This window comes from Phyllobacterium sp. A18/5-2 (genome assembly GCF_025452215.1).
Classification (GTDB): Bacteria; Pseudomonadota; Alphaproteobacteria; order Rhizobiales; family Rhizobiaceae; genus Phyllobacterium; species Phyllobacterium sophorae.
In genome coordinates this window covers 2,425,619-2,656,304 of the sequence record NZ_CP104966.1, presented here as the reverse complement: position 1 = coordinate 2,656,304, position 230,686 = coordinate 2,425,619, and the positions used below count along the sequence as shown (strand labels likewise).

At 57.7% G+C, this 230,686-nt stretch carries 198 protein-coding genes, 2 tRNA genes, 29 pseudogenes and 1 riboswitch (2 of these 230 cut by a window edge); of the genes and pseudogenes, 105 read left to right on the top strand and 124 right to left on the bottom strand.

What is annotated here, in order from left to right; all coding sequences use genetic code 11:
- Positions 1 to 690, bottom strand: partial view of a SulP family inorganic anion transporter gene (locus N8E89_RS13175; RefSeq protein ID WP_410010308.1) — the 5' end (the start) only. Its footprint begins 879 nt before the window's first position; 690 of the gene's 1,569 nt are visible here — the first part of the coding sequence; its start codon is at positions 688 to 690; the stop codon falls past the left edge of the window.
- Between the two features lie 306 nt (positions 691 to 996).
- Positions 997 to 1,581, bottom strand: coding sequence for a TetR/AcrR family transcriptional regulator (locus N8E89_RS13170; RefSeq protein WP_106667289.1), 585 nt, complete (start codon positions 1,579 to 1,581; stop codon positions 997 to 999).
- A 169-nt stretch (positions 1,582 to 1,750) separates the two neighbouring features.
- Between N8E89_RS13170 and N8E89_RS13165 the strand changes: the two genes are divergently transcribed.
- The 7 genes and pseudogenes from N8E89_RS13165 (at position 1,751) to gnd (ending at position 8,712) form a co-directional block, all read left to right on the top strand.
- Positions 1,751 to 2,971, top strand: a complete 1,221-nt coding sequence (locus N8E89_RS13165; protein WP_112760545.1) for an efflux RND transporter periplasmic adaptor subunit — start codon at positions 1,751 to 1,753, stop codon at positions 2,969 to 2,971.
- A 36-nt stretch (positions 2,972 to 3,007) separates the two neighbouring features.
- A pseudogene (locus tag N8E89_RS13160) lies at positions 3,008 to 6,228 on the top strand (efflux RND transporter permease subunit).
- Between the two features lie 250 nt (positions 6,229 to 6,478).
- Complete coding sequence (locus N8E89_RS13155) at positions 6,479 to 6,601, top strand: hypothetical protein (protein ID WP_257791394.1); 123 nt, start codon at positions 6,479 to 6,481, stop codon at positions 6,599 to 6,601.
- Positions 6,602 to 6,808: 207 nt separating this feature from the next.
- Complete coding sequence (locus tag N8E89_RS13150; RefSeq protein WP_162707203.1) at positions 6,809 to 7,069, top strand: hypothetical protein; 261 nt, start codon at positions 6,809 to 6,811, stop codon at positions 7,067 to 7,069.
- Entirely contained in the window at positions 7,066 to 7,224 is a 159-nt protein-coding gene (locus N8E89_RS13145; RefSeq protein WP_162739682.1) for a hypothetical protein, read from the top strand. The genes N8E89_RS13150 and N8E89_RS13145 overlap by 4 nt, the downstream gene beginning before the upstream one ends.
- A 28-nt stretch (positions 7,225 to 7,252) precedes the next feature.
- A pseudogene (locus N8E89_RS13140) lies at positions 7,253 to 7,508 on the top strand (hypothetical protein).
- Between the two features lie 181 nt (positions 7,509 to 7,689).
- Positions 7,690 to 8,712, top strand: coding sequence for a phosphogluconate dehydrogenase (NAD(+)-dependent, decarboxylating) (gnd, locus tag N8E89_RS13135; RefSeq protein ID WP_112760528.1), 1,023 nt, complete (start codon positions 7,690 to 7,692; stop codon positions 8,710 to 8,712).
- Between the two features lie 58 nt (positions 8,713 to 8,770).
- Here gnd and N8E89_RS13130 read toward each other — a convergent pair whose 3' ends face one another.
- Positions 8,771 to 9,775, bottom strand: coding sequence for an aldo/keto reductase (locus N8E89_RS13130; protein WP_106667285.1), 1,005 nt, complete (start codon positions 9,773 to 9,775; stop codon positions 8,771 to 8,773).
- Between the two features lie 115 nt (positions 9,776 to 9,890).
- On the opposite strand from N8E89_RS13130, the gene N8E89_RS13125 reads away from it, so the two are divergent.
- Both N8E89_RS13125 and N8E89_RS13120 read left to right on the top strand, forming a co-directional pair.
- Positions 9,891 to 10,802, top strand: coding sequence for a LysR substrate-binding domain-containing protein (locus tag N8E89_RS13125; protein ID WP_106667284.1), 912 nt, complete (start codon positions 9,891 to 9,893; stop codon positions 10,800 to 10,802).
- A gap of 146 nt (positions 10,803 to 10,948) precedes the next feature.
- Positions 10,949 to 12,238, top strand: coding sequence for an Hsp70 family protein (locus N8E89_RS13120; RefSeq protein WP_262260139.1), 1,290 nt, complete (start codon positions 10,949 to 10,951; stop codon positions 12,236 to 12,238).
- 57 nt (positions 12,239 to 12,295) lie between these two features.
- Here N8E89_RS13120 and N8E89_RS13115 read toward each other — a convergent pair whose 3' ends face one another.
- From N8E89_RS13115 to N8E89_RS13105, 3 genes are all read right to left on the bottom strand, one after another.
- A complete protein-coding gene (locus N8E89_RS13115; RefSeq protein ID WP_106667282.1) occupies positions 12,296 to 13,351 on the bottom strand; it encodes an aldo/keto reductase in 1,056 nt (351 codons plus the stop codon).
- A gap of 145 nt (positions 13,352 to 13,496) precedes the next feature.
- Positions 13,497 to 14,645 carry a 3-hydroxyacyl-CoA dehydrogenase NAD-binding domain-containing protein gene (locus N8E89_RS13110; RefSeq protein WP_112760527.1) on the bottom strand — a complete coding sequence of 383 codons (1,149 nt, stop codon included), beginning with the start codon at positions 14,643 to 14,645 and terminating at the stop codon, positions 13,497 to 13,499.
- Between the two features lies 1 nt (position 14,646).
- Positions 14,647 to 15,411: an enoyl-CoA hydratase/isomerase family protein gene (locus N8E89_RS13105; protein WP_262260134.1), complete on the bottom strand. Its 765-nt coding sequence runs from the start codon at positions 15,409 to 15,411 to the stop codon at positions 14,647 to 14,649.
- Between the two features lie 134 nt (positions 15,412 to 15,545).
- On the opposite strand from N8E89_RS13105, the gene N8E89_RS13100 reads away from it, so the two are divergent.
- The 7 genes and pseudogenes from N8E89_RS13100 (at position 15,546) to N8E89_RS13065 (ending at position 23,129) form a co-directional block, all read left to right on the top strand.
- The gene (locus tag N8E89_RS13100) at positions 15,546 to 17,843 is read left to right on the top strand and encodes a bifunctional salicylyl-CoA 5-hydroxylase/oxidoreductase (RefSeq protein ID WP_262260132.1); all 2,298 of its coding nucleotides are present in this window, start codon (positions 15,546 to 15,548) and stop codon (positions 17,841 to 17,843) included.
- Positions 17,844 to 18,608, top strand: a complete 765-nt coding sequence (locus N8E89_RS13095; RefSeq protein WP_106667278.1) for an SDR family NAD(P)-dependent oxidoreductase — start codon at positions 17,844 to 17,846, stop codon at positions 18,606 to 18,608.
- Positions 18,605 to 19,112 (top strand): annotated as a pseudogene (locus N8E89_RS29330) (MarR family winged helix-turn-helix transcriptional regulator). Before N8E89_RS13095 ends, N8E89_RS29330 begins: the two are co-directional and overlap by 4 nt.
- Positions 19,105 to 19,918, top strand: a pseudogene (locus N8E89_RS13080) (enoyl-CoA hydratase family protein). Before N8E89_RS29330 ends, N8E89_RS13080 begins: the two co-directional pseudogenes overlap by 8 nt.
- Position 19,919: 1 nt before the next feature.
- Complete coding sequence (locus tag N8E89_RS13075; RefSeq protein ID WP_106667275.1) at positions 19,920 to 21,077, top strand: acyl-CoA dehydrogenase family protein; 1,158 nt, start codon at positions 19,920 to 19,922, stop codon at positions 21,075 to 21,077.
- A gap of 2 nt (positions 21,078 to 21,079) precedes the next feature.
- Positions 21,080 to 22,708, top strand: coding sequence for an AMP-binding protein (locus N8E89_RS13070; protein WP_106667274.1), 1,629 nt, complete (start codon positions 21,080 to 21,082; stop codon positions 22,706 to 22,708).
- A 25-nt stretch (positions 22,709 to 22,733) separates the two neighbouring features.
- Positions 22,734 to 23,129 carry a RidA family protein gene (locus tag N8E89_RS13065; RefSeq protein WP_106667273.1) on the top strand — a complete coding sequence of 132 codons (396 nt, stop codon included), beginning with the start codon at positions 22,734 to 22,736 and terminating at the stop codon, positions 23,127 to 23,129.
- 50 nt (positions 23,130 to 23,179) lie between these two features.
- On the opposite strand, the gene N8E89_RS13060 is transcribed toward N8E89_RS13065, so the two are convergent.
- The gene (locus tag N8E89_RS13060) at positions 23,180 to 23,689 is read right to left on the bottom strand and encodes a DUF1236 domain-containing protein (protein WP_245449043.1); all 510 of its coding nucleotides are present in this window, start codon (positions 23,687 to 23,689) and stop codon (positions 23,180 to 23,182) included.
- A gap of 505 nt (positions 23,690 to 24,194) precedes the next feature.
- On the opposite strand from N8E89_RS13060, the gene N8E89_RS13055 reads away from it, so the two are divergent.
- From N8E89_RS13055 to N8E89_RS13045, 3 genes are read left to right on the top strand one after another with little or no spacing between them, the layout of a single operon-like run.
- Positions 24,195 to 24,749 (top strand): cytochrome b family protein, encoded by a 555-nt coding sequence (locus tag N8E89_RS13055; RefSeq protein ID WP_262260121.1) that lies wholly within the window; start codon positions 24,195 to 24,197, stop codon positions 24,747 to 24,749.
- Between the two features lie 50 nt (positions 24,750 to 24,799).
- Positions 24,800 to 25,900: a pyridoxal phosphate-dependent aminotransferase gene (locus N8E89_RS13050; protein ID WP_106667319.1), complete on the top strand. Its 1,101-nt coding sequence runs from the start codon at positions 24,800 to 24,802 to the stop codon at positions 25,898 to 25,900.
- 21 nt (positions 25,901 to 25,921) lie between these two features.
- Positions 25,922 to 26,287: a DUF423 domain-containing protein gene (locus tag N8E89_RS13045; protein WP_410010307.1), complete on the top strand. Its 366-nt coding sequence runs from the start codon at positions 25,922 to 25,924 to the stop codon at positions 26,285 to 26,287.
- A gap of 6 nt (positions 26,288 to 26,293) precedes the next feature.
- Here N8E89_RS13045 and N8E89_RS13040 read toward each other — a convergent pair whose 3' ends face one another.
- Together N8E89_RS13040 and N8E89_RS13035 are read right to left on the bottom strand one after the other, a co-directional pair.
- Positions 26,294 to 26,959 (bottom strand): coiled-coil domain-containing protein, encoded by a 666-nt coding sequence (locus N8E89_RS13040; RefSeq protein WP_106667269.1) that lies wholly within the window; start codon positions 26,957 to 26,959, stop codon positions 26,294 to 26,296.
- Positions 26,960 to 26,973: 14 nt separating this feature from the next.
- On the bottom strand, positions 26,974 to 27,480 hold the full coding sequence (locus N8E89_RS13035) for a hypothetical protein (protein ID WP_245449042.1): 507 nt from the start codon (positions 27,478 to 27,480) through the stop codon (positions 26,974 to 26,976).
- Positions 27,481 to 27,620: 140 nt separating this feature from the next.
- On the opposite strand from N8E89_RS13035, the gene N8E89_RS13030 reads away from it, so the two are divergent.
- From N8E89_RS13030 to N8E89_RS13000, 7 genes and pseudogenes are all read left to right on the top strand, one after another.
- On the top strand, positions 27,621 to 28,277 hold the full coding sequence (locus N8E89_RS13030) for a TetR/AcrR family transcriptional regulator (protein ID WP_106667268.1): 657 nt from the start codon (positions 27,621 to 27,623) through the stop codon (positions 28,275 to 28,277).
- On the top strand, positions 28,243 to 29,406 hold the full coding sequence (locus tag N8E89_RS13025) for an isovaleryl-CoA dehydrogenase (RefSeq protein ID WP_106667267.1): 1,164 nt from the start codon (positions 28,243 to 28,245) through the stop codon (positions 29,404 to 29,406). Before N8E89_RS13030 ends, N8E89_RS13025 begins: the two co-directional genes overlap by 35 nt.
- Before the next feature lie 97 nt (positions 29,407 to 29,503).
- Positions 29,504 to 29,917, top strand: a complete 414-nt coding sequence (locus N8E89_RS13020; protein WP_106667266.1) for an AbrB/MazE/SpoVT family DNA-binding domain-containing protein — start codon at positions 29,504 to 29,506, stop codon at positions 29,915 to 29,917.
- A complete protein-coding gene (locus N8E89_RS13015; RefSeq protein ID WP_245449041.1) occupies positions 29,895 to 30,299 on the top strand; it encodes a type II toxin-antitoxin system VapC family toxin in 405 nt (134 codons plus the stop codon). Before N8E89_RS13020 ends, N8E89_RS13015 begins: the two co-directional genes overlap by 23 nt.
- A gap of 8 nt (positions 30,300 to 30,307) precedes the next feature.
- A pseudogene (locus N8E89_RS13010) lies at positions 30,308 to 31,914 on the top strand (carboxyl transferase domain-containing protein).
- Positions 31,915 to 31,935: 21 nt separating this feature from the next.
- Positions 31,936 to 33,945 (top strand): acetyl/propionyl/methylcrotonyl-CoA carboxylase subunit alpha, encoded by a 2,010-nt coding sequence (locus N8E89_RS13005; RefSeq protein ID WP_262261897.1) that lies wholly within the window; start codon positions 31,936 to 31,938, stop codon positions 33,943 to 33,945.
- 98 nt (positions 33,946 to 34,043) lie between these two features.
- A complete protein-coding gene (locus tag N8E89_RS13000) occupies positions 34,044 to 34,571 on the top strand; it encodes a Dps family protein (RefSeq protein WP_106667263.1) in 528 nt (175 codons plus the stop codon).
- Between the two features lie 49 nt (positions 34,572 to 34,620).
- On the opposite strand, the gene N8E89_RS12995 is transcribed toward N8E89_RS13000, so the two are convergent.
- Positions 34,621 to 34,857 (bottom strand): hypothetical protein, encoded by a 237-nt coding sequence (locus N8E89_RS12995; RefSeq protein WP_106667262.1) that lies wholly within the window; start codon positions 34,855 to 34,857, stop codon positions 34,621 to 34,623.
- A 254-nt stretch (positions 34,858 to 35,111) separates the two neighbouring features.
- Positions 35,112 to 35,390, bottom strand: coding sequence for a DUF1127 domain-containing protein (locus tag N8E89_RS12990; protein WP_106667261.1), 279 nt, complete (start codon positions 35,388 to 35,390; stop codon positions 35,112 to 35,114).
- Positions 35,391 to 35,497: 107 nt separating this feature from the next.
- Between N8E89_RS12990 and N8E89_RS12985 the strand changes: the two genes are divergently transcribed.
- Positions 35,498 to 36,370 carry a LysR family transcriptional regulator gene (locus tag N8E89_RS12985; RefSeq protein WP_106667260.1) on the top strand — a complete coding sequence of 291 codons (873 nt, stop codon included), beginning with the start codon at positions 35,498 to 35,500 and terminating at the stop codon, positions 36,368 to 36,370.
- Positions 36,371 to 36,372: 2 nt separating this feature from the next.
- Here N8E89_RS12985 and N8E89_RS12980 read toward each other — a convergent pair whose 3' ends face one another.
- On the bottom strand, positions 36,373 to 36,639 hold the full coding sequence (locus N8E89_RS12980; RefSeq protein WP_106667259.1) for an SEL1-like repeat protein: 267 nt from the start codon (positions 36,637 to 36,639) through the stop codon (positions 36,373 to 36,375).
- A gap of 206 nt (positions 36,640 to 36,845) precedes the next feature.
- Between N8E89_RS12980 and N8E89_RS12975 the strand changes: the two genes are divergently transcribed.
- Both N8E89_RS12975 and N8E89_RS12970 read left to right on the top strand, forming a co-directional pair.
- Entirely contained in the window at positions 36,846 to 37,166 is a 321-nt protein-coding gene (locus tag N8E89_RS12975; RefSeq protein WP_162707202.1) for a hypothetical protein, read from the top strand.
- Complete coding sequence (locus N8E89_RS12970; RefSeq protein WP_106667258.1) at positions 37,099 to 37,446, top strand: DUF2147 domain-containing protein; 348 nt, start codon at positions 37,099 to 37,101, stop codon at positions 37,444 to 37,446. Before N8E89_RS12975 ends, N8E89_RS12970 begins: the two co-directional genes overlap by 68 nt.
- Positions 37,447 to 37,703: 257 nt before the next feature.
- Here N8E89_RS12970 and bla read toward each other — a convergent pair whose 3' ends face one another.
- Positions 37,704 to 38,594, bottom strand: a complete 891-nt coding sequence (gene bla / locus N8E89_RS12965; protein WP_106667257.1) for a class A beta-lactamase — start codon at positions 38,592 to 38,594, stop codon at positions 37,704 to 37,706.
- A gap of 189 nt (positions 38,595 to 38,783) precedes the next feature.
- Between bla and N8E89_RS12960 the strand changes: the two are divergent.
- The 3 genes and pseudogenes from N8E89_RS12960 (at position 38,784) to chrA (ending at position 42,423) form a co-directional block, all read left to right on the top strand.
- Positions 38,784 to 39,169: pseudogene (locus N8E89_RS12960) on the top strand (GFA family protein).
- Positions 39,170 to 40,193: 1,024 nt separating this feature from the next.
- On the top strand, positions 40,194 to 41,012 hold the full coding sequence (locus tag N8E89_RS12955; protein WP_106667254.1) for a chromate resistance protein ChrB domain-containing protein: 819 nt from the start codon (positions 40,194 to 40,196) through the stop codon (positions 41,010 to 41,012).
- Positions 40,963 to 42,423 (top strand): chromate efflux transporter, encoded by a 1,461-nt coding sequence (gene chrA, locus N8E89_RS12950; protein ID WP_410010306.1) that lies wholly within the window; start codon positions 40,963 to 40,965, stop codon positions 42,421 to 42,423. The genes N8E89_RS12955 and chrA overlap by 50 nt, the downstream gene beginning before the upstream one ends.
- 49 nt (positions 42,424 to 42,472) lie before the next feature.
- On the opposite strand, the gene N8E89_RS12945 is transcribed toward chrA, so the two are convergent.
- On the bottom strand, positions 42,473 to 43,174 hold the full coding sequence (locus N8E89_RS12945) for a glutathione S-transferase N-terminal domain-containing protein (protein ID WP_106667316.1): 702 nt from the start codon (positions 43,172 to 43,174) through the stop codon (positions 42,473 to 42,475).
- Positions 43,175 to 43,371: 197 nt separating this feature from the next.
- On the opposite strand from N8E89_RS12945, the gene N8E89_RS12940 reads away from it, so the two are divergent.
- Positions 43,372 to 43,536 (top strand): hypothetical protein, encoded by a 165-nt coding sequence (locus N8E89_RS12940; protein ID WP_162707201.1) that lies wholly within the window; start codon positions 43,372 to 43,374, stop codon positions 43,534 to 43,536.
- A 90-nt stretch (positions 43,537 to 43,626) separates the two neighbouring features.
- The gene (locus N8E89_RS12935; RefSeq protein ID WP_262261896.1) at positions 43,627 to 45,093 is read left to right on the top strand and encodes an AMP nucleosidase; all 1,467 of its coding nucleotides are present in this window, start codon (positions 43,627 to 43,629) and stop codon (positions 45,091 to 45,093) included.
- Between the two features lie 48 nt (positions 45,094 to 45,141).
- Here the strand turns inward: N8E89_RS12935 and N8E89_RS12930 are convergent, their stop codons facing one another.
- The gene (locus N8E89_RS12930; RefSeq protein ID WP_106667251.1) at positions 45,142 to 45,909 is read right to left on the bottom strand and encodes a VOC family protein; all 768 of its coding nucleotides are present in this window, start codon (positions 45,907 to 45,909) and stop codon (positions 45,142 to 45,144) included.
- Between the two features lie 90 nt (positions 45,910 to 45,999).
- Between N8E89_RS12930 and N8E89_RS12925 the strand changes: the two genes are divergently transcribed.
- A complete protein-coding gene (locus N8E89_RS12925; RefSeq protein WP_106667250.1) occupies positions 46,000 to 46,446 on the top strand; it encodes a MarR family winged helix-turn-helix transcriptional regulator in 447 nt (148 codons plus the stop codon).
- 186 nt (positions 46,447 to 46,632) lie between these two features.
- On the opposite strand, the gene N8E89_RS12920 is transcribed toward N8E89_RS12925, so the two are convergent.
- Positions 46,633 to 46,869, bottom strand: a complete 237-nt coding sequence (locus tag N8E89_RS12920) for a hypothetical protein (RefSeq protein ID WP_106667249.1) — start codon at positions 46,867 to 46,869, stop codon at positions 46,633 to 46,635.
- A 37-nt stretch (positions 46,870 to 46,906) separates the two neighbouring features.
- Between N8E89_RS12920 and N8E89_RS12915 the strand changes: the two genes are divergently transcribed.
- Positions 46,907 to 47,974 (top strand): endonuclease/exonuclease/phosphatase family protein, encoded by a 1,068-nt coding sequence (locus N8E89_RS12915; RefSeq protein ID WP_106667248.1) that lies wholly within the window; start codon positions 46,907 to 46,909, stop codon positions 47,972 to 47,974.
- Here the strand turns inward: N8E89_RS12915 and N8E89_RS12910 are convergent.
- A complete protein-coding gene (locus N8E89_RS12910) occupies positions 47,934 to 48,239 on the bottom strand; it encodes an NIPSNAP family protein (RefSeq protein WP_106667247.1) in 306 nt (101 codons plus the stop codon). The genes N8E89_RS12915 and N8E89_RS12910 overlap by 41 nt on opposite strands.
- 60 nt (positions 48,240 to 48,299) lie before the next feature.
- Positions 48,300 to 49,967, bottom strand: coding sequence for an electron transfer flavoprotein-ubiquinone oxidoreductase (locus N8E89_RS12905; protein WP_106667246.1), 1,668 nt, complete (start codon positions 49,965 to 49,967; stop codon positions 48,300 to 48,302).
- Positions 49,968 to 50,248: 281 nt separating this feature from the next.
- On the opposite strand from N8E89_RS12905, the gene N8E89_RS12900 reads away from it, so the two are divergent.
- The 3 genes and pseudogenes from N8E89_RS12900 to N8E89_RS12890 all read left to right on the top strand — a co-directional run bounded on the left by N8E89_RS12900 (position 50,249) and on the right by N8E89_RS12890 (position 53,111).
- Entirely contained in the window at positions 50,249 to 50,860 is a 612-nt protein-coding gene (locus tag N8E89_RS12900; protein ID WP_245449039.1) for a hypothetical protein, read from the top strand.
- A gap of 287 nt (positions 50,861 to 51,147) precedes the next feature.
- Positions 51,148 to 51,743 (top strand): annotated as a pseudogene (locus tag N8E89_RS12895) (uracil-DNA glycosylase family protein).
- A gap of 117 nt (positions 51,744 to 51,860) precedes the next feature.
- Entirely contained in the window at positions 51,861 to 53,111 is a 1,251-nt protein-coding gene (locus N8E89_RS12890) for an MFS transporter (RefSeq protein WP_106667244.1), read from the top strand.
- Here N8E89_RS12890 and N8E89_RS12885 read toward each other — a convergent pair whose 3' ends face one another.
- Positions 53,112 to 54,044 (bottom strand): DMT family transporter, encoded by a 933-nt coding sequence (locus tag N8E89_RS12885; RefSeq protein ID WP_106667243.1) that lies wholly within the window; start codon positions 54,042 to 54,044, stop codon positions 53,112 to 53,114. It lies immediately after the preceding gene.
- A 257-nt stretch (positions 54,045 to 54,301) separates the two neighbouring features.
- Here N8E89_RS12885 and pepN point away from each other — a divergent pair.
- The 4 genes and pseudogenes from pepN (at position 54,302) to N8E89_RS12865 (ending at position 60,168) form a co-directional block, all read left to right on the top strand.
- Positions 54,302 to 56,948, top strand: a pseudogene (gene pepN / locus N8E89_RS12880) (aminopeptidase N).
- A 251-nt stretch (positions 56,949 to 57,199) separates the two neighbouring features.
- On the top strand, positions 57,200 to 59,533 hold the full coding sequence (locus N8E89_RS12875; protein WP_106667241.1) for a PAS domain-containing sensor histidine kinase: 2,334 nt from the start codon (positions 57,200 to 57,202) through the stop codon (positions 59,531 to 59,533).
- Between the two features lie 67 nt (positions 59,534 to 59,600).
- A complete protein-coding gene (locus tag N8E89_RS12870) occupies positions 59,601 to 59,906 on the top strand; it encodes a type II toxin-antitoxin system RelB/DinJ family antitoxin (protein WP_106667240.1) in 306 nt (101 codons plus the stop codon).
- Positions 59,893 to 60,168, top strand: coding sequence for a type II toxin-antitoxin system RelE/ParE family toxin (locus tag N8E89_RS12865; protein WP_106667239.1), 276 nt, complete (start codon positions 59,893 to 59,895; stop codon positions 60,166 to 60,168). Before N8E89_RS12870 ends, N8E89_RS12865 begins: the two co-directional genes overlap by 14 nt.
- Positions 60,169 to 60,179: 11 nt before the next feature.
- On the opposite strand, the pseudogene N8E89_RS12860 reads toward N8E89_RS12865, so the two are convergent.
- The 6 genes and pseudogenes from N8E89_RS12860 to N8E89_RS12835 form a co-directional block, all read right to left on the bottom strand.
- Positions 60,180 to 63,145, bottom strand: a pseudogene (locus N8E89_RS12860) (bifunctional [glutamine synthetase] adenylyltransferase/[glutamine synthetase]-adenylyl-L-tyrosine phosphorylase).
- Positions 63,114 to 64,543: pseudogene (locus N8E89_RS12855) on the bottom strand (sensor histidine kinase). The pseudogenes N8E89_RS12860 and N8E89_RS12855 overlap by 32 nt, the downstream one beginning before the upstream one ends.
- Positions 64,540 to 65,232: a response regulator transcription factor gene (locus N8E89_RS12850; RefSeq protein ID WP_106667236.1), complete on the bottom strand. Its 693-nt coding sequence runs from the start codon at positions 65,230 to 65,232 to the stop codon at positions 64,540 to 64,542. Before N8E89_RS12850 ends, N8E89_RS12855 begins: the two are co-directional and overlap by 4 nt.
- 156 nt (positions 65,233 to 65,388) lie before the next feature.
- Complete coding sequence (locus N8E89_RS12845) at positions 65,389 to 66,927, bottom strand: Do family serine endopeptidase (RefSeq protein ID WP_106667314.1); 1,539 nt, start codon at positions 66,925 to 66,927, stop codon at positions 65,389 to 65,391.
- Between the two features lie 140 nt (positions 66,928 to 67,067).
- Positions 67,068 to 67,640, bottom strand: a complete 573-nt coding sequence (locus tag N8E89_RS12840) for an invasion associated locus B family protein (protein WP_245449038.1) — start codon at positions 67,638 to 67,640, stop codon at positions 67,068 to 67,070.
- Between the two features lie 8 nt (positions 67,641 to 67,648).
- A complete protein-coding gene (locus N8E89_RS12835) occupies positions 67,649 to 71,815 on the bottom strand; it encodes a YadA-like family protein (protein WP_262260094.1) in 4,167 nt (1,388 codons plus the stop codon).
- Between the two features lie 402 nt (positions 71,816 to 72,217).
- On the opposite strand from N8E89_RS12835, the gene N8E89_RS12830 reads away from it, so the two are divergent.
- A complete protein-coding gene (locus N8E89_RS12830) occupies positions 72,218 to 73,108 on the top strand; it encodes an MBL fold metallo-hydrolase (RefSeq protein WP_106667233.1) in 891 nt (296 codons plus the stop codon).
- A gap of 4 nt (positions 73,109 to 73,112) precedes the next feature.
- Here N8E89_RS12830 and N8E89_RS12825 read toward each other — a convergent pair whose 3' ends face one another.
- The 18 genes from N8E89_RS12825 to N8E89_RS12740 form a co-directional block, all read right to left on the bottom strand.
- On the bottom strand, positions 73,113 to 73,589 hold the full coding sequence (locus tag N8E89_RS12825) for a cytochrome c-type biogenesis protein (protein ID WP_262260093.1): 477 nt from the start codon (positions 73,587 to 73,589) through the stop codon (positions 73,113 to 73,115).
- Positions 73,586 to 75,565: a heme lyase CcmF/NrfE family subunit gene (locus N8E89_RS12820; RefSeq protein ID WP_262260090.1), complete on the bottom strand. Its 1,980-nt coding sequence runs from the start codon at positions 75,563 to 75,565 to the stop codon at positions 73,586 to 73,588. The genes N8E89_RS12825 and N8E89_RS12820 overlap by 4 nt, the downstream gene beginning before the upstream one ends.
- Positions 75,562 to 76,005, bottom strand: coding sequence for a cytochrome c maturation protein CcmE (gene ccmE, locus N8E89_RS12815; protein ID WP_106667230.1), 444 nt, complete (start codon positions 76,003 to 76,005; stop codon positions 75,562 to 75,564). The genes N8E89_RS12820 and ccmE overlap by 4 nt, the downstream gene beginning before the upstream one ends.
- Complete coding sequence (gene ccmI / locus N8E89_RS12810; protein WP_106667229.1) at positions 76,005 to 77,165, bottom strand: c-type cytochrome biogenesis protein CcmI; 1,161 nt, start codon at positions 77,163 to 77,165, stop codon at positions 76,005 to 76,007. Before ccmI ends, ccmE begins: the two co-directional genes overlap by 1 nt.
- Before the next feature lie 82 nt (positions 77,166 to 77,247).
- A complete protein-coding gene (locus tag N8E89_RS12805; protein WP_106667228.1) occupies positions 77,248 to 77,892 on the bottom strand; it encodes a hypothetical protein in 645 nt (214 codons plus the stop codon).
- Positions 77,889 to 78,776: a hypothetical protein gene (locus tag N8E89_RS12800; RefSeq protein ID WP_146147878.1), complete on the bottom strand. Its 888-nt coding sequence runs from the start codon at positions 78,774 to 78,776 to the stop codon at positions 77,889 to 77,891. The genes N8E89_RS12805 and N8E89_RS12800 overlap by 4 nt, the downstream gene beginning before the upstream one ends.
- Positions 78,777 to 78,950: 174 nt before the next feature.
- Positions 78,951 to 79,382: an RT0821/Lpp0805 family surface protein gene (locus tag N8E89_RS12795; RefSeq protein WP_106667226.1), complete on the bottom strand. Its 432-nt coding sequence runs from the start codon at positions 79,380 to 79,382 to the stop codon at positions 78,951 to 78,953.
- 86 nt (positions 79,383 to 79,468) lie between these two features.
- The gene (locus N8E89_RS12790; protein ID WP_162707209.1) at positions 79,469 to 80,770 is read right to left on the bottom strand and encodes an ATP-binding protein; all 1,302 of its coding nucleotides are present in this window, start codon (positions 80,768 to 80,770) and stop codon (positions 79,469 to 79,471) included.
- A gap of 135 nt (positions 80,771 to 80,905) precedes the next feature.
- The gene (locus N8E89_RS12785; protein WP_106667225.1) at positions 80,906 to 81,577 is read right to left on the bottom strand and encodes a response regulator transcription factor; all 672 of its coding nucleotides are present in this window, start codon (positions 81,575 to 81,577) and stop codon (positions 80,906 to 80,908) included.
- Between the two features lie 21 nt (positions 81,578 to 81,598).
- Positions 81,599 to 81,850: a hypothetical protein gene (locus tag N8E89_RS12780; RefSeq protein WP_106667311.1), complete on the bottom strand. Its 252-nt coding sequence runs from the start codon at positions 81,848 to 81,850 to the stop codon at positions 81,599 to 81,601.
- Between the two features lie 86 nt (positions 81,851 to 81,936).
- Positions 81,937 to 82,164, bottom strand: a complete 228-nt coding sequence (locus N8E89_RS12775; protein ID WP_262260088.1) for a hypothetical protein — start codon at positions 82,162 to 82,164, stop codon at positions 81,937 to 81,939.
- 27 nt (positions 82,165 to 82,191) lie between these two features.
- A complete protein-coding gene (locus N8E89_RS12770; RefSeq protein WP_262260086.1) occupies positions 82,192 to 82,521 on the bottom strand; it encodes a hypothetical protein in 330 nt (109 codons plus the stop codon).
- Positions 82,484 to 83,671: a phage tail protein gene (locus tag N8E89_RS12765; RefSeq protein WP_262260085.1), complete on the bottom strand. Its 1,188-nt coding sequence runs from the start codon at positions 83,669 to 83,671 to the stop codon at positions 82,484 to 82,486. Before N8E89_RS12765 ends, N8E89_RS12770 begins: the two co-directional genes overlap by 38 nt.
- Before the next feature lie 104 nt (positions 83,672 to 83,775).
- Positions 83,776 to 86,040 (bottom strand): baseplate multidomain protein megatron, encoded by a 2,265-nt coding sequence (locus tag N8E89_RS12760; RefSeq protein ID WP_262260082.1) that lies wholly within the window; start codon positions 86,038 to 86,040, stop codon positions 83,776 to 83,778.
- Between the two features lie 48 nt (positions 86,041 to 86,088).
- Positions 86,089 to 86,517, bottom strand: a complete 429-nt coding sequence (locus N8E89_RS12755; protein ID WP_262260080.1) for an NlpC/P60 family protein — start codon at positions 86,515 to 86,517, stop codon at positions 86,089 to 86,091.
- On the bottom strand, positions 86,514 to 87,380 hold the full coding sequence (locus tag N8E89_RS12750; protein WP_106667222.1) for a phage/gene transfer agent baseplate hub protein: 867 nt from the start codon (positions 87,378 to 87,380) through the stop codon (positions 86,514 to 86,516). Before N8E89_RS12750 ends, N8E89_RS12755 begins: the two co-directional genes overlap by 4 nt.
- On the bottom strand, positions 87,377 to 87,751 hold the full coding sequence (locus tag N8E89_RS12745) for a DUF2460 domain-containing protein (RefSeq protein ID WP_245449037.1): 375 nt from the start codon (positions 87,749 to 87,751) through the stop codon (positions 87,377 to 87,379). The genes N8E89_RS12750 and N8E89_RS12745 overlap by 4 nt, the downstream gene beginning before the upstream one ends.
- Entirely contained in the window at positions 87,667 to 88,239 is a 573-nt protein-coding gene (locus N8E89_RS12740; RefSeq protein ID WP_245449036.1) for a phage portal protein, read from the bottom strand. The genes N8E89_RS12745 and N8E89_RS12740 overlap by 85 nt, the downstream gene beginning before the upstream one ends.
- Positions 88,240 to 88,349: 110 nt before the next feature.
- Here N8E89_RS12740 and N8E89_RS12735 point away from each other — a divergent pair.
- Together N8E89_RS12735 and N8E89_RS12730 are read left to right on the top strand one after the other, a co-directional pair.
- A pseudogene (locus N8E89_RS12735) lies at positions 88,350 to 88,613 on the top strand (BrnT family toxin).
- Positions 88,610 to 88,918, top strand: coding sequence for a BrnA antitoxin family protein (locus N8E89_RS12730; protein WP_106667221.1), 309 nt, complete (start codon positions 88,610 to 88,612; stop codon positions 88,916 to 88,918). Before N8E89_RS12735 ends, N8E89_RS12730 begins: the two are co-directional and overlap by 4 nt.
- 7 nt (positions 88,919 to 88,925) lie before the next feature.
- Here the strand turns inward: N8E89_RS12730 and N8E89_RS12725 are convergent.
- The 5 genes and pseudogenes from N8E89_RS12725 to N8E89_RS12705 form a co-directional block, all read right to left on the bottom strand.
- Positions 88,926 to 90,223: pseudogene (locus N8E89_RS12725) on the bottom strand (DNA-packaging protein).
- A gap of 1,067 nt (positions 90,224 to 91,290) precedes the next feature.
- Positions 91,291 to 91,725 (bottom strand): hypothetical protein, encoded by a 435-nt coding sequence (locus N8E89_RS12720; protein ID WP_106667219.1) that lies wholly within the window; start codon positions 91,723 to 91,725, stop codon positions 91,291 to 91,293.
- 24 nt (positions 91,726 to 91,749) lie between these two features.
- A complete protein-coding gene (locus tag N8E89_RS12715; protein ID WP_106667218.1) occupies positions 91,750 to 91,950 on the bottom strand; it encodes a YegP family protein in 201 nt (66 codons plus the stop codon).
- Between the two features lie 186 nt (positions 91,951 to 92,136).
- Positions 92,137 to 92,714: pseudogene (locus N8E89_RS12710) on the bottom strand (IS1595 family transposase); the annotation flags it as partial.
- 114 nt (positions 92,715 to 92,828) lie between these two features.
- Positions 92,829 to 93,455, bottom strand: coding sequence for a LysE family translocator (locus N8E89_RS12705; protein ID WP_106667217.1), 627 nt, complete (start codon positions 93,453 to 93,455; stop codon positions 92,829 to 92,831).
- A 268-nt stretch (positions 93,456 to 93,723) separates the two neighbouring features.
- Here N8E89_RS12705 and N8E89_RS12700 point away from each other — a divergent pair, with 268 nt between their 5' ends.
- From N8E89_RS12700 to N8E89_RS12690, 3 genes are read left to right on the top strand one after another with little or no spacing between them, the layout of a single operon-like run.
- The gene (locus N8E89_RS12700) at positions 93,724 to 95,877 is read left to right on the top strand and encodes a transglycosylase domain-containing protein (protein WP_262260079.1); all 2,154 of its coding nucleotides are present in this window, start codon (positions 93,724 to 93,726) and stop codon (positions 95,875 to 95,877) included.
- Positions 95,878 to 95,912: 35 nt separating this feature from the next.
- Complete coding sequence (locus tag N8E89_RS12695; protein ID WP_106667215.1) at positions 95,913 to 96,497, top strand: DUF1214 domain-containing protein; 585 nt, start codon at positions 95,913 to 95,915, stop codon at positions 96,495 to 96,497.
- Complete coding sequence (locus N8E89_RS12690) at positions 96,490 to 97,035, top strand: DUF1254 domain-containing protein (RefSeq protein ID WP_106667214.1); 546 nt, start codon at positions 96,490 to 96,492, stop codon at positions 97,033 to 97,035. The genes N8E89_RS12695 and N8E89_RS12690 overlap by 8 nt, the downstream gene beginning before the upstream one ends.
- An 18-nt stretch (positions 97,036 to 97,053) precedes the next feature.
- On the opposite strand, the gene N8E89_RS12685 is transcribed toward N8E89_RS12690, so the two are convergent.
- Complete coding sequence (locus N8E89_RS12685; RefSeq protein WP_106667213.1) at positions 97,054 to 97,341, bottom strand: YciI family protein; 288 nt, start codon at positions 97,339 to 97,341, stop codon at positions 97,054 to 97,056.
- 171 nt (positions 97,342 to 97,512) lie between these two features.
- Between N8E89_RS12685 and N8E89_RS12680 the strand changes: the two genes are divergently transcribed.
- Entirely contained in the window at positions 97,513 to 98,565 is a 1,053-nt protein-coding gene (locus N8E89_RS12680; protein WP_106667212.1) for a YdcF family protein, read from the top strand.
- A gap of 21 nt (positions 98,566 to 98,586) precedes the next feature.
- Here the strand turns inward: N8E89_RS12680 and N8E89_RS12675 are convergent, their stop codons facing one another.
- Complete coding sequence (locus tag N8E89_RS12675; protein ID WP_262260074.1) at positions 98,587 to 98,778, bottom strand: hypothetical protein; 192 nt, start codon at positions 98,776 to 98,778, stop codon at positions 98,587 to 98,589.
- A gap of 367 nt (positions 98,779 to 99,145) precedes the next feature.
- On the opposite strand from N8E89_RS12675, the gene N8E89_RS12670 reads away from it, so the two are divergent.
- The 3 genes from N8E89_RS12670 to N8E89_RS12660 all read left to right on the top strand — a co-directional run bounded on the left by N8E89_RS12670 (position 99,146) and on the right by N8E89_RS12660 (position 104,070).
- Positions 99,146 to 99,910 carry a DUF2336 domain-containing protein gene (locus tag N8E89_RS12670; protein WP_262260073.1) on the top strand — a complete coding sequence of 255 codons (765 nt, stop codon included), beginning with the start codon at positions 99,146 to 99,148 and terminating at the stop codon, positions 99,908 to 99,910.
- Positions 99,911 to 100,136: 226 nt separating this feature from the next.
- Entirely contained in the window at positions 100,137 to 101,519 is a 1,383-nt protein-coding gene (locus N8E89_RS12665; RefSeq protein WP_262260072.1) for an endonuclease/exonuclease/phosphatase family protein, read from the top strand.
- Entirely contained in the window at positions 101,446 to 104,070 is a 2,625-nt protein-coding gene (locus N8E89_RS12660) for an autotransporter outer membrane beta-barrel domain-containing protein (protein WP_262260071.1), read from the top strand. The genes N8E89_RS12665 and N8E89_RS12660 overlap by 74 nt, the downstream gene beginning before the upstream one ends.
- Before the next feature lie 46 nt (positions 104,071 to 104,116).
- Here N8E89_RS12660 and N8E89_RS12655 read toward each other — a convergent pair whose 3' ends face one another.
- The 4 genes from N8E89_RS12655 to N8E89_RS12640 all read right to left on the bottom strand — a co-directional run bounded on the left by N8E89_RS12655 (position 104,117) and on the right by N8E89_RS12640 (position 107,336).
- On the bottom strand, positions 104,117 to 104,464 hold the full coding sequence (locus N8E89_RS12655) for a DUF1491 family protein (RefSeq protein ID WP_106667208.1): 348 nt from the start codon (positions 104,462 to 104,464) through the stop codon (positions 104,117 to 104,119).
- A 140-nt stretch (positions 104,465 to 104,604) separates the two neighbouring features.
- Positions 104,605 to 105,471 (bottom strand): peptidoglycan-binding domain-containing protein, encoded by an 867-nt coding sequence (locus N8E89_RS12650; protein ID WP_146147876.1) that lies wholly within the window; start codon positions 105,469 to 105,471, stop codon positions 104,605 to 104,607.
- Positions 105,446 to 106,708, bottom strand: a complete 1,263-nt coding sequence (locus tag N8E89_RS12645) for a sensor histidine kinase (RefSeq protein ID WP_262260070.1) — start codon at positions 106,706 to 106,708, stop codon at positions 105,446 to 105,448. The genes N8E89_RS12650 and N8E89_RS12645 overlap by 26 nt, the downstream gene beginning before the upstream one ends.
- A complete protein-coding gene (locus N8E89_RS12640) occupies positions 106,653 to 107,336 on the bottom strand; it encodes a hypothetical protein (RefSeq protein WP_262260069.1) in 684 nt (227 codons plus the stop codon). Before N8E89_RS12640 ends, N8E89_RS12645 begins: the two co-directional genes overlap by 56 nt.
- Positions 107,337 to 107,716: 380 nt before the next feature.
- On the opposite strand from N8E89_RS12640, the pseudogene N8E89_RS29325 reads away from it, so the two are divergent.
- The 3 genes and pseudogenes from N8E89_RS29325 to N8E89_RS12630 all read left to right on the top strand — a co-directional run.
- Positions 107,717 to 107,866 (top strand): annotated as a pseudogene (locus tag N8E89_RS29325) (DUF5330 domain-containing protein); the annotation flags it as partial.
- An 84-nt stretch (positions 107,867 to 107,950) separates the two neighbouring features.
- Positions 107,951 to 108,118, top strand: coding sequence for a hypothetical protein (locus N8E89_RS12635; RefSeq protein WP_262260068.1), 168 nt, complete (start codon positions 107,951 to 107,953; stop codon positions 108,116 to 108,118).
- 72 nt (positions 108,119 to 108,190) lie between these two features.
- The gene (locus N8E89_RS12630) at positions 108,191 to 108,631 is read left to right on the top strand and encodes a SufE family protein (protein ID WP_106667205.1); all 441 of its coding nucleotides are present in this window, start codon (positions 108,191 to 108,193) and stop codon (positions 108,629 to 108,631) included.
- Between the two features lie 54 nt (positions 108,632 to 108,685).
- On the opposite strand, the gene N8E89_RS12625 is transcribed toward N8E89_RS12630, so the two are convergent.
- Both N8E89_RS12625 and N8E89_RS12620 read right to left on the bottom strand, forming a co-directional pair.
- Positions 108,686 to 109,492 carry a DUF6456 domain-containing protein gene (locus tag N8E89_RS12625; protein WP_106666514.1) on the bottom strand — a complete coding sequence of 269 codons (807 nt, stop codon included), beginning with the start codon at positions 109,490 to 109,492 and terminating at the stop codon, positions 108,686 to 108,688.
- On the bottom strand, positions 109,489 to 109,944 hold the full coding sequence (locus N8E89_RS12620) for a helix-turn-helix domain-containing protein (protein WP_245448964.1): 456 nt from the start codon (positions 109,942 to 109,944) through the stop codon (positions 109,489 to 109,491). The genes N8E89_RS12625 and N8E89_RS12620 overlap by 4 nt, the downstream gene beginning before the upstream one ends.
- A gap of 197 nt (positions 109,945 to 110,141) precedes the next feature.
- Here N8E89_RS12620 and N8E89_RS12615 point away from each other — a divergent pair, with 197 nt between their 5' ends.
- Positions 110,142 to 110,429 carry a cytoplasmic protein gene (locus N8E89_RS12615; protein ID WP_106666513.1) on the top strand — a complete coding sequence of 96 codons (288 nt, stop codon included), beginning with the start codon at positions 110,142 to 110,144 and terminating at the stop codon, positions 110,427 to 110,429.
- Between the two features lie 176 nt (positions 110,430 to 110,605).
- On the opposite strand, the gene N8E89_RS12610 is transcribed toward N8E89_RS12615, so the two are convergent.
- Positions 110,606 to 111,037, bottom strand: coding sequence for a Ros/MucR family transcriptional regulator (locus N8E89_RS12610; RefSeq protein ID WP_106666538.1), 432 nt, complete (start codon positions 111,035 to 111,037; stop codon positions 110,606 to 110,608).
- 403 nt (positions 111,038 to 111,440) lie between these two features.
- Between N8E89_RS12610 and msrB the strand changes: the two genes are divergently transcribed.
- The 3 genes from msrB (at position 111,441) to N8E89_RS12595 (ending at position 114,505) form a co-directional block, all read left to right on the top strand.
- Positions 111,441 to 111,845 carry a peptide-methionine (R)-S-oxide reductase MsrB gene (gene msrB / locus N8E89_RS12605; protein WP_106666512.1) on the top strand — a complete coding sequence of 135 codons (405 nt, stop codon included), beginning with the start codon at positions 111,441 to 111,443 and terminating at the stop codon, positions 111,843 to 111,845.
- A 100-nt stretch (positions 111,846 to 111,945) separates the two neighbouring features.
- Entirely contained in the window at positions 111,946 to 114,051 is a 2,106-nt protein-coding gene (locus N8E89_RS12600; protein WP_106666511.1) for a S9 family peptidase, read from the top strand.
- Positions 114,052 to 114,166: 115 nt separating this feature from the next.
- A complete protein-coding gene (locus N8E89_RS12595) occupies positions 114,167 to 114,505 on the top strand; it encodes a metallophosphoesterase (RefSeq protein ID WP_106666510.1) in 339 nt (112 codons plus the stop codon).
- Between the two features lie 45 nt (positions 114,506 to 114,550).
- On the opposite strand, the pseudogene N8E89_RS12590 reads toward N8E89_RS12595, so the two are convergent.
- The 5 genes and pseudogenes from N8E89_RS12590 to N8E89_RS12570 all read right to left on the bottom strand — a co-directional run bounded on the left by N8E89_RS12590 (position 114,551) and on the right by N8E89_RS12570 (position 119,085).
- A pseudogene (locus N8E89_RS12590) lies at positions 114,551 to 115,520 on the bottom strand (aliphatic sulfonate ABC transporter substrate-binding protein).
- Positions 115,521 to 115,668: 148 nt separating this feature from the next.
- Positions 115,669 to 116,599, bottom strand: a pseudogene (locus N8E89_RS12585) (c-type cytochrome).
- 148 nt (positions 116,600 to 116,747) lie between these two features.
- Complete coding sequence (locus tag N8E89_RS12580) at positions 116,748 to 117,200, bottom strand: c-type cytochrome (protein WP_106666508.1); 453 nt, start codon at positions 117,198 to 117,200, stop codon at positions 116,748 to 116,750.
- Positions 117,201 to 117,376: 176 nt separating this feature from the next.
- Complete coding sequence (locus tag N8E89_RS12575) at positions 117,377 to 117,757, bottom strand: hypothetical protein (RefSeq protein WP_106666507.1); 381 nt, start codon at positions 117,755 to 117,757, stop codon at positions 117,377 to 117,379.
- Between the two features lie 1,016 nt (positions 117,758 to 118,773).
- Positions 118,774 to 119,085: a hypothetical protein gene (locus N8E89_RS12570; RefSeq protein ID WP_106666506.1), complete on the bottom strand. Its 312-nt coding sequence runs from the start codon at positions 119,083 to 119,085 to the stop codon at positions 118,774 to 118,776.
- Between the two features lie 177 nt (positions 119,086 to 119,262).
- On the opposite strand from N8E89_RS12570, the gene N8E89_RS12565 reads away from it, so the two are divergent.
- The gene (locus N8E89_RS12565; RefSeq protein ID WP_106666505.1) at positions 119,263 to 119,907 is read left to right on the top strand and encodes a DNA-binding response regulator; all 645 of its coding nucleotides are present in this window, start codon (positions 119,263 to 119,265) and stop codon (positions 119,905 to 119,907) included.
- A gap of 2 nt (positions 119,908 to 119,909) precedes the next feature.
- Here the strand turns inward: N8E89_RS12565 and N8E89_RS12560 are convergent, their stop codons facing one another.
- Entirely contained in the window at positions 119,910 to 120,605 is a 696-nt protein-coding gene (locus N8E89_RS12560) for a sulfotransferase-like domain-containing protein (protein WP_146147848.1), read from the bottom strand.
- 102 nt (positions 120,606 to 120,707) lie between these two features.
- Here N8E89_RS12560 and N8E89_RS12555 point away from each other — a divergent pair, with 102 nt between their 5' ends.
- A complete protein-coding gene (locus tag N8E89_RS12555) occupies positions 120,708 to 121,259 on the top strand; it encodes a putative pterin-binding protein (RefSeq protein ID WP_262260063.1) in 552 nt (183 codons plus the stop codon).
- 786 nt (positions 121,260 to 122,045) lie between these two features.
- The gene (locus N8E89_RS12550; protein WP_262260061.1) at positions 122,046 to 122,501 is read left to right on the top strand and encodes an ATP-binding protein; all 456 of its coding nucleotides are present in this window, start codon (positions 122,046 to 122,048) and stop codon (positions 122,499 to 122,501) included.
- A 93-nt stretch (positions 122,502 to 122,594) separates the two neighbouring features.
- Here N8E89_RS12550 and N8E89_RS12545 read toward each other — a convergent pair whose 3' ends face one another.
- Both N8E89_RS12545 and N8E89_RS12540 read right to left on the bottom strand, forming a co-directional pair.
- Positions 122,595 to 123,194, bottom strand: a complete 600-nt coding sequence (locus tag N8E89_RS12545) for a superoxide dismutase (RefSeq protein ID WP_106666501.1) — start codon at positions 123,192 to 123,194, stop codon at positions 122,595 to 122,597.
- Positions 123,195 to 123,445: 251 nt separating this feature from the next.
- Positions 123,446 to 124,324 carry a branched-chain amino acid aminotransferase gene (locus N8E89_RS12540; RefSeq protein ID WP_106666536.1) on the bottom strand — a complete coding sequence of 293 codons (879 nt, stop codon included), beginning with the start codon at positions 124,322 to 124,324 and terminating at the stop codon, positions 123,446 to 123,448.
- A gap of 423 nt (positions 124,325 to 124,747) precedes the next feature.
- Here N8E89_RS12540 and N8E89_RS12535 point away from each other — a divergent pair, with 423 nt between their 5' ends.
- A complete protein-coding gene (locus N8E89_RS12535; RefSeq protein WP_106666500.1) occupies positions 124,748 to 125,461 on the top strand; it encodes a L,D-transpeptidase in 714 nt (237 codons plus the stop codon).
- A gap of 122 nt (positions 125,462 to 125,583) precedes the next feature.
- Here N8E89_RS12535 and N8E89_RS12530 read toward each other — a convergent pair whose 3' ends face one another.
- Complete coding sequence (locus N8E89_RS12530) at positions 125,584 to 126,531, bottom strand: LysR family transcriptional regulator (RefSeq protein ID WP_106666499.1); 948 nt, start codon at positions 126,529 to 126,531, stop codon at positions 125,584 to 125,586.
- An 86-nt stretch (positions 126,532 to 126,617) separates the two neighbouring features.
- Here N8E89_RS12530 and N8E89_RS12525 point away from each other — a divergent pair, with 86 nt between their 5' ends.
- Entirely contained in the window at positions 126,618 to 127,313 is a 696-nt protein-coding gene (locus N8E89_RS12525) for a DUF924 family protein (protein WP_245448963.1), read from the top strand.
- Between the two features lie 8 nt (positions 127,314 to 127,321).
- Here the strand turns inward: N8E89_RS12525 and N8E89_RS12520 are convergent.
- Positions 127,322 to 128,849: pseudogene (locus N8E89_RS12520) on the bottom strand (helicase HerA-like C-terminal domain-containing protein).
- Positions 128,850 to 129,183: 334 nt separating this feature from the next.
- On the opposite strand from N8E89_RS12520, the gene N8E89_RS12515 reads away from it, so the two are divergent.
- Complete coding sequence (locus N8E89_RS12515; RefSeq protein ID WP_106666496.1) at positions 129,184 to 129,549, top strand: DUF2267 domain-containing protein; 366 nt, start codon at positions 129,184 to 129,186, stop codon at positions 129,547 to 129,549.
- Between the two features lie 55 nt (positions 129,550 to 129,604).
- On the opposite strand, the gene N8E89_RS12510 is transcribed toward N8E89_RS12515, so the two are convergent.
- Positions 129,605 to 130,369: an SDR family oxidoreductase gene (locus N8E89_RS12510; RefSeq protein ID WP_106666495.1), complete on the bottom strand. Its 765-nt coding sequence runs from the start codon at positions 130,367 to 130,369 to the stop codon at positions 129,605 to 129,607.
- 214 nt (positions 130,370 to 130,583) lie between these two features.
- Here N8E89_RS12510 and N8E89_RS12505 point away from each other — a divergent pair.
- The 5 genes and pseudogenes from N8E89_RS12505 (at position 130,584) to N8E89_RS12485 (ending at position 135,849) form a co-directional block, all read left to right on the top strand.
- Positions 130,584 to 132,024: pseudogene (locus N8E89_RS12505) on the top strand (methylmalonyl-CoA mutase subunit beta).
- Position 132,025: 1 nt separating this feature from the next.
- Positions 132,026 to 134,164 (top strand): methylmalonyl-CoA mutase, encoded by a 2,139-nt coding sequence (gene scpA / locus N8E89_RS12500; RefSeq protein WP_262260056.1) that lies wholly within the window; start codon positions 132,026 to 132,028, stop codon positions 134,162 to 134,164.
- Positions 134,161 to 135,150, top strand: a complete 990-nt coding sequence (locus N8E89_RS12495; RefSeq protein WP_106666492.1) for a magnesium transporter CorA family protein — start codon at positions 134,161 to 134,163, stop codon at positions 135,148 to 135,150. Before scpA ends, N8E89_RS12495 begins: the two co-directional genes overlap by 4 nt.
- A gap of 96 nt (positions 135,151 to 135,246) precedes the next feature.
- Positions 135,247 to 135,468 carry an AbrB/MazE/SpoVT family DNA-binding domain-containing protein gene (locus N8E89_RS12490; protein ID WP_106666491.1) on the top strand — a complete coding sequence of 74 codons (222 nt, stop codon included), beginning with the start codon at positions 135,247 to 135,249 and terminating at the stop codon, positions 135,466 to 135,468.
- Positions 135,465 to 135,849, top strand: a pseudogene (locus N8E89_RS12485) (type II toxin-antitoxin system death-on-curing family toxin). The gene N8E89_RS12490 and the pseudogene N8E89_RS12485 overlap by 4 nt, the downstream one beginning before the upstream one ends.
- A gap of 54 nt (positions 135,850 to 135,903) precedes the next feature.
- On the opposite strand, the gene greA reads toward N8E89_RS12485, so the two are convergent.
- Entirely contained in the window at positions 135,904 to 136,377 is a 474-nt protein-coding gene (greA, locus tag N8E89_RS12480) for a transcription elongation factor GreA (protein ID WP_106666489.1), read from the bottom strand.
- 132 nt (positions 136,378 to 136,509) lie between these two features.
- On the opposite strand from greA, the gene N8E89_RS12475 reads away from it, so the two are divergent.
- Positions 136,510 to 137,859 carry a TIGR03808 family TAT-translocated repetitive protein gene (locus N8E89_RS12475; protein ID WP_106666488.1) on the top strand — a complete coding sequence of 450 codons (1,350 nt, stop codon included), beginning with the start codon at positions 136,510 to 136,512 and terminating at the stop codon, positions 137,857 to 137,859.
- On the opposite strand, the gene N8E89_RS12470 is transcribed toward N8E89_RS12475, so the two are convergent.
- A complete protein-coding gene (locus N8E89_RS12470) occupies positions 137,852 to 138,874 on the bottom strand; it encodes an asparaginase (protein ID WP_106666534.1) in 1,023 nt (340 codons plus the stop codon). The genes N8E89_RS12475 and N8E89_RS12470 overlap by 8 nt on opposite strands.
- Positions 138,875 to 138,966: 92 nt before the next feature.
- Between N8E89_RS12470 and N8E89_RS12465 the strand changes: the two are divergent.
- Positions 138,967 to 139,711, top strand: a pseudogene (locus tag N8E89_RS12465) (DUF3750 domain-containing protein).
- 3 nt (positions 139,712 to 139,714) lie between these two features.
- Here the strand turns inward: N8E89_RS12465 and N8E89_RS12460 are convergent.
- Positions 139,715 to 140,881, bottom strand: coding sequence for an acetyl-CoA acetyltransferase (locus N8E89_RS12460; protein ID WP_106666486.1), 1,167 nt, complete (start codon positions 140,879 to 140,881; stop codon positions 139,715 to 139,717).
- Positions 140,882 to 141,035: 154 nt separating this feature from the next.
- Here N8E89_RS12460 and betI point away from each other — a divergent pair, with 154 nt between their 5' ends.
- The 4 genes from betI to betB all read left to right on the top strand — a co-directional run bounded on the left by betI (position 141,036) and on the right by betB (position 146,514).
- Entirely contained in the window at positions 141,036 to 141,629 is a 594-nt protein-coding gene (gene betI, locus N8E89_RS12455) for a transcriptional regulator BetI (protein WP_106666485.1), read from the top strand.
- Positions 141,626 to 143,149 carry a choline-sulfatase gene (betC, locus tag N8E89_RS12450; RefSeq protein ID WP_106666484.1) on the top strand — a complete coding sequence of 508 codons (1,524 nt, stop codon included), beginning with the start codon at positions 141,626 to 141,628 and terminating at the stop codon, positions 143,147 to 143,149. The genes betI and betC overlap by 4 nt, the downstream gene beginning before the upstream one ends.
- Positions 143,150 to 143,163: 14 nt before the next feature.
- Positions 143,164 to 144,813, top strand: coding sequence for a choline dehydrogenase (gene betA, locus N8E89_RS12445; RefSeq protein ID WP_106666483.1), 1,650 nt, complete (start codon positions 143,164 to 143,166; stop codon positions 144,811 to 144,813).
- A 237-nt stretch (positions 144,814 to 145,050) separates the two neighbouring features.
- Positions 145,051 to 146,514: a betaine-aldehyde dehydrogenase gene (gene betB, locus N8E89_RS12440; RefSeq protein ID WP_106666533.1), complete on the top strand. Its 1,464-nt coding sequence runs from the start codon at positions 145,051 to 145,053 to the stop codon at positions 146,512 to 146,514.
- Here betB and N8E89_RS12435 read toward each other — a convergent pair.
- From N8E89_RS12435 to N8E89_RS29320, 3 genes and pseudogenes are all read right to left on the bottom strand, one after another.
- Positions 146,478 to 146,963, bottom strand: a complete 486-nt coding sequence (locus N8E89_RS12435; protein ID WP_262260052.1) for a type II toxin-antitoxin system VapC family toxin — start codon at positions 146,961 to 146,963, stop codon at positions 146,478 to 146,480. The two genes, betB and N8E89_RS12435, sit on opposite strands and share 37 nt — an antisense overlap.
- Positions 146,963 to 147,208 (bottom strand): type II toxin-antitoxin system VapB family antitoxin, encoded by a 246-nt coding sequence (locus N8E89_RS12430; RefSeq protein WP_106666481.1) that lies wholly within the window; start codon positions 147,206 to 147,208, stop codon positions 146,963 to 146,965. Before N8E89_RS12430 ends, N8E89_RS12435 begins: the two co-directional genes overlap by 1 nt.
- A 79-nt stretch (positions 147,209 to 147,287) precedes the next feature.
- A pseudogene (locus N8E89_RS29320) lies at positions 147,288 to 149,538 on the bottom strand (AGE family epimerase/isomerase).
- 192 nt (positions 149,539 to 149,730) lie between these two features.
- Here N8E89_RS29320 and N8E89_RS12415 point away from each other — a divergent pair.
- Positions 149,731 to 149,808 (top strand) — tRNA-Pro (locus N8E89_RS12415).
- Positions 149,809 to 150,285: 477 nt separating this feature from the next.
- On the opposite strand, the gene N8E89_RS12410 is transcribed toward N8E89_RS12415, so the two are convergent.
- Positions 150,286 to 150,525 (bottom strand): hypothetical protein, encoded by a 240-nt coding sequence (locus tag N8E89_RS12410; protein ID WP_262260048.1) that lies wholly within the window; start codon positions 150,523 to 150,525, stop codon positions 150,286 to 150,288.
- On the opposite strand from N8E89_RS12410, the gene N8E89_RS12405 reads away from it, so the two are divergent.
- From N8E89_RS12405 to N8E89_RS12395, 3 genes are all read left to right on the top strand, one after another.
- Positions 150,520 to 151,974 (top strand): hypothetical protein, encoded by a 1,455-nt coding sequence (locus N8E89_RS12405; RefSeq protein WP_262260045.1) that lies wholly within the window; start codon positions 150,520 to 150,522, stop codon positions 151,972 to 151,974. The two genes, N8E89_RS12410 and N8E89_RS12405, sit on opposite strands and share 6 nt — an antisense overlap.
- Before the next feature lies 1 nt (position 151,975).
- Positions 151,976 to 152,110 carry a hypothetical protein gene (locus N8E89_RS12400; protein WP_262260044.1) on the top strand — a complete coding sequence of 45 codons (135 nt, stop codon included), beginning with the start codon at positions 151,976 to 151,978 and terminating at the stop codon, positions 152,108 to 152,110.
- A 208-nt stretch (positions 152,111 to 152,318) separates the two neighbouring features.
- Positions 152,319 to 152,678, top strand: a complete 360-nt coding sequence (locus tag N8E89_RS12395; protein ID WP_106666478.1) for an SPW repeat protein — start codon at positions 152,319 to 152,321, stop codon at positions 152,676 to 152,678.
- Between the two features lie 50 nt (positions 152,679 to 152,728).
- Here N8E89_RS12395 and N8E89_RS12390 read toward each other — a convergent pair.
- From N8E89_RS12390 to N8E89_RS12375, 5 genes and pseudogenes are all read right to left on the bottom strand, one after another.
- Positions 152,729 to 153,500 (bottom strand): annotated as a pseudogene (locus N8E89_RS12390) (ABC transporter ATP-binding protein).
- Positions 153,497 to 153,829: an ABC transporter ATP-binding protein gene (locus N8E89_RS29315; protein ID WP_410010375.1), complete on the bottom strand. Its 333-nt coding sequence runs from the start codon at positions 153,827 to 153,829 to the stop codon at positions 153,497 to 153,499. Before N8E89_RS29315 ends, N8E89_RS12390 begins: the two are co-directional and overlap by 4 nt.
- A 15-nt stretch (positions 153,830 to 153,844) precedes the next feature.
- Positions 153,845 to 154,213, bottom strand: a pseudogene (locus N8E89_RS29310) (ATP-binding cassette domain-containing protein); the annotation flags it as partial.
- Between the two features lie 80 nt (positions 154,214 to 154,293).
- A complete protein-coding gene (locus N8E89_RS12380; protein ID WP_106666475.1) occupies positions 154,294 to 155,109 on the bottom strand; it encodes an ABC transporter permease in 816 nt (271 codons plus the stop codon).
- Positions 155,106 to 156,086: an ABC transporter permease gene (locus N8E89_RS12375; RefSeq protein ID WP_106666474.1), complete on the bottom strand. Its 981-nt coding sequence runs from the start codon at positions 156,084 to 156,086 to the stop codon at positions 155,106 to 155,108. The genes N8E89_RS12380 and N8E89_RS12375 overlap by 4 nt, the downstream gene beginning before the upstream one ends.
- Positions 156,087 to 156,217: 131 nt before the next feature.
- On the opposite strand from N8E89_RS12375, the gene N8E89_RS12370 reads away from it, so the two are divergent.
- A complete protein-coding gene (locus tag N8E89_RS12370) occupies positions 156,218 to 156,478 on the top strand; it encodes an antitoxin (protein WP_106666473.1) in 261 nt (86 codons plus the stop codon).
- Positions 156,475 to 156,880, top strand: a pseudogene (locus N8E89_RS12365) (type II toxin-antitoxin system VapC family toxin). The gene N8E89_RS12370 and the pseudogene N8E89_RS12365 overlap by 4 nt, the downstream one beginning before the upstream one ends.
- An 18-nt stretch (positions 156,881 to 156,898) precedes the next feature.
- Here the strand turns inward: N8E89_RS12365 and N8E89_RS12360 are convergent.
- From N8E89_RS12360 to N8E89_RS12340, 5 genes and pseudogenes are all read right to left on the bottom strand, one after another.
- Positions 156,899 to 158,455, bottom strand: coding sequence for an ABC transporter substrate-binding protein (locus N8E89_RS12360; RefSeq protein WP_410010374.1), 1,557 nt, complete (start codon positions 158,453 to 158,455; stop codon positions 156,899 to 156,901).
- 73 nt (positions 158,456 to 158,528) lie between these two features.
- Positions 158,529 to 159,641, bottom strand: coding sequence for a pyridoxamine--pyruvate transaminase (ppaT, locus tag N8E89_RS12355; RefSeq protein ID WP_262261891.1), 1,113 nt, complete (start codon positions 159,639 to 159,641; stop codon positions 158,529 to 158,531).
- 180 nt (positions 159,642 to 159,821) lie between these two features.
- Entirely contained in the window at positions 159,822 to 160,700 is an 879-nt protein-coding gene (locus N8E89_RS12350; protein ID WP_106666470.1) for a transglutaminase family protein, read from the bottom strand.
- Between the two features lie 12 nt (positions 160,701 to 160,712).
- Positions 160,713 to 163,133 carry a circularly permuted type 2 ATP-grasp protein gene (locus N8E89_RS12345; RefSeq protein ID WP_106666469.1) on the bottom strand — a complete coding sequence of 807 codons (2,421 nt, stop codon included), beginning with the start codon at positions 163,131 to 163,133 and terminating at the stop codon, positions 160,713 to 160,715.
- Between the two features lie 14 nt (positions 163,134 to 163,147).
- Positions 163,148 to 166,491: pseudogene (locus tag N8E89_RS12340) on the bottom strand (DUF2126 domain-containing protein).
- A 401-nt stretch (positions 166,492 to 166,892) separates the two neighbouring features.
- On the opposite strand from N8E89_RS12340, the gene N8E89_RS12335 reads away from it, so the two are divergent.
- From N8E89_RS12335 to N8E89_RS12315, 4 genes and pseudogenes are all read left to right on the top strand, one after another.
- A complete protein-coding gene (locus N8E89_RS12335) occupies positions 166,893 to 167,216 on the top strand; it encodes an endonuclease domain-containing protein (protein WP_315975647.1) in 324 nt (107 codons plus the stop codon).
- Between the two features lie 104 nt (positions 167,217 to 167,320).
- A riboswitch (cobalamin riboswitch) is annotated at positions 167,321 to 167,535 on the top strand.
- Positions 167,536 to 167,816: 281 nt separating this feature from the next.
- Positions 167,817 to 168,617, top strand: coding sequence for an ABC transporter ATP-binding protein (locus N8E89_RS12330; protein WP_106666466.1), 801 nt, complete (start codon positions 167,817 to 167,819; stop codon positions 168,615 to 168,617).
- Positions 168,617 to 169,563 (top strand): annotated as a pseudogene (locus tag N8E89_RS12325) (ABC transporter substrate-binding protein). Before N8E89_RS12330 ends, N8E89_RS12325 begins: the two are co-directional and overlap by 1 nt.
- Positions 169,564 to 169,851: 288 nt before the next feature.
- On the top strand, positions 169,852 to 170,874 hold the full coding sequence (locus N8E89_RS12315; protein WP_106666464.1) for a FecCD family ABC transporter permease: 1,023 nt from the start codon (positions 169,852 to 169,854) through the stop codon (positions 170,872 to 170,874).
- Positions 170,875 to 170,876: 2 nt separating this feature from the next.
- Here N8E89_RS12315 and cysQ read toward each other — a convergent pair whose 3' ends face one another.
- The 3 genes and pseudogenes from cysQ to cysD form a co-directional block, all read right to left on the bottom strand.
- Positions 170,877 to 171,680 carry a 3'(2'),5'-bisphosphate nucleotidase CysQ gene (cysQ, locus tag N8E89_RS12310; protein WP_106666463.1) on the bottom strand — a complete coding sequence of 268 codons (804 nt, stop codon included), beginning with the start codon at positions 171,678 to 171,680 and terminating at the stop codon, positions 170,877 to 170,879.
- Between the two features lie 215 nt (positions 171,681 to 171,895).
- Positions 171,896 to 173,810: pseudogene (gene cysN / locus N8E89_RS12305) on the bottom strand (sulfate adenylyltransferase subunit CysN).
- 35 nt (positions 173,811 to 173,845) lie between these two features.
- Complete coding sequence (cysD, locus tag N8E89_RS12300) at positions 173,846 to 174,751, bottom strand: sulfate adenylyltransferase subunit CysD (protein WP_106666461.1); 906 nt, start codon at positions 174,749 to 174,751, stop codon at positions 173,846 to 173,848.
- On the opposite strand from cysD, the gene N8E89_RS12295 reads away from it, so the two are divergent.
- On the top strand, positions 174,750 to 174,983 hold the full coding sequence (locus tag N8E89_RS12295) for a hypothetical protein (protein WP_106666460.1): 234 nt from the start codon (positions 174,750 to 174,752) through the stop codon (positions 174,981 to 174,983). The genes cysD and N8E89_RS12295 overlap by 2 nt on opposite strands.
- Positions 174,984 to 175,174: 191 nt before the next feature.
- Positions 175,175 to 177,103, top strand: a complete 1,929-nt coding sequence (locus N8E89_RS12290) for an adenylate/guanylate cyclase domain-containing protein (protein ID WP_106666459.1) — start codon at positions 175,175 to 175,177, stop codon at positions 177,101 to 177,103.
- Positions 177,104 to 177,121: 18 nt separating this feature from the next.
- On the opposite strand, the gene rbsK is transcribed toward N8E89_RS12290, so the two are convergent.
- Positions 177,122 to 178,051 carry a ribokinase gene (gene rbsK / locus N8E89_RS12285; protein WP_262260032.1) on the bottom strand — a complete coding sequence of 310 codons (930 nt, stop codon included), beginning with the start codon at positions 178,049 to 178,051 and terminating at the stop codon, positions 177,122 to 177,124.
- A 133-nt stretch (positions 178,052 to 178,184) separates the two neighbouring features.
- A tRNA-Gln gene (locus N8E89_RS12280) sits at positions 178,185 to 178,259 on the bottom strand.
- Positions 178,260 to 178,786: 527 nt separating this feature from the next.
- Here N8E89_RS12280 and N8E89_RS12275 point away from each other — a divergent pair.
- Positions 178,787 to 179,791: an MraY family glycosyltransferase gene (locus N8E89_RS12275; RefSeq protein ID WP_106666531.1), complete on the top strand. Its 1,005-nt coding sequence runs from the start codon at positions 178,787 to 178,789 to the stop codon at positions 179,789 to 179,791.
- 1 nt (position 179,792) lies between these two features.
- Here the strand turns inward: N8E89_RS12275 and N8E89_RS12270 are convergent, their stop codons facing one another.
- Together N8E89_RS12270 and N8E89_RS12265 are read right to left on the bottom strand one after the other, a co-directional pair.
- Positions 179,793 to 180,674, bottom strand: a complete 882-nt coding sequence (locus N8E89_RS12270; RefSeq protein WP_262260031.1) for a glycosyltransferase — start codon at positions 180,672 to 180,674, stop codon at positions 179,793 to 179,795.
- A gap of 81 nt (positions 180,675 to 180,755) precedes the next feature.
- Positions 180,756 to 182,624 carry a polysaccharide biosynthesis protein gene (locus N8E89_RS12265; RefSeq protein WP_106666455.1) on the bottom strand — a complete coding sequence of 623 codons (1,869 nt, stop codon included), beginning with the start codon at positions 182,622 to 182,624 and terminating at the stop codon, positions 180,756 to 180,758.
- 421 nt (positions 182,625 to 183,045) lie between these two features.
- On the opposite strand from N8E89_RS12265, the gene N8E89_RS12260 reads away from it, so the two are divergent.
- The 3 genes from N8E89_RS12260 to N8E89_RS12250 are packed head-to-tail and all read left to right on the top strand — an operon-like array spanning position 183,046 to position 184,415.
- Positions 183,046 to 183,840 carry a DUF2793 domain-containing protein gene (locus N8E89_RS12260; RefSeq protein ID WP_262260030.1) on the top strand — a complete coding sequence of 265 codons (795 nt, stop codon included), beginning with the start codon at positions 183,046 to 183,048 and terminating at the stop codon, positions 183,838 to 183,840.
- Between the two features lie 43 nt (positions 183,841 to 183,883).
- Positions 183,884 to 184,237, top strand: a complete 354-nt coding sequence (locus N8E89_RS12255; protein ID WP_262260029.1) for a hypothetical protein — start codon at positions 183,884 to 183,886, stop codon at positions 184,235 to 184,237.
- Complete coding sequence (locus N8E89_RS12250) at positions 184,230 to 184,415, top strand: hypothetical protein (protein WP_262260028.1); 186 nt, start codon at positions 184,230 to 184,232, stop codon at positions 184,413 to 184,415. The genes N8E89_RS12255 and N8E89_RS12250 overlap by 8 nt, the downstream gene beginning before the upstream one ends.
- On the opposite strand, the gene uraH is transcribed toward N8E89_RS12250, so the two are convergent.
- From uraH to N8E89_RS12205, 9 genes are all read right to left on the bottom strand, one after another.
- Entirely contained in the window at positions 184,412 to 184,765 is a 354-nt protein-coding gene (gene uraH / locus N8E89_RS12245) for a hydroxyisourate hydrolase (RefSeq protein WP_106666453.1), read from the bottom strand. The two genes, N8E89_RS12250 and uraH, sit on opposite strands and share 4 nt — an antisense overlap.
- A gap of 10 nt (positions 184,766 to 184,775) precedes the next feature.
- Positions 184,776 to 185,279: a 2-oxo-4-hydroxy-4-carboxy-5-ureidoimidazoline decarboxylase gene (uraD, locus tag N8E89_RS12240; protein WP_262260025.1), complete on the bottom strand. Its 504-nt coding sequence runs from the start codon at positions 185,277 to 185,279 to the stop codon at positions 184,776 to 184,778.
- Positions 185,280 to 185,291: 12 nt separating this feature from the next.
- Positions 185,292 to 187,601, bottom strand: coding sequence for a xanthine dehydrogenase molybdopterin binding subunit (xdhB, locus tag N8E89_RS12235; protein WP_106666451.1), 2,310 nt, complete (start codon positions 187,599 to 187,601; stop codon positions 185,292 to 185,294).
- On the bottom strand, positions 187,598 to 188,389 hold the full coding sequence (locus N8E89_RS12230) for an FAD binding domain-containing protein (RefSeq protein ID WP_262261889.1): 792 nt from the start codon (positions 188,387 to 188,389) through the stop codon (positions 187,598 to 187,600). The genes xdhB and N8E89_RS12230 overlap by 4 nt, the downstream gene beginning before the upstream one ends.
- Positions 188,298 to 189,053 carry a 2Fe-2S iron-sulfur cluster-binding protein gene (locus N8E89_RS12225; RefSeq protein ID WP_262260022.1) on the bottom strand — a complete coding sequence of 252 codons (756 nt, stop codon included), beginning with the start codon at positions 189,051 to 189,053 and terminating at the stop codon, positions 188,298 to 188,300. Before N8E89_RS12225 ends, N8E89_RS12230 begins: the two co-directional genes overlap by 92 nt.
- Before the next feature lie 32 nt (positions 189,054 to 189,085).
- Positions 189,086 to 189,595 carry an ureidoglycolate lyase gene (locus N8E89_RS12220; protein WP_106666449.1) on the bottom strand — a complete coding sequence of 170 codons (510 nt, stop codon included), beginning with the start codon at positions 189,593 to 189,595 and terminating at the stop codon, positions 189,086 to 189,088.
- A 116-nt stretch (positions 189,596 to 189,711) separates the two neighbouring features.
- A complete protein-coding gene (puuE, locus tag N8E89_RS12215) occupies positions 189,712 to 190,638 on the bottom strand; it encodes an allantoinase PuuE (RefSeq protein WP_410010305.1) in 927 nt (308 codons plus the stop codon).
- A 130-nt stretch (positions 190,639 to 190,768) separates the two neighbouring features.
- A complete protein-coding gene (locus N8E89_RS12210; protein WP_245448959.1) occupies positions 190,769 to 190,999 on the bottom strand; it encodes an amino acid transporter in 231 nt (76 codons plus the stop codon).
- Positions 191,000 to 191,074: 75 nt separating this feature from the next.
- Complete coding sequence (locus tag N8E89_RS12205; RefSeq protein WP_106666447.1) at positions 191,075 to 191,662, bottom strand: biotin transporter BioY; 588 nt, start codon at positions 191,660 to 191,662, stop codon at positions 191,075 to 191,077.
- A 121-nt stretch (positions 191,663 to 191,783) separates the two neighbouring features.
- Between N8E89_RS12205 and N8E89_RS12200 the strand changes: the two genes are divergently transcribed.
- Entirely contained in the window at positions 191,784 to 192,683 is a 900-nt protein-coding gene (locus N8E89_RS12200; RefSeq protein ID WP_106666446.1) for an MBL fold metallo-hydrolase, read from the top strand.
- Between the two features lie 18 nt (positions 192,684 to 192,701).
- Here N8E89_RS12200 and N8E89_RS12195 read toward each other — a convergent pair whose 3' ends face one another.
- The 5 genes from N8E89_RS12195 to N8E89_RS12175 form a co-directional block, all read right to left on the bottom strand.
- Positions 192,702 to 193,271, bottom strand: a complete 570-nt coding sequence (locus N8E89_RS12195; RefSeq protein ID WP_262260013.1) for a DUF1499 domain-containing protein — start codon at positions 193,269 to 193,271, stop codon at positions 192,702 to 192,704.
- A 239-nt stretch (positions 193,272 to 193,510) separates the two neighbouring features.
- On the bottom strand, positions 193,511 to 193,891 hold the full coding sequence (locus N8E89_RS12190) for a type II toxin-antitoxin system VapC family toxin (protein WP_106666444.1): 381 nt from the start codon (positions 193,889 to 193,891) through the stop codon (positions 193,511 to 193,513).
- Positions 193,891 to 194,103, bottom strand: coding sequence for an AbrB/MazE/SpoVT family DNA-binding domain-containing protein (locus tag N8E89_RS12185; RefSeq protein ID WP_099999768.1), 213 nt, complete (start codon positions 194,101 to 194,103; stop codon positions 193,891 to 193,893). The genes N8E89_RS12190 and N8E89_RS12185 overlap by 1 nt, the downstream gene beginning before the upstream one ends.
- A gap of 81 nt (positions 194,104 to 194,184) precedes the next feature.
- Positions 194,185 to 196,608: a phosphocholine-specific phospholipase C gene (locus tag N8E89_RS12180; protein WP_262260008.1), complete on the bottom strand. Its 2,424-nt coding sequence runs from the start codon at positions 196,606 to 196,608 to the stop codon at positions 194,185 to 194,187.
- A gap of 110 nt (positions 196,609 to 196,718) precedes the next feature.
- Complete coding sequence (locus N8E89_RS12175; protein WP_106666442.1) at positions 196,719 to 197,099, bottom strand: hypothetical protein; 381 nt, start codon at positions 197,097 to 197,099, stop codon at positions 196,719 to 196,721.
- 362 nt (positions 197,100 to 197,461) lie between these two features.
- Here N8E89_RS12175 and N8E89_RS12170 point away from each other — a divergent pair, with 362 nt between their 5' ends.
- Both N8E89_RS12170 and N8E89_RS12165 read left to right on the top strand, forming a co-directional pair.
- The gene (locus N8E89_RS12170) at positions 197,462 to 197,803 is read left to right on the top strand and encodes a hypothetical protein (RefSeq protein WP_146147847.1); all 342 of its coding nucleotides are present in this window, start codon (positions 197,462 to 197,464) and stop codon (positions 197,801 to 197,803) included.
- A 227-nt stretch (positions 197,804 to 198,030) separates the two neighbouring features.
- On the top strand, positions 198,031 to 199,425 hold the full coding sequence (locus tag N8E89_RS12165) for an aminotransferase (RefSeq protein WP_106666440.1): 1,395 nt from the start codon (positions 198,031 to 198,033) through the stop codon (positions 199,423 to 199,425).
- Positions 199,426 to 199,479: 54 nt separating this feature from the next.
- On the opposite strand, the gene N8E89_RS12160 is transcribed toward N8E89_RS12165, so the two are convergent.
- From N8E89_RS12160 to N8E89_RS12125, 8 genes and pseudogenes are all read right to left on the bottom strand, one after another.
- Entirely contained in the window at positions 199,480 to 202,059 is a 2,580-nt protein-coding gene (locus N8E89_RS12160; RefSeq protein ID WP_262260004.1) for a TIM-barrel domain-containing protein, read from the bottom strand.
- Positions 202,060 to 202,412: 353 nt separating this feature from the next.
- Positions 202,413 to 203,162 (bottom strand): polysaccharide deacetylase family protein, encoded by a 750-nt coding sequence (locus N8E89_RS12155; protein ID WP_106666528.1) that lies wholly within the window; start codon positions 203,160 to 203,162, stop codon positions 202,413 to 202,415.
- Between the two features lie 87 nt (positions 203,163 to 203,249).
- A pseudogene (gene ppdK, locus N8E89_RS12150) lies at positions 203,250 to 205,914 on the bottom strand (pyruvate, phosphate dikinase).
- 145 nt (positions 205,915 to 206,059) lie between these two features.
- Positions 206,060 to 209,518: a chromosome segregation protein SMC gene (gene smc / locus N8E89_RS12145; protein WP_106666437.1), complete on the bottom strand. Its 3,459-nt coding sequence runs from the start codon at positions 209,516 to 209,518 to the stop codon at positions 206,060 to 206,062.
- An 84-nt stretch (positions 209,519 to 209,602) separates the two neighbouring features.
- Complete coding sequence (locus N8E89_RS12140; protein WP_106666436.1) at positions 209,603 to 210,280, bottom strand: DsbA family protein; 678 nt, start codon at positions 210,278 to 210,280, stop codon at positions 209,603 to 209,605.
- A 142-nt stretch (positions 210,281 to 210,422) separates the two neighbouring features.
- Positions 210,423 to 210,923, bottom strand: a complete 501-nt coding sequence (locus N8E89_RS12135) for a DUF721 domain-containing protein (protein ID WP_106666435.1) — start codon at positions 210,921 to 210,923, stop codon at positions 210,423 to 210,425.
- Positions 210,924 to 210,952: 29 nt separating this feature from the next.
- Positions 210,953 to 211,927, bottom strand: coding sequence for an NAD-dependent epimerase/dehydratase family protein (locus N8E89_RS12130; RefSeq protein ID WP_106666434.1), 975 nt, complete (start codon positions 211,925 to 211,927; stop codon positions 210,953 to 210,955).
- 43 nt (positions 211,928 to 211,970) lie between these two features.
- Positions 211,971 to 213,281 (bottom strand): O-antigen ligase family protein, encoded by a 1,311-nt coding sequence (locus N8E89_RS12125; protein WP_106666433.1) that lies wholly within the window; start codon positions 213,279 to 213,281, stop codon positions 211,971 to 211,973.
- An 87-nt stretch (positions 213,282 to 213,368) separates the two neighbouring features.
- On the opposite strand from N8E89_RS12125, the gene mutY reads away from it, so the two are divergent.
- Positions 213,369 to 214,448: an A/G-specific adenine glycosylase gene (gene mutY / locus N8E89_RS12120; protein WP_106666432.1), complete on the top strand. Its 1,080-nt coding sequence runs from the start codon at positions 213,369 to 213,371 to the stop codon at positions 214,446 to 214,448.
- Positions 214,445 to 215,056 carry an HAD family hydrolase gene (locus N8E89_RS12115; protein ID WP_113171774.1) on the top strand — a complete coding sequence of 204 codons (612 nt, stop codon included), beginning with the start codon at positions 214,445 to 214,447 and terminating at the stop codon, positions 215,054 to 215,056. Before mutY ends, N8E89_RS12115 begins: the two co-directional genes overlap by 4 nt.
- 87 nt (positions 215,057 to 215,143) lie before the next feature.
- On the opposite strand, the gene N8E89_RS12110 is transcribed toward N8E89_RS12115, so the two are convergent.
- Positions 215,144 to 216,277, bottom strand: a complete 1,134-nt coding sequence (locus N8E89_RS12110) for a site-specific DNA-methyltransferase (protein WP_106666430.1) — start codon at positions 216,275 to 216,277, stop codon at positions 215,144 to 215,146.
- A 209-nt stretch (positions 216,278 to 216,486) separates the two neighbouring features.
- On the opposite strand from N8E89_RS12110, the gene N8E89_RS12105 reads away from it, so the two are divergent.
- Positions 216,487 to 217,173 (top strand): HAD family hydrolase, encoded by a 687-nt coding sequence (locus tag N8E89_RS12105; protein ID WP_106666429.1) that lies wholly within the window; start codon positions 216,487 to 216,489, stop codon positions 217,171 to 217,173.
- A gap of 43 nt (positions 217,174 to 217,216) precedes the next feature.
- Here the strand turns inward: N8E89_RS12105 and N8E89_RS12100 are convergent, their stop codons facing one another.
- The gene (locus N8E89_RS12100; protein WP_106666428.1) at positions 217,217 to 217,834 is read right to left on the bottom strand and encodes a hypothetical protein; all 618 of its coding nucleotides are present in this window, start codon (positions 217,832 to 217,834) and stop codon (positions 217,217 to 217,219) included.
- A gap of 141 nt (positions 217,835 to 217,975) precedes the next feature.
- Between N8E89_RS12100 and thrC the strand changes: the two genes are divergently transcribed.
- The 4 genes from thrC to N8E89_RS12080 are packed head-to-tail and all read left to right on the top strand — an operon-like array spanning position 217,976 to position 224,199.
- The gene (gene thrC / locus N8E89_RS12095; protein ID WP_262259988.1) at positions 217,976 to 219,373 is read left to right on the top strand and encodes a threonine synthase; all 1,398 of its coding nucleotides are present in this window, start codon (positions 217,976 to 217,978) and stop codon (positions 219,371 to 219,373) included.
- A 10-nt stretch (positions 219,374 to 219,383) separates the two neighbouring features.
- On the top strand, positions 219,384 to 220,679 hold the full coding sequence (locus N8E89_RS12090) for a M16 family metallopeptidase (protein ID WP_106666426.1): 1,296 nt from the start codon (positions 219,384 to 219,386) through the stop codon (positions 220,677 to 220,679).
- Positions 220,680 to 220,697: 18 nt separating this feature from the next.
- Positions 220,698 to 221,279, top strand: a complete 582-nt coding sequence (locus tag N8E89_RS12085; protein WP_106666425.1) for a GNAT family N-acetyltransferase — start codon at positions 220,698 to 220,700, stop codon at positions 221,277 to 221,279.
- A gap of 43 nt (positions 221,280 to 221,322) precedes the next feature.
- Positions 221,323 to 224,199 carry a putative bifunctional diguanylate cyclase/phosphodiesterase gene (locus N8E89_RS12080; RefSeq protein WP_410010373.1) on the top strand — a complete coding sequence of 959 codons (2,877 nt, stop codon included), beginning with the start codon at positions 221,323 to 221,325 and terminating at the stop codon, positions 224,197 to 224,199.
- A gap of 14 nt (positions 224,200 to 224,213) precedes the next feature.
- Here N8E89_RS12080 and N8E89_RS12075 read toward each other — a convergent pair whose 3' ends face one another.
- A complete protein-coding gene (locus N8E89_RS12075; RefSeq protein ID WP_106666526.1) occupies positions 224,214 to 224,816 on the bottom strand; it encodes a YqgE/AlgH family protein in 603 nt (200 codons plus the stop codon).
- Positions 224,817 to 225,091: 275 nt separating this feature from the next.
- Here N8E89_RS12075 and N8E89_RS12070 point away from each other — a divergent pair, with 275 nt between their 5' ends.
- Positions 225,092 to 225,787, top strand: a complete 696-nt coding sequence (locus N8E89_RS12070; protein ID WP_262259983.1) for a protein-disulfide reductase DsbD domain-containing protein — start codon at positions 225,092 to 225,094, stop codon at positions 225,785 to 225,787.
- 83 nt (positions 225,788 to 225,870) lie between these two features.
- A complete protein-coding gene (locus tag N8E89_RS12065; protein ID WP_106666423.1) occupies positions 225,871 to 226,356 on the top strand; it encodes a peroxiredoxin in 486 nt (161 codons plus the stop codon).
- Positions 226,357 to 226,400: 44 nt separating this feature from the next.
- Here N8E89_RS12065 and rnhA read toward each other — a convergent pair whose 3' ends face one another.
- The 7 genes and pseudogenes from rnhA to N8E89_RS12030 all read right to left on the bottom strand — a co-directional run.
- On the bottom strand, positions 226,401 to 226,856 hold the full coding sequence (rnhA, locus tag N8E89_RS12060) for a ribonuclease HI (protein ID WP_106666422.1): 456 nt from the start codon (positions 226,854 to 226,856) through the stop codon (positions 226,401 to 226,403).
- A complete protein-coding gene (locus tag N8E89_RS12055) occupies positions 226,853 to 227,833 on the bottom strand; it encodes a homoserine kinase (RefSeq protein ID WP_106666421.1) in 981 nt (326 codons plus the stop codon). Before N8E89_RS12055 ends, rnhA begins: the two co-directional genes overlap by 4 nt.
- The gene (locus tag N8E89_RS12050; RefSeq protein WP_162707194.1) at positions 227,834 to 227,986 is read right to left on the bottom strand and encodes a hypothetical protein; all 153 of its coding nucleotides are present in this window, start codon (positions 227,984 to 227,986) and stop codon (positions 227,834 to 227,836) included.
- A 43-nt stretch (positions 227,987 to 228,029) separates the two neighbouring features.
- Positions 228,030 to 229,031, bottom strand: a complete 1,002-nt coding sequence (gene ispH, locus N8E89_RS12045; RefSeq protein WP_106666420.1) for a 4-hydroxy-3-methylbut-2-enyl diphosphate reductase — start codon at positions 229,029 to 229,031, stop codon at positions 228,030 to 228,032.
- A gap of 213 nt (positions 229,032 to 229,244) precedes the next feature.
- A pseudogene (locus N8E89_RS12040) lies at positions 229,245 to 229,877 on the bottom strand (SURF1 family protein); the annotation flags it as partial.
- Positions 229,870 to 230,265: a DUF983 domain-containing protein gene (locus N8E89_RS12035; protein WP_106666418.1), complete on the bottom strand. Its 396-nt coding sequence runs from the start codon at positions 230,263 to 230,265 to the stop codon at positions 229,870 to 229,872. The gene N8E89_RS12035 and the pseudogene N8E89_RS12040, both read right to left, overlap by 8 nt.
- Before the next feature lie 12 nt (positions 230,266 to 230,277).
- Positions 230,278 to 230,686: the 3' portion of a L,D-transpeptidase family protein gene (locus N8E89_RS12030; RefSeq protein WP_262259982.1), read on the bottom strand. Its footprint extends 89 nt past the window's final position; only the last 409 of its 498 coding nucleotides appear in the window; its start codon lies off the right edge, out of view; it ends in the stop codon at positions 230,278 to 230,280.

Below are 230,686 nucleotides of genomic sequence, written 5' to 3'. Positions count from 1 at the left end.
CGCCGACAAGAGCGACTCAATTGCTCCGAGCAGCGCGAAACCGACGGCATCGGGAAGCACCGCCAATGCAAGTTCCGGTGTAAACGCCGGCAGGGCGGGAACAGGCAAGGTGCGGGGTATACCGCCAAAGCGCGTGCCGAGCGTTTCAACTGGAAGGCCGAACAGGGCTGCTGCCAACGAGGCAAGGCACACCGCGATCAGCATGCCCGGCGACGATGGCCGCCAGAGCTTCAGCGCGATAATCGCGCCAATGGTCAGAAGCGAGATCGCAACGGCGGCGAGATTGATCGTACCTGCAGCCTCGCCCAGCGCGACAAGTTTGGGCCACAGGTCACCCGGCTCCTTACCTGCGAGATTGAGGCCGAACAGTTCTTTCAGCTGGCTGGCAAAGATGATCACCGCAATGCCGGCAGTGAAGCCCACGGTAACCGGATAGGGGATGAATTTGATGTAGGTCCCCAGTCTCAGATAGCCGGTAATAATCAGGAAGGTCCCGGACATCAGTGTCGCCAGGATCAAGCCATCGACGCCGTGGCGGTCCACGGTCGATGCGACTAGCACGATAAAGGCCCCCGCCGGACCGCCGATCTGGAAACGGCTTCCGCCAAGCGCCGATACGATGAACCCGCCAATGATGGCGGTAAAGAGCCCTTTGTCCGGTGTGACGCCAGACGCAATGGCAATCGCCATCGACAGCGGCAGCGCAACAATCGCAACCGTCAGCCCGGCAATGAGATCCGCCCGAAATTTCGCGCGGTCGTAGCCTTCGCGCAGGACCGTAACAAGCTTGGGGGTGAAAAAGTTCGACGAAGCTCGGTGTTGCCTGCTGCTGCGACGGGTTGACTGAGTCCAATTTCACAATGCCCCTCAAACAAGGGCGGCGGGATCGTCGGCATCCAGCGTCGGCGGTCGCCGTCGCGACATGGACGGAAACGATGATCGTCCGGCCGCGAGTATACAGCCTGCTGCCTTAATCAACAGTTGCTGAAAGTCGTTTTATGAGCGCGGAAACGACTTCATGGCGATATCAACGAGCCGGTAGACCTCGTCGCGGCCTGCGCCACTCGACGCCTGGACGGCCGTGCCTTGCGCCACCGTCATGATGAAACGGGCAAGATCCTCGGGATTGCTGTCCGCGGGAAGATCGCCTTCCCGTTTGGCGCGATCGAAGCGCCTGGCAAGCGCCTTCTGCCCGACCTGGATTCGTTCGACAATGGTCTTGTGGATCTCCAGTGCGGCATCACTGCAGGCCCTGGCCGCGTTAACGACGAGACACCCGCCGGGATTGCACTCCTCAGTCTGGGCATTGACGAAACCGCGCAAAATATCGAAAGCGACGGTGCGCGCATCCGGCTGTTCGAGGGCGCTCCAGAAGAACGCCATGTAGTTCTCCTCGTAACGCTGAAGTGCCATGCGGAAGAGTTCTTCCTTGTTGCCGAAAGTACCGTAAAGACTGGGCTTGGTGATGCCCATGCCGTCGGTCAGGTCTGTGATGGACGTGCCTTCATAGCCCTTTCGCCAGAACAGCTCCAAAGCCGTCTGCAAGGCATCGTCCGCATCAAATTCCCTCGGCCGTCCCATGGACAAGACTCCCTAGAAGAATTATACCGGTCGGTATAAAATCGGTTGACAGCTGCTGTGCCGCAGCCTTATATCAGCCGTTCTATACCGACCGGTATGGAACGTCAATCATGAATTCCCGATTTGCCATCCTCCCAATGGCACACACCTTCAAAGCAGGATGACCACGATGTCAATCAGCACTTTCAAGAAAAGTCTCTATGTCAGCGGTATTGTTCTGACGCTTGCGGCGGTCGGTGGCACGCAGTTCTTCGAACTCCCGAAAAGCCATGCGGAAGGCGAAAAGCAGCCAGCCGCAGCCCAGGCCATGCCCGTCTCCGTGGCCGTCGTCCAGCCGAAGCTAGTGACCCAGTGGAACGAATTCTCCGGCCGCCTCGAGGCCATCGATGCGGTCGAGGTGCGCTCGCGCGTTGCCGGCGCTGTCCAATCGATTGCTTTCAAGGAAGGCGCGATCGTCAAGCAGGGTGACCTGCTGGTCAAAATCGATCCCGCCCCCTATGAGGCAGAAGTTGCGCGGGCCCGCGCCCAGGTCAATTCCGCCCAGTCGAAACTCGACTTTGCAAAGAATGAGCTTCAACGCGGCAAGCAGCTCGTGAATTCGCGCTTTGCTTCGCAGAGCGACTATGATCAGCGTCTCAATGTCCAGACAAGCGCTGCGGCTGACCTTCAGGCCGCGCAGGCGGTGCTCCAGACGGCAATGCTCAACCTTGACTATACCGATATTCGCGCGCCGATCACCGGCCGCGTCGGGCGTATCGAAATCACCCCGGGCAATCTGATCGCCGCGGGTCCGAGCGCGCCGCTTCTCACATCGCTCGTTTCGATCAGCCCGATCTATGCGAGCTTCGAAGCAGACGAGAACGTCGTTGCCAATGCGCTTGCCGGACTTCCCGAGGGCCTGAACAGCCGCGATTTCGTTGATCGCATCCCGGTGCAGATGGACGTGCAGGGCTCGAGCGGCGTTGCAGGCAAACTACAGCTGATCAACAACAGCGTCGATGTGGCCAGCGGTACCGTCAAGGTTCGCGCGGTGTTCGACAATGCGAACGGCAAGCTCATGCCGGGCCAATTCGCCAAGGTACGCATGGGCCAGGCCAACGAACGGCAGGAACTGCTGGTCGACGAAAAGGCTGTGGGAACCGACCAGAGCAAGAAGTTCGTCATGGTCGTCAATCCCCAGAATATCGTCGAGTATCGCGAGATTACCCTTGGCGCCCGGGCCGACGGGCTGCGCATCGTCACGGCCGGCCTCCAGGCGGACGAGAGGATCGTGGTCAATGGTCTGCAGCGCGTCCGGCCTGGCTCACTCGTCGCGCCTGAAACGGTGGCGATGGGTGGCCAGGCGCCCAACCAGCAGGCGCTGGCCGACCAGGCCAAGGCAAAGCAATAATTGAGAGCCCCGCGAGGGGCAGGTTTGGAACCTGAAATGAATATCTCCAATTTCTTCATTGATCGCCCGATTTTCGCGGGCGTTCTTTCTTTCGTGATTTTCCTGGGCGGCCTTATTGCCCTGACGGCCATGCCGGTTTCGGAATATCCGGATGTTGTGCCGCCATCCATCGTGGTGCGGGCGCAATATCCGGGTGCCAATCCGAAGGTGATCGCCGAAACCGTGGCGACGCCCATCGAGGAATCGATCAACGGCGTCGAAGACATGCTCTACATGGGCAGCCAGGCAACCGCCGACGGCCAGATGACGCTGACCGTCACCTTTGCCCTCGGTACGGACCCAGACAAGGCACAGCAGCTTGTGCAGAACCGCGTCTCGCAGGCCGAACCCCGCCTGCCGGAAGAAGTACGCAGCCTCGGCATCACCACGGTGAAGAGTTCGCCGGATCTGATGCTCGTGGTCAACCTGATCTCACCGAACAATCGCTACGACATCACCTATCTGCGCAATTACGCCCTGATCAACATCAAGGACCGGCTGGCCCGTATCGATGGTGTCGGCGATGTGCAGCTGTTCGGTTCGGGCGATTATTCCATGCGTGTGTGGCTCGACCCGCAGAAGACGGCGGAGCTTGGCCTTTCGGCAACGGATGTTCTCAGCGAAATCCGCGCGCAGAACGTGCAGGCTGCCGCGGGTGTCATCGGCGCTTCGCCGAGCCCGAATGACGTCAACCTGCAATTGTCGGTGAACGCGCAAGGACGGTTGCAGACCGAGGAAGAATTCGGCCAGATCATCGTCAAGACCGCTCCAAATGGGGCGATTACCCATTTGCGCGATATTGCGCGGATCGAACTTGGCGCCGCCCAGTATTCGCTGCGCTCGCTGCTCGACAACAAACCTGCCGTCGCTATCCCCGTATTCCAGGCGCCGGGTTCGAACGCAATCCAGATCGCCGATCAGGTCCGTGCCGTGATGGACGAGATGAAGCTGACCATGCCGGAAGGTGTGGACTACGAAATCGTTTATGACACGACACAGTTTGTCCGTGCCTCGATCGAGGCCGTGGTGCACACGCTGCTCGAAGCGGTCGTGCTGGTTGTGCTGGTGGTGATCCTGTTCCTGCAGACATGGCGCGCCTCGATCATTCCGCTGATCGCGGTGCCTATCTCGATCATCGGTACGTTCGCGGTGATGCATCTCTTCGGGTTTTCCGTCAACGCGCTCAGTCTTTTCGGTCTGGTGCTCGCCATCGGGATCGTGGTGGATGACGCCATCGTCGTGGTGGAAAACGTCGAGCGCAATATCGAGAACGGACTTGCGCCACGACAGGCCACGATACAGGCCATGCGCGAGGTTTCCGGACCTATCATCGCCATTGCACTGGTGCTGGTGGCAGTATTCGTGCCGCTCGCCTTCATCACCGGGTTGACGGGACAGTTCTACCGCCAGTTCGCGCTGACGATTGCGATCTCGACGGTCATTTCGGCCTTCAACTCGCTGACCCTGTCACCTGCCCTCGCCGCTCTTCTCCTGAAGGGGCATGACGAACCGAAAGATGCCTTGACACGATTCATGGACAAGACGCTGGGCTGGCTGTTCCGTGGCTTCAACGCTGTGTTTACGCGCGGCGCCAATGGCTACAGCAAGGGCGTGCGCGGCGTGATCTCGCGCAAGACCGCGATGATGGGCATCTATCTCCTGCTCATCGGCGCGACGGCCTTCATGTTCAAGAGCGTGCCGGGCGGTTTCGTGCCGCCGCAGGACAAGCAGTATCTGGTCGGCTTTACCCAGCTGCCGGATGGTGCAACACTCGACCGGACTGAAGCCGTTGTCCGCCGCATCGGCGACATGGCGCTCAAGATACCGGGTGTCCAAAGCACCATCGCTTTCCCGGGCCTTTCGATCAATGGTTTCACCAACAGTGCCAATGCCGGGATTGTCTTCGTGTCGCTCAAGCCATTCGAGGAACGCAAGACACCGGAACTCAGTGCCGGTGCGATCGCGATGCAGCTCAACCAGCAATTGTTCGGCATCCAGGAATCGTTCAGCGCCGTGTTCCCGCCTCCCCCGTCCAGGGTCTTGGCGCAATCGGCGGTTTCAAGCTGCAGATCGAGGACCGCAACGGACTTGGTTATCAGGCCCTCGACGAGGCGACCAAGGCGTTCCTCGGCAAGGCGGCAACGGCGCCCGAGCTGACGGGCCTGTTCTCCAGCTACCAGATCAATGTCCCGCAGCTTTATGCCGATGTGGACCGTGCCAAAGCGCGTCAGCTCAATGTATCGCTGCCGGAGATTTTCAACACGCTGCAGATCTATCTGGGTTCGGTCTACGTCAACGACTTCAACAAGTTCGGCCGTACCTATTCCGTCCGCATGCAGGCGGAATCGGATTTCCGTGCCAAGGCCGAAGACATTGGCGATCTGAAGGTTCGTTCCGGCTCGGGAGAAATGATCCCGCTGTCGGCGCTGCTCAAGGTCTCGTCGAGTGCCGGACCGGATCGCGTCATGCGCTATAACGGCTTCCTTTCAGCCGATGTGAACGGCAATGCGGCACCGGGTTACTCTTCCGGTCAGGCGCGTGCGGCGGTGGAGAAGATCGCTGCCGAAACGCTTCCCGCCGGGATCGGGTTCGAGTGGACGGAACTGACCTATCAGGAGATCATAGCGGGCAACTCTGCCTACCTGATCTTCCCGCTGTCGATCCTGCTGGTGTTCCTGGTGCTGTCTGCGCAATATGAAAGCCTGGCCCTGCCGCTGTCGATTATCATGATCGTGCCGCTCGGGCTGCTGGCCGCCCTCACCGGTGTCTGGCTGACGGCTGGAGACAACAATGTCTTCACGCAGATCGGGCTGATCGTGCTTGTCGGTCTCTCTGCCAAGAACGCCATCCTGATCGTCGAGTTTGCGCGCGAGCTCGAGTTTGCGGGAGCAACGCCCTTCAAGGCGGTGATCGAGGCAAGCCGGCTGCGGTTGCGGCCGATCCTGATGACGTCGCTGGCATTCATCATGGGCGTGGTGCCGCTCGTCACCTCGACCGGCGCCGGTGCGGAAATGCGCAGCGCCATGGGCATAGCGGTGTTTGCCGGCATGATCGGCGTGACATTGTTCGGCCTGTTCATGACACCGGTGTTCTACGTGCTGGTGCGCGCGCTCTCGGGCAATCGTCCGCTCAGGCATTCCAGTCATGGCAGCCATTTTGAAGGCGAATCAGGCCACAATTCCGGCGTTATTGCCCCGGTGGCAACGCCAGCAGAGTGAAAAAACCCCGGCGGCGCATCTGTTTCCTGCACATGCGCCGCTGGAAACAAACCTTTGATATTACATTGTTTCGAAAGCATGCGCCGGCGCCGGAAAGAGCAGTTCACGCCGAGATTGAGCAGGGATGAGAACTTTTTTGGTGACAAAAGGTTTCAAGCTGTTACAGTTGCGTGACCAAGCCGAGTTTCGGCACTGACGATCATGGCCCGTTTGCGTACTGCGAGGGCCGTTAAATCGGGAGCAGCCTTTAATGAGCTTTGCAGCAGCCAATGACAACCGGAAGATCAGCGACGGGTTCATTCCGTTCGTCGTCTTCGTCATATTTACCGAAATCGCAGCAACAGTGCTGCTGACATTGCCAAATTGGTATTGAGACCCCAACCCACCTCCTCGGGGTTTTCAATCCTGCCGTTTCTGGCAGGCGCTATTATTCTATTCATGATTGTCGGCCCATTCCTGATGTGACCTGATGGTCATTGACCCTCCTTTCCTGATCAGTCCGTTCAACCAAAGTCTGGCTGTCAAATATCCTGAGGAATTGGGATAGTGCGGTCCTGTTTTCTGCACAGGAAGCGCTTAAATGAACGCCGATATTGATACTCAGGCTCGTGACAATGAGATAGTAAAGTATTTTTCTGCATCGCTTGATCGTCTATCAACGGCAACGGTTGTAGTCGGCTTTATAGGCCCTGCAGCGGTATTGATGAGCAATCCGGAGGTAACGCTATCCTACGATTCTCGCCGCTGGATTTTTGTTGTTGTATCGAGCATCTATTGGCTCGTGACATCATATGGGCTACATATAACTGGCAAAGCCACTTTGGCTCGAGGATTCAGATGACGAACGAATTGGCATATCTGATTACATCTGTAGTCCTGGGTACTCTCGTTGTCGGCTACGCCTATTTTGCTTCCCAAAATCTTATCGCCACAGTGGAACGCCATGAGCGTGAACGCAAAGAGCGCAAGCGAAAGCAGTTCAAACCAGCCCAATGATACCCCGGGTAACTGGCGGGAGAAACCGATGAGACGAGTGACCCTTTCGGCGCTCCTGCTGATCCTGCTTATCGCCGGATGCACGACAATGACACCCGAAGAACGGCGGGCGATCGATGGCCAGACCTGCGCATCCTACGGCTTCAGGCGCGGAACCGATGGATCTCGCCTCCTGCCTGCTTAATCTGGAGCTTGACCGCCGCGCTGCGAGCCGCGCGCAATTCGAACAGATGCAATTCAATACGCCGCTGATCATCTACGATCGCCGTTACCGCCGGTGGTGAGTGGCGATCGCCGAGAGCGGACCACGATCTCGCGGCGCATCGATCATGGCACCCGTGATCTCACCATATCGTGCCAAAGTTCGTGCCTTCAAACAGGCGCGGGATACCTTGGTTATTGTCCCGGTCCCGGATAACGTGCAGCCTCCAATACAGATTTCACCCCTTACCGAGGAGACTCGAGATGCAGCTTGGTATGATTGGATTGGGACGCATGGGCAACAATATGGCGCAGCGCCTGATGAAGCATGGCCACGAATGTGTCGTGCACGACACCCGCGCCGAGAGCATGACCGATCTTGAAAGGCAGGGAGCCAAGGGGACAACCTCGCTGGAGGAGTTTGTTTCCATGCTGGCGCGGCCACGCGCGGTCTGGCTGATGCTGCCCGCCGCCGTTGTCGATCAGGTCCTTGCCAAACTCGTCCCGCTGCTCGACACGGACGATATCGTCATCGACGGCGGCAACTCCTACTATCATGACGATATCAGGCGCAGCGGCGAGCTGAAATCACACGGTATCCATTATGTCGATGTCGGGACAAGCGGCGGTATTTTTGGTCTCGAGCGCGGCTATTGCCTGATGATCGGCGGAGAAAAAGCCGTCGTCGAGCATCTGTCGCCCGTTTTTGCCGGGCTTGCACCGGGCAAAGGAAATGTCCCGGTCACCGCAAGCCGGCCGGAAAAGACCGGCAGTACTGCCGATCAGGGTTATCTGCATTGTGGCCCGCATGGCGCCGGGCACTTCGTCAAGATGGTTCATAACGGCATCGAATACGGACTGATGGCCGCCTATTCCGAGGGCCTGAACATCCTGCGCAATGCCGATATCGGCCTGCGTCCGCATGAAGCCGACGCGGAAACGACACCGCTGCAGCATCCTGAACACTACCAGTACAATTTCGACCTGCCGGAAATCGCCGAGGTATGGCGGCGCGGCAGCGTGATCAGTTCATGGCTGCTCGACCTGACCACCGATGCCCTTTACGAGGATCCCGCGCTCGCGAGCTACGAAGGGCATGTCTCGGACTCCGGCGAAGGCCGCTGGACTGTCATGGCAGCGATCGACGAGGCCGTCCCGACCCCTGTGCTCAGCGCTGCATTGCAGGAGCGCTTCAGTTCGCGTGGCAATGCCGAATTTGCCAACAAGATCCTCTCCGCCATGCGAAGCGAGTTTGGCGGGCATGCGGAAAAGAAGCCGCGGGGATAACGACATCCCGGGCCATTTCCCGGAGACAGTTCTGCCTCCGGGGTTTCATGGGCGACGATCAATGCTGATGCCGGGATTCGCTGTCGAGGTGCGCCATCTGCGCTTCAGCATAACGGGTGCCCGAAGCGGCGCCTTTTGGAACCGCTTTTTCGATCGCGGCCATATCCACTGGCGTCAGCGTTACCTCGAGAGCGCCGAGCGCTTCCGCCAGCCGGTCACGGCGCCGGGCACCGACCAGCGGAATGATATCCTTGCCCTGTGCCGCAACCCACGCGATGGCGATTTGCGCGACAGTGACGCCCTTGGCTTCGGCGATTTTCTGCAAGGCATCGACCAGGGCCAGGTTCTTGTCGACATTTTCGTCCTGGAAGCGCGGGCTGTGGGCACGGTAATCTCCGGGCTTGGCGCGATCCTTCGTCCAGTGTCCGCTGATCAGGCCGCGTGAAAGTACGCCATAGGCCGTAATGCCGATGCCAAGTTCGCGGCAGGTTTCGAGAATGCCATCCTCGATGCCGCGGGAGATCAGCGAATATTCTATCTGAAGGTCCACGATCGGATGAACGGCGGCGGCGCGTCTGATCGTTTCCGGGCCGACTTCCGAAAGGCCGATATGCTTGACATAGCCAGCCTTGATCATGTCGCCTATTGCGCCAATGGTTTCTTCGATCGGAACATTGGGGTCGAGCCGCGCTGGGCGATATATGTCGATATGATCGACACCGAGCCGCTTCAGCGAGTAGGCAAGGAAATTCCTTGTGGCTTCAGGCCGCGCGTCAAAGCCGCTCCAGCCGCCGGCCGGATCGCGGAGCCCACCGAATTTGACGCTGATGATGGAATTCTCGCGCTTCCTGCCTTTTAGCGCTTCGGCGATCAACAGCTCATTATGCCCGGAATCATAGAAATCGCCGGTATCGAGCAGCGTGATGCCGGCTTCGAGCGCCGCATGAATCGTGGCGATGCTTTCCGTCCGGTCGGAGGGACCATAGATCGCCGACATGCCCATGCAGCCGAGGCCCAGCTCAGAAACGCGCGGTCCGGTTGCACCTAATTGACGATATTGCATTCTCAACGCTCCTTGGTTTTGTCCATCGGAAGAACTGTTCAACGAGCAATATATGAGGTCTTTCTTTGTGCGATAATCTGTTGCATTCTGTACGGGCTGTTCGGAAAAATGCACAATGATCGATTCAGTCCTTCCTGACCTCGGCGCGCTGGTGGCCGTAGCGGAAACGCGCAGCTTTCGCGCCGCCGCTGCGCTTCGCGGCGTTTCTGCGTCCTCCTTGAGCGAGGCCATTCGCCGGCTGGAGGCACATGTGGGCGTGCGCCTTCTCAACCGGACGACGCGCAGTGTTACGCCAACCGAGGCGGGGAACCAGTTATTGGCGCGACTGACACCGGCGCTCGGTGAGATCGCCGGGGCGCTGGATGCGCTGAACAATTTTCGCGATAGCCCAACAGGAACACTCAAGCTCAATGTGCCGACGATCGCGGCACAGAGGATTCTTTCGCCTATCATTAACCGGTTTCTCGCGGCGCATCCCGGAATCACGCTGGAGATTTCCGCCACTGACAGTTTCATCGATGTGCTTGCGGCGGGTTTCGATGCAGGCATTCGCTATGATGAAAGCATCGAGCGCGACATGATCGCCATCCCGATCGGACCGCGCACCCAGCGGTTCATGGCTGCCGCGGCGCCATCCTATCTTGCGGCGCGCGGAACGCCGCAGCATCCGCGCGATCTGGTCAATCATGCCTGCATTCGCCATCGCTTCGCCAGCGGCGTCATTCTCTCGTGGGAATTCGAACGAAATGGCGAGGTGATAAAGATAGCTCCTAAAGGGCCGTTAATTGCTTCAACCGCGGAGCTGGGGGTCGGCGCGGCAATTGCGGGCCTGGGGCTGATCCACACGTTCGAGGAGTATTTGAGCGAGGCGTTGGGCAGGGGCGATCTGGTCCCGGTTCTCAGCCAATGGTGGCAGAGCTTTACGGGCCCCCGCCTCTATTATCCGAGCCGCACGCACATGCCGGCGCCGCTGCGGGCTTTCGTTGATTTTATCAAGAGCCCCGGAGAACGGGCGCTGACGCCCTAGAACAAGGGCGCCAGATCCCGCGCTCCTCCCTTGCATCTGTCGCCCGGCTGTGGCATGACCCGCCTCCCTTGCCGAGGGCGCATTGGGCCGCCTTCGCAGGCAAACATTTCGATCTCTGAAATTCATTGGACAAAAGGAGCGCTGCGATGGCTCAGGCGCTGGGTTTCGACTTTGGCACGACCAATACAGTCATGGCCTTGGCCGATGGAGCGGCGACGCGTTCCATGGCCTTTACCAGCACAGCGGGTACTGCCGACAGCATGCGCACCGCTCTTTCATTCATGAAAGACCCGCTCGCCGGAGCGTCGGCGCTGAAAGTGGAGGCCGGCCATGCCGCAATCCGCCAGTTCATCGATCATCCAGGCGAGTGCCGCTTTCTGCAGTCGATCAAGACTTTTGCTGCCAGTGCCCTGTTTCAGGGAACGCTGATTTTCGCCAAGCGCCAGACGTTCGAAGATCTCATGGAAATATTTCTGCGCCGCCTTCGGACGTATGCCGGAGACAGCTGGCCTGCAGACGGCAGCCGCATTGTCACCGGCCGCCCGGTGCACTTTGCCGGTGCAAATCCGGACCCGGCGCTGGCCAGCCAACGCTATAACGAGGCCCTGACCCGGTTCGGCTTTCCCGAAATCCATTTCGTCTACGAGCCGGTCGCCGCTGCGTTCTATTTTGCCCAGAACCTCAAATCCGATGCCACCGTGCTGGTGGCCGACTTCGGTGGCGGCACGACGGACTATTCGATCATCCGCTTCGAAACCTCGGGTGGCAAGCTCAGCGCGGCGCCCATCGGCCATTCAGGCGTTGGTGTTGCCGGCGATCATTTCGATTACCGCATGATCGATCAGATTGTGGCACCGCAAATCGGAAAAGGCAGTTTCTTCAAGAGTTTCGACAAGACACTTGAAGTTCCGGCGTCCTGGTACGCCAATTTCGGCCGCTGGAACCAGCTTTCGATCTTCAAGACCTCGAAAGAATTTGCAGCGTTGAAGAAACTCGTGCGTGACAGCCTGGAGCCTGAAAAGCTGGAGATATTCGTCGATCTGGTCGATCACGATGAAGGCTATCCGCTGTATCAGGCGGTATCGGCAACGAAGATCGCGCTTTCATCGGCCGATGAGGCAGAATTCAACTTTGCACCGCTGGGGCGCGGCGGGCACAAGACCATCCGCCGGGCCGAGTTCGAAAGCTGGATCGAGGGCGATCTGGCGCGGATCGAAGGGGCCCTTGACGACGTGCTGGAAAAGACCGGCACCCTGCCCGGGCAGATCGACAGGATATTCCTCACTGGCGGCACGTCTTTCGTTCCTGCCGTGCGGCGCATCTTCACCGAACGTTTCGATCACGGACGCATCGAAAGCGGCGGCGAACTGCTATCGATCGCCCACGGCCTCGCGCTCATTGGCGAGCGCGACGACATTCCTCAATGGTCGGCATGAGCCTCAGGCCGCAATGGCCGGCATGAGCCTCAGGCCGCAATGGCCGGCATGAGCCTCTTATTTGTTCAGGTGCGGTTCGATCAGCGAAAGATCGGCAGCCGAAAGGCGGTCTGAAGCGGTCCACGCCTGATGCCAATATGGATAGATGAGCGGAAGCTGGCTAACCTTGTCGAGTTTCGCCCGTTCGTCGGCAGACAGGGTCACATCGGCCGCCTTGAGATTGTCCGCCAGCTGCGCATCCGTGCGCGCTCCGACGATAACAGACGTTATGCCCTTGCGCCCAAGGAGCCAGGCAAGCGCGATTTGCGCCGCCGAGACATTGCGCGCTTCGGCGATGGCGACGAGAACCTCGATGACATCGTAGAGGCGCTCCTGATCGCGGATCGGCGGCTCTCCCCAATTGGCAAGCTGGCGCGTGCCTTCCGGAGTTGCCCTGTCGCGGCGATACTTGCCGGAAAGAAGCCCGCCGGCCAATGGACTCCACACAAGGACACCGAGCTGCTGGTCGAGCGTTGCCGGGATCAGCTCATACTCGGCTTCGCGCGCCTCAAGACTGTAATGGATCTGCTGGCTGACAGGAGCGATGAAGTTTTTCAGCGCCGCGGTGCCCACCGCCTTCATCAGATGCCAGCCCGAAAAATTCGATACGCCGGCATAGCGCACCTTGCCGGAACGTACGAGTGTATCCAGCGCTTCCAGCGTCTCATCGAGTGGCGTCAGGCCGTCCCACTGATGCAACTGGTACAGATCGATGTGGTCAGTGCCAAGGCGCTTGAGGCTGGCTTCGGCGGCACGGATCAGGTGGTAGCGCGAAAGACCGGCATCATTGGTCTCCTCGCCCATGCTGAATCGGGCCTTGGTGGCGACGAGAACGCTGTCGCGCTTGCCTTTGAGGGCCTGGCCGAGGATTTCTTCGGACGCACCCGCCGAATAGACATCGGCCGTATCAAAAAGGTTGATCCCGGCATCCAGCGCCATGCCGATCTGACGCTTGGCGCCTTGCAGGTCGGTATCACCGGTCTTGGCAAACTTGCCTCCGCCGCCAAATGTCATCGTGCCCAGGCTGAGCGCGGATACTTTAAGACCGGAGCGGCCAAGTTGACGATACTCCATGGTTCGAACTCCTGACGGATATGATAAGGCTGAGAATAATGGTTGAGGGCCTCGATTTGGCCAAAACCAGATATACTTGCCCCATGGGCAAATGTCGCCCCCATGGATGCATAATAACGACGATGTGCGCGGGTTCCGGGGGGCGCTATTGTTCTGCGAACTCCGCAAGCGCAGTGCAAACGCCGTAGCGTCCGGACGCGTCGTCTTGCGCGCATCGGTTCAGCGTGTCGATGATTGCGGCAACGCCGATCATCTTCGCCAGATCGCCCGGACCATGGTTGAAATTGAGTCCGAGCTTCAAGGCGGTATTGATCGCGCCGGGTGAGGCAAGCCCCTCCTGATAAGCGAACGCAGCTTCATTGGCCAGCATGGAGGCCACGCGTAGAAAAATGTCCGGATCGCAGGGTTCGTGACCTGCGGGCGCATTTGCCTCGCGCGGATAATCATAGAACCCGGCACCGGTCTTTCGCCCCAGCCGGCCCTGCCGCACCATATTTTCGAGAAGCGCTGACGGCTTGAAACGTGGCGACTGGCCGAAAGCATTCCAGACAGCGCGCGTGGCATTGAGGTTGATATCGACGCCGACGAGATCAATCAGTTCGAACGGTCCAAGCGGAAAGCCGCCCGCCGATTTGAGGCAGGCGTCAATGGTTGCAGCATCGGCAACGCCTTCTTCCAGCAATTTGAGCGCTTCGCCATAAAAGGGTCGCGCGCAGCGATTGACGAGGAAGCCCGGGCTGTCCCGTACCTCGACCGGCGTTTTGCCAAGGCCAGTGACAAGTTCTACGAGATGCCTCGTGGTTGCACGGTCCGTCGACGGCCCGGCAACGACTTCGACCAGTTTCATTACAGTGGCCGGGTTGAAGAAGTGCAGTCCGGCAAAGCGATGCGGCTTTTGCAGGACATGGGCGATGTCGGTGACCGATAGAGAGGACGTATTGGTGGCGAGGATGCAGCTATCCCCGCACACAGTTTCGAGTGAACGGAAGAGCGTGGTCTTTGCTTCAAGCGTCTCGATGATCGCCTCGATAACAAGGCCAGCAGGGGCAAGATCGGCTAACTCGCCGGCGATAATGATATTGCCGCTGCAGGCGGCCAGTTCCGCGTCCGCCGCCTTGCCGCGTGCAATGCGCTGCTCGATATCGGCGAGGATGGTCGCCTTGGCCTTTGCCGCCATGCCGGCAGCAGCATCGTAGAGGATTGTCCGCTTTCCGCCTCGCGCCATGAGATGGGCAATCCCCCGTCCCATGACACCGGCACCAACGATCGCAATCGTATGAATCGCGTCAGTCACTTCAGCGCCCCTTGAATTCCGGCTTGCGCCTGGCGCGGAAGGCGGCGATTCCTTCCGCCTTGTCCTCCGTCGAAAGCAGCAGCTCGAACGAGCGGCGCTCCAGATCGAAGCCTTCCGGCTTGTCCAATGCGACCAGCACGGCCTGCTTGGCGAATTGCTGTGCCAGTGGCGCGCCCTTTGCCAGTTTGCCAGCGAGTTCCACAGCGAACTGCAGCGCTTCGCCGGGCGCGGCTATGTGCGACACGAGACCCCAGTCGAGCGCCTCACCTCCCGTAATCGTCTCGCCGGTGAGAACCAGCCGCATGGCGCGGGCTTTGCCGATGCTCGTTGCAAGGCGCTGAATGCCGCCGGCGCCGGGGATCAGGCCAAGCCGTATTTCAGGTTGGCCAAACACAGCGTTGTTCGCGGCTACGATCAAATCACAGCGTTGCGCAAGCTCGAAACCACCCCCGAGACAAAAGCCTTCAACCGCCGCGATGAGCGGCTTTCTGAACCTCGCAACCGTCTCCCAATATTGCGCGCGAATATCCTGGACCCCATCCACGGCAGTCTTGCCGGCAATCTCGGCGATATCGGCACCGGAGGCGAAATTACCCTCTGCGCCGGTCAAAATGACGGTCCGTATCGCGGGATCGCGATCAAATTGCGAAAGGGCTTCCGCCAATTGTTCGAGCATGCCGGTGTTGAGAGCGTTGCGCACGCCGGGGCGCTGCAGCGTCAGGACTGCAAAGCCATCCTGTCGTTCGATCCGGATATAGTTTTCCATATCGCGCCTCCCAATTTCTGCCCGACTATCCGCACAATCCGGCAATTATTCAAGCATGAAATTTCATACTTGAAATTATTTTCGCACAGTGACACGATAAGCCACGACGAAGGTCAAACCGGAGTGCATGTCTGATGAAGATCGCTTGTCTTGGAGGAGGACCCGCTGGTCTCTATTTCGCGATCAGCATGAAACTGCGCGATCCAGAACGTGACATTACTGTTATCGAGCGCAACAAGGCCGACGACACATTCGGCTGGGGCGTTGTCCTCTCCAATGAAACACTCAGCAATCTCGCAGCCAATGATCCCGTCAGCGCGGAAGCCATCCGTGCGCAATTTGCCTATTGGGACGACATTGCGGTCCATTTCAAGAATACCGAAACCGTCTCGACAGGCCACGGCTTCTGCGGGATTGGCCGCAAGAAATTGCTGCTGCTGTTGCAGGACCGCGCCCGCGAGCTCGGCGTGCACCTGCGCTTCGAGACGCCTGTGGACGATGTGGCAGCGCTGGCGAGCGAATATGATCTGGTCATCGCGGCGGATGGGCTGAATTCACGCACGCGCACGACATTCGCCGAGCACTTCAAGCCGGAAATCGACATACGCAAATGCAAGTTCGTCTGGCTTGGCACGCACCAGAAATTCGACGATGCCTTCACCTTCATCTTCGAACAAACCGAGCATGGCTGGGTGTGGGCCCACGCCTACCAATTTGACGGCGACACGGCGACATTCATCGTTGAATGCAGTCAAGCCACCTGGGACAAGTTCGGCTTCGGTGACATGAGCCAGGAGGAATCCATCGCGGTCTGCGAGCGGATCTTTGCGAAATATCTTGGCGGCCATGCCCTGATGACGAATGCCAATCACATTCGCGGGTCCGCCTGGATCAGTTTTCCGCGCGTGCTGTGCGAGAAATGGTCTTACAAGAACGTCGTCCTGCTCGGCGGCGCAGCGGCAACGGCGCATTTCTCGATCGGATCGGGCACCAAGCTGGCGCTGGAAAGCGCCATCGCTCTGGCCGAGTATCTTCATACGGAAAAGTCAATTCCGGCGGCCTTCAGCAAATATGAAGAAGAGCGGCGCCTGCAGGTGCTGCGCCTGCAATCGGCAGCGCGCAATTCGCTCGAATGGTTCGAAGATGTCGAACGCTATTTCGGCCTGGACCCGGTCCAGTTCAACTATTCGCTCCTGACGCGCTCGCAGCGCATCAGCCATGAAAACCTTCGCTTGCGCGACCGCAACTGGCTGGCGAGCGCCGAGGGCTGGTTCCAGGAAAAGGCCGGTGCGCGTCAAGGAACCCGCCGTGCGCCAATGTTCGCGCCCTTCCGCCTGCGCGGGATGGAATTGAAGAACCGTGTCGTCGTTTCACCAATGGCCCAGTACAAGGCGGTGGACGGCACGCCGAATGACTGGCATCTCGTGCATTACGGCGAACGCGCCAAGGGTGGCGCGGGCATGGTCACCATCGAGATGACCTGCGTCAGTCCGGAAGGACGTATCTCGCCCGGCTGCACCGGCATGTATGCTCCCGAGCATGAAGCGGCATGGAAGCGGATCGCCGATTTCGTCCATGCCGAGACCGATGCGAAGATCTGCTGCCAGCTCGGGCATTCCGGCGCGAAAGGTTCGACGCGCGTCGGCTGGGAGGGCACGGACGTTCCCTTGCCCGACGGCAACTGGCCGGTTCTTTCGGTCTCAAACGTGCCGTGGTCCAGGGATAATCAGATCCCCCGCGCCATGACGCGCGCCGACATGAACCAGGTGCGCGATCAATTCGTCACGGCGGCGGAAATGGCAAACCGTGCCGGCTTCGACATGCTGGAGCTGCACGCCGCGCATGGGTATCTCCTGTCGTCGTTCATCACGCCGATGATGAACAATCGCACCGACGAATATGGCGGTTCGCTGCGCAATCGCATGCGTTATCCGCTCGAGGTCTTCCGGGCAGTCCGCCTGGCTTGGCCGAGCGAAAAGCCGATCTCGGTGCGTATTTCCGCCAATGACTGGGTTGGCAAGCAAGGTATCACGCCGCAAGATGCCGTGGAGGTCGCCCGCATGTTGCAGGAGGCCGGTGCCGATATTTGCGATGTGTCGGCCGGTCAGACGTCGATACAGGCAAGCCCTGTTTATGGCCGCATGTTTCAGACGCCATTCTCGGACCGCATCCGCAATGAGACGGGGATTGCAACGATGGCGGTCGGCAATATCTACGAACCCGACCACGTCAATTCCATCCTGCTGGCGGGGCGGGCCGATCTCGTCTGTCTAGCCCGGCCGCACCTGGCTGATCCCTACTGGACCCTGCACGCGGCTGTAGCGCTTGGCGACAAGGTCGAAGCCTGGCCGAAGCCGTATCACCAGGGCCGCGACCAGATGTTCCGGCTCGCCGAGCGCGCCGAGATTGTCACTCCAATCGAGGGTGCATAAATGACGGTTTCTCTTGACGGAAAAATTGCTTTGGTCACTGGCGGCGGCTCTGGCGTCGGTGCAGCGATCGCTCTCAAACTGGCAGAACAAGGCGCCCGCGTGGTCATTTCAGGACGGCGCCAGAATGTGCTGGAGGAGACCGCTGCAAAATCGGAGCGGATCGTGCCGATCGTTGCCGATGTGACAGACGAGGCCTCATCGCGAAGCTTGTTTGAGCAAATCAGCGCGGACGTCGGCGAACTCGATATTGCCGTTGCCAATGCGGGTGCCGCGGAAAGCGCCCCATTTCACCGGATTGACCTGCAGGCCTGGAAAAGCCAGATCGATCTCAATCTCACCGGGGTCTTCATGACCTATCATCACGCCCTTCCCGGCATGATGAAGCGCAACAACGGCCGTCTTATAGCTATTGCCTCGACTGCAGGTCTAAAGGGCTACCCCTACGTATCGGCGTATACTGCAGCCAAGCACGGTGTCGTCGGGTTGACGCGTTCGCTGGCGTTGGAGCTTGCCAAGACCCGGATCACCGTCAACGCGATCTGTCCCGGCTTCACCGACACGCCGCTGCTTGAGCGTTCCCTTGAAACCATCATGGAGAAGACCGGGAAAAGCCGCGACGAAGCGGTTGCGGCGCTTGCCGCAACCAATCCTCAGAAGCGGCTGATCCAGCCGGACGAGATTGCGCAGATCGTGCTGTGGCTCTGCGGCCCGCACTCGGGGTCCTTCACAGGCCAGGCTATTTCCATATCGGGAGGCGAAGTATGAGCGATCCTGACCAGCGTTCGTCCGCTGCGACCAGTCCATCCCCTGCGCTGGTCAAGCAAAGCTTGCGTGTCTGGCTGAAGATGTTGAAGGCCACCAAGCATGTCGAGGCGACGGTGCGGGAAAAGCTGCGTATCGAGTTCGATACGACGCTGCCGCGATTTGACGTCATGGCCGCGCTCTATCGTTTTGAGGAGGGTCTCAAGATGAGCGAGCTGTCTTCGGCATTGCGCGTTTCCAACGGCAATGTAACGGGCATCATCGAAGCGGCTTGTTGCGGACGGTGCCGTGCTGCGCGTGCCGGTTGCCGGTGACAAGCGCGCCATGCTGGTACGTCTGACGCACAAGGGCCGTGAGGAATTCGCCAAGATGGCCGCGGCGCATCAACTCTGGATCAATGAGATTTTCGGAAGTCTGTCGCCGGATACCACCGCACGGCTGATCTCCATGCTCGATACGATTGAACATTCGCAGGGCCTCAGCCCCGGGGAGGACCAAGATGCGTGAGATGGCGAACTACCAGGCCACCCATTTCAAATGGCACTGCGAGGACGGCATTGCGGTCATCTCGCTCGATCGCCCGGAACGCAAGAACCCGCTGACGTTCGACAGTTATGCCGAACTTCGCGATTGTTTCCGCGCCCTCGCCTATGCCGACGACATCAAGGCGGTGGTCTTCGGTTCCAATGGGGGCAATTTCTGTTCCGGCGGCGATGTGCACGATATTATCGGGCCGCTGGTGAAGATGGATATGAAGAGCCTGCTCGAATTCACCCGCATGACCGGGGATCTCGTCAAGGCGATCATCCATTGCGGCAAGCCTGTCATTGCGGCGGTCGATGGCGTGTGCGTTGGTGCTGGTGCTATCATCGCCATGGCATCGGACCTGCGTTTGGCGGCCACCAATGCAAAAACGGCTTTCCTGTTCACCCGGGTGGGCCTCGCGGGCTGCGACATGGGCGCCTGTGCCATATTGCCGAGGATCATCGGTCAGGGCCGCGCCGCCGAACTTCTCTATACCGGACGCTCGATGTCGGCTGAAGAAGGCGAGCGGTGGGGGTTCTACAATCGCATTGTCGTGGCGGAGGAACTTCGATGCCGAAGCGCTGAAGCTGGCGAAGCGCCTGGCCGAAGGGCCCACGTTCGGCCACATGATGACCAAGACCATGCTCAACCAGGAATGGTGCATGTCCATCGATCAGGCCATAGAGGCAGAAGCGCAGGCACAGGCGATCTGCATGCAGACGCAGGATTTCGAGCGCGCCTACAAAGCCTTCGTTGCGCATCAGACGCCGGTTTTCGAGGGCAATTGAGATGGGTGACCGGACTTTTCTGTCCTGGCCGTTTTTTGACGACCGCCACCGCGAACTGGCCGACAGCATTGAAAAATGGGCCGGAGACAATCTCAACGGCATCGATCACGAGAACGTCGATGAGGCCTGCCGCGCATTGGTGAAGGAGCTTGGCGCTGCCAAATTTCTGCATCATACCGCGATTGATCCTGAAAATGCCGCCAGCAGGCTCGACGTCCGCAGCCTCTGCGTTATTCGCGAAACGCTGGCGCGGCATGACGGACTCGCCGATTTTGCTTTTGCCATGCAGGGGCTCGGTACCGGCGCGCTGTCGCTATTCGGATCGGAAGCGCACAAGCAGACCTGGCTGCACAGGACCCGCGCCGGCGAAGCGATTTCCGCTTTTGCCCTGAGCGAACCGCAATCCGGGTCCGACGTAGCCAATATCGAACTCTCGGCCATCCTGGATGCCGACGGCTATGTGCTTAATGGCGAGAAGACCTGGATTTCGAACGGAGGCATTGCCGACGTCTATACGGTGTTCGCCCGCACCGGCGAAGGCGCTGGCGCCAAGGGCATTTCCGCCTTCGTCGTTCCCGCCGGTGCAAAAGGCCTGGTAATCGCCGAGCGGCTGGAGACGATCGCCCCGCACCCGCTGGCGCGACTTGTCTTTGAGAATTGCCGCGTTCCCGCTTCGGCCCTCATCGGCGCGCCGGGTCAGGGCTTTCGCATCGCCATGTCGGTCCTCGACGTCTTCCGGTCCACCGTCGCGGCTGCGGCGCTCGGCTTTGCCCGCCGCGCGCTCGATGAGTCCATTGCCCGCGCCAATGGCCGCCATCTCTTCGGTGCACCCATGGCCGATCTGCAGATGGTGCAGGGCCATATTGCCGATATGGCGCTCGATATCGATGCAGCCGCCCTCCTCGTCTATCGCGCCGCATGGCTGAAAGACAGCGGCGCCGAACGGGTGAGCCGCGAGGCAGCCATGGCCAAACTCCATGCGACCGATCACGCTCAGAATGTCATCGACAAGGCCGTGCAGATTCATGGCGGGGACGGCGTGCGCAAGGGCAATATCGTCGAACGGCTTTACCGGGAAATCAGGGCATTGCGCATCTACGAGGGCGCATCGGACGTACAAAAAATAATCATCGCAAGGCATGAACTTGCAAGGGGATAGACATGACATTGGGACCGACAGCGCATACGGATCACTTCACCAGGGATAATCTTCCGCCGGCCGAAGACTGGCCCGAATTTCTGATGGATAATTTCCAGTACCCGGAATGGTTGAACGCTGCCGTGGAGTTGACCGATGGCATGGTCAACAAGGGTTTCGGTGATAACACGGCACTGATCGGCAACGGCCGCCGCCGCACCTACAAGGAGCTGACGGACTGGACCAACCGTATCGCCCACGCGTTGATCGAGCACTACGGCGTCGAACCCGGCAACCGCATCCTGATCCGATCCGCCAACAATCCTGCGATGGTTGCCTGCTGGCTGGCGGCGACGAAGGTTGGCGCCGTGGTGGTCAATACCATGCCAATGTTGCGCGCCGGCGAACTTGCCCAGATCGTCGACAAAGCCGAAGTCAGTCTCGCGCTCTGCGATACGCGGATCATGGAAGACATGGTGGCGTGCGCCAAGGAAAGCCGGTTCCTGAAACGCGTCGTCGGCTTCGACGGCACAGCCAACCACGATGCGGAACTCGACCGGATCGCGCTCGACAAACCCGTGCGTTTCGAGGCGGTCAAAACCGGCCGCGATGATGTTGCGCTGCTCGGATTTACCTCCGGCACCACAGGCGAACCCAAGGCCACCATGCATTTCCATCGCGATCTGCTGATGATTGCCGACGCCTATGCCAAGGAGGTATTGAACGTGCAGCCGGACGATATTTTCGTTGGCTCGCCGCCCCTCGCCTTCACCTTCGGGCTCGGCGGTCTCGCGATCTTTCCGCTGCGGTTCGGGGCAGCGGCCACTCTGCTCGAACAGGCGACGCCGCCGAAGATGATCGAAATCATCGAGACTTATAAGGCAACGGTCAGCTTTACCGCACCGACAGCCTATCGTGTCATGCTGCAAGCGATGAATGAGGGCGCGGATCTTTCATCTCTGCGCGTTGCCGTCTCGGCGGGGGAGACGCTGCCAGCCCCCATCTATGAAGCCTGGATGGCGAAGACCGGGAAACCGCTGCTCGACGGCATTGGTTCGACGGAAATGCTGCACATCTTCATCAGCAACCGGCTTGACGATTCCGGCCCCGGACGAACCGGCAAACCGGTTACCGGTTATGAAGCGATTGTCGTCGATGACGACATGCGCGAAGTGCCGCGCGGCGAGATCGGCAAGCTTGCCGTGCGTGGGCCGACCGGTTGCCGCTACATGGCGGATGAGCGCCAGAAGAAATATGTTCGCGACGGATGGAACCTGACCGGGGACACGTTTGTCCAGGATGAGGCTGGCTATTTCCATTTCGCCGCGCGTTCCGACGACATGATCATTTCGTCGGGGTACAACATTGCCGGCCCCGAGGTCGAAGCAGCTTTGCTGGCGCATCCGGAGGTAAGCGAATGTGCGGTGATCGGCGCGCCCGACGACGCCCGCGGCCAGATCGTTCAGGCGCATATCGTGCTCTGCGCCGGTATTGCGGCCGACGAGGCAACGGTCAAGCGGTTGCAAGATCACGTCAAACAGGTGATCGCGCCGTACAAATATCCGCGCTCGATCAAATTCGTCGACGCTCTGCCGAAGACGGCAACAGGAAAGATACAGCGTTTCCAATTGCGACGCGCCAACCAGCATTAGAGACTACGAAGGCAGGAAAAACAGCATGGTAGAGATTGTGCAGCCGCAGGGATGGCCAGCGGCGAAGGGTTACTCGAACGGCGTGATCGGCGAAGGCAAGACGCTGTTCGTCGGCGGCCAGATCGGCTGGACCAAGGATCAGCAATTCGAAACGGATGATTTTGTCGAACAGGCCGAACAAGCCATGCGCAATATCACCGATGTGCTGGCGAGTGCCGGCGCCGAGCCGGCCGATATCGTGCGCTTGACCTGGTATATCACTGACAAGAAGACTTATGTCGCCGAGCAAAGGCGGCTGGGTGAAGCCTACCGCCGTGTATTTGGCCGCCACTATCCGGCAATGACGCTGGTGCAGGTCGTGGCTCTGCTGGAAGATCGTGCACTGGTCGAAATCGAGGCAACGGCTGTTGTCCGAAGCTGAACGCGGCGAAATCGACCGCCCTTGGGCGGTCAATTTCCACTCATGGATACCTAACGGACCCAGACAACCCGGCGTGTTCCATTGTCGACCAGCGCAGGCCGGCCATCGTCGACATAGACATAGGAATAACGGGGCTGATCGGGAACAGCGACCAGAGGCACGTTCTCGGGGATCACTGTTCCGGTAGCAACAGGACCATCGATTATGATCGTATCGACGGGATTCCGTTCCACGTAAGTAATCACCTCGCCCGGTACATCTCCGTAAGTATCCGTAAGATAAACGACCCGGCGATTCTGCATGGACACGATCACGGGACGGCCATCCACGTAGATATAGCCATAGCCCGGGCTTTCTGGAATCGGCCGAACCACTATGTTCTGCGGAACGACATAGCCCTGCGATAGTTCGTCTTCAATCACGACCGGATCAGCGGGGTGCGCGATAACATAATCCCTGGCACTTTGAGGTACTTCGATAACGACGCTATCCTGCGCGAACGCCAGCCCGGAAGTGGCGATAAACGCTGCCGCGGTCAGTGTGAGAACCTTATTCATCATCTTGCCTCTCTGTTGCTTCTATTGCGTCCCCAATGGAAGCGAAACCCGGTGGCAGACGATTGGTTCCGGGCAAAAGAGCAGGCAAAACGCACATTATACGGCGGGCTGACACACGAAAACACGCGATTTCACAGCTTGTTGTGTTGAAAGCAGCGGCCAGCTGTGTCCGTAAGGTGCTGTATGAGCAGGACAAACGAGTGATGTGATGAAGTATCCGTGGAACGACCGCGCCGGCAAATTGTCAGCCATGAAGGTTGCGGCTCTCATCGCAGCATTCATACCGCTGTTGATGATCGTCGCGGCTACAAGTCCAATATTCTTGGACCGCGACCGATCACACAGGCAATCCATGAAACCGGTGACTGGGCGATTCGTTTCTTCCTGATTTCACTGGCCGTGACCCCGCTTCGCAACATTACACGCTGGTCAAAGCTTGTCCTGATCCGGCGTATTCTCGGCCTGACAGCGCTTGCCTATGCCGCGCTGCATTTCTCGCTCTATATCGTTGACCAGAATTTCAACCTGTGGCGTGTTCGTCAGCGAGATATGGCTGCGCGTCTATCTGCTGATCGGCTTCATCACACTGCTGGGTCTGGCGGCGCTCGGCGCGACATCGACCGACGCCATGATCCGCCGCATGGGCAAGAACTGGAACAGACTGCACAGGCTCGCCTATCCGCTGGCTGCGCTCGGCGTCCTGCACTTCTTCATGCAGTCCAAGGCGGACGTGACCGAGGCGACGCTGATGGCAGGGTTCCTTGTAACGCTGCTGCTCTACCGTTCGGCGCATGCGCGCGATTTCAAGCTCACATCGGTTTGGGCGCTGATCGGCATTGCCATCCTTGCGGCGCTGGGCACGGCGCTCATCGAATATGCGTGGTTTGCGCTGGCAACCAAAATCCCGCCGGCGCGCGTGCTTTTCGCCAATCTCTCGTTCAGCTATTCGTTACGGCCAATGTGGTGGGTCCTGGGCGTGGCTTTGGCTCCGGCATTGTGGATTGGCATAAAATCCATGACAAAGCGGGAAAGCGGGAAACTCAATCCGGCATCGGCAAAATAGAGACCGAAGTTTTGCTTTTCATAGGCGCAAAAACTGATATCGCTGGGCAGATGGAACCGCAATTGACTCCCCTGATCGACTCCCTGCCCTCGACCGTACCCTTTGTCGGACCCGAAGCGCTGGAGCGCAAGCGAAACCGGCCCTTCCGCGCAAGACTTGGCGCCAATGAAAACGGCTTCGGCCCGGCACCCTCGGTTATCGCCGCCATACAGGAAAGCGCTGCCGAAGCCTGGAAATATGCCGATCCGGAGAACTTCGATCTGAAGCGGGCACTGGCCGCGCATCTCGGCATTGCGCCTACCAATGTCATTGTTGGCGAAGGTGTCGACACACTGCTCGGGCTCGCCGTGCGCCAATATGTGCAAGAGGGCACGCCGGTCGTCACCTCTCTCGGCGCTTATCCCACCTTCAATTTTCACGTTGCAGGGTTTGGCGGGCGGCTGGTGACGGTGCCCTACCGCGACGACCGCGAAGACCTCGAAGGCCTGCTCGCGGCGGTGAAACGCGAACAGGCGCCGCTTGTCTACTTCTCCAATCCGGACAATCCGATGGGGACATGGTGGGAGGCGGCGGAGATCGAGCGCTTTATCGATGCGCTGCCCGCGAGCACCATGCTCATTCTCGACGAGGCCTATGGCGAAACCGCGCCAGGGTCGGCCCTGCCGCCGGTGGATATTTCACGGTCCAACGTTTTGCGCATGCGCACTTTTTCCAAAGCCTACGGGCTCGCCGGAATGCGCTGCGGCTATGCCATCGGCGCAGAAAAGCAGATCGGCGCCTTCGACAAGATCCGCAATCATTTCGGCATGAACAAGCTGACGCAAATTGCAGCGCTGGCAGCGCTCAAGGATCAGGCTTACCTGAAGCATGTTATTGCCCGGATTATCGCCGGTCGCGAGCGTATCGCGCAGATCGCCGCCGGCAACGGTCTCCAGGCTATCCCATCCGCCACCAACTTTGTCACGATCGATTGCGGGCGCGACGGGCCATACGCCCTGGCCGTGCTCAATGCCCTGATTGACCGGGATGTCTTCGTGCGCAAGCCGATGGCGCCGGTGCTGGATCGCTGTATCCGGGTCAGCGTCGGTCTGGATGATGAACTCGATTATTTCGAACAGCAGCTTCCGCAAGCGCTCGCCGCCGTGAAGTAGGCACATCCTATGGAGATCAATTTGGAGATTAATCGCGTTTTCGCCGGCTTCGGCGGTCTGTTCGGGGCGGCCGGCATCGCAGCCTATGCGGCAGCTGCCCACAGCCCGGATGGTCATATGGCCACGATCGCGCCGATCCTCTTCATCCACGCCCCGGCTTTTCTGGCGCTGTCGATCCTGGCCAGGATCAACCGGGCCGCGCATTTTGGCGGGCTTGTTCTCGTGCTCGGCTTGCTGTTCTTCATCGGCGATCTGGCGTCGCGCGATTATGCCGGCGACCGGCTGTTCGCTTTCGCCGCACCGCTCGGCGGATCACTGCTCATTCTCGGATGGGTCGTCGTGGCTGCGACAGCGTTTCGAGCGCTGGATTTCAGGAAACAGGCATGATCGGCGTCACCAGCCGAAGATCACTCCGACGACACCAGGCCATTTGTTGATGATCGCAATCACCCCGACGGCGATAGCCAGAAGGCTGGCAAGCTTTGCTGTCGTCGGCAGGCTCTGCACGCGGCCTTTGAGTTCGCCAAAAGATTCGCCCGAGGGAAGCGTGCTAACTTGACCTGCAAGGCGACCCAACGCTTCCGCTGTTGCTGTTCGCTCGATCTGGCCCTTCAAAAATGAAACGTCCTCTCTCAATTTTGTAGTATTCTCGGACACGTCCATTCTCAGCTTCGAGATATCGTCGGAAACGTCCGTTCTCAGCTTCGAAATGTTATTGGAAACATCCATTCTCAGTTTCGAGATGTCATTGGAGACGTCAGCTCTCAGCTTCGAGATGTCGTTGGCAACGTCAGTTCCCAGCTTGGATGTTTCCATTCTTACTTGCGAAAACTCGCTGGAAACGTCGGCCCTCAACTGGGCAAACTCCAGGCGCGACTGGGAAAATTCTTTCGAAACATCCTCTCTAAAGCGCGAAAATTCCCGGACGAGGATGTCAAGCTTGCCATCCATCTTCTCAAACGATTTTTCCAGGAATGCGACCCTGTGTTCCATGGCATCGAATGTGCCATCACCATCACCCGATTTCAAGCTTTGTACCCGCGTGAGCTTTTGAGCCATAGCCAGAGGGCTCCTCAGCCGTCACCCTTCAATTTGTCATTGCAAAGCTTGTAGTAACCGCCGCCCTTCTCGATCCAGCGCATACCGCCAAGCGTACCGCCGACCTTGTTGGTGCGATATTGCTCAAGACAGGTGTGCATGCGGGCTTTGGCAGGTTTCTCGGCCGAGAATTTTGCGGCGATCGACGATGGAAAAGTCGTCTTTCCGGACACAGGTGTTGTCGCAGGTTCGGCCTTCTTTGCTGTTTTTTCCGGCTGCTTTTCCGAGGCTTGGGGCTTTTCCGTGGCCTCGGGCTTTTCCGTGGCCTCGGGTCTAGTGGGGGCTTGGGCAGCAACGGTGCATTGCGTCTTGCGGAAATCGCTCCACGAGACGCCTTCCGCCTGCCCGGCATCCTGCGCCGCTTTGTACTTCACACTGCACTCTTTCATGCTCAGTGCGGTGGCTGGACCAACCAGCATCAGTGGCAGCAAGGCGGCTGCGAATATAGCAATCGTCTGGCGGAAAATTCGTCTTTCGCTCATGAAATCAACTCTGAAATGAATGATGAAACGGCTGTAATTCCTTGATCCTACATCCATTCAAACCCCTCTTCCATGCCTACCTTCGTCTATGAGCGAAGGCCCCCTTGAATTAATTGAACGTTCGTTTTATTAACCCGGGCATGGCACGCACGACAGGATCAGATGGTGAAAAAACACGCAGCGCAATCGACGCGGCGGCAAAGCGCCTGATTGCAAAAATCGGCTATGAAGCAATGACGATGCGCCAGCTTGCCGATGAGGTAGGCGTGCAGTCCGCCGCCTTTTACCGTTACTATCCCAACAAGCAGGAACTGCTGTTTTCCCTAATGCACGATCACATGGATCGCCTGCTTGGTGCATGGGAATATGAGAGCCGCAAAGCCCATACGCCGCTGGAACGGCTGTCCGCTTTCATCAGGTTTCACATCCGATACCATGTGGAACGACGCGATGACGTGCATATCGGCAATATGGAGCTGCGCAGCCTTAGCCCGGAAAACCGGGCCTTTATCGTCGAACTGCGCTCGCGCTACGAGAACGGGCTGCGTGAGATCCTGGACGATGGTCTTGATGCACGGGAATTCGTCATCGATGACATAGCGCTGACAACGCGTGCCATCATCGCAATGACCACTGGCGTAAATCTCTGGTTCCGCGCGGACGACAGGCTTACTGTCGCAGAAATTGCAGAAAAATACGTGCAGATGGGACTGCGCCTTGTTGGCGCCAAGAACATCGCGACAACTAGAACGGGAGGACGGAATGTATCAGTCGGGCCTAAAATTCGGACTTTCTGAAGAGATCGAAGCGCTCCGCGATACCGTGCAACGGTTCGCGCAGGATCGGATTGCACCGCTTGCCGCGCAAACCGATCAGAATAACCAATTCCCCATGCATTTGTGGCAGGAGATGGGTGCGCTCGGCCTTCTCGGCATGACCGCAGACCCGGATTTCGGCGGCTCGGGACTTGGCTACCTTGCCCATGCGGTGGCGATGGAGGAAATCTCCCGCGCATCGGCATCAATCGGCCTCTCATACGGCGCGCACTCCAATCTCTGCGTCAACCAGATCAACCGCTGGGGCACGGATGAGCAGAAGGCACGATATCTGCCGAAGCTGTGCGCGGGCGAACACGTCGGCGCGCTCGCGATGTCCGAGCCGGGCGCAGGCTCCGACGTCGTGTCGATGAAGCTGCGTGCCGACAAGAAGAACGACCGCTTTATTCTCAACGGCAACAAGATGTGGATCACCAATGGTCCGGACGCCAGCACGCTGGTCGTTTATGCCAAGACCGACCCCGCGCTCGGCTCGCGCGGCATGACGGCATTTTTGATCGAGAAGGAATTCAAGGGTTTCTCGACGGCGCAAAAGCTCGACAAGCTCGGCATGCGCGGATCCAACACCTGCGAACTGGTGTTCGAGGACTGCGAGGTGCCGTTCGAAAACGTCCTTGGTGAAGAGGGCAAGGGCGTCAAGATCCTGATGTCGGGGCTGGATTACGAGCGCGTCGTGCTTGCCGCCGGACCAATCGGCATCATGGCCGCCTGCCTCGACGTGGTCGTTCCCTATGTGCATGAGCGCAAGCAATTCGGCCAGTCTATTGGCGAATTCCAGCTGATGCAGGGCAAGCTTGCCGACATGTACACCACCATGAACGCATCGCGTGCCTATGTCTACGCGGTGGCTTCGGCCTGTGATCGCGGTGAAACCACCCGAAAGGATGCCGCCGGCTGCATCCTCTATGCTGCCGAAAAGGCGACATGGTGCGCGCTTGAAGCGATTCAGGCGCTGGGCGGAAATGGTTATATCAATGACTACCCGACCGGGCGGCTCTTACGTGACGCCAAGCTCTACGAAATCGGCGCGGGGACGAGCGAAATACGGCGCATGCTGATCGGACGGGAGATGTTTGCGGAGAGTGCTTGATGGCACAAATGTGAATTTATGCCATACTTTGGCATAATTGCCATTAGTCATATAAATTGGCAAAATATGCTTTCGTCATTCGAAATGAGGTCTTCAAATGAATTCGGATAAAGAAGCGAAAGGTTTTGAAGAGGAAGCGCAGCCGTTTGATTATTCGACCCTTAGCGCTCGCTCCTCCTCATCATCCAGGACGTTGAGCGCTACTGTCGGCGAAGGCGGACGCCTCGTCATTCCAGCGGAACTGCGCAAACTTATGGAGCTTTCGCCCGGTGAGGGTGTGGCACTGCGTGTCGTTGATGGCGTATTACATGTGGTTTCGGCAACGATGGCCGTTAAACGTGTCCAGGCCATAGCAACGAAGCTTAAAAAACCCGGTGAGAATGTTGTCGATGAATTCATTGCTGACAGACTGGCCGAACAACGTGCCGTGGATGCTCGTTTCGACAGGCTGGAACGAGAAGCTCGCGAGATAGCCAAAGAAAAGGAGCGTGGCAAAGAGCCACGAAATTGAGTTGAGCCCGGTGGTGGACTCCTCAGCCATTCTTGCAATCCTTTTCAAGGAACCCGGTGCAACACGCGCGATGGAATTGATCGGCAATGGTCTCTGTTCGATGGTCAATTTGACAGAAATCATGACCCGATGTGTGGATAGAAGGCTTTCACCTGAATTTGCAGACGATGTCATAAAAGCATACAGCATTGCGTTTGCCGATCATGATGAGGATCTCGCGCGCATTGCCGCAGGATTGCGGTCTGCAACGCGGCACAAAGGCCTCTCGCTTGGAGATCGCGCCTGTCTTGCCCTCGCCATACGTGAAAATGCCACCGTTATCACGACCGACCGCGCCTGGGCCGATCTCGATGTCGGCTGCAAAATTGAAGTGATCCGCTAGGAGACCGCATGACCATCCTCACGTCCCAGATCAGCACCACGTCCGAGACCTTCACCGCCAACACGGAGCGGATGCGGGCGCTTGTCAGCGATATCGAGGCCAAGGCGGCGCTGGTGATCAAGGGCGGCACAGACGAGGCACGGGAGCGCCATACGTCGCGCGGCAAGCTCCTTCCCCGTGACCGGCTGGCGCAATTGCTCGACGCTGGCTCGCCTTTCCTGGAAATCGGGCAGTTCGCCGCCTGGGGCATGTATGACGACAATATTTCCTCCGCCGGGTTGATAGCCGGGATCGGCCGGGTTTCCGGCAAGGAAGTGATGGTCGTGATCAACGATGCAACGGTGAAAGGCGGCACCTATTATCCGCTCACTGTGAAGAAGCATCTGCGCGCTCAGGAGATTGCGCTGCAGAACAACCTGCCCTGCCTCTATCTGGTGGATTCCGGCGGAGCGAACCTGCCAAACCAGGACGAGGTGTTTCCCGATCGCGAGCACTTCGGCCGCATCTTCTACAATCAGGCGAACATGTCGGCAGCGGGCATTCCGCAGATCGCCGTCGTCATGGGATCCTGCACGGCAGGCGGCGCCTATGTGCCTGCCATGTCGGAAGAAACGATCATGGTGAAGGGTCAGGCGACGATCTTTCTCGCCGGTCCTCCGCTGGTAAAAGCGGCGACCGGCGAAGAGGTAACGGCGGAGGATCTGGGCGGCGCGGAAGTGCACACGCGCAGATCAGGCGTTGCCGATCACTATGCGATCGACGATGCCCATGCGCTGGCCATCGCCCGGCGCATCGTCGCAAACCTGAATCGAAAGAAAGAGATAGGGCTCGATCTTCGCAAAGTGATTCCGCCGCTTTACGATCCACATGAGCTTTACGGCATCGTGCCGACCGATTTGCGCCAGCCTTACGACGTGCGCGAACTGATCGCCCGTATCGCCGACGGTTCGGAGTTCGACGAGTTCAAGCAGAACTACGGCACGACACTGGTGACGGGCTTCGCCCATCTCTACGGCATGCCGGTCGGCATCATCGCCAACAATGGCGTACTGTTTTCCGAGAGCGCACTGAAGGGCACACATTTCATTGAACTGTGCACTCAGCGCGGCATTCCGCTGGTCTTCCTCCAGAACATCACCGGGTTCATGGTCGGACGCTCCTATGAGGCGCGCGGCATTGCCAAGGATGGCGCAAAGCTCGTTACCGCCGTTGCCACGGCGCGGGTGCCGAAAGTGACGATGATCGTCGGCGGCTCATTCGGCGCGGGCAATTATGGCATGTGCGGCAGAGCATTTTCGCCACGCTTCCTGTGGATGTGGCCGAATGCGCGTATCTCCGTCATGGGCGGCGAGCAGGCGGCAACCGTTCTGGCGCTGGTCAAGCGTGAAGGCATCGAGCGCAAGGGTGGTGAGTGGTCCGCTGCAGAGGAAGCGGCCTTCCGTGCACCGATCCTCGAAAAATATGAACGGGAGGGTCACCCGCTCTATTCCTCGGCGCGACTTTGGGACGATGGCATTATCGACCCTGCCAAAACCCGCGAGGTGCTGGCGCTTTCCTTTCCGCGGCGCTGAACGCACCGGCAGAGGAAACACGCTTTGGCACGTTCAGGATGTAAGGGGCGAAAGTCATGACAAAAATGTTCTCCAGAATCCTTGTTGCCAATCGTGGTGAAATCGCCTGCCGGGTCATTCGCACGGCGCAGAAAATGGGCATCGGAACGGTCGCCGTCTATTCCGACGCTGACGCACACGCCCTGCACGTCGCCATGGCCGATGAAGCGGTCAATATCGGCCCAGCGCCCGTCACCGACAGCTATCTGCGTGCCGACCATATCATCGCGGCGGCGCTCAAGACCGGGGCCGAAGCCATTCACCCGGGCTACGGCTTCCTTTCGGAAAATCCGGGTTTTGTCGACGCTGTGGTAAAAGCGGGTTTGGTCTTCATCGGACCTAGCGCGGATTCGATCCGGGCGATGGGCCTGAAGGACGCGGCGAAACGGCTTATGGAAAAGGCCGGTGTGCCGGTCGTCCCCGGTTATCATGGCGAGGCGCAAGAACTGGTGGTGCTTGCCTCGAAGGCGCGCGAGATCGGTTATCCGGTCCTCATCAAGGCGCGGGCGGGCGGCGGCGGCAAAGGCATGCGTAAGGTCGATGATCCGCACGAGTTCGCTGAAGCATTGGGCAGCGCGAGGCGCGAGGCGAAGAGTGCCTTTGGCGATGACCGCGTGCTGGTGGAAAAATACATCGCCAAGCCACGGCATATCGAAGTCCAGGTGTTTGGCGATAATCATGGCAATGTAGTGCACCTCTACGAGCGTGATTGCTCGTTGCAGCGCCGTCACCAGAAGGTCATCGAGGAGGCCCCTGCCCCTGGCATTACCGCGGAAGTGCGGGCGGCAATGACGGGTGCGGCCGTGAAGGCGGCGCATGCCATCAACTATTCCGGCGCCGGGACGATCGAATTCATCGTCGATGCCACAGAGGGGCTGAAGCCGGACCGGTTCTGGTTCATGGAGATGAACACGCGGCTGCAGGTCGAACATCCTGTCACCGAGATGATCACCGGCCTCGATCTCGTTGAGTGGCAATTGCGCGTTGCGGCGGGCGAGAAACTGCCCCTGACCCAGAAGCAGATCCCGTTGAACGGCCATGCGATCGAGGCGCGGCTTTACGCGGAAGACCCGGCGAAAAGCTTCCTGCCGGCCATCGGCACGCTGCATCATCTGGCGTTTCCAGCGTCGGTAAGGGACGGGTCGGTCCGTACGGAGACCGGTGTCCGGGCTGGCGATACGATCTCTCCCTACTACGATCCGATGATCGCCAAGCTGGTGGTGCATGGCGCCGATCGCACAGCTGCACTGACAGCAATGGAAAATGCCCTCACCGAGACGGAAATTGCGGGAACCACCACGAACGCGCCCTTCCTTGCGGCATTGATCCGCCACGAAGGCTTTGCAGCAGGCGACGTCGATACGGGGCTGATAGACAGGGATCTTGTCAGGCTCACCGTTCCTGTCGCGGTAGAAGCAGGCGCCAAGGAGCTGGCCATCCTCTATGCCAGCGGCCTGCTGAAAAGAGCAGTTCTGGGCGATCCATGGACCACCTTGCGCGGGTACAGTCACAATAGCACCCTCGCCTATCCGGTTGTTCTGGAAGAAGCCGGCCACACGGTTCGCTATGGCGTTTCTGTTCTCGGTGACGAACGCTATGCCATCACCGGCCCGGAGACGAGCATCGAGTTGCGCGTGCGGCATGAGCCGGCGTGCTGGCATCTCACCGCGAAGGGCATCAATCTCAGAGCCAAAACTGTGGCGATACCGAATGGCATTGCCGTGCTGTCCAAGGGGGCTGCCACAACATTCGCAGTAGCCGACCCATTCCTCCTCGCCGAAGCAGCAGGGAATGCGGGCGACCGGCTCACCGCACCGATGCCGGGCCTGGTGAAGTCAGTGCGTGTCGCGGCGGGCGATGTTGTCAAGAAAGGCCAGATATTGCTGGTGCTGGAGGCCATGAAAATGGAACATAGCATCTCCGCTCCGCATGACGGCAAGATCGCCGAAATCGCATCGGAAGGCTCGCAGGTGAAGGAGAAATCCCCGCTGGTGCGCTTCGAGGAAGCGGCGGCGGTCGACTCAACAAAGAATTGAAGCGGAAATGCCAGTAAGGTCGTGCTAGGTTTAACTGCGCTCGTCCTCCCGAGCGCCGAAGTCGAAGAGTTCCCGTTCAAAATCGAGGAGATCGACCCATGGCCTCAAAATCCCTGCAGACCATCAAGCGTGCACCGACTGCCACACCTACCGACCTCGGGGAAAAAGCAACACGCGATATAGCGGCAGCAGCCAATGCGCTGCTTGCCGACACTTTCGCGCTTTACATGAAGACGAAGAATTTCCACTGGCATATGAGCGGACCGCATTTCCGCGATTTCCACTTGCTGCTCGACGAGCAGGCTGCGCAGATCTTTGCCATGACCGACGTACTGGCCGAACGGGTCCGCAAGATTGGCGGTACGACATTGAAGTCAATTGGCCAAATCTCGGCACAGCAGCGCATCCCGGACAATGATGCAAATTTCGTTACGCCGGAAGACATGCTTGCCGAGCTTCGCGACGACACAAAGAGGTTTATCGGCTATCTGCGCCAAGTGCACGACCTGTGCGATGAATATCGCGACAGCGCGACGGCCAGCATACTCGAAAACTACATCGATGAGTCAGAGCGCCGCCACTGGTTCCTCTTCGAAGCCACCCGCACAGGGCCGGCCGGCGTCTGATCAGTCAACTCCTGCCGTCGACGCAAACTGAACTCCAGGCGGCTGGAGTTCAGTCGTTGTCCTTGGCCATTCTGGATTTCTGAGCGAGGCCTTGCGCGTCTGTGATCGCCGCTTCTACAGCGGAAATGTTGAGAGACAGAGTGGCAATTTTTTGCAATGTATTATTGTCCGGAAATGCTTTCGTCTTCGCAGACAATAGTACCAGCTGCTTTTGAGCGTCCGTTAATCTCGACAACAATTCTTCAAGATCGTCCAGCATCGTTTTCCCGTTTTCATCAAGAATCATGCGATTTCATTAGTTTGTTACTTAACGGATATCCCCCTGTCCGCAAACCCAGAAAATGGATAAAGCACAGCAATGTTACAACCCACGGTTTTATTCCGTCGGTAGTGTACGGGTTTGACGTTCGGGCCAAACCCTTCGTGAGGACAAGCTCAGTTCCTTCGGCATATTCATTAAAATTTGAATTGAATTACAATCGTATGCCAGCCAAGCGCTCAAATGGCATATTGACACCCGGTAACGTTGGGCGAAGCAGATCAATCCATCAAGCTCGCCGGCTTTTTAACAAACTTCGTCACTTCATTACCGCTGGTTGTATCGACAATGCCGAACCGGCCACCAATGGGATGCAGCCGGGGTAGCAGCGATCTTAAGTGATACCCGCAAACGATATTGATGACCTCTTGCCTTGTCATACCCGCGTCCCGCAGCAGATGATCGTCGTGTTTGTTCAAAAGTGCCAGCAGCACCTCCCGCTCTTGTCCGGCGGTCCGCCAGGCCTGCAGGAATTTCGTCAGAACAGGAACGATAGACATGATGGCGCCTCCAGAGTGGGATCACCCTCGATGCTTTGCCAAATGTTGACATAGATCAAACAAATAGAAATTATGCCTGCCATTCGAAATTTTTATTGAATGCCGCCATGAACATCCCGCTCGACAGTGACCTGCTTCGAACTTTTCTTGCCGTGGCAGCCACGGGCAATGTGACACGCGCTGCTGAGAAGGTCGGCCGTACGCAATCGGCCGTCAGTATCCAGATCAAGCGGCTTGAGGAAACCTTGGGAGAGAGCCTGTTCGAGCGTGGATCTCGCGGCGTTACGCTTACGGCGCAGGGCAAGGTGTTGCTTGTCAATGCCAACAGGATCGTCGGTCTGCTGGATGAAACGGCGGCTGCGATCAGGGCCAAACCACTGGGCGGACCGGTTCGCATCGGTATTCCGGAGGAATATGGCTATACGGTTCTGCCGCGTGCGCTGGCAGCCTTTGCCAACCAGCATCCGCAAGTTGAAGTAACCGTGAAATGCGGCTATTCGGCCGCACAGCTTGCAGCGCTGGATGCTGACGAGCTCGATCTCGCCGTGATCTTTGATTGGGAACAGCCAACAAGCGGTGAGGTCCTGTTTGTCGACCCCACGGTGTGGGTGACATCGGAAATCCATTGCGTGCATGAAAACACGCCCATTCCTATTGCGATCTACGAGCGATCGAGCTGGTGCAAAAAATTTGCAATCGGGTCGCTGGAGAACAGCAGGATCGATTACCGTGTTGCCTATAGCTGCGATACGAGCGGCGGGCTCAAGATCGCAGCGGTTTCGGGCCTGGCAATTGCGCCACTGGCCCGCAGCAATATTCCACCTGGCTGCCGCGCCTTGACCGAGGCCGACGGATTTCCGTTGATTGATTCATCAAACGTTGTGCTGAGGCGCAATCCGCGCATGAAGAGTGCCGCCATCGACGGCATGGCCAAAGTGATCCGCGACGCATTTCAACCCATTGGCGCGGATATGATCTGAAATCAGTGCGACGTCATCCACTCGCGCGCTTCGCGCAGGGCAGTTGCAAGATCAGACTTCGACATGGATTGTGCGAGCTCGGCCCGCAGCTCGGCCGCCCGGTCGCTACCCTTGATTGCAGCGATATTGAACCACTTGTGCGCTGCCACGAGATCGACCGCACAATCCCGGCCGGTCGCGTACATGATGCCCATTTCGAAGAGAATGTCCGTCTGTGCCGAGCCGCCGGCATGACCGGAATCGATATGCTGAAGATCAAAGCGTGCCATTGTACCAAACCCCTTGTTGAACCAAATTCCGTTACCAACGAAAAGCCCTGTTAGACTTCTGAGAACCGCCGGATTGTTTGTTTTGGCGTGCTCTTTCGATGCTTTCGAGAATGACGCAGAGGCTTGAAATTGCTGTTAAGGGGCATGATTAACTGGAACCAAACAAAACAAAAACAACTCGTAAACTTCGGAATTCATTAAATATAATGCTCCAGCAATTGCGGGCATTTGGCGCAAATTCGCGTAAAATGCGCAGGCAGCATGTCAATTCTTTGATAACCAAAGAACAGGTTCGTATCCGGTATCGCAGTTTGGATATCAGCTGGATCAGTGCTGTGCATGCCGCCGATTCCATCGGCAATCCCTCTTTCAATCCAGCATTTTTTGATTTACGTTTACGTTTGCGTAAGTCTTGGGCGATGATCGAGGAGAGATCGCCGCACATTCGGGAGGAAAAGTATGAAACGCAAATTGCTGCTGGCCTGCGCTGGCTTTGTCCTTTTGGCCGGCCCTGCCCTGGCGGATGAACCGATCGTCGGTTCATGGAAGCGGCCAAACGGCACAATCATTCAATATTCATCGTGTGGCAGCGATATGTACTGCGGCACCGTGCTAACCGGCGAATACAAGGGTAAATCCATCGGCTCCATGTCGGGCAAGGACGGGACCTACAAGGGCAAGGTCAACAAGCTCGACGAGGGCAAGACCTATAATGGCAAGGCAAGCGTCAGCGGCAGCACGCTATCATTGTCCGGCTGCGTGATGGGCGGACTGATCTGCAAGAGCGAGAGCCTGACGCGGCAATAGCGGATTTCAGCTTCGACTGAGGTTGCCCAGGCTAAAGGCTAAGGCACATCGCACTTGGAAATGGATCGAAAGCTGCTATATTTCTGGAGCGAGGAACGGGCTTTCGCCCGTCCCTCTTTCCTAGAAGATGAATAGAACCCGGAACAAGACATGCCAGCCTGTCCGGTTCTTTTCAATTCCAGGGTGAGAAGGGGCTGCAACTAACGCAACGTTGAATAAAGCCGGGCACAAAGTGCGAGAGGCCCGTCCAGCGCGGTTCAGATGTTCTCCGCCACCAGTGCCGCGACCTTCTTATGAATGGTATTGCGGCTGTCGGCCGTGCCCTTCGGGTCGTAGAGATAGACTGCAAGGAGAATGGGTTTGCGGTCCGGAGGCCATATCACGGCGAGATCGTTGGCCATGCCGCTATCGCTGGTACCTGTCCTGTCGCCGACGCTCCAATCCTTTGGCAGCCCTGCGCGCAAACGCTTATCGCCGGTCTTATTGCCAAGCAGCCATTCCACGAGTTGATCACGCGATGACTTGGACAGCGCGTCGCCAAGCACCGTCTTCTGCATATCCTTCAGGATTGCCGCCGGCGTGATTGTATCGCGCGCGTCGCTGGGCTTTGCTTCATTGAGCTCGGTTTCCCACCTGTCAAGGCGGAACGTTGCGTCTCCGAGACTGCGTGCATATTTCGTCAGCCCCTTTGGCCCGCCAAGCGTATCAAGCATGAGATTGCCGGCTGTGTTATCGCTCAAGGTGACGGCGGCCTCGCAAATCGCCTCGATGGACATTGGCTTGCCGACGTATTTTTCCGTCACCGGCGAATAGGCAACGAGATCACTCTTCTTGATCAGGATCATTCGATCCAACTGTTCCTGCCTCTGATCGACGCGCGCCAAAACCGCCGCTGAGGCGAGAAACTTGAACGTGCTACACATGGCAAAGCGCTCATTCTCACGATACTCGATGCGGCTATCCCTGCCGGTATCGTGTGCCGAGACTCCAAGGCGCGCACCGGTTTTCTCCTCCAATGTCTTGAAGGCGGCAGCGAGATCCACCCTGCCCGGTGGTGCGGCCTGCGTTGATTTGATCCGCAGTGATAGCGCCGGTATAGCGAGCACCGATCCAATCAGTGCTTCGCGGCGCGTGATGTGACCACCCATTTCTCATCTCCATCTCCAGGATCGAACAGCGAGGATTCTCGCTGGCTCAGGCTGATAGCGGAAGTGGCGATTTCCAAGGAAAATTTGTGACCGAAAAGGATCATCACGACAACTTGACGTGGTCGAGCGGAACACGTATTTAACTAATTAGTTATTTAACTGATTGGTTATTCAAAGTTGGAGGAGCGCGTGAACAAGACCTATCACGGCAGTTGTCATTGCGGTGCTATCAAATTCGAGGCGGATATTGACCTCGATCAAGGCACAAGCAAGTGCAACTGTTCATCGTGTACAAAGGGCCGCTTTTGGAAAGCCTTCATTGGCGGCGAAGCACTGCGAATCAACTGATCGAATACCGGTTCGGTGGAAGAACCATCGCTCATTTCTTTTGCCAAACATGCGGCGTCAAGCCGTTTGGCCGCGGGGAGATGGAGGATACGGGCGTATTCTACGCGATCAATCTAGCCTGCCTGGATGACCTGACACCCGAGGCGTTGCTTGCGGCTCCGGTCGAATATCAGGATGGGAGGCATGATCATTGGGAGAACAGACCGGCCGAAGTTCGGCATTTATAGATGCTCAAGCGGATTTACCCAACCGTGCAAACGGATCGCGAAAACGTAAATTCAATCGATTAGACTAAGGTCTAATTGCGAGAACTGGCACTTTCCCCTATGTTTTGGCTTTCAGCGTGAACTCATTTTTTGAAATGCCGAAATATTGAAAGCTTTTATCCTGCCGATGTTGCGTACTTGAGGTAAACCAGTCGTTTGTGTGCGTACCCTCCCTGCATGCAAAGCCTGACATGTCGTTCCCGGGGGGTCAGGAATGGAAAACGCCCAATTGTTTTTCTTTCCTGAGAATTGGCCGAGACCTCTATTGCCTTGGCCAGGCAAATGCAGGACCAAATGGCCCGAACAGATCCTTCGCTGGTTATGGGCAAAAAAACAGGCAGTCATGGAATTCCCACCATGGCTGCCCTTTTTTACTGGAGTGGTTTGCACTCCTATTCATTCAGTTCTGTTTCCCGAATGGCGAGACAAGGCACGCGGAAGGTGGCGAGGCCGATGCCTTTCCATCGTCCAAACCCGCCCGGCAAAGTGGTCGGCCGCCAGCCGGAAATCCTGCCGTTGGTTGCCTGGCCAACCGACAAGCTGGCTGGCCGAAATATCCGCATTTCGCAGAATTGCGGACAATTCAGTGGGCAGGGTGAAACTCGGGCCAAATCCATCCGGCTTCGGCCAGGAAGATGGAAGGGCATCGACCTTGCCAAATCCCTTGACCTTGCACCGGGTTCTTTCCGGCAGAATTTGAGTGCAACCGCTCCAGACGTCTCAACGGGTTTGCAAGTTGACCTCCGGACGCCTTGCGGCCGGGAGTCGGTGGTTGCGGTTCCATACGGCGAGTTGACCGGGGTACCGTCGATTTCCGCATGGCAATACCGGCATTGGATCAAAATCCGGAAAATCCACGATGACGGTTTGCTTGACATAATTCCTTTTCATGCCAATCTTATGCTCATGGGGATTGCGATCTCCCCACGAGGCGTCATGCCCAAGTATCGCGTCCAGAAAAACCGAATTGACGGAGGGACGCGAAATGTCTTCGACCACGACTATTTCTCACGACAAATTGGCACGGTTGATCGGAACCCCGAGCAGCCCCGTACTCATCGATGTTCGCATCGACGAGGATTTTGCCTTGGATCAGCGCTTGATTCCCGGCTCGCGCAGGCGCTCCCACAGGGACGCCGGATCCTGGGTTCATGAGCTTGCGGGCAAGCGGGCAGTCATCATCTGCCAGCAAGGCAAGAAACTGAGCGAGGGAACGGCGGCCCTGCTGCGTTACAATGGCGTGCCTGCGGAAACGCTCGGCGGAGGTTATGAAACCTGGATCACGGCGGGTCTTCCCGCGGTCCCGGTGTCGCGCCTGCCTGCGCTGGATCAGAAGGGACGAACGGTCTGGGTGACCCGTGCACGGCCGAAAATCGACAGGATTGCCTGTCCTTGGCTGATCCGCCGCTTCGTCGATCCGGATGCGGTCTTCCTGTACGTGACGCCTGCGGAGGTGGAAGCAGTGGCAGACCGGTTCAATGCCGCACCCTTCGATATCGAGGATGTATTCTGGAGCCATCGGGACGAACTCTGTACATTCGACGTGATGATCGAAGAATTCGGCCTGACCAGCGAACCGCTGTCGAGGCTTGCCACCATCGTGCGCGGCGCGGACACCGCCCGGCCCGACCTCGCCCCCGAAGCGCCCGGATTGCTTGCGGCGTCTCTCGGCCTGTCACGCATGTTCGCGGACGATCTCGAACAACTCGAAGCCGGCCTGACGCTGTATGACGCATTCTACCGATGGTGCCGCGATGCTACGGACGAGACACACAACTGGCCCAATCGAAAGCCCGGAGCGTAACGTGTCCGATATTGCGAGCAACGAAGTCGCAGAAGCGCCTGTAGTCCGCGATGGTCACGGGATTTCCTTTGGCGAGGCCGTGGGCGTCTGGGTGCGCATCGCCTCGCTGAGTTTCGGCGGCCCGGCCGGGCAGATCGCGGTCATGCACCGCATCCTTGTCGACGAGAAACGCTGGATCGGCGAGAACAGGTTCCTGCATGCGCTGAACTATTGCATGCTGCTCCCGGGGCCGGAGGCACAGCAGCTGGCCATCTATATCGGATGGCTCCTGCACAAGACAAAGGGCGGCCTCGTCGCGGGGGCCCTGTTCGTGCTTCCGGGCTTCCTTTCGATCCTTGCCCTCAGCTATCTCTATGTCATTTTCGGAAATGTCGGGGTCGTAGAGGGTTTGTTTTTCGGGCTGAAAGCTGCCGTTCTAGCGGTCGTTCTGCAAGCGGTCGCAAGAATCGGCAAGCGCGCACTCAAGAACAAAATCATGGTGCTCATAGCCGTGTCGGCTTTCCTTGCCATCTTCGCTTTCCATATGCCGTTTCCGCTAATCATCTTGACGGCGGCCATCATTGGGTATGCGGGCGGGAAAGCGGGTTCACCCCTGTTCCAGGTAGGCGGCGGCCATGGCAATGCGGGCGCCGGGCTCGCCGATCGGGACTCGGCGCTCGGCGAAGCAGCGCCGGCCCATGCGCGGCCCAACCTCACCTGGTCGCTGAAAGTATCGGCGATCTTCCTCTTGCTTTGGCTGGCCCCTGTCGCAGCAATCGTCGTCACCATGGGACCGGACAGCGTGTTCAGCCAGATCGGCATCTTCTTCAGCAAGATGGCAATGGTGACGTTCGGCGGCGCCTATGCCGTGCTTTCCTACGTGGCACAGCAAGCCGTCCAGAACTACGGATGGCTGCAGCCTGGTGAAATGCTCGACGGGCTTGGCATGGCGGAGACGACACCCGGCCCCTTGATCATGGTGGTGCAGTTCGTCGGTTTCATGGGGGCATTTCGCGATCCTGGAACGCTGTCCCCATTGATGGCAGCGGCGCTTGCCTCCATCCTGACGACCTGGGTTACCTTCATGCCGTGCTTCCTTTGGATATTCCTCGGTGCGCCCTTCATCGAGGGTCTTCGCAACAACCGGGCCCTGACGGGTGCAATGTCGGCAATCACCGCGGCAGTCGTCGGGGTGATCATGAACCTCGCGGTATGGTTCGCTCTCCACGTGATATTTGGTGAGGTCATCCGTTGGCAAGCATATGGGATTACGCTGGATATTCCGGTCCTGTCCTCGATCAACCTGCCATCGTTCCTGCTGACGCTTGCCGCCGTCGTCGCCATCTTCTGGTTCAAGGCCGGCATGATCCCGGTGTTGCTGGCTGCATCCCTCGCCGGCATTGTCTGGCACATGGGGATCGGATTGGCGTAAAGGCCTCGTGCGCAGTAACTTTGCGCACGAGTTTCAAGCATTCCGAATCTCAGCGCGCCCGCTGGCCGAAGAGGATCCTCTTGGCTTCTTCGTCATTGGCGAGATTGATGCGTTCCGCCTTGCCGACCTCCACGCCGCGCTGAACGGCAGGGCGTGCGCCAATGGCTTCAAACCAGCGCTTCAGATTGGGGAAATCACTCAGATCCTGCCCCTGATTGGCATGGGAAATCACCCAGCCATAGGAAGCCATGTCAGCGATGGAATAACGACCGGCCAGATATTCGAGACTCTCGAGGCGGCGGTTCATCACACCGTAGAGACGGTTGACCTCATTGGTGTAGCGGTTGATGCCATATTCGATCTTCTCCGGCGCATATTGGCGGAAATGATGGGCCTGACCGGCCATCGGCCCCAAGCCGCCGACCTGCCAGAACAGCCATTCCTCGACCTGAACGCGCGTGCGCTCATCCTGCGGATAGAATTTGCCGAACTTCCGGCCAAGATATTGCAGGATCGCACCGGATTCGAATACCGAAATCGGCTGTCCATCCGGACCTTCCGGATCGACGATGGCGGGCATGCGATTATTGGGAGCGATCTTCAGGAATGATGGCTCAAACTGTTCGCCCCTGCCGATATTGACCAGCTTCAACTCATAGGGAACGCCAAGTTCCTCCAGCATGATGGAAATTTTCCAGCCATTGGGCGTTGGCCAGTAGTGAAGTTCGATCGGCTTTGTCTGGGTCGTCATGAGCGTCTCCATGAAATCTTGGGGGATATCACGGCTGAACATAGGTCTCCGCATGCCGATCTCAAGGTTCGGGTTCGGAATTCCCAATTCTTGTTGAACGCTGGATGAACGGGTACCTCAGCTTTCGTTCAGCCCGCCGCATCTAGTGTCCCAGCAACAGAACAGAACAAATCTCTGGCAAGGAAAGCGAGGGGGTCATGGTACGAACGGCAACAAATCTATCCCTGCTATTCCTGCGGGCGCTTATTTTCTCGGCCATTCTCGTAGGTCCGGTCGTAGCATTTGCCGCAAGCTATGAGAGCCGCTCGCCCTCCAACGGAGGCATCGGCCTCGTTCTGCTCGTCGCGCTGCAAAGAGTTTGAGCTTTGTCTCCTTTTCAAGTGTCACGTGATGTCACTATATTGGGAAGATGGACAAGCGAGATCGGAACCAAGAAACCTGTCACCATCAGCATGCCGCGCCATGTTGAGCCCGAAGAATTTACAGACGCGAAAGCTGCTGTCGAAGCATTGAGTGCGCTTTATGAGCGCAATACGCAGTTCTTGCGCGATGCATTCGACAAAGTGGCCAAGGGCGAGGCCAGGGACACCATGCATTTTCGCGCCTTCTATCCAGAGGTGCGGCTTTCCACATCAAGCTATGCGCAAATCGATTCGCGCCTGGCGTTTGGCCATGTATCATCGCCCGGCCAATATTCAGCGACGATCACGCGGCCTGACCTGTTCGACCATTATCTCGAAGAACAGATACGCCTGCTGATCCGCAACCATGGCCATCCGGTGACGGTTCAGGAATCGACGACGCCAATCCCTATCCACTTCGCCTTCCTTGAAGGCACCCACGTGGAATCCTCCGTCGCGGACGCATTTACACGTCCCTTGCGCGATCTGTTCGATGTGCCGGACCTCGCGGCCACCGACGACCGGATCGTCAATGGGGAATATGAGACCGACGACATCGACAGCATCATGCCGTTGTCGCCCTTTACCGCACAGCGCGTCGATTATTCACTGCACCGGCTCTCGCACTATACGGCGACACGCCCGATGCATTTCCAGAACTATGTGCTCTTTACCAACTATCAGTTCTACATCGACGAGTTCTGTGCCCTCGCCCGCAAACTGATGGCCGCGGGCGGCGGCGGCTATGAGCGATTCATTGAACCGGGCAACCTGGTGACGGAAGCCGGCGGTGAAGGGCCGTCCTCAGGCGTACCCTTGGGCCGGCTGCCACAAATGCCGGCCTACCATCTTGTACGCAGCGATGGCTCCGGCATCACCATGGTCAACATCGGCGTGGGTCCTTCCAACGCCAAGACGATCACCGACCATATTGCCGTGCTGCGGCCGCATGCATGGCTGATGCTCGGGCACTGCGCCGGGCTGCGCAATACGCAGGCTCTTGGCGATTATGTGCTCGCCCATGCCTATGTGCGCGAGGATCACGTGCTTGACGATGACCTGCCAGTCTGGGTGCCGATACCGGCGCTGGCCGAAGTGCAGGTGGCGCTCGAGCAGGCCGTGGCGGAGATTACCGGGCTCGAAGGCTATGACCTGAAGCGTATCATGCGCACGGGCACGGTCGCGACAATCGACAACCGCAACTGGGAATTGCGCGATCAGCGCGGACCAGTAAAGCGGCTCTCGCAATCGCGTGCCATCGCGCTCGACATGGAGTCGGCGACCATTGCCGCCAACGGGTTCCGCTTTCGCGTACCTTACGGAACGCTGCTTTGTGTTTCCGACAAGCCCCTGCACGGGGAATTGAAGCTGCCGGGCATGGCGACGGAATTCTACAAGCGCCAGGTAGCGCAGCACCTGAAGATTGGTATCCGGGCGCTGGAGAAACTGGCTGAAATGCCACCCGAAAAGCTGCACTCGCGCAAATTGCGCAGCTTTTTCGAGATGGCGTTCCAATGAGTCACAGCCTCATACCGAGGCTGTAACTGTCTCGTTAGCAGATACGGATCATGCGCGATTGCCAACCAGGGCGAAAAAGACACCCTGCGGATCCTTGGCGTGCAATATCCACTGTCCGCCCGGCACTTCCTCTGGACCAAAGAGCACTTGCCCGCCCTTGGCTTTAAGCCGGCTTTCAGCGGACGTAATATCATCCACACAGATATAATAGCGCCAGACTGGTGACGCCCCGGGCTCCGGATCGTTCATCATCGCGCCGAACATCTGGCCGTCACGCTCGACAATCTGATAGGTTCCCATCGGGCCCATGTCCATCGCATCGCCTTTGGTCCAGCCAAACAGGCCAGAGTAGAATTCGAACGCGCTCTTCCAATCACTGGTCATCAATTCGTGCCAGCCAATCGTACCGGCAGTCGGAGGGGTGGGGAAATCACCGCGTTCGTCCATGGAGGGCTTGAACAAGGTGAACGGCGCGCCTTGCGGATCGGCCACGACGGAAAACCGGCCCACATTGGGAATATCCTGCGGTTCGACGGACACTTTGCCCCCGGCATCTTTGACGCGTTTCGCGTACTGATCGACATCATCGACCATGACATAGCCCGACCACATCGACTCCACGCCGGTATTGCAGCCTTCGGGTGTGGTCATCATCCCGGCGACAGGCTTACTATCAACCGTCAGCAAGGTATATTTCATGTTCGGAACGCCGGAGTCCTGCGTGCCCCAACCCACCACGTTGGAATAAAAGCTTTCAGCCGCTTGCGCGTCACTGCTCATCAGTTCATACCAAATGAAATTGCCGCGATTGGTCATGATGGCTCCTCCTTTTCATGATTACCCGGACTGTAACGAACACACGTGATTGAATGTTGACAATTATGTTGATATCAACATATATAGGCCATGTCAAAGCCGATCTCAGTACCCTACGAAACGACCATACATGTCCGCGACAGCTGTATGTGCCTGGCAGTCCAGCGGGCTGCTCGGGCGCTGGCGCGACGATTCGACGATGCAATGCGGCCCTTCGATCTGACCAATGGCCAGTTTTCACTGCTCATGTCGCTCAACCGGCCGAAACCTCCCAATCTTAGCTCCGTAGCCCATTTATTGGCAATGGATCGCACTACACTGACCGCCGCACTCAAGCCGTTGGAGCGCCGTGGCCTGGTGATGGTTACACCCGATCCCGCGGACAAGCGCAGCCGGCTGCTGGCACTGACGCCGGAAGGCATGCGCGTGCTCTCGGAAGTCACGCCGATATGGAGGAGCACGCACGGGGAGCTTGAACATCTGCTCGACGACGGCGAGCACGACCGCCTCTTGAATAGCCTGAAGAAGGTTTTGTGAAATCGGGTCCACGTTTATGCATCAAAAGTCGAATTTGATACGGCTTGGAAACAGCGGGAAAAGTGTTATATTTCTTATTGGAGTGAGGAGCGAGCTTCCGCCCGCCCCTCGGTTTCTGACTAGTTGAATTGAACCCGGAAGCTGAGCGACCAACTCGTCCGGGTTCTTTTCATTGTCAGAGTGAGGCTAAACGGCAAATACCGCATAGTTCACCTCCAGTTTCATAAGCAAGGCCCTTGCCGGGTCAGGGAGGCCACCACCCTGATGCACCTGTTCGCTCGGTGCCTGCTGCTTCTGCCTACGAAACCCGCTCAAAACCTGGCTTAAATTGTTGAAGACGACAACGATTGCTGGGTTGCATATTCCCGTGCGCGCGGCCTCGCCGGTTGTCTTCTCAGCGCCAAAGGACGTTACATCCGCCATCTTGATTGCGGCGTAATTGCAGGTTTAATGCAAGGCCATGACTACCAAAAATCGCTCCTGGCTGACACTCGCTGCCGTGCTGCTGCCGATCCTGTTTTCGGTACCGCTTGTCCTCGGATTCTTCGGTGCAATCCATCCGGCATTCGATGCGTTCGCGCACTTCCGCATGCACCTGGCCGTGCTGATGGCGGTATCCGCCATTCCAGCGCTGCTTCTCGGCCTGTGGCGCGAAGGTCTGATGGCGATTGTCCTGGCCCTGACCGCGCTCGCGACGGTCCTTGTTCCTGCGCCAGCGCCTTCCGCCGAAGCTGAAACACCTGTGCAATCGGCTGAACCGGTCGGCAGGTCCGAGTACAAGCTGCTGCAGCTCAATCTGCGTTATGACAACCGCAATCAAGCGGATTTCATCCGCCTGATTGCACGTGAAGCACCGGATGTCATCACCGTGCAGGAGGCCTCCGACAATTGGCGGCCGCAGCTAAAGGCGATCGAGGCGCGGTACCCGTACAATCTCTACTGCCCGAGTACCAAACGCATCGGTGGCGTTGCGATCCTCTCACGCCGGCCATTTGCGCTTGGAACTACACCGCAATGCATTGGCAACAGTCTGGCAGGACTGGCACGTATCGATTTTGGCGGCCGCAGTGCCATCATTGTCGCCCTGCATCTCGGCTGGCCATGGCCATACGAGCAGACAGAGAATGTCGAGGAATTGAGAGCCTATTTCGAGAGATTGCAGGGACCATCGATTATCGCCGGTGATTTTAACGCGACGCCCTGGAGCCAAACGCTCAAGACCATCACCGTCGCGAGCCAGACACGCTCGGTTGAAGGCCTGCGCCCGAGCTGGCTCGTCAACGGCACGCTGGCGCATGCAGCGCGGTGGATCGGCCTGCCCATCGACCATATCCTGGTTTCACAACGAATATCGCCAACCCGGGTAGAGACGCTCGCGCCGGCGGGCTCGGATCATCTGCCGATGCTGTTGCGCTTTTCGATCAGCGGCGTGGACGATAGCGGGCCCGATCAGCAGACGGTGATGCTCACGGACCGGTCAGCCTTTCCTATTCGAAGACCGGGCGCAGGAAACTGCGCTCGTAGCTGATGATGCTGCGATTAAGCTTTTCGCTCTCAAGCACTTCCTGGCATTCCGGATCTTTCGCCATGCGCTGGCGATAATCCTCATAAGCGGCAAGGCTTGGAAAACTGAACATGGCGTAAGCGATATTGCTGGCACCTTCGCCCGGCAGAAAATAGCCGTGATGGTTGCCGCCCAGCCGGTTGACGAGAGCGATCCACCGGCGGCCGTACTCCTCGAATTCAGCAACTTTGTAGGGATCGATGACATATTTCAGATAGCAGGTGATCATGGGAAACTCCTGTGATGCTTCCAGAGCTAAAAAAGCCCGACACAATGCCGGGCTTTTGGATCACATGTTCGTATAAACCGGCCCCTCGCCGCCCTGCGGCGGCACCCAGTTGATATTCTGGTTGGGATCCTTGATGTCACAGGTCTTGCAGTGGACGCAGTTCTGCGCGTTGATCACGAATTTCGGCCCGGTTGCCTCCTCGACCCACTCATAGACGCCGGCCGGGCAATAGCGTGCCGATGGCCCGGCATAGACGTCATGCTCGGAAGACTTCTGTAGTGCAGGGTCCTTGACGATGAGGTGAACCGGCTCGTTTTCCTCGTGGTTGGTGTTTGACAGGAACACCGACGACAGGCGGTCGAAAGTCAGGACACCATCCGGCTTCGGATAGGCGATCGGGCCGTATTTGCTTGCGGGTTCAAGCGAGGCCGCATCGGTCTTGCCATGTTTCCATGTGCCGAAGGGCGACCAGCCGCCAAAAATCGTGTTAAGCCACATATCCAGGCCACCGAGAACGACGCCCCCGATCGTGCCGAGCTTCGACCACATTGGCTTGACATTGCGGACGCGCTTCAGGTCCTTGCCAATTTCACTTGAGCGCCAGGCGTTCTCATAAGCGATCAGCTCGTCATTGGCGCGCCCGGCCGCGATGGCTTGCGCCACATGTTCTGCGGCCAGCATGCCGGAGAGCATGGCATTGTGCGAACCCTTGATGCGCGGCACGTTGACAAAACCGGCCGAGCAGCCGAGCAGCGCGCCTCCGGGGAACGACAGTTTGGGTACCGATTGCCAGCCGCCTTCGGTAATCGCGCGCGCACCATAGGATAACCGCTTGCCACCTTCGAAAGTACCCCGAATGGCAGGATGGGTCTTGAAACGCTGGAATTCCTCGAACGGCGACAAATAGGGATTCTTGTAGTTGAGGTGCATGACGAAGCCCACGGCCACCGTGTTGTCCTCGAGATGATAGAGGAACGATCCGCCGCCGGTCTTCAAATCAAGAGGCCAGCCGAAAGAGTGCTGGACGAGGCCAAGCTTGTGCCTGGCCGGATCGACCTGCCAGAGCTCCTTCAGTCCGATACCGTATTTGGCCGGCTCCTTGCCTTCATCGAGTTTGAATTTATTGATCAGCTGCTTGGCCAGCGAGCCGCGCGCGCCTTCCGCGATCAGGACATATTTGCCGAGGAGCGCCATACCACGGGTATAGGCTGGCCCGTGCGATCCGTCTTTCTCGATGCCCATGTCGCCGGTCGCTACACCGACAACTGCGCCCTTGCCGTCGTAAAGCACTTCCGAGCCGGCAAAGCCTGGATAGATCTCAACGCCAAGTTCTTCAGCCTTGCTCCCCAGCCAGCGACAGACATTGCCGAGAGAAACGATGAAATTGCCATGATTGTTCATCAGCGGCGGCATGGCGAAATTGGGAAGGCGTATAGAGCCCGAATGACCCAGCACGAGGAAATGATCCGCCGTTACCGGTGTCTTGAAGGGATGCCCCTCCTCGTCGCGCCAGCCGGGCAGGAGCTTGTCGACCCCAATGGGATCGACCACCGCACCGGAAAGGATATGCGCGCCGATTTCACCGCCCTTTTCGAGAACGACGACTGAAAGCTCAGGATTGATCTGCTTGAGCCTGATGGCCGCGGACAGGCCCGATGGCCCTCCTCCAACGATCACGACATCAAACTCCATGCTCTCGCGATCTGGAAGTTCGGTTGCCTCGCTCATGATGTCCTCCTGAATGCCTGTATGCCCCGTAAACACGATTGAGCCCGTGTTTTTCCGATTTGTAGCGCAACAATAGCCGTATGACAGTGGCTAGCACGCATTCCAGATGCGGCCAATTGCCCTCATCCTACGACGATCGCTCGATTTCATAATTTCCCTTAACGTAAACGTCAATATTTTCGTTGCGTCTTGATCCGTATCCGGCAGTTGCGCCTTTGCACTTTTCGTTCATACTCCGGCTATTGAATTCAGTGTCCGTCATCTAACAGATTGGAGACCGGATGAAACTGCTCCGAGTGAGTTGGATGCTCTTTGGCTTCCTTGCCATCTGCATGCTTTTCACTGACTACGCTTCAGAGGGGGCAGCGGCGGAGGAGCGCGAACTGTGGACGGCGGGGTCCTACTCGTTTTCCGATGAACGCGGAGGTTTCACAATTCGCTCGATCAGCGGCAAGGGCACTTTTGAGGATCCGGTCATCCTGACCGAAGAATTCCCTTCCGCGACACCGACCATCCTCATCATTCGAACGGAAAAAATAGCCCAGGCAAACCCGAGCGAAGACATCGGAATTCTTTTCTATTTGCAGGTTCGGGCAATCAACGGCAGCGGCCACCCCTGGATCGAATTTGGCTTCGAGCTGCAAGAACAACCGAATGTACCAAGCGATTACGGTGATGGGCTGTCTTTCTATCAGCCAGGGGACAAGAAGGGCATGATCCGGTCTGAAGGCTTCGCCAGCTACAGGGACGATTTTGAACCCTATGACCGGATGATTTTCCGGGGAGGCAAGCTCGACCCTGGCGGCAACGCGACATTCACGTTCCCGATCGCCGATTTTACCCCAAAGCGCGTATTTTATCTGGTGCAGGATCCGCGCATTCCATCCTCTTGAGCTTGCATTAGGTCGAGCAATTTGCGACGTCATTTGAAAGCTCAAAGGATAATCCAGTGCCGAACCTGCGCGAACTGCTGCACTTCTATTCCGAGGCTGGCGTTGATACGCCGCTCGAAGACTTGCCGGTCGACCGCTTTTCACAGGTTGAAGCGAAACGCATTGCGCCCGCTGCCCCTGTGCAAAGAGCCCCGGGCCCACAGCAGCAGCCGGAAAGCCCGCAGCCGAGCCAACCCGCGCCATCGACCCTGACCAGGGCTACAGTTCCGGATGATGCCAAGATCGCAATGGCCCGGCAGCTTGCCTCGAGCGCTGCGACGCTGGAGGAGCTGCGCGAACAGCTTGGCGCCTTCGATGGCTGCAATCTCAAATTCACCGCCAAAAACCTGGTTTTCGCCGATGGCAATCCGAACGCCTCGATCATGTTTGTCGGCGAGGCGCCGGGACGCGAAGAGGATCTTGAGGGCGTTCCCTTCATCGGCCGCTCGGGGCAACTGCTGGACCGCATGTTGGCGGCCATCGGTCTTGACCGCACCTCCGCCTACATTGCCAATACGATCCCGTGGCGCCCCCTGGCAACCGCACTCCGACACCGCTCGAGACCGAGATTTGCCGCCCTTTCTTCGAGCGCCAGATCGAACTTGCCAACCCGAAATTGCTGGTTGCGCTGGGCGGCCCGGCGGCCAAAGCGCTGACCAATGCAACGGAAGGCATTTTGCGGCTGCGCGGCAACTGGAAAAGCCATTCGACTGCTTCGGGAATTGAAATCCCCGTCATGCCAACGCTGCATCCCGCATATCTCCTGCGCAATGCCGCGCAGAAACGCTTTGCCTGGCGCGATTTCGTCAGCGTTAAAATGCGGTTGCGTGCGCTGACGGAATAATCCATAGGCCCTTTTCAGCCAAAACTTGGCGCAAAACTGGAATGACAGTGTCGTAATCGCTGGCTTGCGGGCCAATTGAAACCTGTAGTTTCAGATACTGAAACACAGGATACACATATGTTTCGCCAGCTCTTGCCGATCACGGCACTATTGACCAGCACGTTTTTGATGCTGACGGCAGGAGGCCTGGCAGGTATTCTGCTGCCCTTGCGCGCAGGCATGGAAGGCTGGTCACCGACGACAATCGGCTGGCTCGGTACGGGCTATGCGCTGGCCTTCACGGGCGGCTGCATCATCGTCCCGCGCCTTGTGCGGCGGGTTGGCCATGTGCGCGTCTTCGCCGTCCTCCTCACCCTCCTGTCCATGTCGATGCTGTTTCACGGGCTGATCATCAACCCCTGGGCCTGGACGCTGTTTCGCGCACTCGCTGGTTTCTCGCTTGCAGGCAGCTACATGGTCATCGAGAGCTGGCTGAACGAACGCGTCACGAACAGTACGCGCGGCATGGTGTTCTCGGTCTATATGATCGTTTCAATGATTGGCCTTCTCGTCGGCCAGTATATCCTGCCCTTTGGCGATCCTGCCACGCAGGCGTTGTTCATGATCGGGGCGCTGATCTATGCCGGGGCGCTGGTGCCAACAGGTCTCTCCAATGCACAGTCGCCCCGGCCGCTGACGCAGGTTTCGCTCGACCTTCCCGGGCTTTACCGCAAATCGCCAGCGGCGCTGATAGGCTCTTTGCTTGCCGGGATCATCGCCGGTGCATGGAACTTCCTGTCCGCGGTCTACGGGCGCGATATTGGCCTGTCGACCTTCGGTATCGCTACAATGATCGCGAGTTCAATGATCGGCGGCGCGATTTTCCAGTATCCCATTGGACGTATCTCTGATTTCGTCGACCGGCGCTACGTGATGGTGGTCGCGGGGATCGGCGGCGTGGCCCTATCGCTGGCGATGATCATGATCCAGCCGACCACGCCCTGGGTGATCTACGCGCTGATGTTTGCCTTTGGGACGGTGCTGTTTCCGATCTATTCGCTCAACGTAGCTCACGCCAACGACTTCGCCGAACCCAGTGAATTCGTCAAGATCTCCAGCGGCTTGCTGATTGTTTACGGTGTCGGCAGCATGATCGGGCCGCAGATCGCCGGACGGCTGATGGATCTCAACGGGCCTTCCGGCTTTTTCGTCACCATGGCTGTCAGTTATGCTGCCTATGGCTCCTATGCATTCTGGCGCAGTCTGCGCCGGGCATCGCAGGCCCCGTCGGCACGGCCTGATTTTGCCATCCGCCCCCATGACCGGCCGCAGACGCCGGAGACCTTCCAGCTGCATCCCTTGAGCGAAGCTGCCGCGCAGGAGGAGTGATCAACCCTGCGGAGTCGATGCCTTTCGCGCTCGCGCCCGGGCAAGTCCCAACCGGTGCTCGCGGTAGATGATGAAAATCCCGGCGCTGATGACGATGGCCGCGCCGATGATCATCTCGGCGGTCGGAACGTCCCCGAAGAGCAGGTAGCCGATAACCAATCCAAGCAGCATGGATGTGTATTCGAATGGAGCGATCGCCGACATGTCGGCGTGGCGATAGCTCTCGGTCAGAAGGATCTGCGCGACCCCTCCGGCAATTCCCGCCATGATCAGGCAGGTTGCCTGGAAGGGAGTTGGCCAGATCCAGCCAAAGGGAAAGCTGAGCAGCGCAATGAGGCTGGAAGCAATGGAAAAATATACGACAATGGTCGGTGTACGTTCGGTTTGCACCAGCTTGCGCACCAGCAGCATTGCAATGGCCGCAAGGCCGGCGCCTCCCAGCGTTGCAAGCGCGCCGATAGCCTGATCACCACCGAATTCGGTTTCGCCGGTGAAGAAGGACAAACGCGGCCACAGAATGATCACCACGCCGACCAGACCGAAACAAACCGCTGTCCAGCGATATAGCCGCACCGTCTCGCGGAGCAGAATGGCGCTGCACACGACGGTCAGCAGCGGCGTCGCGTAGCTGATGGCAATGGCCTCCGGCAGAGGCAATTTTGTCAGGCCGTAGAAGCTCAGGCCCATGGCACTGACACCGACCAAACCACGCCAGAAATGACTGAAGGGCTCTTTCGTCTTGAAAGCCACTGCCATCTGCCCTTGCCAGGCGATGAAGGCTATGACCGGAAAGATCGCGAAGAACGAGCGGAAAAACACCAGCTGACCGGCCGGAATGCCCTCCGATGCCTTCAACAGGCTCGACATGCAGACAAAGACGCAGACCGAAGCGACCTTGAGACCAATTCCAACCATTACATTGGAAGTGCGCATTCGATCAGTAACAGGCGGTTCACCGTCACCCGGGTGAACAATGGTAGCCACGGTAGGAATTCCTTGAGGAAAGAGAAATGACGTGCACGCGAGGAATTGTAAACTGATATATCTTTAGGCTTGTTTGACCGGCCACACCAGATAGTAATCGATCACGTTGCGTTTTTCGGGCAAACAATCGGGTGAATGATGGGATTTGTTGTGCACGATCAAAAAGGCAGGTAGGTTCCGGCACCACATAAAGGACAGTTAGAACGATGCGTACCGATACCGGCCAGGTGTTTCATCTGGATGATTACAAGCCAACCGATTTCCTTATCCCTGAAACCCAACTCGATTTTGCACTCCACCCCGAGCGCACAATCGTCAAATCCACGTTGCAGATCGAGCGCAGACAAGGCATTGCCGCCGATGCGCCTCTCATCCTGGATGGCGACGAACTCAAGCTCATTGATATCCGCATCGATGGCGCTGCTCCCGGCGACAATACCTACGTGGCAACACCCGACCGCCTCGAGATCCGCGGCCTGCCGCAAAACGGCAAATTCACGCTTGAGCTCACAACGGAAATCAATCCGACCACCAACCGTCAGCTGACCGGGCTTTACCGGTCGAGCAACGTCTACTGTACCCAGTGCGAGGCCGAAGGCTTCCGCCGGATCACCTATTTCCTCGACAGGCCCGACCTTCTCTCCATCTACACGGTTCGCATCGAAGCCGAGCGCAGCGAAGCGCCGCTGCTTCTGTCGAACGGCAATCCCAAAGATAAGGGCGAGCTTACCAACGGCCGCCATTTCGCCACCTGGCATGATCCGCATCCAAAACCCGCCTATCTCTTCGCGCTCGTCGCGGGCGATCTCGGCGTGATCACCGATACATTCACCACCGCTTCCGGCCGCCATGTGGATCTCGGCATCTATGTCGAGCATGGCAAAGAGCCGCGTGCGCTCTACGCCATGGATGCGCTGAAGCGTTCGATGAAGTGGGACGAGGAGGTTTTCGGCCGCGAGTATGATCTCGATGTGTTCAACGTTGTCGCGGTTTCCGATTTCAACATGGGTGCGATGGAGAACAAGGGTCTCAATGTCTTCAACGACAAATACGTGCTCGCCGATCCAGATACCGCGACCGACACCGACTATGCCGGGATCGAAGCCGTCATTGCCCATGAATATTTCCACAATTGGACAGGAAATAGAATCACTTGCCGCGACTGGTTCCAGCTTTGCCTGAAGGAAGGCCTGACCGTCTACCGCGACCATGAATTCTCCGCTGACATGCGCTCGCGGCCGGTAAAGCGCATCGCCGAGGTGAAGGGGCTGAAAGCGCACCAGTTCCCCGAAGACGCGGGTCCCCTCGCCCATCCGGTGCGTCCGCGCCAATTCCGCGAGATCAACAATTTCTACACGTCGACTGTCTACGAAAAGGGCTCCGAGGTGGTGCGCATGATCCGCACCATTCTGGGACCCGACCTTTTCCGCAAAGGCATGGATCTCTATTTCGAGCGCCATGATGGCGATGCGGCGACCATCGAGGATTTCATAAAGGTGTTCGAGGATGCTTCCGGCGAAGACCTCAGCCAGTTCGCTCTCTGGTACGACCAGGCAGGCACGCCCAACCTTGCAATCACCTATGATTACGATCAGGCGACCAAGACTTTCGAGATAGAGATTGAACAGTCGCTCAAAGCCACCCCGGGGCAGCCATCGAAGAAACCGATGCATATTCCGGTGCAGTTCGCGCTGCTCGGCACCAAGGGCCGCGAACTCAAGCCCCGGTCAGCCAAGGGCGGCCTGGTCAAGGATGACGTGATCCATCTGCGTAAGCGCAAGGAGCGGTTCAGCTTCTCCGGCATTTCCGAACGCCCCGTGCCGTCGCTGCTGCGCGGCTTTTCCGCCCCGGTCACGCTGACCAGCGAATTGACAAGGTCTGACCTCGTCTTTCTGGCCCGTAACGATGGCGATGAGGTTACGCGCTGGCAAGCGCTGACCCAGCTTCTGAACGCCAAGCTGACCAGCAATTCGAAGCGGGTCCGCGGCGGCAAGCCGGCGACCATCGAAAATTCCTCGATCAAACTCCTTGGCGATATCGCTTTTAACCCGGCGCTGGATGAAGCGTTCCGCGCACTCTGTCTTAGCATCCCCTCCGAAAGCGATATTGCGCGCGAACTCGGCGCAAATATCGATCCGGATGCCATCCTTGGCAGTCGGGACGCCCTCGTAAGCGCAGTGGGTGAATCCCTCGCAGAACGATTTGCAGAGCTCTATGATCTCCTCGATCACAATGGCCCTTTCCAGCCCGACGCGGCCAGTGCCGGCCGCAGGGCACTGCGCAACGTGCTGCTCGACTATCTCAGCGTTGCCGACAACACCCCCAAGCTTGCAGCCGCGCAGTTCAGCAAAGCGGACAACATGACCGACAGGGCGGCAGCGCTGGGTGTGCTCGTTCAGCGTTTCAGCGGCAGCGATGCGACCTGCCAGGCACTGCGGTCGTTCGAAGAGCGGTTCGGCAACGATCCCCTCGTCATGGACAAGTGGTTCATCGTTCAGGCGATGCAGCCCGGCAACGAAGCCTTGGGCAAGGTGCGCGGGCTGATGACACACAAACTGTTTTCGCTCGACAATCCCAACCGCACCCGCGCGCTGATTGGTGCGTTTTCCAGTGGTAATCAGACCGGTTTCAACCGTGCCGATGGCGGCGGCTATAGGTTCTTCGCCGAAACAATCCTGACAATCGAAAAAGAAGAATCCGCAGCTTGCCGCACGGCTTCTGACGGCGATGCGCTCGTGGCGATCCTTCGAGCCGGTGCGCCGCGAACATGCCCGAGAAGCGCTTGCAACCATCGCGACAGTGACCGGCCTCTCGTCCGATGTGCGCGACATCGTCGAACGGACGCTCGCCTAGGAGCTCCGTTCGAAAGTTATCCACCGCCAATTTCCTCATTACCCCCGGACAATCTCCGAGGGTAATTTGAGTCATTTCAAAGTGTTATGACGCCTCGCTCAACGGCGCATTCCGCCCGCCACAAGTATTGATAAATATTTAACAAAGGGACTAGACACGCAGAATCACTTTTGATTCACTACAGGTGCTTCGGATGTGCGGCGTGCCGAAGCAAATCACTGATTACAAAGGCAAAATGAGGGGGCCATTCGATGGCAAATGCGGACGCGTATCGCGCGCCGACGGGGAAGACTTACGCCAAAAACCGGATCAACGCGCGGGGGCGCAACCGGCTTTCGGGGCATGTAAAGCTTCTCGCCGATCCCGCCTATGGCAAGCTGCTAGCCGCAGAGCCGTATCTGCGCCGTGCCATCCCGCCGCTCATCATCGTTTTTTTGCTTGTTCTTGCCGTTGTGCGTTCCATGTCGCTGCTTGGCTGGCGTGACGATACGGAGCGGACTGCCCGCGCCACCCTATCGATGGCAGCCAGCCATGTGGCGAGCGTCATCGACAATCGCCTCAACAGCGGCAAGAAGCTCGACGCCGGCGATCTGCAGAACATCATCAGCGAGATCCGCTCGAATGACCTGATCCCCGACGGAATGTGGATTGCCGTTGCCAACGCCGACGCGAACATCATCGCTTCATCCGATGGTGGCGATCATTGGCGCGACAGGAGCCTTGAGACTTTCGTGACCGAAGGCCAGCCGCTGTTTCTCTTTGGCGAGCGGGCCGGCGCAATGCCGGTCAAGGTCGAGGGGACGCCTGCACTCGCTGCCTTCAGCCGTTCGGGCAAAGCCGCTTACTCGGTCTTCGTCATGCACCCGGTCGATGCCATCTTTGCAGAATGGCGCAAGGTCGTATCGATCAACGTCACAATGTTCGCCGGAACGGCGACGATCATGCTGATCGTGCTCTATGCCTATTTCAGCCAGGCCGCACGGGCGCAGGATGCAGATGAGCTTTACCAGCACACGCAAGCGCGCGTCGACACGGCGCTGGCGCGTGGCCGTTGTGGACTATGGGACTGGGACATGGCGCGCGGACGCGTCTACTGGTCGCGATCCATGTACGAAATGCTCGGCTACGAGGCTCATGACGCCATCCTCTCGCTCGGCGACATTTCGTCGATCATCCACCCTGACGACGATAAGCTCTACAGCGTGGCAGCACAGGTTGCCGCCGGCGACATCAGCCAGATGGACCGGGTCTTCCGCATGCGCCATGCGGAAGGGCACTGGGTGTGGATGCGAGTGCGTGCACAGGTGGCGGACGCCACGTCAGGCGATCTGCATCTGGTCGGGGTTGCTGTCGATGTCAGCGAGCAGCACCGTTTCGTCCAGGCCACAGCGCAAGCGGACCAGCGTATTCGCGAGGCCATTGAGAGCATTTCCGAGACTTTCGTCCTTTGGGATGCGGATAATCGCCTCGTCATGTCGAACAGTAAGTTCAACGAATATTCGGGCCTCGCCAACGAATGTCTGCTTCCAGGCATCAGCCGCGAAGAACTCGAACCGCGCATCCGCGCTGTCGCGTTCGAAAAGCGCATGGCTAATGAAAACGGGCGCAATGGTGCGTTGACCTTCGAGCGGCAACTGGCCGATGGCCGCTGGCTCCAGGTCAATGAACGCCGCACACAGGATGGCGGACTCGTCTCGGTCGGCACGGACATCACCCAGCTCAAGGTGCACGAGGAGCGCCTGGTCGACAGCGAGCGCCGGTTGATGGCGACAATTCATGATCTGAGCCTTGCTCGCAAATCCGAGATCGAACGTACGCTTGAGCTTACCGAACTCAACAGCAAATACGCCGTCGAGAAGGAACGCGCCGAAGCAGCAAACCGCGCGAAATCGGAATTCCTCGCCAACATGTCACATGAGCTGCGGACCCCGCTCAATGCCATCATCGGCTTTTCGGAAATCATGCATTCCGGCACTTTCGGCGAACTCGGCTCCGACCGCTATGTGGAATATGTCCACGACATCCATACCAGCGGCAACTACCTCCTCAACGTCATCAACGATATCCTCGACATGTCGAAGATCGAAGCCGGGCATTTCTCGCTGGACCGTGAAGAAGTCGATCTGTGCCCGCTGATCCACGAGACAGTTCGCGTCGTTTCCCTGCAGGCGCAAGAAAAACAAGTGAAGGTCGAGACCAGAATCGCCGAAAGCGTTACGCTCGATGCCGATCGCCGCGCGATCAAGCAGATCCTGCTCAATCTCCTGTCGAATGCGGTAAAGTTCACTGATACCGGCGGGCGGATCTCGGTCCGTGCACGCAAGGTGTCAGGCGCGCTTGTCTTCACCATCGAAGACACAGGATGTGGCATTCCGAAAGCGGCGCTGAAGAAGATCGGCCAACCCTTTGAGCAGGTGGAGAACCAGTTCACCAAATCCCACGCGGGCTCCGGTCTTGGCCTTGCCATCTCTCGCTCGTTGACCGAACTGCATGGCGGGGCGCTCAAGATACGCTCGCATGAAGGTGTCGGCACCATCGTTTCCGTGCGCATCCCGACGCGGGTGGTTGAGGCTACCAGAATATAGGGATTCTCAACTTTGCGTTGACTGTATCTCAATTGAGATACATACTATTGTGGTCAAGGAGATTGTTATGGCCACTCATACTTCGATGCTGCATGTACGAATCGACAATAAGCTGAAAGCGCAGGCGACCGAAACACTTGGTCAATTCGGTTTGACCGTGTCAGATGCTGTTCGAATTCTTCTGACCCGTATTGCGAATGACCAAGCATTGCCAGTCGGTCTTATTGCCGATCAAGAAACATACGACAAATGGTTTCGTCAAAAGGTCCAGGAGGCATTGGACGATCAACGCCACCCAGCAATCCAGCATGACGACGTTATGGACGAAATTCAAACCATGATTGATAGAAAACGCCATCGTGCCGGTTCTTGAATGGCGCGAAACAGCGCGAGCCGACTTGTTGGCAATTATGGATTATATCTCGGATGATAGTCCGGCGGCGGCACAGCAATTAAAGAATGAAATCGAAATGAAGGTACTTAATTTATTAAAGTACCCTCGCTCCTGTAAACTTGGTCGAGTTCCAGGAACACGTGAAATGATCGTCAGGGCCAACTATATATTGATCTATACCGAGAACGTTCAAGCTGTCTCGATTTTACGTGTTCTCCATGCCGCGCAGCAGTGGCCGTGATCGAGAGGAGATTACCGTTTCTTCGCATCCTTGAGTAACTCGTCGAAAGTCTTTCTCACCGATTGCGCCGTCTCCCCAAGCTGGACCTCGACGCGGTCGAGATCCGGCAGATCACAGGCGCGGCAAAGCAGATCGCCCAGGCCAGGTGGAAAATCCTCGCGCTTGACGTCGCCGCTCAGGCAGAGGCGGATGATCTGGGTAACGCCGGTATAAAGCTGTGCCGCTTCAACCAGAGCGTCCGTCGTGGCCGGATCGGCGAAATCCGGTTTCAGCTTTGCCAGAACTTCGGCCGTCGATTGTGCAATGACTGCCCCGTTGACATTGCCGGTCAGCACGGCAAACTGCGCGATGAATTCCAGATCGATGATGCCGCCTGCAACAAGTTTCAGATCCCATGCATCGCGTGGTGGCTTTTCGGTTTCAATCATTGCCCGCATTTCGGTGACGTCCTTGGCAATCTTTGCGGTATGGCGGGGCAGATCCAGGATTTCGGTTACGTCCTGCTCGATCTCGGCAAAGAATGCGACATCCCCGGCGACCGGCCGGGCACGGGTCAGCGCCATGTGCTCCCAGGTCCATGCTTCCGCCCGCTGATACTTGCGGAACGCGTCGATATGCGTTGCCACGGGCCCCTTGTTACCGGAGGGACGCAGACGAAAATCCACCTCGTATAAAACCCCTTCGGCCGTCGGCGCTGACAATGCCGCAATCAACCGCTGGGTCAGCCGCATATAATACTGCGACGGCGGGAGCGGCTTACCGCCGTTAGATTCTTCCGCATGCTCGTCATGATCGTAGAGCAGGATGAGGTCAATGTCGGAACCGGCCGTCAGCTCGCGGCTGCCAAGTTTACCCATGCCTAGAATGGCGATCCGTCCACCGCTGATCTTGCCGTGCTTGGCGGCAAATTCGTCGATTACGGCCGTCAGAGCGCGGTCTATGACCAGATCGGCCAGATCGGAAAAAGCCTTTCCCGCCCGCGCACCATCGATCGCACCAGTCAACAACCGTATGCCGATGAGAAAGCGGTGCTCTGCCGCAAAGATCTGCAGCCGGTCGAGTATGTCCTCATAAACTTTCGAGGGGCCAAGAAATCCTTCTAGCCGCTCCGCGAGATAGGCGCGCGTCGGGACATCGGCGAAGATTGCCGGATCGAGCATGCCGTCGAAAATATGCGGTTTTCGGGTGATGATATCAGCAAGGCGCGGCGCAGCACCCATGATCAGCACCAAAAGATCGAGAAGGCGCGGATTGGACTGGAGCAGGCTGAACAGTTGGATGCCGGCCGGGAGCCCCTTGATCATGCCGTCGAAACGCATCAGCGCTTCGTCCGCGCGGGCGGTCGCGCCAAACGCCTTCAGCAGCACCGGCGTCAGTTCGGTCAGGCGTTCGCGCGCTTCGGCCGATTGCGTCGCACGATAGCGGCCGAAATGCCATGTGCGGATCACCCGGCAGATGTCGCTCGGGCGTTCGAAACCGAAGTTCTGCAGGGTCTTGAGCGTATCCGGATCATCCACATCGCCAGTGAATACCAGATTGCCCGCCTCGCCCGTCAAATCCTGCGCCTGTTCGAACAAGGCGGCGTAGTGGGTTTCGACAGTCTTCAATGCGTTGCGAAAATCATCGGCGAAGGCCTCGCCCCCGCTGTAGCCCATCAGATGCGCCACCCGCAGGAAGTTTTCATCGTCTTCCGGCAGCATATGCGTCTGCTCGTCAGCGATCATCTGGATGCGGTGCTCGACATCGCGCAGGAAGCCATATTTCTGCTTCAGGGTATCGCGTGCCTCCTCACTGATCCAGCCGAGGTCATGCAGTGCCGCCAGCATCTCGACGGTGCGCGAGCCGCGCAATGGGGGAACCGTCCGCCGGCGATCAATTGCTGAGTTTGGACAAAGAATTCGATCTCGCGAATACCGCCGCGACCAAGCTTTACATTGTGGCCCCGCACCGCAATCTCGCCGTGGCCCTTGTGCGCATGGATCTGCCGTTTGATCGAGTGAACATCAGCAATCGCGGCATAGTCGAGGTATTTGCGCCAGATATAGGGGGCAAGCTCACCAAGGACACGTTTTCCCGCGTCGATATCACCTGCCACTGCCCGCGCCTTGATCATGGCGGCGCGTTCCCAATTCTGCCCGCGCCCCTCATAGTAGTTGAGAGCGGCGCCCACAGGAATCGCCAGCGGCGTCGAACCCGGATCGGGCCGCAGCCGCAGATCGGTGCGGAAAACATAGCCGTCCGCGGTACGGTCCTGGAGAATACGCACGAGACGGCGAGTCAGCCGGGAGAAGGTCTCAACGCATTCATAGGGATCGGTTATCGCCGGACTGTGCTCATCTATGAAGACGATGAGATCGATGTCCGACGAATAGTTGAGCTCAAAGGCGCCGAATTTTCCCATGGCGAGAATGATCCAGCCCGAGTCCTGCGCTGGGTGCTTTGGATCTGGAAGCCTGAGCTTGCCGGCCTCGTGCGCATCGCGCAGCAGGAAGCGTACCGCTGCGCCAACACATTCTTCGGCAAGCCGGGACAGCCAGAATGTTGTGTCCTTGGTGACAAACAGGCCGGAGAGGTCGCCCAGCGCGATGAGCACGTGCCCTTCGAGCTTCAATTGCCGAAGCGAAGTCATCAAGCCCGCCTCGGTGAGGTTGTCGCCCTCTGTCGTAGCCGAAATCTCGCGCATCAGGGCTTCAAGACGCCTTGGCAACGGCAGTTCGAACAGCGGTTCAACAATCGCGGGGCAGCGCAGCAAAACATTGCGCAAGTAGGGCGAGAGATCGAGTACAGCCGAAAGGAAGCTGGCGGCAGTCTTGTTGTTCCTTAGCGCGTCGATGCCGGAACACTGCTTCTCCGCAGCGCTATTGAGAAGCTCACGCAGCAAGGCATCGGCATTCTTCTTGTCCAACGGCGCCAGAGCGCGCAAGGTTTGCACAAAAAATGGCCCGTCAGCGCCGGCCGCCTTGGCTTTGAAGTTCATAGGTTTCCTCCCCCACCGGAAAAACGAGCACAGCCCGCAACCCCGGCGCATTGTCAGTCAATTCCAGCGTGCCACCGTGCAATTTCATGACCGCCTTGGCAAGGCTGAGGCCAAGCCCCGAACCCGGTTGCGAGCGGCTTTCCTCCAGTCGTACGAACCTTTCCGTTGCCCTATCCACCTGGTCCTGTGGTATGCCCGGTCCATTATCAGCGACAATGACCTTGACCTTGTCATTCTCCTTTTCGACGGAGAGCGTGACTTCGACCGGGTTTTCACTGGCGTTCGCATATTTGATGGCATTGTCGACGAGATTGGAAATGGTCTGGCCGACCAGTTCGCGATTTGCCTTGACCGAGGTAGGATCGATCCTTCCCAAAGTGAAATTGACCCCCGCTTCTTCGGCCGAGGGCTCGTAAAGCTCGAACACGTCCTCAGCGATCGTCGATAGCGGCATCAGTTCCATCGTCTCCGTGGAATAGCCGGACTCGAGACGGGAGATCATCAGAATTGCATTGAAGGTGCGAATGAGCTGATCGGGTCGCCGATCATGCCCTCCATCGCAGCGCGCCAGGCCTTTGATGTTTTGGCGCTAGCGAGCGCGGACTCGGCGCGATTGTGCATGCGGGTCAGCGGTGTTTTCAAATCGTGCGCGATATTGTCGGAGACGTGCCTGACGCCCTCGTTCAACTCCTGAATACGCGCGAGCATTCCATTGAGGTTGTCGGCGAGGCGATCGAACTCATCGCCGGACCCGCTTACCGGGAGACGTCCGGCCAGATCGCCGCCCATGATGCGCTGCGATGCGGCCGAAACCTCATCTATGCGTTGCAGGGCACGCCGCCCGACGAAAAACCAGATCAGGAACGCACCAACACCCATAATGCCGAGTGCAGCCATGAGCGCGCGCCGCACCACAAGGCGAACCTGTTCCGGTTCACCAAGGTCGCGGCCGACCATGACCCGGATGCCATTGGGCATGACCACCACGCGAGCTATTGCCGTATGCATCTGTGGATCGTTACTACCCTCGCCATAGCGCTCATAATTGATTGGCCGTTCAATCCAGCCATCGGTCTGCAGCACACCGATTTCAATGCTCTGGACGTTGCCAGCAACAATCCGCCCGGCGGGGTCGGCCACGAGATACAGGTAGGCTCCGGGCTGGCGTCCGCGCCGGTCTATTGAACGGACGAGACCGGCAATGCCGCCACGCTCGTAAGCCTGACCGATGCTCTCGATTTCCTCATTGACGGCCGCCTCGGTCTGCGTCGTCAATAGCCGGACCGAAAGGCTGGTCATGTAGAACACCAGGACGAGCGCGCACACCGTGAACAATAGCAGGTAGAGCGCCGACAGCCGCACGGCTGTCATTTTCATCATGGCACGGAAACGGCTCATGCATCGGTTCCGGCAGCCGCCGCTTTGAGCATATAGCCGGCTCCACGCACCGTGTGCAGCAGCGGCGTGTCAAAACCCTTCTCGATCTTGCCGCGCAGGCGCGAGACATGCACATCAATGACATTGGTCTGTGGGTCGAAATGGTAATCCCAGACATGTTCGAGCAGCATTGTGCGGGTCACGACCTGCCCCGCATGACGCATCAGATATTCGAGCAGCCTGAATTCACGCGGCTGAAGGATGATGACCTGTCCTGCCCGTTTGGCCGTATGCGACAGGCGGTCGAGTTCCAGATCGCCGACGCGGTAGACCGTCTCGGCCTCTTTCGGGCTCGACCGTCTTTGCAGGACCTCGATCCGGGCAAGCAGTTCGGAGAACGCATAGGGTTTGGTCAGGTAATCGTCGCCGCCGGCACGCAGGCCCGTGACACGATCGTCAACTTGCCCCAGAGCGGAGAGGATCAGCGCGGGTGTATCATTACCTTGGGCGCGCAGGGCGGCCACCACGGAAAGACCGTCCCGACGCGGCAACATGCGGTCCACCACCAGCGCGTCATATGTGCCCTGCTCCGCCAATGTATAGCCGGTTTCACCGTCACCGGCGACATCGGCCGAATGGCCTGCCTCGGCAAAGGCTTTCTCCAGATAGCGGGCCGCTTCGCGGTCATCTTCAATAACGAGAATCTTCATGGCGCATACTAAGCCGGTTTTGATGAACGAGTTAAGTGTCAAAGCATTGTAGAAAGAAGAACGGGCGGCAGACTATCGAAAGTTCTGCCGCCCTTTGGTGCGTTGGCGCAAGCGGGGTGGGGATGTGCTGCGCCGCAGCAACCTTTATCCCAACGATCAGCCCTGGTTAATGGGCAGTGCCACAAAACGCGACTGGTCGTTGCTCTGCACCTGCATGAGCACTGCCTTGCGACCGGACTTCGTGGCCTCGGCAATGGCAGCATCAATATCGGCAGCGCTCGTTACCGGCTTGTTATTGACAGAGACGATGACGTCGCCCGTGGCAATGCCCTTGTCAGCTGCATCGCCCTGACGATCGACATCCGTCACCACGACACCCTTGCCATCGTCGGCCGGCATGACGGTCAGACCATAATCATCAAGTGCCGACTGCTTTGACGAGTCGTCCTGCTGCGGTGCGTTCGATGCCTGGCTGTCATCCTGCGGGTATGGCTTGATCGCAACGTTCAACGATTTGGCGCCGCCCTTATGCCAGACGGTCAACTCGGCATCCTTGCCGGCACTGATCCCGGCAATCTTCTTGGCAAGATCACGCGGATCGGCAACTGTCTCGCCATTGACGGCAGTGATCACATCGCCAGCGACGATACCGGCCTTGGCAGCAGGACCATCGGCCTGTGGTTCGGCAACAAGGGCGCCTTTTTCCTCAGAGAGACCGAGCGATTCAGCGATTTCCTTGCTTACAGGCTGAATCTGGACGCCAATCCAGCCGCGGGAAACTGACCCCGTCTTGATCAGCTGATCGACAACATTCTTGGCGGTCGTCGCCGGGATGGCGAAGGCAATACCGACACTGCCGCCCGATGGCGAGAAGATCGCGGTATTGATGCCGACAACTTCACCGTTCAGGTTGAAGGCCGGACCGCCGGAGTTGCCGCGATTTACGGCCGCATCGATCTGCAGGAAATCATCATAGGGGCCAGCACCAATATCACGGCCGCGGGCCGAGACGATACCAGCGGTCACAGTGCCGCCGAGACCGAACGGATTGCCGACCGCAACGACCCATTGTCCAACACGGATCTGATTGTCATCTCCGAATGAAACATAGGTGAATTTGCGCTTGTCATCGACCTTGAGCACGGCAAGATCGGTACGCTTGTCCTTGCCGATCAGCTTTGCATCAAGTTCGGTACCGTCGTTCAGCACGACAGTATAGGCGCTGCCATCCTCGACGACGTGGTTGTTGGTCACAAGATAGCCGTCTTCAGAAATGAAGAAGCCGGAACCCTGTGCGGTCGGGCGAACCCGATCGGGCCTGTGCTGGTCGCGAGGTGATTTGCGCGGTTCCATGCCACGCTGACCTGGACGCTGGTCAGGGCCACCGAAATCATAGAAGAAGCGCTTCAGCGGATGGTCGTCTGGCAATTGGTCCATGCCCGGGAAGCCCGAGCCATCATCAGAAGTCTGGTTGATAGCGCTCTTGACGCGAACGCTGACAACAGCCGGGCTGACCTTTTCGACGACATCGGCAAAGCCTGGCTGCTGGGCCGAGTCAACGCGCACAGCCTCGGCTTGCGCCGGGGCAATGGCGCTGAGCGGGCCGGTCGCCAGTAAGCCCCCGACAAGCGCCGAGGACAACAGGGCGGCAGCGATGCCCGCGCGGTAGGTGGAGGACTTAACTTTGTTCGACATGAATGTATCTCCTTGGGGCGTTCGATCGAAATGCCGATCGCTTATACCAACAGTGATACAGATAAGAACGTTACGCCGCCATTTCCGCAACATGACAAATTTGTAAGGTTGGATCGGAGATCCGAGGGTCAGACCCTGGATCATTTGATGGCAGCGAGCGCTGCCGACATGCCTTTCAGCGGCGCTTCGAACGCAATGGTTTCGCCCGCCGCCGAATACGAAATCCCTGCCGTGACCCGCTTGCCGATCTGCTCCCGCATGATTGGTCCGACGGGAAGCAGCGCAATACACACGCCCGTATCGCAGGCGTACGTCTCTACCCGAACGGGTTCCTTCCGGCCGGGAAAGGACAGCATCACCGGCGCTTTCAGACCAAGCCCCGGCCGCGTTCGCAAAATCATTATCGGCTTGCCATCTTCGGTGGCGGCCAATGACCAGCTAAAGGCGAACTGTCCATTCTTATCGACGATCGACTGCGTGATATTGCAGATCTTTTTCATCGTTTTAAGATTCTCGTCGCATATGAGCACCCAGTTCTCGAATGGCTGGATAATGCGGCGATAGCGGCCAAGTTCTGCGCCCTCGGGAACTGCGACCTCAGACGGCTTGATGTTGTAGAGAGGACCCGAAATCGCCTGTCCGGCGGCGGGGCACCAGCCGGACAGGAGCAGACAAGCCACGGCCGTGGGGAACTTCAAGGCTTGCCTGATCAAGATATGCCTCAATTGAGCGTAAAGCTTATTCCTGCGCCGACGCCGACCTGGCCACCACTCGCAGCGCCCGAAAGATTGGCGCGCACAGCACCGCTCTCGCTGGTGTAGCCCGCACCGAATGCCATCGCACCCTGGTCCCTCCAGACACCGCCACCGACGGCGACGCTGATCTTGCCCGGCGTATTGTCAAACCGCAGCGACGAAGCCGCAAGCCCGATCGCCGCGGCCTGCCGTGCTTCATTGCGAACCGCACCGATGTCCGAGCTCAGCTGGTCAAATTTCTGGTCGGTATACTGCCTGGATTCGCTAAGCGTGCTCGCGCCGATTTCATTGGCATAGGTCTTCGATCCGTCGAGGTACTGACTGTACTGATTGCTGACCTTGGCGGTTTCCTGGGTGATCGTTTCCTTCAGCTGCTTGACGTTCACCGCATCATGGTCCGCGGCGCCCTCCTTGACATTGCTGATGAGCACCGGCGCGTTCGGATCGGCGCCTTGCAGCGCAACCTCATTGGTCTTGTTACCGCTGCTATCCGGTGCGTATTTCACCGCCGTCTTGTCCATCGCGTTGGTGATATCCGTTTTTACCGTGTCGATTTTTGTCTCGACGGTCTCAACGCGCTTGTCGATTTTTGCGACTTTTTCATCTGTCTCGAATAGCTGGGCACCAGTGACGGCATCGGTGGAGGTTGCACTCAAACTACCACGGGTGATGCCCGTAATGATGCTGGTCTTCACAGTATCGGGGGATGTGTCGATGCTGGAGGATTTGTCGCGTGTGGCTGTGAAGACGCCCTTATCCTTGTCCCAGCGCAAGGAGTCACTATCCAAGGTGGTGACTTCCTTGGTTATCGCATTGATCCGGTTGTTGATATTGGTTGTGTTCTCGTTCAATCCGTCAAGCGCACCACCTACATTGTTGTATGGGGTGGAACTTGTACTTCCGTCGCCCTTGATCTTCGTGATGTTGTAGGTTGGACCTGTGAACACACCATTGGCATCGAATTTGGCACCGCCGCCAAGACCAAGCACAATGGCGCTATTGGTTACGAAGAGCTGCGAGCCGTTGATCGCTTCGAGCGATTTCTCGCTGACCTGCCCGGCCGCCACATTGCCTATCTTCGTACCGGTATTGTCAGGCCCCTCCAGCACAACCTTGCTGTAGTCGATGGCCTCGCCGGGATCGACCACGCCATTGCCGTTCTTGTCTTCCCAAGCATATTTCACGGCGCGCTCACCGACGTTCTTCAATGCAGTGCCGCTTGCGGTCTGCGCATCATTCAACTGTTTGACATTGACCGCATCCGTATCCTTCTCCCCGGCCGCGACATCGGCGATCCTGCTCGCGGCACTGGCGCCATGCTTTGCACTGAAGACACTGTTCGCCGGATCCCACAGCAACGCATCACTCAACAAACCACTCATCTGTGTGGTGATATCGCCAACACGTGTGTTGATGCTGGTGACGCTGTCGTTCAGCCCGCCAAAGGCGCCGCCGACATCGTGGAAAGTCTCCTGCGTGGCTTTGCCGTCAACGCCGATGCTGGCGATATTGTAGGTCGGACCGGTGAATGTGCCGCCGGTGCCGACACTCGCCCCGCCGCCCAGCGCGCTGGCGAGGGAACTGCGGGTCTGGAAAAGCTGCGAGCCGTTGACGCCGTCGGTCGAGGTGCTGCTCACATCGCCCGCCGAGAGGCTGAGCAGTTTGCGCGTTGCCGCCTTGCCCTTCAGATCGACCGCTGCACCATCCGTATCCTTGCCGATCGTGAGGTTGTCTCCGGCCTTTGCCTGCTGCACCAGACCGGCAGTGCCGGAATTGATGCTGGCGATCGATGTGTTGATCGTATTGATATCGCCTTCGTGCTTGACCACCCGGCCATCGATGTCACCAACACGTGTGTTGATTGTGGTGACACTGCCGTCCAGCGCGCCAAGTGCAGAGCCGACATCACGGAAAGTCTCCTTCGTGGATGTGCCGTCCGCACCGATTTTGGCGAGGGTGTAGGCCGGGCCTGTCCACGTGTCTTTTTCTCCATCGATAGTTGCGCCGCCGCCAAGCGCCTTTGTGGTCTTGGTGAGCTTGTCTTGAGCCTGATTCACTCGTGAATCCACATTTTCGACGGCGGAGTTGGTTGCGAAAAGCTGCGAACCGTTGACCACGTCGGTACTGCTTTCGCTCAATTGCCCGGCAGCGACATTGGTAATCTGCCGTTTGATCGTGGCCGATCCGACGCTCACGACGCTGCCGGGGTTTGGAGCGCCTGTGACGGGATCCGTTTCGGCAAAAGTGGCAAATTCGAACTTTGTGCCATTGATTTCGGTGCCTGTGACCCTGCTGGCGGCTGCGGTTATTGAGTTTTGACCCAGAGCCACCGAGCCAGCCTGCAAAGCCCTCGCCTGATAGCCGATGGCGGTGGAGCCGACGCCCTGTGCGAAGGCATCGCCCGGGGTCAGGCCTGTTTCATTTGTGCGCACATATCGTACGCCGCGGCCATTCGCTTCATCTCCGGCGAGCGCGGTGATGGCGTTTACCCGGCCGTCAATGTCACCGACACGCGTGTCAATAGTCCCGACGCGCGTGTTGATGCTGGTGACGCTGCCGTTCAGCCCGCCAAGCGCGGCGCCGACATTGTTATAGGGGTTGGACACGGATCTCCCGCTCGCATCGACCGTGGCGATGTCATATTTCGGGGCTGTCAGCGCACCATTAGCATCGACGCCAGATCCCCCGCCCAGAAAGGCCGCGATGTTCTTCGATACGCCGAAAAACTGTGAACCATTAATGGCCTCGGAAGAAGTGGCGGTTACCGCGCCTTTCGCCACATTGCTAATGGTGGTGCCTCCATCGCCGGTCAGCACCACACGTTTAAGATCAACCTCGCCAGTATCGACGGCTCCATTGCCGTTGAGATCGGTCCAGGCATATTTGACGGCCATGTCATTGAGACCCTTGATAGTGCTGCTTTGAAGGGTGAACTGGCCGTCGACCCCCGCAAGAGCGCCTCCGACATTGGCAAACGGCTTTCCCTGGATGACAAAGGCGGGCGGCTCGAAAACGCCGATGGCCCGACTCGCGCCAGCGCTCCCGCCAATCGAGCTGACGAGAGAGTTATAAAGATTATCGATCTTTGTATCCCTCTTGCTGAGCTGCCCGCCGTTCACTGCTTCCAGGGACGCGTCATTGACCGTGCCATCTGCAACCCCGATCAACTTGCGCGGCCCGCCGCCCATCCCGCGAAAATCCACAGCAGCCCCACCGGTATCCTTGCCGACGGTCAGGTTTGCTTCCGGAGCTGATTGCTGCACGAGACCGGCCCGGCCCATATTGATATTGCTGATATCGCCTTCATTCTTCGTCACCCTGCCGCCCAATGAACCGACGGCGGAATGGGTGGCGAAGAGCTGCGAACCATTCACAGCATCTGTGCTGTCCTTGTTCACCTGCCCTGCGGCCACATTGGTAATCTGCCGTTTGATATCGTTCGATCCGACGCTCAAGACACTGTCGGGCTTGCCGCCGCTAACATCGTAGGGGGCGCCATTGATGACAACGCTGGCAACAGCATTGGCGGCGGTGGTGATCGAGCCCCTGCCCAGCGCCATCGAGCCATCTTGCGTTGCCTGGGCACCGTTACCGATGGCGATCGAGTTTTTGCCGGTCGCTATCGTTGTGCCATTGCCGATCCGCATGGCTTGGTTCGTTTGGTCGTTCAGGCCGATAAAGCCGCCATTGACGTAGAGCTCATTTCCCAATGTGAGTGACGTAGCGCCCGTGGAACCGGTGGGGTTGTAAAACAATGCGCGGTTGCTTTGCGAAGCCTTGTCGCCGGGATTGCATTTTGCAGTTCTACCCTCGGCAGTTGTCCCTGCTACCGGAGGACTGCTGTTTATCCCATCATTAACGGCGGTACAGCCACCATCGGAACCGTCGTTGACAAAAATGCCGTCCGCAGCCAGCGCATCGGGAGCGTACCCAGCAATCGTGCAAACTGTGACAGCAACGAGAGCGACGCGGACGCCAATGCCGAGCATTCCGCGCCTGCGCTTGGATCCAAGCATGCGGCAGGCCATCCGCATGATCGCCATCAGCCGGCGGCGAAACGAACGGCTGGCGTGCGGTGCAGCAAGCCAGGATTGCGCTAACCGTGTGGGTTTCAAATGAAATGAATCGTTCAAATCTGGTCCTGCGACCGCTAATCTCGCCATTGAAATTCTCGCTCTTCAATATAGTTTGTAACAATGCTTTGCGTAAAAAATTCAGTACAATTAAATACAATTAATGCGAGTATACATTCAAATAACACATCTTCTGTCGATGTATTATGCACCATCCACCCCTTTGCCAACAGTACAAGTTTTAGGGAGGCATGAAAAACTCTATAGTTGATTTTCGTCATAACTTAATCTGATATATGATGCAATGATAAAATATAATTTTACGCATGTAGTCTTTAGTTTCGTTGACGACAACTACAAACATGCGCCAGGTTGTATAGCGCAGACGCATTGGACCTGCCGGCAGAAAGCTGGTTTGATTTGGGCGATTCCCCTTTGCCACCCTGAAATTGGAGACAATTCATGCCCCCGCTCGGCTCCACGCTGCGAATTCATCGCCCCTACGAATGCGTCTACGCCTTTTATGATGGCAGGATCGACGGAGTGCGAGCCTATTCTGACGCGCCTAACTGGCTTGATGACGGGGCCTACTCGCTCGGTGTGTGTTCCTATGCCGTCGTCTCTGGCGAAGACGCGCTTGTCTACGATACGAGCATTTCCCTTCCGCACGCCCGTATCATCCGCAAGACGCTCGAAGGCGAAGGCGTGCGCCATATCCGCGTGGTGCTCAGTCATTGGCATGTGGATCACGTGGCCGGGAACGAGGTCTTTGCCGATTGCGAGATCATAGCCAATGATCTGACCGCTAAGGCGCTGCTCGACAACCGCGACAATCTTGAAAACCGCGATCCGCCAATCCGGCCATTGGTGATGCCGAACCGTACTTTTGGCGGGGAGTTGGATTTGAAAATCGGGGATATCGATGTGATACTGCGTCATGTCGACATTCACAGCCACGACGGGACAATGATGATCCTGCCGCACCTGAAGCTGCTGTTTGCGGGCGATGCGCTGGAAGATCCTGTGACCTACGTGTCTGAGCCGACCGGCCTGAAACGGCATCTGCGCGATATCGATCGCATGGCGGCTTGGAATCTCACGAAGATTCTCCCCAACCACGGCGCCGAGGAAGTGATCGTGGCCGACGGCTATGGACCGGGACTTATCGACGCCACACGCAATTATGTGACAAAACTGCTACGCTTGGGCAACGAGCCGGAACTGGCAAAGCAGGACCTGCAATCGTTTGTTTCCGAGGATATTCGCGCTGGCATCATCCAGTATTATGCGCCCTATGAGGCAGTGCACGCGGAGAATGTCAAAGCGGTGCTGACCGGCCACGCCGAGGAATAGGCCTTCAGTCGCGGGGTGCAGTGAAGAGCTTCTTCAGCTGTTTCTTTTCGCTCTCTGAAAGTGGCGCCGTCTCGACCGGTGTCATCCGCCGCCGCCGGACAGCCATGACGATAGCAATACCGCCGGCGAGCAGCGCGGCGATTGGAAACCCCCATAGCAGCAAAGTGCTCGTCTGCAGCCGTGGCTTGAGCAGGACGAACTCGCCGTAGCGCGCGACGAGGAACTCCAGCACTTGCTCGTCCGTATCGCCCGCAACCAGGCGCTCTCGCACCAGAAGACGCAAATCCTTGGCGAGATCGGCGTTCAGATCGTCAATCGACTCGTTCTGGCACACCATGCAGCGCAATTCCGCGGAAATGGTCCGCGCCCGCTTCTCCAGTGCCGGGTTGGACAGCATCTCATCGGGCGCAACAGCCCGTGCGCCAGTCGTCGCAAAGGTCAGGGCAAGGGCAAGGACGAGGCTTGAGAGAAACCGTCTCATGCGGTGGCCCGCGCCTTTTCGGTCCTGGCCCTGGCCGGTGCACCAATGCGCAGGCGCCGGTCGAGCAGCGACATGCCGCCACCTGCCATCATCACCAGGGCGCCAAGCCAGATCAGCGTGACGAGCGGCTTCCACCACACCCTGACGACGACACCATCCTTGACCGGGTCGCCGAGCGAAACATAGAGCTGGCTGAACATGAATGTTCTTATTCCAGCCTCGGTTGTCTGCATCTTGCGCACGGGGAAGAAGCGCTTCGCCGACATGAGGTCAGTCACTTCTTGTCCGGCACTGTCGAGGATCGTGAACTGGCCTTGGTCCTCGGTAAAGTTCGAGCTTTTGACCGGATCGATGCGGTCAGATCGCAATGTATAGCCGCCTGCGTCTATCGTATCGCCAGGCTTCATCACCAGCACATTTTCGGTAGCAAACGTTGACGTGGCGACGATGCCAAGCAGCGTGACACCAAGACCGAAATGCGCAAGGGCGGTTCCGAAGACCGAGCGCGGCAGGCCCACAACCCGCTGTACAAGGACATTGACGGGCGCCTTGCCGATGCCAGCCTTGAGCGCGAGATCGGTGAGCGCCCCAAGCATCAGCCAGACGGCGAGTCCAATACCGAAGGCGGCGAGCACACCGGGTGCCGACGTGCGGTAGAGCATGATCGCCACCACGATCAACGCGACGAAAAACGCGGTCATCAGCCGCTGCGCTACCGCCAGAATGTCACCGCGCTTCCAGGCCAAAAGCGGACCAAAGGGAACGGCGGCAAGCAGCGGGATCATCAACGGGCCGAACGTCAGATTGAAAAACGGCGCGCCGACGGAAATCTTCTCGCCCGTCAGCGATTCAAGCAATAATGGATAGAGCGTGCCGATCAAGACAGTCGCTGCAGCAGTCGTCAGGAACAGATTGTTGAAGACCAGCGCTCCCTCGCGCGAAATAGGCTGGAATAGCCCGCCCGGAGCCAGCGTTTGCGACCGCCACGCAAACAGCGCCAGAGAACCGCCGATGAAAAGCACGAGAATAGCCAGAATGAACAAGCCGCGTCCGGGGTCGGTCGCGAATGTATGGACGGAAGTCAGCACGCCCGAACGCACAAGGAATGTACCGAGCAACGACAGGGAGAACGTCATGATGGCGAGGAGAATGGTCCATATTTTCAGCGCCGAGCGCTTTTCCATGACAAGTGCAGAGTGGAGCAGCGCCGTACCCGCTAGCCATGGCATGAAGGATGCATTCTCGACTGGATCCCAGAACCACCAGCCGCCCCAGCCTAGTTCGTAATAGGCCCAGTAAGAGCCCATGGCGATGCCGCCGGTCAGAAACAGCCATGCTGTCAGCGTCCAGGGACGCACCCAGCGCGCCCAGGCGGCATCAATGCGCCCATCGATCAGCGCCGCCACAGCAAAGGAGAAGCACACTGAAAAACCGACATAGCCGAGATAAAGCATGGGCGGATGAACGGCGAGGCCGATATCCTGGAGGATCGGATTGAGGTCCTGGCCCTCGATCGGAGCCGGATTGATGCGGGCGAAGGGGTTGGAGGTGGCGACGATGAACAGCAGAAACGCTGAGCCAATCCAAGCTTGAACACCAAGTACATTGGCCTTCAGCGCGGGCGGCAGATTGTTCCCGAAGAATGCGACAAGCGCCGTGAAAAAGCTGAGGATCAGCACCCAGAGCAGCATCGAGCCTTCGTGGTTGCCCCAGACACCTGTGAACTTGTACAGAAGCGGCTTCTGCGAATGCGAGTTTTCCCAGACATTCTGCACCGAGAAATCAGAAAGCACGTAGGCGGCTGTCAGAGCTGCAAAGGACAGGGCGATCAGGGCAAAGACGGTAAATGCAGCAGGTACGGCAACAGCCATCATCCGGTCATCATTCCGGCGGGCGCCAACGACGGGGAGCACGGCCTGAACGATCGAAAGGGCCAATGCCAGTACCAGTGCGAAATGTCCGAGTTCAACGGTCATTGCTTGCTCTCTCCCTGCCAGACGCCCTTTGCCTTCAGACTGTCAGCAACCTCCTTCGGCATGTAGTTCTCGTCATGTTTTGCAAGGACACTGTCCGCCACGAAAGCGCCCCCCGGCAGGAACCTGCCCTCGATGACTACGCCCTGATCTTCCCGGAAAAGGTCGGGCAGGATGCCATCGTAGGTGACGGGTACGCTCTTGACATGGTCGGTGACCGAGAAGCTGACCTTCGTCCCCTCGCCGCGGATCACAGTGCCCTTTTCGACGAGGCCGCCAAGACGGAACCGCGATTCCGACTGCATGTCCGAAGTCTGAATGTCGGACGGCATACGGAAGAATGCGATCTTCTGCTGAAGCGCGAACAGGACGAGCGCCGCTGCAACGCCCAGGACCAGGAGTCCGCCGCCAATCACCGATAGCCGCTTCTGCTTGCGCGTCATCAATCTTTCTCCAGCTCGACCGCGAGGCCGAGATCTTCCGCCACCGCGTCGAGCTTCGCGGCCTTGTCCGCACTCAACACCTTCTTTGCCCGGTCCAATGCTTCAATCGCATCATTGGGCCGGTTGAGAACCACATAGGAGCGAACGAGCCGCTCCCAGCCCTCTATGTCATCAGGCGATTGTTTCAATTTTTCGGCAAGGCTTGCCACCATGCCTTCGATCATCTCGGCGCGGTCCTGCCCGCTCATGCCTGCCGCGGCTTCGACCTGCGAGGCATCCGGGCCAGTTTTTTCCACGTCGCTGACATCGGGTGCATCGCCGGCGATCTCCTGATCGAGCCGGGTCAGAGCGGCCTGCGCCTGATCGCGCCAGGGCACGTCGGCGGGCGCTTCCACCAGCAGCTTGCGGATCAGGTCTCGCGCTTCGGCCAAGCGGCCCTGCTGCATCCAGCCGTCGATAATATAGAATTGCGGCCGCATGTCTTTCGGATCAAGTTCGAGCGCATGCCGGAATACAGCTTCGGCTTCGGGCGTGATCTTGCCATTGGCGGCCGCAGCCATCGCTTCGCCCAGGCCGAGCTGGCGGGCGGCGCTGTCGCCGTTGAGGCGGATTGCGTTCTGGTAGGCAGTGACAGCGTCGGCCGGACGGCCAAGGCGCAAATAGATTGGCGCGAGCACTTCCCAGCCCTGGCCATCGTCGGGGTTGAGCATCAGATGCGCTTCGGCACGCGCGATCAGTTCGGCGGGCGTGCTCTGGTCAGCAGGCTTGGCAAGACGTTCCGCCAGCGGCTGCGCTGGCAAGTCAGGGGAACCTAGCTTCGTATAAATGCCCCAGGATATGAGGGGGATAGCTAGAACTGTTGCCAGCGTCAGCCATTCGCGTGTCGCACTTTTTTGCGGACGGACAATCGTTGCATCTGCCTGTGCCGCCTTGGCCGATTTGAGCAGGCGGCGGCCAATTTCCGCGCGCGCCTGCTCGCCGCTGACGCTATCGATGAGCCCTCGCTGCTCGTCCGCATCCAGCTCACGCAGCTGATCGCGATAGACCTCAACGTCATATTGATTGTCGGAAACGGGTGCCTTGACGCGCCGCGTCAATGGCAAGAGCACCAGCAGCGTCGCGCCAACGGTCAATAATGCAGCGGAAATCCAGAAAATCATGCCAGAGACATACCCCCACCGACGCGCAAAATCCAAATGGATTTAAATTGATAGGGCAATTCGCCGCAAAGGTTGTGGGAGCCTAAAGTTCCAGTGGGAAGGGCGTGGGCTCCCAGATGTGTTCCATCTTGTGTGCCTTGACAGTGGCCTCTTCCCATTGGTGCAGGGCCTTTGCAATGAACTGCCGATCTCCAGCTTCCAGAGCCGGAAAAAAGTCAGGGGCAAACTTGGCGAAATACCGCTCTATTCGGTCATCTTGCGGGCGTAACTGCAAAGCCTTGCTGAAATCGCCGAGAGCGGCGGCGACGAATATGTTGGTGAATACCCGATCATCAAAATGACCATAAAACGTCGTCGATTTAGCACGCTCGTGGGCAATGTAGTCATCGAACGTCTTTATTGCCCGAAGCGGTGGCAAGGCTATTGCTTCAATATGGTGCCTCATGGCTGTAATGGTGTCTGGTTTGGTTACATCCCACATGCCCACAGATTGGTCGTAGAGCCACACCGGATTCCATCCCAGTGAATCGTTCTTTCGTAGCGGCACGAGCGGATACGTAACAATATGCGGTTCGAACGATCGTTTGTCGCTACTGCGATCAACAAAGACGCCACGCATTATATGGTGAACCGGCTTGACAATGAGAAACCGCCCAATGAGCACCAGATCCGAATGGCGGGCAACAAGAGGCATCAACGCCTCCTTTACTTGGGTGGTTGTGGTCATTTCCAGCTCTCATCGAAATTGATTTCAACAATAACAACATCTGTAAGCGTATTGTGAATCTTGTGAACGGCATTGCGCATCTCGATTGCTCGCGGAACGCTGATCCCCGCTCGCCCTGTCTTGAAATCATAGACACATACTCGATTATCTCGTTCCGGTCCTACTATATCAATTCGAACAGTATTCTTCATACCGTACCTGGCTAAATCCTCAGAGTTTTCATCTGCTGCAACTTCTTCCGCAAATTTCAGATAAGATCGTTCCGCCCGCAAGACATTGGGATAATTGGCGGTAGCGAGGTTCTTCAAATTCGTATGTGCAGCCGTGCCAAATAACCAAGGCGTCTCATAGTTTGACCGCGGACCTGCCTGTTTGACCGCTTGGTTCGCCAGCGATTGTACAATGCCTACCTCCGGACAGTATTGTTTAACCTCATCCTTGTTCAACAGTTGGACAGTTGCCTTCACTCTTCTTCCTGGCTGGAGCTGATCGTCCGCACCCCAGTCCTTCGGACGAAAGAGCAGGACTGGCTTGAGGCTCGGATCCCGCTGATTTGAGAGCCGGTTGTATTCAGCAACAGCGTCTTCTGCTGGCAACAGCCCGGTGGAGCGCCCCCCTTCTCGCAAAAGGTAGGGCGCAAGCAGGATGCCAGAACCCGTTCCTCCGCCGACTATGCCGCCACCACCACCACCCAACGCCATGGGCGATGAAAGAGGATCTTCACGACGCATGTATACCGGCTGCGCCGAGCCTGAAGATCCGCCACCCGTATCGGTCCACTGCCCACCGTCTGGATTCCCGGCGGGAACACGCGGCTGGTCGGGCTGAAAGGCCTTTCTCCGGAGAAAATATGTATCGGCGAGATCCAGGAACTCCTCGTTCATCTCGATCTCGGCCTTGACCAAGGCTTGCGTAGCTATGTCCGGTTCGAGTGTGTGGAGTCTAGTTCTCGCGGCAATGATCCGCGTAATTTTGTCTTTGCGACACACGCCTGCCCACCACGTGTGGTCACAGATGAAATGGAACAGGGAATATTAAGGAGTCGTGCGCGTCCAGACTTACGTCAGCGGAGTCCAGCTGCCATCTTCATTCCGGCAGGCGGTGCCCCGGGCCGATTGCGGCGTGCCGTCGACGCGCACCGTATGGGTATACTGGCGGCAGTTTTGCGACCCGACCTGGTAGGGCTGCGCCGCAACGACTTCACCCGAGCGGCTCCCGCTGGCGTTTTTCCATTCAACTGTTTTGCCGGCGGGAGAGTATTCGAGTGCCTGATATTCCGCCTGCAAGGCGCGTTTGCGATCCGACGCATCCAGCGATGCATTGTTTCCGATCAGCCCATTGCCCAACGCAGCAAGCACGCCTGACGGCGCCGCCTGCTTTGAACCGCCGGTCAGGCTGCTCAGGGCGCCACCGGCTTTGGAGCCGGACGTCGTCGAACAGCCAGAGAGAATTGCGATAGCAAGGAGGGAAATGGCAATATGAAGCTTCATCGTCTGTCCGTTTTACAATGCTTCTCACAGCAGGGCAGGTTTACCGGTCTTTATGAACCGATTGGGCGGGCCCTTGCAAGCTCGATTCAGTTTCCGGCAACAGGTAGGGTCAGTCTCGCATTGAGTCCGCCGAGATCGGCGCTGCGGTCCAGCCGAAGCGTTCCACCGTACTCGCGGACCGTATCATAAACGATGGACAGGCCAAGTCCGGTGCCGGGCTTGCTCTCGTCCAGCCGCTTGCCACGGGTGAGAGCATCCTTGATCTGATTCGAAGCGAGACCCGGGCCGTCATCCTCAACGCGTATCTCCAGGCCGCCGTCTGCCTTGGCCAGCGTCAGCCTGATGGCACTGCGGCCCCATTTTCCGGCATTCTCCAGAAGATTTCCAACGACTTCCTCAAGATCTTCCTGCTCACCCGCGAAGATGGCGCCGTCCATCTGGTTCAGGAATTGAACATCCATTGTGGGATTGAGCTTTGCTGTCACCCGCGCAAGCCGGGCCAGAGTCGGCGTTACAGGTGTGCGGAACACGACGCTGTCGCGCTGTGCCGCGACGCGCGCACGCTGCAGATAGTGCTGTACCTGGACCTGCATGGCCGCGCTTTGTTCGGCGATAATGCGTCCCTCGGTACCCCCGATTGTCCGGCTTTCGTTAACTAGGACGGATAATGGTGTTTTCAGCGAATGAGCCAGATTGCCAACCTGGGTACGTGAGCGTTCCATGATCCGGCGATTATTATCGATCAGGGCATTCATCTCGCGGGCAAGCGGTGCAATCTCGAGCGGCAGATTCTCGTTCAGCCGCGAAACCTTGCCTTCCCGAATGTCAGCAAGGGAACGGCGAACTCGATCGAGCGGACGCAGGCCAAACAGAATCACAGCGGCGTTGATCAGGGTCCCGCCAAGGGCGAATATTCCGAGGTAAAAGTAGAGAGTATTGCGGAACCCGGCAATCTCGCGCTCGACTTCACTCAAATTCCCCATCACCCTGAACCGGGCAACGCGATTTTCCGCGTCTAGCACAACCTCGGTTTCGACGACTGTGACTTGCTCTCCCTTGGGTCCTGGCTCGGTATACGAACGCTGAAAGGATGTGTCGAACGGAACATTCAAAGTCGAAGGAGCATCGATGGACTTGTCGCCGAGCGACACCGACCGCAGCGACCCCTTCAGATTGTCCGACACCGGTTCAACAGACCAGTACCAGCCAGAGAGCGGGCTGGAATAGCGCACTTCACCAGGGTCAGGGCGTCCTGCAAGAGTGCCGTCATTGACACTGACCGAGGCGATAACGCTGAAGAGATGGGCGGAAAGGAGCTGCCGGAAGCTCTGCAGTCGCGCATCACCATAGAGGGCGGAAATGATGGTGGCTATTGCAAAGAAGGAAATGATCGTCCAGAGCGTCGAAAGCATGATGACGCGCAAGGACAGGGAACGTAGTCTTGGAAGATAGCCGGTCAGCCGGGAATTCACGCGTTGCCCTGCCCTATTCTGGAGACCACATCAGGCCGGATTGTCAAAGGTCTATGCCTTGTTTTCCTGCGATTTGATCCTGTATCCCATACCACGAATGGTTTCGATCAGATCGATGCCCATCTTCTTGCGCAAACGGCCAACAAAAACTTCGATCGTATTGGAATCGCGATCGAAATCCTGGTCGTAGAGATGTTCCACCAGTTCAGTGCGCGATACCACCTCGTCCATGTGATGCATGAGGTAGGATAACAGCCGGAACTCGTGTGATGTCAGTTTCAATGCCGTGCCGTTGACGGTTGCTTTCGACGTCTTTGTGTCGAGGCGAAGCGGCCCGCAACTGATTTCCGACGATGCATGACCCGCAGCGCGGCGAATGAGCGCCCGCAGCCGTGCCAGAACTTCTTCAATATGAAAGGGTTTTGCGACATAGTCGTCGGCCCCAGCATCGATTCCGGCAACCTTGTCGCTCCAGCGGTCGCGCGCGGTCAGCAGCAAAACAGGCATGATCCGCCCGTCCCGGCGCCATCTTTCGAGGATGGTCAGGCCATCCATCTGCGGGAGGCCGATATCGAGCACAACAGCGTCGTAAGGCTCCGTGTCGCCGAGAAAGTGCCCTTCTTCGCCGTCGAAAGCCTTATCGACCACATACCCGGCATCGCCCAGGGCATCAACCAATTGGCGATTGAGGTCACGGTCATCTTCGACGACGAGTATTCTCATGCAGGATCCTTGCGATGCGGACTAGTTTGCCGGTACGGCGACTTCGACGCGGCGCGGACGCTCACCATCCTTGCCGGGAATGAGCACCACCACCACGCAAACCTCTTTGCCGTTCTGCACAACAGATGTGGCGCGCGCAAGGGTACCGCCCTGCGAGTCCGCCACCTGTTGCCCGACCGACGAGCAATCCGCGGCTAAAGCAGCACCGGCGTGGAAGACGCCAGCAGCTGAGATCAGGCCCGCAAGGGGCAGGGAGATAAGGATGTTTTTCATCATGGCGTCATTATTATCGGTTGCTGTCTGAACGATGCATGAACAATTGGAGTCCCGTAAGCAGGATTGCCACAGGTTCACGCCTTTTAACATCCTATTTCTTTACGTGAAATGAGCGTCTTAGCGCTGATCCGACCAAAAAGTGCAATAATCCCGCTCAGTGCGGTCAAGAACTGGATTATCGTATCGATAAGTGGCGCCTGATCAACATGCTCCAGCGATATATTGAAGAAGCTGGAGCAGGAGAGCGCGATCGTTACGATCGACGCCCAGATCGTCTTTGACAGGAACCAGGCTTTTTCATCGGTCATCATTAATTCCTTTTTCAAACAGGGTTATTTTCAAATTGATTGGGAAATAATCTTGCGCGCATGGCGGCCGGGGCCAACCACCGCTGATATCATGGCAACACTGAAATCGATTTCAGCGTCGAGACTGTCAAAATCGCTCAAACGTTGGGCCTTAGTGTAAATCCAGCTTGTGTTTTCGACATCGGCAGATCGGATGAGCCTTCCATCCTTGCGTATTTCGATGCGGTAGGCTTCACGCTCCTCGCCCATCGGAATTTCCGCTGCCAGCCAGCTGTCAGCATCGATACGTCCGCGCCGGGTCCAGGAAATGTTGATGGCGCCATTAGAGATCGGTCCGCGATCTGACGTGGACAGGTTCAAGCGGTTGCAAAGCGCGCAGCCCTCCGGCCATGGAGACCGTATGGAAGAACTGGTCGGAAAAATCTTCCCCTGACGCGCCGATACGCCAATAAACGTCAAGGCCGGCCTCCTGTGTCTTCAGACCTGCGGGTTTGACACCTTCGTCGAGCAGGACGAACGCCATGCCCTCCGGCCTGGGACGCATTGCCTCGCGTTCTGTTCCGCATTGCCCGCGCAATAGCCCTGTCAGCCGCCAGCGATCGGCCTGCATCTCCTCCGCATTGAGAAATTGGAGCAATTCCCAACCACCCTCTGGCGTCGCCAGCATGGCGGAATTGGCGCCATTGAGCATTTGCGGCAAGGTTACCGAGGTCAGCTCACCGTGGTAGAGATCCACCTCGAGTACCTGATTTTTCGCGAGGCGTCCGCTCAACCCCGCCCCCAGCTCATTAACGAGTTCGCCCATCACAGCGCGACTGCCAAGGGTTGCCCTCGACTCGAAGCCCGACGTTTCGGGTGATGCGAAGACGCTAACCCCGCTCCACGGTTGAGCAAAGGCTGCGACACGGAATTGATCGACAGGTTTTTCCACTCCAGGCCACATCGGCAGATCAATCAGATGAAAGTACGGCCTTCCGCGAATTACCGATGGTGCCGGTAGTGAAACCGGTAGCCCTGCCCGATCGGGATAACGGACATGCTGCGGCAAGGCACTGGCTTCGATACGGCGGGTGGCTCCGTCTTCAATTGAGGAAATAACGAAATCCGGCGCCGAATTGCTCCCAAGAATCCTTACCCGATCCCCTGTCCTCAGGCTCACCTGTTTCCACGGCAATTCAAAAGCAACGGTTCGCCGTGAAGCACGACGCGCTTGCAGCCATTCTTCCGCGAGTGATTTTGCCTGGCCACTATCGATCGTGCCGGGAATTGCAATGTTCTCTGTGCCCCGGCCGTCAAGGTGTTCGGCAAAAGCCATTGCCGCCTGATAGTCCAGCATCGGGTCCCGATACGCAATTTCAACGCGGGCGGGCTGATCCATCATTTCCTGGATGCGCCACGTCACCGGACCATGCTCCTCCGGCTCAACGAATTCTGCCATCAAAGCCGCTTGTCCGGTCAAGCGTGCCGAACTGCGGAATATCAGGCGGTCGCCATTCTCGAAAGCTTCCACGCCAAACAATGCAAGGATTGGTTCAAGAACGGAGCGTACACTGATCGGATCTTTGATGACGTAGCCCCCGACAAATCCGTCAACCTGGCTGGTATCGGCATTCGTTACGCCAAAATCGGCCAGAATTGCACCAGGAGTTCGTCCAGTGCGACGCCAGAAAGCCTGCCGTTAAGCCAGTGACCCGATGTCCAGTTGGGGCCGTCAGCCCACAAGGTCCGGTTCAACGGAAATTCCGGAAATGGCCGTGTGTCCCAAGCCCAGACATAGAGCCGGTCCGTGTCAAGCATCGAACCGGCATGGCCGGCATCCCAATGGCCAAAATGCGCGCGCAGAAAGCGGTTCTGTGCGAGATCGCAGCGCCCCTGATCGGAGAAGTAAGGAAAAGCGCCTTCCGACGACTTCATATCGGGAAAGACGTTCGGCTGGTTTGGCCCCTTGTCGGCCGCCGGACAACCAATCTCAGTTAGCCAAAAAGGCTTCATTCTGGGTTGCCATGCGGTTGGCACAGTGCTTTCGACGCCGCCCTTGCGATTGTAGTGCCAGTTCTGCCACCAGCCAGTGGTATCCTTGTAGCGGTAGACCCATGGTTTGCCGTATTGGTCACTTATGGGTGTTCGCACTCGAGACGATCGATCGCGGGAGGAAGCATAATACCAGTCAGATCCCTCACCCGATGCAATCTGCCCCCGCAATGCGGGAAGATCGTAGGGAGCCGAAAATCCATCCGGATTGGGAGCGCCATAATCCTCATCGCGCCAATCGCTCAGGGGCATGTAATTGTCGATGCCCACGGCAGTGATTGCCGGATGAGCCCAAAGCGGGTCGAGATGAAAATAGACATCGCCCGACCCGTCCTGCGGGTGGTGGCCGAAATACTCTGTCCAGTCGGCCCCATAGGTCAGCTTGCATTCCGCACCCAGTACGTTGCGCAGATCGCTGGCCAATGTGCAAAGCGCATTGACGAAGGGAAACCCGTCATTTTGTTCCCTGACGATGGTCAGCCCGCACAGTTCCGATCCGAGCAGGAACGTATCGACGCCGCCACCTTGGATGGCCAGCTGCGCCATATGCAGTACCATCCTGCGATAGCCCCAATCGCTTTCCGCGCCGCGAAACGAAACTTGTCCTTTTACGACGCGAAACGAACCGCTGGTCGCGCTGCCGATAAACGCCTCGATTTGCCCAGCTGCAGCTGCCGTACCGTTAACGCTCCCATTTTGGTATGGCGCAGGATGACAAGTGATGCGGCCGCGCCACGGAAAGGTCGCCTGGCGGGAGGCGCCATAGGGATCAGGTAACTCGTTATTTGCCGGAACATCAAGCATAACAAAGGGATAGAGCGTAACGCTCAGGTTCCTGGCCTTGGCGTCACGGATGGCCGCAATCACGCTCTCATCAGAGGGGGTACCGCCATAGACGGCACCGCCGGCGTCACGCGAAATCAGGTGCGCTTCCGATCGCCCTATGCCACCCGCTCGCCATGCATCGCTTTCACCATAGCCTTTGCGATCCATCACGCCGGGCCTGATTGTACATTGCCCCGCCCGCAAGTCCGTACCGAACCAGGGCACCACGATTGCGACATGCTTAAGTGACGGACACAGGGACTGCAGTTCGTCGAGCGATGCCTGCCAGTCAGTCGCGCCGCGGAGGCAGTTGCGGTTTAGTGCGCGTGTGGTCCCTTTAGACGGCTCGTCAGTGACGAGTTTTGGCGACATTCCGAATTCGGTCGCACCCGGTATCAGCGCAACGGCGCGCAGGTCACGTACGACACTTCCGATAGCCCGAACGACCTCAAACTGAAATTGCGGAAGGCGATTCCCGTAGTCATCCAGCGCCAGCCGCTCGAAGACAACATAGGCGGTACCGCGATAGCCCGGCGCGTTGCCGCGTCCTTGCTTGGCTTCGATGAGCGGATCGGGGAACTGGAGATTGTTGCCCTTATGGACGCGGATCGTGGCGCGTGTCTGGTCGAATTCCTTGCCGTCGGCCCAGATCCGGCGGACGTGGCTGATTTCGCCTTCCGCCACGGCAATGGCGAAATTGGCGAAGTATGAATATTCGGTCGATTTCGGCCCACCCTTGGAGCCCCGGCGCTTGGTCTCGGTTTCCTCGAAGCGCGTCGCCCAAATGAGCGTGCCTCCTAGCCGCGCAGCTCCATAAATGCGCGGTAGGGACGCTCCCTCTTCGGCGACAGTGGGTCGCATCGAGGACATGCGTCCGCTTTCGGTACGTTGGCCGAAAAGCGCCTGATCGATCAGATAGCCTCCAATCGATGCAGCCGCAGTACCGATCGCGGCCCCGAGCGCTGACGCGCCAACCGCATTGCCGATGGCCACGGCCGCCACCTGAAGAACAATAGTCGCCATGCGTTTGAAATCTTTCCAGAATTATTAAGTTAACAATCGTGTTGGGGGCTAGCGATCAGGAAAACTGAACACGCCGGCAATCCGTTTGCGCCATTGAGACACCAGCGCCGATTCCATGACGCTATGGCCCTCATAGGCGTGAATAAAATGATCCGTATCCGTCAAAACACCCAGGTGTTTGGCGGCAACGCCATCGCGCCAGCGAAAGACGATCAGATCGCCGGATTCGATCTCGATGAGCTGTTTCTCGTTCATATGCCGCCGCGCCGCCTCAAGCAGCGGATCACTCGCGCCCGCCTCCGCCCAATCGGCAGAATAGGTGCTGACCGACTGCGGTTCCCGTCCATAGAGAGAGCGCCAGATACCGCGCACAAGACCGAGGCAATCGCATCCCACCTGACACTTCGAGCCGCCATGGCGATACGGTGTGCCAATCCAGTGCCTCGCCTCCGCCAGGACTTCATCTGCAACCATCATGGCACCAGCGGCCCGCCGTCGAAATTACCCTTGCCATCAGCATAATTGTAAGCAGCGTCATTGCCGGGGAGATGGGGGAAACCACGAAAATTCGCGCTATTGTCGAATTTGGCCTTGCACTGTTCGAAGCTCTTGTCACAGCCGGGCAACAACTGGAATGTGTCGCCAACCTCGATATGGGGGACTTGTGTATCACGCAGACTGAGGCGCATGCCGCCGCCATAGGGTTCGTGGTTGAGGACAACGTTCCTGCCACCTCTGGCGAGAGTCAAGGCGCCGTTGTCGAACCAGTCACCATTTTGCGGCTTCAACCCAGCTGCAACAATCTCGCGATCCGACAGAGTCGAGATAACCGTTCCCGACTGCGCACCACCAGCATAGCCGCAACGGCGATCACCGAGTTGCGCATCGCAACGGCGTGTGATGCGGCGCCCGCTTATCTTGTCCAGATCGACGGAGCTGCTTTTCAGCTCGGCCACGAAACGCCCGCCGGAGCGGGTGATCGTGCCGACACGTGAGCTGCGAAGCAATGTGCGCTGATCGCTCGAGGCCCAGTTGACGAGCCAGGTTTCGACAGCTGCCTCGTCGAACGCTCCGCTCTCGACGTCGCCGTCGGTGATGCTCAGGGACGAAAGCGCACCCTCGATTTCGGCGCTGTCCACGCCCAGCCCAAGCGAGCTCGTCGCCTCACTGGCACTGAGCCCGGTTTGCGGTTCACAGGAGACACCGCCGACGAGCAATAGCCGGTCATGATCGGTAAAGCCATGAACCACACCATCCTTGCGCCGGATAATCCAGCAGAAACAGTGCGTTGTAACTTCACCCGCAAGATGTGATTCAAGCGCCCCGGGAATTTGCGTCATGCCTTCACCTCGATGATTGGAATGGATGGGATTTCGCCGGCCCTGAACGATTTGATGCTGATCGTCAGCCGGTCGGTATCGAAACGGGCCGGCACATCGAAGCCGAAGCCGGCCGTCACCGCCGCGCCTGCGGGTGGAATTTTTTCAGGTCGGAAAATGATTGTTCCGGTGATCAGTTCGACGACGAAATCCAGGGCTTCTGTCTGCTCGACGCCATTGACGGCGGCCCGCACGGTCCCTCCATGCGCCTTTGTGATCGTCCGCGCATAGTCACCATAGCGTTTGGTCAGTTGAAACACCGCATTATGTCCATCACCCGCGCCAAGCCACTGATCACCCGGTGCGATCGTCGCCCCGGATCGGCATGACAAATGATCGAACGGATCTGCGCGCCGACGCCATAGGCGAGCGCAGTCGGCCAGCCATTGTCGTCGGCAACGATGCGTATACGGTCAGGCCGCAGCAGATGCAGCTCGCTTGTCCCGCCCCCGCCCTGCAGCCGTTCCACATAGGCATTGCCGGAGAGGAGCAGATGGCCGTACAGCGCCTCGAAGAAACTCGCTCCATCCATGCCGCGATGCGGATTGGCGAGAAGGTCGAGCAACGGGTGCTGGCTGTGTTCCTTCCCGCCCTCATACAGCAGCCAGGGCGTTGCACCTGCCGCTTCCGCCAGGAGGCGAACACAACGGTAGGCGATCGGATTGCGCATGAAGCCCTGCCGCGACAGGCCGGCAAAGCCACTCTGCGACCAGCGTGCTTCGCGGTCGAATTGCAAGGCAACAAAGCCCTGTGCCGACTTGTGCTGCAGGTGCGGGGTCTCGTTCGCGGCGCGTCCGCGCCACGGCCAATTGAGTGCCATTCGAGGGGGTTCTTTCTCAGGTTGCAGAGCGGGGTTAATTCGTGTACAAAAACGATTATTCGTTACACTTTTAATCTGGCGTTTCCAGATTTTCTATGTAGCGATAGGCCATGGAGATCACATGGGATGAACCGAAGCGTCTTGCCAATATTGCCAAACACGGCCTCGATTTTGCCGATGTCGGTCTTTTTTATTAGCGCCATGCGATAATCGAGCCTGCAAAGGTGGATCGCCATGGTCGCCGCCGTATGAAGGCGATTGGTTATTTCCTCGACGGAACTGTGGTCGTTATCTTTGCCATGCTCGGCAGTGAAGGGATTTCGATTATCAGCTTTCGCACTGCCCATGAAAAGGAGAGGAGAAAGCTCCCATGACCAGCAAAACAAAAAAGAAGTTTGAAGAAGGACATGGCTTTTCTCAAGAGGATTGGGACGCGGTTGACTCTCCCGAACTCACCGACGAAGAACTTGCCAATATGCGGCCCGCCACAGAAGTCTTGCCTCCCGAGTTTTTCGACGCAATCGACGAGATGCGGCGTGCTCGCGGTCGTCCTCCAGTCGAAAAGCCCAAGAAACTTGTAACCTTGCGTCTGGACCAGGATGTCATCGAAAAGTTCCAGAAAACCGGCAAGCAATGGCGCGCGAAGATGAACGAGGCACTCAAACGGGCTCGAATTTAACCAACAATCATCCCACCACACGAATTCTCGGGTTTCCATCACGCCGGCGCAGGAGATCGCTTAGCGCCCAGACCAGCGCATCGACGCGATCGGGCGAACGGCCGCTGGACAGGCCCGAATGGGAGAAGTCGCACATTTCATCCTCGAGCGCCGGAAAGCGCGCGGCGTGCCGCACCCGTCCCTGCTCGTAGAGCGTGGCGATGGGCTCCGCTCGCAGCGCCTTGCCGCGATTGGCCCGCACCGCACGCACCGGTACGCTGTTGTCCTCCGCCGCAATCACCGCGGCCACCATATCGCCCCCTTGATTGACTTCGGCGACAATCAGATCGGCCTCCAGCCGGTGAAACAGTGCGATTGCGCGCCTCGCCCATTCATGCGGCTTGGCCGGCGCAATGCTTTCATCCGCCAGCACCCAGGCGATATTGCCCTCATCAAGACCCGCAGCGACGATTCCACAGGCATCGGATTTCTTCGTCGCACTGGCCGGAGGGTCAATGGCCACGACAATCCGCTTCAGTTCCGGCACATCCGAACAGTGGATGTCCTCCATCATCAGCCGCGACCATAGGGCATCCGGGCTTTCCTCGATCAGTTCACCATCGAGTTCCTGCCGTCCCAGTCGCGTACCGCCGTAAAGTCCGTTGACATGATTGACGAAGCCTGGCGCAAGATTTTGCGCATTCTCCCGCATCTTCATGCGCCACACGGGAATTGCCGGGTCGGCGAGCATGCATTTGATCAATCCCAGCGGCCGTGGCGTCGTGGTTATCACCTGCCGGGGGTTGAACCCGAGACGCAGGCCGAATTGCAGCATGTCCCAGGTCTCCTGCATATGTTTCCATTTGCACAATTCGTCACACCAGGCCGCGTCAAATTGCGGTCCGCGCAAGCTATCGGGATCTTCAGACGAGAACATCGCCGCCGTCGCGCCGTTCGTCCAAACAAGCCGGCGCCGGGTCATTTCATAACGTGGCCGCTCTGCCCGCGAAACCGACATGATCCCCGATGGGCCATCGATCATGACTTCGCGCACGTCGGCCAAAGTTTCGCCTACCAGTGCGATATTGCATGATTTCACATCCGAAAACGGCCGGTAGGCCTGCGCTACACCATTGGTCCATTCTGCACCCATGCGGGTCTTGCCGGAGCCTCTGCCCCCAAGGATCAGCCATGTCTGCCAGTCAGCTAGGGGTGGCTGCTGTGCCGTTCTCCCCGGATTATCCACTCCCGTTCGACTGCATCCGACTCCCGGCTGTTTAAATTCTTTGCGGACCAACTCTCGCGCGCGGATTTCGGCAAGTTCATCGATCCTTTCATCAATGCGTTTCAGGACGGCGCGCAGCTCATCGGGATTCAGGCCGCCAACGGCGTGCGCCCGCTCCGCCGCAAAACGTTCCTGCAGATCACTTACCCGTTCAATGGTCCGGGCGAGCTGCGCCAAGGCATCGAGCCGCGTCTTGCTCGAAACGTCTTTCTCGAATGCCGAAAGCGTGTCCAGTTCCTTGCGGAGCAATTCCATGATCCGCTGGGCAATGCGCAATTGCCGGGTTCCCTGCTGCATTTCGCTGAATGACAAGCCGTCACGCCTTAGCGCGCGAAGGAACTGCGGCTCGGTGACACCCAATACGGGCGCCACTTCGCCTGCAGATATGCCATATTCGCGGCACAGCGCAAATGCGCTGCGCCGGCGCATGGCGCTGACAAAAAGGTTTGGCATGAATTGTCCTTTGGAAGAGCCGCAGCAGACTCCAGTCTGTCAACCCAAAAGGGCCGCAAAGCGCTGAAGTCACATTTCCGACGATGACCAGAACCTACAGGATGACCGTTACGCGGTCAAGGATTATTTTCCTAATTATATACTTGTTAAAGCGGTTCGCAAATTTAATGATCTCGATGGCGTGACAGGCCGGAAAGAAATTGCGTCAAGAGGGTTGGATTTTTAATTTGTGCGCGTAAGGTGATTCTTGGATGGAGACGGTGGGAATCGAACCCACAGGACCTAGGTCGGAAGTCTGGACCCTGCAACCATATCGTCCCCATACAACCGGTTCCCGATGGATGGAACCGGAGGGCACCCGCAAAATTTGCCGGGTACGCCAGATAGTGAGCTTTGTGAGCGGGTGTGTGGTGACCTTGAGAAGAAGCCACACCCCCTCCATCGCACTATCGCTCACCATGGAATGTGATCTCGTTTGCTTCGGGCAAGAAGTTATACACAGATAATTGTGTATTCAGGGGATAGATTGTGTCTGACTCCGACGACAAGAAATTCAAAGGGACTTTACAGAAGCTGCTGAAAACGCCGCCTCAACCGAGAACCCCTCCCAAGCCGAAACCTGGGAAGGGCGAAAAGGATTTAGAATCTGATGTCTCTAAACAGCCACGGTAAGATTGAGTTCGGTATTACAATCAGGACAAAACAGCATTCTATAGCGGCCCACCTCGGTGCGCTTGCTCTGAAGAATCGATTTGACGCCCTTCTGGTAACAACTTGCGCATATCTGATGTGGTTCTTCCGATCCCTGCATGTCTGCCTTCAGGACGTAGGCGAAACGTCCAGCAGCAACAGCCTTAAGTTCGTAGCGTTCTTTCTCACACGCCCATGTTTCCATGCTCACAACTTTTTGTTCAAGCTCGGATATGCGGGAAACAGCCGTAGAATAAAGCGATTGGGCTTCAAATATCCTTCTTTGTAATTCGAGAACCGCCGTATTCTTTTCAGTCTCGCTTTTCAAAGCAAACATACCACCAACGATATCCATCATGGATTTAAAAGCCGCTAGTCCCATTGTGATTTCTGAAGCCATTGATTCAACCTCCCGTTGATTCGGCTATTTAGCGTCTTGGGTCACCCATACTTCGGAGTTGGCACTGGCCTTCACGAGGTCAATTCCGTGTTGGCAATCTGCCTTGTTTACATAGCCTTCGCCGCTATCAGCGATGATTTTCGTATTGGACGCCTGATAGCGCCAGCGAAATTCTCCTACGGCATCTTTGTAGATCAAAAACGATGGATAAGGACGAGTGGCCATGGATTTCCCCCGGTTAAAGTGTTGGTCTTTTGGATATACGTGTGAAGATGGGCGTTGTTCATTGGAAATATTAGCGCCCACGCTAGAACATGCAGAGCGTAGGCTAAAGGCTCTAGCAAATGCAACGTCCGAGGGTGAAATCATCCATGTCGCTTCCTCCAACGAAGAAACGCGGCAGCTTTCTGCTTAGGCGTAACTGCCTTCACCAATCCGCCGATAGGTAAGGCGCTTACCTTCGATCATTGCAAGCAACTGATTCGTGCGTTCGGCGTCTGTAACCTTCATCACGGTACGGCGGTTATAGCGGAAATCGAACTCGGCAAGGTACCGGTGAAGATGGGCTTCGCCGCAATGGTGATAGACGCCGATCATGCCACGCTTGAACACAGAGAACACGCCTTCAATCGTATTGGAGTGAACCACTACGTCGCCTTCGTGTCGTGCATACTCTTTAGCCGAATGCTTCACAGTGCCATGTGCTGCGAACTCTGTTCCGGTCACGGTGTAGAGGCGGGATCTCGTCGGTATAGAGTGTGGTGTCGCGGGATACGTTACGAACCAGCACGTCGCGGACGGTGGCGGCTGTCGCGTCGTTCAGATGAAACATTCGGGCTTTGCCGCCACGCTCTACCAGACCAATAACAATGTGCACCGTCTGATTTGCCGCCCTTTGTAGGATTTGCAATGCGACCGCGAGCGAGTTTGCGCGGCGTTTCGCGCTTTCCAATATAGGTTTCATCGGCTTCAACGGTTTTGCCTTCGGGTGAGGCATATGACTTGGTTCGACAACCAGAGCGCAGCGGACGTTTTGGTCCGTGAGCACTGGAAGCGCAGAAAATCGCATCTGATGTCCATCAGGGTGAAGGTATCAAAGTTCTCTATGCCTTCTTCCAGCCCAGTGCCAGCAACCCTGCGCCGATCATCAATGATCCGCCGGTTCGATTGACGATGCGCTGGACCGTCGGTTTGCGGATGGTCTGACGTGCCATGGATGCCATCAGGGCGTAGCTCCCGGCGTTCAGTGTTGCGAGCACAAGGAATGTCGTCTCGAAAATTACCATCTGCATGAATACTGGACGTGTCGTGTCCAGGAACTGCGGAAGAAAGGCGACAAAAAAGATGATGCTCTTGGGGTTCAGTGCCGTTACCACATAGGCATGCAGGAAAATGCGCGTCGCTTTTTCATTCTTCGCCGGCATCTCGCCCGTTTCGCGATTGGCGACCGGTGCGCGCCACAATTTGATGCCGAGATAGATCAGGTAGGCGGCGCCGATCCACTTCAGTGCCGTGAAGATTGTTGCGGAAGCGGCAAGCAACGCGCCGAGACCAAGCATGGAAGCGGTCATCGCGGTAAAATCGCCGAGCGCCACACCCGCCACCGTTGCAGCTGCGAAGCGGCGGCCATGGCCCAGCGCATAGGAGATGACCAAGAGGATGGTCGGCCCCGGAATTGCGAGAAGAATTGCCGATGCTGCAACGAATGCCAGCCAATGCTCAATGGACATGTTTTAGCTCCCACGCGAAAAATCACACCAATCCATCGGTTTTGTTCAATTGCAAGTGGAAACTTTTACGCAACAGTACTGTATCAAATCTCGGTGTCGAGTGTGCCAACCCTTGTCCCGCCAAGCAAAAAAGGCGGTATTCTTTTTTACGGAAGAAACGACCATATAAGAGCCTCAACAGCCACCTCAAGAAGCTGTTAAGTGATATCGGCTACACCATAGTCCTTCAGGGAAGTTATGGCTGAGTATAGGGCAGGCAAGAATTTAGATGGAAGAGCCCAGGCCAGGCAAGGAACGAAAGCGATTCAAGGTCTCGCCGCTGCTCGGACTTGATGCCTGGATCGATTCGACCCTTTACGAGTTGCGATTTCGCCTCGCTGAATTCTGGGAAGATACTACCATTTTCTTCCGCCGGTTCCATGTCACCGGCTGGCGGCGAGCGATTTTCGAAGTTCTCGGCGAGGCATTTACCTGGGGCACTGTCGGTTCCGTCGTCATGCTGACACTGGCCATCCCCGCCTTCCACGAGACAGAAAAGAACTGGCGGACACGCGACGATTTCGCAGTGACCTTCCTTGATCGCTATGGCAACGAAATTGGTCAGCGCGGCATCCTGCATCGCAGCGCCGTGCCGATCGATGAGCTGCCGGATCATGTCATCAAGGCGGTCCTCGCCACCGAGGACAGACGATTCTTTGACCATTTCGGCATCGATTTCCTCGGACTTTCGCGCGCGATGACGGAAAACCTGCGGGCCAACTCAGTGGTTCAGGGCGGCTCGACGATCACCCAGCAGCTTGCGAAGAACCTGTTCCTCACCAACGAGCGCAGCCTTGATCGCAAGATCAAGGAGGCTTTTCTCGCCGTCTGGCTCGAGTCCAATTTGAGCAAGAAAGAAATCCTGCAGACCTATCTCGACCGGGCCTATATGGGCGGCGGCACGTTCGGCATTGCGGCCGCCTCGCAGTTTTATTTCGGCAAGAGCGTAAAAGACGTCAGTCTCGCTGAAGCGGCCATGCTCGCTGGCCTGTTCAAGGCGCCGGCCAAATATGCTCCGCACGTCAATCTGCCCGCTGCCCGCGCCCGGGCCAATGTTGTGCTCAGCAACTTGGTGCAGGGCGGATTGATGACAGAGGGGCAGGTTGTCGGCGCCCGCCGCAATCCGGCGACCGTGGTCGATCGCGGCCGATCGGAAAGCCCGGACTACTTCCTCGACTGGACCTTCGACGAAGTGCGAAAGGTCGCGCAGAAGCTGCCGACCCATACGCTTGTCGTTCGCACTACGCTCGACATGGGCATTCAGAAGGCCGCCGAGGAGTCGGCCGAGTTTCACCTGCGCCAGTTCGGCAAGGAGTATAACGTGACCCAGGCGGCCATCGTCGTTCTGGAGAACAATGGCGCCGTACGGGCGATCGTCGGCGGACGCGACTATGGCGAAAGCCAGTTTAACCGCGCCACGGCAGCACTGCGCCAGGCCGGCTCGTCGTTCAAGCCCTATGTCTACGCGGCTGCCATGGAAAAGGGCATGACCCCCAAAACGCTGGTCTCGGGCAGTGCGGTTTCATGGGGCAGCTGGTCGCCGCAGAACTATTCGCGCCAGTATCTTGGGAAGATCGACCTCACGACGGCCCTCGTCAAATCCATCAATACCGTTCCGGTGCGCCTCGCGAAGGACTACCTGACGACAGCGCCAATCGTTGCGCTGACGAAAGCCATGGGTGTTGAATCGCCGATCAGTTCGCATAAGACCATGGTGCTTGGCACGTCAGGCATGACGGTCATGGATCAGGCAACCGGATACAATGTCTTCGCTACGGGCGGCATGGCCGGCCTGCGGCATCCCTTCACGCAAATTTTGAGCCAGAACGGTGACGTGCTGTGGGACTGGAAGAGAGATGGGGCCAAGCCGCACCGGGTTCTCTCCGAAACCGCAACGAATAATATGAACATAATGCTGGCGCAGGTGCCGGAGTGGGGGACGGGGCGGCGCGCCGCGTTGCCGATGACCCGCGCGGCAGGCAAGACCGGTACCACGCAAAGCTATCGCGACGCATGGTTTGTCGGCTTTACCGGCAATTACACAGCCGCCGTCTGGTTTGGCAACGACAACTTCACACCAACCAAGGAATTGACGGGGGGCATTCTTCCGGCGATGACTTGGCAGCGGTTCATGAACTACGCTCATCAAAATATCGAACTCAAAGCCATCCCCGGTATCGATCCAACCTTGCCCAAACAGGAGAAAGTCGCAGCGGCGAAGGCTGAGGAAAACGAAGAGGAAAGCGACGTGTTGAAGGCAGAGGAGCGGCCGCGTGTCCTCTCGGGCGCCACGGCCGCAACCATCCGTGAAATCGGACAAGCGTTGAAAGCTGCTCCACAGTTGAAACTGCCAATCCTGCCCGCAAAAGTCTCCGCGCTTTGATTGCGTGCGTGATCTCTCCCGTGTAGTCATCGTTCATGCTTCGAAATGTCTTCCTTGCCCTCATTGCGCTTGTCATTGCCGTCGGTGGCGGCACGATGAGCGCATGGTATGCGGTGAACCGTTTCGATGGTTTCGGGGCGCTCACCATCGGCCGGTGGACTGCGCATCCCGAAGCTGGCACCCCCCTTTCCGATCCCTACGCCAAGGCGCGCGCGGCACGCGAGGGGGCATTTCCGCTTGGCAGTACCGAGGGCCTCGCCTTCTACGCCTATAGCGATGGTCAAGGTAAAACGCTGGACCGGCGCTGCTCCTACAAGGTCGAGGGCAACAGCCCCAATTCGCGCTTCTGGACCCTGTACGCGGCCGATCGTACGCTGGTTGCGCTGGATCCCGGCCAAAACCGTCTTCCGGCGATTCATTCCCGCCAGATCTTCCGCAAGCAGGACGGGCAATTTATTGTCAATGTCTCTGCCAAAGCGCAACCGGGCAACTGGCTGGCCATCACGGGGCGCGGCCGCATGGTCCTCGTCATGACGCTCTACGACACCCCTGTTGGCGGCAATTCCGGTCTCGTCGATATGAAGTTCCCGTCTGTCACGAGGACTGGCTGCGATGGTTAAGGTCCTCCGCACCCTGTTCATTGGTCTTGTTGGCGCTGGTTTGATCCACATCGCCGTGGTCCTGCTCGTGCCCTATTACTCCGACCGCAATACCTGGTCGCGCATCTCAGCCTATGGTGATGACTGGCAGTTCCACACCGTGACGCGCGAGGGCATCGCCGGCATGGTTCCCCTCGCCTTTGATCCGCTGTTTCAGGCCGTCGCGTGCCGCTTTGACATAACCGATCTTCCCGCTCACATCACAGGCGTCGGCACCACGCCTTACTGGTCAATTTCCGTATATAACCGCCAGGGAGCAAACATCTATTCGATCAATGACCGGACAGCGATTGCCGATCAGCTGGATCTCGTGGTTGCCACGCCCCTGCAGATGATCGAGCTCAACAAGACCAAGCCAGCAGCCGCGGAAAACTCAGTGCTGATCGAAGCCGATATGGATGAAGGGTTCGTGGTTGTGCGCAGCTTCGTGCCGGATGAATCCTGGCGATCCCAGGTCGACGCGTTCCTGAAAAGCGCGAACTGCACCCCGCTGCTTTAGAGCCAGAACGGCCCGATGTCAGCACAACAGAGGCTCAAGGCCCTTCAGTGTTCTTGAGGGCACGAACTCCTGCACATCGTAATAGGCAAGTTTCTTCTGATGAAACGGATCTTCGGCAAGTATTTCCTGCAACGCCTCTTCGCTGCTGGCCTTGGCGAGAATAATCCCGCCTGTCCGCGGCACCTTGGCGCCTGATGCGAGAAATGTGCCGGCGGCGTAATGCTTTTCAAGGAACGCGACATGCAATGGAATGGCCGCATCCACCTCATCCAGCGGAACCACATAGGTCAAGGAAACGATAAACATCCGCTCTACTCCAGATGATCATTATTCGTTGCTTCAGATAGGCATTTTGCCCCGCATGGAAAAGTCCCCTTCCTTCGGCGTTGCAAAACGTGATTGCGGGTTTAACGTGGCGCTCCGGCCATGTTTTCTTCGCCTGTCCGGACCATGATCATTACGAAACCGGGAGACCCCATGAAAAAGCTTGCTATCGCCGGAACTGTCGCGCTGCTCTCCATCACCACCTCACTTTCCGCCTTTGCCTTCGATCAGCAAAATGCCGAAAGGATCAAAACGCTGGTTGATACCGGCATGCAATATTACTGGTCCGGCGGCGACGTCAAAAAGGCGGAAGCTGAAATTTTCAAGGGCATTACCCTCCATGGCCGCTACGACGTGGTCGAACAATCCTTCGCCGAAGCTTCGAAACTGGCACCTGAGCGGCTTGATTTCCGCTTTGCTGTCGCTTCGTCGCAAATCCTCCAGAAGAATGTCGATGGCGCACGCGCAACCTATGAAGACATTCTCGCCAAGGATCAGACTTCGTTCGAGGCGCAGGCATGGCTCGAGGCTCTGGCCCGGGTCGGCAATGATGAGACCGGGGCTGCGCTGGCTCATCAGGGCCTCTCCGGGCTCGACCGCGAGCGGGCGGAAGCCTACCGCCAGCGCTTTGTTCGCGCCGAGCAAATCATGGCCGAAAAGCCGAATACAGAAGTGCCGGCCGTACCCGGCAAGGTGATGATCGTCGCCCTCGGCTATGCGCTGGCCAAGGACGGTACTGCCGAAAAGCCGTTGCTCGACCGGCTCGACGTGGCGCTCAAAGCCGCTCAGGCGAATCCAACGGCGCGAGTCATGGTGACCGGCGGCCAGCCGCAGGCCGGTGTCACCGAGGGTGATGTGATGATGAAATGGCTAGTCGAGCACGGCGTTGACCGCGACCGCATTCTCATCGAGGACAAATCAAAGGATACGGTCGGCAATGTACTCAATGTCGCGAACCTGCTCAAGCGCCATACCGCAGACAGCGTCATTCTTGTCACCAGTTCCAGCCACATGCGCAGGGCACGGACGGTGCTTGAGGACGCGCTCAAACAATACGGCATCTCCGCAAACGTGTTGCCGGTCGTGGCGCTCGATGCGCCTTCGGTCGAAGAAGCAGCCAAAGTATCGCCTGATGAACGCCTGGTGATCTACCGCGACCTGATGCGTGTGTCCGGCGCCTGGGCATATCCCGGGCTACAGCAGTAGAACACGTGACCCTGCCCCGGCCTATCCCGGCTGGGGCATCGTATCGAAAAACCTGCGCGGTGGTTTTGACTTGCTGCGCTTTGGCGCTTCCGGCGTGTAGCGCTCGTAGCGCACGCCCGGGAAAATCATGATCTCGGCTGTCGTGCGCCGTGTGGTATCAGGGTCATAGCGGCGTTTCGTTGCGCTGCCTGGAAATGTGATGACAAACCCCATATCGCCCATCCGTTTTGGTTCGTTGAATCTCCTCGATACTCAGATGCATACGCGCGCACGATTTGCGCCATAATTTCATTTAGGCATGCCGATGGTTAACGGGTTGCTAACGCTTCGCGGCTAGTTTTAGCCATTGTTTAACTGCGTCATGCGTCGAGTGGAGTGTGTTCGTGAAGTATCCTGAGTTTCGGGCGCTTGAAGACCGCAATGGCGGCAGCAAGGCTGACGATCTCCTGACCGCATCGATTACCGCCTTCTGCTGCGCTCGCCAGACCGGCAAAGAGCGACGCGCAGCAGCTTCGAGGATCTCGCAGTTCCTCTCCTTGTCCTCGCCTCGCCGCGTGTGCGCCGCCATGCCGCTGCGGCCTTGTCCGAGCTGCCTCATGCACCGAAACGCCTCATCCTGGCGCTTGCTGAGGATGAAGTCGACATCTCTGCGCCACTGCTATTGCGCTCTCCGCTGCTGCAGCCGTCTGACCTTATCGATATCGTCACTCACAAGGGCATCAGCCACGCACGCGCCATTGCACGGCGGCGGATCGCCGATCCAGAACTCCTGCGCGTCCTGCACGGCTTCAACGATCCGGCCATAGAACGCGCGCTTGAAATCCAGTCGCAATTTGACCTTGGCGATGGCGTCCTCTTGGCCGCAGCTCCCGCAGCACCAGACTCGCCGCGCCTGCGCGAAACGCGCGAGGCGTTGAAGGCCCTTATGCGCGAGAGCGACGCCGGTTTCTCCAGTGACCAGCATCTTGCCAATCACCTGATTGATGCGGCGCTTCTCGATCAGACCACAATATTTCAACAGGAATTCGCCAAGGCGCTAGGCCTCGATCAGGATAGCGCCGGGCGCATCATCGGCCGAGGGCTCAATGCCGAATTGACCATCGCGCTTGCATCGCTAGGTCTGTCCGCCGAGGCCGCGCATCTAATACTCACCGGGCTCTTCGGGCTCGTCCACAAGGACCTGCATTCCTTGCGGCTCTTCGTTCAATCCTATCGCCAGATCGACAAGGACAAGGCGCAGATGACGGTAGAGCGCTGGAAAACAGAAGAGAATTCGCAAAAATTGCGGCAGAAACTGCGCGAGATGGCGCAGGATTACGAAAGCGGGACACGCAGGGTTTCTTGACATACCAGGTCTGCGTCTGCTGATCGGTACCATTAAGGGTTTGCTGCAACTCACTGCCCTTGATGATGGAAGTTCTGCGATAGCAAGGTTGTCATATTCCTGAAACAGTCTGATGAGATGAACCCGCAGATTTTGCTGTCGGGTCGCGTCGGCGTTTTATTTCGATACAGATTTTTTTCGGCACGATTTTTCAGGGCCGCCTGGCCAATTTTCATAAGGAATTTTCATGGTTCAGCGCCCTTGCCGTCCCATATCCGTTTTTTATCCAAAATCTCCCCGCCGTCTGGCCATGCTTTTGTGTACGACGGCGCTGTTCTTGCCGGTTGCCACGGCACAGGCGCAGAGCGTATCGCCGGACGATTCACTGAAGATTTTGACGTATAATGTCGACTATATAAGCAGCGTATCTCCTGAGCAGGTCTTTCCCTTCTTCAAGTATGGCAATTTCGACATTATTGCCTTCCAGGAAACACATCCGGGCGGGCCCAGAGAGACATACGGATGGGAGCTGGCCGATTATCTGACGACAAAAGGTATCGGCATCTACCAGATTGAAGACCCCGACAAGCAAAACGTGCCGGGAAATCAAAGCATGATCAGCCGCCTCGATGGTGAATTTCTCAAGCGACCCGTCAACTACTGGCCAGGCAATGATTATTTTCTGGCGGATGCAACACAAAGCCGCCCGGAAACCGCCATTACATCCGTACATACCAATTACAACGATGGTTCGTATGAGAGTAGTCGCGATCGATATTCTCGTCTGTCTCGCGTAGAAGAAGCCAAAATCTTCAACGATTGGGCGGCATCGCGTGATTTACCGACCATTCTTGCCGGTGATTTCAACGCCGGCGATGTGTCGGAACGCGGGCTTCAGCCGGGTGAGACCTATCCCGCCGCAGGCAATATGCCAGTGACGCTCAACATATTGAAACACCAGTATCAATTGCTGCAAACGGAGAGCGAACGGGAGCTTTTTGAAGCGCATGATCTCGGCGATGGCCGCTACACCTGGCCTTCTGTACCCGACGATCGATCGAAGGATGAATGGCCGGCATGGCAGCGCGACAAGATCGACCATTTCCTCGTCTCCCGGCCCTTCGGCAAATGGTATGTCATCCAGGATGATCCGAATGACAAATATACCGGGATCATGGACGCTGTGGCGACCTATACGGATGCTGCGGGGGAAACAAAACCTATTTCTGACCATGCACTGGTCGCCCATACATTCCGCTGGGTAGGACCGGTCCTGCAAAAATACGATGCGGATACAACCAATCCCGAGCAATACAAGGTGCGGATGGTGTGGAACAGCAATGCTTCCACATTTGCTGGAAATGGAGGTGTTTTTCACCTTTCCCGCAACAATATACGAAATGATCTCTATCTCGGCCAGATAGCCGATATGTCCCTATCGGCCGATACCCAATACACAGTGCAGAAAAGTGACAATCCACTGGACAATGATGCCCTGTTCAATCGACTGGTCTCGCGCGTGCAAGCTTCCGGGCCGGCGCTGGCCAAGGCCAATCTTGACAAGCTCCAGTCCGAAAAAGGCGGACGCAATTCGAGCAATAGATGGCAGGCTGGGGGAAATAACAGATGACGAGACCGCAAGGCTCGAGGCGATTGCTTTCGAGGCTGCCGTCAAGGCGGCGGACGCTATATTGGCGCTGATACCGGCAGATGCTCTCTCTTCCGACGAGCTTGCTGCCGCCAGAGACAAATTGATAGCACTGAGGTCCGACCTGCTGACGCCCGGCAAACAGAAAGAAGCCTTCGACGGCCTTAAAGGTTTGAAGGACTCCATAGCACTGGCCGGGCTCAGTATTGTCGGAACACCACGACCCAGCGATCCAATACTTAGGGCCGAATGGGAGAAAACCCCTGGGGTGGTGCTTTATCGCAGCGTTAAGGCTGTGAAAAATGTGCCCATGGAAGACGCGGCCGCCTCAACAATAGTCCTGGATGCCAAAGCGCAAGCTGACCTCGACAAGGCGGCATTGACTGTCGATACGACGCAACGGCTGATACCCATCCTGCATGCGTCGGGAATGACCCTTCATCTGTCCGATATCCAGCTGGACAACGCACTCGGCCAGCCGATCCTCGCCAATCTCACCGACGAAGAAAAGAAAACCCTGCTCGATTGCGGCAGCAGCGACCCGCGCTTTGCCCAGGCGATCAAGGACTATTGCATCGACGATCACAGTTTCATCGGCGAGACGCTCGTGAGCGACAAAGGCACGGTGGTCGTGACCGAAGATGCGGCGCTCGGCGGTCCGCATGCCAAGCTGCGTCTCGATGACGGGACCTTGCGCGTTGCCGGGACCGGCATGGGCGAACTTGGCCGCGAACTTGTGATCGAGACAGGTGGCGGCGGTCTCGATATCGAGGACCCGGACAATACATTGTCGTTGAAAACCGGACTTTCCGGCACGGGACGTCTGAGCAAGCTTGGCCTTGGCCAGCTCTCCATCGATGGTGATTTTGCAAGCTTTGCCGGCAGTACCTCGGCCGACGCGGGCACTTTGCGCGTCGATGGCCGGCTCGGCGGGACGGTCGATGTCCAGGCGCTCTTGCAGGGCACCGGCTCAATTGGCGCGCTTGTCGCCAATAACGGCGGTATCGTTGCGCCCGGCAATTCCATCGGTAAGCTGACGGTTACCGGCGATGCGACGTTCACACCGGGCAGCCGTCTTGACATCGAAGTGGACGGCGGCAAGAGCGACGTCCTTGATGTCGGCGGCAAACTCAACCTTCTTGGCGGCACCGTCGTTGTGACGCCGGAAGAATCCGTCTCGCTACTTTCGCCCCTTCAGGTTCTGGCCTCGCTTGGACAAAGCTATCGCTTCATCACTGCTTCCGCCGGTATCAGCGGACGGTTTGACAGCGTCGAGCCCAGCTATCTCTTCATCGGCGCATCGCTTGGCTACGAGGCCAACGCCGTAAGCCTGACACTTGATCGCAACAGCCTCGCCTTCAATACGTTCGGGCGAACACCCAATGGGAAAGCAACACTGGACGGGCTGGAGTCGCAAATTTCGGGGCCGATTCATGACCGGATCGCCGTCGCACAGATCGGCGATGACATCGCCGCCATCGCCGCGCCGCTTGTCGACGACGTTCCGGCGACGCTGAATGGCGTGCTTGCCCAGGACGCCGGTTTTGTCAGCGGGGCCACAACCGGCCGGCTGCGCGCGGCCTTTGGCCGCGTCGCGGCGAAACCGCAGCCGGTCATTGGAGCGCAGGCTTTCGGACCCGACACATCCCGGGAAATTGCCGAAATACGTGCCAGAAATGGCGCACCCTTCACCGCGATCGCACCTGCGGCTTCAACCACCGCCTGGTGGGGAGAGGCCTATGGCAGTTGGAGCCATGCGGAAGCAAACGGCAATGCCTCCGGCTACGGCCGCAACATCGGAGGTATTGTTACGGGTCTTGACGGTGTCGTGGCCGATACATGGCGCATGGGCGTGCTTGCCGGTTATGGCGATACGACGCTCAACGGTCATGGCACAACCGCCTCGGTCGATAGTTACCAGATTGGACTTTATGGCGGAACCGAATGGGGAAAGCTCGGCCTGAGCCTCGGTACGGCGCTTGGCCAAAACGAAATCGACACCGGCCGCAGCGCTGTCTTCGAGGGCTTCGCCCGGCACCACAGCGCTACCTACGCGGCGCAAACCGCGCAGGTGTTCGGCGAGATCGGCTATGAACTCAATACCGCCCATGCCGATTTTGAACCCTTTGCCGGCGCGAGTTATGTGCACCTCAGGACCGGCCGCTTCCAGGAAGACGGGGAGATCAGCAATCTCACCGGCCTGACCGGCACGACCGATCTGATAACCACGACGCTCGGCTTGCGCGCCTCGCATGCCGTTGTCCTGTCAGAGGCAACCACGCTCACGGCGCGCGGCATGCTCGGCTGGAGCCACGCCTTGGGTGACCTGACACCGCAGCAGCGCCTTGCTTTTTCCGGCGGCCAAGCCTTTACAATTGAAGGTTTGCCTATTGCGGAAGACACAGCCATCGTCGAGGCGGGGTTTGACGTCGGCATTGGTCCCGCCACCACCCTCGGCCTAAGCTACACCGGTCAGTTCTCATCCCGGGCCAGCGACAATGCGGTGAAGGCGGATCTGACGGTGCGGTTCTAATTGCGGTAAGATCAAACCAACAGAACGGGTTTGCCCGGGCTGCCGGTCATATTTGCGTCACCGGAAACAGTTCCGATCGATCGCCGCGATAGTCCTCGATCTCGACAATCCACAGGTCGCGATCCCAGCGCTTCTGCTTTTCGAGATCATGGTTGATTTCCATTTCGGCGCTACCGGCTTTCAGCGGCGTGAACAGGCGCTCGTCCGGCTTGGTCTCGTCATAGACCATTTGCGGCGCGGGACCGAACAGATCGTAGCTACCGTCCGCATTGCGGAACTTGATGAAAATGGCTCCGGCTTCAGCAGCGCCCCTGTGGCTGAGCGCCGCGAACGCGCCGCTGCCATTAATGCGGCGCACCAGCGCAGAAACCCAGAATTCAGATGTCAGACGCATTGGAGCAAATCCTTGGTGGCAGAAATTCGGGTCGTGGTGAGCCGAAAATGGTGGTTTTCGAGCACCGGAGCGCAGTACATTTCGGTACGTGAGCACCAGAGCGCAGAAAAACGCCATTTGCAGGCCATCATGGCGCGAATTTAGTTCACCAACCCGATTTCCTGCATTTTCGCCAACAACTTTGCGTCGGGCTCGCCGGTGACCGGCAGGCGGAACAACTTCTGGAACTCGCTTACTGCATTCTTGGTGGACGTGCCTACCTTGCCGTCGATCTCGACCATGTCATTGCCAAAGGCCCTCAGCCCGGCCTGGATCCGCACGATTTCGGCCGGTGACAGACCACCCTGGGGCGCATTGGCTGCAGCGTTTTGCGCAGAGTTTGTCGAAATCTTCTGTACGGCAGCCTTCTCCTGGGTCTGTTCGGGTTTTTTCGCCGGTACAGCGATGCTGGCCGTCGTTTCGTCCGCGCTATCCACGGCGGGTTCTGCCTCGATGCCCATGTCGGCAGTCGCCTTGCGGTAGGCGTCGATTGCGGCGCGTGTGCCCTTGCCTGAAATGCCGTCGACGGTGCCTGAATAGAAGCCGAGCGCCAGCAGTTTCTGCTGGAGCTTGGCAACTTCCGGATCACCACCGGGCGCGAGGACGGGATCACCATTGATGGCGGCGGCGATGGGATCCGGGCTCTGCGGGATCGGAACCGATTTCACCTTGCGGATGGGGGCGTCCGCCTCCGGCTGGTTATTCGAAGAGTTTCCAAGCACACCGTTCTCAGGCTTGATGGGCTTGAATACGAGGTCCGGACGGGTGCGGAAGAACACACCATCATGCACGTGCGGCTGATACCAGAGGGCGTTGGCGGATATGAACCCCATCGTCACGAGAAACGCTGTTGTGCCGCCGGCGATCGCGGGATTGCTGGCGATCAACGCGCCTGTTGCCATGATGGCCACGGCGATCCGTCCCCTTTTGGGAGCACGGCGCTTAGGCCGATTTACGGGCTTCCCCATGGGAACCTCCCTTCATTTCGCTGGTCGCGTTGAATTCGACAATATTCGCGGGTTCTTCCTGAACGCACTCCGATGCCGGGCCATTCAGCGGGATGCGCACATCCACCACCGTGCCCTGCCCCGGAACGCTCTTTATCCTGAGATCGCCGTCATGCAGCCCAACGAGCCCCTTGACCGTGGCCAAGCCCAAACCCGTACCTTCGTGGCTTCGCGTGTAATCGTTTTGCACCTGGCGGAACGGTTGGCCGAGCGTCAGGAGATCGGCTTCGGCAATGCCAATACCCGTATCACTGACGGAGAAGGCCAGCATGTCATCTTCGATCAATGCGTCGATCGTTACAACGCCTCCGGCTTCGGTGAACTTGACGGCATTCGAGACGAGATTGATCAACACCTGATGGATCGCCCGGCTATCGGCAACGACATTGCCGATACGCGGGCTGACACGGTCGCACAGCGTCACACCTTTCTGCGCGGCCTGATGCGCCATCATGTCATGCACCATTGTCACGGCCTCCTTGAAGGCAAAGCTCTCCGCGACGATCGGATAGGTCCCTGCCTCGATTTTCGAGACGTCGAGGATTGCGTTGACCACAGAAAGGAGGTGGTTTCCCGAACGATGCACGAGTTCGACATATTCGCGCTGGCGCCCGTCCGGAAGCTTGCCGCAGATTTCCTGCAACAGGATATCGGAGAAGCCGATGATCGAATTGAGCGGTGTGCGCAATTCGTGGCTGACTGAAGCCAGGAACCTGCCCTTGGTGATTTCCGCCGTTTCCACTTCGCGCCGTGCAATTGCCAGTGCGTTGCGATCGGCCACCGCTTGCGAAATATCAGTCGCGACGACAACAAACCCCTCGCCCTGGCTGTGCGGCACTGCGCTCAGGCGATAACTGACGAAGCGCACGCTGTGGGCGTGTTTCAATGTTTCGCCCGGCGCAACACACCGCAGTTTCACTTCGACCACGGCACTCGGTGCGCCATTCTTCATGTCGGCCAGAAAGCCGAGAAATTGCACCCGGTCGGACACGTGTACGCGGTCGAGCAGGGGCGTGCCGATGAGAAGATTGCGAGCAATACCGAACTGATCCTGCGCCTTGGATGACAGCGAGCCGATCAATCCATTGGTTCCGAGGCTGAACACAACGCCCTCAACGGCGCTTTCGAGATCGGCCACGCGGTCATCGCGGCGCGCTGCCATGGCGCGGGCGGCAAGCGCGCTTGCGGTCCTTGTCACCAATGTCGCCAGATAACAGAACGAGGCCAGTAGTGTCAGCGGCGACAGCGCCACACTGCCATCCGCACGCAGTGACACGATGAGCAGCCCTGCCAGCACGACAGCGGCTATACGACCCGAAATGCGAAGCGACCTTTCCAGACCGGTAGACAAACCAGGCTTCGAGAGGAATGGCGGCGGCCATGATCCACAGCAACAGATTGGCCGGCGCCGCAGCAGCGCCGATCGACGCTATGGAGAGACCGTAAGCGCCAAGCGCGCTCATGCCGACCGCTGTGCTGTCTTTAGAGAGCGAAAGTGCACCGCAGAAAATCATCGGAAGGGCAAGGACGCCTACGACGAGGCTGATGATGCCCGCCAGTTCACCCAGCATGAAGTGGCTCGTAACCATTGCAACGACGAGCATGACCGGCATGGCAAGGATGGAGCCGGCCATGCGCGCATCGCGGTCGCGCTGGGCGGCGCCCGCTACGGATGGGTTTACCCAGCGCCTGCACAAACGCCCGAAGGACTCGGCAATTCTGGATCGTGTGACGGAATAGATCGGCACCAGTTTTTCCTGCTTTCCGCAAAATTCGGCAACTGCCAGATCGTTCGCGGTCATTTCCAGAATGTTATTTTGCAACATTCCTGTCGCCGTTAACTTTTGCAGACGAGGCTTTAAGGAAAGGATAAAACCGGGCTTGTCCAAGCCGCTCATATCGCGTTTCGAACGATTGTGACGGGCATGGTAAATGAAGGGTTTCCCCTTCGGCAGCGCTGTCCCGTGCGAATCGCCAAACACCGCTTTTCCCCTCGAAAATTCTTAATCCTTCGTTTCTATGATCGCTCAAATGCAGAAATGCGTTTCAACGGGTTTTTGCCGGATCTGTGTCAATGTCTCCTCATGAACCGCCTCTGCGTTGGCGGCAGTTGGAGCGGCAAGGGAACGGGTAATGTTTTTTCTGATCAAGTTTGCGATCAAGTTCTGCTTCTGGATGATGCTGATCTCCCTGTTCATCCCCGTGGATCTCGAAGCAAGATCCGCAGGGCGCCACCCAGCCTGGCCCCATCGAAGCCTTCTTCGCCGCGCGCGAGACAATCAGCGACCTCAGCGATTTCTGCACACGCAAGCCGCAGGCTTGCGAAACCGGCAAGGCCGCGCTTTCAAGCGCCGGCGTCCGCGCCGGCGAAGTTGCCAAGGTCGGCTATGACTATCTCGACACGCAACTCGGCAGGAGCCCCGGCAAGGCCGACGCAGCGGTGGCAGCGGCCCATGGCGGCATTCCTGCACAGAGCAATCAGATTGACGCCATCAAGGCAAAGCTGCGCGAAGTGGCTCTGCGCGAAATCCTGGAAGCTGCCGTCCGCCAGCGCGAACAGACGAATGTGGACGACAAGACCCAGACCGGCACCGTCGTGAAGAAGTAATCCCGTTCTTCGATTAAAACGGTGACGTTTGCCACTCTAATCACTATATATGCCATGAACAGGACATTTTGCATGGCACAGACAATTGACGACATTGTTGCTGATTTCGATTTTCTCGATGATTGGGAAGATCGCTATCGCTATGTCATTGACCTTGGACGCGACCTCAAGCCCTATCCGGAATCTGCACGCGATGCCGCCCACAAGGTCAGGGGTTGCGTCAGCCAGGTATGGTTGAAAAGCACGCTCAACGGCGATGCTGATCCGGTCATCGAATTCGTCGGCGATTCCGATGCGCATATCGTGCGCGGTCTCGTCGCCATCATGATGGTACTCTATTCTGGCAAAAGGGCTTCCCAGATCCTGGCGATCAACCCCGAAGCCATCCTCAAGACGCTCGGTCTCGACGAACACCTCACTCCGCAGCGGTCCAATGGTCTGCGCGCCATGATCGGCCGCATCCGCAACGAGGCACAGGCTGCGCTTGCCACTGCCGAAGTCACTCAGCACTAGAGCAAGTCGCGCCATCGGGAGAGCAGAACCGGCTCCAAGTAGACAAAACTTGCTCTAGCTTCCAATCTGCGGCCGGTAATCCTCCGTTCCCCAATGAATGATGCGGGCCTTTCGCCGCGCCGGCGGGGCCGGATTATAGTGCCGGTCAAGCGCCGCCAGGGCCGTTTTGAGGATAAGTTTGGCCGAGCGTACCGGCCATTGCCGTTCGCGCTCGATCGCCTCCAACCCTTTCAGGAAGCAGCAGACATCAACGAGAACGCCGGAGAGTTCCGGTCCAACCGCCTCCAGCGCCCGTTCAACCCGCTGACGTGCAGCCAGCGCGGCATTGGTGATCTCGAGCACACCATTGGCGCGCGTGCCGGATCCTGTCACGTCCCAGTCGACACCGATCGACGGCATCAGGTTGCCGAGCGTATAATCCGAGCGCAGCCGCTCTCCGGCCGTGAAAGCATCATCACTGATCAACTGTCTCCCGGATGCATCCTTGCGTCGACGCAGCATCGCCAATGGCGATTCCGCATTGTTGATGCATACCGGCGTTAAACCATTCTCATGGGCAATCGCGGTCGTGGAAATATGCCGATGCTGGGCGGCGTACGCATCGTCCGCGCATTCAAGGCGGCGCAAATGGGCCCGGCCGGCATCACTGATCACCAGGCTTTGATTGCGGAGGACGCCAAGGCCATCGCTTATTACGGATTTCACCGCAACGCGTTCAATGGAAATACTGCCGTAAGCCCCACTTTCGAGCATCAGTTTTTCGCGGTTCGCCTGTTCCGCAATCCTGACTGGCCCCTTGGCGAGAAACCGCAGCAGGCGCGTCATGGCCGGATTGGCTCCATTCCTTTGGGAAGCCGTCATCGGCGGGCCGTCCCATCACGTACGAAGGCAGTCCTGACAATATTTTCAATCGTCTGGATAATCCGGTCGAACTCCAGTTCTTCGCGCATATCCTCGATCAGATGGCAGGCATGATTGACCGTGCTCCGGTCGCGGCCGAACGCTCGTCCTACCTCGCTCATGGTCAGGGCCAGGGTGACATGGGCGATATACATGCCAATCTGCCGAACGCGCGCAACGGGACGTCCGCAGCGTGAATTTGAACGCAGGTCACGTCCGCTGACATTGAAGAACGTGGAAAGTATATCAACGACACCATCGCAGATCTGAAAAAGCCGCTCATCCATCGGCGCGTCCTCGTCTACGAGGACCGGTGCAGGCGCCTTGAACCTGCCCCGCCGCGGCCGAAGCGCGTCGATCATTGCCTGGGCTTCGGTTGCAGACCGGATAAGGCGGGGGAAATTCAAGGACATTCTTGCTCCACTTCCGTGATAGGAATATCTTCTTATAAATTCTCTATCAAGGTCGTGGATAAGTTTTCCGCCACTCACCATTTAAGGCGCTGTTATTTCATTGTAATTTGTCCTTCGGAAAAGATATATAGGACTTTTATCCTACATGCGTCGCCTTCAACCATACTGCCTCGATCCACGAGGAAGGAAATGGAACCATGTCGGCGATTGAATGGAATAAACAGAAAAGCGCATTTCTTGCGGCGAAGGATGAGGCACAGAACCAGGCAAGGCAGCGGATCGCGCTTCAATTCCTTTGCGGCGAAGATCTCGATGCCGTCCTTGCGCATGATGATGAGAGCAAATCACGCATATGCAGGCGCCTCAAACGCCTGATCGAACGCGAACGGCTCAAGGGTTTCAAGGGACACTGGAGCTACGATCTCAATCGCCACATCGGATTGAAGCAGGCACTTGAGAGCCTCAAAGCCTCGATATCGTCCTGACTGAGACCTCGACCAGCTGGACATAAGGGGAAGCAGACTGCTGAAACAAGCCGGCCGGGATCATCGAACCAGGCGTCGCGGCGCCATAGCGATGATCCCTTCGATCCCCCCGCCGCAAACGCAAAACGGCGCCTCCCGGCGCCGCTTCGTCGAATACAGAGAAGCCCTTACGAGACTTAAGCGGCCTTTTTGCGCTTGCGGCCAAGGCCCATATTCTTTGCCAGGCGCGAGCGGGCAGCGGCATAGTTCGGAGCAACCATCGGATAAGAAGGATCAAGATCCCACTTTTCACGATACTGTTCCGGAGTCAGGCTATAGTGTGTCATCAGATGGCGCTTCAATGACTTGAACTTTTTGCCATCTTCTAGGCAAACAATGTAATCGTCCGCAACAGACTTCTTCGGATTGATAGCTGGCTTGGGTTTTTCCTGTACCGCAACCACTGCTTCACCGCCGGCGCCGACACGGCCCAAGGCAGCATGAACATCAGCAATCAATCCTGGCAGATCACCGGCCGGTACCGAATTGTTGCTCACATAGGCAGCAACCAATTCCGCCGTGAGTTCCAACAGGACATCGCTGGCAGTTGTGTTTGAATTGTCGAACATGGTCATCTAAGTCCAATTCCTTCGTCTAATTTGAAATTTGGGTAGGTAGATTAAAATCACCAATATAAAGTCGAGAACACACGGAGTCTCCAACGCCTTTGGTAACATTCTATTCCGGAACATATTGAATTTGTCAAATCAATACTTCGTTCACGAAAGAAATATTTCAAATAGTCCGGCAAGCAGAGTTTAACCATGGACGACCGGGGGTAGACGCAAGAAAGCCAGAGCCCGACTGCACGTGCGAAAACTTGTGAGTGCGCAGATACCGATTTGCGCCATACCACTAAGACAAAAAATGGCAAAAATGAGGAACAATCCCTCGGCGCACAAGCATTCTATAATAACAGATATTGCGGCAAGTAGTGTTGAAACCTACATCAGTGTAAAAAAGGAGCCTGCAATGAGCACAAAAACATTCAAGGTCGTGAAATCAGATGCCGAGTGGCGGGAACTGCTAACGCCGGAGCAGTATCAAATCACCCGGAACCATGGAACCGAGCGCGCTTTCTCAAGCCCGAACTTCGATAGCAAGCTGCAAGGTCTTTATAAATGTGTCTGCTGCGACCGTCCGCTCTATCGGTCTGAAACCAAGTACGAGTCGGGCACGGGCTGGCCAAGCTTCTACGCTCCAGTCGAACCGGATGCAGTGAACGCAGTTGAAGATCGCTCCTATGGCATGCTCCGCACAGAAATCAAATGCGCCGATTGCGATGCGCATCTTGGTCATGTTTTCCCGGATGGCCCCCCTCCGACCGGCTTGCGTTATTGCATGAATGGCAACGCCTTGGTCTTTGATCGGGATTGACGGGGCGATAACTTTCCCTACACCTCTCTTTGCACACACATCAGATTGATTGCCGGGCGGATATTTCGTACCCACCGGCGCAATTATTGAAAGACTTTCCATGACCAGCACGTCGCGTTTTTCCAGCATCCCTGCTCCGCAGTCCGAGAAGAGACCTGTTTCCGATACCCGCCACGGCATAACCCGTGTTGATAATTATGGCTGGATGCGTGCAGAAAACTGGCAGGACGTTTTTCGCGATCCCTCCACGCTCGATCCGGCGATCCGCACGCACCTCGAAGCGGAAAATACCTATCAGTCGGAGCTCATGGCCGACACGAAACCTCTCCAGGAAAAGCTTTTCAGCGAGATGAAGGGACGCATCAAGGAGGATGATTCATCCGTGCCTGCCAAGGATGGCCCGTTTGCCTACGGTACATCCTACAAGACCGGCGGCCAGCAGCCGCGCTTCTTCCGTACGCCGCGTGACGGCGGGCCGGAGACCATGCTGCTCGATGGCGATCTTGAAGGTGACGGCAAGGCTTATTTCCGCCTTGCCTCCGCCGATCATTCCCCCGATCACAGCAAGATGATCTGGGGTTTCGATGACAAGGGTTCGGAGTTCTTCACGCTCAAGGTCCGTGATCTCGAAACATTGCAGGACACTGCTGAAACAGTTAGCGACACGTCCGGCGGCGGCGTCTGGAATGCCCAGTCGGACGGCTTTTACTATACGCGCGTCGATGCCAACCACCGGCCGTCCCGCCTGTTCTACCACCAGCTCGGCCGGCCCGAGAGCGAGGACCGGCTGATCCGCGAGGAAAAGGACCCGGGCTTCTTCCTCGGCGTCGGCGGCAGCACGCTGAACGATTTCATCTTCATCGATATGCACGACCACGAAACGTCCGAGATCTGGCTTCTCCCCGCAAACGATGCCACCGCCGAGCCGAAACTTGTGGCGGAACGGCAGACGGGCATCGAATACAGCCTGACCGAAGGCGGTGACGTCTTCTACATCCTCACCAATGCCGACGGCGCCAAGGATTTCAAGATCATGAGTGCGCCGGTCACAGCGCCAGAAAAGGCTAACTGGACCGAGGTCGTCGCCCACAAGCCCGGGCGGTTGCTGCTCGGACATTCGGCTTATATGAATCATCTGGTCTGGCTCGAGCGCGAGAACGGCCTGCCGCGCATTTTCATTCGCGACCGTCAGACCGGCGAAGAGCATTCCATTGCTTTCGATGAGGAGGCCTATGCGCTCGGTCTGCAGGGCAGCGCGGAATATGATACGGAAGTCATCCGCTTCTCCTATTCGTCGATGACCACCCCGACGCAGCTCTACGACTACAACATGCGCACGCGTGAACGCACGCTCCTGAAAACCCAGGAAGTTCCATCCGGCCACAATCCCGACGATTATGTAACGCGCCGCCTGCTCGCACCCGCTCCTGACGGCGAGATCGTGCCCATTTCCATCGTCTATCACCGCGATACGAAGATCGATGGTTCGGCGCCCTGCCTGCTCTATGGCTACGGCTCCTATGGCATTACCATCCCGGCAAGCTTCAACACCAATTGCCTGTCGCTGGCCGATCGCGGTTTCATCTACGCCATCGCGCACATTCGCGGCGGCAAGGACAAGGGCTATGACTGGTATGAGAACGGCAAGCGCCTGAAAAAGATGAACACGTTCACGGATTTCATCGCCGCGTCGCGCCATCTCGTCGAACAGGGCTTCAGCAGCCCTGATCGCATCGTTGCGCAGGGCGGTTCGGCCGGCGGCATGCTGATGGGTGCAATCGCCAATATGGCGCCTGAAAATTTTGGCGGCATTATCGCGGAAGTGCCCTTCGTCGATGTCATCAATACGATGCTCGACGACACGCTGCCGCTCACGCCTCCGGAATGGACCGAATGGGGCAATCCGATCACATCGGCGACCGATTATGCCTACATGACCTCCTATTCGCCCTACGACAATGTCGTCGCACAAAATTATCCGCCGATCCTTGCCGTCGCTGGCCTCACCGACCCGCGCGTGACCTATTGGGAACCGGCAAAATGGGTGGCAAAACTGCGCGAGCTCAAGACGGATGATAATCCCGTGCTCTTCCGCATCAATATGGATGCGGGCCACGCCGGCGCCTCCGGCCGTTTCTCGAGGCTGGAAGAAATCGCCTACGTCTATGCCTATGCGCTGAAACTGGTGGGAAAAACGCAAATGTGATCCACCGCGCCGAAACTTGCGCGGGTCTGGCTCCGTTCCTGGCATCTGAACGCTGGAATTAAGGCGCAATCGCGCGGCAATTTCAGTATAATCGATCCCGACGGAGGATTTTAAGATGAAACGAAGCGCATTTGTCCTGATGCTTGGTCTTGGCTTCCTGGCGCAACCTGTACTGTCGCTCGTGGATGCGGGCGACGTGCAGGCCGCAGTTCGCAAGAATGTCAGCGAATATGCCGGTCAGCGCTGCAGCCCGCCGCCACGTGGCAGCGGGGTTATCATCGGGCGATTCCAAGGGTACATGGACTCACCGATCATTTCCAACGGCGATTCACGCTGGCCGGTCTCGGCCTATCGCTGCTTCCGTTCGTTCGACGAATGCCGGGGCTGGCTTTACACGATGCAGAGCAAATACATCGCCTCGACATCCAATACGATCGCCTGCGAACGGCGGTAGGATGGCCACAGACCTGTTCGAGAGACCAGCCTGATGGACGGCTGCTTAAGCGGGCCTGCCCTTCCAGACAACTTCGCTGACATTGAGCTTCTTCGGCAGGATCTTGAGATCGAAGAACTCGTCTGCCAGAGCCTGTTGATAGGCGACGGCGCCGTCAGAGATCGCGGCAGCGCTGCCAAGATCTGAACCCTTGCGCGTCAGGGCAACGCGCTGGATGTCCTCCGGCACGCCAGTGATCTTCGAAAGCGTCTTGATCGTCTCGTCGAGATTCTCCTGCGCGCTTCTGCCAACGATGGTCAGTTCATCGAAGACTTCCGTCAGCACATCGCCATGCGCCGCGGTGAAGTCACCGTTGCTGAGAAAAAACGACCATGATTCAACGATACCCTCGGCAGTTGCCAGGACCCGCGTTTCCGGCCTCTTCTCGGCAACGGCAAAATAGGGGTCCCAGATCGCCCAGGCATCGATCTGGCCGGCGGTGAAGGCCGCAGCCGCATCGGAAGGCGAAAGGTCGGACGCGGTGACGTCCGCAACCGTAAGCCCGGCCGAACGTAGTGCTTTCACCGTGAAATTGTGGGCGCTCGATCCTCGCTTGAAGGCGATGCGCTTGCCCTTGAGGTCGGCGATCGACTGGATGGGCGAGATCCTTGCGGACCAGTATGGCCGATCCTGCCGGTGAGCCCCTGTATGTTCCGGCATAGAGCAGATTCCCGCCCGCGGCCTGCGCAAAAAGCGGCGGCACATCGCCGGTCGGCCCGAAGTCGATGGCACCGGCACCGAGCGCTTCCAGGAGTGGGGGGCCAGAGGAAAACTCCGCCCAGCTCACGCTGATACCGCGCTGTTCGAAGCGCTTCTCCAGTGCACCCTGCCCCTTTGCCAGCGCCAGCACACCATTCTTCTGCCAGCCGATGCGCAATGTTTTCAGGGGCTGCGAAGTCGCGCGGGCGGCGAATGGCAGTGCTGTGGCGGCGGCAACGCCGCCCAAGAGAGCGAGTGTCTGTCTGCGGTTCAACATTGGAGCTTCCCTTTCCATGACCCTGGCGCCACCCCGGGGGCACCTTGCCGGAAAGCATGGCGCAAACGACCGGTACCATCGACGTCAGAATTGCCGAACAATTGCCGGTAAAGGAAAAATCATGCCTGCTTTGGCGAAGTGTGCGAAATCACTTGGCGGGTGCGGGATAGCCATTGGGATGTGCAGGCACCGCTTTCAGGTAGGCGGCGATTGCATCACGGTCGGCGGATTCGAGGTGCGCCGTGTTGAGGACAACGTCAGCCATCGAGCTGCCGAGCGAGATCGAACTCCGGCGTGAAGCCGCTCTCCAACGCATAGGCGATGTCCTTCTGCGACCACGAGTCGATGCCGCCCTCGCCGCCGGTAATATTCGGAACCACGCCCTTGCCTTCCGCTGCCGTGGCGCCCGCCAGCCACTGGGTCTTGTCCATTCCACCAATGGCATTGCGCGGCGTATGGCACTCGCCGCAATGGCCGGGGCCTTCCACCAGATATTGCCCGCGCTTGATCGCGTCGCTCGCATCGGCAATCGTCAGTACGGGTTCTGGAGACAGATAGAGGCGTTTCCACAATCCCAGCCCGCGCCTGATATTGAACGGGAAACCGAGCTTGTGCGGCCCGGCGACATTGTCCGACGGCGGCAGGGTTTTCAGGAAAGCATGGAGGTCGGCAATATCCTGCACCTGCATCCGCGCGTAGGACGTGTAGGGAAAGGCCGGATAATAATGCCTGCCGCCGGGCGAGACGCCTTCCAGCATGGCATTGGCGAGATCATCGAATGACCAGTCGCCAATGCCCTGTTTGGACGGAGAAATATTCGGCGTCACGAACGTGCCGAACGGCGTGACGAGATTGAGACCGCCGGCCAGCACGAGCCGGGCATCGCCCTTGGCGCCCGGTGCGGCATGGCAGGCAGCACAGCCTCCCTGCCAGAAAACGCTCATGCCTCGCTGCGGGTCACCCGGGGCCACCGCCGCGAGGCGCGCCGGATCGACATGGGACGGAGCCGTCAGGAACCAGAACCCGGCCCCGCCAATAAGCGCCAGCAGGATAATGAGCAATCCAAGCTTGCGCATCATGTTAGAAAGCGATCTCTTGAGAAGCCAGCCCGATGAGGTGGCTGGCGTGATTTTCGCGAACCGGAGCGCAGTGGACATCAAGTCCATGAGCACCGGAAGCGCAGAAAATCACGTCAGATGACCCCCGGGGTGAGGTTATCAAAGGTCGCTACTCTTTCTTGATGCGGAAGGCCTTGTGACAGGCGGCGCAATTCTCCGTCACCTGGTTGAAGGCCACCTTGAAGCTCTCGAGATCTTTCGGCTCGGCCGCAGCTACCTCGGCCGCGTCCTTCTTGTACTTGGCCAATGCGGCCGTGAAGCCGGCATTGTCTTCCCAGATCTTTGGCGAAGCGGTCGTCTCGCCGCCCTTGTCCGAGCCAGCTGGAAACAGTGTGGCCGGATCGATCTTCTGCGCGTCCTCATTGAGGTGCTTGAGCGCAGCGATCACGGCAGCAGCGTCGAAGGGCTTTTCACCTTTGATGATGGGTGTGATGCTGCCGACGGTCTTTCCCTGATCCTTCATGATCGCCTGCCGGTCCTTGATCGGATCGGCATTCGCTGACGCCGAAAAGACTGCGATGGCAAGCAACGGCGCCGCAGCAAAAGAAATCAGTCTGTTCATGGAGTCTCTCCCAACTCTTGTGGCTAAAATGGTTTGGCTTCAAGGGTTTCCGGCTGGCACTCTAGATTAAAGATCGCGAAAAGCACCCGCACCTGGCGATCACATTTTCGTATGTTCGCTGTGTTCGGGTTTCATAAAAAAAGCCCCGGTCAATTTGACCGGGGCTCTTCATATTGTCAGAAATCCAGTATCACGTTGACACCGCTTCTGCGGTAATAACGGTTGTAGTAGGGACCATCGTCCCAGCTGCGATAGTAGCGTGGACGATCCCACCGGCGGTAATAGCGGCGATCCCAGCGGCGGTCCCACCTGCGATTATGGTAACGGCGGTCCCATCCGTAGTGCCGCCGATCCCAGCCATGATGCCGGCGGTAATGTCTCCGGTCCCAGCGGCGGTCCCAGCGGTCGCGATGACGCACATTTTCGACATTTGGATTGTTCGTGGCCGCTTCAATCGGCTTCTGAACGGTAAGCGGCGCTGCGTTTGCAACTTCGGCCGCACCGAAGGTTCCAACCGATATCAAGACGGCGCATATTGCAGAAATCAACTTTCTCATTGTTCCTCCAGTGAAATGCCCGCTTGGGAAGGGCTTTCAACGTTAACGTCCCTAGAGGATTAGACTTAAGTCCAATCCCATGAACCTTGGATGAACAACGAATGTGGCAGAGTAAAGGATGACCTCTGCCTGATCACTTATCGAATCAAACAATTCACATTCGTGAAAACGGCTGTGGAAATGGTCCCTTTCATCATCGGTATGACAGGCCCGCCGTGGATTGTGCAACCACTGAAGCAGCAACACTTCGACGAGCGTTCTGCTGCCGGAGTTTCTGGCGGCTGCCCTCATAATCGGGAGAGAAATACTCTATGATGCGCGTATGGCCGTTGGTGTTGCTATTGGCCTTTCGGGCCAGGGAATCTGGCCGGGCCAGGCTATGTGCCGGCATAATCGTCAACCCAACGTTTAAAGTCTGAGCGCCAGCCGCACCAATCGGGCAAAAAGATGTTGAGGTTAGGATCGAGACGCAAAGGATCGAGGCAAATTTTCGCATAGCACCTCCAGTGATCGCCTCGCATTTTTGCAAGGCTTTCAATAGGTTAACGCCGACACGTTATACTAAAGTCTGATGATTATCCAGGGCATCGGATTCAACATCGCCCTTGGCCCATAGCTGACCACGGGCATTGAATTGCCCTGCACCAAGATCACCATCTTCTTTGCCCGCTGTCAGAATCAATCCGGGCATTAGCGTTAATGATGCAGCTAAAATTTTATATATATTTTAATGGGTTAGCGCCCCAACGATTGCGATGCGCCGCTCGTCCGACACGCAGGTCTGGCGCTCCACGGCGAATGCCGGCGCGTCCGCTGATACTCAAGCAATTGCTTATTTGACAGTCGGTATTCGGCTTGTTGCTGGGATACTTCCTTGCCAATTCTGTGGCGCAATCAATGCAAAACGGCCCCGCCAGTATGACGGGGCCGTGTGCACGACTAGCGACAATGCCGCCTGGATAGGTATGAGAATAACTTCAGATATTCTTGATAGGTATGAAAATAGCTATAGTTATTTATAAAGAGCGCTCACTCGCTTCGCTAATCGTTTGGTCATGAAATAAGGCTTGGCGTAAATGCACAGCCTTGGCGGCAACATCTTGAATAGTATTCGCGGGGCAACGGAGCAATTCATCCCTGGACTGCCGTTCAATAACCCTTGCAAAGCGCAAACGCCGATCGATTAGCCGGTATTCAACCCCAGCGGCTTTGAATTTCGCCCGGGCCTGTTCAAGCCGTTCGACCTCGCACCGGGCTTCCTTATGAAAATTTATAGCCAACATCAATAGAATTGTTTCTATTCTGGCCTCCATGAAATTGTCGTTCATAGTAAATGGTCTGGGCTTCAAAATTGCGGCGCCTGAAAAGCAGTTGTCATCTCGTACGATCGATTTAAGTGGATTCCACACTTCGCAAAAGTGACAACCTTGTCCCTATTTGATTTCGAGCGATTCGACTACGGTGCCCGCATTGGTGATCGCACATTTTGAAAGCAGCTGTTTTATATGACGAAGTCGAATTCGATTCAGGAGATATTGATCGTCGAAGACCAGCACCTCATGCGGCTGGCGCTCGTGCAGGAGATGCAGGCGGCCCTGCCCCTTTCCATAGTCCACGCGACTGCCACGATGACGTCGGCATTGGAGCAATTGCGTAGAGTCCCTTTCGCACTTGTTGTGATTGATCCGGGTCTGCCTGATTATGATCCAAGGTCGGAAAACGATCGCATGACAGTGATCAAGACGATCGTCGAACGATCCCCGACGGCAATCCACATTGTCATAACCGGTTCGGACAGCGAGAAGGAATGGGAGGCTTGCCGCACCATGGGAGTGGCTGGCTATATCGCCAAGAACAGCCTGAAACCTGGAACAATGTCCACCATCCTGGAGCGCATCTCAGATCATGGCTATTGCGTGGGCATCATGCATGAGACAAGCGTCGCCCCGGAAATCTATCATACCGCCCTGTCACCCAGAGAGCAGGAAGTCCTCGCCTGGATGATGCAACGCCCTGCCGGCGTCAGCCGGAAGGAAATCTATGACCAGCTCGGTGAGCATATGAGCATCGATGCAGCATCGGCCGAACGCTATTATAAACGCGCAAAGGCCAAACTTTTGAAATCAGGGCAGTTGCCAGATTCGCTTTGATGTCAAGGGGTTCCGGCTCTTTTACGAACTTCATGGATCGAGAAACTCCGCATGTGTTCGTAGATTGGCGCAAAGCGCTCGACCGTTTCGCGAACCCGCGCCGGATACATATCAAGATCGATAGCAGTCGAGTTAGGCAGAAACTTTGTGCTGTTGATCGCCTGTCGGTGCCAGGCCTCCCTACTGACCCAATCCTGACGGCTCCCCTCATTCCAGTTCAGCGCTTCAAGCATCGGATCGAGGCCAAGTGCATCGAAATAGCCTTTGACGACGGTTGCGGGACTTTGTCTTAGGATTTCGCCATCGATGACAATGGGAACACGGCCAGATTTTGCCCTAACCCATTCGAAAAGCTGCAATTGCTTTTCAAACCCCGCCTCTTCGTCGGTATAATTGTCGAGGATTTTGTATAGAGATGGGACTGAAAACTGTGGATGCCTGATAAGAAACGTATTAACGCTATTCTCGATTAGGTCGCCATCAATATAATCGATAACGTGATGGGCCATCTCCTTCACGAAGACATTTTTTGTTTTGCTTGCAGCTAATATACCTTTGGTAAGGACCTCAAACTCCGAAACAGCCGCAATTTTGGAATAATTCGCTTCTCTATATTTTAAGTATATTTGGCAATACGGCTCGCCAAAAACTAGGAAATCTCCCCTGTTTGCCACCATTTTTTCAAATGCCGTCGACAACGATCTTGGAGTGCACCATATATTTAACAACATAATTTTTAATATACTTTGTAATATTTTGATTTAATTTAATATTTTTTAATATATACTATGGAGATTACGTTGTCTAGATTAAAATTCTTAATTATTCCAAGATTATTATTATTCGCTTCTGCAATCTCGATCGTTCAAGCACAGGCGCAGGCACCCGACCCCGACACCTTGACCATAGAAGACACTGCCGGCAAAGCGACCGCAACGTACACGATCAGATCCTTGCGCAAAGAATATGTTCTGCAGGAGCGGACGACTGCTACGCCGTGGAGCGGCTTAGGTACGATAGAATTTCGTGGCCCCCTGCTCAAGGACATCCTGGCAAAGAACGGCATTGCCGGCGCCAGGGAGTTCGAAGTTCTTGCGTATAACGATTTCATTTCGAGGATAAGTGCGGTTGAGATTGACGCCTATTCTCCAATCCTGGCGATCGAACAACGCTGTACGGATGAGGATCGGAGCCGAAGTCTTTGTGAGGCCAATCAGACCTATCGCCCCCTCTCGGTCGACGATGGTGGTCCGTTCTATCTGGTCTGGCCATTGAAGAACCTTCCGAGGAATTATGTACCCGGCCGAAATGCCATATGGGTATGGTTTGTGGTGAAGGTGCGGCCCATCTGATGCGGTACCCTTTTCGTCAGTTTGTTCCGGCTGCGCTCTGCGTGGGCCTCTTCGTCTCGCTGGGTCTCAGCATCTGGTCGATATCCCGTTCCGAATCCTACAGGCAGCAAACGGAGGCTATATATGGCCAGGCGCTGGAAATCAGATCCCGAATTTCCCAATCCAAGGAGCAAGTTGCCCGCATAACGGGCTATCTTGAACTGGCAGCCAAGACTGGGGAGCAGAATTTCCATTTGTCTCAGTACGTCAAGCTGCTGCGGTTCAATCTGAAATCTCTGGCGCATTTGGAATATGCGCATGTGTTCCTGGATAACCAAAACATTCTCGGCCTGCAGACAGCAATCAACAGGCTCGACAGCGATCTCATTCCGGTCGGAAAAACGCAACGTGGCTATGGGTCCGCCCTAGTTTCAATGGCGGCCATCGACAACTATCTTGTTGAGGTGGCAAGCAGGACCGTCGGCAATAGCCAGGGGTTGAGGGTTGCGGCACAAATCCAGACTGACGCCGCCCATAACAGACTGAGGCTCTTCGGCGCAGTCTCGGCCCTGATCCTCTCTGCGATTGCCATCTATCACTACAACAAGGTGGGTAGGGACAGGGACCATCACATCCGATCGTTTTCAATGCTCTTTGCTCACATGACACGTACCCGGATCGCCGCGTTGCGGTTATTTCTTGGTTATCTCGATGCGAGAACACTTCCGCCGCCGGAAATGACCGAGGCCGCCTTGCGAACAATTCTGGAGCTGGATTCGATCACCGAGGCCCTGACGACAATCGGACATGCGCGCGCCGAGATCAAAACCCGCGCCGCTCGGCAAACTCATCGAGGAGATCGTCAGAAACTGCAAATACGATACCCGCGTCGAAGCCGATGCCGAGGCGCGTGCGGTTTGCGTACCAGCTTCACAATTTCATCTGTTGATCGACGAACTCGTCGGCAATGCGATCAATGCCGTTGCCGCGCGGGAGGATCCGGCGATTTCCATTAGAGCTACCGTCAAAAAACGGTCGCTGCGGCCCTCGCAGCTGATCCTGACCGTCGTCGACAACGGAACTGGCATGAGCCCGGACCTGCTGGCCAAGGCGAGAGACCCATTTTTCTCCACCAAAGCCGGTGTTCATGTCGGCCTCGGCCTCACCAACTGCGCTGAATTGGTGAAGAGCATGTCGGGAAAGCTGGACATAACGTCCGCGGCGGGAATAGGCACCAGCGTCCGCATCACCTACACGATTTAGACAACTGCCATAGGGCTCTCCAGTCTGGAGGCAGTAGGGCATACAAAAACGGCCCCGCTTGTGACGGGGCCGCTTTCCTGATCCAGAAGCCGATTATTTGGCTTTTTCGTAGAGTTCGAGAACGTAGTCCCAGTTGATCAGGTTATCGACGAACGCTTCCAGGTATTTCGGGCGGGCGTTGCGGTAATCGATGTAATAGGAATGTTCCCAGACATCGACACCGAGGATCGGCGTTGCGCCATGGACGAGCGGGTTCTCGCCGTTCGGTGTCTTGGAGATTTCGAGCTTGCCGTTCTTGACCGAGAGCCAGGCCCAGCCGGAGCCGAACTGCGTGGTGCCGGCAGCGATGAAATCGGTGCGGAACTTGTCGTAGCCGCCGAGATCCGAGTCAACGGCCTTTTCGAGCGCGCCCGGAAGCTTCTTGCCGCCGCCGCCCTTCTTCAGCCAATGCCAGAAATGCAAATGGTTGTAATGCTGGCCCGCATTGTTGAAGAGGCCGGCATTCTTGCCGTAGGACTGCTTGACGATCTCTTCGAGCGAAAGGTTCTCGAGACCGGCTTCGGCAGCCAGTTTGTTGCCGTTGTCAACGTAAGCCTTGTGGTGCTTGTCATGATGATATTCAAGCGTTTCGCGCGACATAAAGGGGGCGAGCGCATCGTAATCATACGGCAGTGCGGGCAGTTCGAAAGCCATGGAAGTCTCCTCTTCGATATAATCTGTGCCGAAAACGCGTTTAGGTCAGGGCAGCCGAAAATAGTGGTTTTCGAGGACCGGAGCACAGTGAACTTTTGGGTTCATGAGCACCGGGCCGCAGAAAATCGCCTTTTGCAGGCCGCCATGGCGTAGACGTCATCCTGACAAAACCTGCGTTCGTTACATAGGTCCGTATTTCTTCGGGAGCAATGCGGAACGGATCAATATTTCCGTCTCATCCGGTTTGAGGGTTAAATTTTCGGCGTCGAGTGTGCAAACTCCCAATAAAGCTCCCTCGCCTTTTTGGCGATCGGACCCGGCTGAAGATCGCGATCTTCAATACGGGTAACGGGAACGACCTTCGAATGGTTCCCTGTCGAGAAAATCTCGTCGGCACCAAGAAAATCCTGCACGCTCAAGGTCGTTTGCGTGGTGCGGAAACCATAGTCGGCAAGCACGTCGATGGTGCGCTTGCGCGTGATGCCCGAAAGGAATGTCCCGTTCGGAGCGGGCGTGAAAATATGCCCGTCCTTGACCAGGAAAATATTGGATGTTCCGGTCTCGGCGACATTGCCGAGCATGTCGAGCACCAGCGCATTGTCGAAGCCGCGCGACTTTGCCTCCAGGATCGCCCGGCCATTGTTGGGATAGAGACAGCCCGCCTTGGCGTTGGTCGGCATGGTCTCGAACGTCGGGCGGCGAAACGGCGAGACGGTAACTGAAAACCCGGTCGGCGCGATCATCGGCGCTTCGTAGAGGCACAGGCAGAACCGCGTCGAGTCCGGATCAGCCGGCACGCCCATGTACCCGCCATGTTCGGCCCAATACATGGGCCTTATATAGACCGCGGTCTCGCCGTCGAATTTCTTCAATCCGTCATGGGTCAGGCCGACGATTTCCTCGGCGCTCATGGTCGGGTTGAGGCCGAGCGCAATCGCCGATGCGTTGACGCGGGCGCAATGCCGGTCGAGATCGGGCGCAACACCCTCGAACCAGCGGGCGCCGTCGAACACCGACGACCCCAGCCACATAACGTGGCTGCGCGGACCCACCAAGGGCACGTTGCCCTCATACCAGTCGCCATCGACATAGGTCCAAGTCACTGTCTGAGCCTGAGTATTGACCGCCATGATGTTGATTCCGTTCCTGCTGGTAATTTTTGCCACCTTATCTCCCCCCTTGCGGGGGAGAAAGCGATTTCAGCATCTTAGCCTCTTTGCTAAGTGCTAGAAATCGCAAGAGAGGGGATTTGCTTCACTGAACTACCCCCTCACTTGGATTTTCCAAGGATTTAGCGAAGAGGCTAAATCCGGGAAAATCCTTTCTCTCCCACAAGGGGAGAGATAACCGGCGTTCTCACGAAGTGTTTATCCGCAGTTGAACGCGCGAATGGCTTGCGCGAGAGCTTTTTGTTGCTGCGGCGCAACAGTCCCCGCGTCGCCTTGTTTGCGCCCTATTGTCAACGGTTAGCCGCCATATTCATTGTGCGTTTAGAGTACAGCGACCACACCGGTGCTTGTTCAACCCGTCCTTCCCACGAATTTGGTTCAATAATGCAAAATACAATTTCCCGCCGCGGCTTTCTTGCTGCGTTGACAGCAACTGCGGCCGCAGGCCTCGCAGGCTGCGCCCAAATCCGCGAGGACATGCCCGTCATCCAGGTCGATGATTACGGCAATCCGCTGATGCAGCCGCAAATGGATGTCGATCCGGCATTCGCCTCCTATGCGGCGATGTATTCGGCACGCGAAGATGACGGCTTTCAGCTGCCGGCGATCCCTATCGAGAAGATGGACAAGCGCTACCTGCGCCAGATCGTCCAGGACCCGACCGGCGAACAGCCGGGCACCATCGTCGTCGATACCAACGACAAATTTCTCTATCTGGTGCGCGAAGGCGGACAGGCCGTCCGCTACGGCGTCGGCATCGGCAAGGAAGGCTTTGCCTGGTCCGGACGGGCTGTTGTCCAGTGGAAGCGCCATTGGCCAACCTGGACCCCGCCGGACGAGATGGTCGCCCGCCAGCCGGAGCTGGTCAAGTTCAGCGCCAGGAATGGCGGGATGCAGCCAGGTCTCAAGAATCCGCTCGGCGCCCGCGCGCTTTATCTCTTCAAGGATGGCGTCGATACGCTCTACCGCCTGCATGGCTCGCCGGAATGGTGGTCGATCGGCAAGGCGGTTTCGTCCGGCTGCGTCCGCCTGATCAACCAGGACATCATCGATCTCTACGACCGCGTACCAAACAAGACCCCGGTGCTGGTGACGTAGTCACACCTGATCCATACATGGAAAGGCCAGTGGTGGGCGGGAAGCCGCGAGACCGTGCATACCGGTCTCGGCATTGCGCGTGATTTGGTCTGATCACACGAAAACAGTATCGAAACCATTGCTCAGGCAATCTGCGATGTCTGCTGCACAAGTCCAAATAGCCAGGCCACTCCCCGGTCCATCAGGGCGGCGTTGGTCGCCACTGCGAGTATCTGGTCCGGCGGGCGCGATACGGGCGACTGGGTAATCTCAAGGTCGAAGCGTTTGGCATAGGTTTCCGCGAGCCGTTTCGGCAAGGCCGTCACGAAATCTGTTTCGCTCAGCATTGACATGGCCTGCATGAAGTTTGGCACCGTCAAAGCAACTCTGCGCGAGCGGCCGAGCGCAACGAGATAGTCGTCGAACATCCCGTGACTGTCGCCGGTGAGCGACACAACGATGTGCTGCATGTGGCAATAGCGATCCAAAGTGGGGTCGCGCGAATAGGGATGCCCGGCCCGCGTTGCGATCACGAAGGTCTCTTCGTACAGCGGCATCTTGGTGAAGCGGGCGGGCACAGTCGCCAACGGCACAATTGCAATATCGAGAGTTCCAGCTTCCAGTTCGTCAAGCACGGGCTCCCACGCACGTTGGGGTCCTCTTGCCCTGTTGGGCGGCAAGAGTTGTCTTGCGCCGAGGTCAATACCCGGTGCGGATCTCTGCAGCTCACTGAGCAACGGGGGCAGGAGTACCGCAGAAACACCATCTGGTGCGCCAATCGTAAAGCGCCGTCGAGATGTGCGCGCATCAAAGGTCTCGGCTGTCGATACAATATTTCCAATGCGTGCGAGAACGTCAGAGACCGGCTCCCGCAACTCCATCGCGCGCGCCGTGGGCACCATGCCTTTTGGTGTCCTGAGAAAGAGCGGATCGTTCAGAAGTCGCCTGAGCCGTTTCAATCCATGACTGACAGCTGAGGGCGAAAGATTAAGTTTCTCGGCAGCCCGCCCGACATGCTGCTCCTCCAGGACGATTGCAAAGAGGACCAGCAAATTGAGATCTACGCGGTTCAGATTAATTTCATTCAGCATATTGCTGAAATCATATCATTGGATTCAATACGGCGCATCTGAAATGTTGCGGATACGAATTTATGCCCAGCACATAGGAGGTTGAAATGTCCTGGAAGCATGAATGGGCCCCGCGCCTGAAAATGCCCGCCAGTTTGGAAACCTATCTCGAGATCGTTTCGCTCGCCGGCGGATTGCCGTTTGTCGCACCAGATCATGAACGGACCGGCGACAGCACAGACAGTGCCGGGCCGGCAAGAGTTGCGCTGGCGGAGAGTGAATCCGTCGTCGAATTCTGGCGTGCGGCAGGTCCCGGCCTTTGGTTCGCCAAAGACGATGATTTTGACCGCCGGTTCACCGATCGATGCCTCCATCTGCACAAAGCAGCAGCCCGCGGCGAATTCTCCCATTGGATTTCAACGCCGGCCGGAGCGCTGGCGTTGGCAATTCTCCTTGACCAGTTTCCGCGCAACGCCTTTCGGGGAACGCCGCGCATGTATGCGACTGACCCATTGGTGCGAGAGGTCGCCAGCGCCGCGATTGCAGCTGGTCACGATACGGGCGTCGATCCCAGCATGCGGCTTTTCCTGTACCTGCCCTTCGGTCACTCAGAAAATCTCGCCGATCAGTTGCTTTCGGTCGAACTTTGCAAACGGCTGGGCGAGCCGAACCTTTCGCATGCAAGGCGGCACTGCGACATCGTCAAGCGGTTTGGGCGCTTTCCGCATCGCAACCCGATATTGGGACGGACCATGACTGCCGAAGAGCAGCAATATCTGGATGAGGGCGGCTACCGGGGCTAGCGTTTGTACTACCGCCGCGACAGGCTCCCCAAAATCCCGCGCACCAGCGCCCGCCCCAGCGAACTTCCCACTGAACGCACAACCGACTTCATGGCCGCTTCGGCCACTGTCTGGCGGCCCCTTGGCTGGCCGCCTCGCGGACCTGGCTTGCCGCCGCCAAGTATATCGGGAAGGCTCCAGCCGCTGGTGCTGTCCGCTTCCTGAGCCTGCTCGGCAGCGGTATCGACTTTGGTTTGCGCCGCCTTTTTCTGCAAAAGCTCATAGGCGGATCTCGCGATCGATCATCTCGTCATAGAGGCCAGCGACGGGGCTGGCATTGATCAAGCCCTGGCGTTCGTCGCTGGTCAGCGGGCCGATGCGCCCTGCCGGCGGGCGCATCAATGTGCGCTGCACCATCGATGGTACGCCCTTGTCAGCCAGCGTCGACACCAGCGCCTCGCCGGTGGCGAGATTGGTGATGGCCTCGAACGTGTTGAAGTCCGGATTGGCGCGGAAGGTGTCGGCAGCGGTCTTCACTGCATTCTGCTCGCGTGGGGTATAGGCACGCAATGCATGCTGCAGCCGGTTGCCGAGCTGCGCCAGCACTGTCTCCGGCACGTCCAGCGGATTCTGCGAGATGAAAAATACGCCAACGCCTTTGGAGCGGATCAGGCGCACCACCTGTTCGACGCGGGTAAGCAGTGCCTTCGGCGCTTCGTTGAAAAGCAGATGCGCCTCATCGAAGAAGAAGACCAGGCGCGGCTTTTCCGGATCGCCGATTTCCGGCAGTTCCTCGAAGAGTTCCGACAGCAGCCACAGCAGGAAGGTCGAATAAAGCCGCGGGTTCATCATCAGCTTGTCGGCAGCAAGTACGCTGACCAGGCCGCGGCCATTCGTATCCGTGCGCATGATGTCGGCTATTTTGAGCGCTGGCTCACCGAAAAACTTGGTACCGCCCTGCTGTTCCAGTACCAGCAATGAACGCTGGATTGCGCCGACTGATGGCTTTGTGACATTGCCATAGCGCGCGGAGATTTCTTCGGCGCGCTCTGCAATGTTGACGAGCAGCGATTGCAAGTCCTTCATGTCAAGAAGCAGCAACCCCTCCTCATCGGCGATCTTGAAGGCGATGTTGAGAACGCCTTCCTGCGCTTCCGTCAGGTTCATCAGCCGCGACAGCAGCAGCGGCCCCATTTCGGAAATGGTCGCGCGGATCGGATGGCCCTGCTCGCCGAAAATGTCCCAGAAGATCACCGGCGAGGCGCTGAGCTCATAGGGGTCGAGCTTGATGTCGGCAGCGCGCTTGGTGAGGAAATCCTTCTCCTCGCCCTTGGCGCCGATGCCGGAAAGATCGCCTTTGATGTCGGCGCAAAACACCGGAACGCCGGCTTTCGAGAAGCCTTCCGCCAGAACCTGCAGCGTCACTGTCTTGCCCGTGCCAGTTGCGCCGGTCACCAGACCGTGCCGATTGCCGAATTTCAGCAGCAGCTGTTCGGCCTGTTGGTAAGTGTCATCGGGCTTTCGGCTTGCACCAAGGAAAATACTGTCATCGGCCATGTCGTCTTGTCCTCGTCCCGTCGGTGTCACTCTATCCACGGTATAAACAGCCAATCCTCAGGCGACAATGGCCTAGGATTTTTACGTGTCCGGAAAATTGCGGATGGTCGGCGGAATTCTGAGATCAACTCGAACCGAAATGCAGGACTTTGGCGCCAGCGAAGCGGTTCCCGCGCAAAAAACACCGAATCTGGCCGATGAATTTCACTCATTCGTTGCATTCTGGTTGCCCACGGTTGAGAGGTACAAAATGAGATTGACTCAAGAGCTTGTGCGGAAGAATATTCCCGCATATTACGTAAACGTAATTCATGATTGACGGGAGATTACATCCATGGACGAACTCATCGCGCGCATTTCCGCCAACGTCGGCACCGATCCGGCTACTGCCGCCAAGGCCGTTGGGCTGATTCTGGCATTCCTGCAGAAAGAAGCTCCTGCAGACAAGGTTGACCAGCTCATTGCCGCTTTCCCCGGCGCGGAAGCTGCCATCGCCGAAGCAAAAGGCAGTGGAGGCCTCCTTTCCGGCCTGATGCCTGGCGTCATGGGTCTCGGTTCCAAGCTGATGGGCATTGGCCTCGGCATGGGCGAAATCACCGGGATTTCCAAGGAAACCATTGCTTTTGCTCGTGAAAAGGCCGGTTCCGGTCCGGTCGACGAGGTGGTGAATTCCATTCCTGGCCTCAGCCAGTTCGTCTGATCGAACCACATCCCCATGATTGAAAGCGCGCGCCTCACGGCGCGCGTTTTGCATTTCAAGTCCGGTTGATCGAGACGCCGCCATCGACCAGCATGGCAGATCCGGTCGTGAAGCTTGCTGCATCGGAAGCAAGATAGAGCACCGAGCGTGCGATCTCCTCAGGGGCCGCACGCCGCTTAAGTGCATGCAATCCCTCGACAAAGGCGAGCTTTTCGGGCGTATCGACCCAGGCTTCCGCCATGGCCGTCGCTGTGCCGCCGGGCAAGATGGCATTGACTCTGATGCCTTGCGGGCCGAGCTCGGCGGCAAGTGTCTTCATCAGTCCGATCACTCCCGCCTTGCTCGCGGCATAGGCGGCTGTGCCCGGCATTCCCACCGTATGGCCAACAAAAGTCGAGGTAAAGATCAGCGATCCGCCACCTCGCCTTTGCATCGCCGGTATCTGATACTTCGCACCAAGGAAAGCGCCGGTCAGATTGACGTCCAGAGCCTCGCGCCAGCCTTCGATCGAGACCCCCGATGTTGGTCCCATTTCGCCATTGGCACCGGCATTGTTGAAGGCGATATCAAGGCCGCCAAACCGGCTCTCCGCCAGTTCCACCAGCGATTTGGCATAGGCCTCGTCCCTGACATCGCCAGCCAGTGCCGCTGCTTTCCCGCCATCTGACTCAATCAGCGTCACCAGTTTTTCGAGCTCGCTTTGACGCCGTGCGCCGACAATCACATTTGCGCCTTCGCTGGCAAAAAGCCGTGCCGTTTCGTAGCCAATGCCCGAACTCGCTCCAGTGACGATCGCGGTCTTTTCCTTGAGGATGTCCATTTTCTTAGCCTTTCAGGTTCCCGTTCGACAACAGAAATTTCACACCTCATTGGGCCCGGCCACCCGAAACCTGCACTCTCAGAATCGCTGACGATAGACCTCGCAGAAACGCCCACGTTTTCAATATGTTGCGCCAGCGGCACTTTTGCTTTGTTGCGAAGCAGCATGACTCCCCCTAAAGTCGGGCGCAAAAATACGGCGACGGGGAGAAAGCATGGACGCGTCACTGCTCAAGGAAACTGAATTTGCGGCGATTGACCGGGAGGCTTGGGTCAAACTTGCGCAAAAAGCCCTTAAAGGCGCGGATTTCGACAAAACCCTGATTTCCAGATCTGATGACGATATCGCCATAGAGCCGCTCTATGAGCGCTGCCGCAAACCGCAACTGACACCGCGAAAGAATCCGTCGCAGCCTTGGCATATCGTCCAGCGAGATCGACGATCCGGATCCGGTTCGAGCCAACAGGCAGCTGCTGGAAGACCTCGAAAACGGCGCCACCGGCATCGCGCTGGTGTTTGAAGGGGCGCCCAACGCCTTCGGCTACGGCTTGCCCTCGACACGCGAGGCTGTCGACAAGGTGCTTTATGGCGTGCACCTCGACATGATCCATTTGCGAATGGATGTGCATCCGAAGAGCCGCGCTTGTGCCGACTGGTTCGTCGACTACATGCGGCCACGCGATGTCAATCCAAAGACGCTCAGCTTCTCGTTGGGCATCGATCCCGCCGCCACTCTCGCGGGAACCGGACGCCTGCGCATGACCCTTGCGGCGCTCAAAGCCTCGCTGCCGCAATCGCTTTCGGGCTTTTTCTCATCCGATCTGCCGGGCATCGTGCTCGAGGCGGATGGCCGTGTCTATCACAATGCCGGCGCGACCGAGGCGCAAGAACTTGGCGCAGTGCTGTCCATCGCCGCCGGTCACTTCCGCCTTTTTGAAGAGGCGCGCCAGCCTATCGTCTATGCTGCCCCGCACATCGGGTTCGCACTTGCAGTCGATCAGGATCAGTTCCTTTCCATCGCCAAAGTCCGGGCATTGCGGCGGCTATGGGCCAGATTACAGGAGGCATGCGGCGCCCGCCCTTCGCGTGCGACCATCCATGCGGAAACTTCCTACCGGATGATGACGAAGCTGGATCCAGAGACAAATATATTGCGCACGACGATTGCGGCCTTTGCCGCGGCCGTCGGCGGGGCGGATTCGATTGCGATCCTGCCGCATACGGTTGCTCATGGGTTGCCGGACGCGTTTGCGCGGCGCCTCGCCCGCAACACCCAGCTCGTCCTGGCCGACGAAAGCAATCTGGCGTTCGTGGCAGATCCGGCCTGTGGCTCGGGGGCGGTCGAAAGCCTGACGGAAAAGCTTTGCGAGGCTGCATGGAAAGAGTTTCAGGCGCTTGAGCGCGATGGCGGCATTTTGCAGAGCCTGGTCGATGGCAAGTTTCAAGGGCGCATCGTCGAAGCCCGGCATGCGCGCACGAAAGAATACAATTCCGGTAAACGGGCGGTGATCGGCACCACACTCTTTCCGGCAAAACAGGAGCGGCCGGTCACCGTGCTCGATGCACCGCACATGCCCTTGCCGACCGACGGCGTGGTTCATTGCGAACCGCTAACCTTTCCGCGCATCGACGAAACATTGCAGGCCTCTGAATAAAATGAGAATTCCGGATTTCACCAAGCTCGATTGGCAAGAGCCAAAGACGCTGGCTCCCAAGCCCGTGGCCGCCATTTGGAAGACGCCAGAAGGCATCAAGGTCAAGCGCGCCTATGGCGAGGCAGCGCTTCGGGGCCTGCAGCACCTCGACACATTTCCAGGCGCCGCGCCTTTCATCCGCGGGCCCTACCCCACCATGTATGTGCAGCAGCCGTGGACGGTCCGGCAATATGCCGGATTTTCGACGGCCGAGGAATCCAACGCCTTCTATCGCCGCAATCTTGGCGGGGGCCAGAAAGGCCTGTCGGTGGCGTTCGATCTTGCCACGCATCGCGGATATGACAGCGACCATCCGCGCGTAGCCGGCGACGTCGGCATGGCGGGTGTCGCCATCGATTCCATTCTGGATATGCAGCAATTGTTCGACGGTATCCCTCTCGGGGAGATGACCGTATCAATGACCATGAATGGCGCCGTGCTGCCTATTCTCGCGCTCTATATCGTTGCAGCGGAAGAACAGGGCGTTGCCCAAAAGCACCTCGCAGGCACCATTCAGAATGATATTCTGAAAGAGTTCATGGTGCGCAACACCTATATCTACCCGCCGCAGCCCTCTATGCGCATCGTCTCGGACATCTTTTCCTACACGTCAGAAAACATGCCGAAATTCAATTCGATTTCGATTTCCGGTTACCATATGCAGGAGGCAGGTGCGACGGCTGATCTCGAGCTTGCCTACACCATCGCCGACGGCATTGAATATGCGCGGGCCGGTGTGGCTGCCGGTCAGGACATCGACACATTTGCGCCGCGCCTCTCCTTCTTCTGGGCAATCGGCATGAATTTCTTCATGGAAGTCGCCAAGCTGCGCGCGGCGCGTCTGCTCTGGGCGGCCCTGATGAAAAAGAACTTCAATCCGAAGGATGAGCGTTCGCTTTCGCTGCGCACCCATTCGCAAACGTCGGGCTGGTCGCTCACAGCACAAGACCCATACAACAACGTCATGCGCACCATGATCGAGGCCATGGCGTCGACGCAGGGCCATACCCAGTCACTGCACACCAACTCCTTCGACGAGGCGCTGGCGCTGCCGACCGATCATTCGGCGCGCATCGCCCGCAACACGCAGCTGGTCCTGCAAAAGGAATCCGGCACGACGCGCATCATCGACCCGTGGGGCGGTTCGGCCTATGTCGAGCGCCTGACCCACGATCTTGCGGCACGCGCCCTCTCCCATATCGAGGAGATAGAAGCGCTGGGAGGCATGGCCAAGGCCATCGAACAGGGCATCCCGAAGATGCGCATCGAGGCGGCGGCAGCCCGCACGCAAGCCCGCATCGACAGCGGCCAGCAACCGGTCATCGGCGTCAATTCCTTCCGCCCGGCTGAGGACATGGAAGTCGATGTGCTGAAGGTCGACAATGCCGAGGTGCGAGCCCGCCAGCTTTCCAAGCTGCAGCAGCTGAAAGGCACGCGCGATGTCGCCGCCGTCGATACGGCGCTTTCAGCACTGACCACGGCAGCGAAGACAGGAACCGGCAACCTGCTCGACTTCGCTATTCGCGCGGCGCGGGCACGGGCAACGGTCGGCGAAATCTCGCTGGCGCTGGAAAAGGCCTATGGGCGTCACGTTGCCGAGATCCACACGATTTCGGGAGTCTATCGCAAGGAGGTTGGAAAGAGCGAGGTTATCGACCGCGTGCAGGCCAAGGCGGCGGCTTTTGAAAAGCGCACCGGAGAAAAACCACGCATACTCGTCGCCAAGATGGGCCAGGACGGACATGATCGCGGTCAGAAGGTCATCGCCACCGCCTTTGGCGACCTCGGTTTTGAAGTCATAGTCGGTGCCATGTTCCAGACGCCCGACGAAGTCGCGGAACTTGCTGCCGACAGTAATGTGCGCATAGTCGGTGTCTCTTCGCTGGCGGCGGGTCATCTGACGCTCGTGCCGGAACTGAAGGAAGCGCTGAAGCGGCGGGAGCGCGACGATATTCTCATCATCGTTGGCGGTGTGATCCCGCCCCAGGATTTCGACGCAGTTCTCAAGGCAGGCGCCACTGCGATCTTCCCGCCTGGCACAGTCATTGGCGAGGCAGCCGAGAAACTGATCGATACTTTGCTGGATCTCGCTTTGAAATGATTTATGTCTACACCCTGGAAGACGATTTCCTGATGCCAAGCGCCGCCTTGGCCGGCGCGGAGCTGCCGCCGAATGCGGTCTGGATCGATCTGATCAATCCGACGCATGAGGAAGACGTCCAGACCGAAGCGTGGACCAACGCCGCCATACCAACCCACGAGGACATGATCGAGATCGAGGAATCGAGCCGCTTTTATGCGGAGAACGGCGCGCAATACCTGACAGCTTCGATCCTGCATTCCACTGAAATGAAACATCACGGCATCGCGCCGGTATCGTTCATTCTTATAGGAAAGCGGCTTGTAACCGTCCGCTATACTGAACCAAAGGCGTTCAGCCTGTTCATCGGCCGCGCGACCAAGCCGGGAAACGGGCTGATTTCACCCAAGTGCAGCGGGATCACCATCCTGCTTGGCCTTGTCGAAGCCGTGACCGATCGCATCGCCGATATTCTTGAGGGCGTTGCCGGTGACATCGATGTGAATTCCCATGCGATCTTCCGGCGGTCCGAGAACGACAAGCCGATGACCACGAAGAATTTCAGGGACAGCCTCAACAACATCGGTATCCAGGGGGCTTTTCTGTCCAAGATTCGTGAAAGTATCGCCGGAGTCAGTCGCCTGCTCGTCTATACGGCAGCTATTCCCGACGAGAACGTCAAGAAAGACGCACGGGCCTGGATCAAGTCGCTGGAGCGCGATACGCAGTCGCTCAGCACCTATGTCGACTTCCTGTCCAACAAGGTCACGTTCCTGCTGGACACGGTGGTCGGCCTGATCTCGATCGAGCAGAACGCGATCATCAAGATCTTCTCGGTTGCGGCCGTTGCCTTCATGCCGCCAACGCTGGTTGCATCGATCTACGGCATGAACTTCCATTTCATGCCCGAACTCGACGAGGTCTGGGGCTACCCGATGGCAATCGGCCTGATGATCGCTTCGGCAGTTATCCCGCTGCTGATCTTCCGCAGAAAGGGCTGGTTGTAAGAAGCGGCCCTATCGTAAATACTCCCGCTAATTCTTTGCTTGATTAGCGCCTGACGCTAATGTTATAAGCCTCGTTATAACTTTGGAGTTACGGCCATGAAGGTAACACTACGCAAGATCGGCAATTCGGAAGGTGTCATCCTGCCCAAGGATGTGCTTGACCGGCACAATCTGAAAGCAGGCGATCAGCTTGAAGTGATCGACACCGCCGACGGGTTCACGCTGAAGCCGACTGACGATTCTTTCGAACGTCAGATGAAAGCGGCACGCAGTATGATGGACAAGTACAAAACCGTTTTTCAAAAGCTCGCTGAATGAGTTGGGAATTTCTTTCCCGCTTATCCGTAGAAGCAATGCACGCGGAACAATTGCATCGCCATGGTGGTGCTCACGGCTTGAGGGATGAAAATGCCCTCGAGATCGGCATTGGCGCGTGCCGAAAACAAATCTCATTATGGCGACCCGGATATAGCCGAACTGGCCGGAGCCTACATGTTCGGGCTTGCACGAAATCACCCCTTTGTTGATGGAAACAAGCGTGCGGCGCTTGCTTCAGCACTCGCCTTCCTCGTTGTCAACGGTTACATGCCAACTGCTGACCATGGCACACTCTACTCGTTTGTCATGAGCGTTGCTTCGGGCGAAATCGACGAGACAGGTGCGGCGGCATTTTTCCGCGATCACATCGAACTGATCTGAAAAATTCTGTGATTTGAATCGGTTACGCGCAGGCGCTCCCAGAGGGATTCAACCTCAAGGTGCAGCGTTGATCGCAGTAATTTCCCACTCGTGATCGTTGAGCTCGAACGTATCGCCAACGGCCTTGCCGAACATCATCTTCGCCATGGGTGAAACATGTGAAATCTTGCCATGACTGGCATCCACTTCATCCTCGCCGACGATTGCCCAGGTCTGCGTCTTGCCATTGCCGTCGGTGATCGTCACGCTCATGCCAAACCGCACCACGTCGCTGTGCGGATCCGGGTGTGAGATTTCCGCTGTTTCCCGCCGTGCGGTCCAGTAGCGTAAATCGCGCGAGGCGCGGGCAATCAGCTCGCGATCGGCCTCGGCATTGCCCTTGGCCAAAGCCTCATGCAGTGCGGCTATCTCGGCGTCGATCAGTGCAAGTCCATGCTCGGTGACCAGATTACGATGCGGACTGACCGGTCGTTCCCCGAGGTCAATCGAGGAATTGCTGTCATCTTGCTTGGTAAATGCGCCGCTCATGAGTCCAAGGTAGGTCTTGCTAGCCCCAACAGCAAGTGTAATCCTTCGGTCTAGGGACTAGTACGTATTAATATGCATACTAGAGGTCCCGACCCAGCCAGCCTGCCCCTCGTGCAATCCCGGATAAATCAAATGATAAACCGACGTCTTGTCCTTGCAGGTCTGGCCGGGCTCGCCAGCGGAAGCACCCTACCTCGTTTCGCGCAGGCGCAAATGGCAGCGGCAACGGGGATGATAAATGCTGTTGAGTTCGGCCTGCAGCCCGGATCGCCGGACGATCAGACCGCCAAGTTCAATGCACTGCTGACCAAGGCAAGTGCTGCGGGCGAGCAGATTTTCCTTCCGCCGGGGACTTATATCGCATCCGGCCTCCAGTTTCCGGCCTATGTCAATCTCGCTGGTATGTCAGGAAAATCACGTATCGTTTTCGGCGGCAGGAATGGCTTGATAAGCGCGAATGGCGCCGATCATGTTCAACTCAGCGGTTTGCTTATCGATGGTGACGACAGGTGGTTGAGTGAGAGCGTGCGCGGACTCGTTGAGCTCAGCAATGTCGGCTATCTCGTGCTTGACGACTGCCAGATCATCGGGGCACGAAAAAATGCCGTGGACCTTTTCAAATGCGGTGGAAGGATAGAGCGGACGCGTATTTCCGGCGCCACCGACGCCGCTATCTTTGCGGCGGATTCGACGGGGCTGCGGATCACGCAAAATGAAATCAGTGATTGCGGCAATGGCGGCATTCTCGTTCAGCGCTATGAGCAAGGCCGCGACAGTACGATCATAGTGGGAAACCGTGTTGAAAAGATCCGGGCGGATGCTGGTGGTACGGGTCAGAACGGCAATGCGATCAATGTCTTCCGGGCCGACAATGTCATCGTGTCCAACAATGTCATCAACGATAGCGCCTTCACGGCGATCCGCGGCAACAGTGCAAGCAATCTGCAGATCACCGGCAACAATTGCACAGCAAGCGGCGAAACCGCCATCTATTCCGAATTTGCGTTTGAAGGCGCGGTGATCGCGAACAATTTGGTCGATGGCGCCAGCAATGGCATATCCATGGTCAATTTCGACAGCGGCGGCCGCATGGGTACGTGCAGCGGCAATGTCGTCAGAAATCTCTCAACCAGGGGACCCTATCCGGGTACCTTCGGTATCGGCATCGCCGTCGAGGCAGATATATCGGTCACAGGCAACGTTATTGAAAGCGCACCGCTTTATGGCATTCAGCTTGGCTGGGGCACCTATATGCGCAATGTCATCGCCACCGGTAATATTGTTCGCGCATCGGGCGAAGGGATATATGTCAGCGTCGTCAAAGGCGCTGGCTCTGCCATCATAAGCGACAACATCATCCAAGACGCCAAGAATGGCGGCATTGTCGGTCACAGTTGGGCCGATATCACCGTCAAGGATCTGACCCGGAAAGGCGCGTCCGACTACCCCAATTTGATCCTTGAGCGGAATGTTGTCAGTTGATGTCCGCGTCGGTCAGCGTCTCTGCCGGACTGATCACACCGTAGGTAATGCCATTCCAGTTGCGCATCTCACGATCGGCAAACCGGTCAAGTTTCGATTCCAGCTCCGGCTCGTTGCGGAAAATACGCGCCAGAACTGTCGCAATGATCGCCTCGGACGCACGTGCCGTGCCATCATCGCATTTGACGGCGATGCCCAGCCCGAGTTCCGGCAGCGCCCCGACAAAAACGCCTTCCGCCCCCGTCTTCACGAATATCCGCCCCGGCGCCATCTCCATCAGTTCCGTGCAGGCCCGGTGCGTGCCTGCCACATAGAACGGCGCCGCCATCGTGGCATCCAGCAACCGCCGCGCCGCCGCGGCGCGTATGGGCTCGAGCCCGGAACCAGTCGCCATGCGAGCAAAGCCGTGTGCCAGGTTTCTCAGCGGAATGGCATATGTCGGAATGGAACAGCCGTCGGTGCCACAATGATCCAGCGTATGGGCGGCACCCGTCACCGCTTCCATCGCATCGCGTACCATATCCTGCTCGGGCGAACCGAGTGCCGAATAGCCCCGCGTTTCAATGCCGAGATGCCGGCACGTGCACAGAAAGCCCGCATGCTTGCCGGAGCAGTTATTGTGCAGCGCTGTCGGTGTCTCGCCGCTTTGTGCAAGCGCTATGAGAACCGGCTGCTGGTATGGCCAGTGCGCCCCGCATTCGAGCGCTGAAACATCGAGGCCGGCACGGCCCAGCATGTCGGCGGCCTTGCGCACATGCTCGGGCTCGCCTGAGTGCGAAGCGCAGGCCATGGCCAGTTCCTCATTGCCGAAGCCATAGGCATCCGCCGCGCCGCTTTCGACCAGCGGCAGCGCCTGGATGGCCTTGATCGCCGAACGCGGAAAGGTCGGGCGTTCAATATCGCCGAGCGAGAAGACGATCTTGCCGTCGCCGTCCGTTACAATCACCGAACCGCGATGACGGCTTTCGACCGTCTCGCCTCTAAAAACTTCAACCAGAACCGGATTGCTCATGATACCCAACTTTTCCCACGAATTTGGCTGAAATCAGCCGGAATTGCTGCTCTTATAGGATGGTCTGCCTGCCTTTCCAATGGAGAAACTTCTTGATCAGTTTGTTGACCCGGCTGGCGCTGGCAATCCTCGTGCTCTTCATTGTCCCTTCGCTGGCTGCGGCCGGATGGTGGATGACCCAGCATCATGCTGACAACTGGCGTGCAGCCGATTGGAGCTCCAGCGGCGTGTTACCTTCCAGGCTGGAGGCCAGCGACGCGTCAATCTATATTCTGGCCGCCCGTACAGGCGGCTTGAAGGGGGCACTTTCGTTGCATTCCTGGCTGGTGGTAAAACGTCCCGGAACAATCAGCTACGACCGTTATGACGTCGTCGGCTGGGGTACGCCGGTGCGCAAGAACGCTTACGATGCCGATGGGCGATGGTACTCCAATACACCTTCCATCGTGCATGAGATCCATGGCACCGGGGCGCGAGGGCTGATCCCGAAGATCGAAGCTGCCATCAGGCAATACCCCTATGCGAGGCCCGGTAGCTACGTGCTATGGCCGGGCCCGAACTCAAACAGTTTCGTCGCACACGTCCTGCGCTCGGTTCCGGAAATCGGCGTCGTATTGCCATCCAACGCGGTTGGCCGTGATTTCCCGACCGATGGCAGGCTGTTTGCCATCGATGATGACTGGCGGAATTTCCGTGCGACGCTCTTCGGCTATATCGGCTTTGCCGCTGGCGCACGCAGCGGATCTCGAAATTAATTTCATGGGCTTGGTTGCCGGGTTTGATATTCTGAATCCGGGACTTAAAGTGCCCGGATTCGGCAGGATCGGCATTTGGCGGTAGCGCCTACTTGATCCGCTCAAGCACCGACACGTAGTTCGCAACCGCTGCGCCGCCCATGTTGAAGATGCCCGCAAGTCTTGCATCGGGGACTTGAATGCCGCCGGCTTCGCCTGTCAGTTGCATCGACGACAGCACGTGCATGGATACGCCGCTGGCGCCGATCGGATGCCCCTTGGCCTTGAGGCCACCGGAAGGGTTGACCGGCAGGCGGCCGCCCATGGCGGTCTGGCCTTCCATTGCAATCTTGGCGCCCTCACCCGGTTTCGCCAGCCCCATCGCCTCATACTCGATCAGTTCGGCAATGGTGAAGCAGTCATGGGTCTCGACGAATGAAAGGTCGTCGATAGTCACGCCCGCCTGATTCAGCGCGCGCTTCCAGCCCTCGGCGCAACCTTCGAAAGCCAGGATATCGCGCTTGGAGATTGGCAGGAAATCCTGAACGTGCTGCGCGGCGCGAAATGCCACTGCTCGCTTCATCTTCAGCGCCGTCTGTGTGTCGGTCAGCACCAGCGCGGCGGCGCCATCGGATACCAGCGAGCAGTCCGTGCGTTTCAATGGTCCGGCGACGAAGGGGTTCTTCTCGCTTTCCTGGCGGCAGAATTCGTAACCCAGATCCTTGCGCATCTGCGCATAGGGATTGCCCACGCCATTCTTGTGGTTCTTGGCGGCAATCATTGCCAGCGCATCCGACTGATCGCCATACTTCTGGAAATAGGCGGCGGCGATCTGGCCGAACACTCCGGCAAATCCGGCAGGGATGTCGCCCTCTTCCGGCAGGTAGGACGCCTTCAAGAGATTCTTGCCGATTTCCGGACCGGGCGTCGATGTCATTTTCTCGACGCCGACGACAAGCACAACTTTCGCAGCACCGGCGCGAATGGTCTTGATGCCCTGATGCACGGCTGCCGAGCCGGTCGCGCACGCGTTTTCAACACGCGTCGCCGGCTTGAAGCGGAACGCATCACTTGCCTGAAGCACAAGGCTGGCAGTGAAATCCTGCGGCGAGAACCCGGCATTGAAATGACCAAGCACGATCTCGTCAACGTCTTCAGGGCCAATGCCAGCATGGTCCAGCGCTCCAAGGGCGGCCTTGACGATCAGGCTTTCGACAGTTTCGCCTTCGAGTTTTCCGAACGGCAGATGCGACCATCCAACGATACAGGCTGTCATCTCTTTCCTCCACAAATGTCTTGTCTTTGACCTAACCATGAACCGCCAGCCATTCAAGGTAAAGCCCGCAATATCGCGACGAAATAGCTCTTCGATTTTTATTGATTGATCAGTCAATCAATAATAATATGCCGATCAAACGAGGTTTCTCAACATGCCCAAAGTCGGAATGGAACCACTGCGCAAGCGGGAGTTGATCGATGCTGCTATCCGCACCATCGGCCAGCGCGGCTCGCTTGATGTGACGGTCGCCGAGATTGCCCATGAGGCCGGCGTTTCGCCTGCCCTCGCGCATCATTACTTTGGCGGCAAGGAACAGCTGATCCTCGCCACTATGCGACATCTTTTGAAGGAACTCGGCCGCGACCTGCTGTCAGCCTTGCAAACCGCCGCAACGCCCGCCGCACGCATCGCGGCGATCATTGCCGTCAATTTCTCGGCCTCGCAGTTTGCGCCGCAAACCGTTGCCGCCTGGCTGACTTTCTACGTCCACGCGCAAAAGTCGGAAGATACGCGCCGCCTGCTACGCGTGTACGCGCGGCGCATGCATTCCAATCTCGTGCATGCGCTGCAGCAGCTGACGAGGCGGGATACGGCGATGCAGATCGCCGAGGGAGCGGGCGCAATGATTGACGGGCTCTATATCCGCCATGCGCTGCGCAATGGCGCGCCTGAAGCAGCGAATGCCATAGCGCTCGTAGAAGATTATGTAACGACGAAACTAGCCGCCGCCGGAGCATCGCAATGACAAGGCCGAATATCCTCATACTGATGGTTGATCAGCTGAATGGAACGCTGTTCCCGGATGGCCCGGCGGAATTCATCCATGCACCGCATCTGAAGGCGCTGGCCAAGCGTTCGGCCCGCTTTGCCAACACCTATACGGCCTCGCCTCTCTGTGCCCCTGCCCGCGCGTCCCTCATGTCCGGCCAATTGCCGTCGCGCACCCGGGTCTATGACAATGCCGCCGAGTTCGTTTCCGACATCCCGACCTACGCGCATCATCTGCGCCGGGCTGGCTACTATACGGGGCTTTCCGGCAAGATGCATTTCGTCGGCCCGGACCAGTTGCACGGTCTCGAAGAGCGCCTGACGACCGACATCTATCCGGCTGACTTCGGCTGGACACCGGACTATCGCAAGCCGGGCGAGCGCATCGACTGGTGGTACCACAATCTCGGTTCCGTCACCGGCGCTGGCGTTGCCGAAATTACCAACCAGATGGAATATGATGACGAAGTGGCGTTCCACGCGCGGCAGAAACTCTACCAGCTGTCGCGGGAGTCCGATGATGCGTCGCGGCGACCCTGGTGCCTGACCGTGTCCTTCACCCACCCGCACGACCCTTACGTGGCGCGGCGCCAATACTGGGACCTCTATGAAGGGTCACCCGCGCTCGATCCGGTCGTGGGCGGCATTTCCTTCGAGGAACAGGACCCGCATTCACAGCGGCTGATGGAGGCCTGCGAACACCGGGAGTTCGATATCACCCCGGAACAGGTGCGGCGAGCACGGCAGGGTTATCTCGCCAACATCTCATATATCGACGACAAGGTCGGCGAAATCCTCGAGGTGTTGCGTACGACGCGCATGCTGGAAGACACGATCATCGTCTTCACCTCAGACCATGGCGACATGCTGGGTGAGCGCGGTCTGTGGTTCAAGATGAACTTCTTCGAAGGCTCGGTCCGCGTACCGCTGATGATTGCGGGCAAGGGCATCGCGCCACAATTGATCAGCCAGCCGGTTTCGACGCTCGACATCAATCCAACCCTCGCTGCCCTGGGCGGCATCGATATTGCCGAAGTCCTGCAGTGGACCGATGGTGAAGACCTCACGCCCGTCATGCAAGGCCAGGACCGCGCCGGACCAGTCCTGATGGAATATGCAGCGGAAGGCTCGAATGCGCCGCTGGTCTGCATGCGGGACGGCAAATACAAGTTCGTGCATTGCGAGATCGACCCGCCGCAACTCTTTGATCTTGAATCGGATCCGCGGGAGCTGACCAACCTCGCCAGCGATCCCGCGCATGAGAAACTGCTTGCCGATTTCAAGGCAAGGGCGGGCAAGCGCTGGGACATGGCGGCGTTTGACGCGGCCGTGCGCGAAAGCCAGGCACGGCGCTGGGTTGTGTATGAGGCGCTGCGCAACGGCTCCTACTATCCCTGGGACTATCAGCCGCTGCAGAAGGCCTCGGAGCGCTACATGCGCAATCATATGGATTTGAATGTCCTGGAAGAGAATGCCCGCTATCCGCGCGGCGAGTGAGTAAGGGCCCGGCCATGGAAGCAGATTTCGTCATCATTGGTTCAGGGTCGGCCGGTTCCGCCATGGCTTACCGCCTGTCGGAGGACGGCAAGTACTCCGTGATCGTCATTGAATTTGGCGGCACAGATATTGGCCCCTTCATCCAGATGCCGGCGGCCTTGTCGTTCCCGATGAACATGAGCGCCTATGACTGGGGCTTCAACTCTGAGCCGGAACCGCATCTTGGCGGGCGCACACTGGTGACGCCACGCGGCAAGGTAATCGGCGGATCGTCCTCGATCAACGGCATGGTCTATGTGCGCGGTCACGCGCATGATTTCGACCATTGGGCGGAAAGCGGCGCGGCGGGCTGGTCCTATGCGGACGTGCTGCCCTATTTCAAGCGCATGGAGAATTCGCACGGCGGCGAAGCCGGCTGGCGCGGAACGAGCGGTCCGTTGAATGTCCAGCGCGGCCGGCGCGACAATCCGCTTTTCCACGCCTTCGTCGACGCGGGAAAGCAAGCCGGATTTGAGGTTACCGACGATTACAACGGCTCGAAGCAGGAGGGCTTCGGCGCCATGGAGCAGACGATCTATCAGGGGCGCCGCTGGTCAACCGCCAACGCCTATCTGCGCCCTGCCCTGAAACGTAAAAATGTGAATCTCGTCAACGGCTTCGCCCGGCGTGTGATCATCGAGAATCAACGCGCCGTGGGGGTGGAGATTGCCCGGCGCGGCAAGACGGAAGTGATCCGCGCTCGCCGTGAAGTGATCGTCGCTGCCTCCTCCATCAATTCACCCAAGCTGCTCATGCTGTCGGGTATTGGCCCCGCCGCGCATCTGAAGGAACTTGGCATTCCGGTCGTTGCCGACCGGCCCGGGGTCGGCCAGAACCTGCAGGACCACATGGAGGTCTACATCCAGCAGGAGAGCCTGAAGCCGATCACGCTGAATTCCAAGCTTGGACTTTTCTCCAAGGCATTGATCGGTGCCGAATGGCTGTTCTTCAAGAGCGGCCATGGCGCGACCAACCATTTCGAATCCGCCGCTTTCGTGCGTTCGAAGCCCGGCATCGATTACCCGGATATCCAGTACCACTTCCTGCCGGCCGCCATCCGCTACGATGGCAAGGCGGCGGCGAAGGGTCATGGCTTCCAGGCGCATGTCGGGCCGATGCGTTCGAAATCGCGTGGCAGCGTCACGCTCCGCTCTTCCGATCCTTTCGAGAAGCCGAAGATCCTCTTCAATTACATGTCGCATCCCGATGACTGGGTGGATTTCCGCCATGCCGTGCGATTGACGCGCGAGATTTTCGCCCAGGCGGCGCTCGATCCCTATCGCGGCCGCGAGATTTCGCCGGGTAGCCATGTGCAGACTGACGAGGAGATCGATGACTTCCTGCGCGAACATGCGGAAAGCGCTTTCCACCCCTGCGGGACCTGCAGGATGGGTGCGGCGAATGATCGGACCGCGGTGGTCGATCCCCAATGCCGCGTCATCGGTGTCGAAGGACTCCGCGTTGCCGACAGCTCGATCTTCCCGCGGGTGACGAATGGCAATCTCAACGCGCCGTCGATCATGACCGGTGAAAAGGCTTCCGACCATATCCTTGGCCGCGATCCCCTGCCACGCTCCAACCAGGAACCCTGGATCAATCCGCGCTGGCAGGTAAGTGATCGATAAGTGAAACGGTGCTGGTTATCTCTCCCCTTGTGGGAGAGAAAGCGATTTCAGCACCTTAGCCCTTGCTAAGTGCTAGAAATCGCAAGAGAGGGGATTTGCCAAACAGACTACCCCCTCTCTGGGATTTTCTAAGAATTTAGCGAAGGGCTAAATTCAAGAAAATCCTTTCTCCCCCACAAAGGGGGAGATAAGCGGCGGCCAAATACGATACAAATGAACAAACTTCAGGAGAACACCATGCGCGCACAGCCATCAGCCTCGCATTTCATCAATGGCCGCTTCGTCGAGGACAAGGCAGGCAAGCCGCTTGATGTGATCTACCCGGCGACCGGCGAGATCATCGCCCGGCTCTTCGGTGCCACGCCCGCTCTGATCGAGCAGGCAGTGCACGCAGCGGCAGCCGCGCAACCGGCGTGGGCAGCGCTCAAGCCAGTCGAGCGCGGCCGCATCCTGCGCCGTGCCGCCGATATCCTTCGCGCACGCAATGCCGAAATCGCCGAGCTGGAAACGCTCGATACCGGCAAGGCCATTCAGGAAACGCTGGTCGCAGACCCCGCCTCCGCCGCCGATGCCCTGGAATTTTATGGCGGTATCATCGCCGGGTTCAACGGCGAGATGATCGAGCTTGGCGGCTCCTACGCCTATACGAGGCGCGAGGCGCTGGGCGTCTGCGTCGGCATCGGCGCATGGAACTACCCTATACAGGGCGCGGGCTGGAAATCCGCTCCGGCGCTTGCTGCCGGCAATGCCATGATCTTCAAGCCTTCGGAAAACACCCCGCTCTCCGCCCTCGCCCTCGCCGAAGTCTACAAGGAAGCGGGCTTGCCAGACGGCCTTTTCAATGTGCTGCAGGGCTTTGGCGATGTCGGCTCGCAACTCGTCGATCACCCGCTGGTCGCCAAGGTATCGCTGACCGGATCGGTCCCAACCGGCAAGCGCGTGCTGGCACAGGCCGGCTCGCATATGAAGCACGCCACCATGGAGCTGGGCGGCAAGTCGCCCTTGATCATCTTCGACGATGCCGATGTGGAAAATGCGGTCGGCGGCGCGCTGCTCGGCAATTTCTATTCGACCGGCCAGGTCTGCTCGAATGGCACGCGCGTTTTCGTGCAGAGCGGCATCAAGGACCAGTTCCTCGACCGCCTGACCACGCGCACCAAGGCCATTCGCCTCGGCGATCCGCTTGATCCGGAAATCCATCTCGGACCGCTGGTCAATGCATCCCAGCGCGACAAGGTCGTGTCCTATATCGAAAAGGGCAAGGCCGAAGGAGCAACGCTGCATTTCGGTGGCGGCGTGCCGCAGATGCAGGGGTTTGAGGGCGGCTGTTTTGTCGAGCCGACGATCTTCACCAATGTGACCGATAACATGGTCATCGCCCGCGAGGAGATCTTCGGGCCGGTCATGGCCGTTCTCGATTTCAATGACGAGGACGAGGTCGTCGCCCGCGCCAATGATACGGAGTTCGGCCTGTCGGCCGGTGTTTTCACGAAGGACCTGTCGCGCGCGCACCGCGTGATCAGCCAGCTCAAGGCCGGCACCTGCTGGATCAACACCTACAACCTCGCGCCGGTCGAGATGCCGTTCGGCGGCTTCAAGCAATCCGGCGTCGGCCGCGAGAACGGTTTAGCTGCGCTCTATCACTACAGCCAGATCAAGTCGGTCTATGTGGAAACGGGCAAGGTCGACAGCCCGTATTGAGGTTTGATGGCTTCAAGCGATTCAATATCCGTCAATGGGAAGTCATCTCCCTTATATAGCAGCGGGATATTGTGGACCTTGGCGCATGCATAGGCGAAGCAATCGCCGAAATTCAATCGCGCCGGGTGTGCCACCGCACGTCCGTAATCCCGGCTGGCCTTGATCGCCACGCGATGCATGGCCATGTCAATCGGCACTTCTTGTGCATCAACTTCGATGAGAAACCTTTCGATGAGCTCTTGCGATTGATCAATGAGATGTGCAGGAATCGGCAATTGACCCCCAAGCGTTTCACCACGTTTTTTTCGTGCAAAACTCATTATGGCTTCATATACCGAAAGCGACGAATAGCAGATGGGGGTGACGGCCATTTCAATCTTGTTGGCCAGATGCCTGGCTTCAGGTTCACCCCCAACGATAGCAACAATTGCCGATGCATCCAGAAACATTACAGACCATCCCACCCTTCATCCGTAAACGCCTTCATATCGAAATTGGGATCGTCTGGGCCAATTTGCCGCGCCGCCTCCTGAATGGCCTTTATGCGTTCCCACAACGGTATGCTTTTTCGAGCATTTTCAAGTTCATGCTGCAAGGCAATCCGCACAGCTTCTGTCTTGGTGGGCGCTGCTATCGCCTGCTGCACCTGCTTGGCGAGAGCATCGACTTCATCGTCTCTGATATAAAGGGACATTTCGCGCCTCGCATATTCATTTTATGCATATGCGAATATACATAAGCGTATATTCTCGTAAAAGCAAGGTGAGCTTTGATTATCTCCCTTTACCTACATAATCCACGTACTGCGTCAGCGCGCAGACAAGGTGATAGAAGATCGAGGCCGGAACATCTTCGGCCTTGGCTCTTCCAGTCTCATCGATCAGGTCGATCCAAAGCCCCTTCGGCGCCGGTTCGATATGCCAGCGGAAGAGCCGGCCGACGCGGGCCTCCACTTCCGGCTTGAGGTCCGGCCCGCCATTCCCGTCAAGCGCCATGGCGGCCTTGACCGCTTCGGTCTGCGGCCAGCTGCGGGAATTCGTGTCAAGCGGCAGGCCGTGGCGCGAGACGGCGCCGTAGGCAAGACCGGTGGCCCGGTTCAGACCGTTGGCAATAGCCGATGAATAAAGCTTGCGGGCAAAGCGCGTGACGTCTTTCTGACCGGATGCCGCTGCGAAGTTCACCAGCAGGGAAGCCCATTCGAAGTGGTGGCCGGGCTCGGTCCACTCGCCCTGTTCGCCCGGTGCGCGTTCCCAGTCGCTGCTGAAATATTCGCCGAGGGTCCAGGTTTCCGGATCGAACATGTGATGGCGGAACAGGTCGACAATGCGTGCCGCCCGCTGCAGATAGTCGCGATTGCCGGTCGCGGAGTACCAGGCGAGGAAGGCTTCCAGGAGGTGCATATGCGGGTTTGACCGGCGCAGCCCCTTGTCATCGGGAGTCTCCAGGAACCCCGTCAACCGTGCATCCGCCAGATACTCGTCGATAAACGCAAAGGTTTCGGTGCCCAGCGCCAGCGCCTTGCTGTGCCCCGCCTTGTGCGCATGCGCCAGGGCAAGCAGCACGAAGGACTGGTCATAGGCATCTTCCGTGGCGTCGAGAACACTGCCATCCGGATTGAAGGTCCTGACCCAGCCGCCTCGATCCGTGCGCCCATTGGCGGTGATGAAATCGATGCCATGGTCGATCAGCGCGTGCCCTGGTCCCTGCCAGCCCATTTCACAAGCGACGGCAAAAGCATAAATCTGCCGCGCCATGGTCCGCATCCGTTTGGGGCGGATGATTGGGGTTGCCTCGAAGGACATTGCTTCATGAAACCCGCCATGTTTGTCATCCACGCCGACGGTGGACCAGAGCGGCAGCGTTTCATCGAACAGCCAATGACGGACACGGTTACCATAGGCGCCCACCTGCGGCAGGCGATCCTGAGCAGGAGTGAACTTGGTTTCAAGCCGGCCGGTCTTTTCCAGTTGTTCGACGATCTTGCGAACATTCTGGCTCTCGCTTACCGGCGCAACGAATGTTGCGTCTGATGTCGCCACTACGGCCGTGTCGCGCAAACCGACCGCCGAAAGCAACCGTCCGTCGCTGCGCAGATAGCTGTGCTCGCAATCGATCGCAACGACGTCGCCCACGATCACATTCCCATTGCCGTCGACCGACCCCACTTCCAGCAGGGATTGCCAGGAACCGAGATCATTCCAGCGGAACGTCGCGGGTACGAGCGCGATGTCCGAAGCATGTTCCATAATCGCATAGTCAACCGAAATTGATGGAACGGCGGCGTAAAGGTCATGTGGCAGGTAGGTACCTGAAATATTGGAATTCGCCTGATCAAGCGCTGCAACGGCCTTATCCCAGATATCCGCCGCATGCGCCTTGAAGGCATCGCGCATCACGCTGGCGCGGAAGAGGAAAATCCCGGCATTCCAGAGGAAATGCCCGGATTCTGAGATATCCTTTGGCAGTCTCTTCGTTTGGCTTTTCGACAAAGCGCACCACGTCGCGCGTGCCCGCGGTTTGCGGACCGACTTCAATATAGCCAAATCCGGTTTCCGGGCGGTCGGGCTGAATACCAAAAACGACAATGCGGCCGGCTTGCGCGGCTTCCACGCCCGCCTCGACCGTGTTCCAGAAATCGCGATCGGTGGTGATCTCATGGTCGGAAGGCACGACAAGCACCAGCTCGTCGCCGTGCTCGCGTAAGGTTACCTCCGTTGCCAGCACCACGGCCGCCGCAGTATTACGGCCCATCGGCTCAAGAACCGGCCTGCCGCCGGCAAGGTCTATGCCGGCGAGATCCTGATTGATGCGGTTTGAATGGCGCTCGGATGCCAGCAAATAGACTGGAACGGCCACGTCCCCCTCCCGCGCGCCCATGCGCTTGACGGTACGCAGCAGCATCGAGCCTTGTCCGGAAAGATTATGGAACTGCTTGGGGAAATCCTCACGGGACAAGGGCCAAAGCCGTGAACCGACGCCACCGCTCATGACAAAGCTGATGATCTTTTGCTTTTTTGCCGTCATTGATTGCGGTCCTGCCCTTGCAACGCACTGTAACCCGTGTCGCCAACCGATACAGGAATTTGGATGCCGATCACAGAGGGAAATAGGGAGTAGGTTGATTCAAAAGGTGTTTCTCGCGCATAATCAAATAGTGCATAGAAAACGACTTGCAGGCGTGGAAACCGGACGTTATATACCGGCCGTCACTGGTTTCGGAGTGTAGCGCAGCCTGGTAGCGCACGTCGTTCGGGACGACGGGGTCGGAGGTTCAGAATCCTCTCACTCCGACCAGTGTTTTCATGGGTTTTGTGCGCCAGCCCGCTATTACCCCACAGATTGTGCTCTACCCGCTCAAATGCAGGCTTTCCGTCTTCTCGGCCGAAAGGATCGGGCCGATACCCCTTGAGTCGCCTGACCGTGCATTAAAGCTAACAGCGGGGCCATGTTGTACGCCTGTTAAATGTGCAATTACTGTTTTACGCACAAGATTTAATCACCCTCCATCCGCGCGACCATAGTGCAACCCAATTCAACTCCCAGTAATCGCTTGCATATAAGTAGGTTCAGCCGCCTATGCGCACTGCACTGGCGATACTTTCCCCCAATCATGTCAATGCGGACGTCAGGTTGCCCTTGGCAGATCACTTGGCATGAAACCTGCTTTCATGGTTGTGACGGGTTGTTTTTAACCGTCTGCAACAATTTTCTCTGGGGTATTTTAATGAAGAAAAACTTTGGAACGGGCCGCACGCCCACTTCGGACACCGATCAGATCTCGCAATCGCGCCGCAAGCTGCTGATGGGATGCGCCTGGTTGCCGGCCGCGCCGCTTCTCGCGATGCTGGGTGGCTGCAATGACAGCGACAATGCAATTTCGGACGCCGATGCTCCATCGACATTCGAGCCTCCGGCATCGACGGCCGAGATTTCGCCGCCCATCCCCGCGCCAGACGGGTTGCGAATACCACTGCCGCCGTTCAGCGCGCCCGGGGACAGGCGTACTTGCATCCCAGCAGACACAGCGCGGACAACCGGACACCGGCGACGCTGCGCTCGCCCGGTGTATCAACGCCTGCCACATCGACGCCTGCCACTTCGATTGCTGATGCATCGTCGGCCGATGCACCAGCACCTGTCATTGCGTCTTTCCGGCCGCAGTCTTCCTGGCCGGGGAAAGTCGGGATATACAGTCTTCAGTATAATACGTTCTCGCAGGGTCTTGGCCGCAAGGAAGTGTCGGAGGGCACGCAAGGTTCGGTTCTGTATACCTATGCGGTTACAGATCCGGCTGACAAGAACAAGAAAATAACCAAAACCAAAACCTTTGAAGGGATCGAGACCTGTCTGAAGCGTGCGCTGGACAACAAGTTCGCGCTTTTGTACCGGGCCATGGCGGAGGCCTTTAAAGCGCATCCTCCGCTCGATAGAAAATTCGATGTCAGCTTTTTCACCGCGCCGGAATTCTTCTGGAACGTGCCGTGGGGCGATTTCCTGGATGAAACCGAACTGGTGAAAACGCTAGAAAACGACGGATCGAAAACGATTGCGGATTTAATCCTCGATACGGTAACACGCAACGTCAGAACACTGATATCCCTCTTTCCCATCGAAGAATACGGCCATATTGTCCTGTTGCCAGGCACGATCGCGGTGCTCAGGGCAATGCCTGAGACCAAGCTCGCAGGCAATCCGCCAGCAGGCCTCAGCAGCACCATATACGAGCCGACCAATCGCGTTGTCTGCATCCACAACCTGCCAACGGACGACAAAAACTATCCGCGGCCGGCTTATATGATCTGGCCCAAGCGAGTCGTATCGGATCTCGATTACTATCGATCTCTGACCACTATTGGTGGTATGGCGGGTCCTCCTGCGGTTGGGCCGGCTTGCACATCTGGAAAAATCAAGACAGTTCCGGCTGTCGATATGGAAGTAACATGGTGTGACACGACCAAAGGAGGCCTGAAACTATACATCAAGAAAACCAGTTCATTCAAAGGGCAGTCATTTGACTCGCAGGGTAATGTGCTCCCGGGAAAATTCGAAAACGACATAATAGACGGTCTGCCCTTTGGTATTGATATTTGTCTGGATCATATGGATGCCAGTGTAGAGACGAGCGCCCGCAGGGATGAACTCGACAAGAGCAAGTTCAAACTGGACTTCCTTATTGCGTGTAGTCAGGCGCTGATGGAGAGCAATTTCAAAACCACGCCGACCATACAATATGCGATCCGCAATGATGGCAGGTTGGTTGCGGGTAGCACGAATCCGCAAATCAGGAAACTAAGCTATGACAAGAACGGCGTCATCAACTGCCTTGACGAGAAGGGCAAATTCAAAGCCGATACCGATCTAAAACCTCTCGAGGGTGAGGTCCCTGTCTTTGTCAAAGGCAAAAACAGCCGTTCCGGTCGCTTCGCCAGTCATTGGGGTCATTCCGGAGATTCTGGATAACATGTCCTGGAGCAATGTGACCGTCTGGTCGCTGGATATCGACAATTCAGACAAGCCCGTTGCCGCACATACACTCGTCGCCAGCAATCCACCATCAAATTTGAAGAAAGAACCCGAAATCCAGTTTATCCAATGACCGGATGGGGCGGGTTGGCGTAACGCCGCCCGCCCTTGACACCCTCTACAGTATTTGTTGAAGCCTTGGGCCGTCAGACATTGTAAACACCGCAATATCTAACGCAGAACCTCTTGAATGGACCCTCGGCAGCAATTATTTTTATCTTGAAGCGTGCAGTGCACGCGAACATTGGTGCTTTGCTTACGCTTCATAATTGGAGGTTGTCATGGCAAACACTCTGATGGAAGGCAGGAAGCCTCAGGATTGGGCCAATCTGGTCCTGGCGGTATGCTTGTTCATCTCCCCTTGGTTCTTCGGCTTTATGGCTGAAACCACGCCGACCTGGAACGCATGGATCGTCGGCATCGCGCTCGGTGCTCTGGCGGTCGCAGCGATTTCAGCATTCGCCGAATGGGAGGAATGGGCAAACCTGGTCCTTGGTCTCTGGCTGGTCGCGTCCCCTTGGGTGCTCGGTTTTACGGCCAATGTGAACGCGATGTGGACTAGCGTCGTTTTGGGGCTGCTCGTCGCCGCCGTATCGGCCTGGGCGGTCTGGGACGTTCATCACCCCCACGCACACGCCTGAGTTCTGGACCATTGCTGCAAGGCCCGCCGCGGAAAGCGGCGGGCTCCATCCTATAGCCGCGGAACGGCGGCGATCAGAATACGCGTCGCATTCGACTGCGGATTTGCAAGCACCTGTTCGGTCATTCCAGTTTCGGTGATGCGCCCCTCCTCCATCACGATCATTCTGTCCGCAAAGGCGCGGACGACGGCAAGATCGTGCGAGATGAAGAGGTAGGCGACCCCTGTCTCCTCCTGCAGATCGAGCAGCAGATTGAGGATTTGCGCACGCACCGAGACATCAAGGGCCGATACCGGTTCGTCGAGCACGATAAGGTCGGGCTTGGTCAGAATTGCGCGCGCAATCGCGACACGCTGCCGTTGTCCGCCGGACAATTCCAGCGGAAGCCGCGTTATCAGATCTGCGCTCAGACCGACGCGCTCCAGCCGTCGCGCAGATGACGGTATCGTATTCGGCCTTCGCCGCAAGCCCGTGCAGCCGCAGCGGATCCTCCAGAACGCGCCTGACACTGGCGCGCGGATTGAACGCTGCCAGCGGGTCCTGGAACACCATTTGGAAATGCGGACGCAGGCGCCGCAAACCTTCGCCGCGTAACGCAGTAATATCCTGCCCGCGGAAATGAATCGAACCAGCCTCAGGCGGTAATAGCCGCATGACGAGACGCGCCAGCGTCGTTTTTCCGGAGCCCGAGGCACCGACCACCGCCAGTGTTTCCCCGTTTGAGACCGAGAAATCCACGTTCCTGAGCCCGGCCGCACCGTGATCCCCGAAGCGTTTGGCAAGGCTCCTGACCTCGAGTATGGGGGACGCGCGCTGCATCATTGCAGGCCATCCGCATTGATTTCGGCGAGCCGCTTCCGGCGCGGCATATCCAGTGAAATATGCGTGGCGATCAGCGCTTTCGTGTAGGCATGCTCCGGTTCACCCAGGACCCCGGCGGTGGGCCCCCATTCAACCAGCTTTCCCTTGTAAAGCACCCCGATCGTATCGGCGCGCTCGGAAGCCAGGGCTATATCATGGGTGACGAACAGCAGGGTCAGGCCATTGTCCCGCACCAGTTCATCGAGAAGATTGACGATATGCCTCTGCACCACCGTATCGAGCGCGCTGGTTGGCTCGTCAGCAATGAGCAGCGACGGATTGCCTGCCAGGGCGGCGGCGAGAGCGATGCGCTGTTTCTGCCCGCCCGAAAATTCATGCGGATAGCTGTTGAGCCGGGAAAGCGGCTTTGGAATATGAACACGATCAAGCAATTCGGCGGCCATCAAACGCGCCGATATCCAGCTCAGGCCCCGATGCGTCATCACCACTTCGGCAATCTGGTCTCCTATCGTCATCACCGGGTCAAGACTGCCGCTAGGGTCCTGAAACAACACGCCGATGTCCTTGCCAAGGCTTGGCTGGCGCGGCAAGGCGGGAAACTCGATTGTCCCGCCGGAACGTGCCCGCCGTGGCAAGAGGCCGGCGATTGCCATGGCAAGCGTCGATTTACCGGACCCGCTCTCGCCAATGAGCGCCAGCCTTCCGCCCTTGGCAAGCTGCAGCGATACGTCCTGCAGGGCAGCGGTCCCGCCATAATCCACGGTGAGGTTCCGGATGCGCAGGTAAGGTTCGCTCATGGCTGCAGCCTCTCGGTGCGTGAGAGCCCCCGGCCGATCAGGTGAATACCGAGGACGGTAATGACCAGTGCCAATCCCGGAACGATCGACAGATAGGGCGCGGCGCGCAACACGGCACGCCCTTCCGCGATCATGCTGCCCCAGGTCACGCGGTTCGGGTCGCCAAAACCGAGGAACGACAGTGCCGCCTCGATCAGAATGGCAGCTGCGACGGATATGGCGGCAAGCGAAGCTGTCGGGCCGAAGGCATTGGGCAATATCTCGCGAAAGGCGATCTCCAGCGGCCGCATGCCGAGTGTTCGCGCGGCGGCGACAAAATCACGCTCGCGCAGGGACAGGACCTCGGCGCGGGTCACACGGGCGGCCTGGGTCCAGTTGCCAAGGCTGATGGCGAAAATCAGTGTCGCGACGCTCGGTCCAGTCACGCTGATCGATGCAAGCGCCAGAAGGAACCCGGGAACGGTCTGAAAAGCCTCGGTAATGCGCATCAGCACCGTATCGGCAATGCCTCCGAGGAAACCCGCGAGCGTGCCAACGATGCTGCCGGCGATCAGCGCGACTGCCGCCGAAGAGAAAGCAACAAGCAGTGTGGTGCGCGTTCCATGCAACAGACCCGCAAGCACGTCGCGGCCGAGCCGGTCAGTCCCAAGCATGTGCGTCCCGGATGTGAATGGCCGCAGCATCGGCTCGCCGGTAATGGCCAGCGGATCGCCGGGCGCAAGCAAGGGTGCCAGCAGCGCCATCAGGACAAGGATCGCGAGCAAAATCAAACCGGCGCGCCCCTCGAAGTTCATCTGTCTCCAGAAGATCATCGCCCGGCCCTCACACGAGGATCGAGCTTGCCATAGGCAAGATCGACGAGGAGATTGGCGATGATTACGGTGACGGCACTGCACAGGATCACACCGAGCAGCAGCGGCGTATCCCGGCGCGCCACGGCTTCCGCGGCGAGGCGGCCGAAGCCCGGAATGGCGAAGACGCTTTCCACCACGACACTGCCGCCCAGCATCGCTGCCGCCTGCAATCCCAGCATGGTCACAACCGGCAGCACGGCGTTTCGGGCGACGTGGCGCCAGACGATGCGCCGGCGGCTGAGGCCTCGCGCTTCCAAAGCCCTGACGAAGGGATCGCGCCAGATTTCGCCCATGCGGTCACGCATCAGCCGCAGGTAGAGCGCCATATAGACCATGGCGAGTGACGCGACGGGCAAGACCAGATGGGCGGCGATATCGCCGATACGCGCCAGGCCGGATTTGCCGGAAGCGACGGTCTCGATACCGCCGATGGGAAGCCAGCGCAGGTCCACGGCAAAGATCACGATCAGGACCAGGCCAAGCCAGAAACCCGGCACCGCATAAAGCGCCAGCGATGTAATGGAGAGGAAACGGTCGCGAAACGATCCAGGTCTTGCGCCAGCGAGAACGCCGAGCAGGGAACCAAGGAAGAAAGCCAGCGCCGTGGCAATACCCATGAGCAGCAGCGTGACCGGCAGGCGCTCGGCAATCACCGAGCCAACGGGCCGCTCGAAGGCGGTGGACCAGCCGAGATCGCCTTGCGCCAGCGCCGATGCATAGGCCCTGAAACGGTGGAGCGGCCCCTGATCAAGCCCCCATTCCTGCCGCAACTGCGCCATTTGCTCGGCATCCATGGCGCCGGACCGCGCCACATAGGAATCGACCGCATCGCCGGAAGCGGCCTCAAGCAGCAGGAAGCTGCCAACCAGCACCACGATAAGAACCGGAAGCGCACCAAGAAGGCGTCTCAGGAAAAAGGAAACGAAAGGCGGCAAGAATTGCTCCGGCTGTCAGGCGAACAGGTTTGGAGTCTAGAGGGATTGGCTCTGGAAAACAAACGGGTTTGTACTATACGGCCAAAAGGTATATACACACTCGTATATACTTTTTGTCGAGGAATACGAACATGCCGCAGATTGCAAAAGTATTTAACTCCGGGAATTCGCAGGCTGTACGCCTGCCGAAGGAATTCCGCTTGAATGTCGAGGAAGTTGAAATTTCGCGCGAGGGCGATGCTCTTATCCTGCGTCCCCACAAGGCCGACAAGCAGGCATGGAGTTCGCTCAAAGCGGCCCTCGATCATGGCTTCAGCCCAGACTTTCTGGACGGCGGTCGCGAGCAACCCGCGGCGCAGGAGCGGCCGGAATTGGACACGTTGTTCAAATGATGCGCTATGTGCTTGATACCAATGCTGTAATTCAGTTGGTCTCGCGGAAATCGGACGGCTTGGTCCGCCTCATCCTTGAAAAGCGCGAGGGGGGAGATTGGTATCCCTTCGGTCGTCGCGCATGAGCTCTATTTCGGTGTCTACAAGAGCCAAAAGATTTCCTTCAACCTGGAAGCTCTCCGTCTGCTTCTTCTCGATTTTCCCATTTTGGAGTTTGATCAGGAAGATGCGCGGGTATCGGGAGAGCTGCGCAGCACGCTGGCACAGGCCGGCCAGCCCATAGGGCCTTACGATGTGCTCATCGCGGGCCAGGCAAAAGCCCGCGACCTGATTCTCATAACCAACAATGTTCGCGAGTTTCAAAGGGTGGAGGGCCTGAAGGTCGAAGACTGGACCATCTAGCTATCTAACAATATCCCCCTACCCCTTCACCCACACATTCGCCCAGTTCGACACGGCCCAGCGCGGGTTGTCGGAGACGTTCTGCACAGTGTCGCGCGCCACGGTGATGAAGGAAAACTCGGCGACATTGATCAGCGGCAGGTCGTCGGCGGCTTTCTTCTGCAGTTCCTTGTAGAGTCCGGCGCGCTTTTCCGCATCGACAGTTGATGCAGCCTCCTTGATCAGCTTGTCCACTTCCGGATTGGCATAGCCATACTGGTTGGAGAACGGCACACCCGCAGGCAGGCCGCTTTCGAACAGGATCGTGGTGGAAATCGCCGGGTCGGAGCGATAGACCGGCGTCGCGACCGTGATGTCGAAATCATGGTCGGTATAGACCGCCTTCAAATGCGCGGGGGTATCATTGCTGACCACCTGCGCATCGATCCCGACCTTGGCCAAAGCCTGACGAAGATAATCGCCGAACTGCTTGGTTTCGTTGAAGAATGGCGCGGGCAAAAGCTTCAGCTTGAAGCGTTTGCCGTCTGCTCCACGCTTGTAGCCGGCTTCATCGAGCAGCGCTTCCGCCTTGGCCGGGTCGAAGGCATATTTGGTCACATCCGGCTCATAGAAAGTCTTGTCGTAGGCGGGGACCGGTCCCGTCGATGACTTGGCATAGCCGAGGAAAATGGTCTTGACGACGAAATCATGATCGATTGCATGGGCAAGCGCCTGCCGTACCTTGACGTCGGCAAGCTCCTTGCGGCGATGATTGATCTCGACGATCAGCTGATAGGTCAGCCCTTCATAGCCATTGGAATAGACCTTCAGGCCCGGCACCTTGGATATACGGTCCAGATCGGCAAGCGGGACGGCGGAGAAACCCGCAAGCTGTATCTGCTCGGCTTCCAGCGCATTGCCCGCTGCAGCGCGGTCAGGCAGGAACTGGTAGACGATCTCATCCAGCAGCGGCTCGTCCTTTTGCCAATAGGCGTCATTGCGCTTGAGCAGATAATATTCGCCGGGCTTGTGCTCGCCGAACTTGAATGGACCTGTTCCAACGAGCTGCTGATTGGCCGGATTCTTGGCGATGTCCGTCCCCTCATAGACATGCTTCGGCACGACCGAGGTTACCACCGGCAGAGCGTTGCGGATGAGCTGGAATGGTGTCGGTTGCGAGAATCTGAAGATCGCGGTGTGCTCGTCCGGCGTCTCGACGCTTTCGAGGTTCTTGAAAACCACGCGGCCAAGATTTTGCAGTTTCTTCCAGACCTCAAGGGCCGAAAACGCAACGTCGGCCGAGGTGAACGGCTTGCCATCATGCCAGGTCACACCCTCGCGCAGCTTGAACGTCACCGTCAAACCGTCAGCGGACCCTTCCCAGGATGTGGCGAGGCGCGGCGACAGCCCGTCCTTGCCGTCATAGGATTGTTCGGCCAACGGCTCGATGACCTTGCTGGCGACGAAGAACACACCGTTCGAGGCAACGATGGCCGGATTGAGGTTGGCGGGCTCACTATCGCCAGCGACAACCAGACGCCCACCCTTCGCAGGTGTTGCCGATTGTGCCCAGCTCAGGTCAGACAGGATCGTCATCGCCCCGATGCTGGCGGTCGTGGCGAGAAAAGCGCGTCGGTTCAACAGGATACGGGACATTGTTGCAATCCTCTTATTCGGCAGGGGTTCGGGATAGAATACCGCTCAGTGCGGAAATGATGGTGCGGGCAAAAGCCGGCTCGGCGGAAGCTCCCATATGGCCGATGCGCAGGATCTTGCCTGCGGTCTCGCCGCGCCCAAGCGAGACCAGTATGCCGTGGTCCTGCAACAGGCTGTCCCGAAGCGTTACGTCGCTGATGCCCTCAGGTACTTTAAAGGCAGTCGCCGTCGGGGCGCACCAGGCCTCTTGCTTCGGCCACAGTGCGAGGCCAAGCCCGAGTAATCCTTGGCGTGCGACCAGGGCCGTTTGTGCATGGCGTATCCATACATTGGCCGGACCTTCCCTCGTGTAGCGATCGAGCGCTGCGTCCAGTGCGTATATTTCGGCGATGGATGGCGTTACCGGGAAAGGCTTGCCGGCCTCCGACGCCCCCTTCCATGCAAGAAGGCTGAGGAACGAGCCGCGCGGCGCATCGGGATTGGCCTCGACCTTCGCCCAGGCGCGTTCGGTGACAGCGATGAGACTGAGACCGGGTGTGCTGCCGAGACATTTCGAAGGCGAGGTGATGAAAATGTCCGCATGTGCATCTTGTGGATGCGTATCCATGCCGGCGAATGACGATACGGCATCGGCGATCAGATAAGCGCCGTGCTCGGCTACAACCGCCCCGATTTCATGCAAGGGATTGAGCGTGCCGGACGGTGTATCGTGATGACATAGCGACACGACTGAAATGTCAGGACGCCTGCGCAAGACCTCGCGCACCGCTTGAGCGTCAATGATCTCGTCATAGGGCACGGCAAGTTCAACGACTTCCTTCCCATATCGCGCCGCCCAGGTAGCGAAACCCTTGCCATAGACACCCGAAACCAGGTTGAGAACCACGTCGTTTCTGGCAATGAGTGCCGCGGCCGCAGCCTCGATGCCAAGGATGGCCTCGCCCTGCATGATCACCGGATCATTGTCGGTCCTCAACGCCTGCCGCAGCTTCTCGACGACGCCGGCATAGTAGGTCTGGAACGCCGGGTGATAATCATAGAGCACCGGCTTGCCAAGCGCGGCGAGCACTTCGGGATAGGCCGGCACTGGTCCGGTGGTGAGCATGAGCGGCGGGATGGGAAGCATTGATCGCACTTCGGAATTTCATCCCATTCTTGATAATCTGCTCAGGATGCAGACCTTATTCTCCGTATTGCCGGAAACCAAGAAAAACCATTCCAATAATTCAGGAAACGTTGATGCCGATTATCCCTCCCTTGCGGGAGAGATGGCAAGCGTCGAGGCTCGGCCTCGCTCTTCCACCCCTCACTCCAGCGGAATGACGTCGACCGACTGCTTGCCCTCCTGCGAGCCGCTGGTCTTGAGGACGCCGACAATCGGCGACACATCCGCATAGTCGCGGCCGTAGCCGATAGTAATATGGTCGTTGCCGGCAATCATGGCGTTGGTCGGGTCGAACTCCTGCCAGCCAGCCTCGCGTCCGCACCACACGCGAACCCAGGCATGCATTGCATCAGCGCCCTCGAGCCGTTCCTCGCCGGGTGGCGGAATGGTGCGCAGGAAGCCGCTGACATACCCGGCCGGGATGCCGATGCCGCGCAGGCCGGCGATCATGACATGGCTGAAATCCTGACACACCCCTGCCCGGAGATCGAACGCCTGGCGCGCATTCGTTCTCACATCGGTGACGTCGGATTCATAGGTGAAGTCAGCATGGATACGATTGTTCAGATGTTTGACCGCTTCCATTACCGTGCGTGTACCTGCAAGGCTCTTCGCCGCATAGGCCGTGATTTCCGGATCGATCGTTGCATGGGCGCTGCTGGTCAGGAAGTGATGCGGCGCATCGGCTGCAATCGACCAGACGCTACGGATCTCCCGTTGCAGGCCGGCGAGATCGGGCGAAACATCAAGCATGTTTGGCGGACGGGTTACATTGACACGGGCGGTCATTGTCACGTCCAGCGTCTCATGCGGATTGCGATAGACAATCGAGGTGACAGTGTTCGAAAAGAAGTCCGTGAATTCCGACCGCTCTGTCGAGACCGGATCGAAGGAGAGGCTGGAAGCTATCACGCGCTGGACACCCGTCATTGTCTGGGGCATGACGCGGATATGATGCCGCCCGCCCGCTGCCGACCGCTCGTAGTCGTAATGGAGGTGAAGACGGATGTTATAAAGCATGCGTCGCAACCCTCACGCGAAATAGGTATCGGAAATCGTATCGGACAGCGTGCCGATTTCGAAGGCGAGCGTGCCGAGTTTTTCCGGCGTCAGGTCGGTTGCCTCCATGATCGCGAGATCCGTGTGGAGGCGCAACACCTTCTTGGAAAACGCCGGCATGTTGGCACCCGCCTCTCGCGACGGCAGCAGGCTGAACTCCGTCTTCAGCGCATCGAGCTGGAAGATGATCGAACGCGGGTTGAGCGGATCGAGCGCCAGCAGATCAAGGACACTGATCCGGCCGGAATAAACGCTGTACTGCCGCCGGTGAGTCATGACGCTGTCGCCGATCTCCAGCAGCATTTCCAGCGCGCCATCCGCCGCATCATGGCGCGACAACGTCGCCAGGATCCGCGCCATCTGAATGCCGCGCTCGAGCCGGCGGCCGATTTCGAGAAAACGCCAGCCGGTAAAGCGATACATGTTTTCATGCACGAGACCGGAGAAACCGGCGAGCTTGCGCAGGATGATCGTCATGGCACGCGTAGTGTCGTCGCCAGGTGATACGACGTCCTGAAAACGATGGATCGTCTTCGACAGATCGCGCAGGGCCAGCCAGCCATCGGGCGAAAATCTGTCGCGAATGCGTCCGGCGCTGAGCATCGCGCCATCGATGGAGCGCTGCAGCCCCTTGGGAATGGCGGTATCGAGATTGACGCCCAGCGGCTTCAGGTAATCGCGCATTTCCGCCAGCAGCGGCAGTTCCATATTGGCCGCCTCGGCATAGCGCGCATGACAGGCACGCAGGATACGCGCCGTCCCTTCCGCGCGCTCAATGTAGCGGCCCATCCACATCAGGTTTTCGGCAGCGCGGCTTGGCAGCGTCCCCGGCACATTGCGCCGGAACGTATCGTCCTCACGTGGCAGAAGCGTATCCTTGGCGACCGGACCGCTCGAGGTGATCCAGACGTCGGCGGCCTGTCCGCCCCTCTGCATGGCGATCGCAGCGGTATCGAGCGTGAAACCGACCCGGGCAAATCCTCCCGGCATGAAGCTCCAGCCATCCTTGTGCCGTGCCGCAAAGACGCGCAGCACGAATGGCCGCGGCTCGAGCCTGCCGTCGACATAGACCGGCGTAGTCGAGAGTTTGATGGCCTCCTGGCCGACCAGCCCGCGCCCGTCCTTCTGCAATCTGGCAAGCAGCCCCTGGCGCGCTACGTCGTCGAGGCTGGAACCAAGTACCGTTACATTGCCATCCTCGAAGGGCAGCCGCGTCGACATTGCTGGACCGACCATCATCTGGTCGAGCCGGTCGATCACATGCTTGCACTCCTTCTCTTGCCCGCACCACCAGGTCGCGATGCTCGGCAATGCGAGTTCGCGATTGTGCAGCGCCTGCGAAATGGCCGGCAGGAAAGCCAGCAGTGCACGGGTTTCGAGTATCCCCGATCCGAGCGCATTGACCAGCGAGACTGAGCGCCGGCGCAATGCGCCGACCATGCCCGGCGTGCCGATCCATGAATCGGTCTTCAGTTCCAGCGGGTCCACATAGGCAGCATCCATGCGCCGCCAAAGGACATCGACGGGCTTGAGACCGGAAACGGTCCGCACCATCACCTTGCCCTTGCTGACCGTCAGGTCATCGCCTTCCAGCAACATGATGCCGAGGTAGCGGGCGATGTAGGCGTGTTCGAAATAGGTTTCATTGTTCGGTCCGGGCGTCAGGATCGCGGCGCGCCCTTGCGGACTATTGATCAGCCCTTGCAAACTGTCGCGGAAATCCTTGAAGAAGCCCGCCAGCCGGTGAACATTCATGGCGCCCGAAATGTCCGACAGCGCGCGGGTCGTCGCGACGCGGTTCTCCAGCGCGAAACCTGCACCGGACGGCGCCTGCGTCCGGTCGCCAAGCACCCACCATTGACCATTCGGCCCGCGCCCGAGTTCAAAGGCACAGAAATGCAGGAAATGACCGCTCGCGGGCTTTACCCCCGCCACGGGATGCAGGAATTCCGGATTCGAGGCAACCAGGTCAGGGGGAAGCAAACCGTCCCGTATCAGCTTGTTCTCGCCGTAAACGTCGGCAACGATGTCTTCGAGCAGGTCGGCCCGCTGCGTCAGGCCAAGGGTGATCGACCGCCATTCATCCTCATTGATCAAAATCGGAATGTGGGCGAGCGGCCATTCGCGCTCCTGCGTACCGTTCTCGTTATAGACACGGTAAAACACGCCAGCATCATGCAAATACTGATTGGCGCGGGCAAAGCGCGTCGCAAGCTTTTCCGGGCCGATCTCGTCGAGTGTGTGAAGCAGGGTTTCCCAGCCGGGGCGGACCGCGCCTGACGGATCGATCATCTCGTCGGCGACATTGGGCAGGGGCCTGTAGCTCGCAAGCAGGCCGGGCCGGGTTTCTGATCCGGCTCCGGGCAGCGATTGTGCTGGTTTGCTTGCAGTCATGCTTCCTTTCGGTCTCAATTCTGGCGCGGCCTTCTCAGATCGAGAGTCATCGGAAATTCAGCCGATGGCGTTTCTTTCCTGAGCTCATATCCTCCGGCCGTATGCCCGCGTGGCTCAAACCGGGTCAGGCGGCGCGCCTCGGCCTCGTTCGAATTGACAGGAAACGTATCATAGCTGCGGCCGCCGGGATGTGCGACATGATAGACGCAACCGCCAATCGCCCGGCCCGACCACTGGTCGTAAATATCGAAGACCAGCGGCGTGTTGACCGGGATCATCGGATGCAAGCCCGAGCGCGGCTGCCAGGCTTTGTAGCGCACGCCGGCAACGGCGGTTCCATTGACGTCGGTCATTTTCAGCGGCACTTCCCGGCCGTTGCAGGCAACGCTGTAGCGCGCGGCATTGAAGCCTTCGACCTTGACCTGAAGCCGCTCAACCGAACTGTCGACAAAGCGGACCGTGCCGCCGATGGCCCCCTGTTCACCCATGACATGCCACGGCTCCAGCGCCTGCCGCAGTTCGAGTTTGACGCCCTCATTCTCGATTTCGCCGCAGAACGGAAAGCGGAATTCCAGCTGTGCCTCGAACCATTCGGGACGGAAATCGAAACCGTGCTGGCGCAGGTCCGCCAAAACATCGAGAAAGTCCTGCCAGACAAAGGCCGGCAGCATGAAACGGTCGTGCAAGGACGTGCCCCAGCGGACAAAGCTACCCTCGATCGGGCTGTTCCAGAACCGGGCGATCAATGCGCGAACGAGCAGCTGCTGTGCAAGGCTCATGCGTGCATTGGGCGGCATCTCGAAACCACGGAACTCGACGAGCCCCAGCCGGCCTGTCGGACCGTCGGGCGAAAACAGCTTGTCGATGCAAATCTCCGAGCGATGGGTATTACCGGTGACATCGACCAGCAGATTGCGGAAAAGCCGGTCCACCAGCCAGGGAAGCGGCGGCGTACCCCTGCCTGGTAACGGAACCTGTGCCATGGCGATCTCGAGTTCGTAAAGACTGTCGTGCCGCGCCTCGTCAAAACGCGGCGCCTGGCTGGTCGGGCCGATGAACATGCCCGAAAACAGGTAGGACAGCGAGGGGTGGCGCTGCCAGTGCAGCACGAGGCTCTTCAGAAGATCAGGGCGCCGCAGGAAAGGGCTGTTGTTCGGCGTTTCACCGCCGACGACCACATGATTGCCGCCGCCGGTGCCGGTGTGGCGGCCGTCGATCATGAACTTGTCGGCGCCAAGCCGGGTCTGCCGGGCTTCCTCATAGATCGCCGTCGTCGTCTCGACGCATTCGCGCCAGTTGGAGGCTGGATGGATATTCACCTCGATGACACCCGGATCGGGCGCAACGCGGATGACATTGATGCGATGATCCTGCGGCGGCCCATAGCCCTCGATATGGACCGGAAGACCGAGCTTTGCTGCGGCAGCTTCCGCGGCGCCAACCAGTTCCAGATAATCCTCCAGCGCCTCCACCGGCGGCATGAAGACGCTCAGGCGGCCGTCACGCGGCTCGACCGAGATGGCCGTGCGCACCGCGCCGCCGATTTCACCGAGTTCCTGTTCGACGCGCTCCTGTTGAGTGCCTTCGGCCGCGGTGAACGAAGCCACCGCCTGCGGCGCATCCCGCGCGGCCGGAGCTCCCGGTTGCGCTACTGAATCCGGCAGAGCATCGCGGTCGACCGATGGATCGAGCGGGACGATAAAAAGGATATTCCGATGGAGGAACATGCGGAAGAGAGCCAAGCGGCAGACGATAGCCAACAGGCGAATCCCCCGGCACCAGGAAAAGCTTGCCACGACGTGTCTTCCACTTTTCACTGCGCCAGCGCGGGCCGGCGGCTGCCTGGCTGTTCCAGCGCTGCACGGGCAGGACAAAGCCAGTTGGCTCGGTCAGACCGCGCTCGAAGACGCGGGCAATTCGACTGCGCTCTTCGGGGTCTTTAAGCTTTGAATTGGACGGATCGACATTTGCCGGAAGGTTGCCTTCCTTGACGATCCATTCGGCCGGATCCTCATAGGCAGGCGTGACCATCTCGTCTTCGACGCCGAGCACGCTGGCAATCCCGGTGAGAAGCTTTCCGGCATCGTCCGGCTTGACATTCGCCTTGCTGTTTTCCGGCGCAATCAGATCCGGATTGACCCAGATCGGCTTGCCGTCCTTGCGCCAATAGAGCGAAAAGGTCCAACGCGGCAGGCTTTCGCCGGGATACCATTTTCCTTGTCCATAATGCAGAAATCCACCCGGTGCGAAACGTTCGCGCAGACGGCGGATGAGCTTGTCGGCCTTGTCGCGCTTGGTCGGGCCGACAGCGTCCGTGTTCCATTCGCCGGATCTGAAATCATCGATGGAGACGAAGGTTGGCTCGCCGCCCATGGTAAGGCGTACATCCCGCTCCTTCAGAATACTGTCCACCTTTTTCTCCGAGCGCATCCAGCGCGGACCAGGATTCATCGGAGAACGGCTTGGTGATGCGGGGGTGCTCCGAAACGCGGGTGACACGCATGTCAAAGCCGAATTCGACATTGGCGGGTTCCGCCATGCCGGAAATCGGTGCGGCGTTACGATAATGCGGCGTAGCGGCAAGCGGCACATGACTTTCGCCTGTCAAAAGGCCCGACGTCGGATCGAGACCGATCCAGCCGGCGCCCGGCAGATAGACCTCGCACCAGGCGTGAAGATCGGTGAAATCCTTGTCGGTACCGGCAGGTCCGTCGAGCGAAACCAGATCAGGCTTCAGCTGGATCAGGTAACCCGAAACAAATCGCGCGGCGAGCCCGAGATGACGCAAGGCCTGCACCAGCAGCCAGCTCGAATCGCGGCAGGAACCGGTACGCACGTTCAGCGTCGTCTCGGGTTCCTGCACGCCCGTTTCCATGCGGATGACATAGCCGACCTCGCGCTGGATGCGCGCATTGAGATCCACCACAAAGTTCACGGTGTTGGTTGGTGTGCGATCGATCGTATCGAGAAACGCTTGCAGCAGCGGTCCGGCCGGTTCCGGCTTCAGATAAATCGAAAGGTCTTCGCTGATGTCTTGCGGATAGGTAAAGGGCCAGGTCTCCGCGACCGGCTCGACGAAGAAGTCGAACGGATTGTAGACAGTCATATCGGCGACGAGATCGACCTCGATCTTCAGCTCCGTCACGGGCTCCGGAAAGACGAAGCGGGCCAGGAAATTGCCGTAGGGATCCTGTTGCAGATTGACGAAATGATTGGCCGGACTGACCTTCAGCGAATGGCTCAACACTTTCGTGCGGGAATGCGGCGCGGGCTGAAGGCGGATGATCTGCGGCCCCAGCATGATGGGACGGTCATATTTGTAGTGCGTCAAATGATAGACTGCAGCGTGAATTGCCATGTCGCCTCAAATTGTTCTTCTAAATGCGCGTTCCCGAGAAACCTAGCGTACTCTATTGCGCAGTTCACGTCTTTAAATGCGGCTCTGCCAAATATTTTAGCACAATTAGAATTTGCCGCATTTACAAGCGTGCAGCGGCCAGTCGACCCACAACCCGCAACGTCATGCTGTTCACAACAATGCAACCTTGCATTCGTTGCCGCTCGCATTAAACCGAGCGACAGTTAGCGCATAACTTAAGGGCACCGCTTATCTCCCCCTTTGTGGGGGAGAAAGGATTTTCCTGGATTTAGCCTCTTTGCTAAATCCTTGGAAAATCCAAGAGAGGGGATTGAGAGATCCGTCAAGACACACCTCCAATCATTCGAACATACGCGCGGAAAATGCGCAGGGATGCAACTTTGGCGGAGAACATCCTGTGGCAAGCAATCCGAAACAATCAATTGGGCGGTTTGAAATTCAAACGGCAAGCGCCGCTTCTCGGCTACATAGTGGATTTCGCCTGCTTCAGATCAAGGCTGATTATAGAACTGGATGGGAGTCAACATTCAGGGTCCAACTCAGATGTGGAACGCGATAAATGTTTGAACGCATCAAGTTTCAAAACGCTGCGCTTCTGGAACGATGAGATCATTCGCAATCTGGACGGGGTATGTTCGCAGATTCTACACGAAGCCAACAAGCGACGAAGCGGAGTTCACATTCCCCTCTCGGGCGATTTCTAGCACTTGGCAAGGGCTAAGATGCTGAAATCGCTTTCTCCCCCGCAAGGGGGGGAGATAAGCGCCATCGAGGCAAATGAAACTGATTGCTTTGAGCATTTTTTCCTCTATTGATCGGTACTGATGGTTTCTTCGGCAAGACAACGCCGGAGATGAAAAGGGAACACGGTGAGGCGTACCCAATAGGGACCGAAACCGTGGCTGCCCCCGCAACTGTAAGCGGTGAGCGACGCCTGAACTATGCCACTGGTGATGAGCCGGGAAGGCAAGGCGAAGCCGAGACCCGCGAGCCAGGAGACCTGCCATCGAACCTGAAATTCGAACCGGACGGGGTGTGCCGGGAGCGATGCGATGTTTACCGCTGACGAGGGCCCGGACGTACGGGGCTGCCGGATAGCGGCTATATCTCGCGTGCGTTCCTGATTCCTGTCCTGACAAGTGGGCAGGCATGAACACCCGAACCCTCCCTCATCTGCCAATTCCATCCAGTGATTTCTTGATCACCGGCAAACAGAATCCCTTTACATACGTTATAACATTACTGTACGCATCCGTTACGCCAGTGGAATCCTGTTGCGTTACAATCTGCGGGAAACTTTGCCCATGAGCCATCTTGTCCTCAATGCCGACGCGGTGACATATCGCACCTCCGGCCAGACTCTCGTCGACGCGGCATCCCTGACAGTGGAATGCGGCTCCCGGCTGGCGATCATCGGTCCGAATGGTGCCGGCAAGTCGACTTTTCTGCGTATGCTCGCCGGTCTTCTGCAACCCACATCAGGCGATGTCTATGTGAACGGCAGCAGCATCAGCCGGTTGACGCCGCTTGCACGCGCGCAGCAGTTCGCCTTTGTCGGCCAGACCGACACGCCGGACCTGCAGCTGCTTGTCGAAGACTACGTCTCGCTCGGCCGTATTCCCCATATCGGCACCTTCACCAGGGCAAGGGACCGCGAAATCGTCGCGGAAGCGCTGCATCGCGCCGGGATTTTACCGTTTTCGCGCCGTTCCATTGGATCGCTTTCCGGCGGCGAGCGCCAGCGTGTGCAACTGGCGCGGGCGATTGCGCAAGCTCCCGCGGTGTTGTTCCTTGATGAGCCGACCAATCATCTCGATCCAAAGGCGCGCAGCGAACTCCTGTCGCTGGTGGCGGGGCTGGACGTGACGACAATCGCTGTCCTGCACGACCTGCCGCTGGTTGCGCCATTCGCCACCCATGTCGCGGTCATGCACAGCGCCCAGCTGGTGGCGGCGGGCACCCCCGACGAAACCCTGACGCCGCGCATCGTCAGCGACGTCTTCGACCTTGATGTCCTTCGCCTGCGTCATCCATCACAGGATCGCGAGCTGATGGTGTTCGAAACACCCGAAAAATCCGCACTTACCCACTCACGGAGTATCTGATGAAAAGAGCCGTCCTCGCCCTCGCCTTCGCGCTTCTGTCCGCACCTTCCTGGGCCTTTCCCGTTACCGTCGACAGCTGCGGCAAACCGCTGACCTTCGAAGCAGCACCGAAACGCGCCGTCATCCACGACATCAACATGAGCGAGATGGCATTTGCCCTCGGCCTCCAGCCGTCGATCGCCGGCGTTACCGGGATTACCGGCTGGTACAAGCTGGACGATGCCTTCAAGCAGCAGCAGGGCTCCATTCCGGAGCTCGCCCCCAAATATGCGACCCTCGAAAACCTTGTCGCAGCCAACCCGGATTTCTTCTTCGCCGGCTGGTATTACGGCATGAAGCCAGGCGGCGATGTCACGCCCGATACGCTGGCGCCCCATGGGATCAAGACGCTGGTCCTGACCGAAAGTTGCGTGCATCTCGACAAGAACCGCCCTGCCGCCTCGATGGACCTGCTCTACGGCGACATAACGAAACTCGGCCAGATTTTCGGTAAGGATGCGGAAGCCGAGAAACTGGTGTCCGGCTGGAAGGCGCAGCTTGCGGACATCAAAGAAGAATCAACAACACCGGCGATACCCGTGTTTTCCTTTACGATTCCGGTGAGGACAAGCCGTTCACGGCAGGCAAGTTTGCCATGCCCACGGCGCTGATCAGCGAGGCCGGCGGCACCAACATCATGGCCGACATGGAGACGAGCTGGGGCACCACCTCGTGGGAAACAGTCGCCGCCCGCAATCCGCAGTTCCTCATCCTGCTCGATTATCAGGATAATGCCGGATACCGGAAACTGCTCGACTTCCTCAAGGCGCACCCCGCCATGAAGGAGACCGACGCGGTGAAGAATGAGCGCTTCGTTGCCCTGCGCTATGCCGAGCTGACCCCCGGACCCGCCAACATCGAAGCGATCGAGAAAATCGCCAAAGCAATGCATCCGGAAGCCTTCTGAGTGATTATCTCCCCCTGGTGGCCGAAGGCGGGCCCGGGCGCCTTATCTCTCCCCTTGCGGGAGAGAAAGAGTTTTCCTGGATTTAGCCTCTTCGCTAAATCCTTGGAAAACTCAAGAGAGGGGATTTGAAGCGTACCATCGAAATCCCCTCTCTTGCGATTTCTAACACTTATCTGACGCTAAGATGTTGAAATCGCTTTCTCCCCCACAAGGGGGAGATAAGGGCAGCGTGCTTCCCACAAGGGAGATAATCGGTATCTGACGCCATGAATTAAGAGAACCCTTCCAATGTTTCCCGCTCGAATCAATCAACGCATAATGCTTGCTGCAGGGCTGATGCTTGTCATCGCCCTCGCCCTCTCCTCCATTGCCTATGGTTCGACGGTCATTCCACTGCCGGCGGTATTGAATGCGCTTGCCCATGCGGCCGGATTCAGCGACCTGACAACCAGCGGACCCATCGAGCGCATCGTCGTCGACCTTCGCCTGCCGCGCGTGGTGCTGGGGATTTGCGCCGGTGCGGGGCTCGGCATTATCGGCGCGATGCTGCAGACGGTAACGCGTAACGATCTCGCCGATCCCTTCCTGTTCGGGCTTTCCTCCGGGGCGGCCGCAGGCGCGGTCTCGGTGATCAGCATATTCGGTGACCGCTTCGGCATCTGGACCCTGCCGATCGCTGCTTTCAGCGGCGGCATGCTCGCGGCCATCATCGTGCTGTTGCTGGTGCGCCGCGTGCACGGCCAGGGACCGGAACGTCTGATCCTTGCCGGTCTCGCGGTCTCGTTCCTGTTTGCTGCGCTCACCAACTACATGGTGTTTTCCGGCGATCAGCGCGCCGCCCATTCCGTGCTGTTCTGGACACTTGGCGGATTAGGTCTCGCACGCTGGGATAATCTGCCGCTGGCGATGATCGGCCTCTTCGCCATCCTCGTCTACGCCCTCGCCAACCACCGCAATCTCGATGCGTTTCTCGCCGGCGAGAACACGGCGGAAAGTCTCGGCGTGCGCGTCACCCGCACCCGCAACACGGTGTTCATCGTCTGCGCGTTCTCCACTGCGATTTTCGTTTCGGTGGCGGGCGTGATCGGCTTTGTCGGCCTGATGATCCCGCATATCGCCCGCCGCTTCACTGGCCAGCTGCATGCGGGACTCGTCGTTACCTGCGCGCTGCTGGGTGCAATGCTGATCCTCCTCAGCGATCTTGCTGCACGGCTTCTGCTTGCACCGCAGGAACTGCCGATCGGCATCGTCACTAGCTCCGTCGGGGCCTTCTTCGTGGTGACGACATTGCTGCGCAGGCGGACGGGATAGCTCTAGAGCTTCCCGCGTGCCACGAAGCTGGGGTTGGCGAAATCTGCATCCTCTGCCTGGTTGCGGCGGCCATAGGTGAGCGGCTTGCCGTCGAGCGTCAGCGTTATCCCGCCCGCGGCACGCAGCACCGCGTCGCCAGCCGCCGTATCCCATTCCATCGTCCGGCTGAGCCGCGGATAGATATCCGCTTCTCCCCGCGCCAGCAGACCGAACTTGATCGACGAGCCGACCGACACGCAGTCGGCTATATTGAAATCCTTCAGATAGTCGTCCGTCTCCGGTGTGCGGTGCGAGCGGCTGGCAACGGCAATCATCTGTACCGGCGCAACCCGGCAGGAGATGGCCTTGCGCGATACGATCGTTCCGTTGTGATCGACCGTCACTTCCCCGGCGCCCTCGGGACCGCCAGTGAACAGCCAGCCTCGTACCGGCGCATAGACGATGCCAAGTACAGGCGCGCCGTTTTCGATCAGGGCGATATTGACGGTGAAATCGCCATTGCGATTGACGAATTCGCGCGTGCCGTCGAGCGGATCCACAAGATAAAAGCGCTCGCCGAGATCGCCGGGCACATGGCCGCCTGAGATCTCCTCTTCCGCGACGATCGGAATATCCGGCGTCAACCGGCGCAGCGCATCGACAATCATGGCTTCGGCCGCATGATCTGCTGCCGTCACTGGCGACTTGTCGTCCTTCAACGCAACGTCGCAGCCTTCCTCATAGATGCGCAGGATTTCAAGCCCGGCGGCGATCGCCGTGGTTTCAAAGATCTGAAGCAGAGCGGAGTGATTGAATTGCGAAAGCATCGTCACGGGATTTCCAGTTATAGCGCTGTTTATCTCCCCCTTGTGGGGGAGAAAGCGATTTCAGCACCTTGAGCCCTTCGCTCAGGTGCCAGAAATCGCAAGAGAGGGGATTTGCCTCACTGACTACCCCCTCACTTGGATTTTCCAAGGATCTAGCAAAGAAGCTAAATCCAGGAAAATCCTTTCTCTCCCGCAAGTGGAGAGATAGCCAGCGTTTAAATCGACCACGAACTTTGATCGTAATTGAAGATGATGCCGTGTTCAGTGAGCAGCTTTTCGACCTCCGAAGCAAGCTCTTCCGTCGTCCGGCCCACAGTCTTCAGGTGCAGCTCCGGATTTTCCGGGGGCTCGTAGGGCGAATCCACGCCAGTGAAATTCTTGATCTCGCCGCGCAGTGCCTTGGCATAGAGCCCCTTCGGATCGCGCCGGGCGCATTCCTCGAACGGCGTGTCGACGAAGATTTCCATGAACTCGCCATCGCTCAGCAATTCGCGCACCATCCGGCGCTCGGTGACAAAGGGCGAAATGAACGAGACCAGCACGATCAGGCCCGCATCCACCATCAGCTTCGCCACTTCGCCGACGCGGCGAATATTTTCCACCCGGTCTTCTTCGGTGAAGCCGAGATCGCGGTTAAGGCCGTGGCGCACATTATCGCCATCGAGGATATAAGTGTGCTTGCCCAGCGAGGACAGCCGCTTCTCGACGAGATTAGCGATGGTCGACTTGCCCGATCCGGAAAGCCCGGTGAACCACAGCACGGCCGGCTTCTGGTCCTTCTGCGCTGCGCGCGATGCCTTGTCGACGTCCAGCGCCTGCCAATGCACATTGGACGCACGGCGCAGGGCGAAATCGATCATCCCGGCGCCAACTGTTGCATTGGTCAGGCGATCGATCAGGATGAACGAGCCAGTCGAGCGGTTCGACTTGTAGGAATCAAACGCGATGGGCTCCTGCGTCGAGATATTGCAGACGCCCACTTCATTCAGGTCAAGCGATTTGGCCGCAACCTCGGCAAACGTATTGATATCGATCTCGATGTTTGAGGTCGGTGACGGTCGCAGTCACCTGGTCGGTCTCGGTCCGCAGGATATAGGACCGGCCCGGAATCAGCGCGTGTTCGGCAAACCATACCAGATGGGCGGCAAACTGGTCCGCTACTTCCGGCCGCGCTTCGGGAGCCACCAGCATATTGCCGCGCGATACCTCGATCTCGTCATCGAGCACAATCGTGACCGCCTGACCTTCGCTGGCCTTTTCGAGATCGCCGTCCCATGTAACGATGCGCTTGACCCGGGAAGACTTGCCGGATTTTGCGACGACAACCTCGTCTCCCGGCGAGACCGTGCCTGAGGCGATCGTGCCGGCAAACCCACGGAAATCAAGATTGGGCCGGTTGACGAACTGAACGGGGAAGCGGAAGGGACGCGCGGCATCGGCGCTGTCCAGCGGCACGTTCTCCAGATGCTGCAGCAGTGCCGGTCCCTTGTACCAGGGAAGGTTGGCAGATGGGCCGATCACATTGTCGCCAAAGCGCGCCGACAGCGGGATTGCCTGTATTGTGTTGAATCCAAGCTTGCTCGCAAACGCTTGATAATCCGCGACAATCGCGTCGAAGATGTCTTGCGAATAATCGACCAGATCGATCTTGTTGACGGCAAGCACAATGTTGCGAATGCCGAGCAGCGACGCGATGAAACTGTGCCGCCGCGTCTGGCGCAAGATACCCTGCCGCGCATCGACGAGAACAATCGCGAGATCGGCAGTCGACGCACCGGTGGCCATGTTGCGGGTATATTGCTCGTGCCCCGGCGTGTCGGCAACGATGAATTTGCGCTTCGGCGTCGAGAAGAAGCGATAGGCGACATCGATGGTGATGCCCTGTTCGCGCTCGGCTTCGAGACCGTCGACGAGCAAGGCGAAATCGATATCCTCGCCATTGGTGCCGTGCTTGCGGCTGTCATTGGTGAGCGCCGCCAGTTGATCCTCGAAGATCAGCTTGGTGTCGTAGAGCAGCCGGCCGATCAGCGTGGACTTGCCGTCATCGACGGAACCGCAAGTGAGAAAGCGCAGCAGCGATTTCTTCTCCTGTTCGGCCATATAGGCGCTGATCTCTTCGGCGGCTGACATTGCAGGTGAAATCTCGACTTGGGCCAATTTAGACATCAGAAATAGCCCTCACGCTTCTTCTTTTCCATCGAACCGGCCTCGTCCTTGTCGATCATGCGGCCCTGCCGTTCGGAGGTGCGGGAAACCAGCATTTCGCTGACGATCTCGGGCAATGTCGCCGCATCCGACTCAACAGCACCGGTCAGCGGATAACAGCCAAGCGTACGGAAGCGTACCATCTTCTCCTGCAGCACTTCGCCCGGCAGCATTTTCATCCGCTCATCGTCGCGCATGATCAGCATCCCGTCCCGTTCCACCACCGGACGTGACGCGGAAAAATACAGGGGTACGATCGGGATTTCCTCCTGCATGATGTACTGCCAGATGTCCAGTTCGGTCCAGTTGGAGATCGGAAATACCCGGATCGATTCGCCTTTGGCGACGCGCGTGTTGTAGATCTTCCACATTTCCGGCCGCTGGTTTTTCGGATCCCAGGAGTGCTGGGCGTTGCGGAACGAGAAAATGCGCTCCTTGGCCCGGGACTTCTCCTCGTCGCGCCGCGCGCCGCCGAATGCCGCATCGAAACCGTATTTGTCGAGCGCCTGCCTGAGCGCTACCGTCTTCATGATGTGAGTGTGCGTGTTGGAACCATGCTCGAACGGGCTGATGCCCTGCTCGATGCCTTCCTGGTTGCTGTGGACGAGCAGATCGAAGCCGAGACGCTGAGCTTCTGAATCACGAAACGCGATCATCTCCTTGAATTTCCACTTACTATCGACGTGCAGGAACGGAAATGGCGGCTTGGCCGGATAAAACGCCTTCATCGCCAGATGCAACATGACGGACGAATCCTTGCCGATGGAATAGAGCATCACCGGATTGGAAAATGTCGCCGCGACCTCACGGAAAATATGAATTGCTTCGGCTTCAAGACGCTGCAGATGCGTCAGGTTCTTGGTCATGAAAATCACTATCCACTGTGTTGCAGGGTATCAGCCAGGCAACAAACATCGATCCAAATTTTCGGCATCAAACGACGTGCCGGTACGTGCGGCCAACATAGTGGAAGGGGAAACATTAAGAAAAGGATGGTTTCACAAGGCGAGCGAAATCCGCGCCAATTTATTGCCGCGAAAGACAAAATATCAGAACGCTATTCCACTGAACGACGAAGTCGGCGTCGGGCTTTTTTAAAACCCGCCGTCCGTGGAAAATTCATCCAGCGCTTTATCACTACTCGATTAGTAGAGATTAGCAGGATCGACCGTCTTGTCAATGGACGCTGTCTGGCAAGAGCAAGAACGCTTCCTCCGTGATGTTTGCCTCTGCTGGCCACGACACTTCGACAGGTATAGACTCACGCTCTTGTTCTGAAGGGGTGCGACATGGAGGTTCCCCCGCTTGATCGGAAGCTGCTGGCGATCCTGGCAGCAGATATCGTTGGCTATTCGAGAGCGATGGAGGCCGACGAGGCCGGCACCATCGCGCGATTAAGAACCATGCGCGCCGATTTGATCGATCCCGCCATCGCTCGGCACCACGGCCGCACCGTTAAGCTGATGGGCGATGGCACGCTTGTCGCCTTCGACAGCGTTGTTGACGCGGTCGCCTGCGCCGCTGAGATCCAGAAGGGCATGGGCTCGCGCAATGCCAGATTGGCTGAACCTGATCGGTTGGTGCTGCGCATCGGGGTGAACCTGGGCGATGTGGTGCTGCTGGAAGGCGATGTGTATGGCGACGGCGTTAATGTGGCAGCGCGGCTTGAGCAGTTGTGCGCGCCAGGGGGCGTGCTGATATCGGGCACAGCCTTCGACCATCTCCAGGGCAAACTCGATTTCCCCCTCGATTTCGTCGGCGAGCAGCATGTGAAAAATATCGCGAGGCCCGTGCGCGTCTATCGCGTGCGGCTCGATGGCAAGAAAGCGCCGCGCCTGCGCGCCAAGATGCTCCCGCGCCCGGCGATGATGGGGATACTGGCCGCAATTCTTGCCTTCCTTCTCGCGGCAGGCACTTGGCAATTCTGGCCGGCCGCAATCGTCAGCGCCAAGCCGTCGATTGCGGTCCTGCCTTTTGACAACTACGGCGGCGATGCTGCGAGCGCGCGGCTCGCCGACGGTTTGACCGAAGACGTCATTACCGATCTTTCCCGCATGCGCGAGTTCGATGTGATTGCCCGCAATTCGACTGAACTCTACAAGGGCAAGTCGGCGGACGTGCGGCAGATCGGACGCGATCTGAAAGTCCGCTATGTGCTGGAAGGCTCGATCCAGCGCCAGGACGAGCGCATCCGCGCCACAGCACAGCTCATCGACACGACGACTGGCGCGCACGTTTGGTCGCAGAGTTGGGACAGACCCGAGCAAGACTTTTTCGCTGTTCAAACCGAAATCGCGAATCATATTTCCAGTCAGCTCGAAATGACCACGGGTCCGATCAAGAACGCTGACCTCGGTGTCGCGAGGCGAAAACAGCCGCAGAGTTTGACAGCCTACGAACTCACCCTTCTGGGAGTCGAGAAGCAGCTTAGCCCGACCGCTGAGAGCGTTGCGGAGTCGACCGAAATTCTCAAAAAGGCGGTCGCCATCGACCCGGGCTACGCCCGGGCTTGGTCCAGTCTCGCTGAGTCGTATAGTATGGCTGCAAATTATGGTGCCGACTGGGAAGGTTCGAACCGGGCGGCAATGGAAGCGGCTGAACGCGCCGTGGCGCTGGACCCGAACGATGACGCCACGCGTGCCGCGCTCGGTGAGATACTCGCCCATAACGGGGAGTTCGGCCGAGCCAAGACTGAACTCGACATCGCGCTGCGGCTCAATCCTGGTTCTTTTACGGTTCTCACCAACTATCTTAGCTGGGCGAGCGCTTTCGGTGAGCCGGCGCTTGGGGCGGAACTGGCTGATCGCGCGGTTCGGCTCAACCCCAACTATAAGCCGTGGGCAAGCGGCGGCCTGCGCTATGCCTATTTTATGGCCGGCCGCTACGAAGACGCGCTGAAGGTGATGGAGCGCCAGACTCCCGACAATTACAGCAAATACGCTTGGGCCGAACGCGCCGGCATCCTTGCGGTTCTCGGCCGGAAGGCAGAGGCGGAGGCAACCGTCAAGGAAGCCCTCCAGCGTTACCCGGACCTTACCATCGAAGCGATTTCCAATGACCAGGCCTTCAGTGCTGCCGAGCACCAGCGACATATCGAGACCATGCGGCTCGCTGGTTTCCCGCCCTGCGCCACGCCGGAAGCGCTGGCGAAACTCACCAAGCCTGTGCGGCTGGAAGAATGCAGTGCGGACCAGGACAAGTCGCCGAAGACGCCATAGAACAAGCTTAGCGCTGTTCTATGGCTGAAGGCGCGCAACGGATCCGTCAAACTCCTTGGCCGTCGCATAGGACTTCTGCGTGCCTTCGCGTGTAATGGAATCGCCCGCATAGAGCGCCGCTTTTCGGAGGGAAGCCTCGAGTTCACGGCTTTCCACATAATACCGCGCGAAGCTGCCGATGAATGCATCGCCTGCCCCTGTCGTGTCCTTCGGCTTGACCCTGAGCGGTTCGATGAGCGTCGAGATATCTGCAGTGATAAGCCGGGCGCCACGCGAGCCCAGCGTGACGATGACGGTCCGTATGCCCTTGTCGATCAGCGAGCGAGCCGCCGTTTCGATCTCGGCATCGGTACCGGTCGGCATGCCGGTCAGAAGGGCAAGCTCTGTTTCGTTGGGAACGAGGAACGTTGCCTTGACGACCTGCTTCGGATCGAGATCGGGCGCGGCTGGCGCCGGATTGAGGATCGTCTCGATGCCATGGCGATCGGCAAAGGCAATCGTGTGGTAGACCGTCTCCAGCGGCACTTCCAATTGCATCAGGATAAGATCGCAGCCCTTCAGATCTTCCGCCGCCGCGTCGATATCGGCGGGCTTGAGTTCATTGTTCGCGCCCTTGATGATGAGGATGGAATTCTCGCCGCTCTCGTCGACAAAGATCGGCGCAACACCGCTCGACTTGCCGGCAACAATGCCGACATGGGAGATGTCGACGCCATTGTCTTTGAGGTTCTTGATCGTGCTTTGACCGAAGACATCGTCACCGACCTTGGTGAGCATCATCACGTCGGCGCCAAGTCTTGCCGCGGCCACCGCCTGATTGGCGCCCTTTCCGCCGAACCCCATGAAGAATGACGGTGCTTCCAGCGTTTCGCCCGGTGCAGGCATGCGGATGATCGATGTGACGAGATCGGTCATGTTGCTGCCGACGACGGCGATACGATGTGCCATGATGGTCTTCCTCCTCGAAGCTGTTGGGCAATGTTCTATATCAATGATTTCCGCGAAAGAAACGCCTGACACGTCACATCGCTGTGGAATGCGTTTGAGCGCAATAGTCCGGAAATCGTGGAAGAGAAAGATTTGGCTGGGGCGGGAGGGTTCGAACCTCCGAATGGCGGTACCAAAAACCGCTGCCTTACCACTTGGCTACGCCCCAAAATATCATCGCCGATTTGAATTTTCCGCGTGATAGCGCGGCCTTATAACCTCTGGTTCCAGCTTGCGCAATGCGAATGATCGGCCAGTTTGTCGCTCTTCACAATTGTTTCCGCATAATTTTCATGAATGCCGGGACCGGACATTGGACTTAAGTCGGGATTCTATTCAGAGATGCATAGAGATAGGCTGGGGGCAAAGTTGAGTTTTGGCGGCGAAGCAGCAGCACTGTGCCAGCCGGTGCAATCAGGGGGATGGGTCTCCCTGGCTGAGGCATACGGCCAATATGCTGTCAAAACTTGGAGTGAAGCGAATGTGGTATCTACCACTAAGCATCACCCTGGAATTGCAAAAGACCCGTACGAGCTGGACACTCAAGGTACGGGTCTCATTTGCATTGTCTTAGGTTTGGAGGTGGGCTTCAGCCTGCCTCCTGACCAAGTCCACAATAACGCTTTTCAGATATTTTCCAACAGTGCTAAGTGCCATCTCTGAGCAAGCCCTGGGAATAAGGACGTGGATCCAGCATTGGCTACAATCATTTCTTCTTTTCTCGTCACCGCCATTGCAAGCGCGGTGCTGCTGGCGATCGTCATGCGCCTCCTCCCGGCTGATTTCCTTGGCGCGGCGGTTACAGAACGCTCCAATCACACCCAGGCCGCGAGGCAGCTTGGTGGTCTGGCCATTGTCCCAGCGATTCTCATATCTCTCTGGATTTATGCACCGGAGAACGGGCTCGACCGCCAATTTGTGGTCACCGCAACCATTGCCGCCCTTCTGCTGTGGATAACCGGTTTCCTCGACGACCGCCATCATCTGCCGGAGAGCATCCGGCTCGTATCGCAGCTCCTTGCTTCCGCCATTGCCGTCTATGGCCTTGGCCCGGATTTCCGCCTGCTGCCCGACCTTTTGCCGCTTTTTCTGGAGCGTGGCCTCCTTGTGCTGGCACTTGTCTATTTCATCAATCTGACCAACTTCATGGATGGCCTCGACCTGATGGTCGTCTCCGGTCTCGGCATACCTCTGGCGCTGCTGGCTGGCTTTTCTGCGTTTGGGCTTACCGCACTTGGCACGGGCAATCTCGCTGCGTCGATTGCTGGCAGCCTTGCTGGTTTCGCCGTCTTCAACCGGCCGAAAGCAAAGGTTTTTATGGGCGATTCCGGCAGCCTGCCCGTTGGCCTTCTGAGCGGCCTCGCATTCTTCCTCGTAGCTCGAGACATGTCGGTCTGGGCAGGGCTGATCCTGCCGCTCTTCTTCATCGCCGATGCAACATCGACACTGCTGATGCGGCTTGCTGCAGGCGAGAACATCCTTGCCGCCCATTCCCGGCACGCCTACCAGGTGGCCAAACGTTCGGGCTGGACGGTGTGGCAAGTCATCCTGAGCGTTGGAGCGCTCAATCTTGTTCTCGGCGCCTGTGCGCTTGCCTCGGCGCAGCATGGCCCGGTGCGTCTTGCCGGCATTCTCATGGCGCTCGTTGGCGTTGCGCTGCTCCTGTACCGTTTTCGCGGCAAGAAGCAGTTGCCGGCATGAGTCAGAGCCGGCGCAACAGTGCAGCAAGGTAAAGCCCTGCTTGGCCCTGCACCGTCTGCCGGTACACACCGGACTTGCGCAAATAGTAAAGCCGTTTGATGAAATTATCTGATCGCACCTTCCAGTAGAGGTCACAGATCGCTCTGGCTTCGCCGCTCAACAGATCACGATTGCGGACCAGCGCCTGGAGGTTGACATCCGCCTGTTCGGCAAAGCGGCCGGCTCGACGTCGCAGCGCCCGGGCAATCCAGGTGCGCCAACCCGTTTCAGGCTCCAGTTGACGCTCGCGCTGCATTGGGCGGGGGTCGCAATGAACAACGCCACCCGCACCGGAAACGATCAGGTATAGCCACCAGTCATGGCTATGAAACCCGGTCCTCCGGCAGGATTCCGCCAGAAGATCATGCGCCATCCTGTTGTAAAGCATCGTGTTTCCGGCCGCGATGTTCTGCACGAGTGCATTGCGGAAATCGGGCTCGCAACCGCACTGCGGCGATGTGCAGAACACCGAAGGCACGGCAAAAGCGTTTTGTTCGATCCAGCGAACGGAAACGGCGATCTTCTCCGCCTCCCACAGGCCGTCCTGGTCCGCAAAGGCGTAATAATCAGCCTGGTTTTCGGCGCTGACGATCAGGGAGCGGAAGTTCTCCGCCCGGCCTTCACCCGGTTGCTGAACGATACGCATCCGCCCCTTGGGCCAGCGCCCCGCCCAATCATTCAGGATGGCGACTGTCTCGTCGCTCGACCCGTCGTCCGACACCCACAGGTCGATGTCGGGATAGGTCTGGGCTGCAATGGAGGCCAACTGTCCATCCAGAAACGCCGCGCCATTGCGGGTTGCCATGAGGACGGCAACCGTTCCCGATGATGGTGTGCGTTTCAACAATGCTCAACCCTGGTTTGTCTTCGACTCGGCGCCGCCATTGTTTGACAGTCAAAATGGCCAAGAATGAGGTCCTGACCCCTAAGCGCTCGCGCCCTCGAACAGCAGCTTGCGAACCGCTTCCGTGTCCCGCTCATCGATCAGCCGGCGCAATTCAGCGACCGCTTCGGGCAAGTGACCGACGGAATTGACACTGCGCCTGGCACGGAGAATTTTCGAATGGATCGTCGGTGCAACGCCAACGGGATCGTAGAACAGCTCCTCGTGCAGCTTTTCGCCATCACGTATTCCCACGGTAACGATTTCGATGTCGCCTTCTGGGTGTGCGGCATCCTTGACCGATAGCCCGGCCAACAGGATCATGTTTTCGGCCAGGTCGCGTATGCGAACCGCCTCGCCCATCTCAAGCAGCAGAATATCGCCGCCCTCGGAAAGCGCCCCGGCCTGGATGATCAGTTCTGCGGCTTCGCGCACGGACATGAAATACCGCGTCATGTCGTCATGCGTTACGGTCAACGGACCCCCATGCGCGATCTGTTCGCGAAACAACGGCACGACTGAACCGCTCGACCCGATCACATTGCCGAAACGGACCGAAGCAAAGATCTGCCCGGTGCCTTGTTCGCTCGCTATATTGCCATGATAGCGCACGATCAGCTCAGCCCACCGCTTCGTCGCCCCCATGACATTCGACGGCCGGACTGCCTTGTCGGACGAGATGAGAACAAAATTGCGAACGCCAGCTTCGCGGGACATACCGGCCAATACATCCGTGCCGAGCACATTGTTGCGAGCGCCCTCAACAACATTCTCTTCGACCAGGGGAACGTGCTTGTATGCGGCGCAATGATAGACGTTCTCCACCTTGTGCTCGGCAAGGACGGACTTGATCAATGCCGCGTCGCTGATCGAACCGAGGACGGGCACGATCACGCAATCACTGATTGCCGTCAGTTCCCGTTGAAGCTGGTAAATACCGTGCTCGTTGACGTCGAAAATCACCAGCTTGGCCGGAGCAAGCTTGACGATGGTGCGGCAAAGCTCCGAACCGATCGATCCGCCGGCGCCGGTGACGAGGATGACCCGGTCCTCCACGGTCTTGTCGAGCAGGCTTGGGTCTGCGGGCACCGGCGAACGGCCAAGCAGATCGTCAATATCGATATCGCGCAGATGGCTGACAAGATATTTACCGGCCGTCAGGTCGGAAATCGCCGGCAAGATCCGCACCTTGACGTCGAGAGCCTTCAGCTTGCCAATCAATCTGCGGCGCTGAATGCCGCTTAAGGCAGATGTGGTCACGATCATCTCGTTTATGCCGAAATTATCGATCAGCGTCTCGAGCTGCGACGTCGGGTAGACGCGGATACCGAGGATATCCATGCCGTGAAGGCTTTTGTCATCATCGACAAAGCCGGCCACAAAAACCTCGTTCTGGCTCCTGAGCGCATTGGCCAATTGGCGGCCCGCATCACCCGCCCCGAAAATGAGACATTGTCTCTCCATGAGCTGCTGGCGAAGCGAGCTCCACAATATCCATTTGGCAGCGAACCTGCTGCCGCAGATAAGGCCGATGCTCAAGACCCAATAGAGGAATGGAATCGCACGGGGCACACCTTCGGCGCCGGTCATCAGCGTCAGGAACGCGAGGCAGACCCACAGAATCACGGATATTGTTACCGCCTGGATCATCGTCCAGATTGCCTTGTCAGGCAGATAGCGGATTACCGAACGATAGAGGCCGAAACGGACGAATACCGGCAGGCCGATCATCGGCGCAGCAACCATCAACAGGGCCTGCTCGCTGTTCGGTATGAAAAACGCACTGAATCTCAACAGATAGCTGAGCCAAACGGCGAATGTCAGCGTGACCACGTCGAAAGCGACAAGGATCAGTTGCTTGTAACGACGCGGCATCATCGAGATGCTTTGCCGAAAATTTTCCAATTTCATTGATCCTCGGTGCTTGAAACAAACGCCAGACCAGTAGCATAGGGTAATCAAAATGCAATGCTCGTCTGGTGATCAACCCCCACGTGCTTGGAAATCAACAGGAAACTCGTTGTGTTACGGATTGGAGAGAGGACGAGATCACGCCCGCCCTCCTTTCCTTAACGTGTGAATTGGACCCGGAACACGGCCCTCACCTCCGAGCTTACGGGCGAGCCCTCGCCTCAGCCGGAGCGGCCGATCCTGTATACCTGCCAGTCATGGTTTGATTTCTGCCAGGGCAGCGAATGCTGGGTTGCATCAAGCTGGCTGAAATGCCTTGCAAGGTTGTTGTCCTGACGGTTCCGCGGCAGGCGGTTTATCCAACACATATGGAAAGGCATTAATCTTGGTTGTCTTGGCGCAAAGCTGAAAGGACAGCCACATGGAACAGACATCAAATCTCAAACTGCCCTATATAGCGCCGTCCCAGGCGCAGAAACACGTCACCCATAACGAAGCCATTCGTGCGCTCGATGCTCTGGTTCAGCTGTCGGTGGCCGGCCGTAACGCTGCCGAACCGCCAGCGGAGCCTCAGGAAGGCGCCCGCTACATCGTTGCATCCGCCGCGTCAGGCCAATGGTCCGGCAAGGACAACCAGGTTGCCGCCTGGCAGGATGGAGCCTGGGCGTTCTTCGAGCCGCAGGAGGGCTGGTATGCCTGGGTGATGGAGGAGCGGACTTTCGCGGTCTTCAGTCAGGCGGCATGGAGTGGAGCAAAGGCGGGTACCAATCCTGTTCCAGCCGTTGGCATCAACACGATAGCCGATGAAACCAACCGGCTAGCGCTGAAAAGCCCTGCCTCACTGTTCGATCATGCCGGCCAAAGTCATCAGCTGAAGATAAACAAGGCGGATGACAATCAGGCCGCATCGCTATTGTTTCAGTCCAACTATCAGGGTTGCGCGGAAATGGGCACGATGTGGGGCCGCGACTTTCGAGATCAAGACCAGCGCCGACGGCGACCAATGGCACGATGCCTTGGTCGCCGACAACGCCAGCGGGTCGGTGCGGTTTCCCGGCGGCATTGCCAACGCCGCCACCGGCAAGAAGCAATCCGGCCTGATTTTCGTGCCCGCCACAGAGATGGAAGCCACCATTTATCAAACGGCGGGCAGCCAGAATCCCACAACCGCCAAGCTCGCATCGGTTGCCTCGGATATCCTGACCTTTACGACTGACGCCGTATCGGCGTTCTTCGGTTCGCCCATGCGGGGCATGGCGATGATCCGGATATGGAATGTAACCAGATCGCCCGCACAATCGGCCTGGGCCGAATGGGATACAACGTTGAATGGATTGCAGGTCAGTAGCGCCGATCACGTCAGGCAGTGGTCGGCCGGCGATACGATCCAGATCGTCGATCCAGTCAAAAAGAATATCGCCGTCGATATTTCTCCGATGATGCAGAAACTTCTGGGCGGCGTCTTTATGCAGGACGGCCTCCTGCTTGGCACCAAGGACGCAACAAACATGACCATCGCATGCAAGGACGCTTCGCCAGTATCATCGTCCAACCTCGCCTATTTCAGAGGGGATGAACAACGCAGCTTCAGCGTGATCGGGGTGTATGGATAAAGAAATAGACGGTGCCGATTATCTCTCCCCCTTGTGGGAGAGAAAGGATTTTCTTGGATTTAGCCGCTTTGCTAAATCCTTAGAAAATCCAAGAGAAGGGATTTTGATGGTGCGTTTCCCCCTCTCTCCCCGCAAGGGGGAGATAATCGGTGCTCAATTCTGCATCCTTCAAAGCTAACTCCCCCTGTAAGTCGAATAAGACCACGGCGTCACCAGCAAGGGCACATGGTAGTTCGCCTCGACATCGGAAATGGCAAAGCGGACGGGAACCTCGTCGAGAAAGGCTGGCGTATCAAGAGCAACCATCCTGTGCTTGAAATAATCCTCGACGAAGAAAATCAGTTCATAACGGCCAACCTTCATTTCGTCGGCCGAAAGCAAAGGCTCGTCCGTTCGCCCGTCCGCATTGGTTGCGAGTGTCTTGAGCAGCACCCGGCCACCTTCTTCGATGCGGTGCAAGGTGATTGCAATGCCCTCAGCGGGGCAGCCCGCCGCGGTATCGAGCACGTGCGTGGATAACTTTCCCATAAGAGCCCCCTTAGGCAATTAAATCGTGAAGGCGAAAACGCGCGATCAAAGCAATCTGCCGTAGTGCCTCTGCCACCTCTTCCCCGGCATTGTGGCTCAGGCGCTGGCGGAATGCTGCCATGATCGAGTGTTTGTCATGGCCGCGCACGCTCAGAATGAACGGGAACCCAAAACGACTCTGATAGGCATTGTTGAGCCGATGGAATTCCTCGAATTCATTGTCCGTCAGGCGGTCAAGGCCGGCTCCCTTTTGCTCGCTGGTGGATTCTGCCGTCAGGCTGCCCTGCCGCGCGGCCTTGCCGGCCAGATCCGGATGCGCGCGAATGAGCTGGAGCTGGGCGACCTGACCCGCTTTCTCAACGGCGGCCACCATTGCTCCATGCAGGCGGTCAACACTGGAAAACGGGCGCATCTGCAGCACTGCTTCTGGCACCCATGGCGAATGTTCGAATATCCTGCCGAGCGCCGCGATAAATTCCTCTGTGCTTGAATTGTTCAATTTTTCAAGCGTCATAGTCCCTCCCTCTCAACTCTTCATGCTTGCCCTTATTGAACGCAGGACATTTTCCGGCGTTGCCGGGGAGTCCAGCTGCGGCACCCCGCCTCTCATCGAAGCGATGGCGTCACGAATGGCGAGCCAGACCGAAATGCCCAGCATCAGCGGCGGCTCGCCGATCGCCTTGGAACGGAACACAGTCTCCTCCCGGTTCGGCATATTGTCGAGAATACGGACATTGAATTCCGGCGGCACGTCGCGCGATCCCGGTATCTTGTAAGTCGATGGCCCGACGGTCCGCAGGCGCCCGGACTTGTCCCACCACAGTTCCTCGCACGTCACCCACCCCATGCCTTGCACGAAAGCACCTTCGATCTGGCCAAGATCGATGGCTGGGTTCAGCGGCGAGCCGACATCCTGCAGAATGTCGGCGCGCAGGCAGCGCGTTTCGCCGGTCAGCGTATCGATCGCGACTTCCGCCACCGCCGCGCCGTAACTGAAATAGAAGAAGGGCCGGCCCTTCATCGTCTTGCCATCCCAGTGTATTTTCGGCGTCGCATAGTGTCCGGCTTCTGAAAGCTGAACCCTCTTGGCCCAGGCCATTTTCGCCAGTTCACCGAACGAAATCGATTCGTTACCGGCGTGGACCCGGCTTTCGCGATAAACGATCACGTCCTCTTCCACATCGAAATGCTCGGCCGCTACCCTCGTCATGCGCGCCTTGATGGCCGTCGCCGCCTTGAAGGCGGCCATGCCATTCAGGTCCGAGCCGGTAGAGGCAGCCGTCGCACTGGTGTTCGGTACCTTGCCGGTAGCGGTCGAAGAGATACGCACCATATCGAGGTCTACCTGAAACACCTCGGCAACGACCTGCGCAACCTTGACGAAAAGGCCCTGCCCCATTTCCGTGCCGCCATGATTGAGGAAGATCGACCCGTCCAGATAGACGTGCACCAGCGCACCGGCCTGATTGAGCGATGTCAGATTGAACGAGATACCGAACTTGACCGGCATCATCGCCAGTCCGCGCCGGATCACCGGATTTTCTGAATTGTGCGCATCGATTGTCGCGCGGCGGCGCTGCCAGTCAGCCGAAGCCATAACCGCCTGCGTCACCTCGACAAGACGATTGTCCTCGACCTTCTGGCCGTAGGGGGTCATGTCCCCCGTATCTTCGCCATAGTAGTTGATGGCGCGGACATTGTTGGGGTCGAGCTTCAACTCACGGGCGATCGTATCGATAACGCATTCGATGGTGATAATGCCCTGCGGCCCGCCAAAGCCGCGAAACGCCGTGTTGGAGACAGTGTTGGTCTTGCAGGCATGGCCGATGAAGCGCGCATGGGGAATGTGGTAAGAATTATCGGTATGGGTGAGTGTACGGGTGATAACGGGCCCGGTCAGATCCGGCAGATTGCCGGCCCGCGCCAGATACTCAACATCGAGGCCGAGAATGCGGCCCCGGTTGTCCACCCCGACCTTCCAATTGGCGACGTAGTCGTGGCGCTTGCCCGTCCCCGCCATATCATCGCGGCGCTTCAGCCTCATCTTGCAAGGCTTGCCGGTCTTGGCCGCGATCAGCGCCGCGGCACCGGCGATGATCGTCGGCTGGCTTTCCTTGCCGCCGAACCCCCCGCCCATGCGGCGCACCTGGCATTCCACTGCATTGGCGTGGATGCCAAGAATACCCGCTACGTGGTGCTGCACCTCGGTTGGGTGCTGCGTCGAGGAATGCACGAGCATTTCGCCGTTCTCGCCGGGAATGGCATAGGCGATGTGGGTTTCCAGGTAGAAATGATCCTGCCCGCCCATGCGCAGCTTGCCGGAAAACACGTGCGGCGCCCTGGCCAGGGCGGTATCGACGTCACCGTCGATAACCTCCTGCGGCGGCAGGACATAGCTCCTGCGCCGATGCGCTTCTTCCACATCGAGCACCGGCTCCAGGGGTTCGATATCCAGTTTGACCAGCTTTGCGGCGCGATAGGCCGTCTCGAAATCGTGTGCCGCGACGACAGCGATCACCCGGCCCTCATGATCGACGATGTCTTCGGCGAAGAGTGTCTCGCCATGAAGAATCGGCCCGACTTCATTGTGTCCGGGCACGTCTTTCGCCGACCAGACGCCTGCAACGCCTTGCACTGCCAGCGCTGCGGATGCGTCAAAGCCCTTCAGCGTGCCATGGGCGACCGGCGACAATACAAAGGCCGCATGCAGTGTGCCCGGCAGTTCCGGCATGTCGTCGATGTAATTCGCCTCACCCGAGACATGGCGCGCGGCGCTGTCATGGGCAATGCCTTTGCCGACGATACTGCGGTGGACGACCTTGGCGTCGATATTCATAGCGCCATCACCTCCACGGTCTCGCCAGCCACATCGCGCCAGAACCGCTCGGCGAGATTTGCCGCCACCTTCAGCCGGTAATCGGCGCTGCCGCGCCAGTCGGTGAGCGGCTTGAATTGCGCCGTAATCGCAGCAGCGCAGGCGTCGATTGCTTTGCGGTCAAAGCTGCTGCCGACCAGTGCCTGTTCCGCCTGGCCGGCGCGCTGCGGCGTCGCTGCCATGCCGCCATAGGCGATGCGGGCGCTGCGCACCTGCCCCTCCTCGCGGACAATCGAAAATGCCGCGCAGACTGTCGAGATATCCTGATCGTAACGCTTGGAGATCTTGTAGACGCGGAACTCCTGTCCCTCGCCTGGCTTGGGGATCGACACCGATGCGATCACCTCGTCGGGGCGCAATTCTGTCTTGCGATAGTAGAGGAAGAAGTCTTCGAGCGGCAGGAAGCGATGGCCGCTCAACGATGCAAGTTCCACCTCGGCGCCAAGCGCAATCAGCGCGGGCGGACCATCGCCAATCGGGCTCGCCGTGCCGATATTGCCGCCGATCGTTCCCATGGAGCGTATCTGTGTCGAGCCGAAGCGGCGGATGAGCGTGGCGAAGGACGGGTAGAAGCCCGCGACCCGTTCCAGCACTTCTTCCCACGTCACCGCAGCGCCGAAACTCAGATGATTTTCCGTTTCGCGGACCGCACGCAGTTCACTCACATGGGCAAGCGAGACCACCTCGTCCCAGCCGGAATGATAATCCGCCAGCGCAACGCCGAGATCCGTGCCGCCGCCGAGCAGGATCGCCTCCGGCCTCTCCTTGCGCAGCTGCAGGAGAACATTGAGCGAAGCCGGCTGGTGGAATGTCGCGCCGGAAGCCGAGATCGTTGCGTGCGGTTCGATCTTTGCGAAGGCGGCCACCTGCGGCCCGGCGATCTTCGCGCCGCCGGCGCGAGATCACCTTGCGTCCGGCTTCGACGATGGGCCGGTAGCCGGTGCAGCGGCAGAGATTGCCCGCCAGCGCATCGTGAATATCGTCGTCATTGGCCCCGGCTTTGCCCGCCGCAAGACCAGCCAGCGAAATCACGATACCCGGCGTGCAGAAGCCGCATTGCGAGGAACCGTTTTCCGCCATCGCCTCCTGCACCGGGTGCAGTTGCTCGCCCTTCAGACCCTCGACAGTCACCAGCGCACGGCCGTCGATCTGGCCCATGGCGAGAATGCAGCTATTGGCGGCGTGGTAATGAACCTCGCCCTCATGGTGCGTTTCCTCACCCTGAGTTTGTCGAGGGGCGAACCACGGATCGCCGATCAGCACCGAGCAAGCCCCGCAATCGCCCTCGGCGCAACCTTCCTTGGTACCGGTCAGACGCGGCGTACTGCGCAGCCAGTCCAGCACTGTCATATCCGGCCGGACCGAGGCTTCCTGCTTTTGACCATTGAGAAAAAAACGTATTGTTTGTGACATGGCTGGCAGCTTCGACCGGCTGCGCGCGGGCGTCAAGAGGGTTGGGGATTGTCAATCCTGTAGACCACATCGTCAAAGAAAAACTCTTCGAGATTATTCCCCTCGCCGCCGCGATCGATCACGAGAAAATCCGACGTTTCTTCCAGTGAAATCAGCGGGTGATGCCAGACATTGCGGCCATAATTGACGCCCTGATTTCCCTTGCACAGAAAGGCGACGGGGTGTCTGGGCCGTCCTTCCTCATCTTCCGCCACGACGGCCAGAAACGGCCGGTTCTGCAGCGGCATGAAGGCTTGGCTGCCAAGCGGATGGCGTTCCAGCATCGTTATATCAATTGGCGTCCCAAAAGCCTTGCCCCGGAAGATGTTGACCAGCACCCGCGCAGCTGCGCCCGTAACATCGAGATTGGCGAGATCGTGATACCGTTCCGTCGTGCCATTGTTGATGAGGCGCAGTTCGGCACCTTCGGTTTCGATCACATCGCCGTAGGGCGCGAACAACGCCTTCGTCAGCGGCCGGACATCAATGCTTGCAATCCTCATATCGGAGACCTCTGAGAATTCGGCCTGGTGAGGCAGCTGGTGTGGGTTTCGAGAACCGGAGCGCAGCGGACATATGGGTGAGCACCGGAAGCGCAGAAAGTCGCATCAGATGGCCATCAGGGTGAATTGGCAGGGGTCTCCGGCCGATGCAGGTCGTGCCAGTGCCTTGCAATATCGATGCGGCGCGTGATCCAGGCTTCTTCATGGTGTTGAACATAATCGAGGAACCGCTCCAGCGCGGCGGCACGGCCCGGGCGCCCGGCGAGGCGGCAATGCAGCCCGATCGACATCATCTTCGGCGCGCCCTGCTTGCCCTCGCGATAGAGCACGTCGAACGTATCTTTCAGATAGGTGAAGAACTGTTCGCCGGAGTTGAAACCCTGCGGCGTCGCGAAGCGCATGTCATTGGCGTCGAGCGTATAGGGCACGATCAGATGCGGCCCCTTCGGACCCTCGACCCAATAGGGCAGTTCGTCGGCATAGCTGTCGGCGGAATAGACAAACCCGCCCTCCTCCATGACGATCTTCAGCGTGTTGTCCGAAGGCTTGCCTTGATATATGCCCAGCGGCCGCGTGCCAGTGATCTCCGTATGCAGGCGCACTGCTTCATGGATATGCTGACGCTCAAGTTCTTCCGGGCAATCCTTGTATTCCAGCCAGCGCAGCCCATGACTGGCAATCTCCCAATCCGCCTCTTTCATCGCCGCGACCGCCTCGGGATTGCGCGCCATGGCGAGCGTCACGCCATAGACGGTGACAGGCATCTTGCGAGCGGTGAACATGCGCCATAGCCGCCAGAAACCGGCGCGCGAGCCATATTCGTAGATCGATTCCATGTTGAGATTGCGCTGGCCGGGCCAGGGCTGGGCCCCGACGATCTCAGAAAGCAGGCACTCCGATGCCGGATCATTGTCGAGGATCGAGCTCTCGCCGCCCTCTTCATAATTGACCACGAACTGCACGGCGATCTTGGCGCCGCCCGGCCATTTCGGGTCGGGCGTATTGCGGCCATAGCCAATGAGATTGCGGGGATAGTCGGACAAGGCTGGAATAACTAATGCGAGTGTTTCGGCTTATCGTCTCTGCGATCTTTGCGTGTAATGTACATCATGAAGCCTGCCATCGCCAATCCACCGACTGGCATGATCATGAAAAGCAAAAACTGTTCCAAGCTCATGGCTTCAATCCCTTCAAGATCCGTCTCGCAAATAAATGTAATGCAGTCGCAGCCAAAATACAAATCACCGTGCCGCCTGCAATCAATAGGTTCGGCCCGCCTGAATTGTAGATACTTGATGCCATGGGAGCCAAGCCGCCCACGGCATAGAGCGCAACAGAGGCCCCATTAAACCAAGCTGCTGTCAGCTTCGTCCGCTCATTGTGAACCGTGGTAAAAATATCCAATATTACACCGGGTAGAAGCAATAAATTACGGAAAAACTTCAATAAAATCGCGCGGTCAAAAATGAAGCGCCGGTGTCACCGGCGCTTGAACACCGATCCCACCGCCGGAACAATGGCAGCTGCGAGAGCCAGCTTGAGGATGTCGGCAACGATGAAAGGGCCCACGCCGAAGGTAAAGGCTTTCTCAAAACCAAGGAGGTAGGCCATCCACAGGAAGCCCATGCCCAGGATGACCACTTCAGCGGCAAGCATGGCCAGGCCGAGCAAGACCGGATTGCGGGCGAAGCCCTTGTCGGCCGCACGGCCAACAATCCAGGCGGCTGCGAGATAGGAAAGAAGATAGCCGCCCGTGGGTCCAACCATATAGGCAAGGCCAATGCCCTTTTCCGGCGTTCCGGTGAATACCGGCATGCCGAGTGCGCCTTCAAGCAAATAAAGCGCCATGGTTGCAACTGCGAGCCGCGAGCCATAGGCCGCAGAGATGGCGAAGACGGCGAAAGTCTGCATCGTCACGTTCACGAACACCATGTCGACCTTGGTCTTGGCGGCCAGGGTCATCAATGCCGTCCCCGCGAGAGCGAGCGAAACATACCAGATCGCCTTGGCAAGCTGGCCTTCCGGCTGGAATTCTTCGGCAAGAGAACGGGTTTGAACTGCAATCATTTCTTTAACCTCCAGATCGGCCTTCGCCCAAAGGCGGCTTTCGCCACGTCATGAAAACGGTATATTGGGGTTTATGTCGCACCGCAATACGTCGAAAGCCCTACAAAGGTAGTATCCATTAATGTCTCTCGTTTTCGACAGCAGTTTTGCGCCGCGCTATGGCGAATTCGTTGATATTGCGCCAAATGTCCAACGAATCACGGTCAACAATCCCAGTCCTTTCACTTTTCACGGCACCAACTCCTATCTGGTTGGGCGGGACACGCTGGCACTGATCGATCCCGGGCCCCTCGACGAGGCGCATCACGCAACGCTTCTGCGCGCCATAGCCGGCCGCCCGGTCAGCCACATCTTCGTCAGTCACACCCACCGCGATCACTCGCCGCTGGCGACCGTGATGAAGGATGAGCTCGGCGCCACGATCGTCGCGGAGGGCCCGCATCGGCCGGCCCGCGCCCTGCACATAGGCGAGGTCAACCTGCTGGATGCCAGCGGAGATATGGAATTCGTTCCGGATATCGCAGTGCCGGACAACGCTCTCATCGAGGGCGATGGCTGGGCGCTACGCGTCATTCACACACCCGGCCACACCGCAAACCATGTGGTTTTCGCACTGGAGAGCACCGGAATTCTGTTTTCGGCCGATCATGTCATGGCCTGGGCCACATCCATCGTCGCCCCGCCCGATGGTGCCATGTCGGACTACATGGCGTCGCTCGACCGCCTGCTGCAGCGGCACGACCGCGTCTATTTTCCCGGCCATGGCGGCCCGGTGACCAAGCCCAGGACCTTCGTTCGCGGCTTGAAAGCCCACAGGAAGATGCGTGAGCGCGCGATACTGGAGCGTGTGCGGGCCGGCGACCGCAACATTCCAGCCATGGTCAGGGTGATCTACCGGGAAACCGATCCGCGGTTGCATGGCGCTGCCGCTCTCTCGGTTCTCGCGCATCTTGAGGACCTTGTCGGCCGCGGAATTGTGCAGACCGAAGGAAACCCGGCGATTGATGGGGTTTATTGGTAGTTTCTTACAATGGTAGCATCACTGCGCCGGCTGGGTCGTTTCTTCCTCCGGCTGGGCGCCCTGCACTTCCGCATCGAGTGCCGTCATGAAGGCGGTGATGCGGTCGGCATTCTCGCCGAGGTCGTGAATGCCGTAGCGGGAAACCGAGCGCATATCGACGTAGGTGGTCTCGCCCTCGTCGGCGAGGCGGATGACCACATCGCTGGTGAAGCCCATGAGCCAGGTCCGCGCCACCACTTCCAGCAGGATTTCCTCGTCCTCGCCCGGCTCGCCTCTCTGGCTTATGATCGTCCAGCCGTTATTGGCGATGACGGTATTCACCGCGGTTAAAATCCGGTCGGGCGAACCCTCATAGCGGCGGCCCGTCACTTGAGGATAGGCACTGGATTGAAGCCCACGGCTATCCTCATCATTGACAAGCGGATTCATCCGCTCTGTCCGCTGTCCCGCGGCGAACAGTTCAGGCGGGTCAGTAACATCGGTCGAGACATCGTATATCGTTGGAAGCGCCAGTGCCTGATAGAGCGTGGTGACGAAGGGTGCGAGCACCAGCAGCGCAATCACTGCACCCCCAGAACGCGCTCGCAAAACCGCGATCGCCGCGGCGCCATACACTGGTGAAGCCCTTGATGCTGAGCAGGACCGCGAACAGCGCCAGACCGGCAACGATGGCAAGCAGCCAGAGAAACTCAGGTGTTTCGATGCGCTCAGAATCGATGCCCCAGGCTCGAGAGCACAAAGAGGATCGCCGAAAGAAAGGCAAAGCGTACCGACCATTTGGCTGAAATCGATTGGCGGCGTCGATAATGCGTTCGCATGGGTTCCTTTCAGCCGCTGATCTTCGCAATGAACGTGACGCCGGGCAGGCCGTCGAAATGAGCGTCGCATGTCAAAAGTTCTGCGTCATATTCCAATGCAGTCGCGTAAACAATTGCGTCGGCAGTCGCAAGTTTTTGCTGGACGCAAATCGCTGCAGCCGCCAGAGCGATCTTCGTATCGAGGGGGGCGATAAGGCACATTTGGGTGAAAGCAATAACCTGATCCGTCTTGTCCTCACTTAGCTCCCGGGTAAGCCATTTCGCAAGTTCGAGCTCTACAATCGCCGGAACCAGCCAATCTTCCCGCGCCGGCATGAGAGGTGCTATTATTTTTCCGGTGGGTGAGGCAATCAGCCATTCGATCCAGGCTGACGTATCGACGAGACGCATCAGAACCGGTCTTTGCGGTCGCGATAGTTCTTCGAAGTGGCGCCCTTGGCAATCCCCGCGAGGTCGGCCTGTTCGGGAACGGGGATGAGCAATACCCCAGTTTCCTTCGGTATGAAGACAAACTCCTGCCCGGCCTTCCATTTGCGTGCAGTACGAACAGCTTTCGGAATCGAAATCTGGAACTTCGTCGAAAGTGTTGCAGTGTCAGGCATGTCGTACTCTTCTCCGATCGATAACAATCCGGTAAGAAAATAGCACGCCTCGACACTTTCTCAAAGCCCAGCGTGAAATCGCTACGCCGTTACCGGATCATAAACCCGCGTCGTTTCATTATACTGCAGGCCGATGGCCGGGTCGCTCTTGCTGATCTTGCCATTTTCGAGATGACCCGCATAGCGGCGCAGGAAGCTGTTGCTATTAACCGCATCGACGACGGAAACATCGTACCAGCCGTCCTTTGTCGCGACATCGATGCTTGCCGTCCCGTTTTCGATGACAGCCTTATCGCCGGTATAGGCGCTGACCAGCTTCAACTTGCCATTGGCTGTCGGCCATTCGTCGAAGACGATCTGGATCGTGGCTCCGTCATTCAAAGATTTTACATCGACAATATTTGGAAGCTGCATCTGGACCGTATCCAGGGTATTGCCTGCGAACTCGAATAGATAACCATTCGGGCCGTGGATGGCATGGGCATAATCGCCATTGGCGACCTGGGCATAGCTATTCTCTGATAGTGTGACCGGCGTCCCGCCGACCTTCGTGCCTTCGACACTAAAGAACCAGGGGCCATCGCTCCTCGAATAGGGTATGACATAGAACGATGCGCCAAGCGGGCCGGAATTTCTGATGACCCACTCCACCCTTGTCTTGCCGTCGGTGTGAGTTCCATATTTGAAGAACACCTGGAAATCATAGCCGACCGGCAATAGCGCACATTGCGCCTTGTCCTGTTTGACCAGCACCGGCTTTTTCGCCTCCGGGTCGGCCAGGACATGAGAATATTCCGGCTGGAAAGCACCGACACCTGTCGAATTGCCTTTTACTTTCGCCGCAAAAGTTCTTTCGGATTTGATCGCGTCGATCAGTTCGTCCATTGCGCCCATTTTGGTGCGGTCAAAATCGAATGCACTGGTCAGATCACCGGCGATGGCCTGCCTCCAGGACGAGATACTGGAAGACGCAGGCGTATACGCTTTCTGTTTTTCTTTTGCCGTGAGCCAGCTATCGAGAAAGCGGATGACGGAGGTATGATCGAAAACTTCCGAACAGACCCGCCCGCCGGCACTCCAGGGTGAAATAACCAGCGTCGGAACACGCGGCCCCATGCCGATGGGGGTTGCCTGTTCGATTGACGTTTCGGAATTGATCTCACCCGCGGCCGCCAGGGTGATGCCGGGCGAAGTCTGTCCGTTGTCCGATGTCAACGGTGGCACAGGCGGGAGCACATGATCGAAGAAACCGCCATTCTCATCATAGGTAATAATAAACACGGTCTTGTGCCAGACTTCCCTGTTGCCAAGAAAGGCGCGCAAAATCTCGTTCAGATAGAACTCACCGAAATGCGGCGGATATTTCGGATGTTCGGTGAAGGCTTCTGCTGGAACAATCCAGGATACGGCCGGAAGCTTGTTGTCGATGATATCCTGTTCAAACTGCGATGGCTTGCTCGCATCGGTCCGCAGAACCGAGTTTACAGACTGGTTCTTCTTGTAGATCGATGTCGTCCGGTCGCGGTATTGTCTGAAGAACTCAAGCGTATTGTCGCCGTAGTTTCCAGCGAACGGATCGCTCGTCCACGTCAAGCCGTCCTGGTAAAATTTCCAGTCGACGCCAAGGTCCTCAAGTTTCTCCGGATAAGACTTCCAGTCGGCCCGGGACGGATCATTGTCAGAAACATCGTCGTCCTTTGAACTGAAAAAACCGTTGGAGGTCCGGCCCTTGCAGGTGCCGGTCCAGAAGTAACTGCGATTGGGGTCTGTCGGACCATTGACCGAGCAGAAATAGGCATCGCAAAGCGTGAATGTCTTCGCCAGCTTGAAATAGAGCGGAATATCATTCTGCGTATAGTGCGCCATGGAGACGATGTCCCTGAATGGCATCCACTGGTCGTTCTTGCCTGCATTCCACGCAGCAATACCGTCCTGATACCCGTGCCATGGATCCTGCAGGAAGACCGTTCCGGAACTGTTCGGATCGATATCGCCTTCAGGCTCATTGACGGTCATTTTGGGCAAATGATAGGGCTTGACCCACTGTTGCTTTCTGGCTTTGCCGGATTTCGTCTGTCCGGTAAAGTTGTATGCTGGAGTTCCATCAGCATTCAGCTCTGCAAACTCGAAATCCGGCTTGCCGTCCTTCAGTGCGTCAAGCTCCATGACCCACTTGCCAGCCGCATTCTTCACAGGCCGCGCCCAACCCAGCTGGTCAAAGACACTTTTTCGGTCCTGCTTCTTCATCGGCCTCGGATCCCCAAAGCCGCGCACGCCGCGCAAGGTTCCGAAATAATGGTCGAAGGAACGGTTTTCCTGCATCAGGATCACCACATGTTCGATATCAGCAAGCGATCCCTTCTCGCATTCCACGCCTGCTGCCAACAGATCGTCGACCACCGTCGATTGAGCAAGCGCTTCGCTCATATAGTTTGAGCAGGCGGTGTAGGCTGCGGCGCTCGTGCCCGCAAGACCCAGCATCTTGATGAAATCGCGTCTATCCATAATAAACTTCCTGAAATAAGTCGGTTATTGAAATGTTGTTTGATGCTTATTTTGATTCAGAGAACGCTGCATTCATTCTTTGCAGCAATACGCAGCGGAACAATATTGCATCATTGACAAACAGCACTCTTGAGCAATGCGGTAAGCTTGGCTTTATTTGCAATGAGCTGATCGCGCTCTTTTGTGACATTACCCAACTGCCGTTTAAGCTCATCCCGCTCAGCTTCAGTAAGGTCGGCCCGCTGTAACCTCTGGAGGAGCTCTTCCTGTTCAGCCAATTTTGCGTCGAGGGCGGTCTGAATTTGCCCCTGCTGACCGGCAAGATCAGCATTATCCTGCTGCGCTTTGGCCAACGCACTTTTGGTTTCCTTCAGCTCTGCGGTCACCGCATCGAAAGTCGACCTGGCAACACTGTCATCCGGCTTGGAGTCCGATCCATTACAGGCAGAAATCAAAATCAGGGGAAGTAACAGGCAAAAACGATGTTTCAAAACCTTGCTCCAACGGAATAAATAAAAAAATATCTGCAGCTTGAAATTTCAAATATACTATTCGATCTGCTCTGGTGGGACGGCCGAGCCAGATTCCGGCCTTTGTTCCCGGACGGCAGCAGTATCGCGGATCGTCACGCGTTCGGCATACCCGCCGCGTGTGAAATCTGGATGACATGCTCGCTGACGGGTGAGCGGCCGGGATCCGGTTGCAGATTTATTCCGTTTACACTTTATGAGTGGATCGGCTGTCACATAGCTGACATCATCGCAGACGTGATTTGGGTATGAACCCCAAGGGGCAGGAAACAGGGAGCGGACCGCAAACCGCTTTTCGCAAAAGAAGAATGACGGGGCCGAAGATGATGCCTGATGCTGGCAAAGCGGTTTCGCTTGAAGTTGTAGAGATCGAACTGGCGCTTGGCGCACAGGATATCGTTGCCGACGGATTTGAAGGTGCGCTGCAGAAAGCCGCCGATCTCGTCAATGGCGAAGTGATCTTCAATATCAGGGGGCCGGAAGATGGCGACCAGCAGCGGATCGCCGCCATTTCCGTTTCAGACGGAATGACGAATCAGGTGGTGTTCGTCTTGCTTGGCAATGATGGAACCACTTTGACCGTGACCTCCGAACAGGACGAAGCCACGCTTCTTGAAAAACTCGGCGCGGATTTTGTCGCGGTCATGAAAGGACTGCTGGTCTAGCGCAAAGGCTGAATGCGTTCCAAGGCACTTCCTGCCCAAGAATACCTGGAAATGGCCGAAGACCGGGCAATTCTTACCCAACAACCGTCGATTCTGGCTAAAGAATCTGCACCTTGAGTTGATTTTTGGGTTAGTTCGGTTGCAAGGCGTGTTTTCCAGCAGCTAAGCTTTGCTCTTGCCGGCAAGTCTGGCTAAGGTTGCATACCCTTCACATCCGGAGTTCCAAAATGGCGAACGGCCACCCCCTCACCAATGTCCAGCAGCGCGATATCAACGCAATCCTGCATCCCTACACGCCGATCCACAAGCTTCAGGAAAACGGGCCCGTCGTGATGGGACACGGCAAAGGTGTCTATCTCTATGACACGCAAGGCAAGGAATATATCGAAGGCATGTCGGGGCTGTGGTGTGCGGGCCTCGGCTTCGGCGATGAAGAAATGATCGAGGCGGCCAACGAGCAGATGCGCACCCTGCCCTATTACCATCTCTTCGGGGGCAAGGGTATGGAGCCGGCCATCGAACTCGCTGAAAAGCTTAAGGAAATCGCGCCGGTGCCGATTTCGAAAGTGTTCTATACCTCGTCCGGCTCCGAGGCTAATGACACCCAGGTCAAGCTCGCCTGGTATTATAACAATGCGCTTGGCCGGCCGAAAAAGAAGAAGATCATCTCCCGTATCAAGGCCTATCACGGCGTGACCGTCATGGCAGCCTCGCTGACCGGCCTCGCCGGTAATCACAAGGGTTGGGACCTGCCGGTCGAAGGCATCCTGCATACGGATTGCCCACACCATTACCGCTTCGGCCTCGAAGGCGAAAGCGAAGCCGAATTCGTCACACGCCTCGCCAAGTCATTGAAAGATATGATCGAACGCGAGGGACCGGAGACGATCGCCGCCTTCATCGCCGAGCCGGTGATGGGTGCGGGCGGCGTCATAGTTCCCCCTTCCGGCTATTTTGCGGCGATAGAACCCATCCTGCGCGAGCATGATATTCTGATCGTCTCCGACGAGGTGATCAATGGCTTTGGCCGCACCGGCAACTGGTGGGGCAGCCAGACCGTCGGCATGACGCCAACGACCATTTCCGCCGCCAAGCAGCTGACCGCGGCCTATGCGCCACTCGGTGCAGTGCTTGTTCCGGAGGATGTCTATCAGGCCTATGTCGACCACAGCGCCCAGCTCGGCACGTTCGGCCATGGCTTCACCTATGGCGGTCATCCGGTCGGCTGCGCCCTCGGCGTGAAGGCAATCGAGATCTACCAGCGCCGCAATATTGTTGAGTATGTGCGAGGGCTTACCCCACTATTCGAGGCCCGCTTGAACAAAGTCAAAGATCACCCGCTCGTGGGCGAGGTCCGTTCTTGCGGACTTGTTGGCGCGGTTGAGATGGTTGCTGACAAATCGACGAAGCGGCCTTTCGATCCGGCGCATGGCGTTGGAGCAAATCTTGCAAAGTTCCTCGAAGGACATGGCGCTGTGCTCCGCGCTCTAGGCGATACGATCGCATTCTGCCCGCCAATGATCATCACGGAAGACGAGCTCGACGAGTTGTTCAACCGGTTCGAGAAAGCACTGGCCGACACTGAGGCCTATGTGTCGAAGAACGGACTGCGCGCGCAGTAGTATCAATATGTTAAAGGAAAATGGGGCGGCGCAGCCGCCCCTTTTTTGGTCTTGTCACTGTGTGGTGAGAACGATCTTTTGTTTCTCTCCGGCTTTGATGCGGACATAGGTCACCGGAATATTACCATGATCCGGATCGATACCGGCGATCCAGCCTTCGGCTGCACCGGTTAGCGAGGTCAGGTTTGCCGCGGGATCCAGTTTCGCATCGTTGATACTGACGGCTGCGGTGTTGGGAACGTGAATCTTCACCGTGTAGTATTCCAATTCCGGCTTGAAACTGCCGGCGGGATCAGGAGCAGCGGTTTCGAATGTCACCTCTTTGTCTTTGCTTTGCACCGACAATGTCTGGAGGAAATAGATCCCTTTCTCGTAGTCGTAGCTCTTGCCATCATCATCGTAATAATCGAATGAAGTGCGCTTCGTATCGGGAAACACCTCTATATTCAGCTCCGTCAGAGGCTTTTCACCCACATATTGGACATCCTCACGCAGCATGGGAACGATCGCCCCCGGACGGAAGAATAGCGGAAAATTGCTTTCCCATTTCACGGTGTTGAAGGCGATGGATTGCCCCCCGGTCTGCGATTTGCCGGAATTCCACTCAGTCCAGGTCCCTTGCGGCAAATAGATATCCTTGCTGCGTTGCCCCTGCTCAACGACGGGAGAGGCCAGCAGCCATTCGCCGAAGAGCCACGACTGAGAATCGTTGCGAACATTGCGGTCGTTTGGCCAGTCGAAAATAAGCGGGCGAACAATGCCGACACCGGTCCTGTTGCGCTGGTGTTCATAGCTGTAAATATAGGGGATCAGTTTGTAGCGCAGCCTGATTGCCTCAACGGCTGCGTCATAGCCAGTCCCATACCACCAGGGCTGACGTTGCACCCCGTTCTCGCCATGCACGCGAAAGATCGGCGTGAATATGGCAAACTGCATCCAGCGCGCATAGTCCTCATAACCGGTACCGCCTCCCGCAAAAGTCCCGCTTCCGTTCTGGAACCCACCCGTATCCATGGTCCATTGCATGGCGCCGGCATTGACTGCCCCCAGCATTCGATTGCGCTGTTCAGCCATGCTGGAAAAGCCGTTTCTGATATCACCTGACCAGAGGCCATAGGCGTAACGCTGCGACCCCAGATAGAAGTTGCGGTTGATCGACCATACGCGCGTATCCGGCCTGTTGGTACGCTGCCAGTTATAGATGCCGCGCTGCGCATCCAGACCTTCGGTTTCATTGCCGTCATCGGTGGCGCCGCTCGAACCGAACTCATCATTCCACCAGCCGGCGATGCCTGAATCGAACAGGCTGCCAAGATGGTCCGTATACCATTTGATCACCTCCGGTTTGCTGAAATCAACGTGCCGCATGTCCGTGGTCGGCAGGAAATAATCCGCCACTGCCTTTGTATTCGGCATCCACCAGCCCTTCTTTGTGGCTTCGCTGCCTTCCTGGGAGTCAACAGGGATGCGGGGCTTCAGGATGGCGGTCATCTTAACTCCCTGCTCATCGAGCCACCGCTTCAGCCCACCGTTCGCCCCATTAGGAAATTTTTCGCTATTCCAAGTAAACTGGCTGTTTGGTATGCCGGCTCGAGCCCAGTTCATCCAGTCCAGATCAAATGTGAAGGCGTCGATCGGAATGTTTTCGCTGCGGTATCGTGAAATGATGACACGAAGCTTCGTTTCGTTAAGCCCAACGCTGTTGTCGTCTCCATTCCATGCGTTGTCTGCGCCCCATTGACTGTTGGTGAAGCCCATCGCCCATTTTGGAAACAGCGGTGAGCGGCCGCTGATCCTGGCCACCGAACCAAATATTTCAGCAGGACGGCCAACCAGCAGATAGTAGTCAACGTCCGGTTTCGAAATGGACCCAAAAACAATGCGGCGGGAGTCCGAGAGATCGACATTGCTCGTTTCTGACCCTATCGTGTCGACCAGAACACCATAGCCGCTTGTGCTCCAGACAAGCGGGGCACCCGCATGACCTTGGTCGGACGTCTTCAAATCCTGCAGGCCCGTGCGCAATATTCCTGTATTACCAATGCTTGCCTCGTCTGCAATACCATAGAGAGCATCGGAAGCATTGTGTTCTACGCTCACTTGTCCGAGTTGCAGATCGGCGGCGGGGGAACGCGCCAAAATCTTGCCTGCGGCATCCCTGAGAAGGATCGTTTCCGTCCGTTTTTCCCACTTGGCGGTAAACTGACCCGTCGTGATCTCAACCGAATCCGCGTCTCCTCTAACCTCTGGATCGATTTCGGCAACGGGCTCAACCGGCGCGACGTCCCCCGGTTGCGGAAGAACGCGGGTTGCGTCCGTTGCTGCCATGCCATCCGGCCGGAAACGGACGCGCAATATATTTGCCGCGAAAGCGCGAACTTCAAGCACATCCTTTTCCAACTGAACATCAAAGCCGCCCGATTGTAGCGTAACGCCCGTTGGCAAATTGGCCGGTTCTATCCTTCCCTCGCCCTTCTCTCCGGCTGGGCCTTTTTCTCCAATTTCGCCTTTTTCCCCGGGTGGCCCAGCAATAAAGGTTCCACCGTCTGTGCCCTGCGAAGAATTGCTGTCATTGCAACCGGTCAATCCTGGCAATAGCAATAGACTTAGAATAGAAAGTTGAACGCGGTTCAAAATAATTCCTCCTCAAAATCAGGTCATAAGAAAATAAAATCGGCAAACAGCTGGGAATATCTGCATGCCATCAGGCAAGCACAACCACTGTACAGCTGGCCTCTTGCCATCACTGTACGTACGCCAGTCCTATAGTGCCGGTAGTTGGTTCTTGCTTAAAAAATTGTTCGTCAAAAAATCGATTGCGCGAGGTTGTAGCCCGCACCGTCGTCTAAACTATCGAATTTTCATACTGGTAGCCCCCCTCCCAAGGTGCCGCGCAACCAAGCGCAGCAGGGAAAAAACACGAATTCGAAATTCCGTCAATTATTCGATAGTCGCATAAAAACTTAGGAAGCAGCTTTTAGAGGAACTCAAGCCCCAGGTTGTGGAGAACGTTCAGTCTCCTGAGTGTCCTCCAGACGAACGAAACGGAAGCCCTTTTGCTTTAGTGCCAGAATGCCCTTGACCACGCCTTCTCCCGCGACGCGACCCGGCTGATTGACATGGGCAATGATGACGTCGCCGTCCTTGGCGGCTGTGATGCGCTTTTCCACCTGGCCGGCCATGAGTGAGGCACCCATATCGGCATTCAGCGAATAGCCTGCCACGCGATAACCCAACTGGTGGATCAGCGTGATCGCATCGTCGCTATAGCGGGCGGTCGCATCGCGATACCAGGCCGGCTTCGTTATCGCTGCCGTTTGCAGGGCATCTACGCCGCCCTGTATTTCGGATTGGATAGCGGCTTGCGATCCAGCTGTTTTCAGTCCGAACATTGTCGGCTGGTCGTCAATAGCAGGGACATGGTTTAGTCCATGATTTTCCAGCTCGAACAGGTCGGCATGGGCTTTCATCACGCCAAGCGCCGCGACATTGCGCTTGAGCCAGCGACCGGTGACAAAAATTGTCGCCGGAATATGATTATCCACCAATGCGTTGAGGATGCGCAGATCGGTCTGGCCCGAGCAGGCATCGAGCGTCAAGGCAACCTGAGGCGTGGCCTTGCCACCCTTGGTCACGTAGAGCTTTGGCTCGACGAAATGCGGGTGTTCTTTGGCAGACACGCCGGTCGGCGCAACAAAAAGGAGAGCGATCAGACTGAGGGAGATTTTGCGCAAGATCATAGCCATCACTTGAGGAACGCGCCGAGCTAGGCACGTGCAACCAAGCGGATTTGTGGCAGGATGGACTTTCGCTTCCCTTTCAACTCATTTTGATTTAGCCGACGCCTGGGCGGCCGCAAGACGGGCAATCGGAACCCGGAATGGCGAGCAGGAGACGTAGTCCAGCCCCGTTTCCTCGCAGAAGTGGATTGACGCCGGATCGCCGCCATGTTCGCCGCAAATTCCGAGCTTGATGCCAGGGCGCGTCGCCCTGCCCTTTTCCACCGCGAGGCGCACCAGTTCGCCCACACCATCGACGTCGATCGAGACGAAAGGATCCTGTTCGATGATTCCCTTGGTTTGATAGGTCATCAAGAACGACGAGGCATCATCGCGCGATATACCAAATGTGGTTTGGGTCAAATCATTGGTACCAAAAGAGAAAAACTCGGCAACCTCGGCGATCGAATGGGCCCGCACTGCGGCGCGCGGCAGCTCGATCATAGTCCCCACCAGATAGTTGATCTTGATATCCGCCTCTTTCATCACATCGGCAGCAACAGCGTCGATCCGCGCCTTGACGAAATCCAGCTCGGCACGAAGCCCGACGAGCGGTACCATGATCTCGGGTTCGACCGGCGCACCGGTCGATTTGGCTGCCTCAACCGCCGCTTCGAAAATCGCCCGCGCCTGCATTTCGGCAATTTCCGGATAGGAAATGGCGAGCCGGCAGCCGCGATGTCCAAGCATCGGGTTGATTTCATGCAGACTTTCGGTTCGCTCACGCAGCTTGTCCACACTCACATTCATGGCATTGGCAACTTCAGCGATCTCCTCCTCCGTCTTCGGCAGGAATTCGTGCAACGGAGGATCAAGCAGGCGGATCGTAACCGGCAGGCCATTCATGATTTCGAATAATTCAACGAAGTCAGACCGTTGCATCGGCAAGAGCTTGTCGAGAGCAGCGCGGCGACCTTTCTCATTATCGGCCAGGATCATCTCGCGCATGACAACGACGCGCTCGCCCTCGAAGAACATATGCTCGGTGCGGCAAAGTCCAATGCCTTCAGCTCCGAATGAGCGAGCCATGCGGGCATCGTTGGGCGTCTCAGCATTGGCGCGCACTTTCATGCGCCGTGCCCCATCAGCCCATTCCATGATCTTACCGAAATCGCCGGAAAGTTCCGGCTGCAGCATAGGGACAGCGCCCTTCAAAACCTGGCCAATACCGCCATCGATGGTGATGATGTCACCCTTTTTCAAGACAACGCCCATAGCGAGCAAGGTTTCGTTGCGATAGTCGACACGCAGCGAGCCCGCGCCTGAAACACAGGGCTTGCCCATGCCCCGTGCCACCACAGCGGCGTGGCTGGTCATGCCGCCGCGCGTGGTCAGGATGGCTTCAGCGGCGTGCATGCCATGAATGTCTTCGGGACTGGTTTCGATCCGGACAAGAATGGCCTTGCGCCCTTCCGATTTCAGCTGTTCGGCATCCTCCGAGGAGAAAACAATTTCACCCGTAGCGGCACCTGGGGACGCGGGAAGGCCGCTGCCGATGACATTGCGCTTTGCACTCGGATCGATGGTTGGATGGAGCAGTTGATCCAGCGAAGCGGGATCGATGCGCAATACTGCTTCCTCGCGTGAAATCAGCCCTTCTTCTGCCATCTCGACGGCGATCCGCAACGCAGCCTTCGCGGTCCGCTTGCCTGAGCGCGTCTGCAGCATCCACAGCTTGCCGTTCTCGATAGTGAATTCGAGATCCTGCATGTCGGCATAGTGCCTCTCAAGCCGCTCCGAAACGGCGCAGAACTCGGCGAATGCGTCAGGCATCACCTTTTCCAGAGACGGTTTGTCCGACCCGGCGGCAATGCGGGCTTCTTCAGTAATATTTTGCGGTGTCCTGATGCCGGCCACCACGTCCTCACCCTGTGCATTAACCAGAAACTCGCCGTAGAGTTTCTTTTCGCCTGTCGAGGGGTTGCGCGTGAACGCGACTCCGGTCGCCGAACGATTGCCCATATTACCGAACACCATCGCCTGAACGCTGACGGCTGTTCCCCAGCTTTCAGGAATATTGTGCAAGCGGCGATAGGTGATCGCGCGCGCGTTCATCCAGCTGGAAAAGACTGCGCCAATAGCACCCCAAAGCTGCCTCTCCGGATCTTGGGGAAACGGCTCTTCCAGTTCCTCTTCGACCTTGGCCTTATAGAGGTCGATGATACCCTTCCAGTCCTCGGCAGTTAGAGCTGTGTCGACCTCATGGCCCAGATTGGCTTTTGCATCTTCGAGGATTTCTTCAAACACCGCATGATCCAGCCCCATCACAACATCAGAATACATCTGGATGAAGCGGCGGTAGCTGTCATAGGCGAGATCTGGCATCACCCGTTTCGTGAGCGATTGCCTCAACCGTCTCATCATTGAGGCCGAGGTTGAGAACTGTGTCCATCATGCCTGGCATGGAGGCACGAGAACCGGAGCGTACGGAAACGAGAAGCGGCTTGTTTTTATCCCCGAAGTTGCGGCCGGTGACGCTGGCTATGTGGGTCAGTGCCGCTTTTACATCACCTTCCAGCGTATCGGGATATTGGCGGTTGTTTTCGTAAAACCTGCTGCAAACTTCCGTCGTTATGGTAAAGCCAGGCGGAACGGGCAACCCGAGGGAGCACATCTCGGCGAGATTTGCTCCTTTTCCTCCCAAAAGATTGCGATCGCCAGCAGAACCTTCTGCCTTGCCATCACCGAATGTGTAGACCCATTTCACCATTGCAGCCTCCCATGCCGCCAGAGCATATGAGAGGTCTACGCGATCATTCCGTCAAGCACCATAGAAAAATGCTGCAACGCAGCATTCAAATCGATTAGCAGAGTAAATCCGCGTTAATCTTTGAAATCCTTCGTCATTCGGAAGGTTAGCTTGCTTCGCGAAGCTGTTCAGCGGTCTGAAGATCAACGGAAACCAGCTGACTGACGCCCTGCTCGGCCATGGTTACACCGAAGAGGCGGTTCATTCGTGCCATGGTGATTGGATTGTGGGTAATGACCACAAACCGGGTATCGGTAGACGAAGCCATCTCGTCCATCAGATTGCAGAATCGCTCGACATTGTGATCATCAAGTGGCGCATCCACTTCGTCGAGCACGCAGATCGGTGCGGGATTGGTCAGGAACACTGCAAAGATCAAGGCCATGGCTGTCAATGCCTGCTCGCCGCCGGACAGAAGTGTCATCGTCTGCGGTTTCTTGCCCGGTGGCCGCGCCAGGATTTCCAAACCCGCTTCCAGCGGATCATCCGATTCAATCAGTTGCAGCTCCGCCGTGCCGCCACCGAAGAGATGGGTGAACAGACGCTGGAACTGGACATTGACGACTTCAAAGGCAGCCAGCAGGCGTTCACGGCCCTCGCGGTTGAGACTCTGGATCGCCTGACGCAGCTTCTTCACAGCCTCGATGATATCTTCACGCTCGCTGACAATCGCTTCGAGCCGATCTGAGAGCTCTTCCTGTTCTTCTTCCGCGCGCAGGTTCACAGCGCCAAGACGCTCGCGCTCGATCTTCAGACGTTCCAGATTGCGTTCGGTGGCTTCCACATCCGGTAGCGGATCTTCAGGACCCAGTCCGGTTAATTTCATGGCCTCATGTGGCGGGCAATTCAGGGCCTCCGCAATGCGGGCTTCGGCATCCATGCGACGTTCCTGGGCGGCAGCCAGGCGTTCTTCAGCGCGAGCCCGGCCCTCGCGCGCTGTCGCAAGAGCCTGAATGGCATCTGTTGCAGCCCGGTCCAGCTCCTGTTGCCTGGCTTCCGCAACAGCAAGCTTGTCAGCGGCATCCTTGCGCAGCGATTCCGCCTCCGACAACTGCGACAGCAACGTCCGATTGCGGTCAGCGATCTCTTCCGGAGCATCGGCAAGGTGCTCTGCCTCCCGTTCCGCCTCCAGACGCCGCTCTATAAGTGACTTGATCTGACGATCGGCGTTGTCAGCGCGGCCAGTCCAGCTCTTGCGCTCATGGCCGATCGCTTCCAGCCGCCGCATTCGATTGTCCGCCTCACGTCGAAGGCCGTCGTAGATAGCTCGCGCTTCAGCCAGTGCGGCGCGATCCAGCGTCACTTCACTTGTCAGGCTGGCGAGCCGGATATCGAGGTCACGCAGATCGACGGCATTTGCAAGCCGCGTTTCCGCTTCCACGAACTGCTCTTGCGTGTCCTCCAGGGTTTCGGCCAGTCGAGCCTTGCCCTCATCAAGAGCGGCGCGGCGGCTCGACAATTGCCCGGCTGCGCGTTCGGCTGCGGCCAAAGCCTCGCGGGCATCGCTTACTGCTCGTTGCATACCGCGCCAGTGATCGCGCGCAGTCCGCTCCGTTTCCACAGATTGGCGTACCGCCGCTTCGGCACCAGCAATCCCGGCTTCCGCCTCGCGCAACCGTTTCGTTGCCTCGACCACCTCGAGATCAAGTTCGGCCAGCCGGTTTTTCTGGGCAAGGCGCTGTGCGGCTGGTGTAGGAGCATCAGCGCTGGCAGTATACCCATCCCAGCGCCAGAGCGCGCCGGAACGGCTGACAAGCCGCTGGCCGGGCATCAGAGCAGACTGCAGGCGTTGCCCCTCGGCCTCATCGACAATACCTATCTGGGCAAGACGCCTCTCCAGCTGACGCGGCGCGCGCATGACATCGGCCAGGGATCGAACGCCCGCAGGGAGAGCCGCGTCCTGGCTGGACCCATTGATTTCACCCCAGAAAACTGGAGCACTTCTGTCGATCGGAGCATCGAGATCTTCACCGAGAGCGGCGCCGAGAGCAATTTCATAGCCTTTTTCGACTTTCACGGACTCAACGACCGCCGGGAAAAGGTCGGAGCCGCCAATATTGATCATCTTGGCGAGTGTACGGGCTTCCGTCTCGACCCGTCCCAGATTGCTTCGTGCGTCCTGTAAGGGCTGACGAAGCTCCAACTCCATCCGGCGCGCTGCCTCGACCGCTGCCTCAGCGGTAAGTGCCGACTCTTCGGCCTGATCGAGAGCAGCCTCTGCGATGTCAACAAGGCTCTGCTTTTCAACGGGATCGGCCAAAGTGGCGATTTGTGCGGCGACCGCAGACAGATCACGCTCGACATCGCCCACCTGGCGGACAAGCCGATCGCGTCGTTCGGCGCTCTCGCGTAAATTTCGCTCTATCTGCGCGCGCTCGGCTGAGGCTTCAGCACGCTCGGCGGTAACCTTGGCAAGTGCGGCTTCACTTTCCTTCAGTTCGGCATCAGCACGTTCGAATTCAGCTCGCGTCTTAATTTCGCGCTCACCGGCATTGGCATTTTCTTCGTTGAGCGATCGCTCCTCGGAGTCGAGACGCGCGAGCACATCTGCGTTGTCGCGCACCATCTGCTCTTCGCGCGCAATATCCGCAGTAAACTGAATCAGCCGCTTCTCAATTTCGGTTTGACGGCTACGAATACGTTCAGCTTCTTCATTGAGTTGCGAGCGAGCAATCGTCAGCCGTTGCAATACGGCAGCAGCCTTGGCTTCGGCGTCACGCAGATCGGGTAATTTATGCGCGCCAATAGCCTGCTCTTTGGCGGCGTTCATCTGAAGCTGCGCCCGATCTCCGACGCCGGAAGTTGCAATCGACAGCGCAGATTGAGCTTCGCCTTCGTGCGATTTGGCGACGGACCATCTCAAATGCAGTAAAATCGCTTCAGAACGGCGGATATCGGCGGACAGGCTCTTGAAACGGTTTGCTTGACGGGATTGGCGCTTCAGACTCTCTATCTGAGTCTCAAGCTCGCCGACGACGTCCTCAAGACGTTCAAGATTTTGTTCAGCCGCCCGCAGTCGCAGTTCCGCTTCGTGGCGGCGCGTGTGCAGGCCCGATATGCCCGCAGCTTCCTCCAATAGTGCACGACGTGCCTGGGGCTTGGCCTGAATCAGCTCGCCGATACGGCCCTGTCCGACCATCGACGGTGATCGCGCACCAGTGGATTGGTCCGCAAACAGCAATTGAACGTCCTTCGCCCGGGCATCCTTGCCGTTGATGCGATAGACTGAGCCTGCCTCGCGTTCGATACGCCGCGAAACCTGAAGTTCGTCCGCATTGTTGAAGGCAGAGGGCGCGCTACGATCCTGATTGTCGAGAAAAAGCGTCACTTCTGCAGTGTTGCGTGACGGTCTCGTGCCTGAACCGGAGAAGATGACGTCATCCATGCCGGAGGCGCGCATGTTCTTGTAGGAGCTTTCGCCCATGACCCAGCGCAATGCCTCAACAAGATTGGACTTGCCGCAGCCATTGGGGCCGACCACACCGGTCAGGCCGCCTTCGATGACGAATTCCGCCGGTTCTACGAAAGATTTGAACCCGAGGAGCCGGAGTTTGGTGAAGCGCATCAGATGCCCTTTCTGCCAAACGCCGTAGGGGCCAGTCGTTCGATGGCAGGCGCGGTTAGGCGCCCGCCGAAACTTGAGCAGGCACTAGAGCAGACCGTCGATAACTGCTGACATTTCGTCAACCGATAAGGCTCCCGAGTATTTAGTGCCGTTGATAAAGAATGTCGGGGTTGCGTTTACTCCGAATTCGCTGGCACCGCGCTCACGTACTGCATTCACATCATCCAGAAGTTTTTGGTTCGTCAAGCAAGCCTTGAAGGACTCCTGTGTAAAACCTGCCAATTTGGAGATTTGCAGCAAAGGTTCTTCGGCATTTGCCGCTCCGGCCCACTGTTCCTGCTGTTTGAACAGAACTTCAACCAACGGATAGTAGCGCTCTTCCGGTGCGCAGCGTGCCAGCATGAAGGCCGCGGCAGCGCGCGGATCGAACGGAAATTCGCGCAGAATGAGCTTCGCTTTACCGGTATCGATATATTTTTCCTTGATGACTGGCAGCGTCGTCGTGGCGAAATGCGCGCAATGTGGACAAGTCATCGATGCATACTCGACGATTGTCACAGGCGCTTCGGGTTTGCCCAGGATCATGTCCTTCAGCGAGCCCGCGGCCATCAACTTCGCCTCATCGACTTTGCCGGCCGGTTGAGGTGCCGCCGGCTTCGCGGCTTCCTGCGACCAGGCCTGATCGCCCGCAGCCATGGCGAGGGCAGCCGTCGAAACGGCGGCAAGTGTCAGAATTTTTCTGCGGGTCAGCAATTCAGTCATAAGGATCACCTGTCTCCGGTGTTGATTATGCAACTACAAGTTATTGACTCGTTAGAGCCTCAAGCCAGTCTCTTTAAGGCAGAGACTGCATTCTGTCTTTGAATTTTTCGTGATCTTACATCCGTCAATTCATACCATAGGATCAGCGTTTGATCTTTTCAGCATGGATGCTTTGGCCAAGCCGCTGAAGCGCTTCGCGAAGACTATCATCTTCGATCTGCTCCACCGACCGGCTGATCATGCTCGCTGTCTCGGCGTCAACAGGGGGCAACGCGCGCTTCTTGGCAACAGGGAGTGCTACAGGCTTCTGCTCGATCTTGATCCGCCCGACGGCGGCAAACCCAAGGAAGGAATTGACGCGGCTTATGATCTCACCAGTTTCGTGCTGGATACGCATGGCTGTAAAGCCCTGGCAGGCAATCACCAGCGTGGCTGGTTGAAATGGGTCGTCCTCATGCGCCCGGCGCGGCCAGAGCAATTTGAGAGGCCGCGACTGTCCGCCCAACGCGGATCCAACGACTTCTTCCCAAGCCTGAACGAGTTCGATGGTAATACCAGCCCGCTTGCGCAGCACGGGATCCAGGATGCCGGCGGCAGGATCCGCAAGTGGCCGGAATCCCTTCTTGCTGCGGTCATCATTCATGATCTGTCGCGCCTGTTCCAGAGAAAGTGTCAGCGCCCATTATAGCCGCGAAACCACTTAACGAACAAAGGAATCCCCTCTTCCAAGGTCGTGGCAGGTGAAAAACCAAGATCACGTGCGGCTAATTCAATATCCGCATAGGTGCGCTCGACGTCGGCGGGCGGCATTGGTGCGAGTTGTTTGATGGCTTCGCGCCCGCACGCTTTCTCGATGATTTCTATGAATCGCATCAGTGCAACAGGCTTGTTGTTGCCAAGGTTGTAAACCGGCGCGGTCCCCTCGGGATTCGTCAGTATGCGGTTTATCGCGCCAAATACGCCATTGACTATGTCATCGATGAACGTGAAGTCCCGCTCCATGCGGCCATGATTGTAGACCTTGATCGGCTCACCTTTCAGTATGGCATCGGTAAACAACCAGGGAGCCATGTCCGGACGGCCGTAAGGGCCATAGACCGTGAAGAACCGGAGGCCAGTCGACGCAACCTTGTGAACGTGCCGATAGGAATGTGCCAAGAGTTCAGCCGAGCGCTTGGTCGCAGCATAAACAGAAACAGGACAATCGACAGGGTCGCTTTCCGAAAATGGCACCTTTGTATTCGCGCCATAAACGGATGATGAACTGGCATAGACGACAGGCGGCCTCTTTGGCATTTTTCGGGCTTGCTCGAAAACGGTGACCTGACCCTGGACATTGGCATCAACGTAGGCTGCCGGGTTCTCAACCGAATAACGCACACCCGCCTGGGCGGCAAGGTGCACGATGATATCGGCACCCACGTCGCCGGCAATCGCCGCGGCGAGTTCATTCGGGTTGGCAATATTGGCGCGAACAAAACGAATATTCGACTTGCCATCCAAGGCGGAAAGCCGCGTCTCCTTCAGTGCTACGGGATAATATTCGTTGAGATTATCGATAGCGACGATGTCAAAACCTTCGCTGGCAAGCCGCTTAGCGACGTGAAACCCGACAAAGCCTGCGGCTCCTGTAACGATGGCCTTCATATGACACCTGATCTCTGTTTTTGCTCGCGGCGGTCTTCTATCTTCACGCCCTCAGGGCAATCGCGTCGTCATCCGCCAGATACGCCACTTTACGCACCGACAGATAGGGCGAGCTACCCGCGATCCAGCAAATCATGATCGTGAGGTAAGTAAAAACAGCGTCTGTCGCATCGTGGCCAAACATGATCCCGAACATGCCCGTGATTACATAGCTGGTGACAAGCAGAAGCGAAATTGCCGTGGCGAGATCGCGTCCCGGTCCCGGTTCTTTGCTGCGAGCGGCGATTAGCGGGGCAGCCAAAAGTGAGAGCACTCCAAGAATTCCGAGAATGCCGCCATCAACGGCTGCATTCAAGAACCCGTTATGGACATGGGTGAACGTCATTTGCTTGTCGGCTGGCAGATTCAACGTCTTAAAAACAAGGGACATACGGTTCTGCGGACCCTGGCCGATCAAGGGCGATTCCAGAAATGCATTCTTGGCTGCTGACCAAAGCAAGAGCCGTGCTTTCAGCGAGCTAATATTGTCAGGCTGCTGATCAAGTTGGACAATATCGCTCTCCAACGCATGGTATCGCTCGGCTATCTTCATTGCGCCTATCGCAACAACGGCGACAACCAGAACCGTTCCGACCACTTTCGCCGCGTTTGTAAGTGTCGGCAGCGATTGTCCGCGCAAATACCAATAGAGGACGATGAAGTGAAATGGCATTACAAGCCAGGCCGACCGCGTACCCGAGAGGAAAGCGCAGACCATTCCGCACGCGAAACCGGTAATTGCAATGACGCGTTCAGTTTTGCTGTCCGAATGTGCGTTCAGCAGCGAGATGCTGCCAAATAGTACAGCAAACAGCCCGAACACCGCGGCATTACCGGCGCCTCCTTCGGCTCTGGAGGACAAGAATGCGACTTGTACAATGCTGAATATAAGCGAGCCAACCATGCCTATACCGGCGCCCGCAACCAAGAACGGTATCAATCGCCCCGAAATGCCTGCACGAAGGCGCGGCAGGATCGCCCAAACGGCAAGAAACGGGATCATCTTGATAAGGAATGGCCCACCTTTTTCCGGATTGGGATGAATCACGACCGAGAAAATCGTCACCAAAACATAGAACGTTATACACCACGCGACAATTTTGTCCGACCTCGTCAAATTGAAGGAGAATCTCTTTGTCACCAGCGAAATGAGCGCCCAGATAAAGGCGAGGACCAGCGTCACCGAAGTTCCACTTGCCAATAAACCAGGAAAAAGCGCAAACACGAACGTAAATAGGCGGTTGTTGCGATCGATTCCGATAAAATGCCCTCTACTCGGCAGCATCAGCGCCTTGGTCAATTGATCTGGAAACATCTATGATTCCTGAATACTTCTGAATGTCACGCTCGCAACCGTTGTGTAAAAACCGTAATAGCCCTCGTGTAGCGCAGTTTGGAATTGATGCAACAGATAACCGTCAAACTACTCCATTGGTATGATTCTCATCACAGAATTCTACCATGGCGCATTTCGCCGCGCGAGCACCTCGCAGGGGTCAAAGCGGATCCCTACCGGATCTGGCTTTCCGAAATAATGTTGCAGCAGACGACTGTCGAAGCGGTGAAGCCGTATTTCCGGGCTTTTACAGAGAAGTGGCCGACAGTCATTGATCTCGCTGCCGCCAGCCAGGATGATGTACTGCGCGCGTGGGCAGGCCTTGGCTATTATTCACGCGCTCGAAATCTAAAAAAATGTGCGGACATCGTTTGCGCGAAATTTGGGGGACGTTTCCCCGCTGATGTGGCCAGCCTGAAATCGCTGCCTGGTATCGGCGACTATACCGCGGCCGCGATTGCGTCAATTGCCTTTGACCTGCCGATCGCGGTGGTCGACGGTAACGTGGAGCGCGTGATTACCCGGCTTTACGGGCTGGCAACACCCCTGCCCTTCGCCAAACCCGAAATTCGCGTGCGGATGCAGGCGATCACACCCGGCAGGCGCTCCGGTGACTTCGCGCAGGCGATGATGGATCTAGGGGCAACAATCTGCACTCCTAAGCGACCAGCCTGTATCGTCTGCCCGCTAAACGATAATTGCGAGGCGCTGCGAACAACGGATCCAGAGTTCTTCCCGGTAAAGGCCCCGAAAAAGGAAAAACCTGTCCGCGTGGGCGCTGCCTTTGTCGCCATCTCAAATAACGGCGAGGTGCTTCTGCGCAGTCGCACCGAAAGTGGCCTGCTCGGTGGGATGGCCGAGGTACCCACGACGGACTGGACTGCTCGGCTTGATGGAGACACCGACATTGGCGCGGCTCCCTTTCCGGCGAGCTGGACTCCCTCGGGTAGCATAACTCATGTTTTCACGCATTTCGAACTGCGTCTCAAAATCTACACGGCGCGTGGGCTATACAAACCAACCTCCCCGGACGGCTGGTGGGTCAAGGTTGAAAATTTAGCCGGTGAGGCGTTGCCCACGGTTATGAAAAAAGCCATTGCTACGGCGATTCCGGACGCGTTCGCAAAGAGAAGGAAAGAGGAATGACATCGGTCAAACATATCGTTTTCGACATCGGGCAGGTTCTTATCCATTACGACCCGGACGCAGCATTCCGGGATGTCATTCCCGATGACGCAGAACGCAAATGGTTTTTCGACAACATCTGCACCCATGACTGGAATATCGAACAGGACCGCGGACGCAAATGGCCGGAAGCCGAAGCACTTCTGATTGCTGATTTCCCCGACCGCGAACATCATATCCGCGCCTTCCGCAAGAACTGGCATCTGATGATAACGCATTCAATCGATGGCAGCGTAGCGATTATGCGCAAGCTGATCGCCGATCGCCACGATGTGACGATGCTGACCAATTTCGCGTCTGACACGTTGCGCGAGGCCTGGGAGCGGTTTCCCTTTCTGACAGAAAGCCGTGGTGTCACAGTTTCGGGTGACATTGGACTGATCAAGCCAGACAAAGCTATCTATGACCACCACGTCGCCGCTTTCGATCTGGAGCCATCGGCCACGCTATTTATCGACGACAGTGCAAAGAACGTCGCTGGCGCCAAGGCCGCCGGCTGGCAGTCGGTGCAATTCGTCAATCCTGAAATGCTGAGAGCCGATCTGAACAATCTTGGAATTGCGGTTTGATCCGCATTTAACGGCGAAACGCCCAAGGCTGACCTTGGGCGTTTCGGGATCAGAACGGCACTGGAGGTCCTCGTCCGATCGGATCGCTTAGCCGCCCGCCGAAACCATGCCGGTACGCACTTGCTTGCGCAGTTCGTCAATCGGCTTGAGCACCCCGGCATCTTCAAAGTGCCAGAAGGTCCAGCCATTGCAGGCGTCCAGACCTTGTACTTTTGCGCCCATGCGATGAATTGATCCGGCATCGCCACCTGTCGTCACTGTTCCGTCGGCCCGGACTATGGCGGCGTGACGTTGGCGCAGGTCACTCAGAATAGCGCCAGGTTTCAACATGCCGGACTCAACGATACTGCCGAAGGCAACACGCGGCTCGGCGCGCTTGCCAGTCATGACCGTAAGCTCGGCTCCAGCTAATGGTTCCACCGAAGCGATGCGAGCCGTTGCAGCATCGATGTACTTCTGTTCCCGCTCGATCCCGACAAAATGGCGTCCGAGCCTCTTTGCGACTGCGCCCGTGGTTCCAGATCCGAAGAAGGGATCGAGAATGATATCGCCTGGTTTCGATGACGCCATGAGAATACGCGCCAACAGGGCCTCTGGCTTTTGGGTTGGGTGGATCTTGTCGCCATTCTCATCTTTCAGACGCTCCGCACCGGTGCAAATGGGAAAGAGCCAGTCCGACCGCATTTGCAGGTCGTCATTGGCGGCCTTCATCGCCTCATAGTTGAAGGTGTAGCCCTTTGATTTTTGATCGCGTGATGCCCATATCATTGTCTCATGGGCATTCTGGAACCGGCGGCCCCGGAAATTCGGCATCGGGTTGTTCTTGCGCCAGATGATGTCGTTGAGCATCCAGAAGCCCAGATCCTGCATAGTGGCACCAACGCGAAAAATATTGTGATAGGAGCCGATGACCCAAATCGTGCCATTCGGCTTCAAGACGCGGCGGCAAGCCAGGAGCCATGCCCGCGTGAAGGCATCGTACGCCTGGAAGCTTTCGAACTGATCCCAATGATCGTCGACAGCATCTACCTTCGATTGGTCCGGCCGATGCAAATCACCATCGAGTTGAAGATTGTAAGGCGGGTCAGCGAAGATAATATCGATCGAATGATCCGGCAGGCGATTGAGGGCGGCAACACAGTCGCCTTTGAGAATGGTGTCGAGCCAGGAAGATTGGGGGGCTGCCTGGGGCAGTTCATTCACGAGACGGACAACAGACATATGATACTCGATTACTGGAGACGCGTTACTGATCCTTATGGTTACTGCGCAGGGTAAATATCGCGTTAAGAGCGGATGAATCGATCCTGATGCCCGCCCGCTTTTCTTTGACGCAACGGCAATTAGAGTGTAGTCGATGCCGGTAATCCCCCCAATTGACCCATAGCTGCAGCGTTTGCGGCAATTTTTCACGAACAGGTATAAGTGCAATGGAACCACAGCTCATTATTTTCGACTGCGACGGGGTGCTCGTCGACTCAGAAATTCTGGCGGCCGAAGTTGAGTCACAGCTGTTGACGCAATCCGGCTATCCGATTGAGCCAGAAGCCATTGCGGAACGCTTTGCCGGCCTGACCTGGACCGATATCCTTCTTCAGGTGGAAAAAGAATCGGGTATTCCGATTTCAGCGTCCCTGATCGAAGAATCGGCGCGGCAGATGGATCACAAGCTGCGCAATGAACTCAACGTCATCGAGGGCGCGGAACAGGTCATCGCAGCGTTGAAGTATCCCAAATGCATCGCGTCGAACTCGATTAGCTCGTCGCTCAAGATGATGCTTGAGCAGAGCACCCTCTACGATCTCTTCGCACCGCATATTTTCTCTGCCCGCGAAGTAGGGAACCAGAAGCCCAAGCCGGATCCCAATGTTTTCCTGTTTGCGGCGAAGCAGTTCAATGTCGATCCCGCGCGCGCCATCGTCATCGAGGATTCAAGCCACGGTGTTCATGCGGCAAAGACCGCTGGCATGCGAGTCATCGGTTTTACCGGTGGTGCCCATACGTATCCCGGCCATGCCGACAAGCTGACTGATGCGGGCGCGGAAACCGTCATCAGCCGGCATCGCGACCTGCCAGCAGTGCTTGAAGCCATGGCGGTATGGTCGGAAGCTGTCTAACGGAGCTTGCAACGAGGAAGGCTGGCATTGCGCCAGCCCTCTTCTACTGTTTCTTTTGCTTTGCCTTTGTACCGGCGACGTCCGGACCTTCGTCGAATCCGATGAAAACCTGAATGTTTTGCGTGGTCGGCTTTGGGAAGGTTACATTAGGATCGTTGAAGACAAACTGGGTTGCCGCACTGCTGTCGGTAGCAGAAACTGCGTGCTTGTGCAGTTTTGAATAAAGGACATCCTTTCCTTGGATGACAGCGACACGTATCGGAACTGTTATGGTTCCGGGAGAGAATTTTGCACCTGGCACGATTTTGCCTGCGATGGCTACATTCATCGTCAAAGTACCGTCGCCTGGCTGGCAGGAGCGCGTTTCATCTGCGATGGATGCCTGATAAATCAGATTTTCGGGTGTCTTGTCGGCAGACTTTCCGTAATTCGTCAGGACCGACGTGCCTTCTCGAATGGTGACCGTGGGACAAAATGCCAGCAATTCCGACGCAGTGATACGCTTCTGCGCCTCTGCCGTGGCTTGAGCTTTTGGACTGTTCGGATCAACCGTGGTATTGCCGCTGGTAGAGCATCCGCTAAGCCCGGCCGCAAAAATCAATGCACAAATTGGGGCGCAAAGTTGATAGAAGGGCAGAGTTTTTTGTGTTTCTGACTTCATGAACTGAACTTTCCTCGAAGAACGAACCTTGACGAACGAACGTGTTCTATATCAACGGTACGGAGATAATGCGACGGGCTTTGCAGCTTTTTGCCGAGGCAGTGATTGCGTTCGAAGGCAAGGTACAGAAGGGCAAATGAAATGAAATATGTTAGTACCCGCGGTGAAGCCCCTGTTTTGGGCTTTTCGGATGCGCTTCTGGCTGGCCTTGCGCGTGACGGCGGCTTGTATCTTCCGCAGGAATTTCCACAGTTTTCCGCCAGTGATATCCGCTCCTTGCGCGGCAAGACCTACCCTGAGGTCGCCATTCGTGTGCTGACACCATTCATTGCCGGCGACATCGACCAGGCGGATTTCGAGCGGATGGTGCACGATGCCTACAGCACATTCCGCCATGAGGCTGTCTGTCCTCTTGTTCAGACCGGGCACAATGAGTTCGTCCTGGAGCTCTTCCATGGCCCGACGCTCGCGTTCAAGGACGTGGCGATGCAGCTTCTGGCGCGATTGATGGACTACATCCTGACAAAGCGAAATGAGCGCGCGACGATTGTCGGTGCCACATCCGGCGACACTGGTGGCGCTGCCATCGAAGCATTCGCAAATCGCGACCGCACCGATATTTTCATCCTGTTTCCGCACAATCGTGTATCGCCCGTGCAACAGCGGCAGATGACCACCTCGGCAGCCCGGAATGTTCAAGCGCTGGCAATCGAAGGCAACTTTGACGACTGCCAGTCATTGGTCAAAGGCATGTTCAACAATTTCGCATTTCGCGATTCACTTTCGCTTTCCGGCGTCAATTCGATCAATTGGGCACGGATCATGCCGCAGATCGTTTATTATTTCACTTCAGCGGTAGCGCTTGGCAGCCCCGATCGGCCCGTATCGTTCACCGTTCCCACCGGTAATTTTGGCGATATTTTTGCAGGCCATGTTGCAAAACGCATGGGTCTTCCGATCGACCGCCTGGTCATTGCAACCAATGACAATGATATTTTGACCCGCACCATCGAGACAGGTAACTACGAGACTCGCGGTGTATTGCACACGACATCGCCGTCCATGGATATTCAAGTGTCATCCAATTTCGAGCGCCTGCTGTTTGAGGCGCACGGACGCGACGCCGCCTCGGTGCGCCGTCTTATGGACGGTCTGAAGCAATCCGGCAGTTTTACGATCGCCGACGTGCCACTTGCCAAAATCCGCGCTGAATTCGACGCCGGACGCTCAACAAGAGTGGAAACGGCCGACACAATTAATGATGTCCTGAAACAGTCGGGCTATTTGCTTGATCCGCATTCAGCCATCGGGCTGAAGGTTGCCCGGGAAAAGATTTCCCCGGGAGCGGCAAGCGTCGTGCTTGCGACGGCTCATCCGGCCAAATTTCCCGATGCAGTAAAGGCGGCAAGCGGCATTCATCCGGACCTCCCGCTTTGGCTTGGCGACCTCCTGGAAAGAAAAGAACAGTACACGGTACTTCCCAACGACCTTAAAAATGTGGAAGAGTATATCAGCCGACATTCAAGAGCGGCGAGGTAAGGAGCATTGAATGGGCGTTGAAATCAGTCGCCTCTCCAACGGTCTGACGATTGCGACAGAGACAATGCCGCATGTGGAGAGTGTAGCCCTTGGCATCTGGGTCAAGGCGGGGTCACGGAATGAGGCGAGCAACCAGCACGGTATAGCCCATCTTCTCGAACATATGGCTTTCAAGGGGACCGAGAATCGGTCTGCTTGGCAAATTGCAGCAGACATCGAAGATGTCGGCGGCGAGATCAATGCAGCCACCAGTGTCGAAACCACGTCTTATTTTGCCCGCGTGTTGCGCGACGACATGCCTCTGGCGATTGATATTCTCGCCGATATCATGACAAGTTCAAAGTTTGATGCCGAAGAGCTTGAGCGTGAAAAAAACGTCATCATGCAGGAGATCGGCGCAGCACACGACACGCCCGACGACGTGGTCTTTGACCGGTTTACGGAAGCAGCCTTCCAGCAACAGACGATCGGCCGGACCATTCTTGGAACGCCCGAAACTGTCCAGTCTTTCTCATCTGCAGACCTACGCCGTTATATGGACGAGCAGTATAGCGCCGAGCGGATGGTTGTCGTTGCGGCCGGCGGTGTGAAGCACGATGACTTCGTAAGGGAAGTGGAGAAACGTCTCGGCTCATTTCGCTCGAAATCAACGGCACCCGAGCCAGATATATCGCACTATGTCGGCGGTGATTTCCGCGAACAACGCGAACTGATGGATGCCCAAGTCGTCATCGGATTTGAAGGGCGCGCCTATCACGTGCGCGACTTCTATGCCTCGCAGCTGCTGGCAATGATCCTTGGCGGCGGCATGTCTTCCCGGCTTTTCCAAGAAGTGCGCGAAAAACGCGGCCTTTGCTATTCCGTCTACGCATTTCATTGGGGTTTTTCGGACACCGGCATTTTCGGCATCCATGCCGCAACCGGACGCAACCATCTTAAGAAACTTGTTCCGGTCATCATCAACGAGTTGCACGAAGCCGCTCGAAAAATCAGCCAGGAAGAGTTGAATCGCGCACGGGCGCAATATCGCGCCAGCCTGTTGATGTCGCATGAAAGCGCAGCCAGCAGAGCGGGGCAGATTGCCCGCCAGATGCTTCTCTACGGTCACGCTGTATCGACCGAGGAGCTTGTCGAGCGGTTATCGAAGATCACCATAGAGCGTTTGACCGATCTGTCCGGGCGGCTTTTTCTTGACACCATGCCGACAATTGCAGCGGTTGGTCCGGTCGATTCGTTAATGAAATTTGCCGATGTCCGTCATGGGCTGACGGCTTCAACGTCCAGTCCACGAAAAATCGCGGTCTGACGGCGGCAACACAAAGCCATGATCGCCCTGCCATTCCTGAGAAGCGCGTCGCCGCCCCTGCAGGGCGAGCGGCTCTACCTGCGCCCTCCTCAATTTTCGGATTATCGGGCTTGGGCGGGTCTTCGCGCTCAAAGCCGCGAATTCTTGACACCGTGGGAGCCGCTTTGGGCGGCCGACGATCTCGAACGTGGTGCATTCCGTCATAGAATTCGCCATTATGATGAAGAAATGGCGTCCGGTACGGCCCATCCGTTCTTTCTCTTTCGCAATTCGGATTCGCGCCTTCTCGGCGGAATAACGTTGGGGAACATCAGGCGCGGTGTTGGCCAGAATGGCATGATCGGCTACTGGATTGGAGAACCCTTTGCGGGACAGGGTTATATGAACGAGGCACTCGGACTGCTAATACCCTATGCTTTCACTAAGGTACGGTTGCACCGATTGGAAGCGGCCTGTATTCCAAGCAATGAAAGATCGATCCGCCTTCTCGAAAAAGCCGGATTTCAGAGGGAAGGACTGCTACGCTCTTACCTCAAGATAAACGGTATGTGGCAAGATCATCTGCTCTTCTCCCTCATTGAAGACGATGTGCGGCGCTAATCAAGCAAAGGTTGTATCGGTGGCACCATTGACTGGACATATGCTGAGAGGCTTATCGCGGATTTTTGTCCTCGTCTTGTTGCTGATTTCCCTGCAATCGACGGCAAACGCCTTCGAGACGATCAAAATTACCAAGGAAAGTACCGCACTCGACCTGTCAAAAGCCGTGGAAGTCTACAGAAACCAGGGTGAAACCTTCCAGGTTTCAACCGCACCTGGCACGGATGGCATTGTCCGCCGCATCGAGGTCCCGGCCAATGACAAGCGAGCGACGGGTGATTGGGCGGCGTTCGCACTCGCCAATCCAACCGATGAGCAAATTGACCGGCTGATCGTCGCACCACATTTTCGCCTTGTCGGATCGGGCTTCATCTGGCCGGACCTGGGTTCGACCCGCATAACCTCAATTACGCCCAGTGAGGGTTTTGCGCTGGACCGCCAGGCAAGTGAAGACGCGGATATCTTCCTGATCACACTCAATCCTGGCTCGGTAATCACACTTGTTGCCGAGCTCGCCTCGCCCAATCTTCCGCAAGTCTATGTGTGGGAGCCGAACGCCTACAAGGACACGGTCAACTCCTATACGCTTTATCGGGGCATCCTTCTGGGCATTGCGGGCCTGCTTGCCCTGTTCCTGACGATCCTTTTCGTCGTCAAGGGAACGTCGCTTTTCCCGGCAACGGCAGCCCTGGCATGGGCTGTTCTCGCTTATATCTGCGTTGATTTTGGCTTTTGGAACCAGCTCATCGAGATCACGCCTGGCAACGAGCAGATGTGGCGAGCGGGTACTGAAGTTGCACTTGCTGCGACACTCGTGATCTTTCTCTTCACCTATCTCAATCTCAACCGTTGGCATGACAATTTCAGCTACGGCGCACTGACATGGATTCTCGGTCTTGGCATTGTCTCCGGGGTTGCCATTTTTGATCCCCCGATTGCGGCCGGGATCGCCCGTTTTTCTTTTGCACTTACCATCATTTCCGGCACGGTGCTGATCGGCTTCTTTTCGTTCCGGAGCTACGACCGGGCTATCATGCTGATACCCACCTGGATCCTTTTACTTGTATGGCTCATGGGTAGCTGGCTGACAGTTTCTGGCCTCCTGGCCAACGATATCATTCAGCCTGCTCTCGCCGGCGGCCTCGTTCTTATCGTCCTCTTGATCGGTTTCACGGTCATGCAACACGCATTTTCCGGTGGCGCGTTGCAGCAGGGATTATTCTCGGATGTCGAACGCCAAGCGCTGGCCATTATCGGCTCTGGCGACATTGTCTGGGATTGGGATGTCCCGCGTGATCGGGTCGTTACCACGCCTGACCTCACCAATTACCTTGGCGCGTCTGCGAACTCTCTGCACGGCGCTGTTCGCAACTGGCTGCCGACACTGCATGCCGACGACCGCGACCGTTTTCGCACGACGCTGGACGTCATTCTTGAGAACCGGCGCGGCCGCATTTCTCAAACGTTCCGCCTGCGCGCCAATGATGGCCATTACTATTGGTATTCACTGAAGGCTCGTCCGGTCATTGGGTCGGATGGTGAAATCGTCCGTTGTGTCGGCACGCTCATCGATGTAACCGAGCAGAAAAAAGCGGAAGAGCGCCTGCTGCATGATGCGGTTCATGATAATTTGACCGGCCTGCCCAATCGCGAGCTTTTCCTCGACCGGCTGGGCTCTGTCATCACTATGGCGCAGACCGAGAGCAAGATCCGGCCTACCGTATTCATTATCGACATCGACCGGTTCAAGCAGGTCAACGACGGCTTGGGAATGTCTGCAGGCGACACGTTTCTTCTCACGATCTCGCGGCGTCTGCACCGCCTTTTGCGGCCGCAAGATACGCTCAGCCGGCTTTCTGCCGACCAGTTCGGGCTGATACTCGTTTCCGAAAGCGAACCGGCCAAGATCGCCGCCTTTGCGGATGCGGTCAAACAGGCCATCCGTGCACCAATCGCTTTCGCCAAACGGGAAATCGTCCTGACCGCTTCACTCGGTCTGATCACCTGGACAAGTGGTAGCGCCGCTTCGCCGGAAGATCTTGTGAAAGACGCCGAACTAGCAATGTTTCAGGCCAAGCGGTTCGGCGGCGACCGCATCGAACCATTCCGCCCAGCGTTCCGAGCGGTTGGAAGCGACAGACTGCAGCTTGAGTCCGATTTGCGTCGTGCGCTCGAACGCCGCGAAATTCATATGGCTTATCAGCCGATCGTTCGCCTCGACGACAACAGTATCGCCGGTTTTGAGGCCCTGATGCGTTGGGATCATCCGCGCCGTGGCTCAATTCCGCCGTCCGAGTTTATTCCGATAGCGGAGAGTTCGGGCCTCATCGTCCAGCTCGGTCTGTTCGCCATGCAGAGGGCGGCGGAAGATATGGTGAATTGGCAGCGCAATCTTGGTGCCTCACCACTTTTCGTCTCGGTCAATATTTCAAGCAGCCAATTGATCCGGCAGGACTTGATCGACGACGTTCGATCTGTGCTTCTGCAAACGCAGATCTTACCGGGCAGCCTGAAACTCGAGCTCACCGAATCGCTGATGATGGAAAATCCGGAGCGGTCCGCTTACGTGCTGTCCAGCATCAAGGCGATGGGTGTGGGTGTTTCCCTGGATGATTTTGGTACCGGTTACTCTTCGCTGTCATACCTGACCAGCTTCCCGTTCGACATGATCAAGATTGATCGGTCGTTCCTGAAAGCGGACCAACCGCAAAAGGTCACGCTGCTCCGTTCCATGATCAGTATGGCGCATGATCTTGGCCTGTCGGTCGTCACGGAAGGTATCGAAAACGAGAGCGATGCACTGCAACTTCGCCAAATGGGTTGCGAATTTGCACAGAGCTTCATGTTCAGCCCGCCCCTTACACTGGACGTTGCGACGAAACTGCTGCGTGAGCAATTCCAGCAATCGAAAGCATCGTAGCGGTTATCAGGATATCAGGCGTGACCAGCGACAGTAGCCAGCCGCGATGGATCGACACCCATATAGGCGAGGATACGATCATATTTGCTTTCGATATCCGTATCGAACAGCATTTCATGGGGCGCGTGGCAGGTAAGCCAGCCGTTATTGGCAATCTCGGTTTCGAGTTGACCTGAGGCCCAACCGGAATAGCCCAAGGTCATCAGCGCCTTGCGCGGACCGCGTCCGCCGGATATGGCGCGTAGAATATCAACCGTTCCTGTCAAACAAATTTCCTCGGCCACCGGCATCGTCGAATCCGTCAGATAGTCATCGGAGTGCAGGACAAAGCCGCGCCGCATCTCGACTGGCCCGCCATTGCGGACCAGAAAATCGCGAGTGCGATCGGGCATCATGATTGCCTGCTGTTCATCGAGAACGCCAAGCTGCACAAGAATGTCCGCAAATTCCATTTCCTGTGCGCGGTTGATGATGAGACCCATCGCGCCTTTTTCAGAATGCGCGCAAACATAAATAACGGAACGCGCAAAACGGCTGTCTTCCATTCCCGGCATGGCGAGAAGGAACTGCCCATTCAGAAAACCAGTCTCTTTGTTGGCGTCTCTGAAAATTTCCATGAGAATAAAGGTATCAAGGATTGCGCAAATGACAACGGTTTCTGGTAACGAATTGTAAACGACGATCGGATCCTGGCCAAAATTTTTGTCCATCAAGCGGCCTCACACAGAAATGATGAGCCAAATCAGGGTCATCCTTGATAGAGCCCAAAAGGCCTGCAATGGTCAAAAGATGAGAACAGAATTTCTTTTTCCTTATTGCGACGATCGTTTTTGCCGCTCCGGCGAATGCGGAGAATTCCAATTGGACAAAAACCCCGGGTGGCAGCGTCCGATTGATCATCGACAATCCCGTCCAGAGAACGCCCGAAATTCGCGGCGCCATTCAAATCAATCTGGACCCTGGCTGGAAAACCTATTGGAGGGAGCCGGGCGATGCGGGTGTGCCTCCGGAGCTGGAACTTACCGAAAGCAGCAACATCAAGGGCTACAAGCTTTCGTTTCCAGCGCCGCACCGTTTCGACGACGGCAACACTCATTGGGCTGGCTACAAGAAGCCGATAGCACTGCCCGTGACAATTACCCTTGCCGATTCAGCCAAGCCTGCCCGTCTGAAAGGTCATGCTTTTCTTGGAATCTGTGAGACGATCTGTATCCCTGTCACGGCAGAGTTCGACATCTCCATCGACAACACACCTTCCGACCCACTTACAAAGACACAGGTCGCCAAGGCCTTCGAGCAATTGCCGGGAGAAGCCTCCGCCTCCTTCGGAGCACGTAACGCAGCTCGCAAGGATGATCGCGTGCGCATAACCGTCGATCTTCCTTCTGGTGATCCGGAACCCGACATTTTCGTTGCGGGCGATGAGGGCATCACTTTCGGCATGTCAAAACTAAAAAGCCGCGAAGCAAACAGCGCCGTGTTCGCGATCCCGATCGTCGCCGGCAAGGACAAGAAACTGGTTCCATTGCACTACACGCTGGTGCAAGGCGAAAAGGCCGTATCCGGAACTATCGACGTGCAGGAATGAGTATCAAAATCCTCGACTTTTCAGAGAGGTCATCTTATCTGCGATAGGTTGCAAATCTTCAATTCCCCTCAAGGAGCCAATACATGACAATCAAGGTAGGCGAGCGTTTGCCAGACGCCACATTCAAGACGAAATCCGATGAGGGCGTCAGTGAAGTCCGCTCAGACACATTGTTCAAAGGCAAGAAGGTCGTTCTCTTTGCCGTTCCTGGTGCGTTCACACCAACCTGCAGCATGAACCATTTGCCCGGCTATCTTGAAAACCGCGATGCCATTCTCGCAAAGGGCGTCGATTCCATCGTTGTCGTTGCTGTCAATGACCCGCATGTCATGGGCGCTTGGGCAAAGGCAACTAACGGAGAGGGCAAGATTCAGTATCTCTCCGATGGCAATGCTACATTCACCAAGGCTGTTGGTCTCGATATTGACCTCGGTGCCGGAAACATGGGGGTGCGTTCCAAGCGCTATTCCATGCTGGTTGAAGACGGTGTCGTAAAACAGCTTAACGTCGAAGAGTCGCCTGGTCAGGCAGTGACCTCGAGCGCGGCGACCATTCTTGAACAACTCTGAAACAAAAATCTCCATAGAAAGAGGGCGGGAATCCCGGCCCTTTTTCAACCTTGCGAGAATGATTTTCGCTTGAACGGCGCCATGCCGGTCCGAGCCAGTTCGTCAGCACGCTCATTTTCAGGATGCCCGGCGTGGCCCTTGACCCAGTGCCATATGACCTTGTGGCGTTTTCGCGCCTCGTCGAGTGCCTGCCAAAGTTCCGCATTCTTCACCGGCTTCTTGGCGGCCGTCTTCCAACCGTTGCGCTTCCAACCTTCGATCCAGCCGGAAATGCCATCACGGACGTAGACGGAATCCGTATAGAGATCGACCTGGCACGGTTCCTTGAGAGCGTTGAGAGCCGCAATCGCCGCCATCAACTCCATGCGATTATTGGTCGTGTCCGCCTCACCGCCTGAAAGTTCTTTTTCATTGCCGTTCCAGCGCAGAACTGCACCCCAACCGCCAGGACCCGGATTGCCGGAACAAGCGCCGTCTGTGAAAACCTGAATTTCCTTCACGAGTGCTGACTTTCCAGGATCAGTCCATATTCTTCTGCCGACTTGATCTGCCGGTGAAACCGCATCCGGCGGACATATTCCATCGGGTCCTTCTTAACGACAAGACTACCCTCGGGAGTATGCAGCCAGTCATACAGCCGCGTCAGCATGAAACGCAAAGCCGAGCCGCGTGCAAGAATAGGCAAATTGTCCGCTTCCTCTGCCGATAGCGGGCGAACGGAAATGTAGCCGCGAAGCAAAGCTGTACCCTTGGTGAGGTTGAAGGAGTGGTCTTTCTCGAAGCACCAGGCATTCAGACAAACCGCCACGTCGTAGGCAAGCAGGTCAGTGCAAGCAAAATAGAAATCAATCAGCCCTGAAAGCCTGCTTCCGAGAAAGAAGACATTATCCGGAAACAGATCTGCATGGATGACACCGTGTGGCAGGTGCGATGGCCAATGCGATTCAAAGAAAGCCAGATCCGCTTCGGTTTCCCTTGCCAAACCCGGTTCGACCCTATCTGCACCAGCCTTCGAATTTTCCCACAGTGGCCGCCAGCCTTCGACCGAGAGCGCGTTTCGGCGCCGCATGGGGAAATCTTCCCCAGCGACATGCATCCGCGCCAGAGCCTCGCCCAGAGCATAGCAATGCTGGACTGTCGGCCGGCGCATCCACATGCCCTCAAGAAAGGTCACGATCGCAGCTGGACGTCCGGCAAGTTCGCCAATGCTTGAACCGGATTTCTGACTGACAGGCAGAGGGCAGCTGATCCCCTTCCCGGCCAAATGACGCATAAGACCAAGAAAGAACGGCAGATCATTGCTGTTTACCCGCTTCTCATAGAGCGTCAGGATGAATGATCCGGTGCTTGTGTGAAGCAAATAGTTGGAGTTCTCTACTCCCTCGGCGATGCCCTTATACGATAGCAATTCGCCAATATCGTAATCCTTGAGGAAATGCGCGAGATCGATCTCGTTAATGTCCGTATAAACAGCCATTCAGAGCCCTTCCCGGCCATATCGGCCGTATTCTGTTTCCCGGATGGCGAAACAATCCACCAGGAAGGAGGTGAGGCCGATGTCGTTCATCGGACGAAGCCACTCGCCCGCACGAAGAGTGCGGGTCTTCGCATCTTTGCTTGATCCTGTCACAACATCCCTCCGTCAGAATAGGCCGATGGGCCAGAAAGGGCCCTTATCGGCTTCCATTGACGAAGGCCATGTCGCCACTTGTCAATTCAACATCACGAAGATCACGCATGACGTGGAAATTCTCTGTCTCAATAGTAGTCTCGGCAAGGTCGATGGTCACGGAATAGCGCTCCGAAAAGAACTGGATGATTTCGTCAACAATGATCTCTGGAGCCGACGCGCCCGCAGACAGTCCCACCACAGCAATGTCACCAATGAAGTCCCAATCGATATCAGAAGCGCGCTGAACCAGCAGCGACTGCGCTGCACCCGAACGCTCCGCGACTTCCACCAATCGCTTGGAATTGGATGAATTCGGCGCCCCCACAACGAGGAACAGATCACAGCCCGGTGCTGCTGCTTTCACGGCATCTTGCCGGTTTGTGGTGGCGTAGCAGATGGACTCGGCGGCGGGCGCCGTGAGGGCAGGAAAGCGGCGTTGCAGGGTAGCGATGATCCCCGCAGTGTCATCCACCGAGAGCGTCGTCTGCGTGACGAAGCCGAGATTATCCGGATCCTGCGGCACATAAGCCTCGGCATCTTCGATGGTTTCAACGAGCGTGACCGCGCCCTCCGGCAACTGTCCCATGGTGCCGATCACTTCCGGATGGCCTGAATGACCCACGAGAATAACGTGGCGGCCAAGCCTCTGGTGGCGCATCGCCTGCTTGTGGACTTTGGACACGAGAGGGCATGTGGCGTCGAGATAGAAAAGGTTCTTGTTCTCTGCATCGGCAGGAACCGATTTCGGAACCCCATGAGCGGAAAATACCACCGGCTGGTTGCGATGTTCTGCCGGAATTTCGTCGAGTTCTTCAACGAAGACTGCACCTCGGGCCTGAAGTCCCTCAACCACATAACGATTGTGAACGATCTCATGGCGCACATAGACCGGTGCTCCATATTTCTTCAGCGCCAGAACAACGATCTGAATGGCGCGATCCACACCGGCGCAAAATCCGCGCGGCCCGCACAAGCGGATTGTCAGTGGTTTCTTGTCGGCCATCGTATCGTATCTCGCAGCATTGAAATGTTTCTTGGAATTGGGCGGCAAGCGGGAAGTCAAGTCCGTACGGTCGGATCTGACGACTTCCGGTTCGTTTGACGCGGTCAGCTTATATCGCCGCCAGAACGAGATACCCATAATTGCGACCAGCGTTGCGGCCAGACCATACCATGTGACTGCGTATTGCAGGTGGCTGTTCGGCAGATCGATGATCGTCACGCCGCCAATCGGCAAGCCACCGGGATTGGCTGTTTTGTCCGCATCTATAAAGAACGGCACGAGCTTGTCTTCTGCGATGCCCGATTGCCGCGCCATCGCCGGCAAGTCCTTCCAGTAATAAGTATTGGTCACGAGATCATTGTCTGGCACGATCGATGACGGTTTGGAGGCCAGCGGATTGCGGGCAAGGCCAGTAATGGTCACGGGTCTTTCGATTTCACCCTCCGGCCGTGTTACCGAATTTTTCTTGTCATAGGGGACGAAGCCGCGATTGATGAAAACCGAGCGTCCATCATCGAGCAACAGCGGCGTATAGATGTAGAATCCGGAAAAGCCTTCATAGGTGGCGAAGTAATGCCGTTCCCTGTCATTGAGCAAACGTCCAGCGACCGTCACGGGCCTGTAATCAACGTCGTTTTGGGCGGACCACACTTTTTCCGTCTCGGCCAGCGAAGCCGGCGTCGCATGGGTTCGGGCTTCGATCTCCGCCAGGAGGCCTTCCTTCCAGTGCAGGCGCTCCACCTGCCATGTCCCGAGAACGATCAGGATAGCAAAAACAATCGCGCCAAGGATGAGCGTAATCCATGGGAACCCTTGGTGCCTTGCCGGCGTAACGATATTATTCATGTGCGGTCGCTCGATCCAGCCGTCCTTCAGCAGCCTTGTGTTTGTATTGGAGCGCGATCAGCAAGCCCTTCATCCAGCGCAAGGCCGCCAGGCAAAGTACGAGCGCCAATGGAATCCAAAGGATGAAATGCAGCCATAGTGGTGGATCGAGTGTGACTTCCATCCAGAGGGCAAGACCGACAACAATGAAGCCGATCAATAGCATAACCAGAACCGCGGGACCTTCGCCGGTATCGATGAAGGAGTAATCGAGCCCACAGCTCGCGCATCGTTCGGCAGGTTTCAGGAAACCGTCAAATAATTTCCCCTGTCCGCAACGCGGACAGCGCGCCTTCACACCCGCAGCGAATGGGTCCACCGGGGGATACAGGGCATTATCTTCATTCATTTATTTATGCACTCAGGGGTTGATCTCGATTGGCGTTCCATCTTGAACGAGGGTCCAGATTTCATCCATCTCGTAATTAGTGACGGCAATGCAACCATCTGTCCAGTCGATAAGTTGAAGCACCCAGCCCCACCATCCGTAACCATTTGCTGCCCCGTGGATCATGATTTCACCGCCGGGTGGAACACCCATGAGCTTTGCCGCAGCCGTGTCCTTGGTGTTCGGGTAGGAAATATGGATCGACTTGTACGCTATGCTTTTCGGATTGCGCCAATCGAGGACATAGCGTCCCTCTGGCGTGCGCTCGTCGCCCTCCCAGCGCTTATGGCCAATTGGCCGCGCACCGAGTGCAATTTTGTACTCCTTGATCAACATTTCGCCGGAAAGAAGCTGCATCCGGCGCTCGGATTTCTCTACCCGT

Excerpts from the sequence above, each read along its gene's own strand:
- N8E89_RS13100 (WP_262260132.1), top strand. The coding sequence starts at position 15,546 with ATGAAGATCGCTTGTCTTGGAGGAGGACCCGCTGGTCTCTATTTCGCG.
- N8E89_RS13145 (WP_162739682.1), top strand. The coding sequence starts at position 7,066 with ATGACGAACGAATTGGCATATCTGATTACATCTGTAGTCCTGGGTACT.
- N8E89_RS12105 (WP_106666429.1), top strand. The coding sequence starts at position 216,487 with ATGGAACCACAGCTCATTATTTTCGACTGCGACGGGGTGCTCGTCGAC.
- N8E89_RS12490 (WP_106666491.1), top strand. The coding sequence starts at position 135,247 with ATGAAGGTAACACTACGCAAGATCGGCAATTCGGAAGGTGTCATCCTG.
- N8E89_RS13165 (WP_112760545.1), top strand. The coding sequence starts at position 1,751 with ATGTCAATCAGCACTTTCAAGAAAAGTCTCTATGTCAGCGGTATTGTT.
- N8E89_RS12170 (WP_146147847.1), top strand. The coding sequence starts at position 197,462 with ATGATGCCTGATGCTGGCAAAGCGGTTTCGCTTGAAGTTGTAGAGATC.
- scpA (WP_262260056.1), top strand. The coding sequence starts at position 132,026 with ATGAGAATTCCGGATTTCACCAAGCTCGATTGGCAAGAGCCAAAGACG.
- N8E89_RS12260 (WP_262260030.1), top strand. The coding sequence starts at position 183,046 with ATGGAACAGACATCAAATCTCAAACTGCCCTATATAGCGCCGTCCCAG.
- N8E89_RS13040 (WP_106667269.1), bottom strand. The coding sequence starts at position 26,959 with ATGGCTCAAAAGCTCACGCGGGTACAAAGCTTGAAATCGGGTGATGGT.
- N8E89_RS12785 (WP_106667225.1), bottom strand. The coding sequence starts at position 81,577 with ATGAGAATACTCGTCGTCGAAGATGACCGTGACCTCAATCGCCAATTG.
- N8E89_RS12715 (WP_106667218.1), bottom strand. The coding sequence starts at position 91,950 with ATGGCCACTCGTCCTTATCCATCGTTTTTGATCTACAAAGATGCCGTA.
- N8E89_RS12825 (WP_262260093.1), bottom strand. The coding sequence starts at position 73,589 with ATGAGACGGTTTCTCTCAAGCCTCGTCCTTGCCCTTGCCCTGACCTTT.
- N8E89_RS13005 (WP_262261897.1), top strand. The coding sequence starts at position 31,936 with ATGTTCTCCAGAATCCTTGTTGCCAATCGTGGTGAAATCGCCTGCCGG.
- N8E89_RS12695 (WP_106667215.1), top strand. The coding sequence starts at position 95,913 with ATGCTTCGAAATGTCTTCCTTGCCCTCATTGCGCTTGTCATTGCCGTC.
- N8E89_RS12875 (WP_106667241.1), top strand. The coding sequence starts at position 57,200 with ATGGCAAATGCGGACGCGTATCGCGCGCCGACGGGGAAGACTTACGCC.
- N8E89_RS12110 (WP_106666430.1), bottom strand. The coding sequence starts at position 216,277 with ATGTCTGTTGTCCGTCTCGTGAATGAACTGCCCCAGGCAGCCCCCCAA.
- N8E89_RS12090 (WP_106666426.1), top strand. The coding sequence starts at position 219,384 with ATGGGCGTTGAAATCAGTCGCCTCTCCAACGGTCTGACGATTGCGACA.
- N8E89_RS13050 (WP_106667319.1), top strand. The coding sequence starts at position 24,800 with ATGGAACCGCAATTGACTCCCCTGATCGACTCCCTGCCCTCGACCGTA.
- N8E89_RS12065 (WP_106666423.1), top strand. The coding sequence starts at position 225,871 with ATGACAATCAAGGTAGGCGAGCGTTTGCCAGACGCCACATTCAAGACG.
- N8E89_RS12615 (WP_106666513.1), top strand. The coding sequence starts at position 110,142 with ATGTCGGCGATTGAATGGAATAAACAGAAAAGCGCATTTCTTGCGGCG.
- N8E89_RS12850 (WP_106667236.1), bottom strand. The coding sequence starts at position 65,232 with ATGAAGATTCTCGTTATTGAAGATGACCGCGAAGCGGCCCGCTATCTG.
- N8E89_RS12345 (WP_106666469.1), bottom strand. The coding sequence starts at position 163,133 with ATGACTGCAAGCAAACCAGCACAATCGCTGCCCGGAGCCGGATCAGAA.
- N8E89_RS13105 (WP_262260134.1), bottom strand. The coding sequence starts at position 15,411 with ATGGAAAACTATATCCGGATCGAACGACAGGATGGCTTTGCAGTCCTG.
- N8E89_RS12125 (WP_106666433.1), bottom strand. The coding sequence starts at position 213,281 with ATGTTTCCAGATCAATTGACCAAGGCGCTGATGCTGCCGAGTAGAGGG.
- N8E89_RS12600 (WP_106666511.1), top strand. The coding sequence starts at position 111,946 with ATGACCAGCACGTCGCGTTTTTCCAGCATCCCTGCTCCGCAGTCCGAG.
- N8E89_RS13170 (WP_106667289.1), bottom strand. The coding sequence starts at position 1,581 with ATGGGACGGCCGAGGGAATTTGATGCGGACGATGCCTTGCAGACGGCT.
- N8E89_RS12190 (WP_106666444.1), bottom strand. The coding sequence starts at position 193,891 with ATGCGTCTCGTCGATACGTCAGCCTGGATCGAATGGCTGATTGCCTCA.
- N8E89_RS12610 (WP_106666538.1), bottom strand. The coding sequence starts at position 111,037 with ATGTTCGACAATTCAAACACAACTGCCAGCGATGTCCTGTTGGAACTC.
- N8E89_RS12540 (WP_106666536.1), bottom strand. The coding sequence starts at position 124,324 with ATGGCGGTCAATACTCAGGCTCAGACAGTGACTTGGACCTATGTCGAT.
- N8E89_RS12620 (WP_245448964.1), bottom strand. The coding sequence starts at position 109,944 with ATGTCCTTGAATTTCCCCCGCCTTATCCGGTCTGCAACCGAAGCCCAG.
- N8E89_RS12945 (WP_106667316.1), bottom strand. The coding sequence starts at position 43,174 with ATGACGACCCAGACAAAGCCGATCGAACTTCACTACTGGCCAACGCCC.
- betB (WP_106666533.1), top strand. The coding sequence starts at position 145,051 with ATGCGCGCACAGCCATCAGCCTCGCATTTCATCAATGGCCGCTTCGTC.
- N8E89_RS13000 (WP_106667263.1), top strand. The coding sequence starts at position 34,044 with ATGGCCTCAAAATCCCTGCAGACCATCAAGCGTGCACCGACTGCCACA.
- N8E89_RS12760 (WP_262260082.1), bottom strand. The coding sequence starts at position 86,040 with ATGGCGACTATTGTTCTTCAGGTGGCGGCCGTGGCCATCGGCAATGCG.
- N8E89_RS12830 (WP_106667233.1), top strand. The coding sequence starts at position 72,218 with ATGCCCCCGCTCGGCTCCACGCTGCGAATTCATCGCCCCTACGAATGC.
- N8E89_RS12690 (WP_106667214.1), top strand. The coding sequence starts at position 96,490 with ATGGTTAAGGTCCTCCGCACCCTGTTCATTGGTCTTGTTGGCGCTGGT.
- N8E89_RS12930 (WP_106667251.1), bottom strand. The coding sequence starts at position 45,909 with ATGACCAATCGCGGCAATTTCATTTGGTATGAACTGATGAGCAGTGAC.
- N8E89_RS12205 (WP_106666447.1), bottom strand. The coding sequence starts at position 191,662 with ATGATTGCAGTTCAAACCCGTTCTCTTGCCGAAGAATTCCAGCCGGAA.
- N8E89_RS12665 (WP_262260072.1), top strand. The coding sequence starts at position 100,137 with ATGGTTCAGCGCCCTTGCCGTCCCATATCCGTTTTTTATCCAAAATCT.
- N8E89_RS12475 (WP_106666488.1), top strand. The coding sequence starts at position 136,510 with ATGATAAACCGACGTCTTGTCCTTGCAGGTCTGGCCGGGCTCGCCAGC.
- thrC (WP_262259988.1), top strand. The coding sequence starts at position 217,976 with ATGAAATATGTTAGTACCCGCGGTGAAGCCCCTGTTTTGGGCTTTTCG.
- N8E89_RS12265 (WP_106666455.1), bottom strand. The coding sequence starts at position 182,624 with ATGAAATTGGAAAATTTTCGGCAAAGCATCTCGATGATGCCGCGTCGT.
- N8E89_RS12495 (WP_106666492.1), top strand. The coding sequence starts at position 134,161 with ATGATTTATGTCTACACCCTGGAAGACGATTTCCTGATGCCAAGCGCC.
- N8E89_RS13130 (WP_106667285.1), bottom strand. The coding sequence starts at position 9,775 with ATGCAATATCGTCAATTAGGTGCAACCGGACCGCGCGTTTCTGAGCTG.
- N8E89_RS12775 (WP_262260088.1), bottom strand. The coding sequence starts at position 82,164 with ATGATGACCGATGAAAAAGCCTGGTTCCTGTCAAAGACGATCTGGGCG.
- N8E89_RS12295 (WP_106666460.1), top strand. The coding sequence starts at position 174,750 with ATGAAAATCACTATCCACTGTGTTGCAGGGTATCAGCCAGGCAACAAA.
- N8E89_RS12970 (WP_106667258.1), top strand. The coding sequence starts at position 37,099 with ATGAAACGCAAATTGCTGCTGGCCTGCGCTGGCTTTGTCCTTTTGGCC.
- N8E89_RS12915 (WP_106667248.1), top strand. The coding sequence starts at position 46,907 with ATGACTACCAAAAATCGCTCCTGGCTGACACTCGCTGCCGTGCTGCTG.
- betA (WP_106666483.1), top strand. The coding sequence starts at position 143,164 with ATGGAAGCAGATTTCGTCATCATTGGTTCAGGGTCGGCCGGTTCCGCC.
- gnd (WP_112760528.1), top strand. The coding sequence starts at position 7,690 with ATGCAGCTTGGTATGATTGGATTGGGACGCATGGGCAACAATATGGCG.
- N8E89_RS12870 (WP_106667240.1), top strand. The coding sequence starts at position 59,601 with ATGGCCACTCATACTTCGATGCTGCATGTACGAATCGACAATAAGCTG.
- N8E89_RS12360 (WP_410010374.1), bottom strand. The coding sequence starts at position 158,455 with ATGACGATCCTGTCTGACCTGAGCTGGGCACAATCGGCAACACCTGCG.
- N8E89_RS12135 (WP_106666435.1), bottom strand. The coding sequence starts at position 210,923 with ATGAATGATGACCGCAGCAAGAAGGGATTCCGGCCACTTGCGGATCCT.
- N8E89_RS12140 (WP_106666436.1), bottom strand. The coding sequence starts at position 210,280 with ATGACTGAATTGCTGACCCGCAGAAAAATTCTGACACTTGCCGCCGTT.
- chrA (WP_410010306.1), top strand. The coding sequence starts at position 40,963 with ATGCTACGGACGAGACACACAACTGGCCCAATCGAAAGCCCGGAGCGT.
- N8E89_RS12130 (WP_106666434.1), bottom strand. The coding sequence starts at position 211,927 with ATGAAGGCCATCGTTACAGGAGCCGCAGGCTTTGTCGGGTTTCACGTC.
- N8E89_RS12510 (WP_106666495.1), bottom strand. The coding sequence starts at position 130,369 with ATGGACATCCTCAAGGAAAAGACCGCGATCGTCACTGGAGCGAGTTCG.
- N8E89_RS13035 (WP_245449042.1), bottom strand. The coding sequence starts at position 27,480 with ATGAGCGAAAGACGAATTTTCCGCCAGACGATTGCTATATTCGCAGCC.
- N8E89_RS12575 (WP_106666507.1), bottom strand. The coding sequence starts at position 117,757 with ATGAGAAAGTTGATTTCTGCAATATGCGCCGTCTTGATATCGGTTGGA.
- N8E89_RS12290 (WP_106666459.1), top strand. The coding sequence starts at position 175,175 with ATGGAGGTTCCCCCGCTTGATCGGAAGCTGCTGGCGATCCTGGCAGCA.
- mutY (WP_106666432.1), top strand. The coding sequence starts at position 213,369 with ATGCAACAGATAACCGTCAAACTACTCCATTGGTATGATTCTCATCAC.
- N8E89_RS12975 (WP_162707202.1), top strand. The coding sequence starts at position 36,846 with ATGCTCCAGCAATTGCGGGCATTTGGCGCAAATTCGCGTAAAATGCGC.
- N8E89_RS12720 (WP_106667219.1), bottom strand. The coding sequence starts at position 91,725 with ATGGCTTCAGAAATCACAATGGGACTAGCGGCTTTTAAATCCATGATG.
- N8E89_RS12900 (WP_245449039.1), top strand. The coding sequence starts at position 50,249 with ATGAAACTGCTCCGAGTGAGTTGGATGCTCTTTGGCTTCCTTGCCATC.
- N8E89_RS12920 (WP_106667249.1), bottom strand. The coding sequence starts at position 46,869 with ATGGCGGATGTAACGTCCTTTGGCGCTGAGAAGACAACCGGCGAGGCC.
- N8E89_RS12055 (WP_106666421.1), bottom strand. The coding sequence starts at position 227,833 with ATGGCTGTTTATACGGACATTAACGAGATCGATCTCGCGCATTTCCTC.
- N8E89_RS12995 (WP_106667262.1), bottom strand. The coding sequence starts at position 34,857 with ATGATTCTTGATGAAAACGGGAAAACGATGCTGGACGATCTTGAAGAA.
- greA (WP_106666489.1), bottom strand. The coding sequence starts at position 136,377 with ATGAGCGGCGCATTTACCAAGCAAGATGACAGCAATTCCTCGATTGAC.
- N8E89_RS13150 (WP_162707203.1), top strand. The coding sequence starts at position 6,809 with ATGAACGCCGATATTGATACTCAGGCTCGTGACAATGAGATAGTAAAG.
- N8E89_RS12410 (WP_262260048.1), bottom strand. The coding sequence starts at position 150,525 with ATGCAAGTACGCCTGTCCCCGGGCGCGCTGAACGGCGGCAGTGGTATT.
- N8E89_RS12580 (WP_106666508.1), bottom strand. The coding sequence starts at position 117,200 with ATGAACAGACTGATTTCTTTTGCTGCGGCGCCGTTGCTTGCCATCGCA.
- N8E89_RS12705 (WP_106667217.1), bottom strand. The coding sequence starts at position 93,455 with ATGTCCATTGAGCATTGGCTGGCATTCGTTGCAGCATCGGCAATTCTT.
- uraH (WP_106666453.1), bottom strand. The coding sequence starts at position 184,765 with ATGGGAAAGTTATCCACGCACGTGCTCGATACCGCGGCGGGCTGCCCC.
- N8E89_RS12180 (WP_262260008.1), bottom strand. The coding sequence starts at position 196,608 with ATGGATAGACGCGATTTCATCAAGATGCTGGGTCTTGCGGGCACGAGC.
- N8E89_RS13120 (WP_262260139.1), top strand. The coding sequence starts at position 10,949 with ATGGCTCAGGCGCTGGGTTTCGACTTTGGCACGACCAATACAGTCATG.
- N8E89_RS12350 (WP_106666470.1), bottom strand. The coding sequence starts at position 160,700 with ATGCTTTATAACATCCGTCTTCACCTCCATTACGACTACGAGCGGTCG.
- cysQ (WP_106666463.1), bottom strand. The coding sequence starts at position 171,680 with ATGCTTTCGCAATTCAATCACTCCGCTCTGCTTCAGATCTTTGAAACC.
- N8E89_RS12200 (WP_106666446.1), top strand. The coding sequence starts at position 191,784 with ATGTCTCTCGTTTTCGACAGCAGTTTTGCGCCGCGCTATGGCGAATTC.
- N8E89_RS12435 (WP_262260052.1), bottom strand. The coding sequence starts at position 146,963 with ATGTTTCTGGATGCATCGGCAATTGTTGCTATCGTTGGGGGTGAACCT.
- N8E89_RS12795 (WP_106667226.1), bottom strand. The coding sequence starts at position 79,382 with ATGAAGCTTCATATTGCCATTTCCCTCCTTGCTATCGCAATTCTCTCT.
- N8E89_RS12700 (WP_262260079.1), top strand. The coding sequence starts at position 93,724 with ATGGAAGAGCCCAGGCCAGGCAAGGAACGAAAGCGATTCAAGGTCTCG.
- N8E89_RS13065 (WP_106667273.1), top strand. The coding sequence starts at position 22,734 with ATGGTAGAGATTGTGCAGCCGCAGGGATGGCCAGCGGCGAAGGGTTAC.
- N8E89_RS12115 (WP_113171774.1), top strand. The coding sequence starts at position 214,445 with ATGACATCGGTCAAACATATCGTTTTCGACATCGGGCAGGTTCTTATC.
- cysD (WP_106666461.1), bottom strand. The coding sequence starts at position 174,751 with ATGACCAAGAACCTGACGCATCTGCAGCGTCTTGAAGCCGAAGCAATT.
- N8E89_RS12565 (WP_106666505.1), top strand. The coding sequence starts at position 119,263 with ATGACGAAGTCGAATTCGATTCAGGAGATATTGATCGTCGAAGACCAG.
- ccmI (WP_106667229.1), bottom strand. The coding sequence starts at position 77,165 with ATGATTTTCTGGATTTCCGCTGCATTATTGACCGTTGGCGCGACGCTG.
- N8E89_RS13125 (WP_106667284.1), top strand. The coding sequence starts at position 9,891 with ATGATCGATTCAGTCCTTCCTGACCTCGGCGCGCTGGTGGCCGTAGCG.
- ccmE (WP_106667230.1), bottom strand. The coding sequence starts at position 76,005 with ATGACGCGCAAGCAGAAGCGGCTATCGGTGATTGGCGGCGGACTCCTG.
- N8E89_RS12075 (WP_106666526.1), bottom strand. The coding sequence starts at position 224,816 with ATGGAAATTTTCAGAGACGCCAACAAAGAGACTGGTTTTCTGAATGGG.
- N8E89_RS13075 (WP_106667275.1), top strand. The coding sequence starts at position 19,920 with ATGGGTGACCGGACTTTTCTGTCCTGGCCGTTTTTTGACGACCGCCAC.
- N8E89_RS13060 (WP_245449043.1), bottom strand. The coding sequence starts at position 23,689 with ATGATGAATAAGGTTCTCACACTGACCGCGGCAGCGTTTATCGCCACT.
- N8E89_RS12525 (WP_245448963.1), top strand. The coding sequence starts at position 126,618 with ATGTCCTGGAAGCATGAATGGGCCCCGCGCCTGAAAATGCCCGCCAGT.
- N8E89_RS12250 (WP_262260028.1), top strand. The coding sequence starts at position 184,230 with ATGGATAAAGAAATAGACGGTGCCGATTATCTCTCCCCCTTGTGGGAG.
- N8E89_RS12370 (WP_106666473.1), top strand. The coding sequence starts at position 156,218 with ATGCCGCAGATTGCAAAAGTATTTAACTCCGGGAATTCGCAGGCTGTA.
- N8E89_RS12035 (WP_106666418.1), bottom strand. The coding sequence starts at position 230,265 with ATGAATGAAGATAATGCCCTGTATCCCCCGGTGGACCCATTCGCTGCG.
- N8E89_RS12885 (WP_106667243.1), bottom strand. The coding sequence starts at position 54,044 with ATGCGCACTTCCAATGTAATGGTTGGAATTGGTCTCAAGGTCGCTTCG.
- N8E89_RS12255 (WP_262260029.1), top strand. The coding sequence starts at position 183,884 with ATGATCCGGATATGGAATGTAACCAGATCGCCCGCACAATCGGCCTGG.
- ppaT (WP_262261891.1), bottom strand. The coding sequence starts at position 159,641 with ATGCTTCCCATCCCGCCGCTCATGCTCACCACCGGACCAGTGCCGGCC.
- N8E89_RS12655 (WP_106667208.1), bottom strand. The coding sequence starts at position 104,464 with ATGCGTCTGACATCTGAATTCTGGGTTTCTGCGCTGGTGCGCCGCATT.
- N8E89_RS12940 (WP_162707201.1), top strand. The coding sequence starts at position 43,372 with ATGGTACGAACGGCAACAAATCTATCCCTGCTATTCCTGCGGGCGCTT.
- N8E89_RS12380 (WP_106666475.1), bottom strand. The coding sequence starts at position 155,109 with ATGATCTTCTGGAGACAGATGAACTTCGAGGGGCGCGCCGGTTTGATT.
- N8E89_RS12550 (WP_262260061.1), top strand. The coding sequence starts at position 122,046 with ATGCGCGCGCCGAGATCAAAACCCGCGCCGCTCGGCAAACTCATCGAG.
- bla (WP_106667257.1), bottom strand. The coding sequence starts at position 38,594 with ATGGGTGGTCACATCACGCGCCGCGAAGCACTGATTGGATCGGTGCTC.
- N8E89_RS12165 (WP_106666440.1), top strand. The coding sequence starts at position 198,031 with ATGGCGAACGGCCACCCCCTCACCAATGTCCAGCAGCGCGATATCAAC.
- N8E89_RS12925 (WP_106667250.1), top strand. The coding sequence starts at position 46,000 with ATGTCAAAGCCGATCTCAGTACCCTACGAAACGACCATACATGTCCGC.
- N8E89_RS12820 (WP_262260090.1), bottom strand. The coding sequence starts at position 75,565 with ATGACCGTTGAACTCGGACATTTCGCACTGGTACTGGCATTGGCCCTT.
- N8E89_RS12400 (WP_262260044.1), top strand. The coding sequence starts at position 151,976 with ATGTCCTGGAGCAATGTGACCGTCTGGTCGCTGGATATCGACAATTCA.
- N8E89_RS12845 (WP_106667314.1), bottom strand. The coding sequence starts at position 66,927 with ATGTCGAACAAAGTTAAGTCCTCCACCTACCGCGCGGGCATCGCTGCC.
- ispH (WP_106666420.1), bottom strand. The coding sequence starts at position 229,031 with ATGGCCGACAAGAAACCACTGACAATCCGCTTGTGCGGGCCGCGCGGA.
- N8E89_RS13095 (WP_106667278.1), top strand. The coding sequence starts at position 17,844 with ATGACGGTTTCTCTTGACGGAAAAATTGCTTTGGTCACTGGCGGCGGC.
- N8E89_RS12100 (WP_106666428.1), bottom strand. The coding sequence starts at position 217,834 with ATGAAGTCAGAAACACAAAAAACTCTGCCCTTCTATCAACTTTGCGCC.
- betI (WP_106666485.1), top strand. The coding sequence starts at position 141,036 with ATGCCCAAAGTCGGAATGGAACCACTGCGCAAGCGGGAGTTGATCGAT.
- N8E89_RS12780 (WP_106667311.1), bottom strand. The coding sequence starts at position 81,850 with ATGAAAAACATCCTTATCTCCCTGCCCCTTGCGGGCCTGATCTCAGCT.
- N8E89_RS12750 (WP_106667222.1), bottom strand. The coding sequence starts at position 87,380 with ATGACGCAAATTCCCGGGGCGCTTGAATCACATCTTGCGGGTGAAGTT.
- smc (WP_106666437.1), bottom strand. The coding sequence starts at position 209,518 with ATGCGCTTCACCAAACTCCGGCTCCTCGGGTTCAAATCTTTCGTAGAA.
- N8E89_RS13030 (WP_106667268.1), top strand. The coding sequence starts at position 27,621 with ATGGCACGCACGACAGGATCAGATGGTGAAAAAACACGCAGCGCAATC.
- N8E89_RS13115 (WP_106667282.1), bottom strand. The coding sequence starts at position 13,351 with ATGGAGTATCGTCAACTTGGCCGCTCCGGTCTTAAAGTATCCGCGCTC.
- N8E89_RS12805 (WP_106667228.1), bottom strand. The coding sequence starts at position 77,892 with ATGACCACAACCACCCAAGTAAAGGAGGCGTTGATGCCTCTTGTTGCC.
- N8E89_RS12220 (WP_106666449.1), bottom strand. The coding sequence starts at position 189,595 with ATGAGGATTGCAAGCATTGATGTCCGGCCGCTGACGAAGGCGTTGTTC.
- N8E89_RS12890 (WP_106667244.1), top strand. The coding sequence starts at position 51,861 with ATGTTTCGCCAGCTCTTGCCGATCACGGCACTATTGACCAGCACGTTT.
- N8E89_RS12685 (WP_106667213.1), bottom strand. The coding sequence starts at position 97,341 with ATGTTTATCGTTTCCTTGACCTATGTGGTTCCGCTGGATGAGGTGGAT.
- N8E89_RS12740 (WP_245449036.1), bottom strand. The coding sequence starts at position 88,239 with ATGGCACTCAATTGGCCGTGGCGCGGACGCGCCGCGAACGAGACCCCG.
- N8E89_RS12430 (WP_106666481.1), bottom strand. The coding sequence starts at position 147,208 with ATGTCCCTTTATATCAGAGACGATGAAGTCGATGCTCTCGCCAAGCAG.
- N8E89_RS12225 (WP_262260022.1), bottom strand. The coding sequence starts at position 189,053 with ATGTCACAAACAATACGTTTTTTTCTCAATGGTCAAAAGCAGGAAGCC.
- N8E89_RS12085 (WP_106666425.1), top strand. The coding sequence starts at position 220,698 with ATGATCGCCCTGCCATTCCTGAGAAGCGCGTCGCCGCCCCTGCAGGGC.
- N8E89_RS12990 (WP_106667261.1), bottom strand. The coding sequence starts at position 35,390 with ATGTCTATCGTTCCTGTTCTGACGAAATTCCTGCAGGCCTGGCGGACC.
- N8E89_RS12545 (WP_106666501.1), bottom strand. The coding sequence starts at position 123,194 with ATGGCTTTCGAACTGCCCGCACTGCCGTATGATTACGATGCGCTCGCC.
- N8E89_RS12650 (WP_146147876.1), bottom strand. The coding sequence starts at position 105,471 with ATGGGGAAGCCCGTAAATCGGCCTAAGCGCCGTGCTCCCAAAAGGGGA.
- N8E89_RS12460 (WP_106666486.1), bottom strand. The coding sequence starts at position 140,881 with ATGACAGCCTGTATCGTTGGATGGTCGCATCTGCCGTTCGGAAAACTC.
- N8E89_RS12185 (WP_099999768.1), bottom strand. The coding sequence starts at position 194,103 with ATGCCTGACACTGCAACACTTTCGACGAAGTTCCAGATTTCGATTCCG.
- N8E89_RS12935 (WP_262261896.1), top strand. The coding sequence starts at position 43,627 with ATGCCGCGCCATGTTGAGCCCGAAGAATTTACAGACGCGAAAGCTGCT.
- N8E89_RS12395 (WP_106666478.1), top strand. The coding sequence starts at position 152,319 with ATGGCAAACACTCTGATGGAAGGCAGGAAGCCTCAGGATTGGGCCAAT.
- N8E89_RS12800 (WP_146147878.1), bottom strand. The coding sequence starts at position 78,776 with ATGAACGAGGAGTTCCTGGATCTCGCCGATACATATTTTCTCCGGAGA.
- N8E89_RS13155 (WP_257791394.1), top strand. The coding sequence starts at position 6,479 with ATGAGCTTTGCAGCAGCCAATGACAACCGGAAGATCAGCGACGGGTTC.
- N8E89_RS12905 (WP_106667246.1), bottom strand. The coding sequence starts at position 49,967 with ATGAGCGAGGCAACCGAACTTCCAGATCGCGAGAGCATGGAGTTTGAT.
- N8E89_RS12910 (WP_106667247.1), bottom strand. The coding sequence starts at position 48,239 with ATGATCACCTGCTATCTGAAATATGTCATCGATCCCTACAAAGTTGCT.
- msrB (WP_106666512.1), top strand. The coding sequence starts at position 111,441 with ATGAGCACAAAAACATTCAAGGTCGTGAAATCAGATGCCGAGTGGCGG.
- N8E89_RS12570 (WP_106666506.1), bottom strand. The coding sequence starts at position 119,085 with ATGAACGACAATTTCATGGAGGCCAGAATAGAAACAATTCTATTGATG.
- rbsK (WP_262260032.1), bottom strand. The coding sequence starts at position 178,051 with ATGGCACATCGTATCGCCGTCGTCGGCAGCAACATGACCGATCTCGTC.
- N8E89_RS12980 (WP_106667259.1), bottom strand. The coding sequence starts at position 36,639 with ATGGCACGCTTTGATCTTCAGCATATCGATTCCGGTCATGCCGGCGGC.
- N8E89_RS12530 (WP_106666499.1), bottom strand. The coding sequence starts at position 126,531 with ATGCTGAATGAAATTAATCTGAACCGCGTAGATCTCAATTTGCTGGTC.
- N8E89_RS12985 (WP_106667260.1), top strand. The coding sequence starts at position 35,498 with ATGAACATCCCGCTCGACAGTGACCTGCTTCGAACTTTTCTTGCCGTG.
- uraD (WP_262260025.1), bottom strand. The coding sequence starts at position 185,279 with ATGACGCTTGAAAAATTGAACAATTCAAGCACAGAGGAATTTATCGCG.
- N8E89_RS12730 (WP_106667221.1), top strand. The coding sequence starts at position 88,610 with ATGACCAGCAAAACAAAAAAGAAGTTTGAAGAAGGACATGGCTTTTCT.
- N8E89_RS12630 (WP_106667205.1), top strand. The coding sequence starts at position 108,191 with ATGGCACAGACAATTGACGACATTGTTGCTGATTTCGATTTTCTCGAT.
- N8E89_RS12680 (WP_106667212.1), top strand. The coding sequence starts at position 97,513 with ATGAAAAAGCTTGCTATCGCCGGAACTGTCGCGCTGCTCTCCATCACC.
- N8E89_RS12675 (WP_262260074.1), bottom strand. The coding sequence starts at position 98,778 with ATGGGGTTTGTCATCACATTTCCAGGCAGCGCAACGAAACGCCGCTAT.
- xdhB (WP_106666451.1), bottom strand. The coding sequence starts at position 187,601 with ATGAATATCGACGCCAAGGTCGTCCACCGCAGTATCGTCGGCAAAGGC.
- N8E89_RS12515 (WP_106666496.1), top strand. The coding sequence starts at position 129,184 with ATGGACGAACTCATCGCGCGCATTTCCGCCAACGTCGGCACCGATCCG.
- N8E89_RS13025 (WP_106667267.1), top strand. The coding sequence starts at position 28,243 with ATGTATCAGTCGGGCCTAAAATTCGGACTTTCTGAAGAGATCGAAGCG.
- N8E89_RS12955 (WP_106667254.1), top strand. The coding sequence starts at position 40,194 with ATGTCTTCGACCACGACTATTTCTCACGACAAATTGGCACGGTTGATC.
- N8E89_RS12625 (WP_106666514.1), bottom strand. The coding sequence starts at position 109,492 with ATGACGGCTTCCCAAAGGAATGGAGCCAATCCGGCCATGACGCGCCTG.
- N8E89_RS12535 (WP_106666500.1), top strand. The coding sequence starts at position 124,748 with ATGCAAAATACAATTTCCCGCCGCGGCTTTCTTGCTGCGTTGACAGCA.
- N8E89_RS12640 (WP_262260069.1), bottom strand. The coding sequence starts at position 107,336 with ATGTTGCAAAATAACATTCTGGAAATGACCGCGAACGATCTGGCAGTT.
- N8E89_RS12595 (WP_106666510.1), top strand. The coding sequence starts at position 114,167 with ATGAAACGAAGCGCATTTGTCCTGATGCTTGGTCTTGGCTTCCTGGCG.
- N8E89_RS12330 (WP_106666466.1), top strand. The coding sequence starts at position 167,817 with ATGAGCCATCTTGTCCTCAATGCCGACGCGGTGACATATCGCACCTCC.
- N8E89_RS13020 (WP_106667266.1), top strand. The coding sequence starts at position 29,504 with ATGAATTCGGATAAAGAAGCGAAAGGTTTTGAAGAGGAAGCGCAGCCG.
- betC (WP_106666484.1), top strand. The coding sequence starts at position 141,626 with ATGACAAGGCCGAATATCCTCATACTGATGGTTGATCAGCTGAATGGA.
- N8E89_RS12755 (WP_262260080.1), bottom strand. The coding sequence starts at position 86,517 with ATGATGGTTGCAGATGAAGTCCTGGCGGAGGCGAGGCACTGGATTGGC.
- N8E89_RS13070 (WP_106667274.1), top strand. The coding sequence starts at position 21,080 with ATGACATTGGGACCGACAGCGCATACGGATCACTTCACCAGGGATAAT.
- N8E89_RS12315 (WP_106666464.1), top strand. The coding sequence starts at position 169,852 with ATGTTTCCCGCTCGAATCAATCAACGCATAATGCTTGCTGCAGGGCTG.